Here is a 230,686-nt window from a genome sequence, read left to right as displayed (position 1 = left end):
GGTCATGGAATATATTCGTGTTACTAAAAAGTCTAGAGTTCCAATTATAGTAATGTCTGGAAACGACGAGGAAACCGTCATTGTAGAAGCCTTTGAAGCGGGAGCAGATGATTATATAGAAAAGCCTGTAGGCTTAAACGAAGTAGTGGTCAGAGTTAAGAAATTATTAAAAATTTCGCTTAAAAACGAAGACTTTAAAAAAGGGAGCGAGAGCTCCTCCGGAATATTACAGAAAAATGGCGTGGGTGTGGTTATCCCTTGTTATAATGAAGAAGAAAGATTAAAAACTGGCGAATTTGCTAGTTTTTTAGAGAGTAATAAAGGTTACCTTTTATCTTTTGTTAATGATGGAAGTACAGATGGAACCTTAGACGTTTTGAACAAATTCCAAAAGCAATACCCCGACAGTATAAAGGTTTTCAATTGCCCGCAAAATGGCGGAAAAGCCGAAGCGGTAAGGTTAGGAATGATAGATTTGCTGCAAGACCGTTCTTTAGATTATCTTGGCTTTTTAGATGCCGACCTTTCTACCAACTTTGCAGATTTTGAAGATTTAGTAAAAACTCTTTCTGGCTCCGAATATAAATTGGTTGCTGGTTCAAGAATTCAACGAATAGGTGCTTCTATTTTCAGACAATCTTCAAGAGGTATTATTAGTAAAACGGTCAATTGGGTTATCAGAAAGATTCTTGGAATGGAATTTCAAGATACCCAATGTGGTGCCAAAGTAATGCGTAGGGAAGTGGTAGAAAACCTTTTCAATGAGAAATTTCTTACTCGTTGGATTTTTGACGTAGAAATATTTTTAAGAATGAAAAATTTCTATGGTGCAGATAAGGTTCAGACCATGATTTGTGAGCAGCCACTTAAAAGATGGGTGCATGAAGATGGTTCTAAATTATCTATGAAAGACTCTATCACAATTTTAGGACAGCTGCTTCAAATAGCTGTTAAATATTAAACGGTACAGAAATGGAAACAATGATAATAGAGGGCGATTTCACTACAGAAAAAGCCTTAGAATGGAAAAAACTGCTTAACAAAGCAGCTCAAAGATCATCTACACTTCATCTAGACCTAAGTGCTACTGAAGATGCAGATATAGTAGGAGTAAATGCCATTGCTACCACATTTAAAATGCTTCAGGATAAAGATGGAAGCATGAAACTAAAAATAAATGAGGATAGTACTATCTATAAACTATTGAGCCAAACCAAGTTTTTAGATATGATTAAGAAGTCATAAATCAAACGTTAAGCTCTAAACCACAAAAAAACTCAGGATGGCATCCACACAGAAAAAACTTGTTACTGATGGCAGTATACTTTTTGCGAGTACTTTACTGGTAAATGCAGGAAACTACGCTATTAATTTAGTTTTTGGAAGGTGGTTAGGTCCGTCAGACTTTTCTGAGGTTAGTCTTTTAGTAACCTTGATTCTTATGGTTTCCTTTTTTGCTTTAGCTTTCCAGCTCACAGCTGCTAAATATGTAGCCTCTTACGAGGCCGAAGGAAAACAAAGTTTAATTACAGGAATAAGTGCTTGGTTAAATAAGAGAGCCGTCATGGGCGGAATAGCCATGATGGTGATTGTGGTGTCAATGTCTGTTTTTTGGCAAGACTTTTTCCAAACTTCCTCTTACCTCCCTTTTGCCATTTTGGGAATAGGAATGCCTTTTTATATGCTCATGAGCGTAAATAGAGGTATACTTCAAGGAAAATTGAATTACAAAAAACTAGCACTTACTTATCAAAGCGAAATGTGGGTACGACTAATAGTCTCTATGGCTTTGGTCTATTTAGGTTACCGTGTAAATGGTGTGGCCTGGGGACTTACCCTTTCACTTATAGCTACCTGGTGGATTTCTAGAGTAAAAACAGATAGTTCTACTAGCGGAGATACCTCTTTTGATCAAAAAGATGTTCTAAAGTTTCTTTTGATGATTTTGCTTTATGAATGCAGTCAAATATTGATAAATAATAGTGACATCATTCTGGTTAAACATTTCTTTGAGCCAGAAGAAGCAGGCCTTTATGCTGCTATGGCTCTTATTGGTCGTATTGTTTATTTTGGTACTTGGACGGTGGTGACGCTTCTTTTTCCAATAGTAGTAAAACTAGAAAAAGAAGGGAAAGACCATACGCTTTATTTTGTAGGTGGTTTAGCCGTAGTAGGCATTATAGCAGCTGGTATAGTGTTATTCAGTTACCTATTTCCTGAAATGATGGTTAATATACTCTTTGGCGAAGCCTATATCTCCATAGCTCCTTTGCTTTGGAAATACGCATTGGCCACTGCACTATTTGCTCTGTCTAATGTCTTTGTTTATTACCATATTTCTCTCGACAGAGTTTTACCTGTTTGGATTAGCATTTTGGGCGGTATAGCCCAGATAGTTCTTATCTCACTGTTTCATGCTGATTTTGAACAAATCATTAACGTTCAAATCTACTTGATGATAGGCTTAATGGCTTCTATGATTCTCTTTCATTTTGGGCATACGTTTCTTAAAAGCAGTAAATCTTAAAACAAAAAAAATGCACACCTAAAGGCATGCATTTTAAAATCAATTAAAAAAAGTGCTAGTCAACCAGCAACTTTTGAAAATGTAGGTAGTACCAGTCTACCAAATCTTCCATTGGAAGTGAAGCCGCCGCAAAGTAGTTTCTTCTACCCAGCTGCAATCTATATTCTTCGCTTTCTAAAACCTTTTGAATGGCAGTGGCTAAACTCTCAACAGAATCTGGCTCAAAAAACTCGCCTGCATAACCTTCCTCTTCTACCAGCATGGCTAAATCGCCAAGCATAGGCATCACTACGGCGTTACCATAACTACCCGCTTGATGAAGTACTCCTGAGCTTCCTGTGGTAGATGTGTAAGGAAATACGGAAACAGCTGACTCTCCAAAAATCACAGGCACATCTTCTTCTGCCACATAACCGGTAAATCTTAACTGAGACACTTCTTTATATTTTTCTTGCACACCGTCTAAATATCCTGGTGTATTAGGGCTGTCTGTTCCCGCTACCACAATTTCAATGTCTAAGGATGTTCTTTTTCTGATAAGCTCTACAGCTTCAATCATCCCTTCCACCTTTTTATAAGTTCCAAACTTACCAAAAGCCATGACCTGAAGAGGCCCTTCTGGTAATTTGAAAGTAGGCATTGGAGGAACTTCAAAACTTCCGTGTGGTATTAAAGCTACATTTTTAGCTCTATATTTCTTCTCTAAAATTTCAACGTATTTTGGAATAGTTACTGCCAAAACATTGGCAGAAAGAATAAAACGCGTAAGCATGGTGCCTATCATGTTATAAATTCCCGAAACCAACTTATTCTTGGTGATTCCTGCCTCATTAAGGTCTACCTGCTCTAAAATATTATGCAGAAGCACTACAGACGGGACACCACTCATTCTCGTAAGTAAGGGAGTCAATAGCCCCAAAGCTGCCGGAATTTTCTTATCTCCAAAAGAAAGAAACTGAATATTATATAGGACAATATCAGCTTTTGAGCGTTTTACCGCTTTTAAAATTTTTAAAGGATTGGTCCACCAGTTAAAATCCCATACTTGATGATCTTCAATGGGTACAGGCTGGTCTAAAAAATCAAACGTTTTCCCATCAGGCAGTTGGTCTGAAAGGAGGATAATTTTCTCGTAATCTTCTGGCTTATTCCTAAAATGATTTATAAGATAATACCCATACTCATTTAAGGTACGCTTACCCGGAGGATAACTTGAAACTACTGCAATTTTAAGTTTCTTTTTCATTTTTTTAATCTCTTTATCGTGCGAACAATGGATTTCCTAAAAATCAAAACACTCGCAACTAGTACAGAAAAAACGAGGTAGACGAAAACAAACTTTGGAATCTTACTCAATTTCGAAAACTGATGCGTTTGCTCTGGTTTTACCAGTACTTCATACACTTCCTTCGGTTTTCCTTTTTGATTTAATACACCAAAACCTTTCTGAGGACCTTTTTGCCAAGGCATACTCCCAGCCACATCTCCTGCTACTTCTGAAAAGTCGTAGAGCGTCCAATACATATATGGAATATCACCCTTACTTTTAAGAATACCTTGAACGTTTTTTAAATGCTCTGCTTGTTGACTTTGTGTTTTACCCAGTGGCATTATGCTACTTTGATAAGACGACAAACCGAATTCCTCTAAAAGAAGTGTTTTATGATTGGTTTCCTCTTTTAATCTATCAATATCCTTGCCTAAATTCTCTAATTCTCGATAATAATGGAAAGATACAAAATCTAAACTATCAGCCAGATAGTTAGCACTTTCTGGATATGCCCACCCCACTGTGATAGGATGGCTCGGGTCATACTTTCTCGCTTTGCTAATTATAAACCGTAGCCACTGCTTCACATCATCAGGATTTTGATAGTGATAATCTATGTCTGGTTCGTTTTTTAAGTCATATGCCAATATCGCTGGATGGTTTTTGAACTTCTTCATTATCACCTCCAATTGCCTGTCAGTATTTGCAAAGTTTAAAAGATTATAATTGGAGTTAAAATCAAACATAGTGACCAACACTTGAAGCTTATTAGTCTCCGCAGTATTTAGTAAATGCTCTAATCTTAAAAGCATTTCTGGCACTACCACACCTTTACCAAATTGTTCATAATTGATAAAAATACGAACTGTGTTTAAATTCATTTCTTTTATCAACTCAAAGTCATTTTCAACTGTTGAGGTGTCATAGTTTATCCAAAAATCTTTAAATGGATGGTCTTTAGGGTAATAGTTAATGCCTTTTATACTGGGAACTTGGGCTAATAATGAATCGCGATGTTCTTGAAATATCACCAAAGAGTCCTGTACGAAATCAGGATATAACTCTTCAAAAATCCCCCTTTCTAAATGCTTTATTCGCCAGTACCCATCATCTAACTGCATGATAACTTTATAAGAAGATGTATCTGCGGTAGAGAGTATACGTTTGTTTTTTGAGGTATTTAATCGTTTTAAGGTGTGAACTTCATAATCGGTAAAAGACACTATTTGTCCATCGGCAGAGTAAAAATGAAGTTTTATATTATGGTTGAGTTCTACTCTTTCCACGCTCATCTTTTTCTCATTCACCAAGCTAATTTGATGAAATATTTTAGGCCTAGCTTCTCTGGTATAATACTCTTTCACTCCATCAGAATTGCCTGTAAACAAACTTAAATCTCGTTGATAAAGTGCTCTCACATAGCCTCCTGCTATAATATCACGACTAAAAACCTCCATTGGCCTCCCGGTATTAGCATCATCAGGAAGCCAATTTATTTCCGGATTTATTTCATCTGGTAAAACCTCCGCTAGTTTCAAAAGGTCTTCTCTATCACCTCCAGAATTAAAATAGGCTAAAAACTTAGCCGCTCCTCCTGCTAAGAGCCCAAGCAAAAGCATAATACCAATAGAGAATACTATTTTAAAAAATAACTTATCCTTATTCATTGGTTTTTAATTTAATGTCAACTTCGCTCTCCAGCCCACCAGAACTTACTAGCCCTTTATAATTGCCAGCCTTCATGTCTGTTAAATCTATTTTGGCGTAGCCATTTTTCACTACACCTATTTTCAGCATGTCTAAAGATTCTATATACATTTCTATTTCGGCACCATCAGACATGTATTGCTTGAGTGGCCCTACCAGTGGCCCCACTATCACCGCTTTTTCTTCGGCACTAAATCTCACAGGCAGTTTGGCTAAATACTTTTTGAAAGATAGCTCCAGTTCATTGCTTTTAGCGTCGCCATAAATACTTCCATTTATTAATATTTTACCTGCCAATGAAGGATTTTGAATGTCTAATTCTGCCACGCCATCCATGGTATAACTGGTCAATATTCTTTTGGAATTATCACTATCAGTCACATCAATATTTAAGAGCGTTCCATCCGCCACAATATTTCCATATTTGTCTTTAATCACGGAAGTCTTCAAATGAAAGTTCTGCCGCTTATCAGCAAACGAATACACCCTTTCTGCATAAATATTAAAGTTCACGGGAAAGCCTGGCATCTCTAAAAGCTCCTTTTCTTTGGCAGTAGCTGCTCCAGCCCTTACTCCTATTATTGTCTTCCCTACTTTACTTTTACTATAAATTTTATGATAAGCTACACCATGCTCCGTATTCTTATTAAGCTTTTCAACACGCTCATCTGGCCTGTGTAAACTAAAATTGACCGGCGTTTTATCTGCAGTTAAGTTGTCAAAAGTATCGGTCGGAATAGCCAATATCATGGCCCAATGCTCTCCGTTATCGGCCTCAATAGATTTAGAACCCACAAATGCCTCTAGTGGCTCAGCTGGCAAACCACTAAAAACCTGCATTTGCTTACTTTTCAAAAGCCTTCCTTCACAGGCCAAATCCAAAATATAAGCACCAGCCGTTTGTGTTAGACTATCTTCAATCGCAAAAATCCATTTACTATTTTCTTGCTGCGGTTCTACCACATAATTACCCCATGATGTGCTTACTAATAAATGACAATTTGAGGCATCAAAATCCGCCTCATACTTAAGTTTTGTACCCACAGAAATGCTATCCGGAAACCTAAAATCCTTTATTTCATTGGGAACTAAAGTTGAAACCTCCACAGGTTCACCTCTATCAACAACAAACAAATAGCAAAGCACCAACAGTAAAAATGATGCTATAGAAACGGTCGCTATTTTTAATTTCTTTGTCATTAATAAATGGTAGGGCTACCTAAATAGCCATCAATCCTTAATCCTAGTTTCTCATTATTCCCAAGTGATATTTTATGCGTCATTTTTTTGGTTTGCGGTACGCTTACATAGGAAATACTTGGTAAGCCATTGACATAAAAATCCGCCTCAGTGCCTTCATATATTACACTATAATCAGAAAAATTAGCGAGTTTATGCTTTAGTTTTCGTTTCCGCTGCTGTCTTATCCCCTCTCTCATAAAGAAAACCTCCACCCATTTCACTTTTTCATCATTATCATAGTAAGACACCAGCACTTTGGGTACACTCACCTCTTCTGTACCATAATTAAAACCTTCTCCTTCTAATATATTATCATGAATATGAACGTTTTGTAAACCTACAGAGCGGTATAAATCATTTTTATCAATTACTGCTCTTGCCAATATTTTAAATTTGACGGGAGCCATTGGAAAATCATATTCTGTAAATTCTTCTGGATTAAACTCCCCTGGGTCTAAATCATCTGTTTTTACCCAAGCTGTTGCTTCAAAATTGATTCTGAAAGAAACCACCTCCTTTGGCATAATCCGGTGGATACTTCCATATTTCACATTATAGCTCACCAGTTTTCTATTGTACTCATCGTACAAATCGGCCAATACAGTTATATGAGCGGGGTAATTGTCTATATTTTGAAGCTCACCCACCACTGTATAGCTGCTATCTTTCTTTACCAACCTGGCATTTAAAATCTTAAGTTCTGGCCTGTCCATCACGTCATCATGCTGAGTGGGGTCTGTTCCTGTTTGCCTCTTTCCTTGGCTGTGCATACTCAGTAGGGCTTCCTCCACAAATGTATCAGGCGGAATACTGTTGTCAAATTTCGGAGCTATTATGTACCACTTCCCTTTCACTTTGGTAACCCTATGCTCATTATGGGTCATGTACTGTTCCACAGGCGTAATCCACTCAGCATCTACCTTGGCCAAATAATTATTCTTGTCAATTTTTTCTGTAGTTATCACCATATTGTCCAGTTTGGCGTATGACGCTACAATCCCATCTTCTACCGAAAGCTTAATAAAATAGTCTTCAAAACTGGGGCGTGTTTCTGGCTCAAAAAACTCATAGGCTGCTCCAAAATATTTAAAATCAACAGCATCATAATAGGCTTCCACCACACTTTCAGGATCGTCATAAGGCGAATGAAACAAACCTTTAATAATAACTGCACTAGTAACTGTCACAATTACTCCTATCCAAACTCCCAAGAAAATAAAGGTCCATTTGCTCAGTGGAGCAATCAAAAAATTGTCGTTTCGGTATTCGTCATCAAACTCGTGATTTTTCTTTATTCTGGTATACCAGACATAAACAAAATTCACCCCAAAGGCTATCAAAAGCGAAAGTACCGGCATGATACCCCACCAAACTTTCATGATTTTTGGCAGCTCCTTTTTCTTCAAAGCGGAAGGTAAAGGAGGCACATCTTGTTTCTGCCAAACCATAATACCGTTTTCCAAACGCTGCACTCTTTCCCAGCCTGAAAAGTATAAAATAGGGTCATAAAATTTGTCGTTTGAAAAAACGTATTTCAAGTAATATTTCTCGGGTACAGTGAGAAATTGCTGTAAAGAACCTAAACCTTGAACACCCTTAAACTTCGAATTTTCTAATCGCTCTAAGGGTCTTGTGGTCATTTCTGGCAATCGTCTTGCCGAATGATAATTCCCATCCACAGATTGAGCTTTGGTCTGAGCAGAAAGCCAAGCCATTTGGTCACCAAAACCCAAAGTCATGTAACGCCATTTGTCATGCTGGTCTCTTTCCAAAAACTGAAGCATTGGTTTAGTGTCTATACTTTGAGGCTGTAAAGGCCTAAAAGTTCCTAAGTTAATAATAAAGGTGGTCAGGATACTTAAAATCCCTGCCAGCAGAATCCAAGTTAATCGGTGTGGCCAAACGCCTAACTTTTCTCTTAAATAGTCTTTTAAGTCGGCTTCTAATAAGCGATAAAAAAACTCTCCTATAAATGGAATACTAATTATAGTGGCCCAAAAGGTAAACCTATCAAGTGTTAAGATATTAAAGGCATTTTCGCCCAACATTAGCTTAGGTAATGGCGTGGTTCCTCCTGTACCTAAAAGCACCATAAGTGTAAAAGAAAGACCAATGAAAAAGTTTCTTCTGGTCCAAACCCGTATAAAGATATACGGCATAAGGAGCAGGATAATTCCCATGGGAATCAAAAAGAACATGAGCCCAGAAGATGTAACCTCAATAAAAGAATCGCGAGAGCCATGCGGAATGGAAACCTGATTTATTGGGTCTGTGGCCGACCAATAAAAATAAGGAAATATCAGCATCATGATTAAAGGAACACTACCTACAAAAAGTACCAGCTCTTTCCTTTTATTCCATGTCTCTTCTAAAAATCCTCTAAGCGTAATTTTGAATTTTGATACGTTTTCTTCTACAAAACTGTAATACCATTTTTTAGCCCCTTCTACATCCTGATTCTTGGCTATAATGGTATCTACCACCGCCAAACCCATTACAGGAGCAATGAAAAAGACCATTCCAAAAATAGTAGTCACATGGTGAGAGGTGACTCCCACGCCCATGATGGACAAAGCAGTGGCCAATCTATAGTATTTTCCATACCGCATCCATCTATAAACTTCGGGCAAGGCATTAAGAAGACATGCAATACCCATTAGTGTGGGTAACTGGCCAAAAAGGTGTAATGCCTCTACTATAGAAGAGCAAAAACAAGCAAAAATAGCGGCATAACCTGCCGCTCTTGGGGTAGTCCACAGTTTTGAAAATCGATAGGCTCCTACTATAAGAAGCTGCACTATGGCTGCCGCAAGGAATACAAAGGCATATTTTAAACCTACTATCTTAGAAAGTAAAGCCGTTAACTGATGAACTAAGGGAGGATAACTGGTAACATTAAAACCTGTATACCATCTATTATCCCATGGTTCAAACCACGACCGAGAGTAATGGTCTGCAAAAAAAATATGAACGAAGGCGTCGTAAGTAGAATCAAACGTAAAAAAGAAAATAGTGCCATGGAAAACCAGGCCAATAAACATGGCAATGAGTAAAAGTTTGTCGGGCTTTTGTATCATTCTTTATCAGGAACTAGGCACTTTTTTTAGTCCTAACTGTATTTATCAGCTAGTAACATCTAATATAATACAATAATTAAGCCGATTACTGTTTCACTACCTTTCTATAGGCATCTCCTTTATCTGTAGTTACTTTAATTATATATACACCTGCATTAAAGTGTCCTATATTTATCACTTCTTTATCTGTATTTAGAATAGACTTACCATTAGTGTTTCGTATCTCAGCAGACTCAAAGCGGCTTCCCTTGGGTATGCTAATTTTGATTTCGTTTTGAGCAGGATTTGGGTAAACATTTAAGGCTGATAATTCGCTTGGTTCTGTTCCTAAAACCCTCTGAAGCTGCAATTGTATTTCGTTTGAGAAACCACTTAAACAGCCATCGGCTGTAGCTGCCTTTACACTGTAAGTTCCATTTCTGTCAACTACTAGTTGGCTGTTTGTGGTTTGACCGCCTAGCGGGTTTCCATTTACATACCATTGGTATAAACTGGCGTTTGAAGCAAAAACTGTTTCTCCGTCTGATGTAATAGACAAAGCTTGCGGATTTAAACAAAAACTTTGCTCGGCACTGGCCGATGTAAAGTCACTCCCTCCTACTTGGAAAGCTTGCACTGTTATTAGACCAGGAGTACTCCCTAACACTACAGTATTTCCCTCAATAGTAGCATCACCCTCTATTACAGTATACTGCACTCCAAAACCAGAACTAGCCACCGCATTAAGGTTTACTGTGGCTCCCGCGTTTTGGTGGGCAAGACTAGGAAATGTAATGGTTTGTGCCTCTTTGGTGGGCAACTTACGCTGACCTTGAGCATAATAAACAACCCATTTGTCTTGCCCTTCTCCAAAAATCCTTCTACCCGAACTGGCATTCGTTGAAATTCTATCTGCATTTAAAGGAATAGTCTTAACTACCTCTCCCACGGCTTCCTCTGCTGTGTATGCAAGTTTTTTATCATCTATAGAATAGTCCGGATAGCCAATAGCATTGTTTTCAATCATCAGATTTAATCCTCCTGAGTAAAGGTTAACGCCAAGAATGTAGAATTTGTCTTCCCGAGCATCCAAGTAATCAAATGCAATAATATTCGGGTTCGTTTTTGACAAAGCCGGATTTCCGATGTTATCTCCCTCGTCTAAATCCGAGAAGATTTTCTCAATATCACCATCGCCAAAATTATTGGTACTTAAATCCCAGGCTCTTAATAATCCTACATCCCAATATTCTAAATCACCGAACAAACTACTCACTCTATTAAAAGCATCATAAACCAGATACTCGCCAGAATAATCCCATTCTAAGGCATCGGCATAAAGAACCTCCCCAGTAGATATTCCTTGTGAATAAGTAGGATTGAAAAGTTCAAAACTAGCTTGCTGATCTGTCTCTAAATTAAAAACATAGATTTTTCCATCTTCTGAAGATGTAAGAGCTGCTAACAAGATTCCATTTTTAGAGATAGCTACATTTGACCAAGCTCCATTAGAGCTTAATGCCTGTGCAGTGGCATTAGATGCCGTTAAATCTACATAGTAAATATTACCATCATCACCCACAAAAAACATAGCCGTACCATCATCAGAAATACTTGGCTTTCTTTGACAGCCTATCCCATCTGAAATTATATCATAGTTTTGTCCACCCTCTAAACCTCGGTAAATACTCTTTCCTACTGGCTCGTAAACTACCAAATACTGGTCTCCTGGGTTAACGTCGATAATTTCTTCTTCTATTTCTGGAACCTGCTGCCCACTTCCTGGTGCGGTAATTCCTACTTGGTCAAAAGCTGAAGCCGCCGCTGCCGACTCCTGCCCTTCTCCATAAAGGTCTTTTGCCGCTTGAATTACTGCCAATCTTAAATCTACAAACTTAGAGGTTCTGGTAATGTAATTAGTTAGGGTGTGATAATAAACTGCTTCAGCTTTATCTTTATTCATCCCGTCAGCAGTAGCAAAAAGATAAAAAGCATGGTTTGGAATACCTGAGTTAATATGAACACCGCCATTATCTTCACTCGGAGTGTCTCTTAAATAAACATATTGACTCATATTTTTAGGCTGATAGCCCGGGTCGTTTTTCCCTCCTTGGTTAGGATTCTCTAAACTCCTTAAAGCACCCGACGGAAAAATATTTGGCTTAACTACATCCTCACCCAAAGTCCAATCATCCCTATCTATTAATGCTCCAAAAATATCGGCAAAAGATTCGTTCAGTGCTCCTGATTGATTTCTATATTCTAAACGAGCTGTATTTTCAATAACTCCGTGAGTCATTTCATGGCCTGCTACATCTAAAGCTCCTGCCAGTGGTTTAAAACCTTGTGCTCCATTTCCATAACCCATAAACTCACCATTCCAGTAAGCATTATCCATTCCTTTACCATCTTCATCCGTAATATTAATTACCGAAATGATATTCCCTCCTTTTCCATTTAGGGAGTTTCTATTAAACTTAGTTCTATAAAAATCATAACAGATAGAAGCATTATTATGAGCAGAAACCGCAGTAGGGCTCCATGTTGTTCCATCATTTGATGTAACGTGAGCAAATTCCATTTCCCCACTAATCCTCGAATCCAAGGCATCAATAGTCCATACAGCTCCTACAGGAGCATCTGGCAGTTTGGATTGATTATTATTATACATTGGTTTTGAAGGATCCACCATAAAATAATTCGCACCGCTCTGAATAATATTGAAGCTCCGTGTAAAGCCATTCAAATCTTTTGCGGAAGTTTGAAAAACACCATCCAGCGTACAGGTATGATTGTATTTATCAATTATCTCCCCTGACTGAGCATCCATAAAAACCACCCACCTTTCTAATAGATTTGGTTTCAATGTCATTTCATAAGCTAAAACTGGGGTCTTTTCAATGTAATAAATAATGAGTTCTGCTCTGTCTTGAGCTATCTCAAAAAAGCCATTCTCAAAACCACCTTTCTGAAGAATAGAAGATTTGGCCAATTCTTGTAAACCTAAACTAATGGCTTCTTTTTCACTGAACTTCGGTTTGATCTTCAAGTTGCTTGGAGTAGGAAAAGCTTTCCCGTTCAGACTTTTCACCATGTTATCATCGGCATGAGTGACTATTTCTGCCCCATAAATTTTAACTCCTTTATATTCCTGCTGAAACTTAAGATGGCTCAAACCTCGCTCATCATTAAAGGTAGAAATAGCAGTAAACTCCTTTTTAGGATTCTCTATGTTCACTTGCCCTTTAACATCTTCCAAAAAATCATAAGCCAGAGCACTTGCTGCTCTTCTTTGCTGTTTACCAGGAAGACCTTCTTTATTGTTTTCAATAAAAATTACTGAACCAGATTCTGAATCTCTATATGTTTTATAATCTATGGAAGAATGTAGTTCCACACTAGATTTAACAGGCCTCTGTCTTAGCCTTGAGCTGCCATTTCCAGAGCCATCTATTTCCTTAAATACATGCTCTAAATTGGGTAAACCTTTGTTTTTTTTAGTTTTTGCCTCAAATCCCGATTGTGCGAATGCACCAAAACTAAATAAACTTATAATTACAAAATATATAATTCTTTTCATATTTTCAATATTTATTGAAATTTCAGGACTTAAATACATCTCTTATTTTAGAGCTTGTCAAAGATAAATAAAAAATAAACTGGAATAACTCCTAAACTTAGAACATATCTAGAAGTAATCACTTTCAGTAAGTATCTGAGCACAATAAAAAAGCCGATTTCGAGTTAAAAGACTTTAAAAAGTGCAAATTTTTGTAAGTTTGTAATTGGACAAAATTCCTAAACGGAATATGTCAAAGAAACCTCTTTCTAAACCATTTTGTTTTAATAAATTATGGCAATCACGCATGAAAAAAACTTGGCTACCAAGCAAAAGGCCTTAAAATTAAACCTTGATAAAAGGATTTATGGTTCATTTGCGGAGATTGGGGCTGGTCAAGAAGTAGCAGCCCAGTTTTTTAAATCTGGTGGAGCGAGTGGAACCATCGCTAAAACCATGTCTGCCTATGACATGACGTTTTCTGATGCCATTTATGGAGAGGTAAAGTCCAAAAGATACGTAAGTCAAGAGCGTCTATTAAGTATGCTGGACCATGAGTATAACCTTCTAGACGAACGACTAAGCAAAAAAAGAGGCGAGAACACTCATTTCTTTTCTTTTTCCAATACAGTGGTTGCTCTTAACTACCATAAAAACAACAATGCTCATGGCTGGATTGGCTGTAGGTTCCAAACCAAACCTGGTGGAAAATATAATGACGTTATTATACATATCTCTATGCATGATAATGACAACTTACTTCAGCAGCAAGCTTTAGGAATAATTGGCGTTAACCTTATTTACGGGTGTTTTTATTATTATGAAAACCCTGAAGTTCTTTTAGTTTCCTTAATGGATAATCTGGATTCAGAGCGTATCCAAATTGATATGATTAGGTTTGACGGACCTGAGTTTAAAGAGGTGGATAGTAGGCTTATGAGTCTACATTTGGTTAAGTATGGTTTTTCAGATGTTGCTTTGTTTGGACCTGATGGGAAAAACCTTCAACCTTCAGACACACTCTATAAAAAGCACATAGTAGTGTTAAGAGGTAGATTTAGGCCCGTTATTAATGTTCATCTTGACATGCTTGATAATGGTGTCAAACAATATTTAAGAGAACCTGACGTAGATAAAGAGAATGTTCTGGTGGTTAATGAACTTACTTTACAGTCGCTCCAAGAAGATCAAGATGGAGACATTATTGACGAGAAAGATTTCTTAGACAGGGTGGATATCCTATGTTCTTTAGGCCAAACTGTGATGATTACCAATTACCATGAATACTATAAATTGGTTTCATACCTCTCTAAGGTAACGCAGCATAAAATTGGTTTAATAATAGGATACCCTAATTTGGAATACATCTTTGAAGGCGAACATTATAAAAGCCTTCCGGGAGGTATTCTTGAATCTTTTGCAACCCTCTTTGGCAGAAAAGTTAAACTTTACGTTTACCCAACCCGAAGAGACCACGACATACTTAACTGTATGAAATTCAATCCAAGAATGGAACTCATTGACCTTTACAGGTATTTGATAGCCAATCACAAGATTGAAGATATTTATCATTACAACCCAAAAAATTTAGACGTACAAACTGACAATATGCTAGAATTAATCAAACAAGGCGAAATAGGATGGGAAGAAAACGTCCCTCATGAAGTAGCTGAAATGATTAAATCAAGATGCCTTTTCGGTTTTCCGTGCGTAGTTTTTCCTAAAAAAGAAATAGCCCAATAATGCGATTAGCAATTTCAACAATCTTTTTATTCATATTTAGTATTTCTTTGGCTACAGCCCAAACAAATTACAAAATACTAAGTCCTTATGGAGACCGCTGGAGTAAATTCCAAGAAGGTTTAAATGGGGAATTCAAACTTGGTATATCTGGCAATACAGATGAACGTGCCTTTACTTTCAATATCAGTCAAGGAAAACAAATAGGAATGTCCTTAGACTCTGCTGGTCTTTTTCAGTGGACTCCAGACTACAACATGGTAGACCGTATTGAGAAAGAAAAGATTTTCCAGATTTTGGTAGAAGCCAAGTCTGACTCTGGTGACTTTGTATCTCGAACATTAGATATTTATGTAAAACATACCAACAGAGCTCCTCAAGTAAATGAGTTGACTCCATTTTACATTCAATATAATACTCAAAATAAATATCAAGTAGATGGTTCTTTGGTTTATGATGAAGACGGTGACCCACTAGTTTTTATCCCTTCTATAGAAGATTTACCTGAAGGAATGAACATCAACTCTCGAGGAGAAGTTACTTGGTCTCCGTCCTACACACAGTTTAAAGACTTGCAAGAAGGCCCCCGCTTTATAAGCTTCTCCGTAGAAGATCAGCCTAGCAAAAAAAGGTCTGAGGGCCGTATAAAACTTATGCCTACCAAGCTAGACCTTCCTCCGGCAATTACCGTTTTGCCAAAAGTGGATAGAATAGTATTGAAAGAAAATGAAACCATTAATATTGGCTTTTACTTATCTGACCCTAACGGCGATGAAGACATAGACACCTTTGATTTTTTGGCTAATAATCCGGAAGTAAAGAAGCAGAGCTTAGTCAAAAACACACAAAATCAATATGAGTTTTTCTGGACTCCAGATTACAACTTCGTTAAAGACCCAGCTGACTCAGTCAACTTTTATATCGACTTTTTCGTGATTGATAAAACGCAAAAAAGAGAAGTAAAAAGAATAGTATTTAGGGTAGACAATGCCATCAACGAAGAAGAAACAGACCAGAAGAATTTCAACCTATATAAGGGAACGCTAACACGTGCTTGGGAATTACTAGAGCAGCTTAAAGAGAAAGAGGAAGAGCTAAAAAAGTCTTATAACAAAGCCAAAAAAGGAAAGAAAAACAGGTCTGTAATCAATGCATCTTTAGGTGCTACTACTGGCTTATCAAGCATTTTTGCCAAAAATAAACAAAACCTTCAAACCACTATCTCTACCGTAGGCGGCACCACTGTTTTGACCATTGGTACGCTAGAAGCTACAGAGGTTATTGGTAAATCAATGAAAGACTTGATAGACCGACTAAACTATGTGATTGAAAAGAAAAACGAGATTCAAACCAAAGGAGACATCTTTGCCCGAGATTTTGCGTTAAAGTCATCTCGTAGAGAAAACGGTTTCAATAAATCAATAGACGGTTTTATGACAGCCATGAACCTTAAAGGACTGGTAGCCTTAGAACTGGATGCTAGTTGGGAATCGACTAAAAAAGCTTCTGACACAAACATCAAAAAAAGTTTCAAAGATTATAGGACTTCTGATTGATTTTATTGTCAAATATGCCTACATTCATTCTATAAGATATGAGGCTTTTTTAAAAGCACTATTTATCTGATAATTGGTCATATTCATAACATTAAAATCCAAAAGAAATATGAAGCTGAAAGTAAATGCAGTTCGTTTTACCGCTGACAATTCGTTAGTAGATTTCATCCAACGCAAACTGAATAAGTTAGATCAATTTCATGACCGAATAACTGGAGCAGACGTTTACCTAAAACTTGAAAAAGGTGAAAAATCAGCTGTCCAGAAAAAACTAGTAGAAGTTAGTTTACACGTGCCAGGAAAGACGATTTTTGTGAAAGAGCAAGGTGATTCCTTTGAAGAAGCAACCGACATTGCACTAGACGTATTAACACGTCAAGTAAAGAAAGTAAAACAAAAACAGAACGACGTAAGTCATAAAAAACCAGAGCTTGTCATTGAATCTTCTGACGAAGATTAAAAGTCAAAAACAAGTTAATCTTAAGTCACGGTCTAGGCCGTGACTTTTTTGTTTTTTGAGGGTGTAGTACCTACAAACTCTTTGAGATAAAAAGGCTCAAAATCCGAAACGTTTTCAAAATATCCCTTCTCAAATTTAGCGTAAGCTGCTTTACCCATATCAGAAGCCTTAGGCCTTACTTCAGCCCCTAAAAAAAGAGCATTATCATGATTGATTACATTCTTAATCTTTTCAGCCCCTTCGCCACAAAAAAGTACTTTACCGTTTTTCAAAAAGTTACTAAAAGAGTTTTCGTCCACCACCACAGCTGTAGTTTCCATTTTTTCTACACCAGTTGAATCTATTACTTTACAGTAAACCTCCATTCGTCTAGCATCTAACATAGGACATACTAAACCATCAAAAGTAGGTTTAATCTGATTTGCCATAAGGTCCAATGAGTTTATAGAAACCAACGGTAAGTTAGCAGCATAACAGATGCCTTTAACCGTGCTTACCCCTATTCTTAAGCCCGTGTATGAGCCTGGCCCTTTAGAAACGGCCACTGCGTCCAAATCTGAAAAGTCTTTCTTAATAACCTTCAGGGCTTGCTCTATTAAAACCGTAAGCATTTCTGCCGAGGAACGTTGTTCGAATAGTTCAAAATTTGAACGTACTGTTCCGTTTTCATGAATAGCAGCAGAACAACCATTTACAGAAGTTTCAACACTTAGAATTAAAGCCATTATTTTCCAGCAAGAATAGATTTATAGCGAGGCATATCTTTAAATAACTTTAATGCCTCCTGAACCTCTTGGTCCTTTTCAAAAGAAACGAATTTCATAGCATTATCATAATGATATCTACTCAGGATTTCTAAAGCTAGTTCGTCCCTAATTTCATTTTGATAAGTCACTAAATCCAAATCCTTCTTTTTATTCAATAAGGCTCTCAAAGGACTTAAAGTAGATTTAAAATCAGCATAACCCTCCTCTTCACTCGCTAGTGCTTCTAAATCTGACAGAGCCTCCTCCGCATCATTAACATACTTAAAACCTGAAGTCTTTACATACTCCTTAAACGCTGCATATAAATCATCTGAAGGCGTAAAATTATCGCCAGGAATATTAGTTTGATTATTGAAATAGTATTGCGTAGCAAAATCAAAAATTACCCCTTCGCGAGTTAATTGCCTTGTCAGTTCTGAAAGTTCTTTCGGTTCTAGCTTAATATCAGGGTCTACTCCTCCACCATCATAAACAGGTCTTCCATTTTTAGTATAAAAAGTAGATTTCAACGAATCAGGTACTTTACCTACACTTCCATCCTCATTTCTATGACTATAATCAATAGCCTGAATACACCTTCCCGAAGGAATATAGTATTTAGCGGTAGTAACCTTAAGTTGCGTATTAAAACTTAATGGTCTGGTAGTTTGTACTAAACCTTTTCCAAAAGATTTTTGACCTATCACTACTCCTCTATCATAATCTTGTAGCGTTCCACTCACTATTTCAGATGCAGAAGCACTGCCACTGCTTATTAAAACAGCTATTGGCATTTCTAAATCTAGTGGATTAAATCTAGCAGCGTACTTTTTATTCCATTGCCCCACTTTCCCTTTTGTTTCCACCACAAGCTTACCTTTAGGAATAAAGAAATTACAGATATCAATAGCCATATTCAAAAGCCCACCAGGGTTGCCTCTTAAATCCAAAACCAAGCTTTTCATTCCTTGCCCTTTCATTTCTTCAAAGGCTGTTTTGATTTCTGCAGCGGCCGTGGCACTAAAGTCGTTTAATTGAATATAGCCGACCTCATCATTTATTAATCCATAGTGAGGTACATTTGGCGTTTTTACAACGGCTCTTTTCACTGTCAGGTCTATTGGCTTCTTTTGACCAAATCTCTTTATTGTAAGGTCTACTTGGGTATCTGTTTGCCCTTTCAATAGTCTACCAAGCTGCTCACTGTCTCTTCCAGCTAAGCTTACACCATTAATTTCACTAAAAACGTCTCCTATTTTTATCCCAGCCTTATCTGCAGGTGAACCTTCATATATCATTACCACAGTATGCTCACCATAAACATTACTCACCGTAGCACCTATACCATTATATTTGCCCGTAGCCATGGTTCTATAATCCTCAATATCATCTTCTGGGTAGAAATTTGTATAAGGGTCCAACTCCTTCAGCATTGAAGTAATGCTAGTACGCATCGCCTTATTGGGGTTTATTTCATCCACATAAAGAGCATTTAACTCCTTAAACAGCGTTGCAAAAATGTCTAGATTTTTAGCGATTTCGAAATAACGATCTTCATACTTAAAACCAACTAATGCTAGTGTAGAAGCAATAAGTCCAATTGTCAGAAATCTATAGGTCTTTTTCATTAATAAGAGTTGACAGTAATTTAGTTATACAACGCAAAATCCAATCCAGTCTTTTATAATACAAGAAATCAATCTTTAAAACTAGTCAAAAGTTTGATCATGGCCTTTTCCAATCCCTCATAATCATGAATTTCCTTAGCAATATAAAGGAAGGCTATATTATAATTCTGATTTTCTGGAATAAGGTTTTTATTTAAGCGATAAGCCTCTTTTAACCTTCTTTTTAAAAGATTTCTATCTACCGCATGCTTAAATTTTCTTTTTGGTACAGAAAAAAGGACTTTAGAATAGTCTCTTTCATCTAACTCGTTTAAGCTATAAATCATTAAAATAGGAAAAGAGCTAAAACTTTTATTCTGCTTATTCTTCCTATCGAATAAACCTTCAATCACCTTTACGTGACAAAGTCGCTCTGTTTTCCTGAAAGACTTATTCAAAGTAATTAAAGTTAAATTAGCATTTAAAGATAGTTATAAAAAAGCCGAGATGAGCACAAACAAGAAAAGCCACCCAGAATGGTGGCCTCACAAAGTCCGTAAATGCTATAAAAATTACTTATGCGTCTTTTCGTCAGAAACTGTCAATTTCCATCTTCCTCTGGTACGACGAGCCTTAATAACCTTTCTTCCACCTACTGTGGCAGAACGCTCGCGAAAACCATGTTTATTTTTACGCTTTCTATTTGACGGCTGGAATGTACGTTTCATTCTAATTCAATTAATTTTGTCCTTATCTTAAATTTGGGACTGCAAAAGTAAAAATTTAATTCTTTATTTCAAAAGCAAACGTAAGAATGAATTATAAAATTTCATATAAACAACCTGACACCAAGTATCTTCACATAGAAGCTACCTTTTCAAACATAAGCCAAAAGCTCCTTAAAATAAATTTACCTGCTTGGAGGCCGGGACGGTACGAAATACAAAACTTTGCAAAAAACATCCGAAATGTTTCATGTAAAGCATCAAATGGCAAAGATTTATCTATCAAAAAAGTCAAAAAAGACATTTGGCAAGTAAAAACCGAAGGTTATTCTGAAATAAGTATACAGTATGAGTTCTATGCCGATATTCAAAATGCAGGAGGAAGCTATATAGAACCAAACTTTCTTTACCTCAACCCTATCAACTTCTGCATGTATATAGAAAACCAGCAGAATGAACCATGTGAATTAAAAATTGATTTTGCAGCCAATACCGACATAGCCACTGGAATGAGTTTTGAAAAGAATGGCAGCATAAACACCTTCACGTGCAATAGCTTTCATGACTTAGTAGACTCCCCTATCATGATTTCCTCGGCTATTCAGCATAAAACTTATATGTCCCAAGGTTACAAATTCCATATATGGGTCAAAGGAAAAATTGAAATCCCTTGGAACAAAGTACTCATCGATTTCAAAAAGTTCACCTCTGAGCAAATTGACGTTTTTGGCGAGTTTCCCGTAAAAGAGTATCATTTCATGCTCTGGATGATGAGCAAGCCCTACTATCATGGCGTTGAGCATCATAACTCTACCATGATGACGCTTGGCCCAGATGCTCAAAACTTTGATGAAATTTACATTGATATTTTAGGTTTAGCTTCGCACGAACTATTTCACACCTGGAACGTCAAAAAAATTAGACCGAAAGAACTCCTTCCATACGATTACAGTAAAGAAAACTATTTCGAAACATGTTTTGTAGCCGAAGGCTTAACTACCTTTTACGGCGACTGGATTCTGTATAGAAGTGGCGTTTTCAACAAAGAACAATATCTAAAAGAGCTTGAAACAACACTAAAAAGGCATTTTGAAACTTCAAATGAGGCATCCCAATCTTTACTAAACTCGTCTTTTGATTTATGGCTTGATGGATATGAGAAAGGAGTTCCGGACAGAAAAGTATCCGTTTATCATAAAGGAGCCATAGCAGCCTTAATTTTGCATCACCTTATTCAACAAAACTCAGACAATAAAAAAGGGCTTGATGACCTCATGCGAGAGCTTTGGATAAACTATGGAAAGCCCTTCAAAGGCTACTCCTACAGGGATTATCAAAACATTTGTAAAAAGTACATCGGCAAAAATGCATCAACCTACTTTAGAGATATTATTGCAGGAAACCAAAGTATTAAAGAGCAAACAAAAGCAGCCCTAGAGTCTTTGAATTTCCAATTGGTAAAAGATTCAAAAGACACTATCTCATTAGCCTATTTAAAGCCCACTTCTTACTAGTTTTCAAAGAATTAATTAGTCTTTTAAAAAAGCAAAAGCCAATTGTTTGGGAAAGTTTAGTTTTTTTTTTAGTATCTTTGCACCCTAATTTGGAAGCACCTTCCGCATATTTAACGAAATATTGTCTTTATGAGCAAAATCCGAATTCTCTATCTTACGAGCGAGATCGATCCTTTTTTAGAATTATCAAAAATTGCTACTCTTACTAAAAAACTACCTCAAGAAATGCAGGAAAGAGGCATGGAAATCAGAATACTGATGCCACGTTTCGGAACTATCAATGAGCGTAAAAATAGACTCCACGAAGTTGTAAGACTTTCTGGAATTAATATTACTGTAGGCGACGAAGAAAAACCTTTAATAATTAAGGTGGCTTCTATCCCATCGGCCAAATTACAGGTTTATTTTTTAGATAACGAAGACTATTTCCAAAGAAAAACTGTTTTCACAGACAAGCAAGGAGCTTTTTATGATGACAATGACGAACGTGCCATTTTCTTTTGTAAAGGTGCCTTAGAAACTGTCAAAAAACTAGGATGGGCTCCTGATATTGTACATTGTACAGACTGGATGACAGCTCTTGTTCCTCTTTATTTAAAAACAACTTATAAAAACGACCCAATATTTAAAAATACGAAGTCGGTTTTTACCGTTTACAATAATGTATTCGAACACAAGTTTACGGAAGACATGATCCCTAAAGCTAAAATGTTAGATATTTCTGACGAAAACTTAGCTAATTTAAGATCAAGAGATTTCGCTGGCTTTATAAAAATTGGTTGTGAATACGCTGATGTGGTAGTTAAGGCCAATGAAAACCTTAGTACTGATATCAGTAATATAGTTAACGAAATTGCTGAAAAGAAAATTGATGCTCAAATTGAAGATGAGAACATTGCAGAAACATTTTTCCAACTTTATACAGATTTGGCAGAATAGTTTTATGCTTAATAAAATAGATCTAATGCGGAATTCAGTACTTGTACTGGTTTCCGCTTTCTTTTTATCCTGTGAGGAACCAGGTAAAATTGGTTTTACTGGAGAAGAAGGCTCAGGACAAACGGTATTTTCAGATACCTTAGCAATAGAGGCAAGTACCTACCTAATGGATTCGGCTATTACTAGCGGTCAGGCTGCGGCTTTAGTAGGCTCTTTTGTTGATCCTGTTTTTGGTAAAGTAACTTCGGTAGCTTATCTACAGCCATCACTTTTACCAAATAGTTTTGCTAACGGAGATTCTCCTTTAACTGCACCCGATAATGCAATTTTTGATTCTTTAACTCTGAGCTTAATAAACAGGAGTCTACTATTTTATGGTGACAGTTTAGCTAATATGACCATTCAAGTTCACAGACTTAAAGAGTCATTGGTATTTGGTAAAAATTATAATTATGATGATGAGGAAGCCTATGAAGAGACCCTTTTGGCTTCGAAAACCGTAAGTCGAGCTGACTTTTACAATCCGGCCGATTCGAGTTTACTCTATGTTAAAATGAAACTTCCAGATGTAGTAGGTCAAGAATTATTGGCCTTGGCTAACAAAGATGAATCTGCAACAAACGAAGCCTTCTCTAAGGCTTTCAGAGGATTTAGAATTTCTGCTGTTTCTGGAACAGAAACTATTGCGGCATTTAATCTAGGCTCTGCCTCTGCTTCAGGATTTTCTACCTTAAACCTATTTTATCATTCATCAGGTAGCACTACCGCAGAAGGATATATTTTTGATTTCACCTCTTCTCGTTATAACCAAATCACAAGTAGTAGAACAGAAACTCCTTTAAACCTGTTGACCCAGAAAACATCTAGTTTAAGTAGTGCACTTACCAATGAGAGGACCTTTGTTCAAGCGGGAACAGGAATAGCTACTAAACTAACTTTTCCTAGCATTAAAGCTTTAAGCAACCCTCAAATTAGTAGAGCAGAGCTTTTTTTCAGAGCTGACACTAACACATTTAATGAGGATATACCTTTGGCTCCTTATATAACATTCCTAACACTTGACAATAATCAAAAAGTAACTAGGGATAATAATAGATATGGTTTCGTAAGCTATTCCGTTAATCCTACCGCAGGTATTTTAAGTACCTATGTAGACTCAACTAATTTTTTCGTAGCAGATATTACACCATATCTACAGGGAATTACTTCTCAAAAAAAGCAAGACAATGGAATGATATTAGTAAGCGGCGTTCCATCAGGTACCGTTTCTTCTAGTGCTGTTTTTAATGCTGGTTTGAACAGAATAGTTCTTAAAGACTTCCAATTAAACCTTTATTACTCAGAGAAATAAAGATTTACTTTTAAAAATGATATTCTTAAGAATCCTTATCAGTAAAACGTTAAGGATTCTTTATTTTTGACACAAAAATAAAATTCATAAAAACTTATGTGCGGTATTGTAGCTTATGTAGGGCATAGAGAAGCAGCCCCTCTAATTATCAAAGGACTAAAAAGACTAGAATATAGAGGTTATGACAGCTCTGGAATTTCTCTTCTTAATGGAAACGGTCTTAAAGTTTATAAGAAAAAAGGGAAAGTAGCTGACTTAGAAGCCGAACTTAAAGACAAGCCACTTCATGCAACAATCGGTATTGGACATACAAGGTGGGCCACACATGGCGAGCCAAATGACATAAATGCTCACCCTCATTATTCTCAAGGGCAAAACTTAGCTATCATTCATAACGGTATTATTGAGAATTATGCCTCTATAAAACAGTCACTTATCAATAAAGGCTACACCTTTGAAAGTGAGACAGATACCGAAGTATTGATAAACTTCATTGAGGATATTAAAAAACATAAAGGCTGTACCACAGAAGAGGCTGTCAGATTAGCCCTTCTAAAGGTTGAAGGTGCTTATGCCATTGTAATAATTGACAAAGACCATCCTAATCAACTGATTGCCGCCAGGAAAGGTAGCCCTTTAGTCATAGGAATAGGAAAAGATGAATTCTTTTTCGCTTCTGATGCTACGCCAATAATCGAATACACAAAAGAGGTGGTTTATTTAGACGACCTCGAAATAGCTGTAGTTTCTAATGGAGAACTCGTTGTCAAAAATCTTGAAAATATAGAAACTGGTGCTTTCATACAAACCGTAGAAATGGAGTTAGAATCCATTGAAAAAGGTGGTTTTGAGCACTTCATGCTGAAAGAAATTTATGAGCAGCCCAAATCAATTGGCGACTGCATGAGAGGACGACTAAATGTAGGTACTTCTCATATACAGCTTGGTGGATTAATAAATCATTTAGAGAAGCTGTCAAAAGCTAAAAGAATTATCTTCATAGCCTGTGGTACTTCATGGCATGCCGGGCTTGTGGGAGAATACCTGTTTGAAGAATTAGCTAGAATAAATGTAGAAGTAGAATATGCCTCTGAATTCAGGTATAGAAACCCAATTATTAAAGAAGGTGATTTTGTCATCGCTATTTCTCAATCTGGAGAAACAGCAGATACCATGGCGGCATTAGAACTAGCGAAACAGCGAGGTGCAACTATCCTAGGTATTTGTAATGTGGTTGGTTCATCAATTTCAAGATTAACCGAAGCTGGTGTTTATACACACGCTGGTCCAGAAATAGGTGTAGCCAGTACTAAAGCGTTCACGGCTCAAGTAACCGTTTTAGCAATGATTGCAATAGCTACTGCCAAACAAAAAGGTACCATTAATGATGATGTTTATAGAAGGTTACTTTCTGAATTAGCCGCAATACCTACCAAAATTGAAGACATCCTTGCCAACATTGATGAGATAAAAGACATTGCGAAGCTCTTTACTTTTGCGTCTAATTTTATTTTCTTAGGTAGAGGAATCAATTTCCCTGTAGCCTTAGAAGGTGCTTTAAAACTTAAAGAAATTTCTTATATCCATGCAGAGGGATACCCAGCTGCAGAAATGAAACATGGCCCCATTGCCCTTATTGATGAAGATATGCCCGTGGTTTTCATAGCAACTAAAGATAGTTCTTATGAAAAAGTTGTTTCTAATATTCAAGAAGTGAAGGCTAGAAAGGGACGTGTAATAGCCGTAATCAACGAAGGTGATGAAACATTAAAAGCAATGGTTGATTTTGCCATTGAAATTCCAGAAAGTCACGAAATGGTTTCTCCATTGCTAACGTCTATTCCATTGCAGCTATTATCCTATTACATCGCTGTGCTAAGAGGAAGAAACGTAGACCAGCCACGAAACTTGGCGAAATCAGTAACGGTAGAGTAAGGATTCAATGCAGGTTTTAAACACTATTTCGGAGACAAAGACATTTCTTAATTCTCAAAGAAAACTTGGTAAGAGTATTGGTTTTGTACCTACCATGGGTGCTTTACATGAAGGTCATATTTCTTTAATCTCAAGAGCTAGAGAAGAAAATGATGTGGTAGTCTGTAGCATTTTTGTCAATCCTACTCAGTTTGGAAACGCTGACGACCTAAAAATGTATCCAAGAACACTAGATGCTGACAGTCGGCTTTTAGAACCCGCTGGCTGTGATGTAGTCTTTGCCCCTAATGCAGATGAATTGTACCCAAGCCTTCCGAATCTTACATTAGATTTTGGCAACTTAGAACATGTCATGGAAGGTAAATTTAGAACAGGCCATTTTAATGGTGTCGGCATTGTTGTTTCTAAGCTTTTCCATATTGTCAATCCTGATAGGGCTTATTTTGGGCTCAAAGATTTACAACAAGTAGCCGTGTTGAATAGAATGGTGAAAGACCTAAGTTTTGATTTAGAACTTATCCCCTGTCCTATTGTCCGCGAAAAAGACGGATTGGCTATGTCTTCCAGAAATAGAAGACTTTCTTCTGATGCAAGAGCCGTAGCACCGGTTATTTCAAAAGCATTAACTAGAGCCAAATCTTTACTATTAAACGGTAAGGACAGTAAAAGTGTCATTATGGAGATTACAAGTCAGTTTAATCAAATGCCCGAATTCAAGTTAGAATATTTTGAAATTTCAGACTTTGAAAACTTAGAACCTATCAAAAAGCGAAACGAAAGCGGAAAAACCGCTATCTGTATTGCTGCCTATTTAGACGATGTGAGGTTAATTGATAATATAGTTTTTTGATATGAGTTTTTTGAAACTTTTGTTCTCCAAATTAACGTTAAACTCAAGTAAAACATTGGTAAAAAATAAGATGAACTGGACTCCATTAAATCAAGAAGAACAACTTCAAACCATAAAAGACGAATCTCAAGAAAGACCTGTTTTAATATTCAAGCATAGCACTACATGCCCTATAAGCGGTACTTCTATGGCTAGATTAGAAAGAAGCTGGAACCAAGATGAAGCCAAAAACATAAAAGCTTACTACTTGGATTTGTTGCAAAACAGAAGTTTATCTGCTGCAGTAGCAGAAACTTTTTCTGTGGAGCATGAATCTCCACAAGTACTATTAATTAAAGATGGTAAAAGTATTTATACCGAATCACACTTTGGAATCTCTTTTTCTGACTTGCTAACTGCGGTTTAAACAGTCCAGACCAATATATAGTCTTCAATTTTTTCTTGAAGAATGTGGTGTCTTTTGTGATAGTTCGGCATAATAATTTCGCCCATAAGACCTTCCGTGCTTTCGTGTAACCTAAGGTTTCTAACAAAATCAACGCCTCGTTTTCCGTAAAGTTTATACAAGGCTTCTTTGGCAGACCAATAAACAGACAGTGTTTCCAAATTATCACCTACGGCTTTAATTTCAGTTTCGGAATATAGCCTTGGTAATATCCGCCACATTTTAGTTTGCGGCTTTTCAATGTCAATACCTACAGGTAAATGTGGATGCATTATTACACCAATAAAATTCTTAGAATGTGTAATTGACATTTCCCATTTAGTATTAACCAAATAGGGTTTACCGTGTTCGTCTTTTTTAACACCGTCAAAAGAAATATTTAAATCATTAGCCAAATGCCGAATAGCAACCCTACTCGTTAGCATTTCCAGCTTTTTCCTTGGTGTAATAATTTTTTCGAGCTCAGCATCAGTCAAAATACTAGAAGGTAAGTCAGCCATCAACTGAATTTCCTCCTCTATTGACTCCCACACTAATATATGAGCCCCACTTGCACATTCCTTTTGAAACCGTACTGGCATAATCTATCTTTGAAAACCAAATATCTCCTTTTTAGTAGTCTATATGAAATATGAAGCCGAGAAATTAGAATCTTACACAGGTCATAGAGACTGTGTTTATAATGTTACGGGTCACTCTGACAAAAATAAATTTATTTCTGCATCTGGTGATGGCCTCCTCGTAGAATGGGATACCAGAAATTCTGATTTGGGTAAGCCACTTGCTCAAATGAAAAACTCTATATATGCCGTGCATTTTGAAAAATCACAAAATAGAGTTTGGGCAGCTCAAAACTTTGAAGGTTTACATCTTATTGACCTTGCCAATAAGAAAGAGATAGCCAATTTGGCCCTAAACAAAGCCGCTGTGTTTGACATAAAAACATACAAAAACTTAGTATTTGTAGCTGGTGGAGATGGCGTCATAACTGTAATTGACAGTGAGCTCATGGCTTTTAAGAGACATATAAAATCGTCTGCTAAAAGTGTTCGCTCCTTATCTATTAACCCCGTAGAAAGGGAATTGGCCGCAGGCTTTTCAGACAATACTATCCGAATCTTTGATTTACAAACACTAGAACTCAAAAAACAAATTAACGCTCACAGGAATTCTGTTTTTGCCGTAAAGTATAGTGCGGATTATCAAAGGCTTTTAAGCGGTTCAAGAGATGCTCATTTAAAAATTTGGAACATAAACGACAACTATAAACTGGAAGAGCAGATGGTAGCCCACATGTTTACCATCAATCATATTGCGGTAAATCCTCCTGGAACGCTGATAGCTACCTGCAGCATGGACAAGTCAATAAAGCTTTGGGATGCTCATACCTATAAACTCTTAAAAGTGATAGACCAAGCCAGACATGCAGGACATGGTACATCTGTAAACAGACTACACTGGTTATCAGATGAAAAATTCGTTTCGGCAAGTGATGACAGAAGCTTATCTTTATGGAAGGTCACTCAATATGAGCCTTAAAAGGTCGTTTTATTTAAAAAAGAGCAATAAATTCCCTTTTTGGCAAAAGTGCTGTAATTTTGCATTTAACGTTTCCTGATTAAAATAAGAAGAATGAAAATAACTGCTTTAGAGATAAAACAACACGAATTTGAAAAATCCTTTAGAGGATATAACATTGAAGAAGTAGATATATTTTTAAATAATTTGGCCTCAGAGTGGGAAAGAACAAGCAATGAATCCAAAATGCTTAGAATGCAGTTGGAAATTGCAGAGAAAGAAGCGGCTAAACTTAGAGAGGTAGAAATGTCTCTTATTAAGACACTCCAAAGTGCCGAAAGTACAAGTAACAAAATTACAGAGCACGCAAAAATAGAAGCAGAAAGAAAACTTGAAGAAGCTCAACTTTCTTCATCAAACATTATTGAAAACGCAAAGAAAGAAGCCGAAATGATTTTGGCTAATGCTAAAAGTGAATCTGAAACTATATTATCCTCTGCCAACAGTCAATCGGAGAGTATTCTTTCAAATGCCAAAACTGCTGTTAGTGAAAGTCAACAGGCTTTAATAAATCAAGAATCTAGTTTAAAAACAGAAATAACAGCTCTAGAATCCTATAAACAAGAAGTTGTAAATCAACTCCAAGCAATTAGCTCGCTTACTTCACAAAAAATTGAAGGGATGGCTTTGGCTCAGCCCGTAGCTTCTCCTAAAATCGAAGCTAAACTTCCTGAAGTAATTGAAGAAAACACTCCTTTAGCGGAAACTCCTCAAGAAACCTCTAAAGAAGAAGAAATTAAAGCTGAGGAGCCAGAAGATATTCAAGGTTTTGCTTCTTCTGCCAATAATCTTGTTTTAGAAAAAAATGAACCTACTACTGAGTCACCAGAATCAAACGAAGACACTACTCAGCTAGAAGATGATTTGACAGTAATTGAAGGTATTGGTCCAAAAATAGCTGAGGTTTTAAACGCCAACGATATTAAATCTTATAGAGATTTGGCTACTAAACCAGCCTACCAAGTAAAAGAAATTTTAGGCTACGCAGGTTCTAACTTTGCCATGCATGACCCATCTACCTGGGCTGAACAAGCTATGCTAGCGGACTCAGGAAAATGGGACCAGTTAGAAGCACTTAAAGAAGAACTAATTGGTGGAAAAAAAGAAGCACCAAAAGCTGTCGAGCCAAAACCAGATTTCGAAGCTACTCCTACGCCAGAACAAGCTACTGAAGAAATGCTCGATAGAGTAAACAAAGTAAAGGCTGCTCTGAAAAAAGCGATGATAGAAAAAGAAGGAACTAGTATTATAGAAACCACTCCTAAGGTAAAGACTATCAATGACATGGCTGCCGATAAGAGTTCTGAAGAAGGTAGTGGTTCATTCTTTGACAGCCTCGGATAAGCAAAAAAACAAATTATGGGTTTAATTTCCTTAGAAGGAATGGAGTTCTTTGCTTATCATGGTTACTATGATGAGGAACAGAAAATTGGCAACAAATATTCGATTGACCTTAGCATAGAAGCTGATTTAAGCAATGCTGCCGAGTCTGACAGGCTAAAAGACACCATTAATTACGAAGAACTTTATCAGCTTGTGCTATCTGTCATGCAAACTAAGCACAGGCTTTTAGAGCACGTAGCCCATGATATTATAGAAAAAATAAAGGTTACCTACGGCTCTGTCAAAAAAGTGACTGTAGGCGTTTCAAAATACAATCCGCCTATTGGAGGAATTTGCGAAAGGGCAAAAGTAATTATCACCAGATAATTACTTTTATCCTATCCAAAATAAGAAGGCGGAAACAAAGTGCTGTAGCCAAAATAAAGCCTTTGTGTTATACTTCGCCAAAAATGTATTTGAGGTCTTTACAGCATATTGATTATTAATCAAATTCAAATCCATTAGGTTTTTCTTTTGCGGGTCAATTTTGACAAACTTCAAAGGTTTAGTATAATCAAATTGCTCGCTATATTTTTCACTATCCCAAACAAAAACTTCCTCACTACCATCTTCAAAGCCCACTAGAACTTCCACCGGAAATTTAAATTTGCCCTTTCTTTTTAGAATGAAATATGACTCATTGTCTTCATTGCTCAATGTATCTACAGAGTAATCACATGAATATGACTTTTCAAAAGCTTGGTTAAAATACCAAGTATAATCTTCCCCCAATACTTCATTTACTTCTATAATAAAGTCGCTTAATTTAGGGTGTTTAAATCGCCACTTTTCATAATAACTTTTCAAAACCAAATCCATTTTCCGACGACCTACCAAACTTTCAAATGTCATTAAAACAGTAGCTGTTTTGGTGTAGGTTAGCTCGCCATAAACACCTTTAGGGTATTTCCATGAAGGTTTATTTATACTTGCCATTTCGGGGTATTCCATGGTCACATAAGAATATCTAGAAGATTCGGCATCGCCTATTTCAAACCCAAATAAGTCAAACTGTGCTCCTGAGCCATAGCTTTCATCCATTATTCTACCCTCCATGTACTGGTTAAAACCTTCATCTAAAAATGACTGTTCAAACTCATTACTCGCTAATATTCCTTGGAAATACTGATGCCCTAGCTCATGAACCGTAACCATTTCCGCCATTTTTAACCACTTCCCCACTCCCCAATAGGAGCCACATGTTATAAATGTAGGATATTCCATACCACCAGAGCCACTACTTTCTAAGGGTGGGTCTACCATGGTTAGTGTGCTATATGGATAAATCCCTAATGTTTTTTCAAAATAAGCCAAGGACTTTTCTGCGGCATCAAAATACCTCTTAGCCTGTCCTGCGTGCTCAGGCTGCATCATGGCTTTCATAGTCACGTGCTTCCACTTTTTTTCAAAAACCTTAAATGCAGGTGAAGCAGTCCAAGCAAAATCATGCACATCATCTGCTTCAAAAACCACAGTTTTTAAACCATTCTTAAGTCGAGTACTTAGCACTTGCGTACCAGTGCCTCCCACTTTTAAAGATTCGGGCAGTGTAATATTTACTTTATATTTACCAAAATCTGCGTAAAACTCAGAATTAGCATGAAACTGATGACAGTTCCAGCCCCATTCGCCCACAGCATTTTGTTCAAAAACACCTATTTTAGGAAACCACTGACCTATTAAGTAATAATCGTTTGCTCCATAACCTGTCCGAGCAAACACTTTGGGTAGTTTTGCTTTAAAACCAATAGTTAAAACAATGGTCTCTCCCGCCTTTAACTCTTCCTTTAGGGGTACAGAAACTACCGTACGGTCATCTTTATTGAAATCATCTGGCTGTATATATTTCATTCCACCAAGCAATTCCTCTCCACGGTCAGATTTAAAATCTGTAATATAGATATTTCCAAAACCCGATTTTCTGAAAGAGTTGTTTCTAAGCCTACCGCCCGACTCCTTCATGAAAGTAGATTTCTTATCTCTGAAAGCATTTAAATAGAGGTGAAATTGAAGCTCCTTTATAGGAACTGGACTTGTATTGGTCCATGTTAAAACTTGCCCACCTATGAGCGTTTTAGTCTTAGTATCTAAATTAACCGTGATGTCATAGTTGGCAATGTCAGGTGCTAAGTTTTGAGCGAAAGCTGACCTCGAAATAAATACTAATAAAACTACCCAAACTTTACCCATATGCCTTAAGATATCAATTTTACAGCGTTTTTACTTGTTCTGCTTATAACTTCTTCCTTTTCTTTTGTCATCAGAAAAGCCACCCTGTCTGCCACTAGATCTATATAACTCACTTCATTTCGCTTTCCTCTATGAGGCACTGGAGCTAAATAGGGAGAATCCGTTTCTAAAACTATGTTTTCTAAAGAAAGGTAAGGCAAAACCTTGTCTAAGCCTCCATTTTTAAAGGTAGCCACACCACCAATACCTAATAAGAATTTAAGACTAATTACTCTTTTGGCTTCTTCTAGGTTTCCAGAGAAACAATGAAATATACCTCTTAAACCTTTCCAGCCAAATTCCTCTATAAGCTCGCAGCACCTGATAATAGCGTTGTGCTCATTTTTCTTCGAGTTTCTAGAATGTATACAAATGGGTATGTTATGTTTTTTTGCCAAAGCTAGTTGAGCTAAAAATGCATCTTCTTGCTCTTTGACAAATGTTAGATCCCAATAAAAATCAAGACCAATCTCACCAATCATTTTGAAGCTTCTTTTCTCTAACCAAGATCTCACTAAATTAAGCTCTTCCTGATAGTCGGCTTTTACATAACAAGGGTGCAAACCCATCATAGGCTTACAGAAGTCAGGGTTTTCCTCTTCTAAGGTAAGCATCCCTTCTATAGTTTCACTATTGCAGTTTGGCATCCAAATTTCTTTAACACCTACTGTGCTTGCTCTTGCCAGCATGGCATCTATGTCTTCCTTAAATTGCTCATCATAAATATGAGCATGCGTCTCTATCATTCTTCTTCACTTATTTGATTGCAAGTTACCAAATACCCTAGGTTTTAAACAGTCGTTTAATAGAGAAATTATGAATTTGAATACCTCTCTTTCGTATGATTAAATGTAACTTTGCATTTTACATCACAATAAATTTTAGCAGTGCTTAAGCCTAAAAATAAAATACTTCTTACCGACAGCAGATTCTTATCTCAACCTTCAGAAACCCTTTTTATAGCTATCAAGGGGGATAGACACGACGGACATTTATTTATAGAACAACTTATCAAAGAAGGTGTTGAAGAGTTTGTAGTACAAAAAGAATGGCTTTTAAAGCATAAAGAATTTGAAAACCAAGCCACCTTCTGGCCTGTAAAGAACACCATTCAAGCCTTACAATCTTTAGTAAAGAAGCATCGTGAATCTTTTGATTTACCAGTGGTAGGTATTACCGGAAGTAATGGAAAAACCATAGTAAAAGAATGGCTTTCGGTGATTCTACAGGGAAGTTTCTCTTTAGTAAAGAGCCCTAGGAGCTATAATTCTCAAATTGGCGTTCCACTTTCAGCTTGGCAAATAAATGAAAATCATAATTTAGGAATTTTTGAAGCAGGCATTTCGCAACCAGCTGAGATGCAAAAATTGCAAGACATTTTACAGCCAGACTATGGAATCTTCACCAATATTGGCTCAGCCCATAATGAAGGCTTTAGAAGTAAAAAACAGAAGATAACGGAAAAGCTTAGGCTTTTCAGGCATAGTAAAGTGTTGGTTTACTGCCAAGATTATGTAGAGCTTCACGAAGAAATAAGAATTTTCCTATCTGCCGTAAATCCTAAAATAGAACTGATAGCTTGGTCTAAAAACCAGAAAGGAACTACACAGATAGAAATAATAAAAAAGAAAGATTTTAGCCTATTATCCATCTACTGGAACGGAGGAGACTATGCTCTTAGAGTACCTTTTATAGATGATGCCTCTATAGAAAACGTAATTCACTGCTTTTTCACAGCCTTTACACTTTTAAAAGAAACTCATTCTGACAAAGAATGCCTTTCAATCATTCAGGCTGGTATTGACGGTTTAAAACCCGTGGCAATGCGATTAGAACTTAAAGAAGGCATTAGAAATTGTTATTTGATTGATGACAGTTATAATAATGATTTTGGCGGCTTAGCTATGGCCCTAAACTTCATGAACCAACATCACATAAACAGACAGAAAACTGTCATACTAAGTGATGTGCTTCAATCTGGCTTAAACGAGCGGGCTTTATATCAGCAAATAAATGATTTGCTTCTTGGTGCTGGTGTTGAAAAAGTAATAGGGATTGGCCCAGACATCTCAAAAAATGCCGCTTTTATCCGAAACATTGATTGTTACCTGTCGGCCAATGAGTTTTTAGAAAAGCATCCTCTAAAATCATTTGAAAACGAATTGATTCTTATCAAAGGAGCTCGAAGTTTCTCTTTTGAAAAAATAGTCAAAAAATTGGTCAGCAAGGCTCATGGAACTGTTTTTGAAATAAACCTAGACGCTATTACTCATAACTTAAATTATTATAAGAGTAAGGTTAAACCTGAAACCAAAATAATGGCGATGGTAAAAGCATCGGCATATGGAAGTGGCAGTACCGAAATAGCTAGTTTATTACAGTATCATCGGGTTGACTATTTGGCGGTAGCCTATACAGATGAGGCGGTAGAACTACGTCAAAATGGTATAGAATCACCAATTCTTATATTAAATACCCAGCCAGAAAGTTTTGCAAAAGTTTTAGAATACAACCTAGAACCAGAGCTTTATAGCCTTAAAAATGTAAGAGAATTTTCTGCATTTATAGATGCTGCCCACGTAAGTGAAGCCAAGATTAAAGTCCATTTAAAACTTGACACTGGGATGAACAGACTTGGCTTCAAATCAGATGACATTAAAGGTTTAATAAAGTTATTGGAAGCAAACAGTAAGTTAGAAGTGGCGTCAATATTTAGTCACTTAGCAGGAGCTGATAATAAAGCTCACGACTCCTTTTCAAAAGAGCAAATAAACACATTTAAAGAACTTTCTGATATAATCATTCAAAAATTAGGCTACCAGCCACTCCGCCACATTCTTAATTCTGCAGGTATCATTAGATATCCTAATGCAGCTTTTGATATGGTTAGGTTAGGAATTGGCCTTTACGGAATTGAAGCTAACCATCAGTCACAAGAAGACCTACACACCGTAGGGACTTTAAAAACTACTATCTCTCAAATAAAAACTGTTAAAAAGGGAGAAACTATTGGTTACGGTAGAGTAGGGATAGCCAAGTCTGACATTAAGGTAGCAACCATAGCCATAGGTTATGCAGATGGTTTTGACAGACATCTTTCTGACGGAAAAGGCAAGGTATGGGTTAATGGTACCTTATGTCCAACTATAGGCAATGTATGCATGGACATGACAATGATAGACATTACAAATGCCATAGCCGCAGAAGACGACACTGTTGAGATTTTCGGTGCAAATCAGCCTATTTTCAGGATAGCGGAAACGCTTCAAACCATACCTTATGAAATACTAACAAAAATAGGACATCGCGTAAAACGGGTATTTTTCAAAGAATGAATTCTCTGATTAAAATATTATCAAAAATGGCACTCTTTTTAGGACTGTCACTTTTTCTCTTTTGGCTAGCATTTAAATCTATGTTTGAGATGGGATACCCACCAGAAAGATGTATCCCTACTACATCTGGAGGAAACATTTGCTTTCAGTTTAGCTCCCTTGTTCTTTTAGGATTTATAGCACTTTCAATCATGGTTTACTTTATGTCCAAACTGGAAAACAGAAAAAGATAAAGCAAGCCTTTAAAAAAGGCCAAATTATTCGTAAATTTCTAACGAGTAACCTACTAACTCATCTACATGACACGAATAATTCAATTCCTCAAAGACTATTTTGAGGTGAATAAACACGAATCGTTACGAATCCTTTGGGGAACCTGTGCCGGAATACTGCTCGTTTCTGGTGTCATTTTCTTCAATCATTATTTTAGCACCAATGAAATTAAAATTTTACTTTCCGAATATAACGATCTAGACAAGCCTTTAAGCGAACTTAAATCAAAAGAGCGAAATAGATTTAAATCACGAATACCAAAGTCTGAAAGCATCAAATACACCATTTTTAACCCAAATACCGCAACCGAAGAAATACTGCTAAAAAATGGAATATCAAAATATGCCGCTAAAAACCTCATAAACTTCAGAAATAAAGGGAAAGTGTATAAGACCAAAGAAGAACTACTCAAAGTATATGGTCTTAGTGAAAATTTATATAAGCGAATAGAACCCTACATAGACTTACCGTCACAAGAAGATGATAGAGATTATAACACTTTTGAAAGAATTTATGAAGACACTACTAGTGTAAAAGTTACATTTAAAGCCCCTAGCATAAATCCATTTGATATAAATTTGGCTTCCATGGAAGATTTAACACAAATCAGAGGGATTGGCGAAGTTTTTGCCAAAAGAATCATTAAATATCGTGAAGGCTTAGGTGGTTTTTATAAATTAGAACAAGTAAAAAACACCTACGGTTTGGCTGATAGTACTTATCAAGAATTAGTCAAATTTGCCTTTCTTAATGAGCCCAATAAAAAAGTAAAAATTAATAAAATTGAAACCAATGACTGGAAAACCTCTCTTTTAAAAAACTATCAGAAAAAAGCAATTATTGCCTACAGAAAGCAACACGGCAATTTCAAAACGATAGAAGACTTAGCACCTATTAGAGTGCTAAATCCCAAATTATTAGAGCAAATTTCACCATACCTCGATTTTAGTATTGAAGAATAAAATGAAAAAAAGTTTAATTTATCTCCTTGGTATTTTATTGATAGCAACCGTTTACGCCTGTAAAGAGGATGTAAAAGAAGAAATCATTCCTGACCCAATTCCAGACCCTGTAGAGCTAACCATTTCTCCTGAAACAGCACTGAGGTGGTCTGAAGTAACTCTTGACGTAGTGAAAGGCTCGCCTAACAACTCACCTACTTATGCCTCTAGATGTCTTGGCTACTTTGGATTAACCATGTACGAATCTACCGTTAAAGGCAGTATTATATTTAAATCTATAACACCAGATTTAACCGGTCTAGGCTCAACACCAGACCCAGAAGAAGGCGAAGAAATGAACTGGGAAATAGCTCTAAATGCCGGTCAAAAAGAAATCATTCATGCTTTATACCCGCATGCACCAGCCGAAATAAGTGCAAAAATAGATTCTCTTTATGACCTTATAATTGCAGAAAAGTTAAAGGAATCAGTTTCTCAAGCTGCTGTCAATGCTTCTGACCTGTACGGAAAATTAATTGCCCGTCAGATTTTCGAATGGGCCAAACTAGACAAAGGGCATGAAGGCTTTTTAAAAACCTTCGACTTTGATTACGATTATCCAACAGGTAGAACGTATTGGTCACCACCTGTTGCTGGTCAATCAAGCATTGCTGCCCCAATGCATCCATATTGGGGAGAAAATAGGACTTTTGCTTCAGCAAACTCCACAATGGAGATACCGGTATTTATGGAATCTGATAACGACCCAGACAGTCAATATTACAAGGACATGATGGAAGTATATGAAAAAAATATTTCTTTAACCCAGGAAGAAAAGGAAATAGCACTTTGGTGGGGTGATGATCCTGCAGCTTCTTCCAGTCCTCCAGGGCACTCTTATTACCTAACAGCTAGTTTGATAGAAGAAAAACAAAACAACCTATTTGAAGCCACATCTGCTTTTGCTAAAGTAGGTATGTCTACAGCAGATGCTTTTATTAATGTATGGAAGTGTAAATACTTTTACCATGCAGAAAGACCAAAGAATTTCATTTCAAGAAATATAGATGGCAGGTTTGTTCAGTTTTGGCCAGAACCACCTTTCCCTGCTTTTACATCAGGTCATTCGTCTCAAATAGCAGCTGCTGCTACCGCTTTAATTGATGTTTTCGGCAACGAAAACAAAATCTCAGATGATTTCCACACAGGAAGACCTTGGGATAGTATCAGAAAAGTGGAATTCAAAACACGAAATTTTGATACTATCTGGGAACTAGCAGAAGAGTGTGGATACTCTAGAATTTTAGGAGGAATTCACACACCTCAAGATAACCTAGTTGGATTAGATGAGGGTAAGAAAATTGCCGAAAACATCAATTCTTTTAACTGGAAATACTAAGCCTAGAAATTAGGCTTAAGCATATATTTATCATAGAATTCTGTAATAACATTGATGGCATCGTCTGGTGAATCTACTAGTTTCACTAAGTCGATGTCTTCAGGGCTTATATTGCCTTCTTCATCTCCCATTACATTTTTTATCCATTCTAAAAGGCCTCCCCAGTAAGATATACCCACCAACACTATTGGAAACCTTCCAACTTTCTTAGTTTGAATCAGGGTTAAAGCTTCAAAAAGCTCATCCATGGTTCCAAAACCTCCAGGCATCACAATAAAACCCTGAGAATATTTCATAAAGCAGACTTTACGAGCAAAGAAATAATCAAAATTGATACTCTTATCTACATCCACGTATTTATTAGGAACCGCTTCAAAAGGCAACTTTATATTAAGCCCAATTGACTTTCCTCCGCTTTGCTGAGCACCTTTATTACCTGCTTCCATAATTCCGGGTCCACCGCCAGTTATAACACCATAACCTTTCTCTACTAATTTCTCAGCTATCTCTACGGACATTTTGTAGTATTTATGGTCGGGTTTTGTTCTTGCCGAACCAAAAATTGATACACTAGGGCCAATTTTGGCCATTTTATCATAACCTTCTACAAATTCCGCAATAGCCTTAAATATCTGCCAACTGTCTTGACTCTGAATCTCGCTCCAATCCTTTTCAGCAAAGGCCTTTTTAATTTTAATTTCTTCTTCGTTATTATTTAACATAGTTCGTTGATTGATTTTATAAAGTCTTGTACTTTTACTCTTGAAACGTAAGTACGCTTTAAAAATAGATAATTCTAAGATGAAAATAGCAATTGGAGGAGATCATGCAGGTTTTGATTACAAAAAGTTAATTCTTAACTGGATGCAAGGACAAAACTTTGAAACAGCAGATTTTGGCCCTTATTCTACAGACTCCTTTGACTACCCTGACTCTGTACATCCATTATGCGATGCCATTGAAAAAGGCGAATACGAATTTGGTATTTTAATTTGTGGTAGCGGTAACGGGGTTTGCATGACTGCAAATAAACATCAAGGCATAAGAGCCGGCTTGGCTTGGGACTTAGAGGTAGTAAAGCTTATCAGATTACATAATAATGCTAATGTTATCTGTATTCCTGCAAGATTTGTTTCAGAAGAGACCGCTCTAGAATTTGTCAAAACTTTTCTAACTACGGAGTTTGAAGGTGGAAGACACGGCAGAAGAGTTGACAAAATAGCTTGTGCCTAAATACAACTAATCAATAGTTTTTAAAAGAATAAAGTCAGGCAAAACAAATATTTAGTCCTTCAAACGAAAGTTTCGAGTACCTGCCACTCGCACGTACTTATTCCCTATTTTAGGAATTCTTCTGAAAATTTCAGGAAAAACCTGCTCATTATCTATGATATATTCTGGCATTTCTTTCTGAAAAATAGCATCAATATTTATTAAGCTCTCATAGATATCAGCGTGTTCTAAGTCAAACTTAGAAACGCTCCAATTTAAATAGGGCGAACCTGATTTGGCTTGAAAGTAATCATCATTCTTAGACCCAGTAATTAAGATAGCTTTATCTATTATATATGATTTCTCTGTTTCCTTTTCTATTCGCATGTCAGCTAAATGCGTATAACCTTTGCCCACAAAAGGACTAACACCAAAATTGTTTATCAAAACCACGAGCGTTAGAAAAACCAAAAACAAAATTTCTGGAAAAGCCGTACCCTTCAAATGCAAGAAATAACCTGCCATAAAGAAGGCCAAAAAAGGAGAGATACATAACAGTTGATAAGTAGCTAAGTTATCCGAAAGTAAGAATGCTAATAAGGCAAAAATGCCTAATAACACCATTATTTGCTGCTTTCTGTTTTGAAAATTAGAGTAACGAGTATTCCCAAAAACCTTAAACATTCCAAAAATAGCAAGTAGCACAGGAAGGCCGTAGGTCAAAAGAACCTCAAAAACTTCTATTCTTTTTAGGAACTCTAAGCTAGCTCCTTTTTGAATCCAAAAGCCGTAAAACTCTGGAAAAGCCCCAATAACATAAAAGAAAAGAGCTGAGACAAAAACCGGTAAAACGAAACCTAATACTAATAAAAGCACTTGGTTAAACTTAACCGGTGTAAACATTATTAAACTTAGTAAAGCCCAAACTAAAAAGACCGGAAAGGGATACCAGAATAAAGAGCCTATACCCAAAAACAAACCCATCTCAAAAACTGGCTCTGAACTCCCATCATTATTTTCAATATGACGGAAAATACTATTTATGGCAAAAAGTAAAAATGTGGTAGCCAATAAGGCCGGAGAGAGCTTATTTGCATCAAAAGAAAGAGACACTGCTATGGCGTAAAATAAACCGGGCAGATAGTTACGCTCCACAAAAGCCTTATTATTATTAACTATAAGCGTAAATAAAATGGTTTGAACAAAAACTAAACAAAAAGCCACTATTTCCTGATAAAACTGCCCTCTACCTAGCAAAAAATGAACTAAGCCATAAAAATATGCACTTAGCGGACCGGTATTAGTCCAAATCTCGCTGTACAAACTTTTATCTGAATTTAAGCGTTCGCCTATCAACAGCCATTCTAGCTCTGTATTTAAAACTGGTAACACGTTTAAAATGTAAAGCATCTTAAACAGCATCAGTAATACTAGAATAGAAAAAACGTGAAAAAAGGTATTTGCTCTAAAGAAGGTTATCAAAAGCCTTGTTTTTTATCAATTGAAAAGGCAAAATTATACTTTTGACAAGCGATTAACCAAAATAAACCAAGATATTTGCAAAGAATTAGCATAGTGCATTTTACACTTCACATTCATGGAAAATAAGAGACCAAAACAAATAGCCCGTCAGATTCAAAAAGACCTTGGAGAGATTTTCCAAAAAGATCTCAAGGATGTCATTGGCAGCTCTTTTGTGACCATTACTGATGTTCAGACTACACCAGATTTGGCCATAGCCCGTATCTACCTAAGCTTTATGATGGTAGATAATAAGGAGGAGCTTCTTGAAAAAATCAAAGATAATGGAAAGAAGATTCGTGGACTTTTTGGAAACAGAGTAAGAAATCAGTTTAGAATAGTACCAAATTTTCAGTTTTATATTGATGAAACGGCAGAGTACGCTCAAAAAATGGATGAGCTTTTCTCTACTTTAGATATTCCTTCAGAAGAAACTGATATCGACGAAGACATCTACCCCAACTAAGAGCCCTAAATGAATCTGTCTTTTCACATTGCGAAAAAGTATTTTTTCTCTCGAAAGAAAAGAAGTTTCATTCATTTCATTTCGTTGATTTCGATGCTTGGCGTATGTGTGGGCACAGCCTCACTCATTATAGTTTTATCGGTTTTTAATGGTCTAGAAGAGCTTAACAGAACTATTTTCAAAAGTAGCGACCCCGACATTAAGGTTAAATCTGCCAATTCAAAGGCCTTTGATTTTGACCCTGAAACATTTCAACAAATAGTGGAGCTTGATAACGTGACCAATGTGATTCAGGTTATTGAGGACAACGCCCTCGCTAGAAGAGAAGATGACCAGATAATAGTTCAGGTCAAAGGCGTTGACAGTACTTTTGAAACCCATTCACAGTTAAAAGAGAGTGTGATTGATGGTGAAGTTCTCCTAAAATATGAAGATGAAAATTATGCCTTTGTAGGTGGTGGAGTCTATAATACCCTTAATCTTCAAACTTTCAACTATCTCAGGCAGCTTGAACTTTGGTATCCTAAGAATCAAAAAATGAATGTTCTTAATCCGGAGAGTAATATCAGTAAAGTTACACTTCCTGTTTCTGGAGCCTTTGTTTTAGAACAACAATTTGACAACCTGGTCTATATCCCAATAGAACTAATGGCACAACTCACCGAAATGGAAGGTGAAAGAACTAGTTACGAAATTCAAGTTACCACAGAAAACCAAATAGCTCAAGTCAAAAAAGAGATTAAATCTATTTTAGGTGATAGCTTTGAAGTCAAAGATAGAGATGAGCAAAACGCTAGTCTTTATCGAGCTATTAAAATTGAAAAGCTCTTCATATTCATTGCTCTTTTGTTTATTATAGGTATTGCCAGTTTTAACATCTTTTTTGCACTTACCATGCTTGTTTTAGACAAAAAAGAAGACATTAAAACACTTTCTGCTTTGGGAGCAAGCGAGTCTTTAGTGAAACGCATATTCTTGTCGGAAGGAGCAATAATAGCTCTTACTGGTGGCATTATCGGTCTAATAATTGGCGTAGGTATTTGTTGGTCTCAAATGCATTTCGGATGGCTAAAAATGGGCATGCAATACGCCATAATAGACGCCTACCCTATTTTATTGAAAACCTCCGATGTAATTATCTCCATTATTGGTATTAGCTTAATTGCTTTCTTGGCCTCGTACTTTCCAGCTAAAAAAGCCGTTAAATTTATGAACGAAACTATAACTACTATTTCTTAAAAAATGAAAAAACTCCTTTTTATAGGATTAATCCTATTAGGTAATGCGGCTTCTGCTCAGTACTTACAGCTTTTAGATGCATCCACTAATTGGATTCTTGAAACCTCAGACATTAAAAATAACTCTTTGGTATTTGTCAACTACGAAAAAAAGAAAGTGGACCTCAATACCATGATTTGGAAATTTTTACCAAACGGACGTTTGGAATACGATTATCAGAGTAGTGAAACTATTTATGCCTGTGCCGGTGTCAATTTCCTAGACATGGATGTAGACGAATGTCGCTGGACGTATAATCCTTCTACCTTGATTTTGACACTTCAGATAAAAGGTGGATACGCTAGTTTAGATGATTTTGTTTTTAAACGAGACTATAAGGTGGGGATGTTAGATAAAGACGACGAATACGGCTATACCTTGACGCTAGATAAGGAGCAGTACTTTAATGACTTAAATAATTGAAACTATATTCATGAAAAAACTTTCAGGGAGCTTATTTTTCGTAATGTTTTTGGTGAGCATTTCTTATGCTCAACAAAATTACAATGCCTCAGAAACAAAACTCTTTGACCTCATTCATACTAAACTAGATGTTAAGCCAGATTGGTCTACAAATCACTTGGAGGCACAGGCTGAATTGACCTTAAAGCCATGGTTTTATCCACAGGAAAATCTGATACTGGATGCCAAAGGTTTTGATATTAAAAAAGTAGCCTTAAATAACCAAACTGTTGATTTTAAATACAATGGGCTCAAATTAGAGATACCACTTGGCCGACCTTTTAATGCCAAAGAGACTATCAACATAAAAATAAACTACACTGCAAAACCAGACGAACTTGGTAAAGTACCAGCTTTAAAAGGCTTAGAATATAAAGGTTTGTATTTCATTAATCCTGACAAAAACAAGCCACAGCAAATTTGGTCTGAAGGAGAAACTGAATACAACTCCTGCTGGTTTCCAACCCTAGATTCTCCAAACCAAAAACACACGCAAGAAATCTCACTCACTGTACCTAAGCATTTTACCACGCTTTCAAACGGTCTACTAAAAAACAGCAAAGAAAATGCGGATGGCACAAAAACAGACACTTGGTTTCAAAACATACCACACTCTGTTTATTTGTCCATGATAGCAGCTGGTGACTTCAAAAAAGTAACTGATTCTACCTTTAAAGCTTTTGAGGTCAGTTATTACGTAGAACGCCAATATGAAAAATACGCCTATAGTATTTTCGGTAGAACACCAGAAATGATAAGGTATTTTGAAGAGCTTCTTCAAACCAAGTACCCTTGGCAAAAATATGCTCAAATAGCTGTAAGAGATTATGTGAGTGGAGCCATGGAAAACACTACGGCAACCATTCACGGTAGCGGCATTCAGAAAAATGACAACCAAATAGTTGATAATAATGATGATGGTGTGATTGCTCATGAGCTTTTCCATCATTGGTTTGGAGATTTAGTAACGGCTGAATCTTGGGCCAATTTACCTTTGAACGAAGCTTTTGCCGACTACTCCGAATACCTTTGGGCAAATCATAAATATGGAAAAGATGAAGGCGACTGGTTAAACTTTACTGCATTAAATCAATACCTAGATGAAGCTGAAAATAAGCAGGAGCCAGTTATAAGATATGGCTATTCTGACAAGGAAGACATGTTTGACAGCCACTCTTACGCAAAAGGTGGCCGTATTTTACATATGTTAAGAAATGAAGTGGGCGACCAAGCTTTCTTTGAAGCTCTAAAGCAATATCTTGAGAATGGTAAGTTCAATAATGCTGAAATAAGTAATTTAAGATTAGCCTTTGAAAATGTTACAGGTAGAGACCTCAACTGGTTCTTTGACCAATGGTTTTTAAAGAAGGGTCATCCGAGATTGGAAGTAGAATACTCCTATAAATCGGAGGTTTTATCTCTTAATATTAAGCAAACCATTGACTCATTAAACGACTGGGTGTACCAACTACCTTTAGCTGTAGAAATAGGTACTGATGAAGGTGTGACACGTAAAAATGTTTATTTGAATAAAGAAAGTCAAACTTTCAGTTTTCAGTTAGACAACAAACCAACTTACGTGGCGATAGACCCAGATGGCTATGCTCTTGCGGTAATCAGTCAAAAGCAAAAAACGAAAGAACTAATAAGTCAATTTGAAAACTCTAAATCTGCGATAGCCAGGTTTAAGGCCTTTAATGAAATAACCGCAGAAAAGGAATCAGACAATAACATGGCTCCCAATCCGATGTTTGACAAAGCAAAAAGGAACTTAGCTTTAAAAGCAATGGAAGATGATTTTTGGAAAATAAGAGAACTGGCAGCTCATAAGTTTTTTAATTATGATGGTGACGAGTTTTTAAAGGTTGAAAAAAACTTGCAGTCTTTAATTAGGATTGACCCAAAATCTCAAGTTAGAGGAGCGGCTATTTTAGCCATGAAGAATTTCCTAAACCCTCAAAATGACCTCTTGTTCAGAAAAGCGTTAGAAGACACCTCATACACGGTAAGAGCTGCCGCTTTGGAGGCTATTTTGATAAATCAGCCACCTGATGCAGATGAATTAACAAAGAAATTTGAGAACATTGACGACGTAAATGTATTTTCGGCCGTGGCCGGTTACAAAGCTTTACAAGGAAAACCTGAAGATTTAGACTGGTTTAAAAATAAATTAGGTGAACTTAGCAGTGGAGAGCTTTACCAAACTATGGGGATTTTCGGTTCCTTTTTAGTTAGCACTGATACCATAACACAGATTGCCAGTATTCCTTTCTTGAAAGATATTGCCCTTAATGATTCCGAATGGTATGGAAGATTTTCGGCTACACAGGCCTTAATGCTTCTAATAGACTTAAAAGATGCAAATAGTGCTTTAAAAGAAGTATTCTCAGCAGAAACCGAAGAACGTTTACAATCAATTTATAGTCAAATTCCACTAGATTAATGAACTTAAAAGACGGACTAAATTTTGCAAGCAAACTTACTCCAAAGCGAATTTGGAATGGCTTGTCTATTTTAGGAAGTTATGGTTTTTCTAAGCTCACTAAACGGCCCGAGATAGCTGGTTTGCCAATTGCCCTAGGTTTTGAACCAACAACTAGTTGCAACCTCCGCTGTCCTGAATGCCCCAGCGGCTTACGTTCGTTTACTCGGCCAACGGGAATGCTGCAAAAGGACCTTTATGAAAAAGCTATAGACGAGTTAAAAGACACCTTGCTTTACATGACTTTCTACTTTCAAGGCGAGCCTTACCTTCATTCCGATTTCTTGGAGATGGTCAAGTTTGCCTCAGAAAGGAAAATTTATACCGCGACCTCCACGAATGCTCATTATTTAACGCCAAATGTGGCAGAAAAAACTGTCAAGTCTGGTATTGACAGAATGATAGTCTCCATAGACGGAACCACACAAGAAACCTATCAACAGTACCGTGTGGGAGGTAAATTAGAGAAAGTTTTAGAAGGCACTAAGAACTTAATAGCCGCTAAAAAGAAGTTGAAATCAAAAACGCCTCATGTTATTTTTCAATTTTTAGTGGTAAAGCCAAATGAACATCAAATTGCCGATGTTTACAAACTAGCTAATGAGCTTGGCGTGAATGAAGTTAGGCTCAAAACGGCTCAAATATATGAATACGAAAACGGCAATGAACTCATACCAACCATAGACAAATACTCAAGGTATAGAGACAATCAGGACGGTACTTTCAGTATCAAAAACAAATTACTAGACCACTGCTGGAAAATGTGGCACAGCTGTGTAATTACCTGGGATGGCACACTAGTACCCTGCTGTTTTGATAAAGACGCCGAACACCCGATGGGTTCGCTACAAGACCAATCTTTCAAAGAAGTCTGGAATTCTCCTTCCTATACTAATTTTAGAAGGGCACTAATCTCTTCTCGTTCCGAGGTAGAAATATGCAAGAATTGTAGCGAGGGAGCATTGGTTTAAAAAAAGTTTCAGGCTACCTTGGTCTTGATAATTGACACTAAAAATCAACCATATTTTTATCGGTACATAAACTCATATTAGCTGTATGAAAAAACTACTATTTCCATTAATCACTCTTTTATTTTTATCATCTTCGCTTTGGGCTCAAAAATTTGTAGAATCTGGGAGTGGCACCCCATTTCTTAAAATAAACTTTAACCCCTCTCTTTCCCATTTTGAAGATTTCAATTTGGATGGAAAGTTAGACATCATTCAATCTAGTACAATTACGGAAGGAAGCCCTAATTTGGTAATTTATATGAATAAGGGTGAAGATTCATTTGAAATAACTCCTATCATTGAACAAAATGAGTCTTTGTCTGTTCTTGATTTCTTGGTTTCAAATTTTGACACAGACCAATTCCCCGATATTCTAATCAATGGTTTTGATTCTCAAGGGAATCCATTTCTAAAAATGCTTACAAATAATGGCTCAGGTAACTTTGACCTTAGAACGTCTATTGATTTAAGCCCATTAAATGAATCAAATTTAAAAAAGGTTGATTTGAACGCAGATAGTGTAGCAGATTTTATAATTTTTGGGAAAGACAGCTCGGGTAGGGCTAAAACAAACGCCTATCTTAATGATGGTAACGGGAATTTTTCAATTGTTACTAATATTGGTTTAGAGGACATCCATAATGGTGATATTTCTGCAGCTGATATTGATAAAGATGGTGATGAAGACTTGCTTATTTGTGGAACAAACAATGATGGCCAGGTTATCTCTAACGTTTTCAAGAATAACGGCAATGGAGAATTCACAAAAGACACTACCACCTTCTTAACACTTTTTGACTATAATTTTGCTGAGATTGTGGATATAAATGGAGACAACCTCCCAGACATTTTCATTTCTGGAATCCCAAGACCGCTTGCTTTTAATGGCGAACCAGAGACAATAACTCAACTTTTTTTAAACAACGGCAGTGGTAAATTTGAAAGTATTGATACTGCATTGCCAAGGTTTTCAAGTGGCACATTATCTCTAGTCGACATTGATAACGACAATGATGTTGATTTATATATTAGCGGGTATTTAGGCCATTGGAATGGGAATGTACATTATGTTAATAGTTTCTTTCTGAATGACGGAAAAACACACTTTACAGAAGGTTTGACTTTTCCAATAGCCTCTAGAACTAAAACCTATGTAAGTTTTGGAGATTATGATTTAGATGGAAATGAAGACTTATTTTTTACTAGTGGTTCTTCTGATACTAAGCTTTACCGTAATATTGGCTGTACAAGTGAATTCTTTACTGATGTTCAGACCAAGTGTGACTCCTTTCGCTGGATAGATGAGAAGGTTTATACCAATTCAACAAATACGGTAAGTCACATTATTTCGAGAGAAATGAGCTGTGACTCTGTCATATTACTTGACCTTACAATAAACCATAGTGATAGCCAGAACGATATCGTAACCGCCACTGACGAATACCAATGGATAGACGGAAACACCTATTTTGAAAGTAATAATACGGCGACGTATACTTTAACAAATCAGGCTGGCTGTGACTCTACCTTGAGTTTAAATCTTACGCTAATTCCCCTAGCAAATGAGCTGGAGACTTCAGTTACTATTTTCCCAAATCCTAGTGGGGAACAACTAAAATTTGACCTTGGGTATGAGCCACAAGAAATCCTTGAATATCAAATTTTCAACACGGTTGGTTTAAAAGTAAGAACTTGGAAAAGCCATCTCAAAGAGCAAACAATAAACATTAGTCCATTGCCCTCTGGAACATATATTATCAAATACCAAGAGGGGCTTAAGAGCCAATCAGTGAAGTTTGTTAAGCGGTGAGTTTAGGCAGATGAGATATAGGAGCTAATTTGCCCCACGAGGTAATATTCTGCTTTATTGGCCTTTGGTTTAGAAAGAAACCAATTATATTGGATTCAAATAAACCCAAATCCATGAATCTTTGGCAAAAAACTCTTTTACTTCTCCTATTATTTGCAACTACTAGCCAAGCACAAACTTTCACTGAGCTAAGTCCCTCCCCTTTTACTGGCACAAGTTGGTCTTCTGTAGATGTCTCAGATGTCAACGGTGATGGATTTATTGATGTTATGATTTCTGGTTTAGCCTCTGGTGGAATATCGATTTCAAAACTATACCTTAATAGCTCTGGAGGAAACTTTACAGAACAGGCTGACAGCCTGTTTGAAGGGGTCTATCGTTCTTCAGTATCCTTTGCAGATATTGACATGGATAATGATGAAGATTTACTCATCACTGGAATGAATAGTGACGAGAACCCGATAGCTCATTTATACATAAACGACGGTCTTGGAAACTTCACTCTAAACGAAACAAACAACTTGCCGGGAGTGTATTTCTCTTCTGTGGCTTTTGCTGATGTAGATGCGGACAATGACCCCGACCTGTTTATTACTGGCAGTATAGGTCAAGGTAATGGTATTGCCAAACTTTTTATAAATGATGGTTCCGGTTTTTTCGAGGAGTCTTCCCAAAACTTATTTGAAGGCGTCCACCAATCTTCTATTGCCTTTAATGATATCGATCTTGATTCAGATTATGACCTCATCATAACAGGTCATAACGGAAGCGGAGGAAGTACTAAACTATATAAAAATGATGGAAGTGGTAACTTTTCGGAAGAGTTAAATATCCCTTTTGATAATGTTTATGCATCATCTATCGCATTTGGAGATATTGAAAATGACGGAGACGACGACCTTCTTATTACAGGCTTTAGTTCCGAGGCGAATAAACCCATTTCCAAACTTTATACCAACGACGGTTTAGGTAACTTCCTAGAAGACACAATGTCAACCTTTCAAGATTTCGTATTATCTTCCATAAGCTTTGCTGACATGAACTCCGATGGTTTTCAGGACATTTTGATGAACGGGTTTAGTCAATCAATTGGAATATCAACAGCCTACTATTATAGAAATAATAAAAATGGGACTTTTGTTTTTGCCAGCGAAATTAAACCTTCGACTACTGATATAAGCCCAACCTCCATTATCAGTTTCGATGCAGACAATGACGATGACCTAGATATTTTAATAACAGGGCCAGCCGACTCCACGGGGAAAGGGAGGTTTTATATTTCAGAAGGAAAAGGGTGTATAGTTTATAATGAATATGATTTTATAAATGCTTGTGATTCTTTAAAATGGATTGACGGTATTACTTATTATGAAAGCAACGCTACGGCACAGCTTAGACTTAGGAGTGAGTTTGGCTGCGATTCTATAATAAATTTAAGATTAAACCTAGGCCATACTTCATTCTCAAATAACACTTTCACTAGCAGAAAACCCCTTTATTTAAATGGACACGGTTATATTGAGAGCTCATATGGGATAAGTGACACGCTTATAAATACCAACGGCTGTGATTCGATAGCAAATATTGACGTTGAAATAATTCGTGAAATCTCTGGCGGTGGATTTACACGAGACACCGTGTTTTCATTTATTTCAAAAAACAGAGAAAAGTGTTTCGCGGATATAGATAATGACGGAGACTTAGACATTATAACATACATTACTGGTTCCCTTTCTTCAGATTTAAGAATTTATTTAAATAAATCTAAAGGAATTTACGAGTTAGATAATTCACACTTATCATTTTTAGATATCCGTATTATCAAACTTGTATTTGAGGATATTAATAATGATGGCTTAGATGATTTTTTAGTTTATGGCCGTAACCTAAAGAGTTATACTAGCGAATTTAGGATATATCTCAACGATAAAGAACAAGGCTTTATTCGCCAAACTGAACTAGAGGGAGAACTTCCTAGTTTTAATACAATTATTCCATTTGACTATAACTCGGATGAATTAATTGATTTTTTGGTTTTTGGGCAAATTCCAATAAACCAAGATACTTTAATAACCTATATCCCCAAAACTGCCGTATTAAAAAACATAGGTTTAGGAAAGTTTGAAATTGTTAACGATAGTAATTTCCCAGATTTACAAAACGCCAAAACTTCTTTTGGAGATGTTGACGGTGATAATGATTTAGATATTCTTCTTAGAGGTTTCGGCGAAACTTTTTCCGACAGAATAGAGGCTCTTTTTATAAATAACGGTTCCAGTCAATTTGAAGAAGAAAAAAATTTTGAGTCAGATTACTATTTTATAGAATTTGGAGACCTAGGGGATATTGATAATGATGGCTTTGACGATGTAATTATTCATGGAAGAACTATTGTAGACTCTGTTTATTCCACCACCGTCTTCTCTGGGTCAAGTGACAATTCATTCTTAAAAAAAACTTATGACTCCTCTTCTCCATTCATTTGGTCAAGAATAAGCAAATATGGCGACTTCGATAATGATGGAGACCTAGATCTAATTGCCAGTGATCGTCCATGGCCTTTTATATATATTAATGATGGAACAGGAAACTTCACAAAAGCTATTGACAGCCCATTTTTAGAACACCTAGGATATAATCCTGACTTAATAGATTTAGATGAAGATGGTTATTTGGACATAGTTTCTTATGATAAAATTTACTTTAATGATGGCTGTACCCCTAATTATGTGGTAGATAGCATAGTTTCATACTATCCTTATACATGGATTGATGGTAAAACTTATGATGAATCAAATGACTATTCCAGAGTCATTTTTAAAAACCAATATGATTGTGACTCAATTATTGCCCTCAACCTAGAAATCCGAAACACTCCTAGGGAGGGTGGATTTATAGAAGTTACACCAAAAGTCTTTGAAGCCGCGAAGTATGCTTCTATAGCATTAGGAGATGTTGATGGCAATAACAAAATAGATTTAGCCATCTCTGGTATAGCGAATAATTTAGGATCAAACATTTACATAAATCAAGGCGACAGGAAATTTATCAACCATTCTCAAAGAGGCTTCCCAGATGGTTACAATAGTCAAATTGAGTTCATAGATATTGATGGAGATAAAGACATGGATTTAATTATCCTTAATGACCTAGTTACAATTTATACAAATACGGGTTCAGGATTTTTCGAAAACACAAATCAATCAATTGCTCCAAGTTTATCCTCAGCCGCTATTGAGTTTGGAGATCTTAACCAAGACGGTTTTCCAGATTTTGTTTTAAGTGGCTATGATGGTGCTTTTCAAAGATATTATTCAAATATTTTCACTAATAATGGTAGTGGATTATATAGCACCACTAATCAAGCTATAATTGATCCATTTGCTGGCGATGTCAAACTAGTGGATATTGATGGTGACATAGATCTGGATATTATTATAGTGGGAGAAAACACTCGAGAATCCTTCTTCAAAGTTTATAAAAATGATGGACTCGGCTCTTTTGATTTATTTGACTCTAAAATCCCTATTATTATAAGACCAAACTGGGGCTTTCAAGACCTCGATGGAGACTTTGACTTAGATCTTGTAATTTCTGGCTGGGAAAGTGGCTCAAACATCAGTTTTACTAGAATATACCAGAATAATGGAGATGGCGAATTCACACAAATAAATAGCCTAGATGATGAGTATTTTTTCTGGGCTATGGACTTTGCAGATCTAGATAGAGATGGAGATTCTGATTTTATTGTCAATGAAGAAGATAATTCAGGAAATCTATTTACCTCCATTTATAGAAATAACGGGAGCCTAAATTTCTCTAGAAACCCAAATAGTGCCATGGTCGGTGTACGCTATTCAGACATAAAAGTGGCAGATTTAGATGGAGACACTGCACCAGATGTGATTATTACGGGTATTCTTGAGTCGGATAAGGCCGTAACTAAAATCTATTATAGCGAAAACAAAGACAATGAGTGCTATACTACATATTCGTCAGATTTAATCATTTCGGATGCTCCGGTAAGTTGGATAGATGGAAATACTTATTTTGAAACCACAAACTCCGTAACGCATACACTAAGCAATGCAATGGGCTGCGACTCGATAGTTACTTTAAACCTTCTTATAAAAGAAAAAGTACTTTCTAATGAAAGTATAAATATGGCAATTTCGGTATATCCAAACCCGTCAAATAATCTTTTAAAGATTAAAAATAAAGGAGTTATTCAACCGCATGATTACTCCATTATAAACTCCCAAGGTCAACTACTGGTCAATTGGAAGAGTTCGAAGCAGGAGCAATTAATTGACATTAGCCCAATACCCTCTGGAACTTATATACTCAAATACCAAGACGGGATTAAAAGCGAGTCTTTGAAATTTGTTAAGCGGTGATTAAAAAAGTTCACTTATAACAGTACCATACCTTATGAAATTTACTCTGATAGTATTCTTCATATTTTCATTCGGAAGTCTTTTCGCCATAGATGATATGAACATCCAGCCTAAAAACTATTATTTTCTAAATATTTATTCGTCGCTCCCCTCGAATAATCTGAATGATAGTACATCATTAGGTGGCTTTAGGTTAACTGAAATTGATTTTTTTGAAAACTTCTATTCCGTAACCACCCAAACTTCCGCAGATATTAATGGAGATGGTAAAAAAGACATAATAGTTTCGGGCAGTTCCAAAGGAACTTCATCCTCTACGGTTACTTATATAAATCAAGGAAATAATCAATTTGAATTACTTAATAATCCTGAATTATCAAATAAAGTCATGTATCGAATTGACTTTGGCGATATAGACAACGATGGTGATTTAGACATATTTGCCAGTTATCAAATCATTAACGATAGGTTCTCCAACAAGTTATTCCTGAATCAAGGTAATGGAGTTTTCAAGGAAGACAATCGAAACTCATTCAAACCTAGTAACTATGAAAAGGCAAAACTTTTAGATATTGATAATGACAACGACCTTGACATTTTCTATTCTGGTAGCAGGGTAGAAAGAATAAATGAGAAAGTTACTCTTTTTGAGTTTTCTGCTATTTATATAAATGATGGATTGGGAAATTTCGCTTTTAAAGAAGACAATAATCTACCTACATTTAAAGATCTAACATTTCAATTCGGAGATCTAGATGGCGATAATGATTTAGATTTAGTTTATTCAGGTCGCTATTATGAAAACAATCTCTTAAGAACGTCAACTTTACTTTTTTTTAATGATGGATTTGGAAATTACCCTATTTCGAAAAAAATATTTAAGTCACTTCTAGATTTTAGACTTATAGATTTAGATTCTGATAACGATTTAGATATAATCAACAACGATTATAATGGTTTGTTAATGTTAGAGAATGATAGCTCAAGTTCGTTTAATAATGAAATACTTATTATTGAACCAGATCTTGTCCTCCAAAAACTACCAAACTGGAACTTTGAATTCTTTGATGCCGATAATGATTCAGATTTAGACATAATTCTTCCTTTTGGAAATACCCCAAGTTTGTTCATTAACTACGGTCAAAATAAATTTGTAAGAATCCCTGAAACTCCATTCTTAGGCTCGAATAGCCCTTTTTTAGGTTCGACATCATTTATTGATGTAATTAATGAAAGTCTCAAAAGCAACCTAGTTATAAACGGAAAATTATATGTAAATGAAGGTTGTATACCACATTATGTAACCCATGAGGTGACCGCAGAGTCCACCTTTCAATGGATAGATGGCGTTACTTATTATAAATCAAACAATGAGGCCATCGTTATCTTAAAAAACGCAGATGGTTGTGATTCTACTGTTTCACTTAACCTAGAAATCACTAACCCTATTAAAGGTGGAGGATTCATTGAAAACACACCTGAGATCATCAAAGACCTTTCAACCCGTTCCATTGCAATAGACGATATTGATAATGATTCTGATAACGATATTGTTCTTTCCCATTGGACCGCTGAAAAGGGGTTTGAACTTAAAGTATTGACTAATCAGGGAAATAGAGAATTTCAATCCACTTACGACAAATCATCTGGATATGAAATTCTTCTCAGTGATATAGATTCAGATACCGACGTCGATATAATTACAAACCTTGAAGCTGTTGAAGTATTTATAAACAATGATCTCTTTAGTTTTGACAAACTAATATCCAATAACGGTGTTGACCGTGTTGTGAAAATTGAATCTGGAGATGTAAACCTAGATGGTTCGATTGATTTGGTAATATCTGGATTCAATTGGAATTCTGGTAGTAAATCTCAAAGGTTTACTAAAATATTCTTAAATAATGGATTTGGTCTATTTTATGAAGATTTAAGAAATTCTATCAAACCAGTTAGTTGTTATGATATTGAACTTGTGGATCTAGATGGAGATATTGATTTGGATTTAGTAATAAGTGGTCAAACTGATAGTTTACTATCAGATTTGAGTTTTTATAAGAATGATGGTGATGGCGTATTCAGCCTAATGTTTGACTCTATACCAAATTCTGATGTAAGCGGCTATTTCGGCTTTGAAGATCTTGATAATGATCATGATATGGATATGTTGTACGTTATCTCGGACACCTCAACTTCACAATTAAACTCAAGAATATATTTAAATGACGGTAAGGGTAATTTCATGTTTAAGACGGAAAATGAAGTTTTAGCTGGAGTATTAAATGATAGTTTCGATTTTGCTGATGTAGATGGAGATTTAGATGAGGATATAATTGTAACAGGAAGTTCAGATGGTCTAGAAATCCATACCATTCTCTATAAAAATGATGGGAATGCAAATTTCACAAAAGTAGAAGGTACTATTTTTGAAAGCGTTTATAATAGCAAAGTAAAATTCGCTGATCTGGATGGTGATAATGATCCTGATGTGGTGTTAGCCGGAACCAGCAGTTATTCTAATTATTCCATGAGGATTTATTATAATGAAAATGACGAGAATAACTGTTTCCGTTCAAAAAACACTGATTTAATTATTTCCAATTCTCCAGTAAATTGGATAGACGGAAATACTTATAATGAAACTACCAATTCTATAACTCATACATTAACTAACTCTATGGGTTGTGATTCAATAATTACACTTAATTTAGTCATCAAAGAAAAGGTTCTTTCAAAAAAAATGGAAGTACCAAACGTTTCTATTTATCCAAACCCGTCTAGCAACTTTTTAAAAATAGAATTAGGTAGTACAGAGGCACCTAGAACATTTATGATAATTGATTCAAAAGGTAACCAAATGGCGAAATGGTCAAGTCCTGAAGCCAAACAGAGTATTAGTATTTCACAGTTAATCTCTGGAAACTATCTTCTTTATATAATTACTAAGGATAAGCCCCATATCATCAAACGATTCAACAAAGAGAATTAGACTATTTAACCACCGGTAATTCCCCTGGCATCCCCCACTCTGCCCAGCTTCCGTCATAGACAGCAGCGTTTTTATAGCCTGCTATTTCAGCAGCAAGAGCAATTACAGAGGCTGTTACGCCAGAACCACAGCTCATAACTAAACTTTTGTTATCTAGGTCAAAGGTTTCAAAAATAGCTTTTAACTCCTCTTTAGATTTCATGTGAATGCCATCTTGAACGGTAGGAAAGGGTAAACAAACAGAATTAGGAATATGACCTCCTCTTAAACCTGCTCTTGGCTCGGGAGCTGTTCCATCAAACCTTCCTTGCGAACGAGCATCCATAATCTGATAGGAGCTATTATCTATAATTGACAAGACATCATCAGCTCTGTAAAACAGTTTTTTATCTGTTTTAGCTTCAAAATCCCCTTTGGCTACTTTTGGCCATTCTGCTTTTACCGTTTCAAAACCTGCTTCTTTCCAAGCTGGATATCCACCATCTAAAACATAAACCTCTCTATGCCCCATGGCCCTAAACATCCACCAGGCTCTTGCACTTCCGTAGGTTCCTACTTGGTCGTATACCACAATTATGGAGTCCTTATTAATTCCAATATTTTGAGCAGCAGCCGTAAAGTACTCGTCTGAAGGCATCATATGCGGCAAATCAGTATCTAAAACACTGAAATCAGCATTAATATCCATCATGACAGCATTCGGAATTTTATAGCCAGACTCCCAGTCATCCGGTGCTTTCACTGGTTTCATTTTAGCTTCTACAATCACCACATTCGATTGCTCATTTAACCATTTTACACTTACTAAAGGGAGATTTTGCTGCTGCATACTGTTTTGTCTGTTATTAGTCCTCATCAATTAATCGAAATTTAAGAGCATTTCCTTAGTTTTGCGATGCTTTTGAGGGATTTAGTGATTTATCTTCTTTGATTAATCCTTTCTCAGCTCAATATTTTCAGAACAAAAAAGATATAATCATGTCGGCACCAGCCACTACTCTTCAAGATATTATTGCTCACGCAAAAGAATACGGTTTTGTTTTTCCATCTTCAGAAATCTATGACGGTCTTCAGGCTGTTTATGATTACGGACAAAACGGTGTAGAATTAAAAAATAACTTAAAAGCTGTATGGTGGAAAGCCATGACGCAGCTTAATGACAATATTGTTGGGGTAGACGCAGCCATTTTCATGCATCCATTAACTTGGAAAGCCTCTGGCCACGTAGACGGTTTTAACGACCCGATGATTGACAATAAAGACAGTAAGAAAAGATACAGAGCCGACCAACTTTTAGAAGGTAAGGCTGAGTTACTTTCTGAAGCTGGAAAGGAGGATGAAGCAAACGCCCTTTTAGCTAAAATGGGTAAACTTTTAGGAGACGAAGACTTAGAAGGCGTAAGAGAATTGATTATCTCTGAAAACATTGTTTGTCCTGTTTCAGGAACTTTAAACTGGACAGAAGTTCGTCAGTTTAACTTGATGTTTTCTACGCAAATAGGTTCTGTGGCAGACGACTCTAGCACTATTTACCTAAGACCTGAAACGGCCCAAGGTATTTTTGTCAATTTCTTGAATGTTCAGAAAAGTGGTCGCATGAAAGTACCATTTGGTATTTCTCAGATTGGTAAAGCTTTTAGAAACGAAATTGTGGCTCGTCAGTTTATTTTCAGAATGCGTGAGTTTGAACAAATGGAAATGCAATTCTTTGTTCGCCCTGGCACAGAGATGGAATGGTATAAAGAATGGAAAGAAACTCGTTTAAGTTTTCATAAGGCCATTGGATTGCCTGCGGAGAGTCTAAAATATCACGACCATGATAAATTAGCTCACTATGCTAATGCAGCGGTTGACATTGAATATAAATTCCCATTTGGTTTCCGTGAGATTGAAGGAATTCACTCGAGAACAGATTTTGATTTAAGTAATCACCAAGCTCTTTCTAAAAAGAAACAGCAGTACTTTGACCCAACTGTAAACCCAGAAACTAATAAGCCTTACGGAAACTATATCCCTTACGTGGTAGAAACTTCTGTGGGAGCTGATAGGCTTTTCTTAGCTACTTTCTGTAATGCTTTCACAAAAGAAATGGTAGGCGAAGGTGAGAAGCAAAAAGAAAGAACATACCTGAAACTACACCCTGCTTTGGCTCCTGTGAAAGCCGCCGTGCTTCCTTTGGTTAAAAAGGATGGCTTAGCTGAACTAGGACAAGAGATAGCGAACTCCTTGAAATCATCTTTCAGAACAGTTTATGATGAAGGAGGAGCCATAGGTAAAAGATATACCCGCCAAGATTTGATAGGAACTCCGTTCTGCATAGCGGTAGATTATGAAACCAAAGACGATAACTGTGTCACCATAAGACACAGAGACTCTATGGAGCAAGAGCGAGTGCCAATTTCAGAACTTAAAGAAAGAATAGGCCGAGAAGTAGCTGTAGAGCGTATTTTGGAGGCTATTTAATATATTTTATTTATTATTTTTATTAGAGGGAGCCAATGGTTCTCTCTTTTTTTGGGGATAAATTTGACAATTGTCAATAAATTTACGACTTTTGTTTAAAGGAAAATGATATGGGAGAAGATAAAAAATATAAAATCATTGATGATAACCAGAGTCTAAACATAGCAGAAGAGGCCATGGCAGGTTATGGTTATGCATACGTGGCAAATTTGCCTGTGAGTAAGAGTTTTTCTCAAAAAGACTGGTCAAATTTCCTTCATATTTCTGAGCGTACCATCATCAGGTATCGTGAGCAAAACAAAAAATTTGACCCACTCCAAACCGACAGAATAATCCTTCTTGAAAACCTTTATGACTTTGGTTTGAGTATTTTCGGTAATGAAAACACTCTCAATCAATGGCTCATAAATAAGAACCTAGCCCTAGGTGGCCGCACTCCAAAAGAGCTTCTGGTTACCTCTTTCGGCATTACCATGGTCAAAGACGAAATAGGAAGAATAGCCCACGGTGTACTTGCATGATAGTTTATCGTTTGGCTTCTGGTCCTTACAAAGAAGACATTTCTGGTACTGGTGCTAGACTCTTTGGTGGCAGATGGAACAGCAAGGGTATGCAGGTTTTATACACTTCTAGTTCTATAGCTCTTTGCACGGTGGAAATTTCGGTTAGAACTCCCCTTCATAGCTTACCAATAGATTACTTCCTTATCAAGGTTTATATACCTGACGATTTCGCTATTTATCAAATCCCAAACGAAGTACTTCCAGATGGATGGGATGTACTTCCGCATGGAGATTTTACGCAAAAACTTGGCGATAGTTTTCTTAAAAAAGGAGACTACCTCCTCATGAAAACGCCTTCGGCTTGTGTGGAGGGCGACTTCAACTACCTCATTAATCCGTTTCACCCTAATTTTGATAAGGTTAAAATAATAGAGACCAAGAAATTTGAGTTTGACTCTAGGTTGTTCAATTAAGTCATTAGAAACCCTTTTCTATAGATTTAGGCACTTGAATGATTAATTTAGATGTTCAATCTAATTTAACCCAATGAAATCATTATACATTATTGCCCTATTAGCCTCGGGGTTTCTCTTTTTAAAATGTTCTGAAAGTAGTAAGGAAACAAGCCAAACCTTAGAGCCACCCCAACTGACTATAGCCTGGGAAACGGACACCTTACTTCAGATTCCTGAATCGGTAATTTATGATAAAAACAATAATGTTTTCTATGTCTCATGTATTGGTCCTAAGACCACTGCTGCTCATGACGGTGATGGCTATATAGCTAAAGTTGGCCCAAACGGAGAAATTATAGAAAACAAATGGCTTACTGGGCTGGACGAACCCACAGGCTTGGCCATTGTGGGCGATACGCTCTATGTAGCAAATATTGACCAGTTGGTAAGTATACAAATAAGCACCGCTGAAATAATCAGCAAGCAAGATATTGCAACCACTACATTTCTTAATGATGTGGCTTCCAACAGCAGTGGCGATGTACTCATAGCCGATACTGACTTAAACGCCGTTTTTATTAAATCTGGCGAAGAGATTTCCATCCTTTACCAAAGTGAAGAACTAGGTGGGCTCAATGGTATTTATTGTGAAGAAAAAAGAACCTTACTAACGGGCTCCGGATCAGGAAAACTATATGCTCTGGAAAACGAAACTTTGACCGTGCTTGCTGATAGTATGAAAGGTGCTGATGGTATTGAAAAGTATAAAGACGGGTATTTTATCTCTAGCTGGAAAGGTCAGCTTTACTACTTAGATACCAATGGTAAACGGAGCAAACTACTTGATACCGAGGCTCAAAAAGTGAACGCGGCAGACATTGACGTAATAGAGGAGCAGAATCTCCTAATTGTCCCTACTTTTTTTGCTAACAAACTAATTGCTTATAAAATTGACTGATTAAATGCATTTCTTAGTCAGAGCTATATAGTTTCAAATCAATGTTTTGACGAGCACATGAGCATTCAAGATAAATTTTATAATTTTATTCTAATTAATCATAAACTCAACCTAAAATGAAATCAACCCTTTTATTGGCCCTTATACCTTGTGCCTTATTTCTTAGCTGCTCTAGCCAACCAGAAGACGCTACTGAAGAAACTACCGAAACAATATCCTCTGCCGCTCCCTCTTTGAGTGTCGCGTGGAAAACAGACACTACCTTAATTACACCAGAATCTGTCATTTATGATGCTAACAATGATGTCTACTATGTCACTTGTATAGGTGTGGGCAGAGCAGCAGATTTTGATGGTGACGGATATATTGCGAAGGTTGGCCCAAATGGAGAAATCATTGATAATCATTGGATCAAAAACCTTGACGACCCAAAAGGTCTTGCTTTGGTAGGCTCTACCTTGTATGCGACTGACTTAAATAAGCTTATTTCCGTAGATGTGAATACTGGTGAAACTACCATAGAAATAGTAGAAGGTGCTCAGTATCTTAATGATGCCGCATCTACACCAGATGGTGACATTATTCTAACTGATTCTGATTTAAACACCGTCTTTTATATTTCTAATGGCGTGACTACTGTGGCTATTGCAGATACAAGCCTTGGAAGACTTAATGGTGTGTTCTATGAGGCAGAAAGAAACCTTTTGGCAGGTTTTAATTCAGGGAAATTATATAACCAAAAAGGTAAAGAACTAAGCGTATTAGCTTCGGGTATGAAAACCGCTGATGGTATTGAAGCCATAGGCGATGGTTATTTTGTTTCCTGTTGGGACGGTCACATCTATCACTTTGACAAAGACTGGAATAAAACGTTAGTAAATGATACCTCTGTAGATAATATTGGTGCCGCAGATATTGACTATATAGCAGATAAAAAGCTTCTGGTAGTTCCTACTTTTTTTGGGAACAATGTAGTGGCATACCATGTGAAATAGTTCTTTCAGTAAATCATTCAACCCAGAAAATGACATCAAGAAGAGAGTTTATAAGTAAAGGTTCTTTAAGCCTTTTAGGTTTAACTGCCTTACCAGCCTTGCTAAGTCAATGTACTTCTGAGGGAACTTCCGTAACAGACATCTTTAGTTTTCCCAGAGTCACTCCTGAGTCTGAGGGAATAGCCTCAGAAGCTATCACGAGTTTTGTAAATGAAGCTAATAAATCAGGTTTAGAATGGCATAGTTTTAAGATTCTTCGCCGTGGTAATGTTATTGCTGAAGGGCATTGGAGCCCGTTTAAAGAGGAATATAAACACACGCTATATTCGCTTAGCAAAAGCTTTACAAGTACGGCCATTGGCCTAGCCGTAAAAGAAGGGCTATTTACGGTGGAAGATGCTGTGATTTCATTTTTCCCTGAAGAACTTCCAGAAACCGTAGATGAGAATCTTCAAAACATGAAGATAAAGCACCTGCTCACCATGAACTCTGGTCATGAAAGTGGTACTCTTGGAAACATGAGAGCAAAAGAGAAAGAACAGACATGGGTTAAATCCTTTCTGGAGCAGCCATTGACTTATACTCCAGGCACTCATTTCTTTTACAATACCGGAGCAACTTATATACTCGGAGCAATTATTCATGCTAAAACGGGTCAGAACCTTGAAGAGTACCTGAAACCAAGATTTTTTGACAAATTAGAAATAAACGATTACGACTGGGAAAAATCTCCAGAAGGGTTAAATACAGCTGGTTACGGGTTGCGTGTCAAAACAGAGGATATTGCCAAGCTAGGTCAGTTTTATCTTCAAAATGGAACTTGGAAAGGTGAAGAAATACTCTCTGCCGAATGGGTGGCTGAGGCCAGTAAAAAGCATACGAAATCACAGGAAGGAGACGGGGACTGGTCACAGGGTTATGGTTATCAGTTTTGGCGATGTAAACCTGAACCAGGCTTTTATAGAGGAGATGGAGCCTACGGCCAATACTGCATCATAATTCCTCCTTATGATATGACTATTGTGGTAACTTCAGAGTCTTTTGACATGGGAAAATCTATGCAGATAATTTGGGATACCATACTTCCTGCGGTAGAAGGAAAACCACTCAGAGAAAACAGAAAAGCACATGCAGAGCTAAAAGCCTTATGTGAAAATCTAAGTATTAGTCCTCCAAAAAGTATTACTAGCTCCGCCAATGCCGCTCAAATAAATGAACAGGTTTTTCAAGCTACTCAAAATGAGTACGGAATTAAGTCCTTAAAGTTTGACATAGCCAGCGACCAAGGAAACGTAATTTTTGATACCACAGATGGCGAAAACACACTAACCTTTGGCATTGAGAAATGGCATACCAATGATGTTTATACCGTCAATAGTTTCCCTGTAGAAAATAGGATTCATGTGCCCTCACTTATAGCAGCTTCGGCTACTTGGATAGATGATAACACTTTACAAATCACCCGTAAATTTGTTGAGGCCATTCATGGAGATACCATGTTATGTAAATTCAACAATAGTAAAGTTGAAATAAGCTTTAAGAACTCTATTTCTCAAAATACCCATAATGGGCAAGATGAGAGAAAACCTTTGATGGCTCAAACATAGTAAGAAGATAAGCTTATATTATTATAAGCGAGAGAATAGCTTCACCAACTTATTTCTCTGCATAGCTACTTCTGCAAGCGAGACACTTTTTGCTTTACAATTGGCTCAATTACTGAATAGCTTCTATAACCATTAGCAATAGTACGAGAAACTTGATAATTCTTTCTCCGTATTTATTGTTCCTCTTTACCTAGTTTAACAACCGATTGGACTAAGCGAAAATAAGTCTTCAAATTATTTCAAACAACACCGCAAGTTTTTTGAGTAACTTTCATCTAAGTATTAAACAATGGATATTTTTTGACAATTTGATGGATGCTTGATGACAGATGAGACATATTTGTTTATTCGTGGAGAATAAAACATTCGACATCAAGCATCACTCCAACTGACTATCTATAAACTAAACTTTTTTGAACGAAAAAGACATAATACTTCAGCTCCAAAATGGGCAAGAAGCTGCTTTTCGGCATGTTGTGGAATTGTACCAAGACCGTGTATATAATACCGTAGTTTCAATTACCCATAATACTGCCGAAGCTGAAGATATATGTCAAGAGGTTTTTATAGAAGTTTACAAATCCGTAGCAAAGTTTAGGGGAGACTCCAAACTAAGTACGTGGATATACAGAATAGCATCAAATAAGTCTTTAGAGTTTTTAAGGAAGAATAAGACTCAAAAACGCTTCGCCTTTGTCAAAAGTATATTTGGAGTTGACAACCAAATGCAGCACCAACCTACTGACTTTCAGCATCCTGGAATCCTGTTAGAAGACAAAGAAAGAGCAAGTAAATTATTTAAAGCGATTGGCAAACTACCAGACAACCAACGTGTAGCGTATACTCTTCATAATATTGAAGGACTAAGCTATCAGGATATTTGCGACACTATGGAGCTTTCAAAATCGTCTGTAGAATCATTGCTTTTTAGAGCGAAACAAAACTTAAAGAAATTATTGGAAAAATTTTACGAAGAAGAATATGGATAATTTAAACGACGAAATAGAAAAAGCCCTTGGTCTAACTAAACGAATGGAGCAGGTCAAAATGCCAGATTTTTTCTATACCAGATTGAAGGCAAGGATGGAAAATGAGCTGATAGCCAAACCAAAGTTTAACTGGGCACTAAAGCCTTCTTTTGCTATTCCTGCTTTAGCTTTTGTGATGCTTATCAATGTGGTTACAATTGGGCAGCTTGTTCAAAAAAACGATGATACGGCTAATAATCAATCGCCTATTGAATCATTCCAGTCTGAATATAACCTAAACGCCGACTATGGTTTAGAACTATATTAAACATTAACGATATTTTCTTTAGCAGAAATTAACCAAGCGAAAGAAGAAACTCGGTCAAACTAAGAAAAAAATGAAAGATTTAAATATAAAATGGCTGTGGGTTTTAGGAGGTTTACTCCTAATAAATTTAGGCCTCTTACTTTACCTGCTCTTTGGTAATACCGCCAAAAAACCAATGCTAGAAAGAAAGCCACTTTTAGAGGCTATGCTTAATTTTGATGAAGAACAAAGCATTCAATTTGAAGCTCTTAAAAATGCTCACCACGAAATCATTACTGATAATAACAAAAAAATTAAAGTGCTAAAAAATAGACTCTTCACTGATATAGAGAACGATGAAGAGAATGACGCCGCTGCTACCGCTCAAAGAATTGGGGAACTTACCGCCACTATTGACTTAGAAACTCGAAAACATTTTAAAGAGGTAAGAGAAATATGCAATGAAGAGCAAAAGCAAAAATTTGATGACTTTTTGAAAGAAGTTTTAGCAGGAAATAGACCTATGAACGCTCCTAACGGTGGTGAGCACCCTGGCCCGCCTCCTGGCGAAAGGCCACCAATGCAAGGCGGCCGCCCTCCCATGGATGGAATGCAACCTCCACCAAGATGACCTTCAAGTATTAATTTGCCTTAAACCTTCAAAAACAGCTACTGCTACGGCATTGGCTAGGTTTAAACTTCTTATATGCTCGCTGTATAAAGGTATTTTGTAAAGTTGTTCAGCATGAGCGTTTGTAATCTCTTTTGACAAGCCTACCGACTCCTTTCCGAATACCAAAAAATTGTCATTTTCATAGGGCAAATCCCAATGGCTTTTTTCTCCATGTGAAGAGAAAAAAGCCATTTTTTTATCTGCGTTCACTTCGAAAAACTCAGCCACATTTTCATAGTAAATCACCTCCAGATGCTCCCAATAATCTAAACCAGCTCTTTTTAAACGCTTATCTGAAATTTCAAAACCAAAAGGTTTAACCAAATGCAATGTAGAGCCAGTTCCTAAACAAAGCCTCCCTATGTTTCCTGTATTATTTGGAATTTCAGGTTCTATCAAAACTATATTGAATGCCATTTTTATTTCAATAATTTGCCAAAGAGTATCAATCCGAAAAGTATTGCGAAAATCAAATAGATTCCAGTCAAAATGGCCATTCCCCCATAAACCTGATTTCGCATTTCCCATTTGGCCAAGGCTATTTCTGCAATAGCAAAGTGTGAAAAATTACCCAAAGCCACTGGTTTGCCATAAATACCGCCAATCACATTTGACTTACCCATCCAGTTTACCATGGCAAAACCAAAGTAGAGTGCTCCTAAAATTTGAAGAATGATAGTGTTGCCCATTTCTAAGCCCAAGAAACCAACTATTTCTTCGGGAAGAAAAGTAAAAACAAGGGCGGCAATACCTAAAACAATAGCCGAGGCCGCCATAATTAGTTTAGAATTCATACGCTAAATTAAATAATATAGAACTCAAAGGTAGCACATATTAAATGTCATAAAAACACTTCATTTCCTATTCAAATATTATCTTTAAGCAGAAAAAATATTCAAACCCGATAAAACTATTGAAATGCTAGATTCTAAACTTAAAAGTAAGGCTATAGTCTTGCTAATCTTTTCCTTATGTCAGATAGCACTGGGTTCTTTTGCTCAAGAAAAACCCAGAATATTGGTTCTTACAGACATTGAAAATGAACCTGACGACGCCATGTCATTAGTTAGATTTCTTACTTATGCCAATCAGTTTGATATTGAAGGTTTGGTGGCTACCACTTCTGTTCATCAAAAAACAGAAATAGCTACTTGGCGAATAAAAGAAATAGTCAAAGCCTATGGTGAAGTAAGAGATAACCTTGAAATACATGAAAAGGGCTACCCAACCGAAGCTTTTTTAAACACGCTCATTACGGAAGGCAAAAAAGCCTATGGCTTGGATGCCGTGGGTAAAGGCATGGACTCTCCTGGTTCTGAATTAATTATAAAAGCTGTTGACAAAAGTGACGACCGCCCACTTTGGGTAACCGTTTGGGGTGGGCCAAACTGTTTGGCACAAGCTTTATGGAAAGTCCGTGAAACACGTAGCTCTAAAGAGTTGGCTAAATTCGTTTCAAAAATCAGAGTCTACACTATATCAGATCAAGATAACAGTGGGCCATGGATTAGAGAAAATTTCAAAGAACTCTTTTACATTGCTAGCCCTGGTTTTCATCCTTTTGGAGGTTACCATAATGCTACCTGGACGGGTATAAGTGGAGATAAGTTTCATGGTCGATTTGCCGGAGCCGATTTTGAGATTGTAGACAACCCTTGGTTAGACAAACATATTAGGTCAAAAGGCCCCTTAGGAGCTCAGTACCCACATATGGATTTCTTAATGGAAGGAGACTCCCCTAGCTTTATGTATTTAATAAACAATGGATTAGGCAGTTCTGAGCATCCAAACTGGGGTAGCTGGGGTGGTAGGTACGAGTTTTACCAACCACGTACAGAAAGATGGTTTACCCAGCCTGAAACACGTCCGCTATGGAATAATGCTCAGGATGAGGTAATGGGAGAAGACGGAAGCTGGCACACTAATAATAAGGCTACTATATGGCGATGGAGAACCGCCTATCAGAACGATTTTGTAGCCAGAATGGACTGGACTATAAAAGATTATAAAAACACCAATCATCCACCAGTAGCTAAGTTAAGCTCACAGGCTGAAATTGGTGCCAAAATAGGCGACAAAATAATACTAAGTGCCACCGGTTCTACAGACCCAGATGGTGACCAACTATCTTATAACTGGTTTTATTATCAAGAGCCTGGAGATTTCAACATCTCTAATGGCCGAACTGGTAACCCCATTAATATTGAAAACCATAATCAAGAAATAGCCACTTTAATCATTCCTAAAGCTCAAAGATTAGGCGACCTTCATGTAATCTTAGAAGTAACGGATAATGGCACGCCTGCCCTAACTAGATATCAGCGAGTAATTATTAATGTAGTAGAGTGAAATACAACCATCCTGAGGATTAAGCCGTTATATCATAAAGAGTCATTTTATGAAAACAATTATCATCTTAATCCTCAGTTTAGGTTTGGTAGAATCCTGTACAAAGGAAGACATCGAAAATAACGCATTTTCAGTTTTAGACGGAAAATGGTTATTAGAGTCAGCCTCATGTTTCTGTTACTTTGAAGACGATCTAGATTTTAGCAAGCATACAGTAACTTTTGACGGAAATTCAAAAAAACTTACTATTACTAACCCAGAAAGCACCTTTTTCATCTCTAAGTCTGACGAATACAATTACACGGTAAACGGTAATTTAATTACTATAGAAGGGGTTGACGGTTACTTTTATGAATTTAAAAATGGTAAACTTCTGCTTATAAGAGATGATGATCCACAAATTGCCGATGATGAATTGACTTTGACTTATACTAAAAATTAAGTCATCTATTTCTTATACTTTCTCCATAAATAAAACCTTCTCCTAATCAGGTTGTCAATGTTTTAGGTCCTTCCCTTTTGCTCAAAAAAAGATAAACTCCAGATAATCCTTTTTTGTCTTTTCTTGGCTAAAAATCACGCCAAATTCCATGTGAATATCAACGTTTTACCCGAAATTAGGGATTAAGAGATTCATTGATAAACACGACAAAAAAACATGATAAAAGAGATATTTCTCACACCATTCCAAAGATTTGCTAAAATCCAAAGTGCCAGTGGCATTTTACTATTTACTGCCACGGCTATTGCCATGATTTGGGCAAACTCCACCTTTAGTGACTCTTATCAATCGTTATGGGATTATAAAATCGGGATTAGTTCGGAAGGGTTTGAACTTAAAAAGCCGCTGATACTCTGGATAAACGACGGTCTTATGGCCATCTTCTTTTTTGTAATAGGTCTTGAAATTAAAAGAGAGCTTCTGGTAGGTGAGCTCAACTCTATTCGCAAAGCTACTTTTCCGCTCTTTGCCGCCATTGGTGGTATGGTCACACCATTTGCCTTATTTTACTTTTTAAATGATTCCCCAGAAACTGCAAATGGCTGGGGTATTCCTATGGCTACCGACATTGCTTTTTCTTTAGCCATTATTAAGTTATTAGGAAAAAGAGTACCCCTCAGCCTTAAGATATTCTTGACCGCTTTTGCCATTATTGACGATTTAGGTGCGGTCTTGGTAATTGCCATTTTCTATAGTACGGGCATTGATTGGTATTTGATACTTTATACCCTAGTTCCTTTTTTACTCTTATCATACCTCTCTTTTAAAGGTGCTTATTCTGGTATGGTGACTTTAATATTGGGCATTATAGTTTGGTATTTATTCTTAAAATCGGGAATTCATCCTACTATCGCGGGAGTACTTCTGGCGTTTACCGTGCCGATTAGTCAAAAAATAAATATAGCTTCTTTTAAGCAGAGGCTCCTGCATATAGTTAGACGCATCAGTAAATCTGAAGACCCAGATGTGCCTGTGCTGTCAAAAGAACAAATAGTACAGATAGAAGAACTTCAAGAGGTAGCAAATAAATTCAACTCTCCGCTTCAAAAACTTGAGCATCAATTACATGGCTGGGTAGCCTATTTTATCATGCCGGTTTTTGCTTTGGCAAATGCTGGTGTAATCTTTGGCTACGACATGGTCTTAGATGTACCCCTAATTGTCAATCTTGCCCTAGCACTCTTCGTTGGTAAGTTTGTAGGTGTCTCCTTATTATCTTACATAAGTATTAAACTGAAACTAGCAGAGCTCCCAGAAGATGTTAATTACTTCCAAATAATAGGGATTTCTATTTTAGCGGGTGTGGGTTTTACCATGTCTATTTTCATAGCGAATCTAGCTTTTTCAGGCAGTCCAACCTACATGGACTCCGCTAAAGTGGGAATTATAGCTGGTTCTGTAATCTCAGGAATAGTGGGATATATTATTCTAAGAGTTAGTAAAAAAGCTACCTCAGAATAAATAATAGTTAGCTCTTAGATTAAGCTTTTTCGTCAATGTATTTCCAAACCAGATAAAGCATTAGACCAAAGAGTAACAGTACCACCGAAAGAGCTAGTCTTAAACCAAAAATATCAGATAAAAAACCGATGCTAGGAGGTCCTACAAAAAATCCCGTATAACCTATACTGGTAGCCATGGCTATGCCCACCGCAGGTTTTACGCCTTTGGTGTTTCCTGCTAAAGAAAAGATAATTGGTACAGCAGTAGCCACACCTAAACCTACCAAAAAGAAGCCTAAAAATGCGGTAAAAACTGAAACGTGAGCCAGAGCAATACCTAAACCTATGATAGCACAAATGGCGTCATATTTCAAAAGTTTTTTCCTGCCGTAGTAAGTAGTCAGTTTGTCTCCAAATAATCTCCCAAGGGTCATACCTCCTGCATAAACACCAAAGGCTATGGCACTAAAAGTGGGCTCTTGCCCCACCACGGTATTCATATAAATGGCAGACCAATCTGTCATAGAACCTTCTCCTATCATGGAGCATAAAGCAATAATCCCTAAAGGAATAATGGCTTTTGAAGGCCACCTAAAGCCACTAGAATCCTCGCCAGACTCATCCACATCATCTTTATCACTAATTAGGTAAAAGGACGCGATAATAACGATAAAAAGGCTAGCCGTACATAAACTGGATAAATGTATTAATAGGCTAATATCAAAATGAGAAAACAAAGCACCACTCCCTGCTCCCAAAGCCATTCCAATACTAAAAACGGCATGAAAGGAAGAAATAATGGGTTTGCCCCAAAGCCTTTCTACATAAACTGCCTGCCCATTGGCACATACATCCATAGAGCCTGTGGCGGTGCCCAAAAGAAACAGAAAAAATCCAGCAAAAGCCACATTAGGATATAGCACTATAAAAGGTGTAAAGAGACAGAAAAGTATACCTGAAACCCTAGTGATGCCATCTGAACCGTATTTTGTGGTTAACCACCCTGTAAAAGGCATAGCGGTCATGGCACCAGCAGCTACCAAGAAAAGTAGCGTTCCTAGTACGCTATTACTTATATTGTAAAAGGACTGTAACTCAGGCAGCCGAGCCATCAAATTGGCATATAAAAAGCCATTGACAAAAAAGAAGGCAGATACTGCCATTCTACTATTTCGCATCTCCGATACCTTTCGGTTCTATTTTTGAATTGCCAAAATTAAGAGCATATCTCAGGAAAGAACATTATTTTTGATTAAGATATTCAACCAATCATATAATACCCTCTTAATATGAAATTTAAACAAGCCCTCCTTGGCCTAGTATTTCTTCTAATAAGCATCACTTCGCAAGCTCAAATAAAAACGCTGATAGTAGATGGTCAAAACAATCATGTTCAGTGGCCTAAAATCACCCACATGATGAAAGACTACTTAGAAGAAACAGGCAAATTTAAGGTAGATGTAAAAAGAAGTGCTTTCACTTGGCAAGGTGAAGAATTCATTAAAGCCTTTCCTATCTCAGGAACAGAAAACACGGAAGCTTTGCCAAAATCTAAAACAGACCCAAACTTCAAACCTAATTTCAAAGCATACGACCTCGTGATATGTAATTTTGGATGGAATGCTGCTCCATGGCCTGATGCTACGCAAAAGGCTTTTGAAAAATACATCAAATCTGGTGGTGGATTAGTAGTCATTCATGCTGCAGATAATTCTTTTCCTGACTGGGCGGCCTATAATGAAATGATAGCCATTGGTGGCTGGGGCGACCGTACAGAAAAAGATGGCCCGTATGTTTATTATGATAATGATGGTAACCTACAAAAAGACATGACGGCAGGAAAAGCTGGACATCATGGTGCACAGCACGAATATCAAATTCAAATTAGAGACACTGAGCATCCTATTACCAAAGGAATGCCCCTAAAATGGCTGCATACTAAAGACGAACTTTACGATAAATTAAGAGGCCCTGCTAAAAACATGAACGTATTAGCCACAGCATACTCTAGCAAAGATTTTAGTGGAACAGATAGACATGAGCCTATGCTAATGACTATTGATTACGGTAAAGGACGTATTTTCCATACGCCAATGGGTCATGTAGATTACTCAGTTTCTTGCGTGGGCTTTATCACAAGTTTACTAAGAGGTTCTGAATGGGCGGCTACTGGCAAAGTAACTATTCCTATCCCTGCTGACTTCCCTACTGCTGAAAAAACTAGCCAGAGAGCGGAATAAGTCTATAACAGTTAAGGACGGTTTAATAAACTATTCAAACTAAGTTTGAATAAGGCATTTTATGCCCTAACCATATTATCAAGACTATAGTATCCATGTTGGTATTAAGAGTCTTCCTAGAAATTTATGCTAAATTTAATCTTACTTTTCTTAACAGAAAGTGCCGATTCATCGGAGCCTTTTTGGTTGTTTTCCTTTCTGGGAAGGCTTCACCCCATGCTGGTTCATTTCCCCATAAGCCTTCTATTATTAGCTGCTCTTTTTGAACTCTTAAGCTTTAAGAATTTCAATTCAAAACTAAGACCTAGCATAAACCTTATTCTTATTTTAGGTACCGCTAGTGCCATTATCTCAGCTGCTTTTGGTTTACTATTGGCACAAAACGAAAACCTTGATGGTGATGTTTTATTCATTCATCAATGGGCAGGAATTAGCAGCAGTGTTTTAAGCCTTTTGCTTTTGTTTTTTCTGCATCAAATACTAAGAAAAAACGAGGTCAAATTCATTTTACCTTACCGTATATTTTTATTCTTAACTGCTATTGGTGTTTCTGTAGCAGGTCATTTTGGAGCCAGTATGACTCATGGAGAAACCTATTTGACCGAGGTTTTACCTAGCCAAAATACTCGTTTAGCAAGCACTGGAAACCTTTTAGCTTATCAAAGTGATACCCTGAGCGAAGCAAATCAGCTTAAACTTACCAATGAAGTCAGAGCCATTTTTGCTCATAATTGTTATAAATGTCATGGCTCCGCCAAACAAAAAGGTGAATTACGTTTAGACGAAAAGGATTTTGTTTTTGAAGGTGGTGAATCTGGCAAAGTCATTATTCCGGGAAACGCCAAGAAAAGCGATTTGTATCAGCGAATCATTTTACCAAAAGGACATGATGATGTAATGCCTTCAAAAGGTAAAACCCTGAGTGAAAACGAAATTGGCCTAATAGAACTATGGATTAATAAAGGAGCAATTTGGTCGGATGGTGCTTTGCAATCCTCTATTTTCAGAGTGGCAGCATTAGCTCCGAGAAGTCCGGCATTACCTGTCAAATCAAAAAACCTTAGCAATCCTATAGACCTATGGGTGAATGAATATTTCAAACAAAATGAAATTAACTGGGGGCAGCCAGTAGATGATAGAACTTACCTAAGACGCATTTATCTAGACATTGTTGGGCTAATTCCTTCCAATGCCGACCTTAATGAATTCATAGCTGATTCTCATCCAAACAAAAGAGAGGTTTGGGTTCAAAAACTGCTTGACCGCAATGATAGCTATGCCCAACACTGGCTTACTTTCTGGAATGATGCCCTCCGAAATGACTATTCAGGAACTGGGTATATTACCGGCGGGAGATATAACTTGACTGATTGGCTCTATAAGTCTTTACGTCAAAACAAACCCTATGATGTATTTGTCAAAGAATTACTTAATCCAGATGATGCCTCAAAAGGTTTTATAGCTGGAATTCAGTGGCGTGGCACTGTCAATGCCAGTCAAAGAACAGAAATGCAAGCCGCTCAGAATGTAGGACAAGTGCTTCTTGGGCTAAATCTTAAATGTGCCTCCTGTCATGACAGCTTTGTAAGCGACTGGAAACTAGAGGATGCTTATGCTTTTGCCAATATCTTCTCTGAAGAACCTTTAGAAATTAATCGATGCGAAGTTCCTATGGGCAAATTTGCTCCTACAAGGCTTCTTTGGCCTAGCTTGGGAGAAATAGACGGTGAAGCAAGCCGAACAGAAAAACTAAAGCAACTATCAGAAAAAATGGTACAGCCTGCCAATGGTAGGCTCTACCGAACCATAGTCAACAGGGTTTGGAAACAAATGCTAGGCAGAGGCATGGTAGAACCCGTAGACGAAATGGATAATGAACCATGGAGCCAAGATTTATTAGACTGGCTTGCTGTTGATTTTGTAAACAAGGGCTACGATATCAAAAAGCTTATTTATCTCATTTCCACTTCCCAAATTTATCAAATGCCTTCACAAGCTTTTGAAAACTCTACTTTACTGGTAGATGATACTTATAGGTTTAAGGGCATGGTCAGAAAAAGAATGACTGCCGAGCAGTTTTCAGACGCTGTAAGTCAATTATTTGCTCCCGTTTTCAAGATAGATGAGGTAAAATATGAGCCCTTTGAATTAGTAGCTTACCTGCCAGAAGAAAAGAAAGCGAGAGCGTCTTTGGTTCAAAACAACACTTTCTTAACAACCTTAGGCAGACCAAACAGAGAAGTGGTAAGCACCAGCAGAGATTCGCAAGGAAACCTACTTCAAGCCTTAGAGATGACCAACGGAGAGCTATTAAACCAAGTACTAAAAGAGGGTGCTAAAAATTGGCAAGCGAAATATCCTGAAACAGACACGCTCATTTCTGAAATGTTTAAACAGGCATTGGCCAGAAACCCAAGTCAAAAAGAAAGGGAGATAGCCCGAGCATCTTTAGGCAGCAAACCAAAAATAGAAAGTATTCAAGACTTTATATGGTCGGTGGTTTTATTACCAGAATTTCAACTAGTTTATTAAGTATGAAAAAATATTGGGACAGACGAGATTTCATCAAGCAAAGTGCTGCAGCCGTGGCTACCATGGGCATGGCTTCCCCTATCTCCAGCTTATTATCCTCTTGTTCGCCAAATAAAGAATTGACCGCTACAGCGGATTCTGTCATATTACTTTTCATGGCTGGTGGGATGGCTCATACAGAAACTTTTGACCCAAAAAAGTACACGCCATTTACCAAAGGTATGCAGTCAGACAGTGTACTGAGCACCTTTAAATCTGTGCCCACCGCACTTGACGGCATCCATTTCTCCGAAGGTTTGGAATCAATCGGAAGAATTATTGACAGAGGAAGTTTAATACGCTCTTACGTAGCGGCAGACCTAGGACACATTTTACATACACGTCATCAGTATCATTTTCACACCTGCTATGAACCTCCGCAGTCTGTCACCGTGCCGCACATGGGTTCTTGGGTTTCTAAAGAGTTGGGGCCTTTGAACAAAGTCATTCCTTCTTTTATAAACATTGGGCAGCGTTTTGAAGTAGGTGAAGGCGAAGAATTAAAGGCATTTCATAGTGCAGGATTTTTGGGCAGTGAACATGGCCCTTTTCTTATTCCAGACCCAACTTCAGGTTTGGATAGCGTGCGGCCGCCCGTTGGTATGTCTACCAAAAGATTTGAAAGTAGAAATCAACTATACAATCAACTTTTGAGTGAATCTGCCATGGGAGAGTTTGGCAGCGACTATCAGAAAGAGTCTTTAAAAAGGTCTATGGAACAGGCTTACATTCTACTTAATTCGCCAGAGGCCAAAGCATTTGATATCAATTTAGAACCTAAAGAAAGCTACGACACTTACAACACTGGAAAGTTTGGTTTAGGCTGCCTAATGGCAAAACGGTTGGTGGAAGAAGGTGCTAGGTTTATAACCGTAACTTCAGAATATGAGCCTTTTATGAACTGGGACACCCATGACAATGGACATACAAGATTGGCAGAAATGAAAAAGAGAATTGACGCCCCTATTTCTCAACTCATTAAGGACTTAGAAAAAAGTGGAAAGTTGGACAGCACCATAGTCATAGTAGCCAGTGAGTTTAGCAGAGATATGCTTACCGAAGGAAGGCCAGATCTAAAGGTGAAAGACCAAGTAGAAGTACCAGACATTATTAACGACATGAAAAATTATGGCATGCACCGTCATTTTACAGATGGCTGCTCTATGTTGCTTTTTGGTGGTGGTATAAAAAAAGGACATGTTTATGGAAAAACTGCCGACGAAAGGCCTTGCAAATCCATTGAAAAACCTATCAGAATTGACGGTGTTCATCAAACCATTTATCATGCTTTGGGTATTTCACCAGACACCAATTACGAAATAGAACAAAGACCATTTTACACCACTCCAGATGGTAAAGGTGTGGCAGAGTTAGATTTATTGACGAAGGGTTAAATGAGTTTTGTCACGATTTTTGTGGTATAAAAGCCAAAATTCCGTCAAAGAACAATCAATTAATGATTCCACAAGGGGTTTCACCCGTCGCTAGGTATGTATGATTTCAATTCCCTAACGAAACCATCTTAAATTTTATAGAAACAAAGCAGCATTTACTGTTTATCTTAGTCATATTATTCTTTAACTCTTAAAGACATTCATCATGACTACTTCTAAAATATCACTTCCTATCAGACTAGTTTTTATACTACTTTTAGGAATTACACCATTACTAAAAGCTCAAAAGGTTTATCAGTTTTCAACAGAAAACAAGCAAGGGCAAGAGGAAATTCATCGAATCTTTGTGGATGACCAGTACTTCATTGAATCTGTCTTTATAGCTTCGCCAGCTACTTTTATAAGCACTAAAGGCGGTTTCTACAAAAAAGAAGAGAACACATACCTAGTCAATTTTGAGTTCAACTCAGACTTCGAAAAAGATGGACTGAAATCTCACTCTTATACAGAGAGAGCTTCATGGAAACTACAAAAAGAGACAAACCAGGCCTTAAAAGGAAAATGGCTCATGGGTGGAAGAATAAATGAAGAAGGGCTAAGCAGAAGAGATACCAGCGGTACACGTAAAACCATGAAAGTACTTTTCAATGACTATTTCCAATGGATAGCATTTGACACAGCCTCTATGAAGTTTTCTGGCACTGGTGGTGGTAAATACCTGATTGACAATGGAAAGTATACGGAACACATAGAATATTTTTCACGTGATAACTCAAGAGTAGGAGCCGAACTTAGCTTTGATTATGAAATAATTAATGGGGAATGGCACCACAAGGGACTAAGCAGTAAGGGCGACCCCTTTCATGAAATTTGGATAAAAAGAAGGTAAAATATTAAATATTTTACGCTTTTAAGGACAGTCAAGGACGGTTCAAAAACTTTGATATATTACATTTGAACATCGAATTATGACAACAAGATATTTAAGATCTATAACATCAATTTGATTTATTCAACCCTATAAAATTTCGAGTAAAGGCATGGTTGTGGCGTAAAGTCATGGCCATGTTTTTTTTCATTTAAGCTTAAAAAAGTCTTTCTAGAATCACAAAGTCAATTCCTCCCTTTGTGTATCTATTTTCTGTTTCTTTTAAACCAAACTTCTTATAATATCCGGTCTTATCTACACGAGCATTGCACCATAGTTTTTTAACAGCCTTTTCTTTACATATTAACACTATATGCTCCAGAATTAGGGTACCATAGCCCTTCCCCTGTTCCGAGACCTTGGTGGCCAGTTTTCTAAATTGAACCTCATCCCCCTTAAAAAACAATGAAACCACCGTTACTAGATCTTCTTGTTTAAAAAGACCTAAATGCATTCCATGTTTATCTTCCTCAAGTTTGACATAATCAAAAGGCATAGCTGGCCACATGACCGTATGTCTTAAATTCCAAGTTTCTGATGCCTGTATTTCTTTAATTTCTATTTCCAAAGCCTATCAATTGAATAATTCCCATAGTCTATTGCTCCAGTGAATGTATCTTTCGTTATAAAACTGCATTAAGGCATCGTTGGTCTTATTTGATAAATCTACTGGCTTGGGCAAAAAAGTATAGTTAACCAGCCAATCAAAATTAGTTAACAATTGTTCCAAGAATACCCATTCCTTATTGTCAAAACTACCTTTTCCTTCATGAATTCTCAGAGCCAAGTCATTGATAGCAAGGCCCCTTTGAACGTAGTCGTCACCCACATTAAGATACCAGAAATTTCCTGTAATTATGGAAGGCAAATAAGTAGGTGGATAATATTGCCCCAAAGGCTTTTCGGTATTTTCTTCTAAAAAGCCATCCAGAGAATTAAAAAGGTAACAATCTACATCGGTCAAAAGATATAATGATTTAGGACAATTCATTCTTTCTAACCATTCTTCTTGAAGTATGAGCCCTTCGGGATTAAAAGACTGGTCAATCACCAAAGTCTCTACAGCTCCCTCTTCATTATATGCTGTAAAATATGGGGCTACATGATACCCCCAGTTGGTAGTTTCTGAAATGCCAAAGGGGTCTGGGATATTAAATAACTCATCTGACAATAATGAAAATCTAGCAGGAGCAAAATTCCATATTTTACCCGTAAAAATACCTTCCTTTCTGAGCAGTAAACAGAGGAAGTGAGCTCTATCTTCACAAGAGCCATTTATATAGCGATACTCAATATTTTCAGACTTTACCATTTCAAAAACCTTAGCCCTCATTTCGAAAGGCAAAGGCTCCAAAAACGGAACATAGGGAGACGCCGCAAGAAGTGAACTATAATCCTCTGGACTAATTAAATCGCGACCTTGGTCTGAATTAAACATTTACTATTAAAATATTTCGATGATTATCTAAATATATAAAGTCTTGAAATTTGAATACGAAACTAAGACTTAAACGGTTTATAAACTCTAATCCTAAAACAATTAAACCAACATTTTTCAAGAATATAATGATTGTATTTATAAACTTGATTTTGACAAGATTTGAGCACAGTGAAGTCTTTTCAATTAAAGCCTCTCAACTTGTTCGTCTAAAATAAACCTCTTAGATTGGCTAAATAAGATTGAAACAGAAATGAACTGGTACGTATTATACACCAAACCGAGAAACGAAAAAATGGTAGCCCAAAGGCTTCAAAACATTGGATTAGAAACGTACTGCCCAGTTCTCAAAACAGAAAGAAAATGGTCTGACAGAAAGAAAGTGGTAGAAGAACCACTTTTTAAGTCTTACATTTTTGTAAGACTAGAGGAACATTTTAGAAACAAGGTTTTTGCCGTACCTGGAGTGGTACGTTACCTTTTTTGGTTAGAAAAGCCTGCTATTGTTAAAGACAGAGAAATAGCCGCCATTAAAAACATGCTGAATGACTTTGAGCACTCGGAAATTGTTACTGAAGAATTTGAAGCTAACGACAGAATAAAGCTTAAATCTGGACCGCTAATGGATATGGAAGGACGTGTAGAATATCAAAACGGACACAAAATTGAAGTACTCTTGCCCAGCCTTCAACTCAAACTAGTGGTGGATACCCGTAGAACCAAGGTTGGTAAATTAGGCAAGAACTCTTAGGTCGTGAAACAAGACAGGTTTCCTGCTTAACTTAGGATTTTTCAGTTTGTCTATTAGCTCAGAATCTTCAAACTTTATTTTGGGTGCTACCCTAAGTTTCGCTCTAAAATGGTCTTTTATTTCCTTTTCAAAACTCGGTGAATTGTCTTTACTACCTACTTTCACCACTATTTCGTCAGTTCCTAGCTCGTTGGTAAACACCTCTACCAAATAGTTTTGAATCCCGTTTATATCATTCAAAATATCATACAAAGCAGGCGGATAAAGGGTGGTTCCTTTATACTTTATCATCTGCTTTTTACGCCCTATAATAGGCCCAAGTCTTATGGTTTTTCTGCCACAGCTGCAGGCCTCTTTATAATGGTAACATATATCGCCAGTTTTAAATCTTAAAAGCGGCAAACCTTCCACACCCAAAGTGGTAATCACCACTTCACCTGCTTCGCCTTCTTTTACTGGCTGGTTTTGTTCATCTAAAAACTCTACAATAACCAACTCTGGATGGTGATGCCCGCCTAAGCCAGCCTCACACTCGGTAAAAGCTGTACTCATCTCTGTAGAAGCGTAGGTGGAAAATAATTTAATATCCCATTTTTCCTTTATCTTTTCACCAAGCGTGCTCAATGAAAAATCTTCATTTCGTAAAGACTCTCCTATACAGATAGCCTTATTTATCTGGGTAGCTTTATAATCAATACCATTTGCCTCTGCATACTCAATAAGCTTTAAAAGAAAAGAAGGCACCGTGACAAAAGCCGTAGGATTAATGCGTTTTAAAGTATCCCACTGTAGTTCTGGAATACCTCCTCCTACCCTGACCACACCAGCTCCCAATTTACGGATACCCATAAAATATGCCAACCCTGCCATAAAACGCTTATCCATGGTGGTCATTAGTTGGTAAATATCGTCTGCGGAGCCTTGAGCACAGGCAAACGAAATGCACTCATTATAAGCTAGTCGTTCTAAATCCTTATCCGTTAGAGGAAAGGTTACAGGGTCTCCTAAGGTACCAGAAGTAGTGATATAATCAATTATTTCACGTGGTGAAACACAAACAAAATCTTGATTCCTAGTTTGTAAATCTTCTTTAGTGGTCACCGGAATTCTTTGAAGTGCTTCTAAACTATTAATGCTTTTAATATCAATATTGTGCTCCGCAAATAGTTCTCTATAGTAAACCGATTTCTCACTTAAATATGCTAATAGATCAGGAAGCCTTTGCTCTTGAAAAGCACGCTGTTCTTCCAATGATTTCAACTCTATTTCTGGAATCATTCCTCTTCTTTAATTTCTTTTATGGCAGCCAAAACCTTCTCTTTCTCATAGCCAGTGGCTATTTCCTTTATCAAAGCCTTATTATAATATGTTAAAGCCCTTTTCCCCTCTCCCCTACTATTTAGGTAATCGGCTATTAAAATATAAGTATCAAAATACTCTGGATTACTCGCCTCTAAAAGCTTAATTTCTTCTTCTGATATGTCAGTTCCGCTTTGCACTTTAGCTTTTAGCTTTTTGAAAATTTTAAAATCCTGATATTCTTCCGATTTTAAAAATGGGTCTGCCGCAATATTCAGAGGCTTTTCATAAAGCTCCACTTTAGATCTTAATGTATCCGCCAAAGCAAAAACCTTATTTAAGTCATAACAAACAAACGCACCTAATTGATAAGGATTGGTAGAAACCCAAACCTGAAGTTTCTCTGGTTTAAAAACCACAGAATGGTGGGCTATTAATTGATTAATAGCCATTTCATTTCCCATACCAAGGTTTTCTCCTTTTAAGCCTGTTTGATTTCTTAAAATTGACACAGCATCTGGCACTGTCAATTTTGGGCCTTCATTTACTAGTTCGGTCATTAATTCAAACCTATAAGCAGAAGAACTTTGTTCAAGGTTATTAAGATTTATTTCATCATTTTTGAACACGTTCCCTTGAAAGTGGTTAGAGCATATTTGATAGTCATTTGACCTGCCTTCAAACAAATCTGTTTTAGTTGGACTTACTTCAATAATGGCCGTTTTACCATCTTCTGCCGAACCTATCAAAATAGACTCTGAAACGAACACTTTTCTTTTCTGGGCTATAGCGTAGGCCTCCTTGATGTTCTTCGCATACTGCAATATTTCTCTTGCCACTAAAGATATTGGTGTAGCTGCCGTAGTAGGAATTTCAGATTCAGAGGCATTTAAAGTAACGGTCAATCCTTTTTCATTCATTCCAGAAACCGCACCTATCATACCCGCCCATGATACCATCATAAGTTTATAGCCTTTACTCGGATTGACAAAATTGACCACCTTGTTTTTGGCAAACTCTTCGCCCACAAAGAAATCAAAGTTCCTTCCTACCAATAATGTACTATCCGCCGTTCTATCTCCCCAGGCAGCAAAAGAAGTACAGCCCACTTTAAAGTTTTTGCCTTGCAAAGCATGCCCAATATCATGAGCGGCATGATAATTCAGCATCCTATGATACTTTGGAGCTATATAATCATATTCGTCAGAGGCGAAAAGGGATTCTCCATATATCTCCTCTTGATACTCCTGCGTAATATGATCATCAAGGTCCTTATTAAAATAGGCAATGAAATACTTCATTTGACGCAGTAAAAACTTAGACGGAATCATTTTGTTTATTTGATTCACAAAAGCCTCTTCCTGCTGAGCCGCTAGTTCTTTTTGGAGCTTGCCCTCCATTACGCCACGCTCAAAACCTCCTCCTTTTACATATAATTCCCAAAGCCCCGTCTCACTTTTCTTGAGCCAGTTATCTTCTATTTTGTAAAAATCTTCGTCTATTTTCTCTCTGTCTTTCTCTAAATAATTTGAAAATTCTGGTTTGGGTTCATCTATTTTGACCCAAAAATAAAAGCACAGCATCAGCACCACTAGCAAAGCAACTATGCTCCCAAGTAGATAGGCTCCTATTTTCCAAAATCTCTTCATCTTATTGGCTTATTTTGCATTTCTAAAAATGAAATTAGCGATTTAAGAGCTCTCCTTGGTTTTCTAACAAAAGGGTTTTCCATATCCCAAACGTAACCCGCCAATACAGAACATATTTGTCGTTTAATCTCTAAATCAGGTTCAGGAGCAAAGAAAATCTTTTGTAAATCTCTACTATACCATGCTTCCACATAGGCTCTAAAAACTTCAATCCCCTTCTTCATGTAAGTGCTATAGTCTTCTTCCCAGTTCACCTTTTTTCCTTCTAAAAAGTCGGCAACCATATTACCCGCTAAATGCCCTGATTCTACCGCAAATGTAACTCCAGATGAGAAAATTGGATCTAAAAACTCCGTGGCATTACCCACCAAAACAAAACCCTCCCCATATAGTTTTTTACAGGAAATGGCATAGCCTCCTAGTTTTTTAGGGTTAAAAATGAATTCAGTCTCACCAAAACGAGCTTTCAAAAAATTATTACTTTCAATAATTTCTTTTAATTGATTTTCTGGCTCTGCCGAAAACGAATTAAAATATGCTGCATCCGAAACTATACCTAAAGATGTGCTTCCATCTGAAAATGGTATAATCCAAGCCCAAGTGTTATCTTTTAAAATAAGTGCTATGATTCTGGTTTCATCTGTTCTTTTCTCATCCTTAATATGAGCAAATAAACTTTGCTTAGGAGAAAGTGATGAAGCTTGTTCTAAATTTAACATTCTGGGGATAACTCGCCCATACCCACTTGCGTCTACTATGTACTTTGCCGCTATTTCTGACTGACTTCCATCTACACAATCTACTGTTGTCACCGAGTCTGTGCCAGAAAACTCTATTTTTGACACAGCAGTTTCATAAAGAACACTGACACCCTTTCTTTCAATTTCATCTGCCAGAACTTTGTCAAAATCAGCTCTCTTTACTTGCCAGGTCCAATCCCAACCTTCTGTAAATTTTTCGCTAAAGTCAAATTCACAAACTTTATCTCCATGAACAAATATGGCACCTTTTTTCTCTTGAAAACCCACTTCTTTGATAGCCTCCAGTAGTTCTGCCGCTTCTAACGGCTCCATCACTTTTGGTAGTAGACTTTCCCCAATCACAAACCTCGGAAACTTTTGTTTTTCTACCACAGCAACCTCAAAACCACGTTTTTTCAAGATTGCAGCAGCCAAACACCCCGCCGGCCCTGCTCCTATTACCAGCACATCTGTCTGGATTCGGCTTAACATCTATTAATTTTCTTAATCAAATAATCTTGTCCTAAAATAGCTTCACAGGTTCTTACCGCTCCCACTGTCACACCTAAAATGCCATGCATGTTTAAGTTTTGACCTGTAAAAAACAGGTTTGGTATTTTGGTGGTTGGCGAGATAAACGTTTTCAATGGTTCCTTATAATCCTTAGAGATACCATAAAGGCTACCATCATCCGTTCCTATATAATCTCTGTAAGTCAGTGGAGTTCCTGCGGTAAATGATTTTACGCAATTCCTAAGCTCCGGAATTCGCTTATAAATCACATCCAAGAGCTTTTCTGCCCTTTGTATTTTAAAGTCTTCATAGCCCTGTCCTCTACTTTCTCGGGCATGAGGTATAGTACTAAAAGTATTTTGCCACTGAGCCACCTCTTCAAATTTCATATAACTCAGCACGGTCAAACTATCAGCGTATTCTGTAGATTTTGAAGACCGTGGCACAAACACACAGTAAGAGTCAGGCCACATTTCTCCTTTTACACTTACACTATTCCATACATCATCTCTTGAGAAATGATAGTAGTTAAAGTTCTTATACTTAAAAGTTCCTGGCTTAAGCACCACATCAAGAACAAAGGCTGAAGATGAATTCTTCAAATTCTCAACCCTTCCTCTGTAAGCTTTTTTAATGCGACTAGACACCAGCATTTTCATGGTATTAGCTGGGTGAATGTTAGAAATAAAGTTTTTCCCTTCTATTTTTTCACCATCTTTTAGTAGCACATATTGAATTTTACCATCGTGCTCTACTATTTCCACCACCTCTGCATAATTTCTTACCGTACCCCCAAGTTTTTTGATATTTTTTGTCAAATACCGTTCTATTTGTGAGCCTCCGTCAATGCATTTATAAGAACTTTCTATGTACGTATTCACCACCAAAGCATGCACATAAAGTGGCGTTTTATCTCCGTCACCGGCATAAAGTGGATTTGAACCTGCCAACACCATTTGAAGCTTTTTATTAGCCGTGATTGAAGCTATAAAGTCTTTCGCATTTACATCTAAATACTTAAGACCCAGGTCTCCACTTTTATTGGCCTCTTTTAATCGATACATTGGAAAGTAATCACAAACTTCCTTTATCTTTTTAGTATAAAGCTCAATTGCACTTCTCTCTTCTGGAAACTGGACGCAAAGTTGGTCTATGAAATTTTCGTAGCCTTGGGCATGGTTATAAACATTGGGGTCATTATCAAAAGATATTTTGTCAAAGCCATCTTCATCCATCTTATGAAGATTTAATTTATCCATGATATCAAAATATTTGAAAAACTGATTTAGGTTTTGCCCTTCATCTAAGCCCCCCAAATAGTGTACTCCCGTATCAAAAATAGCCTTATCTCTCACAAAAATTTGTAAGCTACCGCCAAACTGCCTGTTCTTCTCTAAAACGCAAACACTAAAGCCTTCTTTACTCAGCGTATAGGCACATTCTAAGCCTCCTAAGCCACTTCCTATGATTACGTAGTCAAATTTTGGCATCTATTTTCTCAGGACGTAAATCACGTTAGAAGTGTTTTTAGTATTATCTATTCGTTCAAAACTTAGTTTGTGTTTTGTCGCAATTTTCTCAATGAACCTGCCCGACAAAAAGGCTAGCTTATTTTGAGTCTTATTAAAACCAATATTGGTTGACATAAACTCTGTCAACTTAGTGCCTTTATGCCTTTCTTCTAAATCCTTATCGCCATCTCTTATCAATATCAAACCATTCGGATTAAGGCTTTCTATCGTTTTTACTATGAGTTTTTCTTGTTCTGCCGATGGCAAATAATGAAGCACATCACTCAGCACAAAAGCATCACTTTTACGCAAATCACTTTTGGTTGCGTCGGCAGTTTCAAAACTTATATTCTCTGTTTTTGAAAAACAATTATTGGCAACTGCTATCTTGTTTTCGTCATAATCACTTGCATAAATGGTGCGTTCACTACTCCTAAAGCCTAACATGAGCGGCAAAAACCCATAACCCGAACCAATATCAGAAATGACTCCTTTCTTTGGCAGAATGGAATCAAAAAGCTTATAGTTTTCTTCTAGCTTAACCTTAATTTTCATGTACCATTCTAGCACCGGGCCTTTGTAAATATAGTTAGTGCGGAGTCTGTCAAAGAAATAATCAACAGTTTCTCTTTCGGCTCTTAAGTTAGCGTATTCTTCTTTAAAATAAGCACTTATGGCTTTAGTTCTTTTTGCGTACCCTTCTCCAAAGCTACTATCATCAGGTTTAATTCTTGGCAGATATTTGACCGTAATCTCGCCAGGTTTCAGCAAGAAATTATCTTCTCTGCCTTGCACATAGGCCGTACCATGAAAAATGATTGGGACTATATCTAAATCCAGTTTATCAGCCAGAAAAAATGCTCCTTTATGAAATCTTCTTAGTTTTTCTGAAGGTGAACGCGAGCCCTCTGGGAAAATGGCGATAGAATAACCCTCCGCTATCAATTCACGAATCTGAACTAGGTTTTCATCATATCCAGCCTCTTTAGGAATAAAGCCACCCATACGAACTATAGGGCCCATGAAAGTATTTTTCCAAACCCAGTCATTCACCATCAAAATAAGTTTTGGGCTTAAAGACTGCATGAGTAGTGAATCTATCACGGAATGATGGTTGGTAATCACCATAGCAGGCTTTTCAAAATTCTCATTGAGCGGATTGACCTTTCTTTTAGTCACATGGGTATTGACATAAATCATGGACTTGGCACCCAAGCTTCTGACTTTATGAAACCAGCGTTTCCTTGTCTTTAGCGGAAGAGGCAGTAATTTCAAAATCACTATACCAACCGTCATGACTATAAAACAACCAATAGCAAAATATACGAAAGCAAAAATGGAACGTATTAGCCCCATTATAGTTAACGGCACTCGCTTTTTCTTTGCTCTTTTGGTAATCATAAAATTATAAAGAGCCGGCTGTATGGTATTCGAAACCAGTAGAACCGAAAACATACCAATAACCGCTATTAAGCCAATGGACTTAAGGGCTGGATGCTGTGCAAAAACCAAAACACCAATACCAATAATGGTAGTAAATGCCGAAAGGAAAATGGAAGATTTATAATTAGAGAGGTTTTTCTTTCCTGTCTTGTATTCGTTACTGAGAGCATCTGTAATAAAGATGCTGTAATCATCTCCAAGTCCAAAAATGAAGGTTGAAATGATAATATTGATAATGTTAAACTTCAGCCCAAACATGCCCATCAAGCCCAGAATAATAAGCCAGCTCACTATCATAGGAATGTAGGTAATTAGTGCCAATTCTAGCCTTCCATATGAAATCAAAAGAAAGACAAAAACTAGAATAGAAGATATACCTAAAATAAGATTAAAGTTGTTTTTGATACTTAGCACGAAGCTATTTGTCAAATACTTTTTACTAAATATGTCAATTCCAACATTCCCCTCAAAGGCATCAATTATCTCTTTTTCATAAGCCAAAGGAGCCTTTATCGTGGTAATAACCGTATTTCCATTTGATATAAAATTCTCTAGAATACCTTTTCCTGAATCGCCATAAGTAGCCTCATCAATAGGAGTAATGTCTTTATCTAAAAGAGCGTAAAAAGAACTAAAAGCATCTGCTTTAAATTTGTATTTGCTCCCTTCAGTAAGTAACCTTTCTTTTACACTCGCTTTTTTCTCCTCGGTCCAGAAAGCATTCCACCTGTCAATACGTTTTGCCTGTTCTTCCTTTGAAAGTAAAAGAGCATCAACATCGGTGTACTTATTGATTTTTCCTTCCTCCTTTAATTCTTCTAATAAAGGAATATTTGCTTCTGTATGAAGTAAAGCATCGTTAAGTTCATTGGCCTTGGCTACCAGATAAATAGTAGAAGTGCCGTAATCATGGCTTAAGCTACTCAGGTGTTTTTCCGCCTCTCGCGTTTCATCTGACATGTAATTCATTTTCATCATGTCAGACTCAAAATCCACTTTCTTTGATGTAAAAATGGAAACAAATGCTAAAATCAAGATAAAGGCAATTAGCCATTTATTCTTTTCAAATGGATATTTCCCAATTTTGGTGATGAAGTTTTCCTTTAAGACAAATGCCTCGTCGCGTTTATACTCTTTGAGCAAATGAGGATATAAAATCAAGATAAATAAAGCAGTCCCACCTAATGTCAATGCCGCAAAAATCCCAAAGTCTTGCAGAGCCTCAGAATCTACAAAAAGTAAACTTAGAAAAGCTCCAATGGTAGTAAAACCACCAAGTGTCAATGGGAAAGCGAGGTCTTTAATAGTCGCCACAGCCGAATTAGTATGCTTAAAGTGAGCATAGAAATGAATGGCAAAATCTACCGAAATACCTAACACCACCGAACCAGCACCAATGGCTATTACCGAAACGCTATCACGTATCAAAAACAGCATCCCCATAGAGAAAAGCACACCAAAAAGCACAGGAATAAAAATAACGAAGAACGAACTCCACCTTTTAAAGAAGTAAGTAATCAAGACAAAAAGAGCAATAATAGTGATGCTCAAAGTGACAACAATATCTTGTTTTATTCGGCTAGCATTGCCAGTAGCTACCACCGCGGTTCCAAAATATTCTGTTTTGATTGCCTCCTCCCCGTTTTGACTTTGAGCGAAAGCTATAGCCTCGTCAATGTACTCCATTAGCAGTTTATTCTCTGCCGTATTCTGGGAAGAAACCTCTGGTTTTATGAAACAAAGCAGATTTCTTTTGTCTTTAGTAAAAACAAAGCCCTCGTCCAATTCGAAGTTATCTTCTACTTGGAGTGATGCTAATTTCTCTAAAACAGGACCTGAAATCCCCAGTGGGTCTTTCAGGATGTTTTGCTTCAAAGCCATTCCTGAAGGCGACATCAAATTCCTGAAGTTATTAGCCATTCCTGTTTCTATGGCTTCTGGACTTATCTTTTGGCTTAGAATTTCGTAATCACTTTCTTCTAAAAAGACGGGTAGGTTTTCTAAGTAAATGTCATTCACTGTGAGTAATGACTCGTCTTCCATTTGTAAGGAAACATCCGAAATCAAATGCTCAGTAGAGTCAAGTTCTAAAAGCTTTGACATAAAAGCCTCGGCGTATTCCTTTAAAAGATACTCCTGACCGCTCACCGTACTATCTTCAAAGAAAATATTGACAGCAATGTTATCTAAACTCTTTAAGCTTTTTAAGGTCTCATTAATGGTCCTGATTTTACCAGTAGACGGCATCATCTTGGTAATGTCTTCTTCCAGCTTTATTTGCGACGCATTATAAGCCAAGAAAACTACCAAAAAGCCCAAAAGCCCAAACAGTAAAGCTCTTCGCTTTTTGAAATACTTATATATAGATGTAAAAAATAGACTCATTCTTAAAACTTACCTGACCTACTTACTTTAACGGCAACAAAAGTAACTAGCCCGAACAAAATTGCCATGAAAGTAGCGAACACAAAACTACCAAGTATATACGCTGGCAGTTGTTCCTTAACTACGTCCAAACTTAACTCATCTGGAAATATGGAAGTTTTTTGATTCAGTAAAATCTGACCAGTCTTCAAACTCCCATATAGTATCAGTGGAATAAAAGGCGGGAAACTTATATTGGCCGCAATAATGACGATGGCCTTATTAAGCTTCAATAAATGCGATAGAAAAATGGCAGTCATGAGCTGATAACCCCAAATAGGAATTATACCCATAAAAACGCCAAAAGCGACACTTAGTCCTTTCATAGATGCCGATTCTTCTTTATTCAAGAGACTTTCCTGGATAAATTTACTTATAGTTTCCTTGTTCAGTTTTTTAAAGAAACGAACAGGGATGTACCACAGAAAAGCCAGCGTAACCAAATAAGTGTTCAAAACACTGATGCGAAAGAAGTCTTTAAAAGGACGAAAATGCGAAACACGTTCATCTCCTTTGGCATAAAAAACTTTAATAGGCACAGGTAAAACTGGAACATTCTTCCATGCCATTTTTACCATGATTTCTATTTCAAACTCGTATTTTGTAGTGAAAAGCTTCATACCTTCTAGTTCTTTCAGCGGGTATAACCTAAAGCCCGATTGCGTGTCTGGTAGGTCAATGCCCGTTTCTAGCTTAAACCAGAAGTTTGAGAATTTATTACCAAAGGTATTTTTCTGCGGCATATTCTCTTGCTGCAGGTTTCTCGCTCCTATCAGCATAGCTCCAGGATTTTCTTCAATAGCTTGCAAAAAAACAGGAATATCATCGGCGAAATGCTGCCCATCAGAATCAATAGAAATGGCATAGGTAAAACCTCTTTCTTTCGCCCTTAAAAGTCCAGTTTTCAGGGCATGTCCTTTGCCTTTATTCTTGTTATATGAGATAACTTCTATCCCTGAAAGCTCTTTAAGAATTTCATCTGTGCTGTCTGTAGAGCCATCATTAATGACAATTATATCATTGGCGTAAGCAGAAACATCTTTAATAACTTCCGCCAGTGTTTTCTCATTATTATAGGTAGGAATTAGTACACAACAGCCCAGTTCCTCCATTTTCAATGCAACACTCACTTAACCGTATAGCTACTTTTTGTTGAGAAAAATTTGGTCTCCCCTGCTTTTAAAGTTCCACTTGCTTTTAGGATACCATCAGCTGCTTCGGAATATTTAAACTCAAAAGTCAAATCAGGGTTTTCTAGCGGATTCAAAACCGAAATAAACTTCATATTGACATCTTTAATCAATTGTAATTTGGACCCTGCCAAAACCTCCAGTATCTCTTTAAACATCTGAACTTGGCATACACCAGGCACCACAGGCATATCAGGAAAATGTCCTTTGTAAATATCGTGATTAGGGTTTAAGCTAATCTCAACTACATTAGTTTCTCCTTTTTTTATACGCCTAATCTGAAAAAAACTATCTAAAAGCATTTATGATTTCTGTAAATTCGTCAAGTCAATTTTTAATCGGAATCCGTAATGTTGGATAGAAATATTTTGGGGAAAATCGTCTTCATAATTATTCAATGTAAAAACAATCTTCTTTTTGTTCCTTTCGGCATGTTCTATCCTAGAAAGGTTTTCACCTTGATAGTAATAGGTACTACCTACATCAAAAGGATATTTATAGACCAAAAGCCCCGATTTATCATTGAAAACTTCAGCAGCATTTTTATCTAAACCATTCACTAGAAGAATCTGAAGATCCTTTTTGATGGTGTCCATGAATAGTGGTTTATCAAACTGAGGGATGCTGTAGTGTACGATGCTTTCTTTTTGATTAATCTCAAAGTCGAAGAGCTTCATGCCCATTTCTGTGGTAAAAATCACACGATAAGTGCCCAGTTGCGTTTGCTTCGTAACTAACAGCCCACTAAACTTTTTGGTGTAAACCTGAATATTGGCTTTGAAAAGGTAAGAATTAAACCTATCCTCAAAAATTGGTTTCAAACTCCTTTCGCCAACATTTTCCGTTGGAATTAAGCTTTTATACTGACCTTGATGACAGCCAGTAAGCATAATTAAAAGTAGACCAATACTAAATCTTAAATTTAGCATCTGAAATAACAACGTTATTTTTTCTGTTTAGGAATTTGATATTGGTATAATCTCCCCCTGGTTCTGTCATACGCACATTTTCTATTTCAAAGTCAGTTTTATTCACCGTCATTTGAATAGATTTCAGAAACTTCTGGGTGGTGACATTTGCTGGTAGCAACTCTATCAAAAACGATTTTGAGCTCACAAAATATTTAACTTTATAGTCAGGATTTTCAAAGAGATTACCATTTACCACACTCATCATCATATCATTAATCCCCTTAAACATCTTGTTAGAATTGACATTATAACGACTTACTTTTCCGTCATTTTTGATGTACATTTTTCCACTAGTAAGCACTATCACATATTCAAATGGCGAAGTATATTCCCAGCGAAGTTCGTTTGGTTTTTTGAAGAAAAAGCTACCCTTGCTCTCTATCTTTTCAGATAAAACACTCAAGTATTTTTCTTGAAAAAAATCGCTTTCAGTGGTATTAATCTTCTGATTTTCTTCTATCAAACTCTTTTTCAAAGAGCTGGGGTCTTTTAAAATACTAAAGCCTTTAGGCGTTTGGGCAAAAGCCCCAAATCCTAAAAGAATAAAAAAATGAATAAGGTATATTTTAATTTTTCTTGACATATGCTTTTTCAGCCAACATTTTATCCAAAGGTACGATTTCGACATTTTGATTCTTGCAATAAATCAAGATGTTTTCTAAAACCGTGTTTGTTTTCAAGAACGTATCATGAAGCAATATTATTTCTCCTCCTTTAATTTGGCTAGTCACTCGTTCAGTGATTTTATCGGCAGAATCATCCGTGGTATCTAAAGAGCGAATACTCCAGCCGATGGTTTTAAAACCAAGCTTACTTACCGCCTGAGCTATTCTAGGCGAGGTTACACCAAAAGGAGGTCTAAAAAACATCGGGTTCTTTCCTGTGATTCCTTCTATTAAAAGGTTGGTATGTTTTAACTCGTCTTTAACAATTTTGACCGACTTAAAAGCAAAGGTATTAGCATGAGAGAAACTGTGGTTTCCAATCAAATGACCATCTGATTCAATGCTTTTTACTACCCTTGGGTTTTCAGGAATATTTTTACCAATCAAAAAGAAGGTGGCTTTTACACCATGTTTCTTTAAGGTATCTAATATCTTGGGAGTAAACTCTGCATGAGGTCCATCATCAAAAGTTAGAGCAATCTGTTTTTTAGATTTATCACCATGACAAAGCGTTTTTATGAAAAACTGGGAGTTAATATTGGCAGAGCCATAAGCCACCATTGCCCCAAATAAAAAAAGCGGTAAAACCGCCCAGACCCATGATATCCCAGTATAAAAATGTAAAGCCATTAAGATGCCTGTCAATAGTATAAAGATGACTCGATAGAATTTAAAACCCAGACTTAGCATTTCTCTAAGAGCATCAAACTATAATTCTCGTTTCTATAACCGTTAAAAATCAATACTCTATTGAGTTGGCTTGGTTTAATTTCACTTGTCAAAACATAATCTGGGACAGACTGCTTTTTGATAATATTAGCAGTCAAATACATCGCAAAACTAGCACTGGTTGCATATTCGCCCGACAGATGTTTAAAATAGCCACTCGACTGATTTTGGAAAACCTCCAATTTCATTTCCTCAAAAACAGAATCAAATCTAACATCACCGCTAGTTCCGTAAAGCACTAAATCTATTTTAGAACTATCAATTCCTTTTGCAACAAGAAAAGCTTCTATCCATGCTTTAATTTCAGATGAATTTGACGGCTTATAAAGCATATCAAGTCCAACTATCTTGGCATAGCTTTGAGCTTCTTTTGTTTTTGACAGACTAAAAAATGACGCTCCCTCTCCAGCATAAGAACCTATAGACTTAGATTGAAGAATATCCTCCCCCTCTTCCTTTTTCCAATATTCTAATCGCTCATAAAGTTTATGAAAACCTTTGGTGATTTCGTCATGACCTCCTACTAGCACATTTTCGCTTCCTTCTTCTAATTTCATCAATCCATCCAGTACAGCATTCTCAAAAGAAAAAGCTCGCTGAACGTACGTGAAATTATAGTTTTTACAACCTAAAAGCAGGGCTATTTGGGCACCTAGCGTATTATGAGTTGACTGTATAAATGCTGTTGGCGTTAATAATTGTTCGTCATTATCAATTATCGCATTCAAAAACTTCTCGGTGTCTTCTAAACAGCCCATGGCCGTTCCCGTAAGAATGGCATCTGGTATTTCGACTTCGCTTTCTTTCAAAGCCGTCAAAGCTGCCGTTACCCCCATTTTTACCATGCGAGACATTCGCCTGGCCTTCCCTGGATTAATATAGTTTTTATAAACTGGCTCCTGGCTTTTAACCTCTGATGAATTCACCAAAACTGGTAAAGCATCTAGCTGCAATCCATCAAGAGAATCTTGCGGCGAAATAGCACCAATACCATTTATAAATGCTTCCACTTAAACTTTTGAAAATAATAAGGAGGTCGTGTTTCCTCCAAAACCAAATGAATTAGACAACACAAAATTAATTGACTGATTTTTCAGCAAAGTTAGGTTTGGCTTAAAAGCCAATTCCGACATCGGCGTGCTGAAATTAAGATTCGGGAATATTAGCCCGTTTTTAATAGCCAACACTGAAAATACAGCTTCAATACCTCCACATGCACCTAAAGTGTGTCCAGTGAAGACTTTGGTGGAACTTATTGGCGGTACCTTACTTCCAAAAACCCGTTCGATAGCGGTGCCTTCGCTTAGGTCATTTACCGATGTTCCTGTACCGTGGGCATTGATATAACTCACTTCCGAAGGTTTCACATTTGCCAGTTTCAGTGTTTCTGAAATGGCTAAGTAAGCCCCCTCTCCTGTTGGCGAAGATGCCGTTTGATGATAGGCGTCGTTCGTGTTGGCATAGCCTACCAGTTCCGCCAATCTTTCTTTTCCTTCTGATGCTTTTTCAGATTCTAAAACCACAAAACCAGCACCTTCTCCTAAATTTAAGCCTTTCCTATTGTCATCAAATGGTTTACAAAGTGACTCGTCCAAAATCATGAGCGTATTGAAACCGTTCATGGTAAATTTGGAAAGAGCATCTGTTCCTCCTGCCACAACTCTATCTAGAAGGCCATTTTTGATAAGCCTTGCTCCTAAAAGAATAGCATTTGAAGAGGATGAACATGCCGTACTAATCGTATTTAAATAGGCCTTTATGCCCAAACTGTCGGCTATCTTTTCTGTACTATAAGCTCCTTCGTGGGATTCTATTTCTGACAGAAAATCACCTGATTTAGATTCATCAAGGTAGTCCGTCCAATTCTGTTCCGTGGTACTCATACCACCCACGCTGGTAGCTGAAATAAGACCAGTTTTAAATTCAGAAATGTCAGTAATTTGGGCATTTTTGACAGCTTCTTTCGCCGCTATTATGCCCAATAAGTCTGTTCTAGAATGAGGAATATTGGCAGGAACTCCAGCTAATGTTTTAAGCTCATTCGTGGTTAACTTTACTTCCCCCACTGGCAAATGAGCTAGCCTAGTTTTAATATTTTGTAAAGTTCCAATACCTGTTTTCCTAGCTAATAAACTAGCCAAAGAACTAGGCACATCTCCGCCAATGGCAGAAATGGCACCCAAACCAGTAATAAAAACCCTTTTTGACACCCTAAGAGTTGACTGCGTTTTCTTCTATGTATTTCGCCATCACATTGATAGACTCAAAAATGGCTCTGCCATCTTCAGGATTCACAATCTTAATTCCGTAATTCCTCTCCAATAAAACTATCAACTCCAAGGCATCAATAGAATCAAGGCCCAAACCATCACCAAAAAGAGGTGCATCGTCCTCTATTTCGTCAGGAGTCATGTCTTCCAGATTTAGTGCTTCTATAATTTGAAGCTTAAGGTTTACTTTTAAATCGCTCATATTATCGTTTTAAACTATCTTTTTAAGCTTACTTTTCATTAATGAAAAGCACCGCTTTGTAATTATTCTCAAAAATCTCCACCCAACCCGTTATGACACATTCTGCCTCTTGATTATCTAAAAGACCGTGAGCATAATCTGTCATGAAAGCAGCGTCATATTCCTCAAAAATAAAGAAACTTTGTTCGCCAGTAAATTTATATCTGATGGCTATTTCTCCAAGAAGGATGTTTGCCAAGGTATATACAAAAACAGCCGGACTCGGAAAGTATTCCTCTTTATTTGAGATAGATACCTGATGCTTTGTATCTGTGCTTAAAGATGATGAACTATTCGACAGCAAAATGGCCACATCTTCCTGTTTATACTTTTCGTGAACTGGATTTTCTCGGAAAAGATACTCCGCCGCCAAAATGCCTAGTTTGCACAGCTCATCCATCTTATAAAACTTGGGATAAGCCAGATCCAAATCTTTATAAATCTCTTTTAGAAAAATCCCGTTTTCTTGACTGTCGTCAAATTCGAAAACAGTTTTACCGTTAAGGCTTACTGTTCCTTTTTCAATAACAAGCTCCGCAGTTTTCTGGTAATCAGTCATGCTTTCTAAATATGATAGAGGCATTAGAACCACCAAAACCTGCACCTAATTTAATGCAAGTTTTCAATTCCTTTGAAACCGTTTTGCTAATAATATTTATGGCTTGCGAAACGCCATTTTCTTCATGTCCTTTTGTCGCTATCAAAGTATTTTCTTCCATGCTATGGAAGGTAATAATAGACTCTAAAATGCCTGCAGCACCTAAAGTATGCCCGAAATAACTCTTTAGGCTATTCATAGGTACATTGGAAAGTCCAGCCCTAGATACAGCAAAGGACTCCATCTCATCGTTAAAAGGTGTGGCTGTACCATGGCCAGAAATATAATCAATTTCGGAAGCAGTAAGGTTTGACATCTTTAGTGCTTTCTCTATACTTAGAAGTAAACCTTCCCCTGTTCTTGATGGTCCTGAAATATGGTTAGCATCATTGGTAGAGCTACCTCCCAAAACTTCTATTTCGTTCTTTTCCTTAGTCAAAACGATGGTAGCACAGGCTTCCCCGATATTTATGCCGTCCCTGTTTTTATCATAGGGCTTACAAATGCCCTGGCTTAAAGCCTTAAAAGACTGAAAACCGGAAACTATGAAAGGAGAAAGAATATCAATGCCAACTATAACGGCTTGGTCGTACTTTTCAGCGTCTAAAAGTCGCTTAGCTAAATTAATAGCTACCACACCCGAAACACAGGCGTTTGAAACCACTAAAGTTTTGTTCGGGTTCTTAAAGTATGTTGAAAGTAAATCACCTGTATTCCAGAGGAACTTCTTTTCAGATGGAAATAATTTCGCTTCCTCAGGGTCAAGTAAATCTACATTCCCTTTGGTGGTGGAAAGTATAATAATGGTTCGTTCACTTTCAATATTGATGCTCGCATCCTGACTCAGTGCATCTTTTATGGATAGTATCAGAAGCTGTTCTAGAAAAGTATAATCCTCAGAAGGACCGAAGTTCTTATAAACCTCCTCCCTATTTATTTTTGAACCATAAAAGGCTTCTTCATAAACTTTGTCATCCACTAAAGCTACGCCAGATTTGCCTTGGCATATAGCCTTGAAGTTTGCTTTGCTAGTGAATCCCAAGGGTGAAATAATATTTTTTGCTGCTACGTAAACGCTCAAACCAAACCATGTTTAGTTTTCCAGGCCTCAAAAAACGGAGGATTGGTGATATGAAGCTGACCGTCCGTAGTCATAAAAACCTGCGTACTACTTCCTGTAGCCACTATTTCTTCCGTACCCGTTTTGAAAATCTTAAAATCAAAAACAATTTTGGCCGCAGGCGTCGGTTTAAAAGTTGTTTCTATTCGGACGGTATCTCCATAAGCCACCGTTTTTTTAAAGTCCACATTTAGTTTTACAATGGGCGTAGCAAAACCATGCTTATAAACTTGTAAATAACCCAAACCATGCTCGGCTCCAAAGGCCTCGCGACCATCCTCAAAAAACTTGACATAATGCCCGTGCCATACTATTCCTAGAGAATCTACCTCACTAAATCTTACCCTTACCTCTGTCTTATTAACTAGGCTCATTCCTCTTTTAAAAATATTTTCATCTCACAGGAAGCTATGCACTTATCCTTTAAGAAGACTTTCCCCTCAATAATATTGACACCAAAGACCACATTAACTATCTCTACATGAGTCAGTAAGTTTTCATTGACCGCTGGTAATTCTTCAATACTAAGTTTTTTGATTCCTCCAATAAAACCAATCGGAGGTTTGACATTATCGCCAGACTTATTCTTTTCTGAAACGATGTAGCCCACTCTTAAAGCGGCCGTTTGGGCAATATTTTCTATCAAACCGGGCTCTGTGAAAAAACCATTTTCTACAAAAATATTATCTGTTTTGATGTGAAAACCCGAGACCGTTTTAGTTTCATCGTTGTACCAAAGACTATCCACCATCTCAATAGGCGGTTTCTGAGGAATAAGTTTTGACACTTGTTCTCCGGATAGAATAGGTTCGCTTGGCAAGAAATTAATTATTGTTGTTTCCAAAATGGATAGTAATTAAACCACTGTGTAGGATACTTTTTCACCATCTTTTCTAACTCTACTACATATTCTCCTAAAAGTGTATGAAGTATGGCATCTGGCTTTCTTTCTCTTTTTACTTCTATTGGTTTTGAAGCATAAAAATGATAATGGCTATCTGTCTCTTTCATACTGAAAGCGTAGGTTACTGGTACACCAAACTTCGCTGCTAAATAGAATGGTCCTTCAGGAAAATAAGCATCCAGACCCATAAATGGTGTATTCAATGTAGGAGCACCCTCTCTAAACCTATCGCCGTGAAGTACTAAAAGCTCATTATTCTTAAAGGCATTATTAAGGGCTATTATATGCCCCATCTCACCATCTTTTATAGGAATAATGTTGATGTTTTTGTTTTTCTGAACTCCATCTAGATAGTTCTTAATATTGGCATGCTCATTTTCATACATCAGTACATTGAACTTGGTATCAAGCCGATTGAGCAGCTGCCCTGCTATTTCCCAATTTCCTACATGAGCACTTATTAAAATTCCTCCTTTGCCTCCAGCTACAATGGCATCAAGATTTTCAATACCGTCGTGGTCAATGGTGAAATTGGTTTTAACACCAGAAAGAAGGGCTACTTTGTCAAGCAGTGTTTGACCAAAAACATAATAGTTTTGGTACATGCTAGAAAGCGACTTAAGCTTCCCAAACTTTAACACTTTATGGAAGTAGAAATAGCTACTCTTATTTGATTTCCATGCAAAAAGGAAATAATAAAGAGCTACAAAACGTAAGATAAAATAGGCAAATCCAAGGCCTACATTATTCAGTACGAATACAAAAATCTTGATTCCGAAAAGGTTGGCGTTAGTTTTACCTTTCCATTGACTCATGCTTTTTTAGGCGGCTGCTTTTTCAGCCACTTTAGACTGAGCGTAAGCGTAGAAATCTTTAAAAGTAACGATGTTCGTAAAGTCTTCTGGTACCACCTTAAAACCAAAAGCATCTTCAATAACCACTACCAAATCTACGTAGTCTAAACTGTCTAAATCTAAGGTTTCTTTCAAGTTCGCATCTGGCTGAATAGCGTCTTCATCTACTTCAAATTCCTCCACTAAAAACCCATTAATTTTAACAATTATCTCCTTTTCGGTCATTTTTACTCTTGGTCTATTTTCTTAATAATCAAGGAAGAATTAGTTCCTCCAAAGCCAAAACTATTGGACAAAAACAAATCTATGTTTCTTTCTGTGGTTTTGGTAACAATATTTAATTTTTCTGATGCTTCATCAGGGTTTTCAAAATTGATATTAGGAGCAATGAAATTGTTTTTCATCATCAAAATAGAATAAACTATCTCGCTGGCTCCAGCCATCCAGCATTCATGGCCAGTCATAGACTTTGTAGAACTTACTGGTGTATTATGCTCCGCAAAAACGGTAGCAATTGCCTCAGCTTCAGCAAAATCTCCACCCGTGGTAGAGGTAGCATGAGCGTTTATATAATCAATTTTTTCAGCAGGAACGCCTGCATCCTTTAATGCCATTTCTAAAGAACGAACTTGCCCTTCTACATTAGAGTTAGAAATATGTTGCCCATTTGAAGAGAAGCCATATCCTATCACTTCTGCCAAAATAGGAGCACCTCTTTTTACTGCACTATCATAATCTTCTAGAATCAATGTAGCTGCTCCGCCGCTTGGTACTAAACCATCGCGGTCTTTGTCAAAAGGTCTTGAGGCTTTAGTAGGCTCATCTTCTCTAATAGAAAAGGCACTTAAACCATCAAAACTCCCAAAAGCATAAAGATTAACCTCCTGTGCTCCACCACACACAATATGTTTTTGCAGCCCCCATTTAATCATTAAATAAGCAAGGCCTATAGAATGTGAACCACTTGCACAAGCTGCACTAATGGTAAAATTGATACCTTTTAGTTTAAAAATGGTGGAAAGATTCATAGTCACCGTACAGTTCATCGACTGAAAGATTGACCCAGAACCTACAAGCGTAGTATCCTTTTTCTCTCTGATAATATCTACAGCCTCAGTAACAGCTTTGGCAGAACTATCATTTCCATATAGAATTCCGACCTCGTTTTGGTCAAGAAAGTCCATGTCCATCTTTGCATTTTCAAGAGCCTCTACCGTAGCCATGTAGGCATATTCAGCTTCTTCTGAAAGTCCTTTTCTGGCTCTTCTGTCTAGTTTCCCTTTGAGTTCTGGCTTTTTGACTACACCAGTAAGAGCAGAGCGAAAACCCCAGTCTTTTCTTTCTTGGTCAAAGCCAATTCCAGATTTTCCTGCAAAAAGAGATTCTTTGACCTCCTCTATATTAGTTCCTAGGCAAGACCAGGCTCCTATTCCTGTAATGACTACTCTATTATTCATGAAGCTTGAAGATGAAATACTTGTGCAAATTTATGAATTTAAAACTATTGCTTTCTGCGTAATTAGATGACATTGAGAAATGCTTAATAAAACTGATAATCTTTTACTTCGCTTAAAGAAACCAACTCTTTTTCTCGGCTCGCTTTCCAGCGGGGAATTCATTTTTTTTAGAAAAAAAACGAACCAAAAAAAACAACACCCTGTAAACTCACACAATCAAAATTCTATTAAATAACTCGATAAATTTAAATATTAAAAATAAGAATTTCGACCTTGCTCAAACAGTACAGGGCGATATAAGGAATTCATTTGCTTTTTTTTCAGCTATACAAACCTCCATTGATAGATAATACTTGACCAGTGATATAAGAGGCTTTTGGTGACGCTAAGAAACAGACGGCATCTGCCACTTCTTCGGCCGTTCCGAACCTATTTAAGGGGATTAACTTTTTATAATCCTTCTCGTCAATATCCTCTGTCATGTCGGTTTTGATAAAACCTGGGGCTACGGAGTTTACGGTAATCCCTCTCCTTCCTACCTCTTGAGAAAGGGCTTTGGCAGCAGCTATCATACCTCCTTTGGCGGCAGAGTAATTGGTTTGACCTGGCATTCCTTTAATACCAGAAAGCGAAACCACATTCACTATTCTGCCATATCTATTAAGATGCATTCCTTTCAAAACTAACCTAGTGACATTATAAAAACCACCCATTCCTATATTAAGTACTGAGTCCCACTCTTCACGTGTCATAAACATCATGAGTTGATCTTTTCGGATACCGGCATTATTGATTAAAACCTCAATGCGTTTGTCCTTATTATCTTCTATCCAAGTTTCTAAAACCTTATTGACATCTTCCTGATTAGAAACATCAAACTTCATTAACTCACCATCGCTTCCTTTGGCTCTTATTAGCTCCAATGTTTCTTTGGCGGCAGCTTCATTTGATTGAAAATTTATTAAAACGTAATAACCCATCTCCGCCAGCTGAACGCTTACTGCTCTGCCTATTCCTCTGGAGGCACCTGTTACTAAGGCATATTTTTGTTTTACTTCCGTCATATAATGGCTGGATTATTTACCTGCACAAATGTTTCTATCTTGCTTAATCTCTCGTGTAAAGTACTGTCTTCAATAAACTTAGGCACCAAACTTCTCATTTCACTAAATACCTTTTTAGAAGTACTAGAAAGTTTCTCTTCTATTTTTAATGCATCCACTGCTTGAGCTATAGACAGTAACTCAATAGAAAGTACCTGCAGGGTATTATTAATGACCTTGTTACATATCAAAGCCGAATTAGTACCCATACTTACCACATCTTGATTGTCATTATTACAAGAGATGCTGTGAACGTACATTGGGTTGGCCAGTGTTTGATTTTCGGCTGTGGTAGATGTAGCGGTAAACTGAGCTGCCTGCATTCCTAAATTTAAGCCAAGCTTCCCAAGGTTTACAAAAGGAGGTAAAATACCATTCAAATTAGCGTTAAACAGAAAGTTCAATTGCCTTTCTGCCAAAACGCTAAGTTTGCTCAAAGCAATTTTAAGCTTGTCCATTTCCAGAGAAACGTAGTCACCATGGAAATTACCACCATGCCAGATATTTTCGTTCTCTTTATCAATTATCGGGTTGTCATTGACAGAGTTTGCCTCGTTTTCCAAAACCGTTTTGGCGTAGCTGATTGTATCCTGAATCGGTCCTAAAATTTGAGGAATACATCTTATGGAATAATACTCCTGTACTTTATCCTTTAAAACGTCTTGCTTGGTTATTTCTTTATTGAAAAGGTGTTCTTCTCTCTTTCTAATCAGTTCACTACTTTCAAGGCTCTTTTCCATGGCAGCTGCTATAGCTTGCTGACCTATATGTCCTTTCACAGCGTTTAATTCTTTGGAATAATGGTCGCTATATGACTCTACCATTTCTATAATCATCATGGAAGATGCTAAACTCCAATTTAAGGCTCTATTTGCCAAAATCAGATTCAACATTCCTATGCCAGTCATAACCGAAGTTCCATTAATCAAGGCAAGGCCCTCTCTCAGGTGAACAAAAATAGGCTTTAAGCCTAGCTCATCAAAGACCTCCTTAGTTGGTTTGTAAACTCCTTTATATTTTACCTCACCCTCTCCTATCAAGTTAAGAGCCAAGTGAGCCAACTGCACTAAATCTCCACTAGCCCCTACTCCGCCGTGCTCAAAAATCTGAGGATAAACATCATTATTGATGAGGTCTTTAAGTAAAATTACCACTTCAGGATGAATGCCAGAATAGCCTTGAATTAAAGAGTTTAGCCTGCATATCATGGCGGCTTTGACTTTCAAATCGTCCAGCGGCTTGCCCATGCCTGCACAGTGGCTTCTGATAAGGTTATACTGTAATTCTAATAAATTGTCTTCGTCTACTTTGTATTGAGCCATCGGCCCAAAACCAGTATTGATTCCATAGATGAGTTTGTCTTTTGAAAAGCCTTTCAAAAACTCAAAGCTTTCTTTGACTTTGACTAAGGCATTTTGGTCTAATTCTACCTTCTCATTTTTAAATAAAACCGCTTCAAAATCATCTAAAGAAAGCTTTCTAAAACCTATTTTAATCATGTGTTATTTTAACAAATTGGCACAGCTTCGCCCGGTCAGTCACAGTATATTTTTTGACTTACGTATAAAGTGCGAATCTAAATAAAAACTAAAGTATCGCATTAACAAATTACCTTTTTATAAGCAGTAGCTATCGACAAACCACTTTAAAACAGCGTTAATGCAAGCTTTTACCCTCTTATAATCTGAGGCTTAACCGTAAAATAAACTACTCCTTTGACAGAAGCACTTCTCAGTAGTAATTTGTAATTTTGACTCAAACGAATAAAACTTATCCCATGAAAAAAATCTTATTATTTATTCTATTAATCGGCTTTACAAGCCTTACGTCCTTTGCTCAAACGCATGCAAAAAAAGGTAAATACGGGTTTCTAAAAGGCGAAAAAATGCTAAATCTGGAGTTTGAATATGACAATATGAATGTTGGCAAAAAAATGACGGAGGACGAGTATGTAGCCAAGAAAGTGGCTGAATATAATGAAGATGAAGCTGGAAAAGGCGAAAAATGGAAAGAGAGCTGGTTTAACTCCAGAGAAGAGCGATATGAACCAAAGTTTATGGAGTTAATAAATAAATCACTCCTGAAAACTGACTTAAAAGCGGATAAAGATGCCGAGGCGAAATATACGCTTATAGTTAAATCACTTTTCACAGAACCCGGCTTTAATGTGGGTGTGGCAAGAAGACCTGCCTATGTAGACTTTGAAATGATCTTCATAGAAACTGCTACCGAAAAAGTGGTGGCAACATACTCGCTTCCAAAAATACCGGGCTCTCAAATGATGGGTTTTGATTATGACGCAGGCACCAGAATAGCTGAATCTTACGCTAAAAGCGGCAAAATGATAGGAGCTTATATCTCTAAAAGTCTGTAAATCATAACTTTATTAAGAGTAAGGCGTGATTCTAAAAGGTATTTTTAGCCTTTTAAAATCACGTTTTTTATTTTACTCTAATTCAAAATTGTCAAATAAGATGATCGGCTTTTCTTGTTTCTTTGCATTGACTACCTTTTAATTGCAAAAGGAGAGATTATTAATTCTGCTATGCAAATCACTTTTTTCAACAATACATGGATTTTGATTTTAAAAAAATGAGCCCTTACACCGATAAGGATGTTTCAAATGTATTACCCAAAATACTTAGCGACCCCTTGTTCGCTGTTATTTCAAAATATCTCTGGCCAGATACTAGTTTAGAAACTCAAATAGAAAAAGGAGAGCATATAAAAACGGTATTGGAATTTCAGAAAGAGTTTATGCACTCGGCCATTAGAACCATTACAGACCGCTCTTCAGATGGTTTAACCTACTCGGGGATTGAAAACCTTGACCCTAAAGAATCATATTTGTTTATAGCTAACCATCGAGATATCCTTTTAGACTCTGCCATACTTCAGACCATCTTGGTAGAAAATGGTTTTGATACCACGGAAATAACTTTTGGTAATAACCTTATGCAAGCTGGCTTTATAACAGAGTTGGGTAAGCTTAACAGGATGTTTACGGTAGAACGAGAAGGTACGGCCAGAGAACTTTATCAAATATCGCAACGCTTATCAGCCTATATCAGAAATACCTTAGAAAATAAGAAAACGTCGGTTTGGATAGCTCAGCGAGCCGGAAGAACTAAAGATGGAGACGACTTAACACAAACGGGTCTTTTAAAAATGCTTGCTATAAGTGGCAGTGGTAGTTTTGAAGAAAAACTAGCTCAACTAAAAATAGTGCCTTTAACTATATCATACGAATATGAACCCTGCATTGACCTGAAGGTACAGGAGACGTATTTATCATCTCTCCATGCTAAATATATAAAAGCAACTGATGAAGATTTAAGGAGTATAGTATCTGGTGTGGTAGAAAATAAAGGAAGAATTCATATGGCCTTTGGTAAGGTTATCCTTAAAAAAGACCTTGCTTTTGAGAGCACTAAAGAAAATGACAGAATTAAGTCCTTGGTCAAAATAATAGACACTCAAATTCATAATAACTATCAACTTTGGCCTATTCATTATATAGCTTATGACCTACTCCATGACAAGAAAACATACTTTAACGAATATTCTGACAAGGAAAAAAGTAACTTTGTGGCTTACGCTAACGAAAAACTAGGAAAGCTAGAGGGAAATAAAGATTCTTTAAGAAATATATTTTATGCTTTATACGCTAATCCTCTCATAAACCAATTAAAGATAAAGAATGGACTTTTTTAAGGAAGACAAGCTAAGTGCCTTAGAATCTATAGAATACGCTCAGTGGATAGCTTTTGCACCAATGGTTTTTCAAGCCAGTAGATTATTGAGAGATAAGGGTATTCTTTCTATTATTCAGAAAAACAGAAGAAAAGGCATTAGCCTTGAGAATATTTGTAAAGAACTCTCTCTTCCAAATTACGCTGTAAGAGTCTTACTGGAATCTGGCCTAGGTATAGGCTTGGTTATTAGAAATGACAATAAGTACAGCCTTACTAAAACAGGTCATTTTTTACTAAGCGATGAGCTAACCAAGGCAAACATGGACTTTACTCATGATGTTTGTTATCAAGCTTTGTTTCATTTAGATGAGTCTTTGGAAACTGGAAAACCAGAAGGATTAAAAGTTTTAGGCAACTGGCCTACTGTTTATGAAGGTTTATCTGAGTTGCCTGAAAAAGTAGCGAATAGTTGGTTTGCATTTGACCATTTTTACTCCGACAATGCTTTTCAGAAGGTCTTACCTTTGGTATTTCAAGAAAAGCCAAAAAAGCTAATGGACATAGGTGGTAACACTGGAAAATGGGCCATAAGCTGTGGAAATTATGACAGCGATGTGAATGTAACTATTGTTGATTTACCTGGTCAGGTAGATATGGCAAAGAAGAACATTGCCGCCAATGGACTTTCTGATAGAATTAGCTTCCATCAAACAGACTTATTGAATCCTACAAATGCACTACCTAAAGGCCACGATGCCATCTGGATGAGTCAGTTTTTAGATTGTTTCTCTGATGAAGAGATAATTTCTATTTTGACCCGCTGTCATGCGGCCCTTACTGATGATGGCTACGTATTTATCATGGAGCCATTCTGGGACAAACAGAAATTTAAAGCAAGTGCGTTTTCTTTACAGCAAACCTCGCTTTACTTCACTGCTGTGGCAAATGGCAACAGCCAAATGTATGAGTCGGCGGTATTTCTCTCGTTCATAGAAAAAGCGGGCTTAGAGGTAGTAGAAGAAATTGACAATATAGGCGTTTGTCAAACTTTGCTAAAGTGTAAAAAACGCAAATAGGCTTAAGGCCAAGGACTAACGAAAAAAGTATCTTTGCAAAATGAGGCATTTTCTTGTCCTACTTCTTTTACTCTCTAATATTGCCTTTGGTCAATTAACGTATCTCAGTGGAACAGTGTTGGAAGTGGGTTCGCAAAAACCGCTTCAGTACGTTAACGTTACACTCCCCGGAACTACCATCGGTACTTCCACAGATAGTTTAGGCCGTTTCTCTATCGATGTAGCAGGTAACACCGACAAGAAAATCCGCTTTTCTATTATTGGACATCAAACCAGAAATTTACGCATTTCTGAGCTTCAAAGTCCAGCAAATGTATATTTACTACAAAGCACTACAAACCTAAACGAGCTCATAGTAAGACCAGATGAAAATCCTGCGTGGGCATTGCTCCGAAAAGTACATAAGAATGCTGACGCCAATAATCCTTTAAAGTATAAGACTTTCAAAGCCGATTTTTATGCCAAAACCAAAATGCATATTACGGACATAGAAAGGAATCCAGAAAAGCCTAAAAAAGACAGCACAAAAAAAGGTTATATGAACCTACTGATGTTAGAAAACATTGGAGGCTTTTATGCCAAAAACGGTCAGCAAAAAGAGGTAGTAAAACATACTATTTCTAATTTACCAAAAATGTTTCCTATAAACCTAGTGTTTATCAATTCCTTAAATCCATTAGGTTTTTATGAGCCTTACTACCGTTTCAGGCCTACGTTTAGTTCTTCTTCTGCCAATGGTCCTGTGTTTGAGAGAAACTATATAAACCCCATTAAACCTGGAGTCTTTAATCAATATGACTTCCAGCTAACCGACACTCTTATCATAGACCAAGACAGTACTTTCTTAATAAAATTTGAGCCAAACCCCGGGAAAGCTTTAGATGCCTTAAAGGGTTATTTAAAAATAAACTCTGACGGTTACGCACTTAGCTACATAGAGGCTCAGCCTGCCGACACTTTACAAGCTCTGCAATTTAAAATTACCCAAGTTTACAGCAAAACTAGCAATAAATGGTATCCAACAACTAGAACAATAGACTTAGATTACCCATATGAAGACAAAGGTAGAACGGCCATGCTCCGTATGGATTTCTCTACCTACTTCTCTAATATTTCTGATAGTATTCCTAATGGTGAAGTGTATTTTGATGGTACCACTAGGCAAATCGACAATACTGCCCATGAGATAAGTAAAGAAGATTTTGATGAGCTAAGACCAAGAGAACTTAACAAAAAGGAAAAGCTAACCTATGCCAAATGGAGTTTTGAAAATAAACCCAAACTAAAGAAAACGGTGGAAGTCTTGGAGTGGCCTTACAAATTAATAGCCCCCACTGGCCCTATCATGCTGATGTTTGACCAGTTTGGTATAAACTATCATGAGAAATTAAGACTTGGTTTGGGCGTTCAAAACAATTTAACTAAAAACCCAAGAATAGGCTTAAGAGCTAGTGCAGGCTATGGACTTGGCGATAAAGCCTGGAAGTACCGTACATCGGCATCTTTTCATATTACTAAAGATAGGTATAACAAAGTAACTGTTTATAAGAGAAAAGACATTAGTCCTCCTGGTCAATTAACATATCTCGGCCATAATTATATAAGCCCATCAGCCAGGTTTATTTACTTTAATCCTAGAGGCTATTTGGTAGACGAGTATGAGAAAACAGGTTTAGCTCTTTATACTAGACCTATCCGCTGGACATGGTTTAGATTTTACGCCGAAAACGATAACAAAACAGCCCTAAACTATGAAATAGATAAAAAAACTGGTCTTAAAACATCATATAGAACCTATGGTTTCAACTTCCGTTTTGCTCCCAGAGAGAGTTATGTAAGGCAGGGGATTTTTGAGACATTAGGAACGCGAAACTACCCTATCATAAATATTAATGCTCAAAAGTCTTTTGACAGAAATAGCAACTCAACTTTTTTTAAAGCTGATTTTGGCATCACCCAACAGTTTCGTTGGAAAAAAATAGGGAGCGACATCCTTACACTTTCTGGTGGCTTGGGAACCGGAAACATCCCTTACACTTACCTTTTTAATAATCAGGGAGTTCAAAGAAAACTCTTTGGTGGAAGTAGCAATGGCTTTGAAACGGGTGACTTGACCCAATATGCCTATAACCAGTCCATTACTTTAAACTGGATTCACAGTTTTGGTAAAAACATCTTCCGTTTGAAAACTAAATGGTCGCAACCAGAAATTGCCATAGGCCACAGATTTGCCTGGAGCAGATTAACCACCGAAACCAGTTCTTCTGAAGTTGACCTGAAAGACTTCTCAAATGGTAACTTTGAGGCCAACCTATATTTATATAACCTTCTTCGTCTTAAAATCTTTGGTGTTTATTATGGTTTAGGTGCTAAAACCGCCTATAATTACTCAAAAGACTTCGTTGGCACTAATAGGTTTGCGATAAGGCCAACTTTTACACTTGCTTTATTTTAAGGCTATTTTGGTCTACTAGTAATCGGCTATAAATAAAATCTACCGTTTAACATTTTTTAGATCTTTCAAAAGTCTTGAATTACTACATTTAAAGCCTACAGCCTTAGTGGATTCACTTTAAGAGAACGAATTTTAGAAAAATCTTGAATGACATAGAGACTGATGAGTATCTTTAAAGAATTATAAAAACGATTAACCTTTAAAAATGAAAAAACAACCGACACAATTTACAAAAATCAGTGTCTTGCTAACAGCTTTATTCCTTAGCGGAATGATAGCCTTACAAGCACAAACAAAACAAGAGCTTAAGATTTCTAAGCTAGAAGCTAAGATTGAAAAAATCAAAGCAACCATGCCTTCTGCCCCTGAAGAAATTAAGGTAGAAATGCCTAAGGCAAAGAAAATAGTAATTCCAGAACCTGTCAAAGGTGCATCTGTAGAGGGAATTACAGAATACACGCTGGGTAACGGCATGAAAGTTTTGCTTTTCCCAGACCAAACACAGCAAACCATAACCGTAAATATTACTTATATGGTGGGTAGCCGCCATGAAGGATATGGTGAAACTGGTATGGCTCACCTTTTAGAGCACATGGTTTTCAAAGGCTCTACCAAGCATACGGATATTCCTAAGGAATTAAATGAGCATGGGGCTAGGCCAAACGGTACCACCTCTGTAGATAGAACGAATTACTATGAAACTTTTAACGCCACAGAAGAGAACTTAAAGTGGGCTTTGGATTTAGAATCTGACAGAATGGTGAATTCTTTCATCAAAAAGGAAGATTTAGAAACTGAATATTCTGTAGTAAGAAACGAGTTTGAAAGAGGTGAAAACAACCCGAACGCGGTACTTTCTCAGCGAATAGTTTCTGCGGGTTTTGTATGGCATAACTATGGTAACTCTACCATTGGTTCTAGAGAAGATTTGGAGCGTGTGCCTATTGACAAGCTGCAAGATTTCTATAAAAAATACTATCAGCCAGATAATGCTATTTTAATAGTGGCAGGAAAAATTGACCCAGCCGCTACCTTGAAAATGGTGAATGAGTATTTTGGAGGTATTCCAAGACCTACCAGAGTATTGAGCGACACATATACTAAAGAACCTGCTCAGGATACAGAGCGAAACATAACGCTTAAACGTGCTGGTGATGTGCAGTTTTTAGGTGCTATGTATCATGTACCTCCTGGAACGCATGAAGATTACGCTGCTATCGATGTTATTTCAGATGCTTTAGCCTCTGCACCCTCTGGCCCATTGTATAAAGCAATGGTTGACACCAAACTAGCTTCTCAAGTTTTTGGATACGCCAGAAATTTAAAAGAGCCCGGTTATAGTTATTTTGGAGCGGTAGTTCCTAAAGATAATGACATTGCAGAAGCCAGAGAAGCTTTCTTAACGGCTATTGACAAGGCTGTAGAGACTGGTTTTACTCAGGAAGATGTAGACAGAGCAAAATCTCAAACAGCTAAATACTTAGGTCAGGTTACTAGAGATTCAGAGGCTTTCTCTAAGATGTTGACAGAGTTTATAGCAAACGGAGACTGGAGAACGTTCTTCCTTTTCAGAGATGCGGTAGAAAATGTAACTTTAGAAGATGTTAACCGAGTAGCTAAAAAATATTTTAAAAGCTCAAACAGAACCGTTGGTCAATTTATACCCACCGAAGCACCAGACAGAGTAAACGTGCCGGAAGCACCAAACGTAGCCGAATTAGTAAAAGACTATAAGGGTAGAGAAGTAGAAGAAATCACAGAGGTTTTTGAAGCTACTACAGAGAATATAGATAACAGAAACACTACTGGAAAGTTAAGCAACGGTATGGAATACGCTTTGCTTTCAAAAGGAACTAGAGGAAACGTTATATCTGCCAGCATGACTATACGAGTAGGTACCAAAGAAAGCCTAACAGGCATAGGCATGACGGATAATCTTACGGCGTCTATGCTAATGAGAGGCTCTAAAAACCTAAGCCGTCAGGCTATCAAAGACAAACTAGACGCCATGGAAAGTTCTGTGAGTATTGGCGGTGGTGGAAACACCATTTCTGTGGGTATCAATACTACCAAAGCTCATTTATCAGAGGTTTTGGCTATAGTAGAAGATGTTCTTAAAAACCCGGCTTTTGATGAAACAGAATTCAGTAACCTGAAAACAGAAATGAAGACGGGTTTGGAGTCACAGGAAAACGAGCCGATGCCTTTGGCCCAGCTGGTTTATAGAAAAACAATGAGCCCTTACCCTAAAGGTGATGTACGCTACGTACCGTCAATTCCTGAGCAATTAGAAATGCTAGATGCTGTTACCATAGATGGTATGAAGGATTTACATAGCAAGCTTTACGGAATGTCTAACGCTACCATTTCTATAGTAGGAGATTTTGACCAAGAGCAAACTTTGAAAGACCTTGAAACGCGTTTTGGAACATGGAATAACCCAACGCCATTTGTAAGAATTGCGAACGATTATATTCCTAACCCAGCTGGTGGCACTAAAATAGAAACACCTGATAAAGCCAATGCCTTAATGTTAGCGGGTGTTAATCTTAAAATGAAGGACAATTCACCGGAATATCCTGCCATGTATATTGCTAATTACTTAATGGGTGGAGGAATGTTAAATAGCCGTTTGGCTGTAAGACTGCGTCAAAAAGATGGTATTTCTTATAGTGCAGGTTCTCAGTTTTCAGCCTCTCCTTTAGATGAGACGGGTTCTTTTATGGCTTACGCCATCTTAGCACCTGAAAACTCTGCAAAGGCAGAAGCAGCTATCAAAGAAGAAATAAACAAAGTAAGAAGCGAAGGTTTTACAGAAGAGGAATTCACAAAAGCCAAAGAAAGCTTATTGCAAGCACACCAACTGTCTCGCTCCAAAGACGGCGAGCTTGCTGGTAAATTAAACGGATATCTGTACTTAGACAGAAAAATGAGTTATGATGCTGATTTTGATAATAAAATGAATGCCACTACTTTGGAAGAAGTAAACAATGTATTCAGAAAATACATAGACCCATCAAAACTCACACTCGTAAAAGCAGGTGATTTTGAGAAGAAATTCGCGGAGAAACCAGCCGAAGAAGCTGCACCAGCAGGTAAAGTTTCTGGAGCGGAATAAGGTATTTAATATTTATTAGTCCCGATAGCTATCGGGAGGAAGAGACTGCCTTTGGGTGGTCTCTTTTTTTGGGGAAAGTTAGGCTGTTTCGGAGTCCCTTCGGAGACTCCGAAACGGGAAAACACTACGGCCCTTAAATGTAAGAAACTACTGACTTCCATGACTTTACCGTAAAATAAAACATTCTTTACATGAGTCTTTTTTTATATTAAATTGCAAAAAAAGGACATGATGAAAACAATATTTACTTCTTTATTTCTCTTCGTTATAATAAGTTCAATAGCCCAGAATGTGACGATTACACCTAGTGGGATAACGCCTGCCTCTGGAGGAGTTCAAAAAATGACTTATGAGCAAATACTAGCTATTTCAGACCCTGAAATTGGTGATATCGTGATTGATATTAGTAATAAAACACTAAGGATGTGGAATGGAACAGAATGGTCTTATTTTCTATCGGCATTAAGTCAAAATAATGTAATATTAACGGGCTCCAGTATTGCGGGTGACAGCATTGAATATATAACTTCCATAGATTTTGATTCTAATAATAATAGATATATCGCAGGAGTTTATACTGGCTCCATAATTTTTGGAACAGATACGCTCTATCACTCTGGAGGTACATTTACTACTTTTTTGCTTAAACAAGACTCAGAAGGCGTAATTCAGTGGTTTAAAATCTCCACAGGAAGTGGAGGCTTGATTCCTTGGAAAATGAGGATAGACTCAAATGATAATATATTTATTGCCGGTGATTTAGAAGGTGAAGTAAACTTGTGGGATGCGGGTGGTACGCTCACTAGTGACGGAGCCAATGAAGATATTACGGTTATTAAATTAAATAATAACGGCATACCACTCTGGAACAAAGTTTTTGGCGGTAGCCAGGTGGATAATCTAGTAGCCATAGATTTAGATGGCGTTGAAGATCTGGTAATAACAGGAAAGTTTAGAGATAAGGCAGATTTCGATGGTAATAGTTTAACCAGTTTGGGAAATACGGATACGTTTATTGCCAAACTTAGTAGTAGTACAGGTGGTGTTTCCTTCTTAAAACAGCTAGGAAATGCGTATAATGTAGATGTTTATGATTTAAAAGTAAACTCGGCAGGACACTATATAATTGCCGGAGAATATGGAGACGTTTTGAATGCAGGCAGTTTTACCTTACCAGCCCCAAGCTTATATAATAGCAACTTCTTTTTACTAAAGTTAAACCCGGTACTGAATAGCTACCTTGAAGGTGAAGGCTTTGGAAACAGTGATGGTAATAGCGGTTTCTTGCTTATTGATGATGACGACAATATTTATTTCAGTGGAGTTACTGAAGATTCTTTAAATACAGGAAATTTTAGCACTAGAATCCCAACAAGTTCAAATACTAAGACCGAGCCTGAAATTGCTTTTATACTGAAACTATCAAATGATTTTGAATATGAAGACATCTTTTACTATGAAGGTGCTTTTCTTTCATCCATTCGTATGGCAATGAATAATGAAGGAAATATCATGACTGGATTTCTGACTAGTTCTTTTATAAGGCTGGGTAACAGCTCTTATTTTTCAAATAAATCGGCTAAATCTATACTAGGAGAAATAGATCCACATCAAGGCATATTACTTTGGTCAGATGAAATAATTGGTCAGTCAAACACGCTCGATTTAAAAATAGATACCGATGGGAATGCATGGGCAGCGGGAATAAATGGTGGAGACCTGAGGTTTGGAAATACTCATTTAATTGCACCACAAAACTATTTTGAAGACCCTGGTCAGATTGATGCTTTTATAATTAAGGTAGTGAAATAAATGGCAGTTTTGATATACGTTTAAGCTATACTATGGTGTTGGTATTCGCCGCATTGGCATAATTCATATTGTGATGTTTTTATTGAAGAGAGTTGGATGGCTATTTCGGAGTTCCTGAGGTCCTCCTTTCGGTGGATAGCTCTAAAAGTCATCTTGAACTCGGAGAAAGTGTTATTGAAAAAATAGGTTCATCAAGTATAAATTCTAATTGAATTTTATAAATTCTTCCATTTTCATAGTTCCGCCATTCCACATCTGAAATAATGACAAAATCCTTATTAAACAATTTCACAAATTCATTGGCTCCATTTTCCATTTCTGGTATAAGTGTCTGTCTGAAAACTTTATCATTAACATCTAGCATCCAAATCATTTGATATTGATTTTCATATAGTACTGATATTCGGCTTGTAGAGTCCGTTAGTTGAGATTCGGTAAATTCTGTATTAGTACTTTTCAAACCAGATATTACGTTTTCTTTCGTATCTCCAACAGAGAATTGAGAATAACCAAAAGTGAATTTGATTAAAAAGAAAAATAGAATTGTCAACCTCATTTTATTAATCGTTTTTTAGTTCTCATGACTCTGAATGTTTGGTATATGGGAAGTGCCACAGTAAAAATCGATAAACTTTCATAAACATAATATCAATCTGAAGATTGACAAACATTCCTACGAAGTCAAACCAGTCTACCGACAGGTAGGAAGACTTCGCAGAGCGGACAATAACTTGTTACCTGCTGTATTTCTTACTTTGTCACCTGTGCCCACCAATTCTTTTCATCACTCCAAGTCGAATTTGAAGTTTTGTCCAAAAACACCTTTTCATATTTTTCTATGTCGTTTATATCATATAGAAAACAAGTGTCAGGAACACTACCACCAACTGTTATAACTCTAATGGTCTTCTTGTCTGTAAGTAATTCAGCATAAATTCTTGTATTGTCATTGATTTCTCGTACTGCGGCATAATGTCCGTTCAAGTTAACACTATTCAGTTCAGATTTACATAAAAAGTCCATTTCGTACTTCTTATAGTCAATATGAGGATGTCTGTTCTTACTTTCAAGTGTCTTACCCCAGATGAAACTGTAGTGGTCTACGAGTTCTAAGAAATCATTTTCGTATGTAATTGGTTTGTTATTGAAAAAAACACCTACGGTGTCAATACTATTAATTTTTGTATCAGCATAATCATTAGTTCCAGTGTCATTTAGAATTTCAACTTGAACAATTTTATGTTCAAAAATGTGCTCCAGCTCGTTTGGATTAATAATAAAACTTAATCTGTCACCTTTTTTATAGTGCCACAGACTTTGCTCTTCGAAACCATCTAAACCATCAAGTCCAAACTCAGCACCTATTGTTAAGTCGGGAACGTCCCCAAAATATTGCCCAAATTTTAGTAAGCTCATTTTAATATTGCAGCTAACGGAATTGTGATATCTGGCGGATTTGGCGATAGCCAATCTGACATGATCATCACGTGTTATGCGTAGGATTTTCAACAATCATACGCTTTACTTTCTATGATTTTATTTCCAGTTATTCGTTCTAATTTAGCGACAATATTTTTAGTTTCTTCGCGACTGTGATCATCAATTATCTTAAGGTCACCAATATATAAAGTTGAATATCCAGATCCTTTAGCAGGTAATGTGTTTGTCCATCGTATTTTCATATTTTGATTTAATTCTACACTTTCATATTTGTTAGCTAAGTACCAGTTATTTGTATTCGAGAAGTGAATAAAGCAAATTTCGTTTTCCCTTAGATTATTTGTAATAGTATCTGGAGTTATTAATATTTGTCGATCATAAAATCCGTTTATCGCTGTTGACACAAATTCTGTATTAAACGATGAATAATGGCCAAGTTCATATTGGCATGACCACATTTGATTTTGTTTAGTTTGGTATTTGCTTATTTCTGTATTAGTTTCTTTAGTTTCAGCATTTAAAGTTTTTGATTTAGTGAATAATTCACTGCCATATTTGTTAAAGAGTAACTCCACGTCTCTCAATATGGCATACAGATTAATCTTTGTTATTTTATTTGTATCGATTGACTGTTGAATACCTAATCCAAGATCGTAGTCATTAAGATGCCAAAAAGTCTTTGTGTTATAATGAGAATTACCCTTTATCCTATCTGGCACATAAGTTGGGTCTATCATATTCTGATTAATAAATTCAACTATTTCTTCAAATTCGATGTCATCTAAATCAATTTCGAATTCTACTCTGTTTATAATTCTGTTCGGACTTATGCTATGAAATTCTCCTTGTATGATTTTAAATCCTAAGACTTCTTCAATATCCCCTTTTGCTTTAACAGATTTTGAGTATTTGTTTGCATTTATTTCAAACGTAATTTCTGGATACAAATCATTAAGGTCTTCGATTGCTAATCCCCAATCAAATTTTTTACGATTTATATATAGTGCTGTGTTTTTCATTTTTTTCTTACGCATAACATTTGTATATACGCCATAATGCCCAAAACATTCGTATATATCGTTAATGTCAGCAATGCTTATTGTTTGTAAGTACTTGTAAACGTTTGTAATTAAATTAATTCTCTGCTTTAACACCACAAATTCCATACTTTAAACCATACCACCAAACCCATTTATTATATGGTCATTATTGGGTAATGAGAGAATCATACAAAGTAGAAAACATACCTTACTCCCTACCTATGCTGGTCTATAAGAATATTATTCCCGTCTGGGTCTGTTAGGGTGATGTGTGCTGGACCAGTGGTGGTTTCGTCTGCTTCGCCGGTTAGTTCTATGCCCTGTGCTTTGAGTTGGTTTTGTATGGCTCTTACATCATCAAATTCCTCTAAGTTTTGTGCATCGCTATCCCAACCAGGGTTAAAGGTGATGATATTGCCTTCAAACATGCCTTGAAAAAGACCTATAACCGTATTCTCATTTCTGAGGACTATCCAGTTTTGGTCTATGTTTCCGCCTTTATAAGTAAAGCCTAGTTTTTCATAAAAGGCTTTCGATTTATGAATGTCTTTTACGGCAAGGCTAATGGAAAATGCTCCTAGTTTCATGGTGTTTTTATTTAATTGCAATACAAATTCCGCACTTTATTTGAGTTTTGCAAGTTGGGTATTCAGTGTTATCCTCGGAGTCCCTGACGGGGACTCCGAAAGGTGGAAATACTTTGAGAGGGTAAATATCAATCTGAAGATTGACAAACTATTTCTCCGAAGTCAAAAAGACTTTGCAGAGCGAGACTCAAAAGAACCGAAGCCCTACTTCGCTGCATTCGAGCCTAATTGTTGTAGTGCGTTTTTTTAGTTCAGATTGGGTATTCCACCCCATTCCATTTCCTTCTATTAAAATTCAAAATCCTTAATCGGTGAAGAAATGTCCATCAAAGTTCCGTTCGGGTCTTTCAATAATAAACGTCTTTGTCCGTAAAATGTATCGGTCGGTTCGCTTATGATTTCAAACTTTTCCGATTCAGCAATCTTAAATATTTCGTCCGCATTATCAACTACGAAAGTCACGTAAAATCCTTGCGGGTTGTTTTGGAAATCTTTTGGCACAATTTCATTCTTTCGGTCAATTATGCCCAATTCGAGTTTTTTGTCTTTTGAGATTAAGTGTACGAACCAATCACTATCATAATCCACGTTAAAGTCGAACAGTTTGGTATAAAAATCCCGACTTTTCGCTAAGTCGTCCGAACAGATATTGGTCATTATTCGATTAATTTTTATCGATTTTGTTCAAATTTCGTTTGTTTCTTTTAATGCACTACAGCGGTGAGTACATGCGGCGTGCGACGTCAGGAGCATGATCGTCATGTACATTGTTATCTCCTGGCTTTCATTTTCTGGTTTTATTCAATTCTTCCATATCGAAACCTTTTAAGTTCAATTCTAAGAAATTCATTTTATATTCATCTGTCACAAAATGCATAAATGGCGTTGAAATGTCCTTGATTTTAAATAGTGGTGGATATTCAAGGTCTTCTCCAAATTTTGCTGTTCGATAGTCATAATACTCAAGTTCACCGTATTTGATAGTTTCTGACGTATTTCTGTCAACACAATCAAAATAGCCTTTTACGTAAAAACCTGAGTAATTTAGATTTACCTGTTCACTGTTCTTTTTATTAATTATCTTAATTGGAAATTTGGTGTATTCATATTCATAAGTATTTATCAATAGTTCAATAAAATTATTGTTCAGGATAGGAAGTCTGAAATCACTTTTCAGCCAACTAAATTTATCTAACTCTTCAAATTCAATTTTGTCTGTTACAAAATCAAGCTTTTTCGGCATCGAGGCGATCTCTTTAAGTTCTTTTATTTCTTTTTGGACTTTTCTCCAATTGTATTCACTCGTTCCATCAAGAGTGTAGTGTATCTGTTCTTCATGATACTTTAGTTTCTTTTGAGATGGTTTAGCTGTATATAATTTCATTTCTATCTTTTCTGCTTGGAGATAACATTAGTATATATCTACCTTTTATCTTTTCTAAAGGTGCGTCTATTTCTTTTATCTCAGCAATGCTTACCAGATTGTAAATGCTTGTAAATGGTTATTCATTTACTTTGCAGCCACAAATTCAAAACTTTACCCCAGTAAAACAAACCCATTTATTATACGGTTGTTATGGTTGTTATGGTTGTTATGGTTGTTATGGTTGTTATGGTTGTTAAGATATACTGTAAGTAGTTCATTCCAGACTTTATATTTCAACCCTTTTTTGCTGTTTTTTTTGTCTCCCTTAACTAACTAAATCACCACCACATTCTTTCTGGCAACCAGCTATACCCTTTTCCTTTTTTATTGATATAACCTAAACCCGGCCAAGGAATATGGAAGCCAAAACAACGCATCCTTTTTTCTGCCGCCATAGAAAATATTCTTTCTCTAGACGCAATAGCCACCGCTGGGGAGTGGTCTAGCTTAACGGACCAAGCAGGGTTCTCAAACATTAAAACAGGATTATGAGATAAATCCACTATATGAAGTAAAGAATCATTTCCAGAGGTAATCTTATAAACCGCATGACCAGGCGTATGCCCAAAACCATTCTCTACGGTCACTAAATTTTCAAATAATACACTTCCTGTTTTCACAGTTTGTATCTGGGGAGCGAGTATTTCAAATTGCTTTTTAGCATGCTTCACCATACCAGGAATCCAAGATGGATTTCTGTTAGATTTAGAAAAGTCTGGATTTGTTTGTCGCCAAAAGTTAAACTCCTCTTGGGTGGTATAAATAGCGGCATTAGGAAACATCAGTTTACCGTCTGGCCCTATGAAACCATCAATATGGTCTCCGTGAGCATGACTTAAAAAGCCAGCCGTCACATCATTTTTATCAATGCCAATAGCCGCTAAACCTTCCTGAAACCAACCTCTTTCAGTGTTATCTACTATGCCGTAACCCGCATCAAAAATGATGACCTCTTTACCCTTTCTAATGACCAATATATTTATGTACATCGGTAAAAAACTAGGGTCTTCATGATTTGACAGCATAGCTTCCCGCATTTGGGCATGAGAGCTGGTGGGCTCCATAAGGTCTAAACCGGCATCAAAAAGCATAAAACCATCACTGATAGACCATGCTTCTAATTCGCCAATCCGAAAAGAATAAATGTGCGGATTACGTTTAGTCACCAAATCATTATTTGCCAAACCAGGGGCCGTTCCCATAGCAATACCGCCAGCGGTGAGTCCCATTTTCTTTAATAGATTTCTTCTTGAGATATCCTTATTCATAGTGTATAATTCTTAAGGGTTGAATGCTATAAGCAAGATATGTATTATGAAAGTGGAGACAAATTAAAAAGATTAATTTGAGCTTAATTTGTTCCTTTTCGAGGAAGCAACAGAAAGTCAGAAACACCTATCAATTCTAAAACCAGCGAAATAAATGCTTTAAGCAGCCATAATTAAAGTATCCCTACTGCGAAACATTCATAATAAGCTGATGATAAAAACGGATGGCATCTTCAAGTTCTTTAACGGGTATGGCCTCGTTTATTCCATGAAAAGATTTGATGTTTTGCTTATGAAGCTTAATGGAGGCAAACCTATAAATATCATCTGTAATAGCTCCATAATGGCGTGAGTCTGTTCCGCCAATCACTAAATAAGGACTTACTAAGGTGCCTGGAAAAACCTCTAAGAGCGTTTTCTGAATTGCCTGAAAACCCATTGTTTCTGTACTAGAAATCTTTGAGGGTTCTGTTATGAAATTTCCACCTATTTCTACGGAAATACGTTCGTCGTTCACTGTTTTCTTTACTCTTTCTAAGACAGTACTTGAACTTTCACCAGGAAGTATCCTAAAATTGACAGAGGCATTTGCTACAGGCGGTAGCACATTCTCTTTCACGCCACTATGAAATATGGTGGGTGCTGTGGTGGTTCGCACGTTTGCGTTTCCTTGAGGTGTACTTTCAGAAACCGCTATAAATAAAAAGCCTAAAAGCTTTTGATTAGCGGCTACCATCCTGGTAGTAAAAGGAAATTCAGACCCTAAATATTCTAGCATCTTCCCTACCACAGTCGGTATTCTAGCAGGAAAGGGATTATTCTTTAATTTGACTATGGCATTTGATAGCACATCTATATTTGTTTCTTTATCGGGTTGAGACGAATGACCACCTTCTAAAGCTACTGACAACTCCACCGTGACAAAACCCTTCTCTGCCGTACCTATTAAAGCCACATCTTTTTCAATGCCAGGCACTAAGCCCTGAGAAATGGTTCCTCCCTCGTCCATCACAAACTCGAGCGAAACATTTTTCTCTTTTAAATATTCGGCCATGACCATAGCACCATTAACTCCGCCAATTTCTTCATCATGACCAAAACCCAAATAAATTGTTCTTTTAGGTATATAATTACTTTTCAATAAAAGCTCCACAGACTCCATTATTCCTATCACGCCAATTTTGTCATCTATAGTGCCGCGTCCCCAAATGGTATCATTCACTATTTCGCCGCCAAAAGGAGCATGCTTCCAATTGGATAAATTAGCTTCTACCACGGGCACTACATCTAAATGAGCAATAAATAGAGTTGGTTTTAAACTCTTGTCTGACCCCTCCCATTTATAAAGATGGCTATAACTGTTAAAGGTTTTTTCCTCTAAAAGTGAGTCAACAAACGGATAGGTTTCCTTTATAAATATATTGAATTGGTCAAAAGCCAAGGAGTCAAAATCAGCCGCATTTTCGGGTGAAATGGTCTTTATTTTTATGGCATTTGAAAAGTTTATTTTTGAGAGAGGATCAACCTTTATCTTTTCTATTGTCCCAAAAGTAAGCTGTTTTGATTTGAGCGTTAAGGTATTAAATACCAAAAATGCTATAAAGATTAGGCATACTGCCAATAAGCCTAAAAGCGTCTTTTTAAATAGTTTCATGGAGTGCAATGTTAATTGATTATTCAATGCATTCTAAAAATACCATTTAAAATTAAAAGCAGAGTTGTTTTAAGCCAACAATGCCCTTATAGTGGCTGATTTTCTGCGTGGTACCGCCAGTTCTTTTTGATTGCTTAGTTTAACAAATGTGATTCCCGAGCGAGAATCTATGCCTTTGATATAAGAGATGTGAACCAAGTGCGAGCGGTCTATTCTGATAAAATCTTTATTGGCAAAAAGCTCCGCAAATATTTTTAGGCTATAGCCCGAAATCATCTTCCCCCCATTCTTAGTATGAATAATGGTGTAGTTAGAATCTGCTTTGAGATGTGTAATCTGGGCAGGCAGTAAGTCGTGGACAAGTTTTGGCCTTATCATTCGGTTATTTATATACGTCAATATATTTATTAGCAATTCCCTTGCCATTAATGGCTTAGCTAAAACCTTATATAAATAACCTATAAATTCGTCAAGCTTAAAAACACCAAATCATTTCCTTTTCTGCCGCTTATCCCAAAGAATAAAAAGCCATATCAAACCCCCAACAAAAAACAGTAATACTGGCCAAGACATATTCTTAAGATTTATAAATTTCAGTTAACGCTTGCTCTAAATTAGGGAATTTGAACAGGAAACCTGTGGATTCTATCTTGGAAGCACTCACTTTATTTCCTCCCAGCACCAGCTGAGCCCTATCCCCTAAAATCAGTTTTAAAACAAAACCCGGTACTTTAGGAGCCCAAATCGGCCTTTTTAGCACTTTGCCTAAAACAGTGACCATCTCTTTATTTTTAACGGGCTTTGGAGCCACAGCATTAAACGCACCCTGAAAGCTAGCATCCATGCTACTTTGATAAAAAAGCTGACATAAATCATCTGTATGAATCCAAGAAAGCCATTGCTCTCCATCTCCTAAGGCAGAACCTACACCAAGTTTAACAGGAAGAGCTAATTGAGGCAGAGCCCCACCGTCTTTATCCAACACTATTCCTATTCTCAGTTTTACGGCACGGCTCTTTGTTGCATTCGCAAAATCATTTACAGCCCCTTCCCATTTTATAACTACTTCCGAAATATAGTCTTGCCCTTTTTCACTCTCTTCTGTCAGTTCCATCTCCCCGGTATCAAACCCATAAATGCCCACGGCAGAAGCCGAGACAATGGTTTCAGGAAAATATCCCTGCTCTTTAAACTTTTTAGAAAGTAGTTCTAAAGGTTTCACTCTAGAGTCTATAATTTCCCTTTTTCGTTCATCCGTCCATTTTTCATCTGCTATGCCCGCCCCAGCTAAATGAATTAGACAATCGACATTTTTTAAAGCTTCCGCTTCAATTTTACCTTTGCCTATATCCCATTGGTAATATTCAATATCGGCATCTTCTCTTTTGCTTCGTGACAAAACAGCCACTTTATGCCCTTCTTTCAGTAATAATTTGCAGAGCTTTTTCCCTAAAAGTCCACTCCCGCCAGTGATTAGATATTTCATATTTAAATATACGAGATAGCCCTTAAAGAGATTCTTAAAACTTAAAAAGCTGTATGATATCTGCCAAACATCGGAATTAATTCTACCCTTATATGGTTATGAATTCAGCTAAGGATTGCTAATTTTGTAATCCTTTTGGAGCAAACAAAACCATAGATAATGTTAGTTAACGTTTTCAAATCTAAAATTCACCGAGTTAAAGTTACTCAGGCAGAGTTAAATTATGTGGGTAGTGTCACTATCGACGAAGACATGCTAGACGCTGCTGGAATCAAGGAAAATGAGAAAGTGCAGATTGTAAACAATCACAACGGCGAACGCCTAGAAACTTATGCCATCAAAGGTAAAAGAGGTTCTGGGATTATTTGTTTGAATGGAGCGGCAGCTAGAAAAGCTCAGCCAGGTGATATAGTTATTATCATTTCTTATGCTTGGATGACTCCAGAAGAAGCTTCAGCTCACAGACCAATCGTGGTTTTCCCTGACGAGAATAACAGAGTAGTTAAATAATATAGGCATTCTTTTTGAAGGTCAATTTCATGTACTTTTGTACAGAAATTGACCTTTTTACTTTCCTGATAATGAATATCAAAAACATTCTCAAATATTTCATTTCTGTTTCTATTGCAGGTTTCTTACTGTGGTTTGTGCTAAAAGGAATAGACAAAGATAAACTCTGGGAAACCATCAAAAACGCCAACTATTTTTGGGTGGCACTCTCCGCAGTTATGGCTATTTTGGCTCACTGGAGTAGAGCATATCGCTGGAAACTGATGTTACAGCCATTGGGCTATGACCCATCTGCTTTTAAAAGTACCATTGCGGTTTTGATAGGTTATGTGACCAATTTGGTTTTGCCAAGAGCAGGGGAATTTGCCCGTTCGGCTAGTTTAAAAGACTTAGAAGACATTCCTTTTGAAAAGTCTTTTGGAGCGGTAGTAGCAGAAAGGGTTATAGACGTATTTGTACTGCTCTTTTTAATTTGTTTAAACCTTATTCTAGAATTTGATAGGCTTAAAGAATTTTTCATTGATCTAGTTGGAGATAAAATAGGTAACCCTTCAGTTATCATTGGAGTCTTAGCTTTTCTAACTCTTGGAGCATTCTTAGCTTGGAAATGGATTCTAAGAAATGACGCTATCTTGGAAGGGAAATTTGCCCTTTACGGTAAAATCAAAAAAGTGGTTTTAGGATTATGGTCTGGCTTCACCAGCATTAAAGACCTTAAAAACCCAAAGGCTTTTATAGGGCACACCATACTTATATGGACGCTCTATTATTTCATGACCTATTTCTTATGCTTTGCCATTCCTCAAACTGCTGATATTAGTCCATTAGCTGGTTTAACTATCTTGGTGATGGGCACTATTGGTATGGCAGCACCCACTATTGGCGGAATTGGTTCTTATCACTTTTTGGTTGGTAAAATAGTGAGCCTTTATGGGCTAAACCCTCAAGATGGTATCACCTTGGCCACATTCTTACATACCATGCAAGGTATTATTTTTGTCCTAATCTTTGGTTTGACAGCATTGGCTATTTCGTTTTTTATAAAGAGAAAAACCCAATAATCCTGATTTTAGGCCGTTAGCCATTAATTAACATATCAGCGGGAATTCGATACATAAGATTTTCGTTATATTGATGTACTGATAGAAAATAATTGTACTATTAATAAATAATTAAAGAACGCACATGCACCCAATTATCATTTTAAGTTTTGTTTTTATGGGAATTAGCTGGTTAGTATCTAACAGGCTAAAAGGTAAATTCAAAAAATACTCAAAAGTAGGTTTGAGCAATGGGCTCAGCGGAGCTGAAATAGCTCATAAAATGCTTACCGACAACGGCATAAATGATGTACGAATAACACAGGTTAATGGACAATTAACGGACCATTATAACCCTCAAAATAAAACGGTAAACCTAAGCTCTGATGTTTACAACGGAAGAAGCACTGCCTCAGCTGCCGTAGCTGCTCACGAAGTAGGGCACGCCATACAGCACGCCACCGCTTACGCTGCTCTTAGGTTAAGGTCTACTTTAGTGCCTGCAGCCAGTGTAGCTGGTAAAGTAATGGGTATGTTAAATATGTTCTTATTCATGGGAGGTTTTTACATGATTACGCAGGGTTCTGCCATGGGAAATATGCTTTTGATTGTACTTATAGTGGCCAACCTAGCCATCACAGCATTTTCATTAATTACACTTCCTGTAGAGTTTGATGCTAGTAATAGAGCTCTTAAATGGATGGAGTCAAGAAATATAGTGAACCGCCAAGAACACGCTCAAGCAAAAGATGCTCTTAAGTGGGCAGCCATGACTTATGTGGTAGGTGCTTTAGCCGCTGTAGCCAACTTGGCTTACTATGTTATGCTTTTCTTAGGCAGAAGCGACGACTAAGACTAGCTTCATATATATATTTAAGGAGGGCTTCGGCTCTCCTTTTTTGTGTTTTGTTTATTTTTTCTCCTGATTCAGCTCCCGCTGATTTCCTTTTGCTTCACTGTAATAACTACACTTTACTCCCGCAGATTTCGCTAATTCCGCAGATTACCGTTTACACGGTTAGTTGCTCCTCTACTACTTCTTAGTTGAATCTAAGTGTAATATCAATCGTTACAGTCTTTTATTTCTGTTTTGAATACTCCTTCAGTTTCAATCTTTGTTTCAAAACCAGGTTCTAATAGAATAGAATTCCCGGCCTCCCATTGATTTGTTGTTTTATCGTTTTGAATATTTGAAGCATTAATAAAATCAAGAGACTTGATATGAGAAGATTGACCATTGTATAAATCAAAGCTTGGCGAAACCAAATTAACCGTAGATTGACACGGATTACTAGGGTTAAAAACAATCTTTGAAAAAACTCCATTCCCGTCATCATTTGCAGCTATTTCATTCAACTCACTATCATAAAGTGTCATATAAGTATCCGTATTCAAGCCTCCTGAAAAAACATCAGTTTGCAAAGTAATCTGCCCGCCAGATTGTGTTTTACTAAATTTATATGAACGCTCTCCTATACTAGTACCAGATGAATATGGCCTTATTTCTACAAAATATGCTCTCCCATTTTCAACAAATCTAAACCAGTCAGAATCTGTGCCATTGATAAAACATAAAGAAGAACTTACAAAGTTTAAACTATCTATAAGCCCACTTTCTGCTGGTAAATTATTTGGTTCATAAATATCCGTACATAAAAAATCTACCGCTTTGACAATCTCTTGACTCGCACAACCATCAAAAGACTGACAGAAAGCTCTAAATGTACTTCCAGGATAAGAGTAAGTAGAAAAACTATTTTGAGAATACCCATTAGACCAAATCGCGTGACTTGAACCACAACCTGATAATGAGACATTCACGATTTCCGAACCCGCTATAGCAGGAGGTGTAATAGTTATAACTGGATTCTCTGCAATAGCCTGTGGTAAAACTTCGAAAGTACTTTGCGAATCATAAATATCAGAAGTATTTTCTACCAACATTCTTACCCTGTATTCTCCCGCAGGAATAGACATCGGCAAGGTGACGCTAGAAACTCTATCATTCCAATAATTATCCAATATGCTATTAAATAAATTAGATTCTACAATAGCACCGTTTGATACATTTACTAGCTGAAACTTCAAAGTATCATCAAACTCACCGTGATATTTTAGGACTAAAGAGCCCCCTGTACATATTTTTTGAAATTCTAAATCAATACCTCTATTGCAATAAAACTCTTCCACTAACTCACACCCTAGTTTTTCCGACTTCAAAAGATAATAACCTCTTTGACTTGGTGTGTGAGAAAAGGAATTCGCACCGTTAATTTGTTCGTATCCAAATCCACTTTCGGCAAAGTACCATTGGTATCCCGAAGAATATTGAAAATAACTGGTAATCGTATTTAAATCACAAAAATTAGAACTCCTTTGTCCATAAAGACCTGTTGATTCCCTTTGAGCCACAGTTATAGCATTAGACAGTGAATTATACGTGCCTATTTTTTCAACTCTTGCCGTAAGTTGACCTGAAGCCGAGCCACCAAAACTAGTATAAAGAATAGGGCTAGAAGTTGTTTGGATAAAAGAGCCATTGTAATACCATTTATAAGCAGCTCCATCTACACTAGGGTAAACTTCGTAAAAGGAAGAATTAGAGCATTTATCTCTAAACCCCTTAAATTCTAACCTAGCTGTAGGCAGCGAGCAGCCACTACTAGAGACATTGATTTTAAAAGTGCTTTTAACATGATTAAGTAAATAAGGAGATGATGTATAAAAATTGAGATAATAACTACCAGGGCTTATATTGTTCCGTATTTCATAGTTCAAATAACTAGACGACCCAGGGTAAATCCTCCTCTCAGAATTATTTATGTAATTGCCATTGTCGTCTGTAAGGTAAGCGAAAAAAAGTCTCTCATTTCCCCATGTTCCAGAAATGGTATATGGTACAATTATCCTGCCTCCAGGGCAGTAGTTAAGGTTTGATGGTTCCACTATATCAAAGCTATTAGATGCTCCCACATTAACTTTATAGTACTGATAATCACTTTCAACACCACAACCAGTCGACAACAAACGAAATTCATAGTTTTTGGTTTGTTCAGGAGAGACAGCCAAAGTGTATTCCGGTTGATCTGTATTTATATATTTCCTTATATCATTCTGAATATAGTAAAGAAAATAAGGAGCCTCCCCTTGAAATTTAATCTTCAAATATGCCGTTCCTCCAGGGTTTATAGTTGAACTTGATTCACCTGAAGAAGCATCCGTAATTTGTATACCGCCTGACTCTAAAATCTCTATAATATTTGATTCACTTATGCATCCATCCGCAGTACTAGTTCTAAGCTTAAAAAAACCACCTACATTCGCAGTATAAGTAGACGAATTTGAATTTGGTATTTCAAATGGTGTTCCATACGAAAAAGGACTATAAAGCCATTCATATTTCAAAACCGGTGAAACACTCGGCGTACTTTCAATTAATGCTCCAGCTGTGGCTGAACAGAGCGAAGGATTTAAACTCTGAATAGTAGGAACTCCACCTTTTATCACTATCGGGTAGTTACTTGATGTCTGATAATAACTTTCTCCTTGATTAGAAACTTGTACTTTGTAATTAGCTGTTTCGAGAGCATCATACTGTGCGGCGTTTGCTCCACTTATTATAGTATTATTTTTATACCATTGATAAACATTTCCTGTACGTGACTCTGTAATCAGCCTAACCGCACTACAAGATTCATTAGAAGGGCTTACTACAATAGTAGGCCTTGCCGTGCAACCCTCGGAGGTAACATTTAGAAATACATTTACGGATTGATTGGTTATAGCGGGATATTGAACACTTAGGTATAACCTATAGCTTTTTCCTAATTCAAGTTCATCCGGCATTTTTATTTCTAAAGGACTATTATAAAGACCATTCTTCCCGGTAATAAAAGAACCTGAATTCTTCTCATAGATAGAATAATAAATACTTCTAGTATTACCCCATTCACCATCTAATGTAAAAGGAATCTCTAGCAATTGTCCAGAACAAACATTCGAATTCAAAGGTATCTGATACTGAATATCTAAGTCTTCATCCACAATTGCCTTAATCTGACCCTGAAAGTTATAACTCAAGCCACATTCCGATTCACTTCTTGTTAGATAGATATTGACGTTTTGATAGACAGGGACTTTAATTTTAAAAGGGCTCACTTGCGAATCAAATTCAAAGTCGTCAAGCCCTACTCTCAGTCTTACACTCAAGGGGCCCGTTTGTCCCAATGCTTCTACATTTAGCTCCACCGAGTCTCCAGAAGTAACATTTAATGTGGAATATAAAGAGCCGTTTAAGTCTGTCAATCTTGTAACAACTTGTGAAGAGACACTGAAAGCGGATGAAACACCTGGTGCATCTATTCCGTCCTCAATCATAACTTTGTAATAACCTGTTTGATTTACTGAAATAGAATCACTGGTGGAATCTATAATAGTTTCATATACACCTGAATAGGTAGAGCTATAATACCATTTATAAGAATATTCTGTTCCTTTTGGCGAAGCATTAAGTACTACCGAACTAAGTTCACCACATAGGGCATATCCTTTACTACTTATACTAGCGTTAATCAGGTTAATATTATCAGAGTTATCATTTTTGGAAAGAGAAGAAACGTCTAAGTCACATTTAGAAATGAGAATGGTGTTGGTTCTTACTTCAGTATCACCTAAATCAACTATCGCAAAATAATTTCCAGGCAAGAAAACTTCGACTTCACTGCTAGTAACCTCTAGGTATAATTCATTATTCCTTACCAGTCGAAAAGAATAATCTTTGTCCGATTTTTTAATAGATAGAACCACTGGATTTCCTTCACAAGAAATCGTAGTCTCATTATTCAATGCATAAAGTTCAAAACTAGGATGCTCGCCTTGGGCGAAAGAAAAAGTCGAAATAAAAAACAGGAAGAAGCAAGAATACTTAAAGACTGGTATCATCTGGGCTGGCTATAAAAAAGTTGTATGATTAAATATTGAAATTTCAATACAAGAATATTGATTTTTTCTTACAACACAACCACTTTTACAAAAATCACATAAGTTGAACTAATATACTCTCAAAACGTCTCTGCAAGCCTATCACCATCAAGAACACGCTCAAGCAAAAGACGCCCTTAAATGGGCAGCCATGACATATGTGGTAGGTGCTTTAGCTGCTGTAGCTAACTTGGCTTACTATGTTATGCTTTTCTTAGGCAGAAGCGACGATTAAGGCTAGCTTCATATATATATTTAAGGAGGGCTTCGGCTCTCCTTTTTTTGTGTGTTTATTACCCAAATTAAGATCCCGCTGATTTCCTTTTGCTTCACTGTAATAACTACACTTCACTCCCGCAGATTTAGCTAATTCCGCAGATTTAGCTAATTCCGCAGATTACCGTTTACACGGCTTGTTCATTTTTTATTATTGCTCTTTTTAAAAAAGAAGAAAATCTGCGAGAATTGCGAAATCCGCGGGAAGAACACTTTTACTTTTTTACTCCCGCTGATTTCGGGGATTACGCAGATTCAATCATGGCTAAAGCCCGTCAGAATTATCACCAAAGAAGTACAAGCTATAAATAGAATTGAAAAAATCTGTGAGATTAGCGAAATCTGCGGGAACCTTATTTACTGCACGTCATTTTACTCCCGCTGATTTCGGAGATTACGCAGATTGAATAGGAGCTGTAAAATACAATAGAACAGAAAAATTAAAATTCCTTTCTCTTCTTTAAAGATACTTCTCTAAATGATATCTCACCGAGTCATTAAGTATCTCCACCAATTCTTCATCCATAAACTTATAATCGTCAAGGATGTCTAGGTTAATAACCTCCTTGCCACTTATTTCTTCATAAAACTTGGTTTGTAAGCGTTGTTTATGCTTTTTCTCCATTACGAAAATCAAATCTGCCCAAAGTAGGTGTTTCTGAGAAACTTTGATTCTTGCAGAAGGCTCTGTGCCTGCTGACCTTACCATTAGATTATTTTCATTTTTGAAAATTTCTTCGGCAGTCCTACTTCTCCATTTATTTCTACTACAAACGAATAGTACCTTCACTATTACTCAGTTTGATTTCTATACCGCTCCCCTAACTCATTAAACTTCTCAAAAACCTCTCCTAGCGAAGGTAAATAGCCACTAATTCGCTCTACTAAGTTTGGAGCAAAATTCTTTAAGAACGGGTAAACCTCAGACTCCGCTAGAAAACGTTCTGGAATATTTACGCCAATGGCAGAGGCCAACCAAAACAATACGCTCAAACCAAAAGCCCATAAAATAGCTCCAAGAGCTGCTCCTCCTATACCATCTAAAACACCTAAAAAAGTTAAGCGAAGTGCCTTTCTGAATATCCAACCAATTTTATTTATAGCGAAAACAGTTGGGAAAAATATAAGTAGGAAACTCATGTAAGGAAGCATTCTTCCAGTTAAATCATCTCCTAAAAGGTCTGATACGAAAGCCATGCCTAAACCCAAAAATCTAAAACCAAAAATAATAGCCAACACAAAAGCCACTATACCTATCACCTCCACTAATAAACCTCTTTTATAACCATTAAAGGCACCCATTACAATGGGAATAAGCAATAAAAGGTCTGTGGTGGACATGAGTTTTTAGGTTTAAAATGAAAATTGGTTGAACTCTTACGAATCCAACCAATCTTAAATAAGGTTTATTGTTTTAGCTGGCCAACAACTTCTTCACCATGGTAGAAATAGCTCTTCCGTCTGCTTTCCCAGCTAATTTCTTCGTAGCTGCTCCCATTACTTTACCCATATCAGAAGGCTCTTTAGCCCCTACTTGTTGGATAATTTCTGTAATTATTTTTTGAAGTTCTTCTTCAGACATCGCTTCCGGAAGATAAGCCTCAATCACAGCTATTTCCGCTTCCTCTTTAGAAAGTAGGTCTGCTCTGCTTTGTTGTTTAAAAATCTCGGCCGAATCTCTTCTTTGCTTTACAGCTTTTTGAAGAATCTTCATTTCGTCCGTTTCGCTTAGTTCATCTGGAGCTCCAGGCTTAGACTCCTCTATAAGAATAGCCTTTTTTATATCTCTCAAAGCCAATAATTTAACTTTGTCTTTGGCCATCATGGCCGCTTTAATATCGGCGTCAATTGTAGATTTTAATGACATGTTTATCTTTTATTTGGGCATAATCAAAGTATCAAAAACTCTTTGATGAATTGAAATGCGGAATTCTTAAATTGCAAAAAACTAAAAGCCTTACGGCTTCTGAGAGCAAAAATGACGAAATTATCTGTCAATATCAATAAAATAGCCACCTTACGAAATTCAAGAGGGCACGACATGCCGAACCTTGTAAATACAGCTTTAGACTGTGAAAGATTTGGTGCTGAGGGAATCACGATTCATCCCAGACCGGACGAAAGACACATAAAATATCAAGACGTTTTTGACTTAAAGAAAATAGTTACCACTGAATATAACATTGAGGGTAACCCTACCGAAGGCCGTTTTGAAGAAGTGGTTCTAAAAAACTTGCCTACACAGGCCACTTTGGTGCCTGACACCCTAAGTGCCATCACCTCAAATGCAGGCTGGGACACCATTACGCACAAAGACCGACTAAAAGAATTGGTGAAAAAATACCAAGATGCTGGTATTAGAGTTTCCATTTTTGTGGACCCCGATATTAAAATGGTGGAAGGTGCTGCTGAAATAGGTACAAACAGAATAGAGTTATACACGGAAAGCTACGCAAGTGAATACGCCGCCAGCAAAGAAAAGGCGATAGAACCCTTTGTTAAGGCTGCAGAAAGAGCTCAAGAATTAGGACTAGGATTAAACGCAGGACACGATTTAAGTTTAGATAACTTAGCCTATTTCCATCAAAACATTCCTGGCTTGCTAGAAGTGTCAATTGGACATGCCTTGATATGCGATGCCCTTTACCTAGGATTAGAGAACACTATTCAACTTTATCTCAGACAGTTAAATAAGTAATTAACGCCATGCCGTTTTCTCTTTAACTAATTAACACTAAATTTTCATTTATTACTGAAAGTACAATTTGTTATGAAATTAAAATATTGACGCTTCGGTTTCGGTTGTAAACATTTCTAAAAACATCATTCCTTTATAAGAATTTCCTTTGGCATTAAGCTTAGGACTCCATACCGCAATGCTATAGTTTCCTGGAAAAACTGCAACTATTCCTCCTCCCACACCACTTTTACCCGGTAACCCTACCTCAAAAGCAAACTCGCCAGACTCATCATAAAAACCACAAGTCTGCATGAGTGCATTAATACGCTTGGTTTGACTTTTAGTCAAAATTTCTTTTTCATCAGAGACTTTTTTACCTCCATTCGCTAAAAACAAGAAAGCCTGAGCGAGTTCTTTACAACTCATTTCTAAAGAACAAAGACAAAAATAGAAATCTAAAACCTCCTCAGGCTCATTTTTAATGTTTCCCAGGGACTTAATGAAATTGCACAGAGCCACATTTCTATAACCAATAGACTTTTCCGAATCGGCTATTTTTTGACAAAAAGTGAGTTCTGGATTATCAGATATTTCTTTTACAAAACTTAAAAAAGCATCTTTCGGTCTCTCTAAATGACTAATTAAAATATCACAAATCACTATGGCTCCAGCATTAATAAAAGGATTTCTAGGAATACCATTATCTGCCTCTAACTGTACCAAAGAGTTAAATGGATTGCCGGAGGGTTCTACATCTACTCTTTTCCAAATTGACTCTCCCACCATTTTATAAGCTAAACAGAGCGAAAAAACCTTCGCAATACTCTGGATGGATAGCTTCTCTTGATTATCTCCACTACCTACGTCCAAATTATTTACCGTACTTAAATGCACGCCCAATTTATAGGGGTCTATGTTGCCCAACTCAGGAATATAAGTTGCCAGTTTCCCTAAACTTTTTTCAGCCCTTACATTGTTCATCACCCTTTCTAAGATCTCCTTATAATTCATGCTAAATGATTTATTCGAAAGCAAAAATCTACTAAATCATTGACCTTTCAGGCATAAAAGGAAAAAAGACTCATGAAAACAAATGTTCATTATTTTCAATTTATTCTGAATATTCAATACAAACAAAAGAAAACTACCTTCCATATGAAGTAGTTTTCAAGCTCCACAATCTTAAGATAATTTAAAAATTCTAAGTTTTGTCCAAATTTTGACCTTCAAAATTCCTTGATATGCCTATTAAATAGTATGCTTGGCGGATTCTATGAGACCTCCCCCACTTAGAACACTTATCTTTAAACTTTTATGTCAGGTGCTAACCGAAAAAAAAAAATTGATGCGAAGCAAATATCTCATTTTCCTATTCTTTCTAACAATTTCGTCTGCTCTTAAAGCACAAGATAAACCAAAATTATACATTAACTGTCAGCAGGCTAGGTGCTTTACTACCTACCTCCTCACCGAGCTTAGTTACTTTACATTTACTAGAGACCAAGCTTTGGCAGATATTCAAATATTGATAACTGACCAAGGTAATGCTAGTGGTGGAAGGAATTATCAGCTTAATTTCATGGGGCAGCATGCCTTGCAGGGCTGCGACGCTTTAGTAGAATTTGAAACAGGCCAAAACGACTCGGAGGCCATTGCTCGTAAAAAGGTTTTAAACAAGGTAAACCAAGGTTTGCTCGTTTATATAGCTAATACAGAAATGGCAAAAGATGTTAAAATCAGTTTTCCGAAAGGAATACAAAGTACTTCTGATGTCGATTCAGAAGAAGACCCTTGGAATAACTGGATATTTGGGATTGGAGGCTCTGGTAGTTTAAGAGGAGAGAGTAATAAAAAATCTGTTAGATTAGCAGGAAATGTGAGGGGTGGCCGAACCACAGAAGATTCCAAATTTAGTTTCTACACTTATCTTAATCAAAACAACAGTTCTGTTACTCTAGAAGAGGAGATAGAAACGGTAAAGGTTAACAGCTATGGCTTTAATATGCTTTATGTTTCCACTTTTGCAAAAAACTGGAGTATTGGTGGTTTAATGAAAGGCTACCATTCCGTATACTCCAATATTGATTTTTCTGGTAGTTTAGCTCCTGCACTTGAATATTCTATTTTCCCTATTGAAGATTTTAATAAAGAACAGTTTAGGTGGATTTACCAAGCTGGCTACAGAAGATTAGACTATCTAGAAAGAACCATTTTTGACCAAACTTTAGAAACAAAACCATATCACCAAGTCACTGGCATCTTAGGCTATACCAAGCCGTGGGGTAACTTTTCAGCTGAGCTAAATGGCTATCAATATTTGGATGACCCAGGAAAATATAGGCTAAGTATGGAGGTAGAGTTAAGTTGGCGGATAGTTCAGGGCATTTCCCTAAGGCTATATGGGTCTGGTGCTCAAATAAAAAATCAAATTTCATTAGCAGAAACGGCAAGTAGTAATGAGGAAATTCTTCTAGGAGGACAGCAGTTACCTACCACATTTAACTATTACACTTCTTTTGGCCTCAACTTCACTTTTGGCTCTGTTAATAACAGTATTGTAAATCCGAGGTTTTCAGGAGTTAATTAAGACGCTTTAAAAGATTAAATGATACGGGCTTCGCGAAAATTGCGAGGCCCGTATTTTTTGAAGTCAGCCTCTATACTTCACTATTTGTTTGCCTTTATATACTCTAGCATTCGGTCATAAACCTCCGTATTTTCATAAATACCTTGTAATTTCTCAGCACCCTTTCCGTAAGCAAAAAGCGGCACCAGAATACCTGTATGGTCGTTTGAATGAAATTGTATCTCCATTTCATTTTTGGTGCCATGTGGCAATGTCACCCCGCCAGTCTCATGGTCTGCCGTGATTATCAATAATGTTTCTGGGTGACTGTCTACATAATCCATCACCAAGCCAATAGCCTTGTCAAAATCTCTTACCTCTGCCGCCAAAGCTTTTGCCTTATTTGCGTGACCAGAGCCATCAATATGTCCATTTTCTATCAACAGAGCAAATGGTTTATTCTTCTTCTCTAAAAAGTTTAAAGCCTCCATAGTAGCTTGAGGCAAGTAATCACCTCTGCCTTCCGTAATAAATGGCATACCACCATCAGCTCCAAAAAAGCCAACTCTGTCATCTGCCATATTTGCAATTTCTGACAAATCCTTCACTATTTCCCTATTCTCCCAAGTGGTGTTTTTAAAAGATTTCTTCCCCCCCGCTACAAAAATATCTAGCTTACTTTTTTTCAAGTAATCTCCTATGTTTTCAGAGCTATCTCTATCTGCTACATGAGCATAAAAAGAAGATGGCGTAGCACCAGTAATGGCATCTGTAGTCACAATTCCGGTGCTGTAATTTGCAGCTTCTGCTGCATCAAAAATTGTTTTTAGTTCTCTACCATCAGCATCAAGTCCTATGTACCTATTATTGGTTTTCTTTCCTGTGGCTAAGGCCGTACCTCCCGCGGCCGAATCTGTCGTAAAATCATCGGCAGATGCAGTTTTGATAAGGCCTAAGCTTTTAATTCTTGACAAGTTTAAGGGAGCTCTCTGGCTCAATATACCTGCAGAAATCTGTGCTAAACCTGTTCCGTCGCCAACCATCAATATGACCGCAGGCTGTTGAAACTTGGCTGACGCCATTTTAAATTTACTTTCGTCGTTTTCCACTATTTCTACCAGTCTGTCAGATAGCGTTTCTAAATAAGCATTACATCTAAATGGTTCATCGGTATTAATAAAGTCTATTCCCAAGGTTGAAAGGGTAAACCAAGCTGTTTTAGAATCTGGTGTAGCCCAAAACCTCACTTTCTTTCCTTTGGCGTGTATTTGGTCAATTACCGTTTTAAGATTCTTTTCATCACCACTAGTTAACCTCCCTTTTCCATTCCATCGCGTGTACTTATAAAAAGGTAAACTTACCAAAGCTACCTTGTCCATATTGACTGGCCATGCATCAACCTTTTTATAATCAAAATTGATATAACTAGGGTAATTGCCGTATTGCTCTGCATCAGGCCTGTTTCCCGAAATAACAAATGATATTGCTTTTGCTGTATTATTACTATTTATAAGCTCAGGATATTTTTCTAACTGAGTCATCAAAACCTTCATGGTAGGCTCTGCTGCAGTTTTTAGATCTATCAATATTTGTAAATCGAAAGCCTCATACAGCTCAGAGTTCATAATTACCTGCAGAGGCTTCAAATAAAGGTTCTCAAAGGTATTGACCGCCTTAATATCTGGCACATTATGAGCCACCATCAGTTTACCGTTTTGTAAAATAATGTCTGCCTCTATAGAGCCACATCCCGCCGAAAAGGCTTTCCAAAACGGAACGTCTTGAGCATAGTCATTATGAGAATGCACACTAAAATCTTGTCCAAAAGAAAGACCAGAAATAAGAAAAAGAAATACTATAAATTTATTCATATAAGATTGCTGTAATTTTCGGCAAAGATAATTTTTCTTTACCGTCTGTATTGGCTGCTAATATAAAGTTAATATCAATTCTCTACCATGACTCAAACCGCCCCTTTCCGATATTAAGTTACCGTTAATAATGCTTTAGTCTTGCTTATTAAATCAATCATCTTTTACTTTTGCGACTTACAATTGACTCAAAAAATGAAATTATTTAAAATACTTAGCCTTCTACTAGTCACCAGCAGCCTGTTTGCCCAAGACAAACCCAAAAATGTAATAATGCTTATAGGAGATGGCATGGGCTTAAGCCAAATCTCAACCGCCTTTTATTATAAAGATGGTCCTTCAAATTTTGAACAATTTAAAAACATAGGTTTTATAAAAACATCCTCTGCCAGCAGTAAAGTAACCGACTCAGCAGCAGGAGCTACTGCCTTTGCCAGTGGTCAAAAAACATACAATGGAGCTGTGGGTGTAGATGCCGACACGCTTTCTATTCCCACAATAGTAGAAGAACTGGAAGCCAAAAACTACAAAACAGGTTTAATAAGCCTGAGCACCATCACCCATGCTACGCCGGCATGCTATTACGCCCATGTAAAAAGTAGAAACATGCATGAAGAAATAGCGGAACAATTAGCCAACTCTCAAGTTGACTTTTTTGCAGGAGCAGGATTAAAATTCTTTACAGACCGCTCTGATAAGAAAAATCTCTTTGAAGACATGAAATTAAAGGGTTTTGAAATGGATTCGGTAAGCCTTAGTACGCGTGTAAATATCAATAAAAAATATGGCTTTCTTTTAGAAGAAGAGGAAATGCCTGCCAAACATATTAGCAGAGGAGATTTTCATCCTAAGGCCACTCAATTAGCCTTAGATTACCTTAGCCAATCTGAAGATGGTTTCTTTCTGATGACGGAAGGTTCATTTATAGACTGGGCTGGGCATCAAAATAACGCCGAAATGTTGGTGGCTGAGCAGTTAGATTTTGACGATGTCCTGGCAGTGGTTTTGGACTTTGCTAAAAAAGATAAAAATACGCTAGTGGTAGTTACGGCTGACCATGAAACTGGTGGAGTGGCTCTTACAGGTGGCGAAACACCCGACAAACTCAAACTAAAGTTTAATACCAAACACCATACAGCGGCATTGATTCCGATTTTTGCTTACGGACCTGGTTCTGAAAACTTCCAAGGAATTTATGAGAATAATGAAGTGTACCATAAAATTAAGGCACTTTTAGAGCTTTAAAGATTATTTTCCGAAACCCATCTGTGCTTCATAGATGGGTTTTATTTTCAATTTCAACAAAGTTTTCATTTATTACTGAAATTTCAATCTATCCAATCTTAAGTAAACTTGTGGAGTATTTACCTCAAACGAGCGAAATAATGGTCGGAACGTTTTTTTAGCTATAACTCTTACAAATCAAACAATTACGACCATGAAAGATTTACAAAGGATTACTAAGAAAATAAACGACATCACCTTAAAAATTGAGCAGAGCTATCCAGAGCTTTACCAATATTTAGAGGAAAATCCAATGACCTTACCTTCTGATGACAGCGAAGGTGTAAACAAGAAAGCCTTTCAGGAATACCTAGAAAGTCTCGAAGAATTAATAGCTAATCATAAAGAACAGAAACTTCGTTCAACTATTTCTGAAAATTCAAAATTTTCAAACAGAAACGACTTCAGGATATTGACAGATAAATCTTAAAGTGACCGTACTGCAGCATTGACAGCATTTTGTTTCACACTTTCATTAATTAAAAGTTATTCCTAGGGTTCCATAAACTAAGAAAGCTTCAAAACGCTAAGAAGAGAAACACCTCATTTTGAACGGTAAACACCAAGCAAAGAAGGAACTTTGATATTTGATATCAGGGAAGCTTGAGAGAATATAGAGAATATAGAGAATATAGAAAGTTTAAAATTAAAAATATCGGCCTATTACGTCTAACAAACCTTGTTTTGTTAAGGGCTTCGTAATAAATTCTAATACCTGCCCTGTTGCCATTGCCCGCTCCTTATCAGATTCATTATCGGAGGTAGTAAGCATAATAATTTTAGTTTTGTCTTTCTCTTGTTGCTTTTTATAACCATCTAAAAAGCCCCAACCATCCATTCCTGGCATGTTTATATCAAGAAAGATTAGCTCCGGGACGGTGGATTCTGCCGAATCATCATTAATTAAATAATCAATAGCCATTTGCCCATTCATCATAGTAATGACCTGGTCTACTACATCAGCTTTCTTTATAACGTACTTATGAATATAATTGACCGCAATATCATCGTCAATCAATAGGATAGTTCTCAATTTTGTCATCACTTCGGTATTAGATCATACTGGAATAGTAAAATAAAAAGAGCTTCCTACGTTTTCTTCAGATTCTACCCAAATTCTACCATTATGGATCTCCACAATTTTTCTACAATGTGCGAGTCCTATTCCAGTACCTTCATACTTTTCTTTTGTATGAAGACGCTGAAAGATAATAAATATTTTATCTAGATACGTTTTCTCTATCCCTATTCCGTTATCCTTAACACAGAAAACCCAATGCTCCGGTTCTAAGCTAGCCGATATTTCAATAACAGCCTTGGCACCCAATTTTCTGAACTTTATGGCATTGGAAATTAAATTTTGAAAAAGTACCCTAAGGCCAATTTCGCTACCTCTAAGTTTAGGTAAGTCCCCCACCTCTATTGACACTCCTGAATCACGGATTGCCAGAGAAAGGTCGTCCATACAGCTTTTCACTAACTCCTTACAGTCTAAGTCTTGAAACTCTTTAGCCCTCCCTAATTTAGAATAATCTAGTAAAGCCGATATCAGGTTCCTCATTCTAACGGCAGCCTCAAAAATGAAATTCACATACACCTCGCCATTACCTTCTAGCTCCTTTCCATACTCTTCTTTTAGAATATCAATAAAACTAGTTACCGTTCTCAAGGGTTCTTGTAAATCATGTGAAGCGATATAAGCAAACTCTTCTAACTCCTTATTCTTTAGGTTAATTTCAATATTATTTTCTTCAATTTCTTCAAAGCTTTCTTTTAAAGACTTTGCCATCTTATTAAAAGATGTGGCCAATCTTGCTATTTCATCTTTACTATCAATGTTTATAGCTACTTCATAATTTCCTGTGCTAATTTCTTGAGCCGCCTCTTTCAATCGTTCAATTGGTTTGGATATAGAGCGGATAACTTGAAAAGCTACAAGCAGACCAAACAAAACACCTAAAACACCAGTAATTAAAATAATGTTTGACAGCCATTTTAAATCTTCTGTAAATTGGTTTTGATAGCTTTCTAATAATTCATTATAATGAATTAAAAGCTTTACTATTTCTGTACTTAAATCAGCATAATAACTCGGAATATCCTTATCGTAAATGGCTTTTGCTTGAGCCATTTTAGATGCATTTTTATAATCTTCTTTAGTTAGAAATAAGCCATTTATTCTTTTCGCCTTACTTATTAATCCATCAGATATCTGGATAATACTGTTTATGCTTGCAAGCTGCAATGGTGAAATATCGCTACCTCCTTTCAGTAAAGCTATTTCACTTTTTAAAAATGGTAGCTCTACATCCAATATTCCATTTAGACGATTTTGCTCTTCAAAACTGGTAGACCTGTTAAAAGTTTTGGTAGAAATTAAAAGAAACAGTTCTCTATTCGTGGCCTCATACTTTTCAAGCGTTTTCATTGCAGGAAAAGCTTCTACCTTTAATTTTTGATAAGTTTTAGCAGCATCATTACTTATGATTTGATTCAAAGTAATTTCAATAACTAAAATTCCAATTAGTAGCCCAAAGCTTAAGATTAACTTATTCCTTATACTCATATTTCAGTTTATCTATTATCGCTTTACTTTCAAAAGCCTCCCTTTCTCCTTCATGCGATACAGGGAAAAGTATATCCCACGCGATGAGCCATCTTCGGTAATTGATAAATTGCCACAAATACCTTGATAATACCTCACTCCATAGAGCCTTCGTCTAAGCCAATCTACAAACAGCTCCTTATTATCATTTTCGGTATTAACTTTTTTAATTTCATTTAAAACCAAATTCATGGCATCATAGGCTTGCATAGGTGGCCATACTGAAAATGGTTCTTTGTCATATTTCGCCTCAAAATCCTTCATAAATTGATGTGCTAAGACATAATTACCATCTGCCTCCATAAAGAAAGGACACTCTGTACTTATTATAGCCCCATTTGAGTTATCAAAAAACTCGGGGTCTAATAATGTGGTAGAGCCATAGAACGGAGCTGTAATGCCCATATCTCTTGCCTCTTTCATTGCATATCCAAATTCCTTATATCCGAAGAAAACATAGGCATCTACCTCCTCACTTTTCAGGTTTCTGAGAATTTCTTTAAAATCGGTTTGTTCAGCTTCCACAGTGATTACCTTATTTTTCACATCCCTATCTGATAATAGTTCACTCACCGCCCGACTAGCAGTAGTCATAAAGTCATTTGGATAATGAAGGATAGCTACATTTTTAAGCCCCAATTCTATAATTCTTACACCTACTACTAAATTGGCTTCCTCTGTTGACTTCGCAATTTTAAAGGTGTTTTTATTTAGTTTCGACAGCGTAGCATCATTATTTAATGAATTCACTACCAATACATTATCTTCTAAAATTTGTTCTTGAACAGCCACTGTCCCATCTGTATTACTGATGAAAAGAACATCTATATCATGCTCCGCTTTTAATTTCCTGTAAGCAGGCAAAGCTTTTTCTTTTTCCCATTGGTCGTCTTCAATATAGAGATTAACCAAAGGTTCATCGCTGGCCCTAATGTCATTATACTGCTCTACAGCAAGCTGCAAGGCTTTAGATGGTCCAATTCCTAAATCAGTAGCTCTACCGGAGAGCGGTAAGATAGCTCCTATATTAATTTCTTCTACTTTGGGAGTCTTACAACCCAAAAGCACTCCCGTCAAAAGCACTAAGATGAGGCTTAAATGACGTTTAGGTATTCTTTTTAAATTCAAAAGCATTGTACTATAATCTCAAATTTCCGACTTGAGCATTCCTTTAAAGTGCCTATGGTAAAAATTCATCAAAATAGGCTATCAGGAACTACTGAACAGATGGTTTACTTGCTAGCAATAAGGATAAAAATACGGTAACATTTAGCCTTTTACTTTAATTAAGTATGATTTTAATTATAAACCATTCTCAAAACTCAAAGAAAGGCTTTTCATCTTCTACTCAAAATCAACAAACTATTTCCCGTTTTCTAGCACGACTTTCAAATTTTCAGAACGCTATCTAATAGGCTAAAATTGGACGTTTTACGCATAATACTTATACCACAAATCACTTTTTATTATCAGTACCTTAGTCACAATCAAGACAAAATATTACCGAGGAAATAAATCACCTTATCCTTAAAATAATTCTCTAATCTTTATACATACCAAGTCGAAAACCCGAGCACAATGCCAAACGCTGAGTTTCTAGGTACGGGTAACAAAACCTATGCAGAATACATAGTTATTTTCAAGACTACGACACCTCCAAAGTAGCAGAAGACCGAGGGGCAGAAAGGTAAAGCAACATGACTTCCATAGCATCTAACCGCTCCTTGATAATAATATAGAGCCATGCAAGCATTAAAATAGCTTATTATAAATATCAGAATATACTCCAAAGTCTACTAATACGAACACAGCCTGCTACCTAGCTACCAAAGCATAGCTCGCTATCACAAATAAGTAGACACCGTGGTAATTCAATTTACAAATACCAGCGGCGGAAACATGTGGCCAATGTCTGAAGTGGTTTATTGTAGGATTGTGGAGGTTTTGAAGGGTTAAATCCCTTTTTCAGGCATACTTCAATAAAAACTCGTCGGGTGCCAAAACCGAAATAGAGGAATTTTTGAAATCTTTCTTGTTTCTGGTTATAATAATATCCATATCAAGCACAGAAGCCGCTATATGAAACTGAATACCATCATCAAAATCAGGAAAAGAATAATCTTGTAAAGCTTTTATTAAACTAGCGGAACTTACACCAAGACAGTAACTAGGTCAGATAACTTCAACAATTTTTCTCTTAAGGCTAACTCGGGCGTAACCTTTTTCAAGACTAAGAGAGTAGTAGCATAAGAATGCGTGGAAGAGTAAAAATACAAGTTTTCATTTTTCTCTAAAACCATTAAAACCTCCTTTGCTAGCTTGGAGAATAAGCATCTATCAGACAGGAAATCTATGAGGATATTAGTATCTAAAAAGACTTTCATAAATGCTTTGACTCGAGGTATTCCCTTCTTGACTCGTCCACATCAAAACCTTCTGGCAAGTCTATGGAACCTGCCAACTCATTTATTAAATCAATTTTGCTAACATGCTCCTCCCCCTCTACCAATGAGCGTAGGTAGTTCTCCACTATATTAGAAAGACTTCTATCTGTACTTTTGGTGTAAGCTTTAGCTAACGATATGACTTCCATATCAACAGACAATGTAAGTTTATTTGTCATTATACGTATTCTTTTATCAAAGATACGTGCAGATATATAAATCGAGAAATTATGATATTATTCAGCCCAATGGCAACTTTTGTAACCTCACCTACAATAAGTGCCATTTTTGCCCCCGGAAAAACAAGCCGAATTAACGTAGCCCATTTCAAGGCAAGGGCAGATACCGGTGGCTTATGATGAGGGGCAAGTTCAACCCTTTGTTTACCAACTTCAAATATCTTAGAATGATAATTTACCAATATGGGAACTTTTGTGTATATTTGTATCAAATAATTATCATTTGAGGGTAATAGCAAAAAGAACATTAAGAGATTTCTGGGAAAAGCATGGTGACTGTGAGGAGCAGTTAAAGTCGTGGTTCAGGGAAACAGAAAAATCGCGATATGATAGTCTTAACGAGCTAAAAAATGATTATCCAAGTGCCAGTATTTTAAAAGAAAACAGAATTGTCTATAACATTAAAGGGAACAATTATCGTCTTATTGTAAAATTCAACTTTGAGTACCAAATCTGCTGGATAAGATTCATTGGTACCCATGCAGAGTATGATAAAATAGACGCAAACAATATTTAAAATGAGAATAGCACCCATAAGAAACGAAAAAGAATATCAAAATGCTTTAGAACAACTAGAGATGATATTTGATGCAAAAAAAGGAACAGAACAGGGAGATGAATTAGAAATCCTTTCTATTCTTATTGACCGCTACGAAAACGATAATTTCCCAATCGGAATGCCAGACCCCATAGAAGCCATAAAGTTTAGAATGGAGCAAATGGGCATGAAGCAAAAAGACCTAGCTGAAGTCGTTGGCTTTAAAAGCAGGGTAAGTGAGATTTTGAACAAAAAACGTAAGCTAACACTAGATATGATTAGAAAGCTACACACTACGCTTCATATCCCAACGGAGGTTTTAGTACAGGAGTATTAACCTGTCTCTATCTTGCTCTCCTAAACTTCTAACTTAGGAGGAATGGAATTCAGCAGATAGCTTAAGGTCAAAAAATGAATAAAAGACTCATCACCCTTTGCATAAACCTTATTTCAACTGCATTTACAGTGTATTTCTGCTACCAGAGGGATATTTATTATCTGCTCCATTTTCGTTTGTGGGCACTATTTGGATAAATGTCAATTCAAATTTCCTTACCAAATTAAAGTTGTCTTTTGTTTCTATTATTAGCCTTTCCGGGATATTGCTAATCACATTTGGAATCTCAATGGCTCTAGGATTTATCCTAATACCTGTAATTTTAATGGGTTTGGCAGGAGTTCTTACTTTGGGAATAAATTCACTTCTAATAGAGCATTTAAATGTTTCATATTTCACAGCTCTACTTACATTCCTTCTATCTATGCTCCCTTTAATAATGGTAGATTATGTAAACCATAACTCAACTTTTGATAATGCAATCCTTTACAACATTGGACTACCATTCCTTTGGCTCCTATCTGTCTCTCTCGGAATAACTCTTAGTCTTCAGAAAAAAGAAAACTCACTCCACAGCCCTCAGCTTAGCAAAACTAAGTAATAGCGTTTTCTCACCCACCGTATCAAAAACTACCGTGGCTTTGTGACTATTGCCCATCATATCCATGGCGGTAATTCTTCCAAAACCAAATTTGGCGTGCTCCACTTTTATGCCTGCTTTTAATTCAGAGGGGTTACTCGGCACAAAATCCGTAGATGGCTTATGCTCCTTCTGCGGCACCGCTCTGCTTACTGGTTTCAGTTTATTAATAACCTGCTCACGTTTAGAGGCTGAAGAAGTATTGGTACTTAATGGCCTCGTTGGCGGCATTTTGTTACCCGTAGAACTGTTATTTCCACTATTATTTGACTGAAATGAACGCAGCACATCGCTGTCATTACTAAAATGCTTTGCCGTAGGTTTGGTATCCTTTGGCATATCTAGGTATTCCTCGTCTATTTCCAGTAAAAAACGACTTGGCTCACAGTAGGTTAGTCTACCCCAGTTATAACGGCTATCGGCATAACTTAAGGTTAGGTCTTGCTCCGCTCTGGTGATTGCCACATAAAAGAGTCGGCGTTCTTCTTCCAAATCTGCTCGGTTATTCAACATCATTTGCGACGGGAAAAGGTTTTCCTCAAGTCCTACCACAAAAACATGCGAAAACTCCAAACCTTTACTCCCGTGAATGGTCATCATGGTTACGCGGTCGGCATCTCCGTCATCATCATCTGCATCGGCAGTACTGTATAGTGACACCGTCTGCAAGAAAGCAGTCAGGCTTTTATCGTCCGTTTCCTCACTGTCTACAAACTGCTTTATGGAGTTAAGCAACTCCTGAATATTCTCATACCTGGCAAGGCCTTCTACCGTTTTGTCGGCATATAGTTCACGCAGTATTCCAGTAGTTTTAGCTATATGTGTGGCCAAGCTATGAGCGTCTTTATCTTTTTCAAGCTCCAAAATGTAGCTTTGAATCATTTCGCTAAAACCTAGCAGTTTCGGTACCACGGCACCGGTCATAAACTCATTGGCATGACATACCACCTCCCAAAAAGTCTTACCAGATTCTGCAGCAGCCACCATCACTTTTGCAACGGAAGTAGCTCCTATCCCCCTTTTGGGCAGATTTATGATACGCTTAAAAGCCTCTTCGTCTTGCTGATTGACCGTAAAACGTAGGTAGGCTAGCAGGTCCTTAATTTCCTTTCTTTGGTAAAAAGATAGGCCACCTATAATTCTGTACTTAATATTTATCTTTCTTAGAGCCTCTTCAAAAGCCCTCGATTGAGCATTGGTTCGGTACAGAATCGCAAAATCCGAATTATGTAAACTGTTGGTAAGTTTTGAATCAAAAATCTTATTCGCAATAATTCTTCCCTCCTCATTATCAGAAGCGGCTTTTAAAACCTCTATCTTCTTTCCGGCATCATTATCGGTAAATACATTTTTATCCAGCTGCTCTTTATTCTTCTTAATCAGCGAGTTGGCAGCATTGACTATGTTTTTTGTAGAACGGTAGTTTTGCTCCAATTTCACCGTCACCAGCTCAGGATAATCCTTCTTAAAATTCAGAATATTCTGAATATTCGCCCCACGGAAAGCATAAATACTTTGAGCATCATCACCCACTACACAGATGTTCTGATGCACCGCTGAGAGCTTTCTGGTAATCAAGTACTGGGATACGTTGGTATCTTGAAACTCATCTACCAGCACATGTTTAAACTTATGCTGATACTTGTTCAGAATATCCAGATGGTCTCTGAAAAGCACATTGGTATTATACAGTAAATCGTCAAAATCCATGGCATTTGCCTGAAAACAACGCAGTACGTAGGTTCTGTAAATTCTACCAATCTCCGGCATTCTAGCACCCGCATCTTCCTCTCTAAAAACAGGGCTCTCATTATACATTTCATGAGACACCAAGGAGTTTTTGGCATTAGAAATCCTATTTAAAATAGCCCTAGGCTTGTAGACTTTATCGTCAAGTCCAAACTCCTTTACTATGGTTTTCACCAATGACTTGGAGTCGTCTGTATCATAAATAGAGAAGTTAGACGTGTAACCCAACACTTTACCTTCAAACCTCAAAATCTTGGCAAAAACCGAGTGAAAAGTACCCGTCCAAAGGTTTCTGGCATTCGGCCCAATGATTTTTTCAATCCTCTTTTTCATCTCCTCTGCGGCCTTATTCGTAAAGGTCAAAGAAAGAATATTAAAAGGGTCAACACCTTGCTCTATTAGCCAGGCAATTCTGTAAGTCAAAACACGCGTTTTTCCAGAACCTGCACCTGCTATAATCATCAGGGGGCCATTAGGATGTATAACCGCTTGTTTTTGGGGCGGATTAAGTTCTTCTAAGTAATTATTATTCACTGCAGTCTAAAAAATGACGAATTACAAAGATAATAATGATTGCCCTGTTCTGAATTACAATTCACTTATTTGTTCCCTTCTCCCCTTAAAGACTATTAAATAAATCTTATTAGAGATTAAATTCCTTATTTCTCCCTGTACTGTCTGAGCACTGTTTAAATTTTACTTCAAAATTATATTCAAACCATCTAATCATAAGAATTTAAACTGTGCGAGTTTACAGGGTGACGCTTTTTTTGGTTCGTTTTTTTTCGTAAAAAAAATGAATGCCGGCGGCAAGCCAAGTAAAAGGTGTGGTAGTATTGGAAAAGATACTACTCCAAGCAACCAAGACTATGAGGGCTTCGTCAAAACTCATATATTGCATATAAAGGCCAAAGCAAATAAAACTTTCCTAAAAACCATTGTCAAAATACCTCCATATACAGCAATTTAACGCCCCGCTCACTCATCCTGATTTACAGCCGATGCTTCGCAAACTGGGTTATACTTTGCTAAATAATGGGCAGGCCTTTCAGCAGTTTGGTCAAAAGCCAAAAGTGGTAGACCGTGCAAAAGAAAACTGGTTATTAGACATTTACCCCGAAAAGGACTTTTTTAGTATTGACAATTTAGATGAAATAGAAGCCGAATTTTCTGGACTCTATTTTCATAAAATGAAGTTTTCAGTAGACCTCTTTAGAGATGTTTTTGGCGTAAAAAGCCTCTACTATTATTTTAAAGATGATTTACTAATAGCCTCTAATGAGCTTAGAGCAATTTTGGCGTGCCTACCTAAAATGCCAGCTATTAACAATAGTGAAATTGCTGCTTATTTCGATGGCGATTCCGATAACGAGTTTGTGAGAGAAGACACCTTCTTTGAAAACATCAAAAGAATTTTACCGGGTCAGCGATTACATTTCAGGGCAGGAAAAATAGAAAGCAGCTTTTTCTGGAAGGCAAATTTTGAAAGAACAGAAGAGCCTGAGGAATTGGTCAAAAGATTTAGCGAACGACTTCAAAACATCACAATACAAAGAACTGAAAATCAGCAGAAAATCGCAGCTAATTTAAGTGGTGGATTAGATTCCTCTTCGCTTTGCTCCATCATTAGTCAGCAGTCAAAGGTTAACTTGAAAGGAATTTTCTTTGACAGTCAAAGTTCCGCCTCCTTTGAAAAAAAGTACGCCCAAGAAGTAGCAGAAGCAGGCAAATTCCAGTTATCAGAAGTGGTTTTGAAAGAAGATTTATACGCTTCCATACGGAAAATAACAAGGCTTACTTGCAAACCAGAAAGCATGATTATTCCATCCGCTATATTTTTGCCCATCATGAATGCCGCAGCTTTGCATGGCAGTAAGGTTTTGGTCTCTGGTCATGGCGGCGACAGTACCGTTGGTTATGGTCATGCCTATATAAAGGATTTGATAAGCAGTTTCAAGTTTAAAAAACTGCGTGAAGTACTTTTTAAGAAGTGGCTTTTAAAAGATGAGGATGACGCAGAGCCTTTCGAGGAATATCTCTTACAGCAAGTCTTTAGTCATTCTAAGGATTCTAAAGTTTTTTTGACTTTAAAAATGCTTTTATCAGCCCAGTTTAGCTATGCTCTGCTTTGGCAAAAAATAAAGTCTAATCTCAAGACAAAAGAAAATGAAATTCCTTCTATTTTGGCAGGCTTTGACTTTGAGAAATCAAAACCTTCTGCTTTGGGAGCATATTACCAAAACATCAAAAACGCACACCATTATAACTATTTCAAATATAGTTTAGTAGGTTTAGGCACACAGGCCATGGAGACTTTGGATGCATTAGGCAGGCAGTATAATTTAGTATCTACTTATCCATTTTTAGATAGGGAGTTACTAAGCCTAGCGGCCAATGTCCCGCCAGAAATCAACTTTCAAAATGGCTATCTCCGAGGAACTTTAAGAGATGCCATGAAAGGTATCTTACCAGAAAGCGTAAGACTAAGAACCAGAAAAGCTGCTTTTAATGATTTTGCGTATGAGAGTTTCCATAAACTAGAAGAAGCTTGTCGGCCAATTTTCACAGACCAACATTTGCTCTGGGAATACGTTAACAAAACAACTTATGAGTTTCACCTATCAAAAATAAAAAACGAAAACATTCCACTAAACGAAAAAGGAGCCGACCTTTGGATAAGCTTCAAAGTAATATATCTTGGTATATGGTTAAACGAATTTTATACTTCTTAGGCATTTTATCACTCTATGCCTGTTCTGACAGTCCTGTTGCTGAAAAGCCGGACAACTACTTCCCGCTTGAAGATGGACTCTTCTGGGAATATGAAGTAACAAATGTGGAGTACTCTTTAACGGAAGTACCAAAAACAGAAAGCTATTTCCTCAAAGAAAAACTTAGCAAACTCAGCGATAATGAATACAAAATAGAACAATTCACAAAGACAAACAGCTCTTCTACATATGCTCTAAACGCCACAGCACTCCTTACCAAAAGTGCCAATAAAATCATCCGAACAGATGACGGAATAGCTAGAGTCATTCTTTTTAGTAATCCCATTGAAGGACTTTCATGGGATGAAAATGAGCTAAACACTTTGGGTGAAAAAATAGTGAACGTGACTGAACTGAAAGAAAGCTTTGGAACTTATAACAACACCTTTCAAATAATAGAGAGAAAAGACTCTTCACTTATTAGTAAAGACTGTATTTACAGCGTCTATGCAGATGAAACGGGTCTTATCTACAAAGAAAACACTGATATTGAGTATTGTCAATCTTCCTCAGAATGTATCGGTAGCGGTGAAATTGACTCTGGTTTTAGTTATAAAACAACTTTAGTCAATTCCGGAAAGGAATAAAAGCCTCATTGTTACAATCCATTGGTAAAAAAGCTATCTAAGGATAACAAACCTACTGTTTAGAGTTTCCTCCTTTTGTGGCCAAACCAACTCCAATTTCACTGTATAAACTCCAGCCGAAAAGCTTTGAACTTCCAGTGTTTCGGTATTCTTACCAACAGTAGGCGTCACTTTTTTGGTATGCATTAAACGACCTTGGCTATTGTAAACACTAAGCATACTCTCCTTAGGACTTTCTGGTGATACTAACTGATAAACCACATAAGCCTCATTCCCATTTACCACAGGATTAGGGTACGTCACTATGGTGCTCTCAGCTTCTTTAGCCGCTACCACAAAGCTCGTGGTATAAGTAGCAGCCTGATTCCCAGAAAGATCTTGTCCTGTAATTTGAATTTGATAATTACCTGGCTGTAAATCTAAAAGAGTATTGGCTATTAATTCATTCTCATTATTAAAGTCAACAGAATTCACCGCGATAGGCATTTTCTCACCGGAAGACGAAATCAAATTAATAGTCAAAAGTTCAAACTGAGCATTAGCTAAAGAATTTTCATCAATTAACTTAACTTCCAAGTCAGAAGAAGCCGCGATATAGTCTCCACTTTCTAAACGCTTACTATTCACCTTAACCAAAATCAGTGGAGCTACATTGTCAGCAACGATTTTTTCGGGGTAAATACTTGTGGTTCCTGCCGCTTGCCAATTATCAAAAACTAAGCTGTAGTCGTTATTTTCAAAACTAAGTTCATTTAATCTAGCTGATGCATCATTCAGTGATAAACTAATTTTAGTAATACCTGAAAGATTCGGGATTTTAAATGCTAAAGTATCTTTTCTACCAATGGCCTGAGTGGGAAAGTCATAACTGTTAGACTCCTCCCCTCTTTCTACAATAAGCTTGGTATTGAATACTGTATTTTCATCATACCTTCCATAATTACTTACAACCGCCTTAATGAATATCGAGTCACTTTCATTGATGTTTTTTGAGGCGTCTTCTGAGTTAATTAAAAAACCATCATCCGACAAAGCAAAATCGGGAGCTTCCATAGCAAACATCTTAATAGCAGGGTCACCCTGCAAAATCATTTGATGCATGTTCGCTTTGACAAAGACATTACTTTTCAAGATATCTAAATCTCTATTGACAGCTTGTTGAATTTCTCCTAAGGTCAGTCCAATAGTCTTTGAATCTACAAATAGCTTATCATAAAGCCTATTTAAGTATAATTGGGTTGGCAACAGATAACTCCAAAACGAATTGGCAAATACGGCAATAGCCCCTTTATCTGGCGTGAGCAACCAATCTGTAGTTAAAGGGTCGTATCGGTAAAAAACATTTCCTACTCCACAGCCATTAAAAAACATTAATGGATATTTACCCTTATTATCAAAACCACGACTCAAATCAGAGCAATAACCAATATTTAAATCTATAACATTTGCGGAGCCGTGCCCTGCAAATGTTATCATTCCTACGCCCTCATTTAATTCCTCTGAAATATCAATATTTTCTACCTCTTCCAAGCTTTGCTTTCTTGCTGATTTAACATCAGCTGCCCAAAATTTGTCTATTGCTTGCTGCTTAATATTATCCAAAGTTCTGGCTAAAGAGCTAATCTCAAAGGCATCTTTCCCCCCCGATAAATGTAGAAATCTCTTCTTCCACGCTTGCCCTCTAGGTGCAGCTTCCGTTTCTTTTACCTTATCAAGGTAAGTCAATATTTGAGCATTAGTAGTTACATTAAGTCGTCCAGTAGGCATTCCAGCTACATCTTCCGACTCTCCTCCAGTACCTGCGGTCAATAAAACATCAGAACCTGGATACCCAAAAGAAGGCACTAAGTCTAAAGCCTGATTTGCTTTAAGTCCGTCTGGGAAAGAAACTCCACGGCCTAAAAGAAACAGGAATTTAGGAGCTGAGCTACCTTGCAAAAGCAAGTCAGCCATCCTTGTGATAGCCACAGGACTTCTTAAACCATAAGTAAATTGATTAAAAAGCTCGGTAGGACTAATGACCAATGTTTTATAAGCCCCACCCACCGTACTTGCTCTGTAGGCGGCATAAGCAGATGACCCTTCCTCTAAACTTTCAGGACTTATAATAATGTAATTATAATCATTCGCTACTATTTCTCGGAAGTTTACATTTTCTATTTTTTTTACATTTCTTGGAGCTGAATTGTAAAAATTCAAAGCATTCTTTTGAGATGAGAACATACCCTCCTTACTTTCATATGTTTTGACATTCCACAAGTCTGAAATATCCCATACCCCACTTTTGAGAGGATAATTAAAGCCTTTTTGACTTTTAAAGCTTTGTTCACTTTCTGCATAAGCGATATCACGAGGATAGTAAAAGTCCAAATAAGTTACCGAATACCAGTCAAAGTCACCCTGACTTATTGGGTGAAATTCTATGTTCAAATTTCCATCAAAAAGCATCCCAGACGAAAACTCAATATCTTTACTTACTTCTTCAAAGGAATCAAATATTAACGTGTCTGACTGTATAACTCCATTAAGAGCATAAAGAATTTTATGCGGTGTTCTTGAGCGGCCGTTTAGTTTAAAACTAAGCTTTGGAGTAAAATTTGTCCCTTGGAAAAAGCCACTAAGCGGGACAGTAAAGGATGAACTAGAATCAGCACTTATAATAGAACCCGACCAGCCCTCTCCTGACTCAAAATAACTTTGTTGTAAAATAGGAAGTAAACCAAGGCTATTGTTAAAAGAATACTGTTCTTCAAAGGAAACCAATGCTCGCTTTATGTAATAATTAGCATTTGGGTTTTCAGCATAGTCAAGTACCTCCATGCGTTTTCCATTACTAGACCCTACGGTCAAAAAATAAGACGACTCATCTGAGAACAAACTTTGATTTACGTTCATCCTCGCATCTGAAGGCCTGTAAACCAAAGAATCTAAATCTCCTTTATTCCGCTCGCCATAAAAAATAATCTTATCCGATAGGGCACCTTCTGCCTCTACCACCTGAATAGCCATTTCTTTACCCATATAAAACAGCTGAACATTAGCTAGATTGACATTAGCATCAAATCCACTAGACACTAAGTCCGCCACCGGCAACTCATAAACGCCATCGGCAGAAACTGTAATTTTCCAATATTCTTGATCGTAGTTAATCCAATCATTACCAAACTGGCTTTGACCAAAAGAAGACAAAATAGGAAATAAGAGAAGAAGGTATAATTTTCTTAGGTACATAAGTTCGTTGAAAGCTTAGTACTAAGATACGAGTATTTCAAAAAAATAGCTTTGTTAGCAGGCTAACTTGTGCTTTGAGAAATACGAAAACAAAAAAAGAGCCCTTTTCAGGGCTCTTTAGTCTTATAAATCAGAGAAATCAAATGTGTCTAAGAAACTGGTAGTAAATATACCGGACTTAAATGTTTCATCCTCCATCAATTTTTGATGGAATGGAATAGTGGTTTTTACACCCTCTATATAAAACTCATCTAATGCTCGTTTCATTCTCACAATCACCTCTTCTCGGCTTTGTGCCGTCACAATAACCTTGGCTATCATAGAATCATAATGTGGAGGAATAGTATAACCTACATATACGTGACTATCTACTCTTACACCATGCCCGCCAGGGAAATGCATTGATTTTATAGTCCCAGGGCATGGCCTAAAACCATTCTTTGGGTCTTCCGCATTAATACGGCATTCCATTGAAAACTTCTTTGGTTCATAGTTTTTACCAGAGATAGGAATACCAGCGGCTACTTTTATTTGCTCTTTAATAAGATCGAAATCAGTAACTTCTTCAGTAATAGGATGCTCCACTTGGATTCTAGTATTCATTTCCATGAAATAAAAGTCTCCGTGTTTATCTACTAAAAACTCTACAGTACCAGCACCTTCGTATTTAATGGCAGTTGCTCCTTTAATGGCTGCTTCTCCCATTTTCTTTCGTAATTCAGAATCAACTACCGGAGAAGGCGTTTCTTCCAAAAGTTTTTGATGTCTTCTTTGGATAGAGCAATCTCTTTCAGAAAGATGGCAAACTTTACCATAGCTATCTCCCACTACTTGAATCTCTATATGGCGAGGGTCTTCTACAAACTTTTCTAGATAAAGTCCATCATTTCCAAAAGCTGCTCCCGATTCCATTTTGGCATCATCCCACATTTTTTGAAATTCAGAATCCTTTCTGATAATTCTCATTCCTCTACCACCACCACCTGCTGTAGCTTTCACTATGACAGGGTAGCCCATTTCATTAGCAAGCTTTATTCCCTCATCTACAGATTCTAAAAGACCGTCAGAACCAGGTATTACAGGCACACCCGCTTTCTTCATGGTATTTTTAGCAGTAGCCTTATCTCCCATTTGGTTAATTTGTTCGGAGCTAGCACCAATAAATTTGATACCATAATCTTCACAAATTTTAGAGAATTCTGCATTTTCAGAAAGGAAACCATAACCAGGATGAATAGCATCCGCATTGGTGATTTCTGCTGCTGAAAGAATATTAGGGATACTTAAATATGATTTAGCACTTTGAGGAGGCCCAATACAAACCGCTTCATCAGCAAATCTTACATGCAAACTATCTCTGTCTGCTGTAGAATAAACTGCTACAGTTTTAATGCCCATCTCACGACAGGTCCTCATTATTCTAAGGGCTATTTCTCCTCTGTTGGCTATTAATAATTTCTTAAACATAGATATTATTTTAATAGAACTTTAAGAAGGGTCAACTAAGAATAGTGGCTGGTCAAATTCTACAGGAGTAGCATCATCCACTAATACTTTTACAATTTTTCCGGTAATTTCAGCTTCAATCTCATTGAAAAGCTTCATTGCCTCTACTATACAGATAACATCACCTTCTGCCATGCTATCACCTACATCTTTAAAATTTGGTTTTCCAGGACCAGCTGAACGGTAAAAAGTCCCAATCATAGGAGATTTAACTTCAATTAAACCTGCATTTGCATCCACAGGAGGTGCTGCTGGTGCTTCTGGAGCTGGTGCCGCGGCCGAAGGAGCTGCGGGCAATGCTGCCGGAGCTGGTGCCGCGACCAACTGCGTAGTTTGAACTGTAGCTCCTGTATTTCTTTTGATATGTAATTTCAATTCGGAAGTCTCGATATTCACTTCATCCAAATCCGATTTTGAAATATAATCTATTAGTTTCTGAATCTCTTTTGTCTCCATTTCTGTGAAAAGGTATTTTTTGAGTGTTACAAATGTAAAAAGAAAAAGATATCGTCAAAATTAGGAAAATCGCCTGTGTAGGCGATTTCTCTAGTTTTCTTTGACACGTGAGTCATACTCGTAGGTCCCAGTATTGACTTTAATTAATTCGTCGTTTTCAATAAAAAGAGGTACTTTAATAGTAGCACCTGTTTCCACCTCTGCAGGTTTCATTGGGCTGTTTGCAGTATCGCCTTTAAGACCTGGCTCTGTGTAACTTACCCTTAATTCTACATACATAGGAAGTTCTACCATTAACGGTGTTTCTTCTTCTGCATGAATTAAAATATCAACATTCTCCCCTTCTTTCAAAAGGTCGTTTGAAGGCACCATATCAGCAGGTAGATTTATCTGCTCAAAAGTCTCCGTATTCATAAAGTGAAAACCCATGTCGTCACTATAAATAAATTGATGCTTTCTTCTTTCAACCCTTGCTGTTACTACAGAAACACCAGCTGTAAAAGTATTGTCTAATACTTTACCAGTTCTGATATTTTTGAGTTTAGTTCTTACGAAAGCAGGACCTTTCCCTGGTTTTACGTGCTGAAATTCCGTAATAATACAAAGACTGTTATTGTATTCTATTACTAGTCCGTTTCTAAAATCTGACGTAGTAGCCATATTATAATATTATTTATTTCAATTTAATAAGCCCATTTGATATAGGCGGAACCCCAAGTAAACCCTCCACCAAAAGCTGCTAACACTATATTATCACCTTTTTTAAGTTTTGACTCAAAATCAAAAAGGCACAAAGGAATAGTAGCCGCGGTAGTGTTTCCGTATCGGTCAATGTTCATCATTACTTTTTCAGAACCAATATCCATTCTTCTGGCTGTGGCATCTATAATCCTCTTATTAGCCTGATGAGGTACTAGAAAGGCGATATCATCTCCATTGAGATTATTTGCCTCCATAATATCTGCGGCAGCATCAGCCATTTTAGTTACTGCAAATTTGAAAACAGCTTGACCCTCCTGACGAATATAATGTAAATCTGCGGCAACACTCTCTAAAGAAGCTGGAATTTTACTTCCTCCACCTTTCATAATTAAGTGATTTTCACCTGTACCGTCAGAGTGAAGTCTAAAGTCCATTAGGCCACAACCTTCTTCGTTTGGCTCTAACATTACTGCTCCAGCACCATCTCCAAATAAAATACACGTAGTGCGATCTTTCCAATCGACAATAGCCGACATCTTATCAGCACCTACTACAATAACTTTCTTGTATTTTCCTGTTTCAATAAACTGACTACCCGTAGAAAGGGCATATATAAAGCCTGAGCAAGCTGCCATGATATCAAAACTACCAATAGAGCCAATGCCAGTTTGTGTACACACTAAATTAGCTGTAGATGGGAAAAAGTAATCTGGTGTAACCGTAGCTACAATAACCAAATCAACTTCAGAAGCGTCTGTATTTGTTTTTTTCAGGAGTCCTCTAACAGCTTCGGCCGCCATGTACGAGGTTCCTAAACCTTCTCCCTTTAAAATTCTTCTTTCTTTGATTCCTGTTCTACTAACAATCCATTCGTTATTAGTATCAACCAATTTTTCTAAGTCAGCATTGGTCAGAACATCTTCTGGAAGGTAACCATGTACCCCCGTAATTGCGGCTTTCAAGCTCATAAAAGATTTTAGGTTCTTTTGATTAATAGCAGATTAGTCTCCGAAGACTTCCGCAATTTTAGCATTTACTCCGGACTCTACCTGCCTTTGAGCAAGTAAAATCATATTTTTTATTGCCACCGGCGAAGAAATACCGTGTGCTACAATAACATTCCCTTTCACTCCAATAATAGGACTTCCTCCTACTACTTCATAATTCATTCTGTCAATAAGAGGGTCTTTTATGTTTTTACTATTAGCGTATTCGTAAAACGACTCGCCCATTTTAAAAATCACATTTCCAGTAAAACCTTCCGTAACTACTACGTCGGCCACACCTTCAAAAAGATCTCTACCCTCAATATTACCAACAAAATTAATTTTATCGTTAACTTTAAGTAATTGATGCGTAGCCAGAGCTACTGCAGACCCCTTAGTTTCTTCTTCTCCTATATTAAGAAGAGCTACCTTAGGACTTTCAATCCCAAAATAGAGTTTTGCGTAAAGAGAACCAAGCTCAGCAAACTGTACCAAAACTTCTGGTTTACAGTCTGCATTGGCACCAATATCTAGCATCAAACTTGACTTACCATCCTTCATTGGAAAAAAACCAGCTATAGGCGGTCTTTGGATGTTTCCGTAAGTTTTTAAGATAAAAAGCGAGTTAACCATCATAGCTCCAGTATTACCGGCACTACACATGGCGTCAACTTGCCCAGCTTTTAAAAGCTTAAACCCAACACTAATACTAGAGTTGGGTTTCTGAGAAAAGGCTTTTGTAGGATGTTCATGCATCTCTACAACATCCTGAGCATGCTGTATAATAATTCTATCATCAGAAACACCTCTTTCTTTAAGTGCTTCTGAAATTTCATCTTCTCTGCCTACCAAAGTCAATTTAACAGAAGATGGAAGTTCTGACAAAGCCAAAAGTATACCATCAATGGCAACCTTTGGGGCATAGTCTCCTCCCATTACGTCTACTGCAATATTCATTTGGTTAGCGAGCCCTGAAGTAGTTAAGAAACTGATAAGATATTACTTATAGTCTTCTGCCACCAATTTACCTTTGTAAAAAAGGTTGCCTTCATAAACGTGAGCACGGTGACGAACATGAATTTCACCTGTAGTAGCATCTACAGACAAAGTCTTTGTTGCCAAGTTATCATGCGTTCTACGCTTATCTCTTCTCGTTTTCGAAATTTTTCGTTTCGGATGTGCCATTACTTACCTATTTAATAAAACTTATAAATCTTTTTTCAAACTTTGAAGTGCTGCCCACCTTGGGTCAATCGCTTCGTTTTTGGGCGTATTTCCCTCTTCATCAGAATCAGAAAAAACAAACCCACCTTCATCATCACTGTCTCTTAAACTTGGATGAAGCCTTTTCATTGGCAAGGCTAAACCAATATACTCAAAAATGTTTCTCGCCAGATTAATTTCGGCAGCTCCAAATGGAATCACTTCCATATCTTCAGATACTACTTCATAATCGTCACCAAATTTGTACACGTATTTCTCGTATATTTCAAATGGCTCTTCAAACTCCTCTAAGCTTCTATCACATACTAAAGTTAAAGAACCCGTTATATGCATATCTAGCCTAATCATTGTCAAAGACTTTTCAAGCTTTACATCAGCCTTAAAGTTACCTTTTTCAATGAGTTCTTGCTCAAAAGATTCAAAAAAGGCGTCATCTCCCTCAAAGTCAAATTCATGTCTTTTATTCTCAAGACCTTGAATATTTATCTGATATTTTGAATGCTCTTTCATTTCCTCGTTCTCAACAAGGCTGCAAAGGTACAACCTTTTTTAATTAAAGGGAAATTTTGGCTAGATATTTCTATTTAACTACCTCCCTTTATCTATCTAATCACAATGTAAGAAACTAAAGTATCGCCGCCAAAGGTTTGTCGACGAACTATCCGTTATTTTTATTCTGAGATATTGCTTAATTTTCACAAAAAAACACCTTTTCTATGCTTGTAGCGGATATTGGCAATACTGACATTCTTTTTGGAGTATTTGATGGTGAGCGGCTTAGCCACACTTATCGTGTGCCTTCTAAAAAAGAGGAGAGTACTGTATTTTTTGAATATGGCTTGCATAACTTCTTTTTGGAGAACAATATTTCGGCCAATCAATTCCAGAAAACAGTTTTAAGTAGTGTAGTTCCTGAATTAACACCCATTATTGAGGAAATCTTAAACAGACTGAGTATTAGTAAGACCATTGTGGTTAAAGCAGGCATCCATCCCGATGTTTCTGTTTCTATTGAAAATCCAGACGAACTAGGTCTGGACTTGTACTGCAATGCAGTTTCGGCATATAGTGCAGCTAAATCAGCATGCATTGTGGTGGATTTTGGCACGGCTCTTACTTTTACGGCTGTTAGTAATAATGGAGAGGTTTTGGGCGTAGCCATAACGCCTGGCCTAAAAACGGCGGTTTATGCTCTGTTTTCTAAAACTTCACAGCTGCCAGAGGTGCCTTTGGAGTTCCCCGATAAAGCTATTGGCAGAAACACATTAAATTCTATTCAGTCTGGGGTACTTTACGGTTATGAAGGTTTGGTAAGAAACCTATTGACCCACTTCAAAAAAGAAATAGGAACGCCTTGTAAAGTCTACGCTACAGGAGGCTTATCCTCCATATTAAAAGGACTGCAAACAGAATTTGATGATGTAGATATTAATTTGACCCTGAAAGGGCTTAGGATAATTGGTGAGGCGGTTTAGCCTTACATACAGCTATTACTTTATTTGTCAAAATTTTGGCTACCAAAGTTCCGCCAAATAAGTCGAAGATTGCCATTAAGGTATGTTGTTTTTACCATTATTATGTCCCAAGGGACCTGCCACATTATTATTAGGAATAAAAACCTTTCCACTTAATATACTCCTCCACTTCTTCTTTAACCATGTATTTAATGGATTGCCCATTTTTAATGCAATTTCTGATGAAGGTAGCCGAAATATCTAAAAGTGGAGCGGCCACAAAGCTCACGGAAGGGTGGTCTTTAAAGTTATGCGGTGCCGTATTTGGCCTTTCGTAGACGTAGAGTTTATAATACTCCAAAATCTTATCGTAGTTCTTCCATTTTTCAAACTGCACCAAATTATCCTCTCCCATTATAAGAACAAACTCATGCTGTGGGTGTTTCTCCGCCAAAACTGTTAGCGTATCAATGGTATAGCTTGGCTTTGGGAGATTAAATTCTACGTCAGTAGCCCTAAGTTTGGGATTATCTGCAATGGCTTTTTCTACCATGGTGAGTCTATCAAACTCATGAAGGAGGCCTTTATTCTTTTTGAAGGGGTTTTGAGGCGAAACTATATACCAAACCTCACCCAAATCTGTATGGGTAGCCATGGTGTTTCCTATTATTAAATGCCCGAGATGAATAGGATTAAAAGAACCGAAAAACAGACCTATTTTCATCCTTAAACTCTTAGTGGTTTTTCGTCAAAAATTAAGTCACCACTTTTAAAATCGGCGTAAAGCTTTTCTGCTTTCTTTTGAGAAGATTCTAGTTCATCATTCAGCAGTACTACATCAAATTTGTCTTGAAAAGTCATTTCAAATTTGACTTTGTATAACCTTTTTGACAGACTCTCTTCCGTTTCTGTACCTCTTTGGCGAAGCCTCTGCTCCAAAACCTCCTGAGACGGTACTTTGACAAAAATAGCCAGTGCTTTATCTCCAAAATACTTTTTGAGCTGTAAGCCACCTTTTACGTCTACATCAAAAATGACGTTTTTGCCTTCGGCCCAAAGTCTTTCTATTTCTGTTTTGAGGGTACCGTAATATCCTCCGGGGTAAACCTCCTCCCACTCCACAAATTTGTCGGCTTCTATGCTCGTTCTGAATTCGTCAATGGTTAGGAAGTAGTAATCTTGTCCGTGTACCTCGTTTCTACCTCTTTTATCTCTAGTACAGGCAGATATGGAAAAGCCCAAATCGTTGTTTGAGGCAATTAAATGCTTTACTAATGTAGTTTTCCCCGATCCAGACGGTGCACAAAATATGATGGCTTTTCCCATTGATGTAGTTTTGATTGCACAAAAATAAAAAATCCACTGAAAATCATTCCAGTGGATGCCGTTATACTTGAAAAACTGTTTTAAAAAACAGCCTGAATAACTTTAATTTGAAGTATTGCGAATGCTATAAACAAAGTAGCAAAACCCAACTTCTCTCTAATAGATGAAACAGTAGCTTTTGGACAGCACTTTTTCTCTAACTTAACATTGAGGGCATCTTTAATGCTCTTTTCTAGGTTATGCCCCTCAATACATGGCAAACATGTATCCATCTCGTTTTTGAAGTGTTCCATTTCTTCCTTAGAAGCGGAACCATCTAAAACTGCTTGAATCATCTCCATGCATTTCTCATGGTTTTGGCAGTTATGTTTTACTTCAGAAATTTTTACCTCACTCATTTCAAAAAATTGATTTTATAATACTTTTTAGCAACCGGAACAATTAGCGTAACTCCTTATATCCCATGCTTGTAGCGTAAGAACGCAATTTCTCTTTCAATAAGTTCCTAGCTCTGTGTAATCTAGATCTTACTGTTCCTATAGGTATGTCTAAAATCTTGGCCATTTCTTCATATGTGAAACCTTCTATATCACATAAAATAATAACTGTTCTGAAATCGACTGGTAAACCGTTTAATGACATAGCCACCTCATCTCCAATGAGATCGTGCACCATTTCTGTTCTTAAATCTACCGTGCCGTTATACTGTGGCTCGTCTGCGGAGTTATATACAGACTCTACTTCTTGGTAATCTACTTTAGCTGGTTCTTTACTCTTTTTCCTGTAATCATTGATAAAAGAGTTTTTTAAAATTCTAAAAAGCCATGCTTTAGCATTAGTCCCCTTTTGAAAGGAATTAATAAACCTGAATGCCTTTAAATAGGTGTCTTGAACCAGGTCATTTGCTCCATCTTCGTCGTTTGTTAAACGAAAGGCAAAATTGTACATAGAATCTATATGTGGCATAAATTCACTGTCAAATACCTTATACTTTTCGGTTTCGGAGTACCTTGGTTTTTTATCTAAAACTTCTTCTTCTTCTTCCATAGTTTCACTATTTAGCCCTCTTTCATAATACGATTCCTTTACAAGTAAAGATCCCGACAGCCATTTTAAACTATTTTTTATTTAAAAGGCTTTTATAATTGACAAAAGGATGCCAGTTTAGTTGCTTAACCATCAAAAATAATACCTCATGAGTCAGAAGTGGTCAGATATGCCAGAATTACCAGAGTTCTTTGACAGATACATTAAAAAAGTGGACGATTTGCCATTAAACGAGGCATTCGAATTAAATACGCCACATGACATAATGGCTGATATAGAAAAGTTAAAAGCTCTCGAAGACAAAATTTATGCTCCAGAAAAATGGACTGTTAAAGATATTTTACAGCATATTATAGATACCGAAAGAATTATGATTTACAGAGCATTAAGGTTTGGCAGAAATGACAAAACCGTTTTACCGGGTTTTGAAGAAGATGATTTCGCTAAAAATACGAATGTTTCAAATAGAACCATTGACGAGCTTATGGAAGAATGGGAGAGCGTGAGAGCAGGGAGTCGTACTCTTTTTAAAAGTTTTAATACCGAAATGCTCCAAAGAACTGGCGAAACTTTCGCCAGTAATATTAGTGTACTAGCCCTTGGCTTTGTAATTATTGGCCATGCCAAACATCACTATCAGGTTATAGAAGAACGATATTTCCCAATGCTTACTGCATGAGTGCTGTATACCACATATTAAATGGGGATATGCTTAGGTGGCAAATACCAAAAGAGATTCAAGGTGAAATTATAATATGCAAGGAGGCCCTAGTAGAAGGTGACGTAAATGCTGAAAGTTTAGAAATGCTTTTTGACAAAAGGGCGGCCTATCTTGGTCAATATGAAAACAGTGGCATAGACTATTATAGCGATGTAGTTTCAGAATTCGAGAAGATAATAAACCTTCCTAATAACGCTGATGTCAATTTATGGTTTGAATTTGACCTCTTTTGTCAGGTGAATTTGTGGTTTGTTAGCTCACTGCTAAAGCAGCAAAATATTTATTTGGTCTTGCCACAAAACGAGTCTGGTTTTGGAACAATGAACGCTGAAGAGTTAAAAGATGCTTTATATAAAAGAAGAGCAGTTTCAAGGAAAAACCTCTCATTGTTAAAAGAGTTTTGGCCAGCTTTTCAAACGAATGATTTATCCCAAATGGAAGCTTTAGCTGCTCAGTTAAGAAATCAGTTTTCTTTTCTACTTACCGCAGTCAAAGCAAATGAAAGGCGTTTGAATGGTGACTTAGAGAAATCTATAAAAGAAATACTGTTAAATGAAGAAAACTTAGATTTCCAAGAAGCATTTAAGCAATTTTGCATTCAGGAGCCTTCTTTTGGGTATGCAGACCTCCAGTTTAAAAAGATTTACGACCAACTTACTCAATGACATTAACTAGAATAAATAAGTTTTTAAGCGAAGCGGGGTATTGCTCTAGAAGAGCTGCCGACAAACTCATAGAAGAAGGCCGGGTTACCATAAATGGTGTAGTGCCAGAAATGGGAACTAAAATAGCGGAAGGTGACGAAGTAGCGGTAGATGGCAAACTGATTTCACGACCTAAAGAAGATTTTATATACATAGCCCTCAACAAACCCGTGGGCATAGTTTGCACCACAGATGTAGGCGTAGAAAAAGACAATATCATTGATTTTGTAAATCACCCAAAACGAATTTTTCCGATAGGCCGACTAGACAAACCGAGCGAAGGATTGATATTCCTGACCAATGACGGCGACATGGTTAACAAAATTTTACGTGCCAGAAACAACCACGAAAAGGAATATATAGTGAGCGTCAATAAACCTGTCACAAATAATTTCATCCAAAGAATGGGCATGGGTGTTCCCATTTTAGAGACTATCACTAAGAAATGTTTTGTGGAACAGACAGGTAAATTTGAATTCAAAATTATATTAACACAGGGGCTCAACAGGCAAATTAGAAGAATGTGCGAGCACTTAGATTACAGGGTAACCAAACTAAAAAGGGTGCGTATAATGAATGTCAAATTAGATATGCCTGTAGGGAAATGGCGAAATCTATCAGATAAGGAAATGAGAGAAATTAATAGGTTGGTCGCGGATTCGGCGAAGACTTTTGATTAATATCGTAGCTGAGGATATTTTGTTTTGTCCCTAAGGGACATGTTTTTGATTCCGTTCTTTTTCCTACCGAGGTTTTGTCCCTAAGGGACAAGCTTTTGATTTCGTTCTTTTTCTACCGAGGTGTTGTCCCTAGCGGGACATGCAGAAGGTTTTGGTCAGAATTTCAGTCCCAAAGGACATTTATTGCAACCCTTTTTCGCATTCATGAATAATTCTAATAAATTAAAAGCAAATGGATTCAAAACAGCAAGTTGCAAACAATAGAGAACTCTCATCTGATTGGTGGGAAAGCATATCCCAGTCAGAAAAAGAATCTTATGAGAGAGGTCTAAAAGATTGGAAAGAAGGACGTGTCCAGAGTCATGATGATGTGAAACCGGTTTATCAAAAGTATTTACAAAATTGAAAAACTAAATCCCTATCAATCATAAATATGCTTAGAAGGAATTCTCATAAGAAGCAGAAACCCTATGACAAAAAGCACTAAAATTAACAGCACCGAGTTTCTCATATCGCCCGTTTGCTGAATAATGAAACCAAAAAAGAAGGTTCCTATGGCGGTAGCAGAACGCTCTACTACATCATAAAGACTGAAATATGAAGCCACATCTTTAGTTCCTTCTGGAATTAACTTAGCATAGGTAGACCGAGAAAGAGACTGCACACCACCCATAACTAAACCTACCACAGAGGCTATTACATAAAACTGCTCTGCCGTGGTACATAAATATGCCGCTAAAGGCACAGTTGCCCAAATGGCCACAATCACCCTTAGGGCTATAGTGTTTCCGTATTTCTTTGAAAGAAATGAGGCAAAATAAGAGCCTGGAATAGCCACTAGCTGAATTAACAAGATGGTAATAATTAAGCCTTCCGTAGGTATTTTCAACTCTTTATCTGCAAATAAAGCTGCCACATAAATCACAGTCATCACACCCATATCATACACAAAAAGTGCCGCCAAAAACCTTTTGATAAGCTTCTTGGTACGCATCTCTGTATATACTTTCTTCAGTTCTAGAAAACCCTTCTTAATCCATTGCATCTTAAAAGGCTTGCTCTGGTCTTTTGGCAGATAATAAAAAGGAATTTGAGCAAATAATGCCCACCATATTCCTACGGTAATAAAGGCAATTCGCGATGTAAACCCTGAATCGGAATCGGCTTGAGTAAGGCCAAACAACTCAGGCTTCATTATCATGGCAAGGTTAGTAATCAGTAACAAAACCGAACCTATATAGCCATAGGCAAAACCAGTAGCAGAGGTTTTATCAAACCTATCCTCGGTAACAATATCAGGCAAAAAGGAGTTATAAAACACCACTGAGCCTCCCCAACCGACTAAAGAAAGTCCAAAGGCAATCACAGCAGCAGTAATATTATCTTTAGTAAAAAAGAAAAAATACATACAACTGGCCGCTCCTAGGTAGCAAAAGAATTTCATAAAGAACTTCCTACGTCCGCTATAATCTGCTATTCCTGTTAAAATAGGACTTAAAATCACCAAACTCAATGTAGCCAATGACAATGTATAAGAATACAGCACATCATTATTAATCTCAAAACCTAAGAAATTAATAACATCACCACCATCCGCATTTACGGCAGTGGCATGAAAATAAATAGGGAAAATTACAGAGGTAATGACGAGGTTATGAACGGAGTTGGCCCAGTCATACATACACCATGCACGAATAACCTTCTTTTGGTTTTTTATAAAATCCATATAGTCTAAAGCGTTTGAAAAGGGATGGCAAGATAGGGCAATTGATTTAGAAAATGCCTTAAAACTCTATTTAGACAATATATTCAGATCTAAATAGGCATTTTCAAACTTCTTATTAGGGTCAAACTCCTTCGCAAGTGCTAAAAAGTCGTCCATTCTTTCATAGCGTTTATGCAGGGTCTCTTTATTGATAGAGAATATTTTACCCCAATGACACCTTACACCAAATGGACTTAGTGCGGCTTCAATTTTTGGTAAAAGAGCTCGCACCTCTTTGTCTTTTTGTTTCCAAGTAAAATGAAAAGCTACTGATTCTCTTTTGTACGCCGTACTTAACCACAAATCATCTGCTTTGACAGTTCTTATTTCAGATATCATAAGCTGCGGATTAATCTCCTCTTTCATTTCTTCTATAGCCAAATAGGCCTCCACGGCGTTCTCTCTTGGCACAAAAAACTCAGATTGCAATTCCTCTCCACTACTTGGCGTAAAGCCCATTTTAAAATGCGGCAGTCTTTCATACCAAGGCCCTGCTACACCCATTTGTTCTGTACAGTTTTCGGCAGAAAGTGCTGTAATAGGATGTAAGTTTTTAGTAGCCGCTGTTGCACCAAAATATTCAGCCGGCATATCTTCCGTATTCTCTTCTACTTTACGCTTAATCCAGATTTGACTTACATTGTTATCTAGCCAATCTGTAAATAAACTCACACTATAGCCTGACGACATTATTTCATCAAAATTATCTTTCAAAGCAGATACAGGCAGGTTCTGATAGATATCTTGTCTAACCGAGAATGTAGGAATTATATCTAAAGTCACCTTAGTTACTATTCCTAAAGCACCCAAATTCACCACCATTCCGTTAAACCTATCGCCATCTTTTTCTCTGCTAAAGCTCTGTACTTCGCCGGCCGCATTCACTATTTCAATAGCACTAACAGAAGTGGCCAAATTGCCATTCCCTACACCAGAACCATGCGTAGCAGTAGCCATAGCACCCGCTACCGAAATATGCGGTAAACTAGCTAAATTATGAATAGCATAACCTTTCTGATGAAGTTCTTCTGCAAAGTCTCCGTACCGTACACCAGCCTCCACGGTAACTGTCATCTGCTCCTCATCTATAGATAAGAATTTATTCAGTTTCTTGGTTGAGATTTGGCTCTCTGGGCTGTCTGCAATGTTATTAAAACAATGACATGAGCCTAAAGCCTTTTGTTTCTCTTTTTTAAGTATGAAATCTTGAACCTCCTGCACCGTGGTAGGCTCATAAAGGTTTTTTGCCTTATATTGATAATTTCCCGCCCAATTTTTTCTAATCACTTCTGCTGTTTCTTCTTTTGGTGTACAAGACAATATTGGAGACAAAAAAGTAGCCGCTGCCGCCGCTGAACTGGTCTTAATAAATTCTTTACGCTTCATTTCGATAGGTTTTTTGGAATATTAAAAATGAGAAATGTTTTTACTTTGACCAAATCATTAAGAATACGACTAAGTCAACAGGACTTTATAGAGCACTTGCAAAATAGAAACCCTATGTCTAATAACAGATTTCCTTGCCTAAAACTTAGTGAATATTACTTCAAATCTGTAGGATTCTCTTGAAATTTCACTAAGCCAAAAACCTCAATCACATTCTCATTTATACGGAAAACCACTGTGTACCCTTTAAAAATCAAATCACGAACTAACACATTATCAAAATATATCGATTGCCTGAATTTAAGAGGATTGGGAGGAATGCCTTTTATTTTCTCAATTAAATCTCGTTTCAGCTTTCTAGCGGCAGAAGGATTATCAATAGAAATATACTTTAGCTGCTTTTCAAGTCGGTTTACAAAAGTATCTTTATAAACAATCTTCATGTTTATCTCAAATTACTTCGTTTAATCTATCCTCAAATTCAGTCTGAGAAATAAATTTAGCTTTTCCACTTTCTATTTCTTCCAGTTCTTTTTGAAGGTAGGATTGAGTTGAAACAAAATCTTGATTCTCATTCACTATTTCAATTTCCTCTTTATTGAACTTACTCAACAACCAAAGAAACCTATCATAGACCTTATCGTTTATTCGTAATTGAAGCGTACGCATATCCTCATTATTTTTTAACAAAAATACAAAAAACGACTTGATATTATTCTGAGGTTTACTGCAATCTGATTTTGCGAACTATATAAAATCATAAAACTCATCATCCCTTAATTTTCACAATTAATACTCGCATATTTCTATTCACTAGACCCTTATGCTAAAACAACACCAAATCTTATAAGGGCATCCACATTTTTACCTATCTTTTCTACCAAAATCATGATAAACTATGAGTAATCCTTTGGCTGAGAAAAAACTAGGAGCATTCGCTATTTGGGCTATTGGCGTGGGATTGGTTATTTCTGGCGAGTCCTTTGGCTGGAATATTGGCTGGTCTATCACAGGCCCTAAATTCTTCTTCATTCCGGTATTGCTCACCGCCATTATGTATTATGCCTTGATTCAGGGTTTGATAGAGTTGGCCTGCGTATATCCTGAAGCCGTTGGGCCACAGACTTATGTCAAAAACGCCTTTGGAGCCTCGGCCGGAAGTTTTATATCGCTAGCCATACTGTTTGAGTTTCTCTTTGCTACTCCTGCGGTGGCTAGTTCTCTGGGTGAATATCTTGGTTTTCTTCAAAACGACCTCAGTATAGCTAACTGGGTAGCCACTATCTTTATCGCTCTCTTTTGTGTGGTTAATCTTTTTGACCTCAGCATTAGCATTCTCTTTACCATCGGCCTTACTATTCTAGCTATTTTAGAACTGACCATTTATGAAAGCTCCGTCATAAGCTCTTTTAAAATTGATAATCTAGTAAATAATTCCTTTGGCGAATTCAATTTCCTATCACTTATAAAAGCCATGCCTTTTGCTATATGGTTGTTATTGGCCATTGAAGGTATTTCATTGATGACTAACAACATCAAAAAAGAAGGTTTCAGAAAACATCTAACCAGAGGCTATCAAGCTGCATTTTGGACTTTGATTCTTTTAGCAGTTAGCGTTTTATTATTGGCAGGTGCGGGTATTAATTGGAATGCAGAAAACTGGGCCATTATCAGTCAAGATAATCACCCCATGCCTGCTTCTTTGGCATTAATTCTATCTAAAGAACATGCCATCGTTCAGATATTTACATTCATCGGGCTTTTTGGTTTAATTGCTTCTTTGCAAGGTGTGGGCTTGGCTGCCACTACGCAGTTAGAAACTTTTTTGAACTTCCCATCGCTCTCCAAAAAGTCAAAAAGAGCCTTAGCCTCTTTCCTCGTTTTTGCATTGAGCACTTTTGCTATTTGGGGCAGCCATACTTCTTATCTCATTGAATTATCTGTTTTCGGAGCGGTTTTTATGTATTTCGGCGTGAGTATTTCACTTTTCAAGATCAGAAAAAATAATAAACTAAAAGGTTTTGAAGGCTTATCAAACGACCCGAAATTAAACTTCAAACACAGTGATTTCAAAAAAGGAAAGTCTATACTCTTTAGTGTACTAGCGGCCCTTATTTCACTCTTTTGCCTCTTATCTTTAGCATATTTACAGTTTTGGGCCTTTGTTTCTTTCCTAGTTTTAGGCATGGTTTATATAATCTTTCTTAATTTCAGGAAGTCAAAAACCTAAGCCCTACATGCCTTATAAGTTCTCACTGGGAAAAATCACTTACGCCTTTAAAGACCTAAAAACTTTGATGGCAAAGGCAACGCCTTTTAGAACTGGTGATGCCTTGGCAGGACTTACCGCTAACACAAATCAGGAAAGAATAGCGGCTCAGTACACCTTGAGTGACTTACCACTCAAAACATTTTTAGAAGAGCCCCTCATTCCTTACGAAAAAGACGAAGTTACCCGTCTAATTATAGACGACCATGACAAAACCGCCTTCTCCCCTATTTCTCATTTTACAGTTGGTGAGCTTAGAGATTGGCTACTGACACATGAGGTAGATAATGCTCTTATAAAACGCATAGCGGCAGGTTTGACACCCGAAATGGTAGCAGCGGTTTCTAAACTTATGCGAAACCAGGACTTGATAGCTGTCGCTCAAAAATGTGAGAATATCTCAAAATTTAGGAGCACCGTAGGTCAAAAAGGAAGGCTATCGGTCAGGCTACAGCCCAATAATCCAACAGACAATAGTAAAGGTATAGCCGCGAGCATTATTGATGGTTTAATGTATGGCTGTGGTGATGCCGTGATAGGTATAAATCCTGCTACCGACAGCCCCGAAAGCACATCTAAGCTCCTCAAGATGCTGGAGGAAATCAGGGTGAAATTTGAGATACCTACGCAAAGTTGTATTCTATCGCATGTCACTACCACCTTAGAAATCATAGACAAAGCTCCTGTAGATTTAGTTTTTCAATCCATAGCAGGAACAGAAAAAGCGAATAGTTCTTTCGGTATTAATCTTTCGATTTTAAAAGAAGCCAATGAGGCTGCCAAAACTTTAAATCGTGGCACCATCGGAAATCAGGTTATGTATTTTGAAACGGGTCAAGGTTCAGCCTTATCGGCCAATGCACATCATGGCATAGACCAACAAACCTGTGAAGCCAGAGCCTATGCGGTAGCACGAAAATTTGACCCATTTTTGGTCAATTCTGTGGTAGGATTTATTGGCCCAGAATACTTATACGATGGCAAACAGATTATCAGAGCAGCTTTAGAAGACCATTTTTGTGCTAAATTAATGGGATTACCCATGGGCATGGATGTGTGCTATACCAACCATGCCGAAGCCGACCAAGACGACATGGATAACCTGCTGACGCTTTTAGGCGTGGCCGGCGTAAACTTCATTATGGGCGTGCCGGGTGCTGATGACATCATGCTGAACTATCAATCCACCTCTTTTCATGATGCCCTTTATTTACGAAAGGTTTTAGGCAAAAAGCCTTCGCCAGAGTTTGAGGCATGGCTCCTAAAAATGGGCATTATGAATCAAGAAGGACAACGACTCCTCATAGAAAATTCTCATAAACTTTTAACGGGAATTAAAGTATGAGAAAGGCTATCATTTCGGAAGACCCTTGGTCAAAATTGAGAACATTGAGCAAAGCTAGAATTGCTCTTGGTCATGTGGGTGGAAGCTTGCCATTGCGAGAAGTTTTAGATTTTAAACTTGCTCATGCTAACGCCAAAGATGCTATTGACTCTAGTTTAAATACAGAGAGTTTACTCGGTCAATTAAAAACCTTTGGCTTGCCAATTTTTCAAGTCAGTAGTCAAATATCCGATCGAAAAGAATTTCTCAAAAGACCTGATTTGGGCAGAAGACTTTCAACCGAATCTGTAGATGATTTAAAAGAATCAAAACAGACTTTTGACCTAATTATCATTCTAGCCGATGGCCTTTCCGCAGAAGCCATAAATACCCATGCGGTAGAAACGCTTCAAAATTTGCTTCCTAAAATACTGGAGAAATATAGTGTAGCCATAATATTGGCCTCACAAGCTCGTGTGGCATTAGCCGACGAGATAGGAAGTTTACTCTCCGCCAAAATGACGGCCATTTTTATAGGCGAAAGACCAGGACTTTCCTCCCCTAAAAGTATGGGAATTTACACTACCTATAAACCCGCCATTGGCCTGACAGACGAAAGCAGGAACTGCATTTCAAATATCCATGAAGATGGCCTCAGCTATCATGAAGCAGCCGAAATTCTACATTATTTAATCAATGAGTCTTTTAGAAGGCAGCTAAGTGGGGTTAATTTGAAGTTGGATTTGGGCAGATTGGACTTGGGGGAGACTACTGTTCTACCTAAATGAGCTTTAATAGTTAACTGTATGTATTTCTTATATAAGAAGTGGAGTTGCGGAGTCCCTAACGGAGACTCCGTTTGAGGAAAACCATTAAGATTCCTTTTTAATTTTAACAACAAAAAACTCTTCTTCATTATCTGGCCAAATTGCCACGCCACCGTTTTGTATTGATTTTAAAGCTTCAATTTTCTTTATTAGTAGTTCCTTTTTCTCTCCGCCATTTTTTAGAACAGTTTTAATAAACTTTTCAGTTGAGCGTACTAGTACATCTTCTATTACATTATCAAATTCAAACAGTAGTTCTTTTAAATCAAATTTTCGATAATTATTATTCGAATCAGAGGTCTGAATCGGATATTTATCAATTAACGCTCGTTGAATTTGATGAGGATTCTTCCTACCATTATCGAGATAATCAACAGTATGTGCACCAACTATATGTCTAAATTCAACAAATCTACTATTCTCAATTCTTGCAACCTCTTTTTTTTTATTTGGAAGTTTTATTAGTTCTATAAAAGCCAGCACAGCTGACTTTTGAAGATAGATAGAATTAGTTATACCGTACAATCTCAAATATTGCTCTCCGTAATCTCTAATTTTTGTTGGACCACCTAGACCAAATTTAATAAAATTCTCTTTTGCAAGTTCAGTATCAGATAAAACGTCCATTACACTGCATAAAACGTTCCATCCATTCTTATCGTCAAATTTCATTTTGCTTATGATACCAGAATTGAAATCTTCACTTTTAATTCCCTTCGCAACTTGATTTGCAAGTTCTCGAATTATTTTTTCGCATTTCAATATAATAGATGTCTCGTTAATCATGAAGTACAGTTTAAATCAGGTCATGTATAAAATCCGAAAAAGTACTACCCAACTGCGAGGTTAAAAACGCAGCCATTTGCCTTATTTTCAGAAAACGAACTCCTTAACCTTACTTCTTCCAAAAAAGCAAGGAATAAATAGGTAGTCTCAAACTTTGATTATTCGCTCAATTTTTTGAGTCCTTTATAATGGAACTAAGCCTTTCTGGATTCTGTCTAGTGTCCCAAATTGTCAAGATGAATATGGTTGTTTCATCTTCTTCAAAAATAATTTTATAGTCCCTAACTATTTTCACGTTAGTTTCAAGATAGTCAGTTCTCCTCCTACCAAATGGGCTTTCAGATAGCCATCTAACTGATTCGCTAAAAAGTTTATTGAGCTTTCTAGGATATGCGTTCGACTTATTTCTATTCAACCAATACCTTAAAATACTACTCCTATCTTCTTTAGCTCTTTTAGACCAAATTATGCGTTTAGCCACAGGTCTATTTCATTTTCAACTTCTTCATTAGTGTGGTATTCCCCATTTTTCAGCTGCTCGCTAGCTTCATCTACAGCAGATTTCTGGTCTTTTGTTAGCTTTAATAGTTCAGTGTTAGTCTCAAATTCAATCAAAGCCAACACTTCTTCCAACAAGTAGTCCTCTTTGACAGTTGCTATCTTTTTAAGAACTCTTTCCTTTAAATCGATTGTAGACATATTCAAAATGTTTTATACTAAGATAAACGGTTTATATTAAACTCTCGTTTCTTCAATGCTTTTTCTTCCTAACTAATCCCTTTCCTCCAAAAGAAGCTCAATAGGCAAATGTTCACTAAAACCAGCCTCATTAAAAGTGCTTTTACTGCTTGGTCTTCCAAATCTTATGGGGGTATTATAATCTCCTTTGACCAGTTCTGGGTAGGTCAGAAGGTTTGTAATATCCCCGAAGATGGCCTCAGCTATCAACAGCCGAAATTCTACATTTTTTAATAAATGAATCTTTTAGAAGGCAGCTAAGTGGGGTTAATTTGAAGTTGGATTTGGGCCGATTGGACTTGGGGGAGGTAACTACACTACCTAAATAGATTTAATAGTTAGATGTATGTTATTCCAATTCATTAAAAGTGGAATTGCGGAGTCTCTGGCGGAGACTCCGCAAAGGGAAATTGAGCTCAAACAACCTTACTATTAGCTCTTAGCCAGAATTGGTGCTTTCTTACTTCTTCCCCATGCTATAAATAAGGCAATTGCTATGAGAACAACATTCATTCCTATGCTTGAAAACTCACCTCTTGATGCATGAAAACCTGCCGCCAATATCATTACCACCGCAAGACCTAAGCCTGCCCACACAGTTAATAAAGGCTTTATACGTAAAATAGAAGGTAACAATAATCCTAAACCACCTAAGAGCTCACTGATACCAATAAACCTAACTAGAGCCAACGGAGTAGATGTAACCCATGGAAGTGATTCTGCTAAGGCTTCTACTGGTTGAGTGGTTTTCATTAATCCAGCCATAATAAACATGGCCGCTAATAAACCTTGTGCAATCCATAACCCTATATTAATTGCCTTGTTGTTTTTTTGATTTGTCATTTTCTTTTTTTTCATTAATTATGGGCACAAAATTCTTACATCTATGAAACCTGTGCCTTGATGTACATCAAGAAATGACAATTGTCTATTTATTTTTGAGAAAGCTCATTTCTTACCCTGCTTAAGGCTTCTGGGGTAATTCCCAGGTAAGAGGCAATCATTTTTAGCGGAACCCTTTGGATGATTTTTGGGTATGTTTCTATAAAATGCTCATACCTTTCTCTAGCATTTGAGCTCATTAGCATTACTATCCTGTTTTGCATGGTATTTAATCTCCTTAGCAAAACTTTTAGGTCCGGCCCATTTTGCAATAATTCCTCTTTGGTAGTAACATTTATCACGGAGTCTTCTATGGCATCTATAAATAATTGACAAGGTATCTGAGGCTCTGAAGTATCCGCCACTAACCAGTTTTCTGGTCCAAACATATAGATATGTTCTTTCCCTTTATCGTCTATGGTATAACTGCGTAATAAGCCGCTCTCCACTATGTATGCCTTACTGTTTATCTCACCTTTTCTTTGTAAGATGTCTCCTTTCTTAACTGCTATTTTTTTCATTAAAAGCTAAATTCAGGTCAAAAATGGAATGCAATAGTATCCATGCCCCGAAGGCGGTTATCAAATATATGGAAATTTTACTTCTGCAATTCAAAGTAGCTTTCGACCTATAAAATCAAAGACAATTACTGTCATATTTACATAGATTTTCAGGGTTTAAATGCCAGTTTTTTGTCGGTTAGTAATTTATGCGGTTTTGGAATAGTACTCTTGGCCATACCAAAATTAACAGTTAGAGGTATGCTAATCCAATCATTAAAAGTGGAATTGCGGAATCCCTGGCGGAGACTCTCTCAGCAGGAACTTTATTTACTCTCTCTGATTAACACCGCAGAGTCCGCAAGCGAGACACTGCTAAGGGATGTCGAGTCGAATCTAAATTTGTCCTTTTGAATCACTAGATGTTATAACCATAAACTTGACGGAACTCAAAAACTATTTATGGCATTGAATGAAGAAAGAATTCATCAATTTATTCTAAATAATACTGCTTTGAAATATGAATTCAAAAGGCCATTTGAACTAAATTTATCATTGACAATGGGAGCAGCTTTCTTACATACCATTTTATAATTTAGATTTCCTTGGATTTCAACTCCAAGACCAAGAACCACCATGGAATAAATTATATTATTTGGTTCTAGGTTCGCTGCACCTACCATCATTTCTTTTCCTTTTTGTTCCCATTCTACATACTCTCCGAATAAATACGGAAATAAATTTATCGTATAACCAAGAACAAAAAGCCCTTCGGCTATTTGGGAATATTTCTTAATCCCATCATTGCTAATTTGCTCTAATTCTAAAGATAAATTGTTGATTTTTACAAATTCTTGAAGGCCTAAGGAACCATCTTCCACATTTAAATACCAAAGAAAAAAATAGTAGTGTTTCCATATTTCGAAATCACTCGGTTTTTCAAAATAAGCTTGTCTATATTTTGTTAAAGCGGCTTCATACTTTTCTTCGTTTTCTAGTTGTAAAATAGCTTTAAGCTCCATTCTTTTCTAACTGATTTATAACGGTCTCGCATAAACGCAGCAAGCCCGCATAGGGCTTATTGCCGTTTTATGCAATGTTGGCGGTAGTTATGTTTTATTCTATTTTTTCACTTGTAGTCATTGCTTAGGTCTTAAGGTTTCAATAATTCCAGCATCAACCCAATATTTTATTGATTCCCAATATGTACTTCCATCATCCTTAACTTTTTCTTCATGCCTTGAAAAAAGCAAATACTTTCCATCCGGTGTTAAGTGTGCACCATTCTCTACGAGTTCTGAATTTATCTTATCTCCCATATTAATGGCAGGACCCCAAGAATCATCTTGTTGTCGAAAACTTATATAATTATCAGATTTGCCATATCCATCTTCTCGCTCACTACCCCATATTAAATAGGATTCATCAGGTGCTATAAAGGGGTGACATGTCCATTTACCTGTGTTAATATGTTTTCCTAGTAATCTCGGTTCTTCTCGTTTCCCGTCTATAATCCTTGACATTCGGATTACATCATTACTTTTATAGTCATCGAAAACAATTGTCCCTTTAGAAGATATTGACATAACCATAATGCCCCAATCTTCTCTGTCAAACATAGGACCCAAACTTTTAATTTTTGACCAGCCGAAATTAGTACGTTCTATGTAGTTCCATCTGGAATATAAGATGTTGCTATCGCTGGGATTATGGTTAAAGCTATACTTATTAACCTTATAACTATTACCTTCATTCCGATACACCACTACGAGCGGCTCAAATGGATTGTCGCCTGTGTATGTAAAATAAAACTCGTCCATATCCATAGAGTCTGTATTCCCTAATTTCCATTCTTGAGAGGAATTCATTTTAGGAACAAAGGGCTCAGGGGTTAATCCCGGTAGGTTATATCCATTGTATAAGTTTTCTTCTGTTGAAAAATCAATAGTGCTCATTTCAGAATTTTCTGTTTTGCAACTATTCAAAGACATTATAAACATAATCGCTAAAATTCTAATTTCATGTATTCTCATTTTTGATTTATTTTTAATTACCGCCAACATTCGGCTATACGCCATAAAACTACTACAATTAGCAAATAAATTGCAATTAAGTTACTCACACTAAACTACTTTGCTTTTTTCACTTAAACGTTTACTAACCGTTAGAAACATTTACAAACGCTTATTTCCTGAATGCAATACTTAACTTGAGTAGAATTGAAATCAACCTCTTTCTTCCAAAACAAGCTCAATAGGCAGGTGGTCACTAAAACCCGCCTCATTAAAAGTGTTTTTACTGCTTGGTCTTCCAAATCTTATTGGTGTATTATAGTCTCCTTTGACTAGTTCAGGATAAGTAAGAAGGTTGGTAGCTTCCACCTGAAAAGGATAATTGGCGGAGTCTACCACCAAAGGTTTGGTAACTATAAACTGGTCTAGCATAGACATTTCACTGCCGTAAACATGCGTACCATATTTAGAGTTAAGAAAAGGATACATCAAATTAAACAAAACATTACTTCGGGCATTTTTGACCTTTTCAAGGTTTCCCGTAGCCCTCAAGTAGTCTACAATAGACCTATCATAAGGATTATCGTTAAAATCTCCCATGATGACTATCGCAGGATTTTTGTCATTATTAACTTCCAATTTTACCTCATGAATTCTATCAATCCAGTAGCTCAGCGTTTCTGCCACCATCATTCTGTATGGTTCTGAGGCAAACTTCCCTCCCATTCTTGAAGGCCAGTGATTTCCTATAAGCACTAGTTCGTTTCCGTTTTGGGTAGTTAAACTCACTTGAAACAAATCCCTGGTAGCGTTTCGCTTCATTATCTCTAAAGAGAAGACTTCTCCATCGGTAGTATATTTATCTGAATCATAAATTACGGCTATATCAATTCCTCTTTTGTCTTTGGTATCTTGATGTAGCACCGCATAATTACGACCGGTAATGGTGGTAACTTTTGCCATCAATTTCACCACTACAGCTTCATTTTCAATCTCACAAACGCCAAGAATATCAGGGCCTTGATTTTGATTCATTTGACTAATAATTTGACATAAGTTGGTCAATTTCTTTTCAAGAACTAGGCTATTCCAGCCTTTCAGCTCATTCTTAATAGTTTTTTGAAACCAAGCTGGTCGGTCAGGTGAATTTTCAATATCAAAGAGGTTCTCCAAATTCCACCAGTAAATGTGATGCTGAGTCATGGCTACTTTTTTTGTTATGAAGTTAGCGTTTTAAATATTAAGACTCTGTTAATTAATTGATTTTGAGATTAGTAATTTATTATTCGGTTAAAGGGGGAATATGGGAAAACTTTTAAGATTGTTTAAACCATGTTCTTAAAAAATACATTTTCTTCGTTTGCCTTCCGGCAGGGAGTTCATTTTTTGCGAGGCGTCGCACCGTTCGAAAAAACGAACCAAAAAAAAGCGACACCCTGTAAACTCGCACATTCAAAATTTCATAAGGTTTCCCCTTGAAATAAGTTTAGTTCTAGAATTTTGCTTGTGCTCAGACGGTATAGGGAGATATATTGAATTCATCTTTTTTTGATTTTGCTCTAAGCTTAGGTTAGAGAAAAATGTACAAATATTTGGTCAGAAAAAACATTCATCGTAATATTGCAATGTAATATTTAGAACGATGGGAATAACAAAGACAGATTTATTTACAAAAGAGCAAAACGAGCTGGCTAAAGTGGCTAAGGCGTTTTCGCATCCTGCTCGTGTGGCTATTTTGGAATACCTATTGGCGGCCAATGCCTGTATTAATGGAGATTTGGTACAAGAACTAGGACTAGCTCAAGCTACCATCAGCCAACATTTGAGAGAGTTGAAAGACATTGGGATTATTCAAGGAACCATAGAAGGTGTTTCTATGAGTTACTGCATTCATCCTGAACGCTGGGAGGCTATTAATCAGCTTTTCAGTAACATGTTTGGCAAGTATAAAGGTACTTGTTGCTAATTTTTTTACACAAACCCATCGCATCCCGATAGCTATCGGGAGCAATAAGACAAATTAAAATTTATAAAAAAATGAAACTATCAGAAGTACAAAACAGCCTTAAAGGCATCTCAGATTTACAATTCAAATTGGCCGACGGAACATTCGTACCTGAACACTTCCATGTAACCGAAGTGGGTATGATAACTAAGAACTTCATTGACTGTGGTGGCACAGTAAGAAATGAAAAAGTGGCTAATTTTCAGCTTTGGTCTGCCGAAGATCATGACCACAGATTAGCCCCTACTAAGCTGAACGACATCATTGACCTGTCTCAGAAAGTTTTAGGCATGGAAGATTTAGAAGTAGAAGTAGAGTATCAAGGAGCCACTATTGGAAAATATGGCCTTGACTTTGACGGTCAGCACTTTATTTTAAGCTCAAAATTCACGGATTGTTTGGCTAAAGACAGTTGTGGAATTCCTGAAGGAAAACAAAAAGTTAGATTAGAAACAGTAGGTGCTGCCGCCGAAGAAAGCTGCTGCACGCCTGGTGGAGGATGTTGCTAAAATGCAAATAAGAGAAATGTTGCCAAAAGACTGGGAAGTGGTGAAGTCTATCTATCAAAAAGGGATAGATACGGGCATTGCCACTTTCCAGCTAAAAGTTCCTGAATGGGAATATTGGCATCAAAGTCATTTGGAGACTTGCAGATTGGTCATCACTGAGAATGACGAAATAAAGGGTTGGGCAGCTTTAAGCCCAACGTCAAAAAGGGAAGTTTATAAAGGTGTTTGCGAAGTAAGTATTTACATTGACCCACTTGTTTCGGGCAAAGGCTTTGGGACATTTCTCTTTGAAGAACTTATAAAAGAAAGTGAACAACAGGGCATTTGGACACTTCAATCAAAAATATTCCCTCAAAACACTGCAAGCCTCATTTTACATAAAAAAATGGGTTTTAGGGAAGTTGGCGTTCGAGAAAAAATAGGTCAAAGAAATGCGGTTTGGTATGATAATGTGCTTTTAGAAAGGCGAAGCATAATTCTTTAATTATACTGTTCCAAAAATGACATAGCAATTTGTCATGATTTTGGCTTTTAAGGCCAAAATCTCGTCAAAAAAAATTATACCTTCCTTTGACTGCGTGAGACTACCAACATTACGCTCCTGTGGAGCATTTAAGTACCTTTCAGGTGTTTAAAATAAATCGTTAAAATCTGACTAGGTTTAAATTCCGTTATTTAGGGAACAATATCACTCCTATAAACGATTCATGCCGAAACTCGAAATCCCAAACTCAAAAGGCCATACATTAAATGCCTTTTTAGAACTTCCAGCCGACCAAAAGCCTGCCCAATATGCCATCTTTGGGCATTGTTTTACATGCAGCGGAAGCCTAAATGCAGTCAAAAATATTTCAAGAGAACTCACAAAACATGGCTTTGGAGTCTTGAGGTTTGATTTCACAGGCTTAGGGCTAAGTGAAGGCAATTTTACCGAAAGTCATTTCACGGCAAATGTGAATGACCTTATGGATGTAAATGAATTCATGAGAACAAACTACCAAGCCCCTACCCTACTTGTGGGACATTCTTTAGGTGGTGCTGCCGTTTTAGTGGCATCGTCAAAACTTGATAATATAAAAGCAGTAGCCACCGTAGGTGCACCATCAAGTGTTAATCATGTCAAAAGGCTTTTCACTTATGGCGATCCAGATTTTGAAAAGAACAATGAAGTTGAAGTAAACATAGGTGGCCGACCATTTACTATCAATAAGGATTTCGTTGATAATTTTGATAAGACGGATTTACCAAAAATTGTTCACGACTTAAAAAAGCCATATCTAATACTTCATTCGCCTCAAGACACTATTGTAGGCATAGAAAATGCTCAGGAACTTTATGAGCAGGCATTCCATCCTAAAAGTTTTATTTCTTTGGATGGCTCAGACCACCTTCTTACAAAGAAAGAAGACAGCGAATATGTAGGGTCCGTGATAGGAACTTGGGCTCAAAGATATATTCAAGTACCAGACACAAAAAAAATAAGTACCGAAGGTGAGCAGGTAGTAGGTCATTTAGATTTAGTTGAAAACAACTTCACCACCTCCATCCAAACTAACAAGCATAGCCTTATAGCGGATGAACCTAGCTCTGTAGGTGGAGATGATTTTGGGCCTTCGCCTTATGAACTATTGAATGCAGGCTTAGCGGCTTGCACCGCAATGACATTAAAAATGTATGCAGAAAGAAAGAAGATAGCATTGGATGAAGTCTACGTTTACTTAAGCCATTCTAAAAGACATAGTGAGGATTCTGAAAAAGAAGGCTCACTTGATGTAATTGAAAAGAAATTAAAACTAGTAGGCGATTTAAGCACTGGCGAAATTGCCAAATTAAAGGAGATTGCCTCTAAGTGCCCTGTGCACAAAACGCTAGTAAAAGGAATTGTTATAGAAACGGAAGTGGTTTAAAATAAGAGAGGGACTTTCGTCCCTCCCTTTTCAAGTAAACATTTAAACTAAAACCCCTTTTTGTTTCTATGCGTACTTAAAATCTAGTTTTCAATATTTGGCTAAAGCGGAACAAAAGCCCAACACAAAATTCATAATAAAAACGCTATACCATTAACTCATTTCAGACAATCTTTGACTCATTCTGAGCAATTACCTTCCAAAACTTTTACAAGCTAAATTCATCGAAATAACTTCTTGAGAAATGAAAGTGAGGCTATAAAAGCCCCACCCTCAACTTTACCCCTAAAGTTTAACTAATTCTCTCATTGTGCCATGATTAAAAGCTTGCATTAGCTCCACAAAGTTTCTAAAAAAAGCTTGTTCCCATTAACTCATTTCGGGCTATCTTTAACTCATTCTGAGCAAAAGACCTTCAAAAATGAACTTTTGAGAAACTTATTACATTTTCATAAAATTGCTGGAGTTTTTTACGCCTAAAACACTTAGAATTTCTTATCAATCCGCACACACATTTTCAATTTTAGCACTGAAAACAGTTCCTGATGCAGCACTAAAACCTGGCTCTAACATCACTGCGTTTCCTGCTTTATAGCTTACGTTTGCACCGCCACTTATTTTATTTTGGGCATTGACCGTTTGCGTGGCTTGCTCGGTTCGCGTTCCGCTCAAAATGTCATGCGTTGGTGATAACAAACTCACACTTGATGAAGTAATGGACAGACTAGCCGACACCGCTGAAGACACCATTGGTGAAGACGAACGAACCACAACTTTGTAATTATTTCCGCTTGGTAGATTATTTGGAATAGTACATGAGATATTAGTTGGGTCTGAAGAACTTCCTATCAATATCTGATTCCCAAAGTTTCCGTTTTCATCTGAAAGGTAGGCTCGGTACATATTTCCTACATTGAAACTAAATACTCCTGAGGCTGTGGATGAAACTGTTAAACTTGTTCCTGCACAAATGGTGTTGGTTGAAAGCGTTGGACTTGTGATTTCTCTATCGCCTCGAACTACTGAAAAGTGCAGCTCATCTGGACCAATTATTTCGGTGCCTACCTCCGAATTGCCTTGGTCAAAACCTCTGGCTATAAACGTGTAATAGTTGGCTTCAAAAGCCTCTCCTGTCGCCACACCATTTACTTCATAAAGTGAGAACGGAAGTGCATTGTCAATATAGAAATGATTATTCCCTGTTCCTGACAGTTGTAGTCTTGTACTCTCTATGACCGGTAGCTCGCAATTTGGTACTGCTAGTACCGTCATCGGTCTGTTTGATACTTGTACTTCCATTTGCTCTATCAATGGCGAGAATACTTCTGGTTCTGCTCCGTCTGTATAAGCTAGGTAATAACTCATACCCGGTGTGCTGCAAGAAACTATCACATTGGTAGTGGCGGTACCTGTACAGCTTCCATTATTCACCGTCACGGTGTAAATTCCTGCTTTGGCCGCAGTGGCATTGGCTATACTTGGGTTTACAGAACTACTCGTAAAGCCATTTGGACCTGCCCAAGAATAGCTTGGCCCACCCGTTGCCATTAAGTTTATGTTCTCTCCGTCTTGGTAGGGGCCATCATTGGAAGCTGTAACTACTAAATTATTTTTGAAAACAACTGCTGTGGTAGCTGTGTTTGTACAGCCATTGGCTGCTGTTAGTGTAACGGTGTAGGTTCCGGCACTTGTCATAGTTGCTGTCGCGTTGGTTCCTAAACCATTTGACCATTGATAGGTTCCTGTGCCTACTGCCGTTCTTGTCACTGAACTTTGAGTACAACTTAAACTATCTGTTCCTGTGATACTTATACTTGGAACTGTTACATCCTGCGTGACTACCGTGGTTGCGGTGGCGGTGCAACCATTCGCTGATGATACTGTGACCGTGTAAGTTCCAGCAGCATTGATGGTCGCTGTGGCTGTATTATCACCATTTGACCAAGAGTAAGTGCCGCCGCCGGAGGCTGTTCTCGTCACACTTGTTACCGCACAACTTAGGTTTGCTGCTCCTGTGATAGTTGCTGATGGTGTCGTTACATCTTGAGTAACTACCGTCGTCGCTGTCGCTGTGCAGCCATTTGCTGATGTTACTGTGACCGTGTAAGTTCCAGCAGCATTGATGGTCGCTGTGGCTATATTATCACCATTTGACCAAGAGTAAGTTCCACCGCCACTCGCTGTTCGCGTGACACTGGCTGTGCCACAGGTCAAGTCATCTATCCCTGAGATGCTTACTGTTGGTAATGCATTAATAGTTACGCTTGTATTAGAACTGTTTGAACAGGTTCCTCCTGTGGTATATGTTACGGTATATGTACCCGGCGTGCTTGCTGAAACATCTATTGCTCCTGTTCCCGAATTAATACTTAATCCTACTGTGCTGCTGAAGGTTCCTCCTGATGCACCTGTAATTGTTGGCGTTGGGTCGGCTGCACTTACACAATACGAAGCACTGCCGTAACTGAAACTGGCATCATCTAGTGCCGTAATACTTACACTTGCTGTTGAACTGTTTGAACAGGTTCCTCCTGTGGTATATGTTACGGTATATGTACCCGGCGTGCTTGCTGAAACATCTATTGCTCCTGTAGAAGCATTGATACTTAATCCTGATGTGCTGCTGAAGCTTCCTCCCGATACTCCTGTAATAGTTGGTGTCGGGTCGGCTGCACTTACACAATAAGAGGCACTGCCGTAACTGAAACTGGCATCATCTAGTGCCGTAATACTTACACTTGCGGTTGAACTATTTGAGCAGGTTCCGCCTGTGGTATATGTTACGGTATATGTACCCGGCGTGCTTGCTGAAACATCTATTGCTCCTGTAGAAGCATTGATACTTAATCCTGATGTGCTGCTGAAGCTTCCTCCCGATACTCCTGTAATAGTTGGTGTCGGGTCGGCTGCACTTACACAATAAGAGGCACTGCCGTAACTGAAACTGGCATCATCTAGTGCCGTAATACTTACACTTGCGGTTGAACTATTTGAGCAGGTTCCGCCTGTGGTATATGTTACGGTATATGTACCCGGCGTGCTTGCTGAAACATCTATTGCTCCTGTAGAAGCATTGATACTTAATCCTGATGTGCTGCTGAAGCTTCCTCCCGATACTCCTGTAATAGTTGGTGTCGGGTCGGCTGCACTTACACAATAAGAGGCACTGCCGTAACTGAAGCTGGCATCATCTAGTGCCGTTATGCTTACACTTGCCGTTGAACTGTTTGAACAGGTTCCTCCTGTGGTGTATGTCACTGTATATGTGCCTGCTGTGCTAGCTGAAACATCTATTGCTCCTGTAGAAGCATTGATAATTAATCCTGCTGTGCTGCTGAAGCTTCCTCCCGATACGCCTGTAATTGTTGGTGTTGGGTCGGCCGCACTTACACAATAAGAAGCACTGCCATAACTGAAACTGGCATCATCTAGTGCCGTAATGCTTACACTTGCAGTTGAACTGTTTGAACAAGTTCCTCCTGTGGTGTACGTCACTGTATATGTGCCTGCTGTGCTTGCTGAAGCATCTATTGCTCCCGTAGCAGCATTGATACTTAATCCTGCTGTGCTACTAAATGTTCCTCCTGATACGCCTGTAATAGTTGGTGTTGGGTCGGAAGCATCTGCACAATACGAGGAACTGCCGTAACTGAAACTGGCATTATCTAAGGCCGTTATGCTTACACTTGCGGTTGAACTGTTTGAACAGGTTCCTCCTGTGGTGTACGTCACTGTATATGTGCCTGGCGTGCTTGCTGAAACGTCTATTGCTCCTGTTCCTGAACTAATGCTTAATCCTACTGTGCTGCTGAATGTACCCCCTGATACCCCTGTAATAGTTGGGGTTGGGTCGGCTGAACTTATGCAATACGAGGCACTGCCGTAACTGAAGCTCGCATCGTCTAAGGCCGTTATGCTTACGCTTGCCGTGGAACTGTTTGAACAGGTTCCTCCTGTAGTATATGTTACGGTATAGGTGCCTGGCGTACTTGCTGATACGTCTATTGCTCCTGAGGAAGCATTAATACTTAACCCTCCTGTACTGCTGAAACTTCCTCCTGATACACCAGTAATTGTTGGTGTTGGGTCTGATGCATCTACACAATACGAGGCACTGCCGTAACTGAAGCTCGCATCGTCTAAGGCCGTTATGCTTACGCTTGCCGTCGAACTGTTTGAACAGGTTCCTCCTGTCGTATATGTTACGTTATATGTGCCTGGTGTGCTTGCTGATACGTCTATTGCTCCTGTAGAAGCATTGATAATTAATCCTGATGTGCTGCTGAACGTTCCACCTGATACACCCGTAATTGTTGGCGTTGGGTCGGCCGCATTTACACAATAAGAGGCCGATGCATAATTAAAGCCAGCGTCGTCTAGTGCCGTTATGCTTACGCTTGCGGTTGAACTGTTTGAACAGGTTCCTCCCGTGGTGTACGTCACTGTATATGTGCCTGCTGTGCTAGCTGAAACATCTATTGCTCCTGTAGAAGCATTGATAATTAATCCTGCTGTGCTGCTGAAGCTTCCTCCCGATACGCCTGTAATTGTTGGTGTTGGGTCGGCCGCACTTACACAATAAGAAGCACTGCCATAACTGAAACTGGCATCATCTAGTGCCGTAATGCTTACACTTGCAGTTGAACTGTTTGAACAAGTTCCTCCTGTGGTGTACGTCACTGTATATGTGCCTGCTGTGCTTGCTGAAGCATCTATTGCTCCCGTAGCAGCATTGATACTTAATCCTGCTGTGCTACTAAATGTTCCTCCTGATACGCCTGTAATAGTTGGTGTTGGGTCGGCTGCACTTAAACAATACGAAGCACTGCCGTAACTAAAACTGGCATCATCTAGTGCCGTAATGCTTACACTTGCAGTTGAACTGTTTGAACAAGTTCCTCCTGTGGTGTACGTCACTGTATATGTGCCTGCTGTGCTTGCTGAAACATCTATTGCTCCTGTTCCCGAATTAATACTTAATCCTACTGTGCTGCTGAATGTGCCACCTCCTGCTCCTGTAATTGTTGGTGTTGGGTCGGAAGCATCTGCACAATAAGAGGCCGATGCATAATTAAAGCCAGCGTCGTCTAGTGCCGTTATGCTTACACTTGCCGTGGAACTGTTTGAACAAGTTCCTCCTGTGGTGTACGTCACTGTATATGTGCCTGCTGTGCTTGCTGAAACATCTATTGCTCCTGTTCCCGAATTAATACTTAATCCTACTGTGCTGCTGAATGTGCCACCTGCTGCTCCTGTAATTGTTGGTGTTGGGTCTGATGCATCTACACAATAAGAGGCACTGCCGTAACTGAATCCTGCGTCGTCTAAGGCCGTAATGCTTACGCTTGCCGTTGAACTGTTTGAACAAGTGCCTCCTGTCGTATATGTTACGGTATATGTGCCTGCTGTGCTAGCTGAAACATCTATTGCTCCTGTAGAAGCATTGATAATTAATCCTGCTGTGCTGCTGAAGCTTCCTCCCGATACGCCTGTAATTGTTGGTGTTGGGTCGGCCGCACTTACACAATAAGAAGCACTGCCATAACTGAAACTGGCATCATCTAAGGCGTTTATGGTGATTGCAGTAGTAGCGGTCACTGAAGGGCAACCACCTGATGCTGCAATGGTATACGTAACGGTATAAGTACCTGCAGAACTGCTAGAAGGCGTTATTTGACCAGAACTACTATTCAAGGTCAATCCTGCCGGAGAAGATGTAAATGCTCCTCCCGTGGTACCAGTAAGTGTCACCGAAGCTGGCGAGGCACTTGTACAAAAGGGAGTTCCGGTGTAAGAAATAGTTGCAGAGGCCATACAATTCACATAGTCAAATGGCACCAAATATGTGCAGCCACCTCCATTTGGAGTAATTTTAGCGATAAGCGTTTGAGAACCTGATGCTAAACCTGAGGGCGTAAAAGTATTTGGAGCAGAAAAAGTACCAGCAGATGTTACAGAATCATCTTTGAAAATCCCGTCTATGGTGCCATTAAAGGCAGCTCCGTAGGTGAAAATGGGCGTTGGGTCATCATTGACAATGATGGATGGTGCGGTGGCATTGCTTATGGCATTACCTGTGGTAGTACCATATTTGAGGACGCCATTATTTGTAAACGTACCAAGGTTGGATAGTTCATTTGCAACGAAAGTGTAGCCTTCGTTAGTGTAAGTAATACCGGGTGTGACCTGTAATCTTCCTTGCTTTACCAATACCTCCCCGCAGTTATTGTTGTTGAATGTTGCATTGATATTTAAGCCAATATTCCCTACACTTGAATTTGCTCCAATTCTCAATGTGGCGGAATTAATAAACGCTCCGGTAACGGTGGTATATAAGCCTGTTGTAGTACAATTATCAATAGATAGAATTCCGCCTGTATTATTGTTAAAAGTAGCACGATTATCCATGCCATAATTTCCTACACTGGCATTAGCCCCCAAAGTCAATGTGGCGGAATTGGTAAACGTTCCTGCTAAGTTCAATAGTCCAATAGAGGTGGAATTGTCAATAGATATATTTCCACCGGTGTTATTATTGAAAGTAGATTGATTAAAAATACCAAAACCTCCTACACTTGAATTCGCCCCAATAGTAATTGTTGCTACATTGTTAAATATACTGGAAGCGGTATTGATAATAGCTTGATTCCTACAATTATCTATGCTTACGATGCCACCTGTGTTATTATTAAAAGTAGCACGATTCTCTATTCCTTCAGAGCCTGCACTTACATTAGCACCAATGGTCAATATTGCGGCATTGGTAAAGGTTCCATTATTTCTAATACCAGCTAAAGTGGAGTTGTCAATCTTAATTTCTCCACCTGTATTGTTATTGAAAACATTATCATTTTGTAATCCATAATCCCCTACGCTGGCGTTTGCTCCAAGGGTCAATGTTGCGGCGTTTGAGAATGTCCCAGAGAAATTATAAAGCCCCGCAGTAGTAGAATTATCAATATTTATATTTCCGCCTCCATTATTATTAAAAGTAGCCGAATTGTAAATCCCATAAACACCTAAACTGGCATTGGTTCCAAGGGTCAGTGTTGCGACGTTCGAGAATGTTCCAATTAAGTTATAAATCCCTGTACTAGTAGAATTATCAATGGATATATTTCCGCCAGTGTTATTATTGAAAGTAGAAAGATTAAAAATACCATAAACTCCTACACTTGAATTTGCCCCAATTGTCATTGTTGCTACATTGGTAAATATACTTGAAGTACCATTATGAATAGCATTAGTCCCAGAATTATCTATGTTTATAATACCGCCTGTGTTATTGTTAAAAGTACCACGATTATCTATTCCATCAGTGCCTGCACTTACATTAGCACCAATGGTCAATAATGCAACATTGGTAAAAGTTCCAAAATTTCTAATACCGTCTAAATTCGCGTTGTCAATCTTAATTTCTCCACCTGTATTATTATTGAAAACATTAGAGCTTGTAATTCCATAATCCCCTACTGTAGCATTGGCACCTATGGTGATTTCGGCAGCATTATTAAATGTGCCGCCAAAATTATATATGGCGGTTAAAGTAGTACGGTCTATTTCTATTTCTGCACCCGAATTATTATTAAACGTTCCAGTATTCGTGATTCCTTCTGAAGATAAGGGACTTAAATTTCCTAAAACTAACTTTCCATTATTTTCTACAGTTCCTTCATTTAAGAGGGTAGAATTTAATGAGTTTGCTCCATTGAGCGTAAGCCTTCCAATAGATGAAATGGTAAGTGTAGCTCCTGATTCCAAGGTTACTGAGGACGCTACCTCATTCATGGTATTTATGGTAGGTTGATTAGACGGAGCCGACGGAATTTCCACATCATTACCTGCTGTAGGAATTCCTGCCGGTGACCAGTTACAGGCATCATTCCAAGTGGTGTTTTTGGCACCTGTCCAGGTCATGAGTTCTGTACCGTTAGCTACTGTTGCACAGGTTGAAATACCAGTCCCTTGAATATCAAAAGTATACGGATTTTCGTCAGCGTCATCATTAGCTATACTTATAGTTGCTTCTCTTAAACCTGTCGCTGTTGGGTCAAATTTTACTTGGAAAGTTAGATTACCTGATGCCGAAATCGTCGTAGAAGACGGTTGAAGGCTTACCGTGAAATCAGTGGTATGACCACTTATACTCACTCTAGGGCTTCCTGTTAGGCTTAATGTAGCCGACCCTGTATTTTCAATAGTAAAAGTATTGGTATTGCTACCAGACGCTACTCCATGACTTCCAAAATCTGTAGAGTCGGTAACAGAAGGACTATTATCCCCATTTACTATGCTTACACCGTTTCCTTTGAGGTTTATTTCGGGTGCTGTACAGCTTTGAACTGCTATAGAGTTAACCGTATTGGCAGCAGTTGCAAAGGGTGTAAAATCAAAATCACCTGTAGAATATACTAGAGCGTTTCCGCCACTTCCTTTAACAGTGGTTTCCTTCCATAATCCTTCTCCTGTTCCGCTAGGATTAGTCGTATAGGTGGGGCCACTGGCGTCGCCCCAATAATTATTCTCAAAATTATAATTGGTTAAATCGTCTGCGGTACCAAATAGACCGTTAGGAGCTATTCCTGCAATGTGTGTCACGCCAAAACTGCCCGAAGTAAGATTGTGAAAATTATTTTTATTCACATATGTGATGTCAGGAGAATCTTGCCAGCCAGCAATTTCAATAGCTAGGCCATTAAAAGAGGATGAAATATCATTATATGTAATGTTAACTCCAGTTACATTACTGTGAAGAATGGTTATTGCTCCTATACCTACTTCTTGACTGATATTTGCGTTGGTAATAGTATTATGGCTTATATCTGCGTTATCTGGAGAATAGAAGTTTGCAGAAGAGAAGCCAATTTGAATTCCTGCATTTCCGGTGTTTGAAACTCTATTCCCGTTAATCTTTAAGTTCGTGTATCCATCACAAAGGATACCGGCCCATTTGGTGTTATCTATGATATTGTCAGAAATCACGAAACTATCTCCTGCCTCCCCTAGCCACATTGCAGACACAGCGGCAGGAGTAGTACAAAAACCTGAACCATCGTAAAACCCAATATTTTCAAAAACATTCCCTACGATATCCCATGCTCCTCGGTCAGCTTTAAAACCTCCTCCTGAATCTGTTTTTAAACCATGCGAACGCGTGTTGCTTACTTTATTTCTTAAAATTTTAACATTACTGGCTGCGAAAGCTCCATAATTCACATTATTGGTATTCCAAAAAGCGTTTACTCGTACGCTGTCAATATGTAAACCCTGTATAGTTACTGGATTACTAAATCCATATCTTATATCAAAGCCATAGCCTACTAACCTTGCTGATGAACTACAGTAATCACCCGTTTCTGAGCTCACCTTTATTCTCTTATTTGTAATATTTAAGTAAAGAGCCTGATCTTGATCAGCACCGTTTATTGCACAGTTGGTAGATGTAGATTCAGCGGCATTCCTATAAACGCCATCTGTAATCAATACTATATCGTCATTAGTAGCTGCATTGATGGCACTTTGAATGGTGGTATAAGTATTGGCAAAAACATCATAGGTCACGCCTTCCAAATCAATGGTAGAAGGTCTTGTTTCAGACTGATTATTCACCCATCTTACTTGTGTTGTATTTTGACCAATTCCTCTAATATCAAAATTATAAACGGCTTCATCGGCATCATCACTATTTACAGTTATTGTAGCGTTTCGTGTTCCCGTAGTTGAAGGATTAAAAGTGACATCAAAACTTGTGGACTCACCTTCTGCAATAGTTAAACTAGGATTATCCGTAATGGTGAAATCGCTAGAATGGGTTCCTGAGACAACCGGTAATCCACTCAGGGTTAACTCAGAAGCACCTAGATTTTCAATGGTAAAAGTGTGCGTAACTATCTCTCCATCAGTATAAGCATAGGCAAAATCAGTATCTTCCTTTTGGTTAGGAGAGGTATCGCCATCGGCTATATCTGTGTTTCTAGCTTTTATGTTTATTTCGGGGCAGCCAGTGATAGTTACAATAAAATCCTCTTCACCAGCACATAAACCAGAAGTAGTGTAAGTTACCGTATAAACACCCAACGTGGATTCTGATAAATCAATAACTCCTGAAAAAGGGTTTAATTGCAATCCAGCGGAACTACTAAAGGTTCCGTTGCTAACTCCAGTAACTATAGGACTTGGGTCTGACCCTGAATTACAAAAACTATTTTCCCCATAGGTAAAACTAGCATCTCCTCTGGCGGTAGTATTAACGGTTATTGAACCACATGCCCCTGGAGTTACTCCTCCACCTTCTCCTCTAATATAGTAGGTAGTACTAGGTGGAGTAGGTGTGACAATTATAGTTGACCCAGCTGTAGTTCCAACTAAGGTTCCTCCACATGAACCTGTATAGACATGCCATGCTGTAGCATCGTTCTTATCTCCTGATATAGTTACTAAAGCCGAATTTCCGTCACAAATTGTCCCAGGTGCGGAAGTCGCTGTAGGGATGGCTGGAGGTTCTGAAACAGTCACTGAAAAGCCACTGCCTCCATTATAATCCGATGGGTTAATATCATAGGTATTGTCATTATCTCTAAGCCAATTATTATAGTCATTTATGGCAATTGCCAACTCTTCAGGTGTCCCTGAGAATGTTCCGTTGTATTTATAATTGTCAACTTCGGCAACAGTTACAGAGGGAGATGATGTTACAAATGGATTTAACATCACGGCATTTGTGCCATTAGTTAAACCTGGTGCTATTGTTGAGGTTCCTCCACTAGAAGGTGGAGAAACTGTCATTTGCGGACAGTTAGTAGCATCTATGTCTTCCGTAAACCATTTAGTAGTTAGGTTATCACAACCCGATGTGTGAAGATAATTATCGTCGGCCAATAAACCAGTCAAAAAAGTAGGGTTTAAGGATCCTAAAATCCCCTGATAGGCAAATAGATTGTCGCTTAACAAACTAAAACTCTCTGCTGTTTTACCATCAACCTCCACTATGCTTCCTACTGTTCCTCCTCCTGTTACAGTTAAAACATCATCACTGGTCTCTATTATGGAGACAATACTTCCCGCTGCTAAGCCTCCAGCGGGTGCTGTCCAAGAAAAATGAGCTTCACTACCACGCATCCAAGTATTAGAAGAACCTTTAGCCCAGCCATGATCAGTAAAGTTTATAACTTCATTGGCAGGAATATCTTTTAAAGCAACAAAGGAAAAGCCATCTGGATCATCAGAATTAAAACCTACAAAAGCGATATCTCCTGCAGATAAACTTCCAGGAGTTGGTATTAATACTTGAAAAGTACCTAAGCTACCACACGCCACTTCATTAACTACCCAAGTGCCTGTACCTAAGTTTGGAGGGTTAGGTGCACTAGCATTTGAGTTATAATGTGTTAAAACCTCATAAACACCATCATGATTTGCATCTAACCTTAGTTCCCAGCGGCTATTTCCTGTAGACCACTTTACTTGATAAGGATTATTACCATTTGCACTGGTGCCGGTAAATATATTTCTTAAAGTTCCTAACCCATCGTTGCCAGTATGCCACATATTTTTATCAGCAGCAATGAAGCAATTATTACCAGCGTCACCCACGTTTATTCTTAAATCAGAGCTCACTGCTATTAGCCTAACAGGATCTGAGGTAAGACTCCCTCCTCCATTACTTACTATACACCTGTACTGTTTGTCATTTAAACCGTTTACGGAGCTTAAGGCTAATAATTTAGTATCTACTCCTGAATATGGAGAAACATTGGACAAATTAGACCATGAGCCACCTGACTGTACCTGCCATTGATATGTATCTGCATCACTAGACCCTACATAAAAAATAGTGCTATTATTTTCAGCAACCTCTCTACTGTATGGCTGGTAGGTGATGCTTGGTGGTGCCAAACTTTCAGAAGAAGCTGAAACACTAAAGTCAACGAAAACAATAAACAAAAAGGAAAGGATAAATTTTATTTTCATATCAGATGCATTTGTATAAACACAAAACACCTAATTTTTAAAGCATTCCATTAACTCATTTCGGACAATCTTTGACTCATTTCAGGCAAAACAGGCCAAAAACCATATCATTGGTGTTATTTTACAGAAACATTCACATTTGTAAATTTGATATTTAGTAATGATTATCTCCAGTTAAACTCAGGATAACATACTATTTTCATGAAATTCTCACAGGTAATTATACAGTGGAGTACTTCATAAACTTGTCTGTAAAAAGATACTTACAGTCATTCAAGAAGCAAACAGAAGAGGCCTTAAATCATTCCGATTTTAAACAAGAACTTCCAATCATTTCACTCTCATAAAATGAACAAAGTAGTCTAGAAATTAAGAATATAGTGGACACAAAAAAGCCTACTACATGACTTTGAGAAGTATGCAGTAGGCTAATAAAAATTAATTCAATACAGAATTCATAATCAAATCATGAATGGCTATTGGGGCTATATTGGAACCATGCTCATGATTACTGATAAATATGGCTTTGTCTTCGTCTTGCAGATTGACAGCACCATGCGAGCCTTTCACTAAAGTAGCATCTAATGGAATTACATCCATTACCATTCTAAAGCCTAACTTTTTCTTAAGTACCTTAAAGATAATTTTTGGAATAATCAATTTTTGCTTTGGGTCTAAAAGCATCTCGGCAGGGTCATATCCTGGCTTTTTATGAATATCTACCATTCTAGCATAATCAGGTGCCTTAGCATCATCTTCCCAGAAATAATAAGTAAACCAGCTCTTATCATCGCCTACCAGTACCAAGTCGCCAGAGCGTTCGTGGTCTATATGGTATTCCTTTTTCCCTTCTTCATCTAAAACTAAAGCCACACCAGCTTCCGCTTCAAAACGCTTTTTGACAGCATCAAGCTGCGACTTGTCATTGACATAAACGTGGGCTATTTGATGGTCGGCCACGGCAAAAGCTTTTGACGCCCCTGCGTCCAATAACTCTAAACCGTTTTCTTCTCTAATGCCTAACAAACCCATATCACGTAAAACACGATTTGGGTGAATAGGCCTTTCCATATTTGTAATTCCATACTCTGAAATGACAGAAACCTCCACACCTTTTGCCTCTAAATAGGTAATCAGGTCTTCACATACCTTGTCTATTTCTGCAAGGTCTTTTGGCAAGTGCTTTTCATCATGACCATATTTCTGCAGCACGTAATCTAAATGCGGTAAATAAACCAACATCAAATCTGGGTTATGCCATTCATGCACCTTTTTAGAAGCATCGGCTATCCACTGACTAGATTTTATGGTGGTTTTCGGTCCCCAAAAATGAAATAATGGGAAGGTACCCAATGCTGTTTGCAAACGGTCTCTTAAATCAGCTGGATACGAATAACAGTCTGGCACTTTCTGGCCATCTGCCCTATACTGGGGTCTTGGTGTTACAGAAAAGTCGGCAGTAGAATACATATTATACCACCAAAACATATTAGCACAGGTAAAATCCGGATTTGTCTTTCTGATAGTATCCCACACATTAGGAGCCTGAACCAGCTGGTTTGACTGCTTCCAAAACTGCACTTCTTGAGCTTCTTTTGAAAACCAACCGTTTCCTACTATGCCATGTTCCGCCGGCCACTTCCCTGTCAAATAAGTAGTTTGTACAGAGCATGTAACTGCTGGCAAAACAGGTTCTACACTTGCTATATTTTTCTTAGCAGCCCATTTAGAAAGAAAGGGCGTATGCTCGCCCAAAACTCTCTTTGAAAGACCAATTACATTTATTACCGCTGCTTTTTTCATGTTGTAACTACTGTTCTTACCCAATCTAACTCTCTCACCACACAGCTTACTATATCGGTTTGCATAGCCTCTGGCAAAACATCCCAAGTATAAGTTTCTACCTCTAAATGATTGGTGAAATTTTCTTCTTTCCAAACAGCTAGCGTAGCTATAATGTCTTGCTGTGTAGATATCAATTTCTCATATTTCTCCGTAAAAACGGGCACATGAAAATGTGTTCTTATTTCTTGAAAGTCTGACTTTTGAATATCTGCTAAACCAGGCCCTAAATCTCTATACCTTACTAATGCTCCGTCGGTTTTTCTAACCACGGCTTGGTGCAAATACGTTGGTTCATCAAATCTTTTAAGCTGCCCATGAATAGTATTTCTTTCTTCTTTTGAGCCCAAAATACCACTGCTAAGTGCAGCAGATATTTGAATTCTACCTATTTTGATATTGGCCGCCTTTACTTTCGCAATAGCATCTGATGGTTTTTCAAAACCCACCGCAAAATGACAGACATCATAACATAGCTGAAAATGCTCTCTTATGATTTCTTCCGCTTTATTAAGTCCAATTCCTAAAGTTGCACTAATTTGATTTTTGCCCGATAGCAATAAATCTTCATTGAAGAAATCAACAAACTCATCACTGGTTTCTAAAATTCCATCTGGCTCAGGCTCCATGTCTAAATGTAAACTTTTCCCGGTTTTGGTTTTAATTTCCGCCAGGTGAATCATCAGCTGTGATAATTGACGTACCGCTACTGCTTTCACTTCTTTTAAAGCAGCTTCATCTTTATGCCAAAACCTGTAAGAAATAGGCGAAGTGGAAACCCCACCATCTAAACCTTCAGGAAGTAATTCTGCCAAAATATCAAATAAACGAATGGTATATGCTAGCCTATCTGGCGTACTCCAGTCAGGCGTATGCACCTCATCTTTAACCACTTGATTATGAAAACCACCATATGGAAAACCATTAATGGTAAACACATACATGTTTTCACTTGCTAGCCATTCTTTAAAAATAACCAGATTATCGCCCTCAGAAAGTTCTATTGAAGCTTCGTTTGAAAGTCTTAAACCTATACCAAAGTTTTCGGTTTTTAAACCGTCACGTACTTTGGTTGTATACTTTTTTAGATTCTCAAAAGTGGCCGTCCAAGATTCTCCTGCATGTATATTACTACAGTAGCTTAAATGAGCCTGATGTTTATTAATACGCATACGTTTCTTGCTTTTTCAATAGTGTTAGAGCCGATTTCTCAATCCAATCGGTATTCATTTCGTGCACATCAAACTTCTCTCCTATTTTCTCTACCATGGTGATGGTTAGTTCGCCACCCAAATGCTCTCTAAACTCTTCTAAACCTTTTAAGAGTTCAGGGTTTATATGTGTACCCGCTTCATTAAGAAGCACAGGATGAAAAGTATCAAAGCCTAAATTCGACAGCACTTTTAAGATACGGTCTGCCGTGGCTTCAGTCATAAAGCCAGCGTATGTTCCGTAAACAATATCTAAACCGATACCGATGGCTACCGCTTCGCCATGTTTTATTCCAAAGTTGGTAAGCTGCTCCATTTTATGAGCCGCCCAGTGGCCAAAATCTAATGGTCTAGAAGAGCCCATTTCAAATGGGTCATTGCTGTTTGAAATATGATGTGTATGTAGTTTAGCACAGTCAAAAACCAGTTTTTCCATGGCTTCCAAATCTCTATTATTTAGAGCGATGGCATTGGCCTCCAACCAATCAAAAAAGACAGCATCTTTAATCAAAGCCACTTTAACGGCCTCTGACATGCCTGCACGCCAATCTCTTTCGTCTAAAGAAGTCAAAAAGGTTAGATCGTTTATCACCGCGAATGGCGGAGCAAATGTTCCTAAAAAGTTCTTTTTACCAAAAAAGTTTATACTGTTTTTAACACCTACGCCAGAATCGTTTTGAGACAAAACCGTGGTTGGTATTCTTATATGTCTTATTCCTCTATGCCCTACTGCTGCCGCAAAACCTGCCATGTCTAAAACTGCACCTCCGCCTATAGCTAAAAGGAAAGAATGACGGTCTATTTTGGCTTCGTTTATCATGGACAAAGTCTTCTCAAACTCCGCCATGGTGTTCTTCGCATCTTCACCACCAGTCACTATAATTGGCTTACAGGCCAATTTTAGTTTAGGAAAAGCAGCTACATATTGTTCAATATTGCCGATAAGCTCAGGCTGACAATCATTCAACCCAGAGTCTATGACAAAAGACACCTGAATGGCTTTTGTAGATTCTTCATTCTCGTTTAGCGTGTCAAAAAGTTCGGTGTTTGATACGTCAAACATATTTCTCGTAAAGAGAATTTGATACTTATAATTTATCGAGAAGTTTTGCTCTATATTCATTATTATTTCTTTCCAAACCTATATTATTAATCAGAATCAGGGTTTTAAAATTCAGGTAACCGAAAATTTCTTTGCCAGAAAAATAGAAATAGGTAGCAAGCATAAAACTGCCAAACCATATTTCCAGTCACTAAAACCTGCCACATAACTAGCATTTAGCGGTATAAGCGAGAGTACTCCCATCTTTACCGCATTCATAATATTTTTAGGCTCGTTATGTCGAATGGCTTTTAATTTAGCCGAGAAATTAATTCCAATCCATAACAGCACAAAAGGTAGCACCATCCAAAGATTCATAATTCCTTTAAAGCCCAATACCAAAATAGTAGCAGCAACAAGTAAATCTAAAACCAAAGCAAAACTGACAGAGAGCTTATTATTCCCTAAAACCTCCCCTTGACTGGTCAATGTAATGGCAGCAATAAAGACAATAGGAATAAAAGCCATCATCCACATGTCTGGCAACTGCCCATTAGCTAGAATACTCATACCCAAGGTTAAATTCAAACCTCTGCAAAGCCCCATGGTTAATGGGCCAGCAACCAAATGATGTTTCGCAAACTTGTCATACAAAACCGCAAAAAGTGCTACTAAAGCCGCTATAACACCACTCTGAATGCTCACCAATGAGGCAAAGAATATGGCAGCTATAAAAAGTGCCATTCCGAAAAATATGGCTTGGCTAGAAGCCAGTTTACCGCTTGGTATTATTCTTTCGGGCCTTTCTACTTTATCTAATTCTAAATCAAAAACATCATTAAAAACAATGCCTCCTGCGTAAAGGCCAGAGGTGGCTAAAGCCAAAAACAGGAATAATGTCCATGGAAAAGGGCTTAAACCAAAGGCTCCTGCTATAGCTACGCCAGCCGCAATATCTGAAACCGCAGTAATTACATTGGCAGGCCTAGTTAAAGCTAAGTAATAGAAAAGCTTCATCAGTTTTCTATGATATCAGAGTCAGAAGCTGTTCCTTTCACTGGGTCTTGGCCACGTAAAACACTGTTTCCACCATAAAGTACAGACTGGTCAAAGCTTACTCCGTTTTCCCAATCGCTTTCATTCATGTTTCCACTTTGAGCGTAAGCGTCTAAAGCATTTTGGTAGCAGGTCATGTGTACGTCTTCCTTAGATATGCCATTTGCCAGCATAAGATTAGCTGTTTTAGGCACAGCAAGTGGGTCACTCACACCCCAATCGGCAGAGCTATCCACTATAATTCTTTCAGAACCATATTGCTTTACTACCTCCACCATTCTTTCGCTACCCATTTTTGTTCTTGGGTAAATGGTGAATGCTGCCCAATAGCCCCTATCCAAAACCGCCTTTGCAGTTTCTTCATTATTATGGTCTATGATGGCCATTTTAGGGTCAATTCCATGTTCCTCTAGCACATCCATGCTTCGAAGCGTACCGTTTTTCTTATCTCTATGTGGCGTATGAATCAAAATAGGAAGATTCACTTCTTTTGCCAGTTCTATCTGAGCTCTAAAAAACCTATCTTCTGCCTCTGTTTGGTCGTCATAACCAATCTCGCCTATGGCCACCACATTATCTTTCATAGCATATAATGGCAATAATTCCATCACTTGTTCTGCTAAAGGCACATTGTTGGCTTCTTTTGAGTTTAAGCCAATAGTACAGTAGTGTTTGATACCAAACTGCGAAGACCTAAACGGCTCCCAACCCACTATACTGCTATAATAATCTTTAAAAGCACCTTTTTCTGTACGTGGCTGACCCAACCAAAACGCTGGCTCTATAATGGCCACAATTCCCGCTTTTTGCATTGCTTGATAATCATCCGTGGTTCTGGATGACATATGCACATGAGGGTCTATAAATTTCATATTTCTAAATATTAATGTTCTTATTTTATCTTATCTAAGCCTCCCAAATTTCTTTACCTATTTCTTCCCAAGTAAGTTTAACAGGTTCCAATCCTTGACTTTTTATCCATTCCATTTGACCTGCATCTTCTAAAACCTTTTGAGCGGCAGCTTTACCTAAATCTGTATCAATAAGCACAGCATTTTTCAAATCTCCAATAATTGATTCCGTGGTAAATCCACTAATCATTCGCCAAAGTTCTGGCGTTACTACTCTCCCTGCAGCCCACCTTTCATGCACAAAGTCCTGAAGTATACCTGCTAACTTTTTGTTTTTTCGTTGGTCTATTCCATGAATTCTGTAGATAGGCCTTTCCATAAAAATGGCTTTTAAAACCATGTGGTTCCAAGCATCTTCACTGAAATAAGTAAACGCATAATTATTTTCTAGGGCAATGGCATCAAAAACGTCAATCATATTGGTTCGGATACCGTCAATGATATTCAATTTAAAGTCTTCTGCATTTTCTAAATATTGCAAAGCCCTATAAATAATCACCTGCTCTTTTATATCAGCAGAGGCGAGTAGCGTTTCTATTTTTACTTTATTCTCTGGAGTATTTAATTGAAGTAAAAAAGCTAAACGACAGAAAGAAACTAAATCCCAATCTTCCACCGAAAACGCAGGATTTACACTTTGAAGTTTACTTTTAAGTAATGGAGAAATATGAACAGAACCGTTCTTTACTTTTCTTTTTAACATACCAAAGTTCAGAAAGAAAGCCGAAGCAGTCTCTAGTAGCTTTGCCTTTTCAGTAAACCAATCTAAGGCAGCTTGGTCGGCCAAATTTTCTAAACAACAGTTAAATACCTCTTCTTTTAAACTTGTATTTTCACTCACAATAATCCCGATGCGTTCAGCACTTTATTCATTAACGAAGAACAATTATCAATAGGTTGGACAAAATTAGGGATTTTACGGTTTAAAATGACCTGCTTTTGACCTAATTCGACTGTTTCTAACATTATTTGGATGATAACACGAAATCTGAAGTTCTATAAAAGCATGGAAGCCACTCTTGTCAGCTAAACATTAAAGAAAAACTGTATTTAATTTTTCATTGTTTAATTTTAGGTGACTATTGAAAAACTTCAAAACAAATTAAATGAACAAACAAATCTTATTGAAAGAGCGTCCGGAAGGATTGCCAACAGCAGCAACATGGACTTTAAACGATGCCGAAATTCCTGAACTAGCCGACGGCGAAATTCTAATTAAAAACGAATTCATTTCTTTAGACCCTGCCATGAGAGGCTGGCTCAGAGATGTACGCTCCTACATACCACCTGTTGGAATTAATGAAGTGATGCGTGCGGGCTCCTTAGGCCGAGTGCTAAAAGCGAATAATCATCCAAAATTTAAAGAAGGTGATGTACTGGTAGGTACTGGCGGAGTACAGCAGTATATAGTATCTAACGGAAAGGGCTTTTTAAAAGTAGAAGAAGGCAACAGACCTTTAACAGAATACCTTGGCGTATTAGGTATGCCGGGCATGACCGCCTATTTTGGAATACTGGAAGTAGGCGAGTTAAAAGATGGTGAAACCGTAGTGGTTTCTGGAGCAGCTGGTGCCGTAGGAAGTGTGGTGGGGCAAATTGCCAAAATTAAAGGCTGTAAAGTTATAGGAATAGCCGGAGGTAAAGCCAAATGTGATTACCTAGTCAACGAACTTGGTTTTGATGCTGCCATTGATTATAAATCTGAGAATATTTACACCGCCATAAAAGAGCATTGCCCTAAAGGAATTGATGTATATTTTGACAATGTAGGTGGCGAAATTTTAGATGCAGCTCTTTCAAGATTGGCAATGCATGCCAGAATTGTTATTTGCGGAGCCATCTCTCAATATAATAACACTGAAAAAGTTGCTGGGCCAAGTAACTATATGTCGCTACTGGTCAACAGAGCCTCTATGAAAGGCATGGTGGTTTTTGATTATGCCAGCCGTTACCATGTAGCTAGAGAACAAATGGAAATATGGCTGAACGAAGGCAAGCTTAAAAGCAAAGAAGATGTTTACGAAGGCATTGAAAACTTTAACGACACCTTACTAAGGCTATTTGATGGCAATAAACAAGGGAAATTAATATTGAAGGTATCGGAAGATTGATGAAAAAAGCGGCAGAACACATCATTTCTGCCGCTTTTTCATTTAGTCATCTCATCTCCTCATGCACGGTACTCACATGCACCAAAGCATCCCCTTGATTAACAATAGGGGAATGATTAGAACCTATAATATAACCGGTATAGGTTGATTTCACTTTCTTTTCAAAATCACCATAGGGGTCAGAAATACTACCAATAGTATCGCCTTTTTCCACTTTTTGACCTATACTCACCACCCTTCTGTACATTCCAGAATGATTGGCTCTTAGCCAAGTAGACTTTCTTACATATATCTGTTCTTTAGATGCAGGCTTAGCCTCCAGTTCTTTTGTGAAGTCTCTTAATCCCAAATATTGCATCACACGCATGGATCCATTAATAGCCTGCCGGGTTACTTCCTTATCTAAATGAAGGTCTTTCCCGCCTTCAAAAAGCAGCACTTTTTTACCCAAAATACTGGCAGATTTTCTAAATGATTTATCACGAATGGGAGCGTCAATCACAAATTTAACACCGAAGGTTTTTGCTAAAGCAATGCATTCCTTGTCATCGCCATCCATTCTAACTTGAGCATAATTAAAACGGCTACTACTACCTGTATGGAAGTCGATGCAGTAGTCTACATGTGGCACTATATCATGCATAATGGCATGAGCAAAACGCCCTGCCAGTGAACCTTTTGCCGAACCAGGGAAGGTTCTGTTCAAATCTCTTCCATCTGGAAAATCACGTGTTTGATTTAAAAAGCCAAAAACGTTAACCACCGGAATACAGATTACGGTACCGCTAGTAGGCTTACTTATTTTCTTTGAAATAATTTGGCGGACTATTTCTACGCCATTTACCTCGTCTCCATGAATTCCTGCAAGTAGTAGTAAAACAGGCCCATCAACCGCAGAACGCTCAATAATTACAGGCACTTCTAAACTAGTACGAGTATGTAATTTAGCTATATCAAGCGATAGAACCGTTTTCCCTACGGGAATCTCTTGACCTAAAATCTTTAACAAATTCATTTTGAGACTTTAATACTATTATTAAAGCCTCAAAATTACATCGCTTTTAAATAACTTCTAAAAAAAGGTTTACACAGAAATTCTAGTTCCTATTGCTTCACCATGTACAATATCAATTATCACATTTTCTCTTCGTCCATTCGCTATTACTGTAGGTATATTTTTTCTGGCCGTCTCTTTTGCCATGTTAAGTTTGGAAGCCATTCCTCCCCTACCTTCTCCTTCTCCTTTTTCCTTGTCATCTACATATTTCTCTACGTTTTGACCTACAGAAACATTTTTAATTAGTGTGGTATCTTTTGCCTCTGGGTCGCCGGTAAAAAGACCGTCGGTACTTGTTAAAAGTATCAACAAATCAGCATCAATTAATTCCGCCACAAGAGAGGCTAATTCGTCATTATCTGAAAACATTGACTTTGTAACCGAAACGGCGTCATCTTCGTTTGCAACAGGAATCACACCTTCAGCTAATAAACCTTCATAGCAGTTTATCATATTATTACGGTGCATTCCAGGGTTAAAGTCTCTTTTTGTGGCTAAAACCTGAGCACATTTAAGACCATACTGGCCAAAAAGATTATAATAATGAAGCATCATTCTAGGTTGGCCTACTGCCGAATAAACCTGTCTTTTTTGAGCTTTATCCTGAATTTTAATTCTTCCCAAAACCTCTCTTCCTGCTATCACAGACCCCGAAGAAACTAATACACAGATAATGTCTTCTTCAAAAAGAGTGGCTATCTGTTTAACCAAACTCTCCAACACCGGCTTAATAATCCTTTTGGATTTATTCACCATGACATTAGTACCTACCTTAATTACTATCCTTTTTTTGTACATAAAATTGAGTGTTAATCGAGAAGGTTATTCCCGATTATTAATTAAATAAAATTTCAAAGATGAAGTTTCCCGACTAAACTCCATATAAATTGACCGACATAGACCTACCGTCAAATGCCCGAAGACACAAGCTAGGCGTCTTAAAATGAGAGAGGTATCTGAATTCAGATACCTCAATATGTTTATGCAGAGGGAGCGGGATTCGAACCCGCGAAGCCATTGCTGACTTACACGCTTTCCAAGCGTGCTCCTTCAGCCACTCGGACACCCCTCTGTATCGGGCTGCAAAGTAAACGTTTTAAGTTCAAATTGACAATAAATGTTAGCCGTAAGATTTACGAATGTTCTGCCTATTAAGTTCCTAAAAGATATAATAGTTTGGGTGCTAAAAACTGTATCTAGATACAAGTCAAGACCTTAATCCACCACCTCACCTCTCAAATTTTCCTGAAGAAGCCTCTTTGTTTCGGTTATAGAATTACCAAGAGCTAATAAATACATCAACTTGCAAACAGCCGCTTCCGTGGTAATGTCTTTTCCACTAATTACATCGGCATTTAAAAGACCTCTGCTAGTGTCATAATCTCCCTGTCTTACTTTACCGCCACTGCATTGTGATACGTTATAAATAATGATGCCTTTCTCTGAAGCATCTTTTAATAAGTGAAGAAATTCATTGTCAGATGGGGCATTTCCTGAGCCATAAGTCTCTAAAACTACGGCTTCCAAATTTTCAGTTGCTAAAATCTGTTTCACAAAGGCATTTGAAATTCCTGGAAAGAGCTTCAAAACCAACACATTTCTATTAAGGCTATCACTAAAGCTAAATTTCCCTTCAGGCTTTGGCAACATGTATGGTCGGTTATAAACACAGTAAATTCCAACTTCTGCCAGCATAGGATAATTCTCCGACTGAAAGGCATCAAACTGTGAGCTCTCATACTTCTTAGCTCTGTTTCCCCTTAATAATCGGCCATTGAAATAAATACATACTTCATGTAAAATGGTTTCGTTGTCCACCTTATCAGCGGCCAATTCCAGTGCCGTCATCATGTTTTCTCTGGCGTCTGTCCTGGTAACACCTATTGGGAGCTGTGCTCCAGTAAGTATGACTGGCTTCGCCAAATTCTCCAATAAAAAGCTCAAAGCAGACGCTGTATGAGCCATGGTGTCTGTTCCATGAAGAATTACAAAACCATCATAATCATCATACTGCTCCGCAATCAAAGTAGCCAACTCAATCCAAACCGAAGGACTCATATTAGAAGAGTCAATAGGCGGCTCTATCGGAATAATATCTAAGGCAGACTCAAAACGCTCTAGCTCCGGAATGTTCTTTTGAATCTCCTCAAATTTTAGCGGCACCAGCGTTTTTTTGACTTGGTCATAAACCATCCCCAAAGTACCCCCAGTATAAATCATGAGTACCTTTGACACATCAGCCTTCCCTTTTATGTCCGTATCTATTTTAAACGATTTGTATTTCACCATTCCTCCATTTCATCTTTGAGCATTTGATATGCTCCCTCTAATTCTTTTTCTATTTTTTGATTCTTTTGAGCTTTAGCCAAAGCAATACCCGATTTATAAACCTCAGCAGCCTCCTCTAAAGCATCCTTATCAAAATACAGTTGAGCCAATTGATAGTAAGTAGGCAAGTAATCTGGAAATTCATTCAATAAAATCTCCAAATGCTCTATTGATTTCTGAGCATCAACCTTTAAGAGCTCCATTGCCACAGCATATCTATTGAAAGGCTCCTGTGGTTCATCTTGTAAAAATTCTATTAATAATTTCAATCGGTCTACTTGCATACTCTTTAAAGGCTTTTTACATTTGTAATGTTATGCATGCATAACAATTTTATGAGTCCCAGACTCAAATATCAATATTTCAATCAAAAAAATTTTATAAAGCATGAAAATACTGGTTTGTATTTCAAGTGTTCCTGATACAACTTCCAAGATAAGTTTTACAGATAACAACACCGTATTTGACAGCAATGGTGTGACTTATATTATTGGACCCTATGATGATTACGCATTAGCAAGAGCGGTGGAACTTAAAGAACAAAGCGGCGGAACAGTTACCGTTTTGAACGTAGGCACAGCATCTTCTGACCCTCAAATAAGAAAGGCACTTGCCATAGGTGCTGACGACGCCATTAGAGTAAACGCAGAACCTTCAGATTCTTATTTTGTTGCGGAGCAAATAGCACATATAGCAAAAGACGCCGGATACGACCTTATTATGATGGGTAGAGAAACTACTGATTATAACTCAGGCGTGGTTCACGGAATAGTAGGAGAACTTTTAGGAATCCCTTCTTTATCTCCAGTGATGGAATTGACTATTGAAGGAGACAAAGCTAATATCTCGAGAGAAATAGAAGGAGGAAAAGAGAAAATTGAAGCTACACTTCCTTTAGTATTAGGCTGTCAAGAGCCAATAGCCGAATGGAAAATAGCCAGCATGAGAGGTATCATGACCGCTAGAAAGAAGCCTTTAAACGTAGTAGAGCCTGTGGGTGAAACATTAACAAACATTTCCTCTTACTCACTTCCTCCGGCAAAAGGAGCATGTAAAATGATTCCTGCTGAAGAGGCTGAAAAGCTGATTGAACTTTTAAGAACAGAGGCTAAGGTTATTTAAAGTGCTGATTGTTGGGTGTCTGGTGATTGATGTTTTCAATGCAACAGTTACAAGACAAGTACCAGCAACAGTCTTCAAACAATTAAACGCTGAACGAAGAAATCTGACACCGAACATCAGACAACAAACATCTGACACCCGACATCAAACATCAGACATTCAGCATCAAACATTAAAACAAAAACATCATGTCAATTTTAGTATTTGCAGAATTAGCAGATGGAGCAGTAAAAAAGACTTCACTAGAGGCGGTTTATTATGGAACCAAAGTAGCAGAAATGCTAGGTGGAACCAACACCGTAATAGCTATTGGAAATGCAACAGAGGACGAACTAGCTAAACTAGGAAACTACGGAGCAACAAAAGTTCTACATGCTGGAGACAGCAAATTAGAGTCTGCCAATATCATGGCATATTCTGAAGTATTAACCGCTGCCGCAAAAAGTACAGGAGCCTCGGTTATTATTACTGCCAAATCATCATTAGCAGACGCCGTAACAGCAAGAACCGCAGGAGCACTCAAAGCTGGCGTAGTAGGAAACGTTACGGAGTTGCCAAAAACCGATAATGGTTTTACTGTAACTAGAAGCATTTTCACTGGAAAAGCTTTTGCAGAAACCACCATCAGTACGGACATCAAAGTTTTGGCATTAAAGAAAAATGCCATTACTCCAGTAACTTCTGAAACATCTTCACCAGTTGAGGCATTCTCAGCCGAAGTTAACGATGCAGCTTTCGGAGCGAAAATCACGGAAACATTAAAAGTAACTGGTACAGTGTCTCTTCCAGAGGCCGACTTAGTAGTCTCAGGCGGACGTGGAATGAAAGGCCCTGACCAATGGCAGCCATTATTAGATTTAGCAGAAGCATTAGGAGCTACCACAGCATGCTCTAAACCTGTATCTGACTTAGACTGGAGACCTCACCATGAGCACGTAGGGCAAACAGGCGTTAAAGTAGCACCAAACCTTTACATTGCCTGCGGTATCTCAGGAGCCATTCAGCATTTAGCTGGTGTTAACTCTTCTAAGGTTATTGTAGTTATAAATACAGACCCAGAGGCACCTTTCTTTAAAGCAGCCGATTACGGCATAGTAGGAGACGTTTTTGACGTACTTCCTAAATTAACTGCAGCTGTGAAGGCAGGTTAGGGTTCTTTAAAAGTTTATAAAAAAGCCTAATCTTCACGGATTAGGCTTTTTACGTATAGACATATCGCTAATTTATTGACTTTCCAAGGTAATCTTAATAACTTTATAGTGAAGTAACTATATAGCAATGAAAAACTTAAAGTTCTATTTACCTGTAATACTTTTTAGCCTTCTACTGGTTTCATGTTCTAAAGAAGACAAAGAGCCAGATCCACTGGTTAAGGAAGATATCGAAGAAAGTCCTCATTATCAAATTAACCTTTCCATAGAAACTGATAATTATGACAACCCTGATGAAAAAGAGACCTTGAATTATACCTTCGAATTTCAAGATGGTGCGTTTTCAGAAAAAGTACGGAAAGTCAATGATAACTTAACCTCAGTCGTTAACATTAAAAATGTAGCAGGGACACCTGTGCGTATAGTAGGTAAAGCATCTCTAGAGTTTAACTATTTAAGTGAATTACCTTCTAATTTAGGGAACCCCACTTTTGGGGTTGATGTGATTCCAGGTGTTTCTGGTTCTTCCTCGCCCCTTTTTGCAAGGGGTATTGATGATGAACCAACTCAATCTCTTTCAAACGTACCGATAATTCAAGTTGAAGGGGCTCCAGATAGGTTCACTCAAAACCTATTGATTTTAGGACAGGTTCCTAATATTGAGGTATTAAAGGCAGCACATGAAGTAAAACTTGAAATAAATGATGGCAACAAATCGATAGGAACTATTGTAATTCCTTTTGAAATAGATACAGAATTGGCAACATTCGATTTACGAGCAACAAGAAAAGCTACTCAAAATCAGGCTTCAGAAAGTATAACTTACGAGGGTATTAATGAGGGCAACTGGCCTTCTTTAGATTATAAGTATAAACATGTGGTGGGAGGAGATGGATGCCCAATGCCCCTTTGGGATTTTTCTATAAATATGACAAACAATGTATCTTCTGAAACGAAAAACATGTTTTCATATGGGATAACGGGCTTGAATAATGTGGATGCCCTAGCTATTTCTTATCCTGAAGGGCCGGGTCCTGAAACCGTCGAATACATGGGTCAAAATTACCCATTCTTTCCCCCTAATAATAGCGGTAATTTCCAAGCCGAGTTTAAATTCAATTGTATCCGGGCTCAAAATGTAAATGCAGAAAATGCTACTTTGACTATTATGTATTCAGATGGCATGACAGGACACCCTATTTTTGATGCTCCTATTCCATTCAGTATAGAAATGCAATAAAATCAAACATCATCCGCCTCTTTACGCACCTTCAAAATCTGGCGAAGCCATGCTTTTTTAAGTTGCACTTCGTCTTCATTACTTTCAAATTCAAAGACACCTAATTCATCCAAATTAGGCTGTCCAGCATCAACCCAGCAAGTGAACCAGAAATTACCCACCATTTTAACAGAAGAACGCATCCTTTTCTCTACTTGCCCTTCTAGCATTTTATGGTATTTCTTTGAGAAATCTTTTGAATACTCTCTAACCGTTTGACCATTCCTTTCGCCTACTGAATATTTTTTATCGTCACTCATTTTAAGTGTAAGCTCTTTTTCAAAAGCAAAAACAGAGTCTAAAGCTGCATGAGAACTTAAAACCACGTCCCAAATACTTTCGTGAATATTATTGATATAGGTGGCCTGCCCGATCCAAAAAGAATAATCATTTGAAAACAACTCTGGTAAACGCGACTCCCAAAAGCCATGAATTCCTATCTGATTGGTCATTTGACCATTATAGTTTTCTGTAGTGTGTAATGGCACATGAGCATCTGCTATATAGTGCCCTACGTCAGCAGAGAGCCTAAGAATATCTTTCAAATCTTTCTTGGCGAAGGCATCAGTAAGCTGGTACTTCATCCTTACCACATGCCAAGGCACTACGCCATAAGCCATTAAAGTATCCTCGGTATATTTTTCTACGGCTTTAGACCAGCTAAGCTTAGCCAAATCCTCTTGAATCTCTTTTGGATAAATATCTAGGTCAATATAATGCCTAGGTGCTTCACCCTCTACGGCATATCTTCTTTTGTCAGGGTTAACCGCATTTTCAGTAACATAATCAATGTTATTTTTGTAGAAACCCAGCATTTCTTCAGGCAATGTATAAATAGCGAGTCTGTTGATTTGTTGATGAGCGTAAAAGCCCCAAATAAATGAGCTAAACGCCCCTATTGATAGCAATGAAAGTGCAAGAATAGAATAGAACCTATATTTTTTCAATCCGTAACAGTTTTAAAATGACTTCATTTTAGTCAATTAAAAGGACTCCCACATAAATTTTTCAATTATTTTATATCTGTTGTACTTTTTTTTCAGTAAGACTAGTAAATTATTTTCTTTCTCTTTATCTTTGCAGCCCGAAAGAAGAAGAATCGTACAAATATTTAGATATAATGGCAAATCATAAGTCAGCATTAAAGAGAATTAGGTCTAACGAAAGCAAGACTTTAAGAAATAAGTATCAGCACAAAACTACACGTACTGCTGTAAGAAAGTTACGTGCTGCAACAGATGCTAAAGAAGCTGCTGAGCAATTAAAAGTTGTTTCTGCTATGCTTGATAAATTAGCTCGCAAGAACGTAATTCATAAAAACAAAGCTGCTAACATCAAGTCTTCATTGACTAAGTTAGTAAACGGACTAGCGGCGTAAGCCTAAACTTTTTGTTTTTTGAAAAGATACAGGAAGCTGTACTCGGAAGAGTACAGCTTTTTTTTTGTAATAAATCGCTGTATATTTCGCTATGACACATAACGAACGCATCTCTATATCTTATTGGGCTGAAGAAGACAGACCTAGAGAAAAGCTTTTACTAAAAGGCCGAGGTGCATTATCAGACTCCGAACTTATAGCCATATTGATAGGCTCTGGCAGCAGAGATAAATCTGCCGTAGAACTCTCTAGAGACATTTTAGCTTACTATAAAAATGACATCAACCTTTTGGCTAAAGCCAGCATCAAAGAACTGACAAGTTTTAAAGGAATTGGCGAAGCTAAAGCTATCTCCATAGTAGCAGCTTTAGAATTAGGAAGAAGAAGAAAACCAGAAAGCACTGAAGTAGTAGCTAAGATTGACTCGCCAGCTAAGGCTTACAATTACTTTAAACCTTTTTTAATGGATCTGCATCATGAAGAATTTTGGATACTCTTACTAGATCGTTCTTTAAAACCTATTAAGCACTTTAAAATAGGACAAGGTGGTGTAGCCATGGTCATGGCAGACCCTAAGTTAGTTTTTAAGCATGCTATAGACCACCTGGCCACTTCTATCATACTATGCCATAATCATCCATCTGGAAAAAAGGTACCCAGCCATGCAGATATACAGCTTACCAAAAAACTTCAAAATGGAGCAGTACTGCTAGACATGCTAATTTACGACCATATCATATTTACCGATAACGGCTTTTACAGCTTTTCTAATGAAGACAAACTCAAGTGAGATAAAAGAGATTAGTCAAAACGAACTTCAAGAAGTTCTTGACAATCAAAACGCAGTCATAGTAGATGTGCGAGAGCGGTCAGAATTTAACGACTTCAATATCGGAGGAATTAGTGTTCCTGCACATTTGCTCAATGAGCACCTAAAAGACTTAACCGAATTTGACACACTAATAGTAGCATGCTCTAATGGAGCTAGAAGTTATATTCTAGCCAGAGTAATTCAGAAAAAATTACCAGAAAAAAATATCCTACACTTAGGAGAAGGAGTTTTTTAGAACCCTTTATATTTCCTATCATTCTTTACCAACCACTTACCTACTACGTAAGAGCCAGCTAAAAGAACAACGAAAAATAAGATAGGTAACCAAGTAGGAAACTGATAATCAAACATGCTTTTTTGCTTTTTTAAATTACTGCTACAAAAGTACAAAGCTTTCAAATAGAAGCTAAATATTTTAAAAAAAATATCCCAAAATTGTCAAAAAGAGAATATTTGGCGTCTACTATTGAAGTATCTACAAACGTTCCTTTGGTCTATGCAAAACTAAGGACTATCCATATAGCTAAAATTGTATTATTCTTAGGATGTAAATTCAATCAGATTTAATCCTTCTCTACGCTAACCAAAAACACTTGATTTAATATGCGACCATTACTAATAGTCGGTTTACTTTTGGTTCTTTTAATCATTGGTAAAGTTTTTTTCTGGGGCAAATCAGATGACGCACCTACTTCCTCTGGTGTTACTAATACACCTACGGCCACTTTTGTAAGCACTATTTTAGTTTCTTCAGATAACTCGGACCAACTGGTGTACTCCTCAGGTACACTCTCGCCTAATGAAGAGGTAGAGTTAAGAAGCGAATACGCTGGAAGGTTGGTAAAACTTAACCTTAGCGAAGGCTCTTTTGTTAAAAAAGGAGCATTGATAGCCAAAATAAAAGATGACGATATTCAGGCTCAATTAAAAAAAGTGGCTATTGAAGAAGAGCTAGCAAACCAGATAGAGGCACGTCAAAAGAAACTCCTAGAAATAGAGGCTATTAGCAAAGAAGAGTACGAAATATCAGCAAGTAGGGTAAGTACCCTGAATGCAGATAAAGAGCTACTGGAGGTTCAGCTGGCTAAAACCGAAATTAGGGCTCCTTTTTCAGGGCGGATTGGACTAAAAAACATCTCCGAAGGAGCTTACGTTACGCCAAACACGCTTATTTCTACCTTGGTACAGATTAATCCACTGAAGATAGATTTCTCAATTCCAGAAAAATACCTTACCAAAGTAAAACCGGGCCAACAAGTTTCTTTTGAGATTGACGGCACAGCCGAATCTTTTAATTCAAAAATTTTAGCGATTGACCCAAAAATTGACGCTACACTTAGAACATTAAAAATAAGAGGCTTAACAAGTAATACGAATAGAAAACTCCTTCCGGGAATGTTTGTAAAAGTGAAATTAAATTTGGGCAAAGAAAAATCACTTATGATTCCATCTGAAACTATTATTCCAGTATTGGAAGGTAAAAAAGTTTACCTAAAAAGAAATGGCATAGTAGAATCTGTTTTGATAGAAACTGGCCTAAGAAACGAGAAAATGGTTCAAGTTTTAAGTGGATTGAATGAAGGAGACTCTTTAATCACAACCGCTTTACAAGTTTTAAAACCTGGTACATTGGTAACATCTAACTAAGCTAATTATGTCAATATCAACGCTCTCCATAAAACGGCCCGTCTTAGCGATAGTAATGAATCTACTGATTCTACTTTTTGGAATAGTTAGTTTCCAATATTTGGGTGTTCGAGAATACCCATCAGTAGACCCTCCTGTGGTGACTGTAAGTACAAGTTACCCTGGTGCCAATGCCGACATTATAGAATCCCAAATCACTGAACCTTTAGAAAAAGTTCTTAACAGTGTAGAGGGCATTCGCTCTGTGAGTTCTTCTAGTAATCAAGGCTCTAGCCGAATCACTATTGAATTTAAGCTGGGTCATGATATGGAGCGTGCCGCAAATGATGTGCGAGATAAAGTCTCTCAAGCTGTTAGGCAGCTTCCAAACGATATTGATGGTTTGCCAAACGTGAGTAAAGCCGATGCCGATGCCGAAACCATCCTTTCTTTTACATTACAAAGTGATAAAAGAGATATGTTGGAGATTTCGGATTATGCCGAAAATGTAATTTCTCCTAGGTTTGAGACTATTGAAGGGGTAAGCTCAGTAAGAATTTGGGGCTTTAAAAGGTATGCCATGCGTTTATGGATGGACCCAGACAAAATGGCCTCGCAAGGTGTAACCACGCAAGATGTAAAAGCAGCTTTAGATAGAGAAAACGTAGAACTCCCTTCTGGTAAACTTCAAGGAGACAATACCGAATTAGTGGTAAAGACTATTGGCAAGTTTGTTAACGAGGAAGACTTCAACGACATGATTGTTAGAAACGAAGGAGAACAAATCGTTCGTTTTAAAGACATTGGCTTTGCCGAGTTAGGCCCAGAAAACCCAGAAACCTTATTAAGATGGAATGGCGTGCCTATGGTAGGTATTGCTATTACACCTCAGCCTGGCTCTAACTACCTCGACATAGCAAAAGAATCACACAATAGAGCCGACCAGGTCAGGGCCATGCTTCCAGACGATTACTCTATGGAAACTATTATGGATAACACCGTTTTTGTGGAACAATCCGTTGAAGAAGTCGCAGAAACCATCTTAATAGCCATCTGCCTAGTGGTGGTGATTATCTTCTTGTTTTTTAGGGATTGGATAGTGGCTATTAGACCATTGATTGATATTCCTGTTTCCTTGGTAGGAACATTCTTCATCATGTGGATTTTCGGTTTTTCTATTAATGTTTTGACACTACTGGCCATAGTACTTGCCACTGGACTGGTGGTGGATGATGGTATTGTGGTCACAGAAAATATTTACAAAAAAATAGAAGGTGGCATGAACCCTATAGAAGCGGCCATCAAAGGTTCCAATGAAATTCTCTTTGCGGTGCTTTCTACTTCCATTACACTGGCAGCGGTGTTTTTACCCGTAATTTTCATGGAGGGTTTTGTAGGAAAATTATTCCAAGAGTTCGGTATTGTCTTGGCCACTGCGGTATTGATTTCTGCTTTTGTTTCATTAACCCTCACGCCAATTCTTAATGCCTATATAAACCGAAAGGTTATTAGAAAAACTAAGTTTTGGACAGCTACAGAGCCATTTTTCAAAAACATGGAAACTAGCTATAACACTAGTCTTGGCAATTTCCTGAATAAAAAAATAGTGGCTGTATTTATTCTAATTGGCACTTTTGGTTTGACCTACTATTTTGGCAGTAACCTTGATTCTGAACTTGCTCCGTTAGATGACCGAAGTGATTTAGCTCTTAGAATGACGGGGCCAGAAGGCTCTTCTTATGAGTACATGGACAATTACATGCAAAAAGTGTCTCAGATGGTCATGGATTCCATTCCTGAAATTAACGGAATACTTAGTGTTACCTCACCTGGTTTTTCAGGTTCTGGTGCCTCAAATACAGGGTTTGGAAGAGTCAAATTAAAACCAAAAACAGAACGAGAAAAGTCCCAATCTGAATGGGGCGATTACTTAAATACCCAGTTAAAGACTATTCCAGAGGCCAAGGTTTTTGTAAGTGAAAGGCAGACTATTGCCCTTAATAAGCGTGGTGGCCTTCCTATTCAATATGTAATTCAAGCTCCGGGTTTTGAAAAATTAAGGGAGTATTTACCAAAATTTACAGAAGCTGTTCAAAACGACCCAACCTTTACCATTATAGACCAGAACCTTAAGTTTAGTAAACCTGAGCTCTCTATTAGCATTGACAGAGAAAAAGCGAAAAGCATGAATGTTTCTGTGGCAGATGTGGCTCAGAGCATGCAGTTGGCCTTTGCTGGACAAAGATTTAGCTATTTCAACATGAATGGAAGGCAGTACCAAGTGATTGGACAGTTTGACAGAGGAAACCGAAATGAACCTATTGACCTGAGAAGTATGTATGTCAAAAACTCCGATGGTGAACTGGTGCAGCTTGATAATATTATTAAAACCGAAGAGCAGAGCAGCCCTCCGCAGCTATATCATTACGACAGGTATATGTCTGCCACCGTATCGGCTGGTTTAGCTCCCGGAAAAACTATTGCCGACGGCATAAAAGCCATGGATGACATTAGAGATGAAATTGGCGATGAAGCTATTCTTACTTCCCTAACTGGTTCTTCACGTGATTTTGAAGAGAGTTCTAGTAACACTATGTTCTCCTTTATTCTTGCTTTGGTTTTGGTTTACTTGATTCTTTCTGCTCAGTTTGAAAGCTTCGTTGACCCGCTCATTATTATGCTTACTGTGCCGCTAGCCATTGCCGGAGCGGTGATATCCTTGTGGTTATTTGACCAAACCTTAAATATTTTCAGCCAAATAGGTATTATCATGTTGGTAGGTTTGGTAACTAAAAATGGTATTCTGATTGTGGAATTTGCTAACCAATTAAGAGAACAAGGTTTAACAAAAACCGATGCCGTGGTGCAAGCCGCCACTTCCAGGCTAAGGCCTATCTTAATGACCACCTTAGCTACATGTTTTGGTGCTATGCCAATTGCTTTAGCCCTAGGCTCAGCGGGAGAAAGCCGCAGGTCAATGGGAATAGTGGTGATAGGTGGCTTAATGCTCTCGCTAATGCTTACCCTTTATGTGATACCTGCCATGTATTTATATTTAAGTAAAAAGAAAGACATCAAACGCCAGCAAGAGATTGACGAAATGGCTTTGGAATACGCTTAAATCCTTTTAAAAAAAATGCTACAAGAAAGCCGTATGCAGACAAAAAATACTTTTCTTCAAATATTCCTTTCTCTTCTTCAGGCCTCTTTAAAGGGGCTTGGAGTTTTGTTATTGTTTTCCGTTTCGGTACAAGGTCAAAATCTTATGACGCTAGAAAAAGCTATCTCAGAAGCTTTAGAAGGAAACTTTGGTATTCAGATAGCGGAAAGACAGGTGGACGCCGCCGAAAACCAGATTTACAAAGGAAACGCTGGCATGACCCCTACTATAGACTGGAATACAAATGTAAATGGTAACCTAAGTCAGGTAAACCAAGTTTTTTTAGATGATAGAAAGATAAACCGTTTGGGCCAATCTTTTGCCCCTAGTACCAATGTGGCTCTTAGCTGGACCCTGTATGACGGCAGAAGAATGCAAACGAGGTATGAGCGACTAAAATCTGAAGGGCAGCAAAGTCAGATAGAAAAGAAACTGGTGGTTCAGAATGCGGTGGCAAATGTCATGCAGACCTATTATCAAATATTGAGACAAAAGGAATCTGTAGATTACCTCACTACCATTATTGGCTATTATAACGAGCGACTAAAAATTACGGAAGAACGCTGGCAAATAGGGCGGGGTTCTAAACTAGATTATTTACAATCAAAAGCCGACCTCAACACTCAGGAGTCTAGTTTGGTCAACGCTAAAAACGAACTAAAAAATGCCAAAATTAGACTTAACAATATCTTAGGAGCTGCTTCTGAGCGAGATTTTGATATTGTAAACGTGGCATCGCCAAAAACGCAGTACACGCTAGCCCAAATGCTGGATCAAGCCAAATCAACAAACCAAGATTTAGTACTGCTAAACAAAGCTTTAGAAATAAGCCTGTTAGACCAACAAGAAATGGAGTCTTTCAGAAAACCAAGAATAGCCATGAACTCGTCTTTCGGGTACTCTTTAAGTAAAAACAATGCAGGTTTTCTTGCTCTTAACCAGAGTTTGGGGCTGAGTGCAGGGCTTACCGCCACTTGGAATATTTTTAATGGCCACGCTACGCAAAGGAATATTCAGCTGGCTAAAATAAATACGGACATAGTCAACACCCAAAAAGAAAGCCTTCTGAACCAATTAGATGCTGATATAGCCACTGCTTTTTATCAATTTCAAACCGACCGTGAGCTTTTCAATTTAGAAACAGAAAATAAGGACGTAGCAGAGGAAAACTTGACCATTTCTTTAGAAAAGTTTAAGCTAGGAAGTAGTACTATCTTAGAGCTAAACGATGCCCAAAGACGTTTTGATGATTCGCTAAATAGATTGGTCAATGCTCAATATAATGAGCGTGTATCTGAATTGGAATTACTTCGTTTGAGTGGTGCTTTGGTGCAGTAGCTTTACTTTATCCTTTGAGTGTCTTATCAATACAATCACATTTCCAATAGCCACAGAATTTAAAACTATTTATTAGCAAATGTCGTCTCGGTGTTTTGTCATTATCAACTAGTTGCCATTTCTAGGCTGCTATATTCTCAATTGTATTATTTTCATTTTTATACTTAGTCTTTGCGAACTCTGAATTGTTATATACTTTTATGCAATGCCCCTTTCTGACATATTAAAAGCTTTATCCTTCCTAGATGAACCAGACCAAGACATACTTAATGAACTTGCCAATGGTTGTAAAAAAATAAGTTTCAATAAAGGAGAGGAAATCACTACGCAGTTTGCTTCTAGTACTCATTTCTATATATTACTCACTGGCGAAGTCTCCTTTTCTATTCAGTTAGAACATGAAGCAGCCCAATTTGAGGTTGGCTATACCAAAGGTCCTTTAACTCCATTAGGATGGTCTGGATTTAGAAGCCCATATAGATACGCTACCACAGATACAGCCTCAACAGATTGTCAGGTTTTACAGTGGAGCCATGAGTATCTTAGAAACATATTCACCAAGTACCCAATTCTAGGGAGTACATTTTTGGAATTTGTTCTTGAACATGCCGTAAAATTGCTTTCCAAAGTAAGAACAGAATTAAGTACTTATCACATTGCGGATTGGGACTCTGACCAATTACTAGAAAACACGGAAGACCGACAGTCTACCAACTCCCCTTCTCTAACCGACTTATTGAGAAAGTCCCCATTCTTTGAAGTATTTAGTGACAAGTATTTAAAAGAGCTTGCAAAAATTGGTAAGCGAAAAGAATTCACTGCCGGTGAGGTCATTATGGAGCAAGGAGAAACAGGAATAGGCTATGACATCCTAGTTTCGGGAAAGGTTTCTTTAAACTTTACTCCTCTAGAAGACATTGGCAAAAAATTAGCCCTGATGCGTACCTTAACGCATGAGGGATATACCATTTCTTGGGCTGGATGTTTAAAAGACAAATCAAACGTTTCAACCGCCATTGCTCTACAAGACTCTGTAGTATTTCACTTTCCTAAGAAAAAACTTCTTAGCCTTACAGAGCAATATTCAGATTTTAAATTATCACTTCACTATAGGCTCTTATGGCTTATAGGCAACCAGTTAAGGTCGGCGAGGTCAAGGCTTATTTCTCAAAAATTTGAAAAAGAGATACTTGCAATTCGGAATTTAATAGAACAAAACTCTACCCAACTAGATGCAAGCTCTAAGCTTCATAAAGTTCCTTATTTACTGAACAACATTCTTACACTAGAAGATGCCTTTTTATGTTTAAGAACATTGATTAAAAACGGTAATACCCTAGAAAGAGGTTTAGCGAATGTATGTCTTGGTGTGCTAGGCAATGTAAATCAAGAGAATAAATTTTATAAAGGCTTAGTCAATGTGTACGAATCTGTGGTTAAATCACCAAGTGATGAGCCAAGTTCCGCTATCCGAAAAAAATGTGCTATTCGTTTTCAAGAGGCTTTTGAACATTCAGATTATGTGATTGGTGGCTGGGAAAACTTACCTGACCAAGCAGGACATATTTTCATTTATAACCATTTATTAAATCATCCTTATAATACGCTTCCTAATAACTTTCAGCTGACCCTAGACTCACACTTTGTGAGTTCTATGATTTTGCAAAAGAAATACGGCGACCCTGGAATTAGAGTAGTAAGAGTGAGCAGAAATGTAGAATATGGCCATCAGAATTACTATGACCGCCTTGGGCATATTAATGTGCATACTCCGGAGTCTGTAAGAATTAAAGAATCTGAAATAGAAAAAAAGAACAGAAAACAGCAGTTTTATGATGAGGCACAAGCCTATATTCAGGGTGGCGTTAATATTATGATTAGCCCAGAAGGAACAAGCCGAATTACCACCCAATCTCCAGGAGCATTAAAACCTGGGGCATTTAAACTTGCCTTAGAAATCAGCCCCGAACCGTTTATAGTACCAATTTCCGTTGCTAACTTTGATAAAAGATTAAGTCATAACGTACTATCCGCTTATATACATAAGCCTATGCGAATGAGTGACTACATAAAAGACAAGAATAACAGAGAAGAGCTAGCTGAGTTTTTAATAAACTTAGAAACTCAGTATAAAGGCTATGTACAAGAGGCTATAGATTTAGCAGAAGATTATAAAATAAAAATTTCTCAACCGACCGTTTTTAAGAAAAAGATATGACAGAAGAGTACGAAGTATTGGTTGAAGAATTAGAGGACAAATTACAAGGTCATAAAGTAGAAAGAGGCAAAACTGTGTTTTATGGTTCCTCATCCTTTAGGCTGTGGGAAAACGTAAATAAAGACTTAGCTGACAACCAGATTATTAATCTAGCATTTGGTGGCTCCACCATGGAAGCCTGCCAACACTATTTTGAGAGAATAGTGCTTCCTTATGCACCTAGCAAGATGGTGATTTATGCCGGTGATAATGACATTGGCAATGGCAGGTCTGCGGACCAGATATTGGAGTCTTTTGTACAGTTGCATCAAAAAATACGCTCTAATTTTAAAGATATCCCTGTCACTTTTGTCTCTATAAAACCAAGCCCTAGCAGATGGGATGAGGTAGAGAAAATCAAAGATACCAACCGTAAAATCAAGCGTTTTATTAATGCCGATAGCCATTGTAAATACATTGATATTTTTCAGCCAATGCTGGACGAAAACAAAAAGGTAAAAGAAGACCTTTTCATAGAGGATGGTTTACACATGAATGAAGCGGGCTATGCTATATGGAGCGAAGTTATGACAGGTAGCATTTGATAATTGGACACTTTGTAGAAAACGTCCAACTATCACTACGTTTTTTACGCTACGCTGAATTGGCAAAACCCTAATGTTTTATGCTTGACGGTTAACCTCTTCTACTTTGTAGGCTTGTATCTCGGTTACGTAAACTTTCTGATTATCCTTGTTCATGTAATTTCTGTACACCAACTTACCCTCTACTTTCACGAATTTACCTTTTGAGATTAATGACTCGCACTGCTCTGCCATTTTACCCCAAGCTATAATGTTATGCCAGCTGGTAACAGTTTTTTCTTCGTTGTTTTGCTTAAATCTTTCGTTGGTAGCTAAGCTGAAACTTGCCTTCTTAGCCTTGTCAAATTTTAATAGCTCTACATTTCCACCTGCGTTTCCTACTAATGTTACTGTGTTCATAATTGATAAGTTTTATTTAAATTAATGTTTAATTGTGATGCCGAATAGTCTTTGTTTCAAATCGACGATACAAAGGTGCGGCCGCTGTCAAGCATTAGTCGGTATTTAAACACTTGTATTCGAATAAAAGCATTTGTAAACGTTTGTTGTCGGATATTTTTGTTTATATTTGGTAACTATATACGAGTTGGGACAAGAAGATAAAGTTGGGTTTCGCCTATGATTCTAGGCTCATTTTTTGAAGCTGTAAATCTTTAGTGTCAATACACTTAGGTAAGATTAATACCGATTCACACTTCCAGTTTCAAAGAACTGGCTACAATCACTAATACCTTCGGTTAGGTTCTAGCAAACGGTCAATACCGATGTAGTTATTTCTTTTCGTCTTTCGCTTCTTCTTTATCTTTCTTTTCAGATACAGAAGCTTTTAATACAGCATCCAAAGTCCCGAATATCGAAACTTTGGATTCGTATTTATCAGACCTTTTTTTCTTTTGCTCTTTAGCCATAGACAAAGGTATAAAATATTAAACGGCTGTTAGGTTGCTATAACCCAAAACACTCTCACTATCATTTAAGAATCTTTCAAACTTACCTTGATTGCTTAAGTCTCTAGTATTAAAACGTCCTGCAAACTCGTCTAAGTATCTTTCTAAGTGCTTATCACTTACTTGGTGATAGATTCCATAGATACCTCTTTTCAAAACACTCCAAAAGTTTTCAATAGTATTCGTATGAACATCACCTGCTACATATACACCGATTGAGTGTGTAACTGTTTTGTGTCCGTATCTCTTACCAATCTTATTATAAACCTTAGCTTCGTCAGTATAAACTTTAGAGCCACTAGGAACGTGCTTTTCGATGAATGCTACCATATTGCTTTTAGTTGCATTAGGGATATGCTTTAAGACAACTTTACCATTTCTTTCTATAATACCTACCACGGCCTTTTTGGCTTGATATGGTGTACCATCATTTTTTAAGTGAGGGTTTTCATTAGAACGTCTTTTCGCATGATGTTTATTACCTTCTTTACCTCCGATGTAAGCTTCGTCAGCTTCTACCATATCGTTTTCACCTAACATTTTCGGGGCTTTATCTTTCAGCATCTCTCTAATACGGTGCAAAACATACCAAGCAGTTTTTTGCGTAATATTTAACTGAACAGCTAATTGAACCGAACTAATACCTTTTTTACTGGTAGTGCAAAGAAAGATAGCTGCAAACCATGTTCTAAAAGGTATTTTAGAGTTTTCGAAGATTGTACCAGTCTTTACAGTAAACTTCTTATAACACTCTTTATTAGCACATTTATGACCTCTATTAGTTTTGTATGTTTTCTCGCAGCCACAAGAAGGACAAACAGCAGAACCATTCCATCTAATATTTTCGTAATACTCGATGCAGGTTGCTTCGTCTTTGAAGTAGTCTAGTAATTGTATAAGTGATTTGAAGTCCATTTCTCTGCTTGTTTTGATACTCAAAGATACAATAATATTTTAATTTTAGGTACAACATGGGACAAGTTTAAGTAAAAAAAGAGAGACATTTAAATCTCTCTTTTTTTTAAGCAATAAAGTCTATTTCCCACCAACTAATGTCTAACACATCTTCACATATGTCAATAAAATAATCCCAATCAACTCTTTTATTTGTCTCTAAGGATATTACTTTATAGTCAATCAAAAAAGAAGTCTTTCCGTTTTTGGATTTCATCTTAGTTGCCCCATTTTTCAAAAACAACTTTTCTACTTTTACGAATGATATGGATTCTTTTGGCTTGTGCTTGCTGGTTATGGACATTAATATAAATCTTATGCGTATGCTACGTTTGCTTGATTGTATGGCAATGGGATGCTCATTTTCTTTTGTACACCTCCTTTATATAAAACATTTTTAGTGTCAAACATAAATTCAGGTAGCTTCTTAATATTTTTGAAGCTAAATTCTATCGTCCATCCAAAATGCTTCAAAGCATCGTCTAGAGTATCTCTCTCTAAATGAATATTAAAGAATAGGTTAAGATTTTCTTCAAAATCTCTCTCTGCTTCTTCTTTACTCACGTTAGAAAAACCTATTACTTTAAATTGCGGACTAAATACAGTCCACTTGTTTGCTCTTTCTTTTATTGCCACGGATAATCCAACTTCAATAGATGCGTTACCATTGGCTTCGTCCTTTTCTATTTTTAGGAAATTTTCCATTTTTACCTCCCCTTTTTGTTTAATTGTCTTAGTCTTTTTTCTTATGGTTTAATTGTTGATTAACGGTTGAATGTTGTTTAACAATTATACACAAATATATATCATATAATTGCATTGTTGTAATCTGTAGGTGTAAATTTTGCATCTGCAAATTCTACAATTGCAGATTCTACATTATCATATTCTACTTATACAACAGTAGATTTACAATTATCATTCCATTATATATATACAACAATAGACGTAGTTTACTATCATAAGGTTGTTAATAAGCTGTTATGCTAGATTCATGTTTACTAAATTCACATTTTTAACATAAAGTATTTAGTTTGTCCCAACTCGTATATAGTTGCCTTATATTTGACTGAAATACAAATACTTATACAAATAGGTGCGTATATCCATATGTTATGAGCAAGCAAAATGAAATGATGATTAAAACAAACTTAACTGTACTAGCTGTACTAGCTTTATTCACCTTATCGTGTGTAAATAGACAAAATGGAGCCGACTCCAATATTGACAAGAAAGAAGAAATGGTAAATGACATAAGCTCTTTAAACGCAGGAAAGTACATTTCACAAATAATCCTTAAAAAAAATGTAGGAACAAAATCATTCTCTTCTTCAGAATTGAATGGAATAAACTATAGCAAACTATTTTCCAAAGAAGGATTACTAAATATTGTTGCTTACTATGATATTAGAACGCAACAGTTAGCCCAACAAACAAAATTTGAAGATTTCTTAATCTTTGAAGTAACCTACGACAATTCTGAAAATGCTAAAAAGGCTTTTGAGCAAATTAAATCAGATGCAGAATTAAGCAATTCAAAAGAGCAAATAGAACTTGAAGAAGAGCTTAGCGACAGGATAGAACTTCTAAAACTGGGAGAAAGATATGGAGGTTTAATTACCTTTAATGGAAATCAAATTTATAGTTTGGTAGAAAACTGCGATATATCACCATTAAGCAAAAGTTGGTTAGAATTAGAATATATGTTCACAGATGTACTGAAAAATGAAAATGGTTTTGTCGAAGTTTTAAAAGCAGGCTGTAAAGAAGGAAGATATTATGGTGGAAGAAGAAAAGCCAGCTCATAACAATATATATGAAATCATAACCGCCTATCGGCAGGCTACACTTCATATACTCACCGTTCCCACCCATTAAAAAATGAAAAGAAACTGGAAAGACATTAAATGGATATTTGAACCTGATGGCTCACTAATTGACTTATATGTCCAAGAGGTCTCACTGAATGATTGGAAAAAGGTCATAAGACTTCTCAACAAAAAGTTCAAGGTTAAATACAATGAAACTAATCAAATTGATGAAAACTACTTGATTAAATATCTAACTGATATGGTTGGAGAGATGGAAAGTAAAAGTGCATCAATCTTTCTTAATGAAATCCAAATTAACTGCCACTTCTTCCTTAGCGACCAAATTGAATTTGATATTGACCCGAAAGAAATAAATTCAATTTCCGACTTTGAATCTATAGAGAAATTTATGATTGATATTAGCACCGAAGTTGACAATCAAGTGATTTTAACAGGTGAAAACAATCCCAAATTCCCTTTAGTAAAGATCGATTCAAATAAGAAAATAAATAAAGTATTATCAGAAAGTGAGGTAAACCAATATAGGGAAAATCAAAACTCCATACTCAATAGAATCAAATCCATAAAGACGAACATCGAAATGAAATTAGCACCAAATAGATTTAAAGAGAAATTATTAAAAAGTACAAACGAACTTTATAAATCAACTAAAAAGGAAGAAAACGTTTGGTAACAAGCTGTGATCACATTATAGGCTATCGCCTACACTCTACGCAAAAAAACCGTAGAATACTGGCAAAAATAGGCTGTGACCAAAAAGTTAAAAAGAAGAGTAGGAAACAGAAGATTGTCATGAACATTGCCAACAACTATCCATTTCTCCGTAAAAGTAGGCCACAGGGTATATTAGAAATCATTCTATTCCATAAAAATCAACTACTCTTATCTTTTTGGAATAAATGTCACCGTATGTCATTATCACAATTACAATGAAAGAAGTTCAAAACACAAGTGACCAAAAACTTTTGAATGAGTTAGTAAATCTCGTTGAAGATGCTAAATCACAGGTTATCTCATATGTCAACAGTTCGCTTACAATCTTATTCTGGCAAATAGGTCATAAAGTACTAAACGAAACACTGGGAAACGAAAGAGCTGAATATGGACAAGAGATTGTCGTTACGCTGTCACGAGAATTAGTTTCTAAATTCGGTAGGAATTATGAACAGAAGAACCTAAGAAGGATGATTCAATTTGCTCAAAAATTCGACGATTTTGAGAATATCGTCACACTGTCACGACAATTGTCTTGGTCTCATTTCCTAAGCTTAATACCAATAAAATCACAAGATTCAAGAGCATTTTATGCTATTCAAGCCTTTGAAAATGGGTACAGCGTAAGAGAACTGAGAAGACAAATTAGTAAAAAATCATTCGAAAGGAGTACTAATGCAAACCTTCAACTAAAGAACATCACAAATCAATATAAAGGAATTTTCAAAGACCCATACTTTCTTGATTTTCTGGAGTTAAAAGATGGTTATTTAGAAAATGATTTGGAAAAAGCAATTCTCAAAGAATTAGAAAGCTTTATACTGGAGCTAGGTAGTGGTTTTACATTTGTAGAGAGGCAAAAAAGAATGATAATAGACAGTGAAGATTTTTATCTTGACTTGCTGTTTTATCATAGAAAATTAAAGAGGCTTGTAGCGATTGAGTTAAAACTTGGCAAATTTAAAGCTGCCCACAAAGGCCAAATGGAATTATATCTCAACTGGCTTGATAAGTACGAGAAAGAGAACGATGAAAATCCTCCAATTGGTTTAATTCTCTGTGCCGAAACTAGCAAAGAACAAATCGAACTCTTACAAATGTCAAAAGACGGCATAATGGTAGCAGAATATTGGACCGAACTGCCACCTAAAAAAGTACTTGAAGATAAACTCCATGAATATTTGCAAGAAGCTAGAGAAAGATTGGGAAGAAAAGAAATACGAGAAAAAGGTACGGAAGAAAACAGGTTATGAAGCCCTAATGGTTTTCCTCATCTCATACCAAAATTTTTAAAAAACTATGAACCAAAAATGCCTAGTATGTAATACGCCGTTCTCCGGCAGAAAAGACAAGAAGTTCTGCTCAGACTTATGCAGAAACACATACAACAATCAGCAAAATTCAGACGGTGTAAACTTGGTAAGAAACACCAATAATGCTCTACGCAAAAACCGCAGAATACTCGCCAAAATATGCCCAGAAGATAAAGCCAAAACCAAGCGTAACACACTACTTGATAAAGGCTTTGATTTTAATCTTATCACCAGTGTAAGAACCACCAAAAAAGGTAGCACTTATTACTTTGTGTATGATTACGGGTATTTAGAGTTAGATAATGATTTCTTCTTGGTGGTTAAGGATAATAGGAATGATGGTTAAAGCTTAACATAATTCAGCTATATTTTTCCATGGCTAAGACGCTAAGGCAAGAAGAAATACTTAGCGGCTTCGCGTCTTAGCGGTTGTTTCACCCACCGCGAAGAGGCTCCCAGTATCAATAACCACCAAAAGCTTAAATACTCACAGCAGTATCATCATCATACTTCACCACCAGTCTCTTCAGTTCGTTTTTCAACTCCTCTTCTATTTCTTCATAACCAGCTTTTCCATAAAGGTTATCCATCTCGCTTGGGTCGGTTTTTAGGTCAAACAGCTGCCAATCATCAATATCATAAAAGTGTATGAGCTTATACCTATGCGTACTCACGCCATTATGCCTAGGCACATGATGCCAGCCCGTACCTTGATAATAGTGATAATAAATAGATTTCTGCCAATCCACATCAGGATTATCCGTTAGCATAGTTTTTAGCGAAGTCCCCTGCATATCATCAGGAATAGCTTCTCCCACAAAATCTAAAATAGTAGGAGCTAAATCTAAGTTTTGAACAAGCTTCGATGTTTTTTGACCAGCTTTCACGCCATTAGGATAACGCACTACTAAAGGCATCCCGAAAGACTCCTCATACATATAACGCTTATCATACCAGCCATGCTCTCCCAAATAGAATCCTTGGTCAGATGTATAAATTATTAGCGTGTTTTCATCCAAACCTTCCTTTTTAAGGTAGGCCATTAGTCTGCCTATGTTATCATCTACAGACTGCACCGTTTTGGTGTAATCATTCATGTACCTATTAAACATCCACTGAGCTAAGTCTTTCCCTTCTGGTTTGGTCTTATAAAACTCCTCTATAATCGGCTGATAATATTCGTCCCAAGCCGCCTTTTGGTCGGATGTCAAATCATTGTAACTTTTTTCCCATCCACCAGCTCTATCACTTCCAGCCATACCACCAGTTCCTGGGTCATCTTTTTTATCAAAAATTGGAAGTTTCATATCGCCAGACATATACATATCGGTCACTTTCATGTCTTGCCCTTGAGCTCCTACCCTTCCTTCGTAATCATCAAAGAAATTAGCCGGCATTTCAAAATGCTTTTCTTCATAGGCTTTCAGATAAGCACTATCTGGCATCCAGTTTCTGTGTGGGGCCTTGTGATGCAACATCATGAAAAATGGTTTCTCACCATCTTTTTGTTTGTCAATCACATCAATGGCCATATCGGTTATCAAATTAGTAGCATAACCTTCTATTTTGGTGGTATCACCATCTGAGCCAACAAACCTTGGATTATAATATTCTCCTTGGCCTATCAATATTTTGTAATCGTCAAAGCCTTGCGGCTTAGATACCAAATGCCATTTCCCTAAAACAGAAGTATGGTAACCGGCTGTTTGAAGATATTTGGCAAGTGTGGCTTGGTCTCCGTTAAAAGTATCATGGTTAGACATAAAACCATTTTTATGCGAAAACTTTCCGGTCAAAAACACGGCTCTACTTGGCCCACATATAGAGTTAGTACAATAAGCTCTATCAAACAAAACACCTTCAGAAGCCAACTGGTCAAGATGGGGCGTTTGCATAACAGCACCTTCATAAGCACTCATGGCTTTTTTGGCGTGGTCGTCAGTCATGATGAAGATTACGTTTGGCTTCTTGGCTTTCTCCTCTGTTTGGCAGGAAAAAAACAGAAAGGCACTAAATAGTAGAAGGAAGAAAGACTTAATTGAATTGGTCATTAAATATTGGTTGAATTTTCTGAAACAAATTTAGCAAAAACAGCCCATAAAAAAACCTCCATACTTTCGCATGGAGGTCACGACTATATTGTTGAAAATATTACAACAATCCATTAAGTAGATTTAGTGAAGTTCCTAATTTCTTTGAAACGGCTTTCTCGGCTAAATTGGCGAAAATACCTGTTTTCTCTAGTTTGCTGCTTTTCTTAGTTACGGCTCCTAAAGCACTTGATAATTTATCAACAGCCGAACCAGAACCTAAGGCTCCCAGGCCAGATTGGATTAAACCAACATTTGAGTTTACTTGAGAGCTTTTACCTAAAAGGCTACCACCACCTAAAAGGCTTTTTAGACGTTGAGCTGCCACCAAAGTCTTAATAGTGCTAATTACTTTTTGCACTAAATTCATATCTGCATTTCCTTTCTTGATTGATGGAATTAAACCACCCAAAACAGAAGCCTGACCTATTAGTTTTGAAGAAAAGTTGTTATCTGAGCTTTTGGCTTCGTCTTTAAGGCTCATGACGGCATCACCTAAAATACCTGCCACTTTTGTGTTTTTATCACCGCTCTTAAACATGCCCATAGCATTATCTAGCATACCTAAATCAAAAGATTGAGCTTGAAGGTTTCCGAAAGCAAAAAGTGTAACGAAGCTTAGTATAAATATCGATTTTGTCATTTGTAGAATTTTATGTTTTGTTTCTTTTTAGACCTTTCAATCTTAAGAAGTCACAAAAAAATCTACATTGATTTTATACGCTTGCCTTTTGACGTCTTTGTTTGATAAGCTTTCGCCAAATCCAAACCACGAAGTATAGGACAATAGCCCCAATGAAAATAGGTAGCATAAGAGCCACTATAGCAAGTACAGCTGAAAAGCCATTTTCCACACTTGCTATTAAATTATTCCCAAGGCCACCTGTGAATTTAGTACTACCCAGTCTTAGCAGCGAAGTACCTGCCTGAATGGTTCCGGCAACACCACCTCCGGCCACCAAACCTAGCCCCCACTGTAACATGGGGTCGTCTATTTGTAAAAATGAAGAAGTTAAAATAGTACCTGCTGCCACCGCAATGGGCATGGCAATGGTGTCTAAAAGATTATCAACCACAGGTATGTAATATGCCGCCAGTTCAAAAACCGCCGCTACTGCCAAAACTATGGTGGTGGTATTATCTCCCATCCAAGCCATGTTATCGGCCAGTTCATACACACCAAACTTTCCTGCTAGGTTTCCTACCAAAAGTGGTAAGAATACTCTAAAACCAGAGGCGGCACTTAGGCCTATTCCTAGTAAAAGGGCGGGGATGAGTGCAGCTATTTCTTCTGAACTAAAAGACATGATAAACTAAAGTATGCTTCAAAAAGAAGACACATATTTATTAAACAATGTTCAAAGTTTGCTCTTTAATTTTCTCCAACTCGTCTTTCATCTGAACTACCAGTTTTTGAATAATGGCGTCATTGGCTTTAGAACCAATGGTGTTTATTTCTCTTCCAATCTCCTGCGAAATGAAGTTCAAGCGTTTTCCGTTGGTGCCTTTTTCTAATTCAGCTACAAAATAAGTTAGGTGATTTCCTAGTCTTACTTTCTCTTCCGAAATGTCATATTTCTCTACATAATACACCAACTCCTGCTCAAACCTATCTTGGTTAAAATTGTCACTTTGAACCAAGTCTGAAATAGCTTTTTCTATTCTTTCTCTAATGACCGGAATTCTATGTGGATCTTGCTCTACCACTTTTTCAAGATGCTCACCTATATTGGCTATGTACTCCTTAAACTTCTCTGCCGTAACCGCTCCTTCTTGACTTCTAAACTCTTGGCATTTGACAATAGCCTGCTTTACCGTATCTAAAATTAACTCCCACTCCTCTTCCGCAGCTTCTTCATTTACCACATTGGTAACATAGGCATTGGGCATCATGGTGGCCATTCTAAGCACATCCGTTGGCGTGGCATCAAAATCAAGCTCTTTGGCAGTTGCCATCAAATCTTTGAAATATGCTTTAACAAGTCCTCTATTTACACTTGTTCCTGCCACGCTTTCATCCTTTGAAACTACGTTCAAAGACAGCTCCATTTTCCCTCTAGATAATTCCGTAGAAAGTAAATTTCTAAGTTCTACTTCCTTATCAGAATACGTTCTGGGCATTCTGCAAAATATATCCGTAAACTTTGAATTAAGCGTTTTAACCTCTGCCGAAACAGCAAGTTTATCGTTTTCTATAGCGGCCGAGCCATAGCCCGTCATTGATTGCAGCATTCTTGATTTTTTATAATGTAGTTATCAAAATTAGGAAATGTATAGCGTCTATTACTACAAATAAGCTTATAAGTGGCTCAATTTCCGTAATTTATATATTTCTGTTTGTCGCTTATAGCTTAAAATCGCCGAAACAATCAATTAGAAGTTGATTCTGTGGCTAATCTTAAACCATCTGAGGTTCCTATATAAATCTCGCCTTTGCTATTTATAGCCATGGTAAAAGCATAAATAAAGGAAGCGTCAGAACCAATTCCGTCCGTATTACTGTCAGCTAGCACGCCTCCAGCCAAGGTGCTAAGTTTACCATCTAAAGACAGCCTTCTCAGCCTTACTCTTCCTGTTAATTTGTATTCATCTAAGAAATAAAAATTTCCTTGTTTATCTGAAGTCAATACGCTTACGTTACCCACAAAAACATTGGGAACAGTGCCATCTCCATAATCATAAGTGGTTTCATCTCCAGGATAAAAGCTATCAGATTGAATATAATGCTTTTGAAAATCAGTGTCTAAGTAGGCCAAAACTGCGTCATTAAATATACCTTCAAAACCAGTTAATTTATAATAGCTTCTACCTCCACCTGTAGAAAAAATATTTCCTTCTAAGCCATGTCCGTTAAGCTCCACTTCCTGAGCTATCTCTACCCATTCATCGCCATTTTGCCTGTAAACACTTGTATTATAACCAAGAATATTATTTCCATCAGCGTCGCTAGTCATAAAGGAAATAAGTGAATAAAAATCATCAGGTCCTGCAAAGGGATTTGGTACTGCCTCTATTTCTCCACCTTCTTTGTATGAAAAATACAGCACATCTGATTTTTGATAAAGTCCTGTAATACAGAGTTCATCATTTGCCCCTAAGAAAAGCCTGCTAGGGCTATCGTATTTAAAAATCTCATTGGAAGAATATGGCAAAGTGCTCATGCTTCCGTCTGGAGTCATTTTAAAAACATTGATAGAACCATCCGTAGTGAAATAAAGATTATCCTTTGAGTCAAAAACCATTGACCTAATTCCGGTAACATCAAAACCCTCAATCCCTTCAAAATCCGTTAGGGTTTGAACTGCAAAAGTGGCCTTTACATCTGAATTTGGCTCTATTGCGTCATCCGTGGTTTTACTGCAAGAAATCAATAAGCTAAAAGCAAGAACTGTGTAGATAAATTGTTTCATTTTACTTTTTTGGGATTTAAAAGCCGCAAAAATATCAGTCTTAAAACCTCCAGCCTACTATTCTCTCCTTAAAAGTTTTAATTTTGCGGTTCATTTTCCAAACCGTGTACTATGAACATTGAGCAGCAGCTTCAAAACGACATTTCTAAGGCTTTAAAAACACTTTTTGAAGAAGAAGGCGAGGTTATACTTCAGCCTACCAGAAAAGACTTTGAAGGTACTTATACTTTTGTGGTTTTTCCTTTGGTCAAAAAGCTTAGGAAAAAGCCCGTAGAAATAGGCGAACAACTAGGAAACTATTTGGTAGAAAACTCAACTATTATAGCTGGTTTCAATGTAGTTCAAGGTTTTTTAAATTTAGTATTGGCTGAGAGCATTTGGTCTGACCTTTTCAATTCTCAACTAGCAGACAACGGAGATTTTGAAAACAAAAATGCCTCTGTTTTAGTAGAATTCTCTTCGCCAAACACCAATAAACCGCTTCACTTAGGACATTTAAGAAATAACTTCTTAGGTGCTTCTGTTTCTGAAATACTCAAAACCAATGGTTATGATGTAAGCAAAGTGTGCTTGGTAAACGACAGAGGAATACACATCTGCAAATCCATGATAGCCTACCAGTTATTTGGTAATGGAGAAACCCCAGAAAGTGCAGGCATCAAAGGTGACCATTTGGCTGGGAAATACTATGTGGCTTTTGACAAGGCATATAAAGCAGAAATAGCTGATTTAATAGCCGCTGGTCAATCTGAAGATGATGCAAAAAAGAACGCTCCTCTTATGAAAGAGGCACAAGCCATGCTTTTAAAATGGGAAGCTGGAGACAGTGAAGTGGTGGCACTTTGGAAAAAAATGAACACTTGGGTTTATGATGGTTTTAATGCTACCTATAAGAAAATCGGGGTGAGTTTTGACAAAACTTATTACGAGTCTGACACCTATGTATTAGGAAAAGACATTGTAGACGAAGGACTAGAAAAAGGTGTTTTCTTCAAAAAAGAAGACAATTCTGTGTGGATAGATTTGACCGAGGAGGGCATGGACGAGAAGTTGGTGCTTAGAGGTGACGGAACCTCCGTTTATATCACACAAGATTTAGGAACCACAGAACTTAAGTTTAAAGATTACGGCTCAGAAAAAGCCATTTGGGTAGTAGGAAATGAGCAAGACTACCATTTCAAGGTGCTTTTTGCTATTCTGAAAAAGCTAGGCAGAAAATACGCTGATGGCTGTTATCACCTAAGCTACGGCATGGTGGATTTGCCTACTGGCAAAATGAAATCAAGAGAAGGAACTGTGGTAGATGCCGATGACTTAGTGGCTGAAATGATAGCAACCGCCAAGGCTTCTACCGAAGAAAAAGGAAAAGTAGATAGCTTTACAGATAGTGAAAAAGAAGAACTCTTTGAAATGCTGGCTCTAGGTGCTTTAAAGTATTTCTTACTAAAAGTAGAACCCAAGAAAAGAATGCAGTTTAACCCTGCCGAGTCTATTGACTTTCAAGGAAACACAGGTCCTTTTATTCAGTACACACATGCCAGAATCAAATCTATTTTAAGAAAGGCGGCATCGGAGGGCATTAGCACTCCTACCAAGATAGAGGCCGTAGAAATGGCAAGTATTGAAACTGATTTGGTTTATTTATTAGGTGAATACAAAAACAGTGTGGACAAGGCCGCAGCAGATTTCGCACCTTCCGTAGTGGCAAACTACTGTTATGATTTAGCGAAAACTTTCAACTCTTTCTACGGCGAACTAAGTGTTATGAATGAAACTGATTTGGCTAAAAGAGATTTTAGATTAGCCTTGATTCAGCAAGTAGCTCAAACATTGAAAAATGGTATGAAGTTATTGGGAATTGACGTTCCGG

Annotated in this window: 203 protein-coding genes, 1 tRNA gene and 1 pseudogene (2 of these 205 cut by a window edge); 93 read left to right on the top strand and 112 right to left on the bottom strand. The window is 37.4% G+C overall.

Annotated elements, in window-relative coordinates; genetic code table 11:
- The 3 genes in view from AADJ06_RS14045 to AADJ06_RS14035 are tightly spaced (at most 37 nt apart) and all read left to right on the top strand, a layout consistent with a single transcriptional unit that may run on beyond the window.
- A protein-coding gene (locus tag AADJ06_RS14045) for a response regulator (protein ID WP_341227104.1) crosses the window boundary here: on the top strand, nucleotides 1-961 show its 3' portion. 182 nt of this gene lie to the left of the window's left edge; only the last 961 of its 1,143 coding nucleotides appear in the window; the start codon falls outside the window, past its left edge; its stop codon occupies nucleotides 959-961.
- A gap of 11 nt (nucleotides 962-972) precedes the next feature.
- Entirely contained in the window at nucleotides 973-1,245 is a 273-nt protein-coding gene (locus AADJ06_RS14040; RefSeq protein ID WP_341227103.1) for an STAS domain-containing protein, read from the top strand.
- Nucleotides 1,246-1,282: 37 nt separating this feature from the next.
- On the top strand, nucleotides 1,283-2,527 hold the full coding sequence (locus tag AADJ06_RS14035) for an oligosaccharide flippase family protein (protein WP_341227102.1): 1,245 nt from the start codon (nucleotides 1,283-1,285) through the stop codon (nucleotides 2,525-2,527).
- Between the two features lie 55 nt (nucleotides 2,528-2,582).
- On the opposite strand, the gene AADJ06_RS14030 is transcribed toward AADJ06_RS14035, so the two are convergent.
- The 5 genes from AADJ06_RS14030 to AADJ06_RS14010 all read right to left on the bottom strand — a co-directional run bounded on the left by AADJ06_RS14030 (nucleotide 2,583) and on the right by AADJ06_RS14010 (nucleotide 13,382).
- Nucleotides 2,583-3,773, bottom strand: coding sequence for a glycosyltransferase (locus AADJ06_RS14030; RefSeq protein ID WP_341227101.1), 1,191 nt, complete (start codon nucleotides 3,771-3,773; stop codon nucleotides 2,583-2,585).
- A complete protein-coding gene (locus tag AADJ06_RS14025; protein WP_341227100.1) occupies nucleotides 3,770-5,464 on the bottom strand; it encodes a cellulase family glycosylhydrolase in 1,695 nt (564 codons plus the stop codon). The genes AADJ06_RS14030 and AADJ06_RS14025 overlap by 4 nt, the downstream gene beginning before the upstream one ends.
- Nucleotides 5,457-6,704, bottom strand: a complete 1,248-nt coding sequence (locus AADJ06_RS14020; RefSeq protein ID WP_341227099.1) for a hypothetical protein — start codon at nucleotides 6,702-6,704, stop codon at nucleotides 5,457-5,459. The genes AADJ06_RS14025 and AADJ06_RS14020 overlap by 8 nt, the downstream gene beginning before the upstream one ends.
- On the bottom strand, nucleotides 6,704-9,823 hold the full coding sequence (locus AADJ06_RS14015) for a hypothetical protein (RefSeq protein WP_341227098.1): 3,120 nt from the start codon (nucleotides 9,821-9,823) through the stop codon (nucleotides 6,704-6,706). Before AADJ06_RS14015 ends, AADJ06_RS14020 begins: the two co-directional genes overlap by 1 nt.
- A gap of 85 nt (nucleotides 9,824-9,908) precedes the next feature.
- Nucleotides 9,909-13,382, bottom strand: a complete 3,474-nt coding sequence (locus AADJ06_RS14010; RefSeq protein ID WP_341227097.1) for a M4 family metallopeptidase — start codon at nucleotides 13,380-13,382, stop codon at nucleotides 9,909-9,911.
- A gap of 273 nt (nucleotides 13,383-13,655) precedes the next feature.
- Here AADJ06_RS14010 and AADJ06_RS14005 point away from each other — a divergent pair, with 273 nt between their 5' ends.
- From AADJ06_RS14005 to raiA, 3 genes are all read left to right on the top strand, one after another.
- Nucleotides 13,656-15,104 (top strand): TonB-dependent receptor, encoded by a 1,449-nt coding sequence (locus AADJ06_RS14005; protein ID WP_341227096.1) that lies wholly within the window; start codon nucleotides 13,656-13,658, stop codon nucleotides 15,102-15,104.
- Nucleotides 15,104-16,657, top strand: coding sequence for a hypothetical protein (locus tag AADJ06_RS14000; protein WP_341227095.1), 1,554 nt, complete (start codon nucleotides 15,104-15,106; stop codon nucleotides 16,655-16,657). Before AADJ06_RS14005 ends, AADJ06_RS14000 begins: the two co-directional genes overlap by 1 nt.
- 109 nt (nucleotides 16,658-16,766) lie before the next feature.
- Nucleotides 16,767-17,117: a ribosome-associated translation inhibitor RaiA gene (gene raiA / locus AADJ06_RS13995; protein ID WP_341227094.1), complete on the top strand. Its 351-nt coding sequence runs from the start codon at nucleotides 16,767-16,769 to the stop codon at nucleotides 17,115-17,117.
- Nucleotides 17,118-17,149: 32 nt separating this feature from the next.
- On the opposite strand, the gene tsaB is transcribed toward raiA, so the two are convergent.
- The 4 genes from tsaB to rpmH form a co-directional block, all read right to left on the bottom strand.
- On the bottom strand, nucleotides 17,150-17,842 hold the full coding sequence (gene tsaB, locus AADJ06_RS13990) for a tRNA (adenosine(37)-N6)-threonylcarbamoyltransferase complex dimerization subunit type 1 TsaB (protein ID WP_341227093.1): 693 nt from the start codon (nucleotides 17,840-17,842) through the stop codon (nucleotides 17,150-17,152).
- On the bottom strand, nucleotides 17,842-19,491 hold the full coding sequence (locus tag AADJ06_RS13985; RefSeq protein WP_341227092.1) for a S41 family peptidase: 1,650 nt from the start codon (nucleotides 19,489-19,491) through the stop codon (nucleotides 17,842-17,844). The genes tsaB and AADJ06_RS13985 overlap by 1 nt, the downstream gene beginning before the upstream one ends.
- Nucleotides 19,492-19,559: 68 nt before the next feature.
- The gene (rnpA, locus tag AADJ06_RS13980; protein ID WP_341227091.1) at nucleotides 19,560-19,928 is read right to left on the bottom strand and encodes a ribonuclease P protein component; all 369 of its coding nucleotides are present in this window, start codon (nucleotides 19,926-19,928) and stop codon (nucleotides 19,560-19,562) included.
- Nucleotides 19,929-20,042: 114 nt separating this feature from the next.
- A complete protein-coding gene (rpmH, locus tag AADJ06_RS13975) occupies nucleotides 20,043-20,198 on the bottom strand; it encodes a 50S ribosomal protein L34 (protein ID WP_341227090.1) in 156 nt (51 codons plus the stop codon).
- Nucleotides 20,199-20,284: 86 nt separating this feature from the next.
- Here rpmH and AADJ06_RS13970 point away from each other — a divergent pair, with 86 nt between their 5' ends.
- The 6 genes from AADJ06_RS13970 to ytxJ all read left to right on the top strand — a co-directional run bounded on the left by AADJ06_RS13970 (nucleotide 20,285) and on the right by ytxJ (nucleotide 27,190).
- Complete coding sequence (locus AADJ06_RS13970; protein ID WP_341227089.1) at nucleotides 20,285-21,709, top strand: M61 family peptidase; 1,425 nt, start codon at nucleotides 20,285-20,287, stop codon at nucleotides 21,707-21,709.
- 129 nt (nucleotides 21,710-21,838) lie between these two features.
- Nucleotides 21,839-22,648, top strand: coding sequence for a glycogen/starch synthase (locus AADJ06_RS13965; protein WP_341227088.1), 810 nt, complete (start codon nucleotides 21,839-21,841; stop codon nucleotides 22,646-22,648).
- Between the two features lie 25 nt (nucleotides 22,649-22,673).
- Nucleotides 22,674-23,999: a DUF4270 family protein gene (locus tag AADJ06_RS13960; protein ID WP_341227087.1), complete on the top strand. Its 1,326-nt coding sequence runs from the start codon at nucleotides 22,674-22,676 to the stop codon at nucleotides 23,997-23,999.
- Between the two features lie 96 nt (nucleotides 24,000-24,095).
- Nucleotides 24,096-25,934, top strand: coding sequence for a glutamine--fructose-6-phosphate transaminase (isomerizing) (gene glmS, locus AADJ06_RS13955; RefSeq protein WP_341227086.1), 1,839 nt, complete (start codon nucleotides 24,096-24,098; stop codon nucleotides 25,932-25,934).
- A gap of 7 nt (nucleotides 25,935-25,941) precedes the next feature.
- The gene (gene panC / locus AADJ06_RS13950) at nucleotides 25,942-26,784 is read left to right on the top strand and encodes a pantoate--beta-alanine ligase (RefSeq protein WP_341227085.1); all 843 of its coding nucleotides are present in this window, start codon (nucleotides 25,942-25,944) and stop codon (nucleotides 26,782-26,784) included.
- A gap of 70 nt (nucleotides 26,785-26,854) precedes the next feature.
- Entirely contained in the window at nucleotides 26,855-27,190 is a 336-nt protein-coding gene (gene ytxJ, locus AADJ06_RS13945) for a bacillithiol system redox-active protein YtxJ (RefSeq protein ID WP_341227084.1), read from the top strand.
- Here the strand turns inward: ytxJ and AADJ06_RS13940 are convergent.
- A complete protein-coding gene (locus AADJ06_RS13940; protein WP_341227083.1) occupies nucleotides 27,187-27,810 on the bottom strand; it encodes a 4'-phosphopantetheinyl transferase superfamily protein in 624 nt (207 codons plus the stop codon). The two genes, ytxJ and AADJ06_RS13940, sit on opposite strands and share 4 nt — an antisense overlap.
- A gap of 43 nt (nucleotides 27,811-27,853) precedes the next feature.
- Here AADJ06_RS13940 and AADJ06_RS13935 point away from each other — a divergent pair, with 43 nt between their 5' ends.
- The 3 genes from AADJ06_RS13935 to folB all read left to right on the top strand — a co-directional run bounded on the left by AADJ06_RS13935 (nucleotide 27,854) and on the right by folB (nucleotide 30,517).
- On the top strand, nucleotides 27,854-28,768 hold the full coding sequence (locus tag AADJ06_RS13935; protein WP_341227082.1) for a WD40 repeat domain-containing protein: 915 nt from the start codon (nucleotides 27,854-27,856) through the stop codon (nucleotides 28,766-28,768).
- Nucleotides 28,769-28,861: 93 nt separating this feature from the next.
- Complete coding sequence (locus AADJ06_RS13930) at nucleotides 28,862-30,151, top strand: DivIVA domain-containing protein (RefSeq protein WP_341227081.1); 1,290 nt, start codon at nucleotides 28,862-28,864, stop codon at nucleotides 30,149-30,151.
- 15 nt (nucleotides 30,152-30,166) lie between these two features.
- Entirely contained in the window at nucleotides 30,167-30,517 is a 351-nt protein-coding gene (gene folB / locus AADJ06_RS13925; protein ID WP_341227080.1) for a dihydroneopterin aldolase, read from the top strand.
- A 6-nt stretch (nucleotides 30,518-30,523) separates the two neighbouring features.
- Here the strand turns inward: folB and AADJ06_RS13920 are convergent, their stop codons facing one another.
- Together AADJ06_RS13920 and AADJ06_RS13915 are read right to left on the bottom strand one after the other, a co-directional pair.
- The gene (locus AADJ06_RS13920) at nucleotides 30,524-32,380 is read right to left on the bottom strand and encodes a M1 family metallopeptidase (protein ID WP_341227079.1); all 1,857 of its coding nucleotides are present in this window, start codon (nucleotides 32,378-32,380) and stop codon (nucleotides 30,524-30,526) included.
- Nucleotides 32,381-32,385: 5 nt separating this feature from the next.
- Nucleotides 32,386-33,165, bottom strand: a complete 780-nt coding sequence (locus tag AADJ06_RS13915; protein WP_341227078.1) for a TatD family hydrolase — start codon at nucleotides 33,163-33,165, stop codon at nucleotides 32,386-32,388.
- Between the two features lie 141 nt (nucleotides 33,166-33,306).
- On the opposite strand from AADJ06_RS13915, the gene AADJ06_RS13910 reads away from it, so the two are divergent.
- From AADJ06_RS13910 to AADJ06_RS13895, 4 genes are all read left to right on the top strand, one after another.
- The gene (locus AADJ06_RS13910; protein ID WP_341227077.1) at nucleotides 33,307-35,754 is read left to right on the top strand and encodes a bifunctional UDP-N-acetylmuramoyl-tripeptide:D-alanyl-D-alanine ligase/alanine racemase; all 2,448 of its coding nucleotides are present in this window, start codon (nucleotides 33,307-33,309) and stop codon (nucleotides 35,752-35,754) included.
- A gap of 26 nt (nucleotides 35,755-35,780) precedes the next feature.
- Nucleotides 35,781-35,987 carry a hypothetical protein gene (locus tag AADJ06_RS13905; protein ID WP_341227076.1) on the top strand — a complete coding sequence of 69 codons (207 nt, stop codon included), beginning with the start codon at nucleotides 35,781-35,783 and terminating at the stop codon, nucleotides 35,985-35,987.
- A gap of 66 nt (nucleotides 35,988-36,053) precedes the next feature.
- The gene (locus tag AADJ06_RS13900; protein ID WP_341227075.1) at nucleotides 36,054-36,989 is read left to right on the top strand and encodes a helix-hairpin-helix domain-containing protein; all 936 of its coding nucleotides are present in this window, start codon (nucleotides 36,054-36,056) and stop codon (nucleotides 36,987-36,989) included.
- A gap of 1 nt (nucleotide 36,990) precedes the next feature.
- On the top strand, nucleotides 36,991-38,367 hold the full coding sequence (locus tag AADJ06_RS13895) for a vanadium-dependent haloperoxidase (protein WP_341227074.1): 1,377 nt from the start codon (nucleotides 36,991-36,993) through the stop codon (nucleotides 38,365-38,367).
- Between the two features lie 2 nt (nucleotides 38,368-38,369).
- Here AADJ06_RS13895 and AADJ06_RS13890 read toward each other — a convergent pair whose 3' ends face one another.
- Nucleotides 38,370-39,089 carry a TIGR00730 family Rossman fold protein gene (locus AADJ06_RS13890; protein ID WP_341227073.1) on the bottom strand — a complete coding sequence of 240 codons (720 nt, stop codon included), beginning with the start codon at nucleotides 39,087-39,089 and terminating at the stop codon, nucleotides 38,370-38,372.
- 79 nt (nucleotides 39,090-39,168) lie between these two features.
- Here AADJ06_RS13890 and rpiB point away from each other — a divergent pair, with 79 nt between their 5' ends.
- The gene (gene rpiB, locus AADJ06_RS13885) at nucleotides 39,169-39,600 is read left to right on the top strand and encodes a ribose 5-phosphate isomerase B (protein WP_341227072.1); all 432 of its coding nucleotides are present in this window, start codon (nucleotides 39,169-39,171) and stop codon (nucleotides 39,598-39,600) included.
- A gap of 51 nt (nucleotides 39,601-39,651) precedes the next feature.
- Here rpiB and AADJ06_RS13880 read toward each other — a convergent pair whose 3' ends face one another.
- Nucleotides 39,652-40,989 (bottom strand): hypothetical protein, encoded by a 1,338-nt coding sequence (locus AADJ06_RS13880; RefSeq protein ID WP_341227071.1) that lies wholly within the window; start codon nucleotides 40,987-40,989, stop codon nucleotides 39,652-39,654.
- A 187-nt stretch (nucleotides 40,990-41,176) separates the two neighbouring features.
- Between AADJ06_RS13880 and rbfA the strand changes: the two genes are divergently transcribed.
- The 8 genes from rbfA (at nucleotide 41,177) to AADJ06_RS13840 (ending at nucleotide 55,994) form a co-directional block, all read left to right on the top strand.
- Nucleotides 41,177-41,566 (top strand): 30S ribosome-binding factor RbfA, encoded by a 390-nt coding sequence (gene rbfA, locus AADJ06_RS13875; RefSeq protein ID WP_341227070.1) that lies wholly within the window; start codon nucleotides 41,177-41,179, stop codon nucleotides 41,564-41,566.
- 9 nt (nucleotides 41,567-41,575) lie between these two features.
- Nucleotides 41,576-42,805, top strand: coding sequence for an FtsX-like permease family protein (locus tag AADJ06_RS13870; RefSeq protein ID WP_341227069.1), 1,230 nt, complete (start codon nucleotides 41,576-41,578; stop codon nucleotides 42,803-42,805).
- 3 nt (nucleotides 42,806-42,808) lie between these two features.
- Nucleotides 42,809-43,267, top strand: a complete 459-nt coding sequence (locus tag AADJ06_RS13865; RefSeq protein WP_341227068.1) for a hypothetical protein — start codon at nucleotides 42,809-42,811, stop codon at nucleotides 43,265-43,267.
- Between the two features lie 10 nt (nucleotides 43,268-43,277).
- Complete coding sequence (locus tag AADJ06_RS13860; RefSeq protein WP_341227067.1) at nucleotides 43,278-45,749, top strand: M1 family aminopeptidase; 2,472 nt, start codon at nucleotides 43,278-43,280, stop codon at nucleotides 45,747-45,749.
- Nucleotides 45,749-46,759 carry an SPASM domain-containing protein gene (locus tag AADJ06_RS13855; protein WP_341227066.1) on the top strand — a complete coding sequence of 337 codons (1,011 nt, stop codon included), beginning with the start codon at nucleotides 45,749-45,751 and terminating at the stop codon, nucleotides 46,757-46,759. The genes AADJ06_RS13860 and AADJ06_RS13855 overlap by 1 nt, the downstream gene beginning before the upstream one ends.
- An 85-nt stretch (nucleotides 46,760-46,844) precedes the next feature.
- A complete protein-coding gene (locus tag AADJ06_RS13850) occupies nucleotides 46,845-48,608 on the top strand; it encodes a T9SS type A sorting domain-containing protein (protein ID WP_341227065.1) in 1,764 nt (587 codons plus the stop codon).
- A gap of 113 nt (nucleotides 48,609-48,721) precedes the next feature.
- Nucleotides 48,722-53,005 carry a T9SS type A sorting domain-containing protein gene (locus AADJ06_RS13845; RefSeq protein WP_341227064.1) on the top strand — a complete coding sequence of 1,428 codons (4,284 nt, stop codon included), beginning with the start codon at nucleotides 48,722-48,724 and terminating at the stop codon, nucleotides 53,003-53,005.
- 34 nt (nucleotides 53,006-53,039) lie between these two features.
- Nucleotides 53,040-55,994, top strand: a complete 2,955-nt coding sequence (locus AADJ06_RS13840; protein ID WP_341227063.1) for a T9SS type A sorting domain-containing protein — start codon at nucleotides 53,040-53,042, stop codon at nucleotides 55,992-55,994.
- Nucleotide 55,995: 1 nt separating this feature from the next.
- Here the strand turns inward: AADJ06_RS13840 and AADJ06_RS13835 are convergent, their stop codons facing one another.
- A complete protein-coding gene (locus AADJ06_RS13835) occupies nucleotides 55,996-56,823 on the bottom strand; it encodes a sulfurtransferase (RefSeq protein ID WP_341227062.1) in 828 nt (275 codons plus the stop codon).
- A 149-nt stretch (nucleotides 56,824-56,972) separates the two neighbouring features.
- On the opposite strand from AADJ06_RS13835, the gene AADJ06_RS13830 reads away from it, so the two are divergent.
- The 9 genes from AADJ06_RS13830 to AADJ06_RS13790 all read left to right on the top strand — a co-directional run bounded on the left by AADJ06_RS13830 (nucleotide 56,973) and on the right by AADJ06_RS13790 (nucleotide 64,881).
- Nucleotides 56,973-58,457, top strand: a complete 1,485-nt coding sequence (locus AADJ06_RS13830; RefSeq protein ID WP_341227061.1) for a glycine--tRNA ligase — start codon at nucleotides 56,973-56,975, stop codon at nucleotides 58,455-58,457.
- A gap of 110 nt (nucleotides 58,458-58,567) precedes the next feature.
- A complete protein-coding gene (locus tag AADJ06_RS13825) occupies nucleotides 58,568-58,978 on the top strand; it encodes an antitoxin Xre/MbcA/ParS toxin-binding domain-containing protein (RefSeq protein WP_341227060.1) in 411 nt (136 codons plus the stop codon).
- Complete coding sequence (locus tag AADJ06_RS13820) at nucleotides 58,975-59,433, top strand: RES family NAD+ phosphorylase (RefSeq protein WP_341227059.1); 459 nt, start codon at nucleotides 58,975-58,977, stop codon at nucleotides 59,431-59,433. The genes AADJ06_RS13825 and AADJ06_RS13820 overlap by 4 nt, the downstream gene beginning before the upstream one ends.
- A gap of 73 nt (nucleotides 59,434-59,506) precedes the next feature.
- A complete protein-coding gene (locus tag AADJ06_RS13815; RefSeq protein ID WP_341227058.1) occupies nucleotides 59,507-60,373 on the top strand; it encodes a hypothetical protein in 867 nt (288 codons plus the stop codon).
- Between the two features lie 116 nt (nucleotides 60,374-60,489).
- Complete coding sequence (locus AADJ06_RS13810) at nucleotides 60,490-61,368, top strand: hypothetical protein (RefSeq protein WP_341227057.1); 879 nt, start codon at nucleotides 60,490-60,492, stop codon at nucleotides 61,366-61,368.
- Between the two features lie 29 nt (nucleotides 61,369-61,397).
- On the top strand, nucleotides 61,398-62,975 hold the full coding sequence (locus AADJ06_RS13805; protein WP_341227056.1) for a serine hydrolase: 1,578 nt from the start codon (nucleotides 61,398-61,400) through the stop codon (nucleotides 62,973-62,975).
- Nucleotides 62,976-63,388: 413 nt separating this feature from the next.
- Nucleotides 63,389-63,964 (top strand): RNA polymerase sigma factor, encoded by a 576-nt coding sequence (locus AADJ06_RS13800; protein WP_341227055.1) that lies wholly within the window; start codon nucleotides 63,389-63,391, stop codon nucleotides 63,962-63,964.
- On the top strand, nucleotides 63,957-64,271 hold the full coding sequence (locus AADJ06_RS13795; RefSeq protein WP_341227054.1) for a hypothetical protein: 315 nt from the start codon (nucleotides 63,957-63,959) through the stop codon (nucleotides 64,269-64,271). Before AADJ06_RS13800 ends, AADJ06_RS13795 begins: the two co-directional genes overlap by 8 nt.
- A 70-nt stretch (nucleotides 64,272-64,341) precedes the next feature.
- Nucleotides 64,342-64,881: a hypothetical protein gene (locus AADJ06_RS13790; RefSeq protein WP_341227053.1), complete on the top strand. Its 540-nt coding sequence runs from the start codon at nucleotides 64,342-64,344 to the stop codon at nucleotides 64,879-64,881.
- A gap of 3 nt (nucleotides 64,882-64,884) precedes the next feature.
- Here the strand turns inward: AADJ06_RS13790 and AADJ06_RS13785 are convergent, their stop codons facing one another.
- Nucleotides 64,885-65,340 (bottom strand): tRNA (cytidine(34)-2'-O)-methyltransferase, encoded by a 456-nt coding sequence (locus tag AADJ06_RS13785; protein ID WP_341227052.1) that lies wholly within the window; start codon nucleotides 65,338-65,340, stop codon nucleotides 64,885-64,887.
- A 2-nt stretch (nucleotides 65,341-65,342) separates the two neighbouring features.
- Nucleotides 65,343-65,717 carry a hypothetical protein gene (locus tag AADJ06_RS13780; protein ID WP_341227051.1) on the bottom strand — a complete coding sequence of 125 codons (375 nt, stop codon included), beginning with the start codon at nucleotides 65,715-65,717 and terminating at the stop codon, nucleotides 65,343-65,345.
- A 124-nt stretch (nucleotides 65,718-65,841) separates the two neighbouring features.
- Between AADJ06_RS13780 and AADJ06_RS13775 the strand changes: the two genes are divergently transcribed.
- From AADJ06_RS13775 to nhaA, 3 genes are all read left to right on the top strand, one after another.
- Nucleotides 65,842-67,272 carry a nucleoside hydrolase-like domain-containing protein gene (locus AADJ06_RS13775; RefSeq protein WP_341227050.1) on the top strand — a complete coding sequence of 477 codons (1,431 nt, stop codon included), beginning with the start codon at nucleotides 65,842-65,844 and terminating at the stop codon, nucleotides 67,270-67,272.
- A gap of 49 nt (nucleotides 67,273-67,321) precedes the next feature.
- A complete protein-coding gene (locus AADJ06_RS13770) occupies nucleotides 67,322-67,714 on the top strand; it encodes a hypothetical protein (RefSeq protein WP_341227049.1) in 393 nt (130 codons plus the stop codon).
- Between the two features lie 216 nt (nucleotides 67,715-67,930).
- Nucleotides 67,931-69,235, top strand: coding sequence for a Na+/H+ antiporter NhaA (nhaA, locus tag AADJ06_RS13765; RefSeq protein ID WP_341227048.1), 1,305 nt, complete (start codon nucleotides 67,931-67,933; stop codon nucleotides 69,233-69,235).
- A 19-nt stretch (nucleotides 69,236-69,254) separates the two neighbouring features.
- Here the strand turns inward: nhaA and AADJ06_RS13760 are convergent, their stop codons facing one another.
- The gene (locus tag AADJ06_RS13760) at nucleotides 69,255-70,379 is read right to left on the bottom strand and encodes an MFS transporter (protein WP_341227047.1); all 1,125 of its coding nucleotides are present in this window, start codon (nucleotides 70,377-70,379) and stop codon (nucleotides 69,255-69,257) included.
- Nucleotides 70,380-70,505: 126 nt separating this feature from the next.
- Between AADJ06_RS13760 and AADJ06_RS13755 the strand changes: the two genes are divergently transcribed.
- The 4 genes from AADJ06_RS13755 (at nucleotide 70,506) to AADJ06_RS13740 (ending at nucleotide 76,310) form a co-directional block, all read left to right on the top strand.
- Nucleotides 70,506-71,456 carry a ThuA domain-containing protein gene (locus AADJ06_RS13755; RefSeq protein ID WP_341227046.1) on the top strand — a complete coding sequence of 317 codons (951 nt, stop codon included), beginning with the start codon at nucleotides 70,506-70,508 and terminating at the stop codon, nucleotides 71,454-71,456.
- Between the two features lie 126 nt (nucleotides 71,457-71,582).
- Nucleotides 71,583-73,988: a PSD1 and planctomycete cytochrome C domain-containing protein gene (locus AADJ06_RS13750; RefSeq protein WP_341227045.1), complete on the top strand. Its 2,406-nt coding sequence runs from the start codon at nucleotides 71,583-71,585 to the stop codon at nucleotides 73,986-73,988.
- Nucleotides 73,989-73,990: 2 nt separating this feature from the next.
- Nucleotides 73,991-75,421: a DUF1501 domain-containing protein gene (locus AADJ06_RS13745; RefSeq protein WP_341227044.1), complete on the top strand. Its 1,431-nt coding sequence runs from the start codon at nucleotides 73,991-73,993 to the stop codon at nucleotides 75,419-75,421.
- 205 nt (nucleotides 75,422-75,626) lie between these two features.
- On the top strand, nucleotides 75,627-76,310 hold the full coding sequence (locus AADJ06_RS13740) for a membrane or secreted protein (protein WP_341227043.1): 684 nt from the start codon (nucleotides 75,627-75,629) through the stop codon (nucleotides 76,308-76,310).
- Between the two features lie 196 nt (nucleotides 76,311-76,506).
- Here AADJ06_RS13740 and AADJ06_RS13735 read toward each other — a convergent pair whose 3' ends face one another.
- Nucleotides 76,507-76,917: a GNAT family N-acetyltransferase gene (locus tag AADJ06_RS13735; RefSeq protein ID WP_341227042.1), complete on the bottom strand. Its 411-nt coding sequence runs from the start codon at nucleotides 76,915-76,917 to the stop codon at nucleotides 76,507-76,509.
- Between the two features lie 6 nt (nucleotides 76,918-76,923).
- Complete coding sequence (locus tag AADJ06_RS13730) at nucleotides 76,924-77,787, bottom strand: protein-glutamine glutaminase family protein (RefSeq protein WP_341227041.1); 864 nt, start codon at nucleotides 77,785-77,787, stop codon at nucleotides 76,924-76,926.
- 253 nt (nucleotides 77,788-78,040) lie between these two features.
- Here AADJ06_RS13730 and AADJ06_RS13725 point away from each other — a divergent pair, with 253 nt between their 5' ends.
- The gene (locus AADJ06_RS13725; protein ID WP_341227040.1) at nucleotides 78,041-78,538 is read left to right on the top strand and encodes a UpxY family transcription antiterminator; all 498 of its coding nucleotides are present in this window, start codon (nucleotides 78,041-78,043) and stop codon (nucleotides 78,536-78,538) included.
- Here AADJ06_RS13725 and AADJ06_RS13720 read toward each other — a convergent pair.
- The 22 genes from AADJ06_RS13720 to AADJ06_RS13615 all read right to left on the bottom strand — a co-directional run bounded on the left by AADJ06_RS13720 (nucleotide 78,521) and on the right by AADJ06_RS13615 (nucleotide 101,718).
- A complete protein-coding gene (locus AADJ06_RS13720; protein WP_341227039.1) occupies nucleotides 78,521-79,816 on the bottom strand; it encodes an AMP-binding protein in 1,296 nt (431 codons plus the stop codon). The genes AADJ06_RS13725 and AADJ06_RS13720 overlap by 18 nt on opposite strands.
- Nucleotides 79,813-81,486: a C45 family peptidase gene (locus AADJ06_RS13715; protein WP_341227038.1), complete on the bottom strand. Its 1,674-nt coding sequence runs from the start codon at nucleotides 81,484-81,486 to the stop codon at nucleotides 79,813-79,815. Before AADJ06_RS13715 ends, AADJ06_RS13720 begins: the two co-directional genes overlap by 4 nt.
- Nucleotides 81,483-82,718, bottom strand: coding sequence for an NAD(P)/FAD-dependent oxidoreductase (locus tag AADJ06_RS13710; RefSeq protein ID WP_341227037.1), 1,236 nt, complete (start codon nucleotides 82,716-82,718; stop codon nucleotides 81,483-81,485). The genes AADJ06_RS13715 and AADJ06_RS13710 overlap by 4 nt, the downstream gene beginning before the upstream one ends.
- Entirely contained in the window at nucleotides 82,712-84,229 is a 1,518-nt protein-coding gene (locus AADJ06_RS13705; RefSeq protein WP_341227036.1) for an NAD(P)-binding protein, read from the bottom strand. The genes AADJ06_RS13710 and AADJ06_RS13705 overlap by 7 nt, the downstream gene beginning before the upstream one ends.
- Nucleotides 84,230-88,078: an MMPL family transporter gene (locus AADJ06_RS13700; RefSeq protein WP_341227035.1), complete on the bottom strand. Its 3,849-nt coding sequence runs from the start codon at nucleotides 88,076-88,078 to the stop codon at nucleotides 84,230-84,232.
- A gap of 2 nt (nucleotides 88,079-88,080) precedes the next feature.
- Nucleotides 88,081-89,247, bottom strand: coding sequence for a DUF2062 domain-containing protein (locus AADJ06_RS13695; RefSeq protein WP_341227034.1), 1,167 nt, complete (start codon nucleotides 89,245-89,247; stop codon nucleotides 88,081-88,083).
- A complete protein-coding gene (locus tag AADJ06_RS13690; RefSeq protein WP_341227033.1) occupies nucleotides 89,244-89,609 on the bottom strand; it encodes a 3-hydroxyacyl-ACP dehydratase in 366 nt (121 codons plus the stop codon). Before AADJ06_RS13690 ends, AADJ06_RS13695 begins: the two co-directional genes overlap by 4 nt.
- A complete protein-coding gene (locus AADJ06_RS13685; protein ID WP_341227032.1) occupies nucleotides 89,610-90,236 on the bottom strand; it encodes a hypothetical protein in 627 nt (208 codons plus the stop codon).
- Nucleotides 90,217-90,861, bottom strand: a complete 645-nt coding sequence (locus tag AADJ06_RS13680) for an outer membrane lipoprotein carrier protein LolA (protein ID WP_341227031.1) — start codon at nucleotides 90,859-90,861, stop codon at nucleotides 90,217-90,219. Before AADJ06_RS13680 ends, AADJ06_RS13685 begins: the two co-directional genes overlap by 20 nt.
- Entirely contained in the window at nucleotides 90,845-91,573 is a 729-nt protein-coding gene (locus tag AADJ06_RS13675; RefSeq protein ID WP_341227030.1) for a polysaccharide deacetylase family protein, read from the bottom strand. Before AADJ06_RS13675 ends, AADJ06_RS13680 begins: the two co-directional genes overlap by 17 nt.
- 53 nt (nucleotides 91,574-91,626) lie before the next feature.
- On the bottom strand, nucleotides 91,627-92,682 hold the full coding sequence (locus AADJ06_RS13670) for a beta-ketoacyl synthase chain length factor (protein ID WP_341227029.1): 1,056 nt from the start codon (nucleotides 92,680-92,682) through the stop codon (nucleotides 91,627-91,629).
- The gene (locus tag AADJ06_RS13665; protein ID WP_341227028.1) at nucleotides 92,683-93,882 is read right to left on the bottom strand and encodes a beta-ketoacyl-[acyl-carrier-protein] synthase family protein; all 1,200 of its coding nucleotides are present in this window, start codon (nucleotides 93,880-93,882) and stop codon (nucleotides 92,683-92,685) included.
- A 1-nt stretch (nucleotide 93,883) separates the two neighbouring features.
- The gene (locus AADJ06_RS13660) at nucleotides 93,884-94,144 is read right to left on the bottom strand and encodes a phosphopantetheine-binding protein (RefSeq protein WP_341227027.1); all 261 of its coding nucleotides are present in this window, start codon (nucleotides 94,142-94,144) and stop codon (nucleotides 93,884-93,886) included.
- Nucleotides 94,145-94,172: 28 nt separating this feature from the next.
- Nucleotides 94,173-94,742 carry a 3-oxoacyl-ACP synthase gene (locus tag AADJ06_RS13655; RefSeq protein ID WP_341227026.1) on the bottom strand — a complete coding sequence of 190 codons (570 nt, stop codon included), beginning with the start codon at nucleotides 94,740-94,742 and terminating at the stop codon, nucleotides 94,173-94,175.
- A complete protein-coding gene (locus AADJ06_RS13650) occupies nucleotides 94,735-95,862 on the bottom strand; it encodes a beta-ketoacyl synthase N-terminal-like domain-containing protein (RefSeq protein WP_341227025.1) in 1,128 nt (375 codons plus the stop codon). The genes AADJ06_RS13655 and AADJ06_RS13650 overlap by 8 nt, the downstream gene beginning before the upstream one ends.
- Nucleotides 95,859-96,275, bottom strand: coding sequence for an acyl-CoA thioesterase (locus AADJ06_RS13645; protein WP_341227024.1), 417 nt, complete (start codon nucleotides 96,273-96,275; stop codon nucleotides 95,859-95,861). The genes AADJ06_RS13650 and AADJ06_RS13645 overlap by 4 nt, the downstream gene beginning before the upstream one ends.
- Nucleotides 96,272-96,745 (bottom strand): 3-hydroxyacyl-ACP dehydratase, encoded by a 474-nt coding sequence (locus tag AADJ06_RS13640; protein ID WP_341227023.1) that lies wholly within the window; start codon nucleotides 96,743-96,745, stop codon nucleotides 96,272-96,274. The genes AADJ06_RS13645 and AADJ06_RS13640 overlap by 4 nt, the downstream gene beginning before the upstream one ends.
- Entirely contained in the window at nucleotides 96,730-97,620 is an 891-nt protein-coding gene (locus AADJ06_RS13635) for a lipid A biosynthesis acyltransferase (protein ID WP_341227022.1), read from the bottom strand. Before AADJ06_RS13635 ends, AADJ06_RS13640 begins: the two co-directional genes overlap by 16 nt.
- Before the next feature lie 6 nt (nucleotides 97,621-97,626).
- Nucleotides 97,627-97,884: an acyl carrier protein gene (locus AADJ06_RS13630; protein WP_341227021.1), complete on the bottom strand. Its 258-nt coding sequence runs from the start codon at nucleotides 97,882-97,884 to the stop codon at nucleotides 97,627-97,629.
- Between the two features lie 2 nt (nucleotides 97,885-97,886).
- Nucleotides 97,887-99,116 carry a beta-ketoacyl-[acyl-carrier-protein] synthase family protein gene (locus AADJ06_RS13625; protein ID WP_341227020.1) on the bottom strand — a complete coding sequence of 410 codons (1,230 nt, stop codon included), beginning with the start codon at nucleotides 99,114-99,116 and terminating at the stop codon, nucleotides 97,887-97,889.
- A gap of 320 nt (nucleotides 99,117-99,436) precedes the next feature.
- A complete protein-coding gene (gene fabG, locus AADJ06_RS13620) occupies nucleotides 99,437-100,180 on the bottom strand; it encodes a 3-oxoacyl-ACP reductase FabG (RefSeq protein WP_341227019.1) in 744 nt (247 codons plus the stop codon).
- Nucleotides 100,177-101,718: an aromatic amino acid ammonia-lyase gene (locus AADJ06_RS13615; protein ID WP_341227018.1), complete on the bottom strand. Its 1,542-nt coding sequence runs from the start codon at nucleotides 101,716-101,718 to the stop codon at nucleotides 100,177-100,179. Before AADJ06_RS13615 ends, fabG begins: the two co-directional genes overlap by 4 nt.
- Nucleotides 101,719-101,996: 278 nt before the next feature.
- On the opposite strand from AADJ06_RS13615, the gene AADJ06_RS13610 reads away from it, so the two are divergent.
- From AADJ06_RS13610 to AADJ06_RS13585, 6 genes are all read left to right on the top strand, one after another.
- On the top strand, nucleotides 101,997-102,593 hold the full coding sequence (locus AADJ06_RS13610; protein ID WP_341227017.1) for a hypothetical protein: 597 nt from the start codon (nucleotides 101,997-101,999) through the stop codon (nucleotides 102,591-102,593).
- Nucleotides 102,594-102,811: 218 nt separating this feature from the next.
- Complete coding sequence (locus AADJ06_RS13605; RefSeq protein ID WP_341227016.1) at nucleotides 102,812-103,933, top strand: 1-acyl-sn-glycerol-3-phosphate acyltransferase; 1,122 nt, start codon at nucleotides 102,812-102,814, stop codon at nucleotides 103,931-103,933.
- Nucleotides 103,920-104,990, top strand: a complete 1,071-nt coding sequence (locus AADJ06_RS13600; RefSeq protein WP_341227015.1) for a class I SAM-dependent methyltransferase — start codon at nucleotides 103,920-103,922, stop codon at nucleotides 104,988-104,990. Before AADJ06_RS13605 ends, AADJ06_RS13600 begins: the two co-directional genes overlap by 14 nt.
- Nucleotides 104,991-105,030: 40 nt before the next feature.
- The gene (locus AADJ06_RS13595; RefSeq protein ID WP_341227014.1) at nucleotides 105,031-107,445 is read left to right on the top strand and encodes a carboxypeptidase-like regulatory domain-containing protein; all 2,415 of its coding nucleotides are present in this window, start codon (nucleotides 105,031-105,033) and stop codon (nucleotides 107,443-107,445) included.
- Nucleotides 107,446-107,650: 205 nt separating this feature from the next.
- Nucleotides 107,651-110,563 carry a pitrilysin family protein gene (locus AADJ06_RS13590; RefSeq protein ID WP_341227013.1) on the top strand — a complete coding sequence of 971 codons (2,913 nt, stop codon included), beginning with the start codon at nucleotides 107,651-107,653 and terminating at the stop codon, nucleotides 110,561-110,563.
- 228 nt (nucleotides 110,564-110,791) lie between these two features.
- Complete coding sequence (locus AADJ06_RS13585; RefSeq protein WP_341227012.1) at nucleotides 110,792-112,375, top strand: hypothetical protein; 1,584 nt, start codon at nucleotides 110,792-110,794, stop codon at nucleotides 112,373-112,375.
- Between the two features lie 148 nt (nucleotides 112,376-112,523).
- On the opposite strand, the gene AADJ06_RS13580 is transcribed toward AADJ06_RS13585, so the two are convergent.
- From AADJ06_RS13580 to AADJ06_RS13535, 10 genes are all read right to left on the bottom strand, one after another.
- Nucleotides 112,524-112,931, bottom strand: a complete 408-nt coding sequence (locus AADJ06_RS13580; RefSeq protein ID WP_341227011.1) for a hypothetical protein — start codon at nucleotides 112,929-112,931, stop codon at nucleotides 112,524-112,526.
- 194 nt (nucleotides 112,932-113,125) lie between these two features.
- Entirely contained in the window at nucleotides 113,126-113,791 is a 666-nt protein-coding gene (locus AADJ06_RS13575; protein WP_341227010.1) for a hypothetical protein, read from the bottom strand.
- A gap of 89 nt (nucleotides 113,792-113,880) precedes the next feature.
- Nucleotides 113,881-114,981 carry a hypothetical protein gene (locus tag AADJ06_RS13570; RefSeq protein WP_341227009.1) on the bottom strand — a complete coding sequence of 367 codons (1,101 nt, stop codon included), beginning with the start codon at nucleotides 114,979-114,981 and terminating at the stop codon, nucleotides 113,881-113,883.
- An 89-nt stretch (nucleotides 114,982-115,070) separates the two neighbouring features.
- Nucleotides 115,071-115,442 carry a VOC family protein gene (locus tag AADJ06_RS13565; protein WP_341227008.1) on the bottom strand — a complete coding sequence of 124 codons (372 nt, stop codon included), beginning with the start codon at nucleotides 115,440-115,442 and terminating at the stop codon, nucleotides 115,071-115,073.
- 288 nt (nucleotides 115,443-115,730) lie between these two features.
- Nucleotides 115,731-116,099, bottom strand: a complete 369-nt coding sequence (locus tag AADJ06_RS13560) for a VOC family protein (protein ID WP_341227007.1) — start codon at nucleotides 116,097-116,099, stop codon at nucleotides 115,731-115,733.
- A 127-nt stretch (nucleotides 116,100-116,226) separates the two neighbouring features.
- Nucleotides 116,227-116,826, bottom strand: a complete 600-nt coding sequence (locus tag AADJ06_RS13555; protein ID WP_341227006.1) for a hypothetical protein — start codon at nucleotides 116,824-116,826, stop codon at nucleotides 116,227-116,229.
- 320 nt (nucleotides 116,827-117,146) lie between these two features.
- Nucleotides 117,147-118,136 carry an MBL fold metallo-hydrolase gene (locus AADJ06_RS13550; RefSeq protein WP_341227005.1) on the bottom strand — a complete coding sequence of 330 codons (990 nt, stop codon included), beginning with the start codon at nucleotides 118,134-118,136 and terminating at the stop codon, nucleotides 117,147-117,149.
- A gap of 184 nt (nucleotides 118,137-118,320) precedes the next feature.
- The gene (locus tag AADJ06_RS13545; RefSeq protein ID WP_341227004.1) at nucleotides 118,321-119,790 is read right to left on the bottom strand and encodes a M20 family peptidase; all 1,470 of its coding nucleotides are present in this window, start codon (nucleotides 119,788-119,790) and stop codon (nucleotides 118,321-118,323) included.
- A 69-nt stretch (nucleotides 119,791-119,859) separates the two neighbouring features.
- Complete coding sequence (locus AADJ06_RS13540; RefSeq protein WP_341227003.1) at nucleotides 119,860-120,168, bottom strand: LytTR family DNA-binding domain-containing protein; 309 nt, start codon at nucleotides 120,166-120,168, stop codon at nucleotides 119,860-119,862.
- Between the two features lie 199 nt (nucleotides 120,169-120,367).
- Nucleotides 120,368-121,276, bottom strand: a complete 909-nt coding sequence (locus AADJ06_RS13535; protein WP_341227002.1) for a TIGR01777 family oxidoreductase — start codon at nucleotides 121,274-121,276, stop codon at nucleotides 120,368-120,370.
- Nucleotides 121,277-121,435: 159 nt separating this feature from the next.
- Between AADJ06_RS13535 and panD the strand changes: the two genes are divergently transcribed.
- The 3 genes from panD to AADJ06_RS13520 all read left to right on the top strand — a co-directional run bounded on the left by panD (nucleotide 121,436) and on the right by AADJ06_RS13520 (nucleotide 123,679).
- Entirely contained in the window at nucleotides 121,436-121,786 is a 351-nt protein-coding gene (gene panD, locus AADJ06_RS13530; RefSeq protein ID WP_341227001.1) for an aspartate 1-decarboxylase, read from the top strand.
- A 71-nt stretch (nucleotides 121,787-121,857) separates the two neighbouring features.
- On the top strand, nucleotides 121,858-122,847 hold the full coding sequence (locus tag AADJ06_RS13525) for a lysylphosphatidylglycerol synthase transmembrane domain-containing protein (RefSeq protein ID WP_341227000.1): 990 nt from the start codon (nucleotides 121,858-121,860) through the stop codon (nucleotides 122,845-122,847).
- Between the two features lie 124 nt (nucleotides 122,848-122,971).
- Nucleotides 122,972-123,679: a zinc metallopeptidase gene (locus AADJ06_RS13520; protein ID WP_341226999.1), complete on the top strand. Its 708-nt coding sequence runs from the start codon at nucleotides 122,972-122,974 to the stop codon at nucleotides 123,677-123,679.
- 209 nt (nucleotides 123,680-123,888) lie between these two features.
- Here AADJ06_RS13520 and AADJ06_RS13515 read toward each other — a convergent pair whose 3' ends face one another.
- The gene (locus tag AADJ06_RS13515; RefSeq protein WP_341226998.1) at nucleotides 123,889-127,767 is read right to left on the bottom strand and encodes a 3-coathanger stack domain-containing protein; all 3,879 of its coding nucleotides are present in this window, start codon (nucleotides 127,765-127,767) and stop codon (nucleotides 123,889-123,891) included.
- A gap of 142 nt (nucleotides 127,768-127,909) precedes the next feature.
- Here AADJ06_RS13515 and AADJ06_RS13510 point away from each other — a divergent pair.
- Nucleotides 127,910-128,041: pseudogene (locus AADJ06_RS13510) on the top strand (zinc metallopeptidase); the annotation flags it as partial.
- A gap of 501 nt (nucleotides 128,042-128,542) precedes the next feature.
- Here the strand turns inward: AADJ06_RS13510 and AADJ06_RS13505 are convergent.
- The 3 genes from AADJ06_RS13505 to AADJ06_RS13495 all read right to left on the bottom strand — a co-directional run bounded on the left by AADJ06_RS13505 (nucleotide 128,543) and on the right by AADJ06_RS13495 (nucleotide 129,949).
- Nucleotides 128,543-128,872 carry a protein tyrosine phosphatase gene (locus AADJ06_RS13505; protein WP_341226997.1) on the bottom strand — a complete coding sequence of 110 codons (330 nt, stop codon included), beginning with the start codon at nucleotides 128,870-128,872 and terminating at the stop codon, nucleotides 128,543-128,545.
- A 2-nt stretch (nucleotides 128,873-128,874) separates the two neighbouring features.
- Nucleotides 128,875-129,423 (bottom strand): CvpA family protein, encoded by a 549-nt coding sequence (locus tag AADJ06_RS13500; RefSeq protein WP_341226996.1) that lies wholly within the window; start codon nucleotides 129,421-129,423, stop codon nucleotides 128,875-128,877.
- Between the two features lie 73 nt (nucleotides 129,424-129,496).
- Nucleotides 129,497-129,949: a GatB/YqeY domain-containing protein gene (locus tag AADJ06_RS13495; RefSeq protein WP_341226995.1), complete on the bottom strand. Its 453-nt coding sequence runs from the start codon at nucleotides 129,947-129,949 to the stop codon at nucleotides 129,497-129,499.
- 111 nt (nucleotides 129,950-130,060) lie between these two features.
- On the opposite strand from AADJ06_RS13495, the gene AADJ06_RS13490 reads away from it, so the two are divergent.
- Complete coding sequence (locus AADJ06_RS13490) at nucleotides 130,061-130,780, top strand: pyridoxine 5'-phosphate synthase (protein ID WP_341226994.1); 720 nt, start codon at nucleotides 130,061-130,063, stop codon at nucleotides 130,778-130,780.
- A gap of 78 nt (nucleotides 130,781-130,858) precedes the next feature.
- Here the strand turns inward: AADJ06_RS13490 and AADJ06_RS13485 are convergent, their stop codons facing one another.
- Nucleotides 130,859-131,773, bottom strand: coding sequence for a glutaminase (locus AADJ06_RS13485; protein WP_341226993.1), 915 nt, complete (start codon nucleotides 131,771-131,773; stop codon nucleotides 130,859-130,861).
- Nucleotides 131,774-132,107: 334 nt separating this feature from the next.
- Between AADJ06_RS13485 and AADJ06_RS13480 the strand changes: the two genes are divergently transcribed.
- Entirely contained in the window at nucleotides 132,108-133,349 is a 1,242-nt protein-coding gene (locus AADJ06_RS13480; RefSeq protein WP_341226992.1) for a hypothetical protein, read from the top strand.
- 80 nt (nucleotides 133,350-133,429) lie between these two features.
- Here the strand turns inward: AADJ06_RS13480 and AADJ06_RS13475 are convergent, their stop codons facing one another.
- Complete coding sequence (locus AADJ06_RS13475) at nucleotides 133,430-135,199, bottom strand: alkaline phosphatase (RefSeq protein ID WP_341226991.1); 1,770 nt, start codon at nucleotides 135,197-135,199, stop codon at nucleotides 133,430-133,432.
- Nucleotides 135,200-135,394: 195 nt separating this feature from the next.
- Here AADJ06_RS13475 and AADJ06_RS13470 point away from each other — a divergent pair, with 195 nt between their 5' ends.
- Nucleotides 135,395-136,444, top strand: coding sequence for an alkaline phosphatase (locus AADJ06_RS13470; RefSeq protein WP_341226990.1), 1,050 nt, complete (start codon nucleotides 135,395-135,397; stop codon nucleotides 136,442-136,444).
- A 193-nt stretch (nucleotides 136,445-136,637) separates the two neighbouring features.
- Nucleotides 136,638-136,913 (top strand): hypothetical protein, encoded by a 276-nt coding sequence (locus AADJ06_RS13465; protein ID WP_341226989.1) that lies wholly within the window; start codon nucleotides 136,638-136,640, stop codon nucleotides 136,911-136,913.
- Nucleotides 136,914-137,129: 216 nt separating this feature from the next.
- Here AADJ06_RS13465 and AADJ06_RS13460 read toward each other — a convergent pair whose 3' ends face one another.
- From AADJ06_RS13460 to AADJ06_RS13445, 4 genes are all read right to left on the bottom strand, one after another.
- Nucleotides 137,130-137,525 carry a response regulator gene (locus AADJ06_RS13460; protein WP_341226988.1) on the bottom strand — a complete coding sequence of 132 codons (396 nt, stop codon included), beginning with the start codon at nucleotides 137,523-137,525 and terminating at the stop codon, nucleotides 137,130-137,132.
- Nucleotides 137,526-137,540: 15 nt separating this feature from the next.
- Complete coding sequence (locus AADJ06_RS13455) at nucleotides 137,541-139,049, bottom strand: ATP-binding protein (protein ID WP_341226987.1); 1,509 nt, start codon at nucleotides 139,047-139,049, stop codon at nucleotides 137,541-137,543.
- Nucleotides 139,050-139,064: 15 nt separating this feature from the next.
- Complete coding sequence (locus tag AADJ06_RS13450) at nucleotides 139,065-140,222, bottom strand: ABC transporter substrate-binding protein (protein WP_341226986.1); 1,158 nt, start codon at nucleotides 140,220-140,222, stop codon at nucleotides 139,065-139,067.
- Nucleotides 140,223-141,468: 1,246 nt separating this feature from the next.
- Entirely contained in the window at nucleotides 141,469-141,711 is a 243-nt protein-coding gene (locus AADJ06_RS13445; protein WP_341226985.1) for a DUF6364 family protein, read from the bottom strand.
- A 51-nt stretch (nucleotides 141,712-141,762) separates the two neighbouring features.
- Between AADJ06_RS13445 and AADJ06_RS13440 the strand changes: the two genes are divergently transcribed.
- The 3 genes from AADJ06_RS13440 to AADJ06_RS13430 all read left to right on the top strand — a co-directional run bounded on the left by AADJ06_RS13440 (nucleotide 141,763) and on the right by AADJ06_RS13430 (nucleotide 142,646).
- Nucleotides 141,763-141,891 carry a hypothetical protein gene (locus AADJ06_RS13440; protein WP_341226984.1) on the top strand — a complete coding sequence of 43 codons (129 nt, stop codon included), beginning with the start codon at nucleotides 141,763-141,765 and terminating at the stop codon, nucleotides 141,889-141,891.
- A gap of 103 nt (nucleotides 141,892-141,994) precedes the next feature.
- Entirely contained in the window at nucleotides 141,995-142,288 is a 294-nt protein-coding gene (locus tag AADJ06_RS13435; protein WP_341226983.1) for a type II toxin-antitoxin system HigB family toxin, read from the top strand.
- Between the two features lies 1 nt (nucleotide 142,289).
- Nucleotides 142,290-142,646 (top strand): helix-turn-helix domain-containing protein, encoded by a 357-nt coding sequence (locus tag AADJ06_RS13430; protein ID WP_341226982.1) that lies wholly within the window; start codon nucleotides 142,290-142,292, stop codon nucleotides 142,644-142,646.
- A gap of 123 nt (nucleotides 142,647-142,769) precedes the next feature.
- On the opposite strand, the gene AADJ06_RS13425 is transcribed toward AADJ06_RS13430, so the two are convergent.
- Together AADJ06_RS13425 and AADJ06_RS13420 are read right to left on the bottom strand one after the other, a co-directional pair.
- Nucleotides 142,770-143,045 carry a hypothetical protein gene (locus tag AADJ06_RS13425; RefSeq protein WP_341226981.1) on the bottom strand — a complete coding sequence of 92 codons (276 nt, stop codon included), beginning with the start codon at nucleotides 143,043-143,045 and terminating at the stop codon, nucleotides 142,770-142,772.
- A 166-nt stretch (nucleotides 143,046-143,211) separates the two neighbouring features.
- Nucleotides 143,212-145,569 (bottom strand): UvrD-helicase domain-containing protein, encoded by a 2,358-nt coding sequence (locus tag AADJ06_RS13420; RefSeq protein WP_341226980.1) that lies wholly within the window; start codon nucleotides 145,567-145,569, stop codon nucleotides 143,212-143,214.
- A gap of 404 nt (nucleotides 145,570-145,973) precedes the next feature.
- Here AADJ06_RS13420 and AADJ06_RS13415 point away from each other — a divergent pair, with 404 nt between their 5' ends.
- Both AADJ06_RS13415 and AADJ06_RS13410 read left to right on the top strand, forming a co-directional pair.
- Nucleotides 145,974-147,767 carry an asparagine synthase-related protein gene (locus AADJ06_RS13415; RefSeq protein WP_341226979.1) on the top strand — a complete coding sequence of 598 codons (1,794 nt, stop codon included), beginning with the start codon at nucleotides 145,974-145,976 and terminating at the stop codon, nucleotides 147,765-147,767.
- Entirely contained in the window at nucleotides 147,740-148,393 is a 654-nt protein-coding gene (locus AADJ06_RS13410; RefSeq protein ID WP_341226978.1) for a hypothetical protein, read from the top strand. The genes AADJ06_RS13415 and AADJ06_RS13410 overlap by 28 nt, the downstream gene beginning before the upstream one ends.
- Before the next feature lie 33 nt (nucleotides 148,394-148,426).
- On the opposite strand, the gene AADJ06_RS13405 is transcribed toward AADJ06_RS13410, so the two are convergent.
- The 8 genes from AADJ06_RS13405 to AADJ06_RS13370 form a co-directional block, all read right to left on the bottom strand.
- On the bottom strand, nucleotides 148,427-151,624 hold the full coding sequence (locus AADJ06_RS13405; protein WP_341226977.1) for a C25 family cysteine peptidase: 3,198 nt from the start codon (nucleotides 151,622-151,624) through the stop codon (nucleotides 148,427-148,429).
- A gap of 123 nt (nucleotides 151,625-151,747) precedes the next feature.
- The gene (gene accC, locus AADJ06_RS13400; protein ID WP_341226976.1) at nucleotides 151,748-153,091 is read right to left on the bottom strand and encodes an acetyl-CoA carboxylase biotin carboxylase subunit; all 1,344 of its coding nucleotides are present in this window, start codon (nucleotides 153,089-153,091) and stop codon (nucleotides 151,748-151,750) included.
- Between the two features lie 21 nt (nucleotides 153,092-153,112).
- Nucleotides 153,113-153,586: an acetyl-CoA carboxylase biotin carboxyl carrier protein gene (gene accB / locus AADJ06_RS13395; RefSeq protein WP_341226975.1), complete on the bottom strand. Its 474-nt coding sequence runs from the start codon at nucleotides 153,584-153,586 to the stop codon at nucleotides 153,113-153,115.
- A 90-nt stretch (nucleotides 153,587-153,676) separates the two neighbouring features.
- Nucleotides 153,677-154,246, bottom strand: a complete 570-nt coding sequence (gene efp / locus AADJ06_RS13390; RefSeq protein WP_341226974.1) for an elongation factor P — start codon at nucleotides 154,244-154,246, stop codon at nucleotides 153,677-153,679.
- Between the two features lie 23 nt (nucleotides 154,247-154,269).
- Nucleotides 154,270-155,256, bottom strand: coding sequence for a beta-ketoacyl-ACP synthase III (locus tag AADJ06_RS13385; protein WP_341226973.1), 987 nt, complete (start codon nucleotides 155,254-155,256; stop codon nucleotides 154,270-154,272).
- 33 nt (nucleotides 155,257-155,289) lie between these two features.
- Nucleotides 155,290-156,231, bottom strand: coding sequence for a phosphate acyltransferase PlsX (plsX, locus tag AADJ06_RS13380; RefSeq protein ID WP_341226972.1), 942 nt, complete (start codon nucleotides 156,229-156,231; stop codon nucleotides 155,290-155,292).
- Between the two features lie 42 nt (nucleotides 156,232-156,273).
- Nucleotides 156,274-156,459 (bottom strand): 50S ribosomal protein L32, encoded by a 186-nt coding sequence (rpmF, locus tag AADJ06_RS13375; protein ID WP_341226971.1) that lies wholly within the window; start codon nucleotides 156,457-156,459, stop codon nucleotides 156,274-156,276.
- 21 nt (nucleotides 156,460-156,480) lie between these two features.
- On the bottom strand, nucleotides 156,481-157,008 hold the full coding sequence (locus AADJ06_RS13370; protein WP_341226970.1) for a DUF177 domain-containing protein: 528 nt from the start codon (nucleotides 157,006-157,008) through the stop codon (nucleotides 156,481-156,483).
- A gap of 206 nt (nucleotides 157,009-157,214) precedes the next feature.
- Between AADJ06_RS13370 and AADJ06_RS13365 the strand changes: the two genes are divergently transcribed.
- On the top strand, nucleotides 157,215-157,973 hold the full coding sequence (locus AADJ06_RS13365; protein WP_341226969.1) for a type III pantothenate kinase: 759 nt from the start codon (nucleotides 157,215-157,217) through the stop codon (nucleotides 157,971-157,973).
- Between the two features lie 130 nt (nucleotides 157,974-158,103).
- Here the strand turns inward: AADJ06_RS13365 and nadD are convergent, their stop codons facing one another.
- The 4 genes from nadD to AADJ06_RS13345 all read right to left on the bottom strand — a co-directional run bounded on the left by nadD (nucleotide 158,104) and on the right by AADJ06_RS13345 (nucleotide 160,325).
- Nucleotides 158,104-158,676, bottom strand: coding sequence for a nicotinate (nicotinamide) nucleotide adenylyltransferase (nadD, locus tag AADJ06_RS13360; RefSeq protein ID WP_341226968.1), 573 nt, complete (start codon nucleotides 158,674-158,676; stop codon nucleotides 158,104-158,106).
- 2 nt (nucleotides 158,677-158,678) lie between these two features.
- The gene (gmk, locus tag AADJ06_RS13355) at nucleotides 158,679-159,278 is read right to left on the bottom strand and encodes a guanylate kinase (RefSeq protein ID WP_341226967.1); all 600 of its coding nucleotides are present in this window, start codon (nucleotides 159,276-159,278) and stop codon (nucleotides 158,679-158,681) included.
- A gap of 80 nt (nucleotides 159,279-159,358) precedes the next feature.
- A complete protein-coding gene (locus tag AADJ06_RS13350; protein WP_341226966.1) occupies nucleotides 159,359-159,676 on the bottom strand; it encodes a hypothetical protein in 318 nt (105 codons plus the stop codon).
- Nucleotides 159,677-159,719: 43 nt separating this feature from the next.
- Nucleotides 159,720-160,325: a sigma-70 family RNA polymerase sigma factor gene (locus AADJ06_RS13345; RefSeq protein ID WP_341226965.1), complete on the bottom strand. Its 606-nt coding sequence runs from the start codon at nucleotides 160,323-160,325 to the stop codon at nucleotides 159,720-159,722.
- 148 nt (nucleotides 160,326-160,473) lie between these two features.
- On the opposite strand from AADJ06_RS13345, the gene AADJ06_RS13340 reads away from it, so the two are divergent.
- From AADJ06_RS13340 to AADJ06_RS13325, 4 genes are all read left to right on the top strand, one after another.
- Complete coding sequence (locus tag AADJ06_RS13340; RefSeq protein ID WP_341226964.1) at nucleotides 160,474-161,004, top strand: DinB family protein; 531 nt, start codon at nucleotides 160,474-160,476, stop codon at nucleotides 161,002-161,004.
- Nucleotides 161,001-161,711, top strand: coding sequence for a DUF1835 domain-containing protein (locus AADJ06_RS13335; RefSeq protein WP_341226963.1), 711 nt, complete (start codon nucleotides 161,001-161,003; stop codon nucleotides 161,709-161,711). Before AADJ06_RS13340 ends, AADJ06_RS13335 begins: the two co-directional genes overlap by 4 nt.
- Entirely contained in the window at nucleotides 161,708-162,430 is a 723-nt protein-coding gene (gene rluF, locus AADJ06_RS13330; protein ID WP_341226962.1) for a 23S rRNA pseudouridine(2604) synthase RluF, read from the top strand. Before AADJ06_RS13335 ends, rluF begins: the two co-directional genes overlap by 4 nt.
- A 232-nt stretch (nucleotides 162,431-162,662) precedes the next feature.
- A complete protein-coding gene (locus AADJ06_RS13325) occupies nucleotides 162,663-162,836 on the top strand; it encodes a hypothetical protein (RefSeq protein WP_341226961.1) in 174 nt (57 codons plus the stop codon).
- Nucleotides 162,837-162,851: 15 nt separating this feature from the next.
- Here the strand turns inward: AADJ06_RS13325 and AADJ06_RS13320 are convergent, their stop codons facing one another.
- The 4 genes from AADJ06_RS13320 to AADJ06_RS13305 form a co-directional block, all read right to left on the bottom strand.
- Entirely contained in the window at nucleotides 162,852-164,156 is a 1,305-nt protein-coding gene (locus AADJ06_RS13320; protein WP_341226960.1) for an MFS transporter, read from the bottom strand.
- Nucleotides 164,157-164,222: 66 nt separating this feature from the next.
- Nucleotides 164,223-165,581 (bottom strand): D-arabinono-1,4-lactone oxidase, encoded by a 1,359-nt coding sequence (locus AADJ06_RS13315; protein WP_341226959.1) that lies wholly within the window; start codon nucleotides 165,579-165,581, stop codon nucleotides 164,223-164,225.
- A gap of 155 nt (nucleotides 165,582-165,736) precedes the next feature.
- On the bottom strand, nucleotides 165,737-166,024 hold the full coding sequence (locus AADJ06_RS13310; protein WP_341226958.1) for a type II toxin-antitoxin system RelE/ParE family toxin: 288 nt from the start codon (nucleotides 166,022-166,024) through the stop codon (nucleotides 165,737-165,739).
- Nucleotides 166,025-166,031: 7 nt separating this feature from the next.
- On the bottom strand, nucleotides 166,032-166,250 hold the full coding sequence (locus tag AADJ06_RS13305) for a tRNA pseudouridine synthase A (protein ID WP_341226957.1): 219 nt from the start codon (nucleotides 166,248-166,250) through the stop codon (nucleotides 166,032-166,034).
- Between the two features lie 229 nt (nucleotides 166,251-166,479).
- On the opposite strand from AADJ06_RS13305, the gene AADJ06_RS13300 reads away from it, so the two are divergent.
- From AADJ06_RS13300 to eutC, 3 genes are read left to right on the top strand one after another with little or no spacing between them, the layout of a single operon-like run.
- Nucleotides 166,480-167,811: an amino acid permease gene (locus AADJ06_RS13300; protein ID WP_341226956.1), complete on the top strand. Its 1,332-nt coding sequence runs from the start codon at nucleotides 166,480-166,482 to the stop codon at nucleotides 167,809-167,811.
- A 7-nt stretch (nucleotides 167,812-167,818) separates the two neighbouring features.
- Nucleotides 167,819-169,195, top strand: coding sequence for an ethanolamine ammonia-lyase subunit EutB (locus AADJ06_RS13295; RefSeq protein WP_341226955.1), 1,377 nt, complete (start codon nucleotides 167,819-167,821; stop codon nucleotides 169,193-169,195).
- A complete protein-coding gene (eutC, locus tag AADJ06_RS13290; RefSeq protein ID WP_341226954.1) occupies nucleotides 169,192-169,962 on the top strand; it encodes an ethanolamine ammonia-lyase subunit EutC in 771 nt (256 codons plus the stop codon). The genes AADJ06_RS13295 and eutC overlap by 4 nt, the downstream gene beginning before the upstream one ends.
- A gap of 84 nt (nucleotides 169,963-170,046) precedes the next feature.
- Here the strand turns inward: eutC and AADJ06_RS13285 are convergent, their stop codons facing one another.
- From AADJ06_RS13285 to AADJ06_RS13245, 9 genes are all read right to left on the bottom strand, one after another.
- Nucleotides 170,047-170,787: a hypothetical protein gene (locus AADJ06_RS13285; RefSeq protein WP_341226953.1), complete on the bottom strand. Its 741-nt coding sequence runs from the start codon at nucleotides 170,785-170,787 to the stop codon at nucleotides 170,047-170,049.
- Between the two features lie 166 nt (nucleotides 170,788-170,953).
- On the bottom strand, nucleotides 170,954-171,268 hold the full coding sequence (locus AADJ06_RS13280; RefSeq protein WP_341226952.1) for a type II toxin-antitoxin system RelE/ParE family toxin: 315 nt from the start codon (nucleotides 171,266-171,268) through the stop codon (nucleotides 170,954-170,956).
- On the bottom strand, nucleotides 171,253-171,486 hold the full coding sequence (locus tag AADJ06_RS13275; RefSeq protein WP_341226951.1) for a hypothetical protein: 234 nt from the start codon (nucleotides 171,484-171,486) through the stop codon (nucleotides 171,253-171,255). The genes AADJ06_RS13280 and AADJ06_RS13275 overlap by 16 nt, the downstream gene beginning before the upstream one ends.
- A gap of 72 nt (nucleotides 171,487-171,558) precedes the next feature.
- Complete coding sequence (locus tag AADJ06_RS13270) at nucleotides 171,559-171,735, bottom strand: hypothetical protein (RefSeq protein ID WP_341226950.1); 177 nt, start codon at nucleotides 171,733-171,735, stop codon at nucleotides 171,559-171,561.
- A 222-nt stretch (nucleotides 171,736-171,957) separates the two neighbouring features.
- Nucleotides 171,958-172,383 (bottom strand): DoxX family protein, encoded by a 426-nt coding sequence (locus AADJ06_RS13265; protein ID WP_341226949.1) that lies wholly within the window; start codon nucleotides 172,381-172,383, stop codon nucleotides 171,958-171,960.
- Between the two features lie 74 nt (nucleotides 172,384-172,457).
- Nucleotides 172,458-172,928, bottom strand: a complete 471-nt coding sequence (locus tag AADJ06_RS13260) for a Crp/Fnr family transcriptional regulator (protein WP_341226948.1) — start codon at nucleotides 172,926-172,928, stop codon at nucleotides 172,458-172,460.
- A gap of 467 nt (nucleotides 172,929-173,395) precedes the next feature.
- Nucleotides 173,396-173,929, bottom strand: a complete 534-nt coding sequence (locus AADJ06_RS13255; protein ID WP_341226947.1) for a hypothetical protein — start codon at nucleotides 173,927-173,929, stop codon at nucleotides 173,396-173,398.
- A 117-nt stretch (nucleotides 173,930-174,046) separates the two neighbouring features.
- Nucleotides 174,047-174,862, bottom strand: coding sequence for a hypothetical protein (locus AADJ06_RS13250; protein ID WP_341226946.1), 816 nt, complete (start codon nucleotides 174,860-174,862; stop codon nucleotides 174,047-174,049).
- Nucleotides 174,863-175,132: 270 nt separating this feature from the next.
- On the bottom strand, nucleotides 175,133-176,122 hold the full coding sequence (locus tag AADJ06_RS13245; RefSeq protein WP_341226945.1) for a hypothetical protein: 990 nt from the start codon (nucleotides 176,120-176,122) through the stop codon (nucleotides 175,133-175,135).
- 439 nt (nucleotides 176,123-176,561) lie between these two features.
- On the opposite strand from AADJ06_RS13245, the gene AADJ06_RS13240 reads away from it, so the two are divergent.
- From AADJ06_RS13240 to AADJ06_RS13225, 4 genes are all read left to right on the top strand, one after another.
- Complete coding sequence (locus tag AADJ06_RS13240) at nucleotides 176,562-176,885, top strand: metalloregulator ArsR/SmtB family transcription factor (RefSeq protein ID WP_341226944.1); 324 nt, start codon at nucleotides 176,562-176,564, stop codon at nucleotides 176,883-176,885.
- Between the two features lie 71 nt (nucleotides 176,886-176,956).
- Complete coding sequence (locus tag AADJ06_RS13235) at nucleotides 176,957-177,433, top strand: DUF6428 family protein (RefSeq protein WP_341226943.1); 477 nt, start codon at nucleotides 176,957-176,959, stop codon at nucleotides 177,431-177,433.
- Nucleotide 177,434: 1 nt separating this feature from the next.
- The gene (locus AADJ06_RS13230; protein WP_341226942.1) at nucleotides 177,435-177,917 is read left to right on the top strand and encodes an N-acetyltransferase family protein; all 483 of its coding nucleotides are present in this window, start codon (nucleotides 177,435-177,437) and stop codon (nucleotides 177,915-177,917) included.
- A 223-nt stretch (nucleotides 177,918-178,140) separates the two neighbouring features.
- Complete coding sequence (locus AADJ06_RS13225) at nucleotides 178,141-179,340, top strand: alpha/beta fold hydrolase (RefSeq protein ID WP_341226941.1); 1,200 nt, start codon at nucleotides 178,141-178,143, stop codon at nucleotides 179,338-179,340.
- 498 nt (nucleotides 179,341-179,838) lie between these two features.
- Here AADJ06_RS13225 and AADJ06_RS13220 read toward each other — a convergent pair whose 3' ends face one another.
- The 7 genes from AADJ06_RS13220 to AADJ06_RS13190 form a co-directional block, all read right to left on the bottom strand.
- Entirely contained in the window at nucleotides 179,839-191,310 is an 11,472-nt protein-coding gene (locus tag AADJ06_RS13220) for a choice-of-anchor D domain-containing protein (RefSeq protein ID WP_341226940.1), read from the bottom strand.
- Between the two features lie 438 nt (nucleotides 191,311-191,748).
- A complete protein-coding gene (locus AADJ06_RS13215; protein WP_341226939.1) occupies nucleotides 191,749-193,113 on the bottom strand; it encodes a nucleotide pyrophosphatase/phosphodiesterase family protein in 1,365 nt (454 codons plus the stop codon).
- Nucleotides 193,110-194,324: a metabolite traffic protein EboE gene (gene eboE / locus AADJ06_RS13210; RefSeq protein WP_341226938.1), complete on the bottom strand. Its 1,215-nt coding sequence runs from the start codon at nucleotides 194,322-194,324 to the stop codon at nucleotides 193,110-193,112. Before eboE ends, AADJ06_RS13215 begins: the two co-directional genes overlap by 4 nt.
- Nucleotides 194,314-195,486 (bottom strand): 3-dehydroquinate synthase, encoded by a 1,173-nt coding sequence (locus AADJ06_RS13205; protein WP_341226937.1) that lies wholly within the window; start codon nucleotides 195,484-195,486, stop codon nucleotides 194,314-194,316. Before AADJ06_RS13205 ends, eboE begins: the two co-directional genes overlap by 11 nt.
- A gap of 51 nt (nucleotides 195,487-195,537) precedes the next feature.
- Nucleotides 195,538-196,422 carry a UbiA-like protein EboC gene (eboC, locus tag AADJ06_RS13200; protein ID WP_341226936.1) on the bottom strand — a complete coding sequence of 295 codons (885 nt, stop codon included), beginning with the start codon at nucleotides 196,420-196,422 and terminating at the stop codon, nucleotides 195,538-195,540.
- Entirely contained in the window at nucleotides 196,422-197,333 is a 912-nt protein-coding gene (locus AADJ06_RS13195) for a TatD family hydrolase (protein WP_341226935.1), read from the bottom strand. Before AADJ06_RS13195 ends, eboC begins: the two co-directional genes overlap by 1 nt.
- A gap of 34 nt (nucleotides 197,334-197,367) precedes the next feature.
- Nucleotides 197,368-198,213 (bottom strand): EboA domain-containing protein, encoded by an 846-nt coding sequence (locus tag AADJ06_RS13190; protein WP_341226934.1) that lies wholly within the window; start codon nucleotides 198,211-198,213, stop codon nucleotides 197,368-197,370.
- 265 nt (nucleotides 198,214-198,478) lie between these two features.
- Between AADJ06_RS13190 and AADJ06_RS13185 the strand changes: the two genes are divergently transcribed.
- Nucleotides 198,479-199,483 (top strand): NADP-dependent oxidoreductase, encoded by a 1,005-nt coding sequence (locus tag AADJ06_RS13185; RefSeq protein ID WP_341226933.1) that lies wholly within the window; start codon nucleotides 198,479-198,481, stop codon nucleotides 199,481-199,483.
- A 46-nt stretch (nucleotides 199,484-199,529) separates the two neighbouring features.
- Here the strand turns inward: AADJ06_RS13185 and AADJ06_RS13180 are convergent, their stop codons facing one another.
- The 5 genes from AADJ06_RS13180 to AADJ06_RS13160 all read right to left on the bottom strand — a co-directional run bounded on the left by AADJ06_RS13180 (nucleotide 199,530) and on the right by AADJ06_RS13160 (nucleotide 203,152).
- Nucleotides 199,530-200,498 (bottom strand): succinylglutamate desuccinylase/aspartoacylase family protein, encoded by a 969-nt coding sequence (locus AADJ06_RS13180; protein ID WP_341226932.1) that lies wholly within the window; start codon nucleotides 200,496-200,498, stop codon nucleotides 199,530-199,532.
- Between the two features lie 69 nt (nucleotides 200,499-200,567).
- The gene (proB, locus tag AADJ06_RS13175; protein ID WP_341226931.1) at nucleotides 200,568-201,338 is read right to left on the bottom strand and encodes a glutamate 5-kinase; all 771 of its coding nucleotides are present in this window, start codon (nucleotides 201,336-201,338) and stop codon (nucleotides 200,568-200,570) included.
- A gap of 187 nt (nucleotides 201,339-201,525) precedes the next feature.
- Nucleotides 201,526-201,612: transfer RNA gene (locus AADJ06_RS13170), tRNA-Ser, on the bottom strand.
- A 143-nt stretch (nucleotides 201,613-201,755) separates the two neighbouring features.
- Nucleotides 201,756-202,829, bottom strand: a complete 1,074-nt coding sequence (locus AADJ06_RS13165) for an asparaginase (RefSeq protein ID WP_341226930.1) — start codon at nucleotides 202,827-202,829, stop codon at nucleotides 201,756-201,758.
- Complete coding sequence (locus AADJ06_RS13160; protein ID WP_341226929.1) at nucleotides 202,823-203,152, bottom strand: tetratricopeptide repeat protein; 330 nt, start codon at nucleotides 203,150-203,152, stop codon at nucleotides 202,823-202,825. The genes AADJ06_RS13165 and AADJ06_RS13160 overlap by 7 nt, the downstream gene beginning before the upstream one ends.
- A gap of 103 nt (nucleotides 203,153-203,255) precedes the next feature.
- On the opposite strand from AADJ06_RS13160, the gene AADJ06_RS13155 reads away from it, so the two are divergent.
- From AADJ06_RS13155 to AADJ06_RS13145, 3 genes are all read left to right on the top strand, one after another.
- Nucleotides 203,256-203,990: an electron transfer flavoprotein subunit beta/FixA family protein gene (locus AADJ06_RS13155; protein WP_341226928.1), complete on the top strand. Its 735-nt coding sequence runs from the start codon at nucleotides 203,256-203,258 to the stop codon at nucleotides 203,988-203,990.
- Between the two features lie 188 nt (nucleotides 203,991-204,178).
- On the top strand, nucleotides 204,179-205,141 hold the full coding sequence (locus tag AADJ06_RS13150) for an electron transfer flavoprotein subunit alpha/FixB family protein (protein ID WP_341226927.1): 963 nt from the start codon (nucleotides 204,179-204,181) through the stop codon (nucleotides 205,139-205,141).
- A 127-nt stretch (nucleotides 205,142-205,268) separates the two neighbouring features.
- The gene (locus tag AADJ06_RS13145; RefSeq protein WP_341226926.1) at nucleotides 205,269-206,381 is read left to right on the top strand and encodes a hypothetical protein; all 1,113 of its coding nucleotides are present in this window, start codon (nucleotides 205,269-205,271) and stop codon (nucleotides 206,379-206,381) included.
- Between the two features lie 2 nt (nucleotides 206,382-206,383).
- Here the strand turns inward: AADJ06_RS13145 and AADJ06_RS13140 are convergent, their stop codons facing one another.
- Nucleotides 206,384-207,367 carry a zinc dependent phospholipase C family protein gene (locus AADJ06_RS13140; RefSeq protein WP_341226925.1) on the bottom strand — a complete coding sequence of 328 codons (984 nt, stop codon included), beginning with the start codon at nucleotides 207,365-207,367 and terminating at the stop codon, nucleotides 206,384-206,386.
- Between the two features lie 173 nt (nucleotides 207,368-207,540).
- Here AADJ06_RS13140 and rpsT point away from each other — a divergent pair, with 173 nt between their 5' ends.
- The 8 genes from rpsT (at nucleotide 207,541) to AADJ06_RS13100 (ending at nucleotide 217,556) form a co-directional block, all read left to right on the top strand.
- A complete protein-coding gene (gene rpsT / locus AADJ06_RS13135) occupies nucleotides 207,541-207,798 on the top strand; it encodes a 30S ribosomal protein S20 (protein WP_341226924.1) in 258 nt (85 codons plus the stop codon).
- Nucleotides 207,799-207,889: 91 nt separating this feature from the next.
- Nucleotides 207,890-208,588, top strand: a complete 699-nt coding sequence (gene radC, locus AADJ06_RS13130) for a DNA repair protein RadC (RefSeq protein ID WP_341226923.1) — start codon at nucleotides 207,890-207,892, stop codon at nucleotides 208,586-208,588.
- A complete protein-coding gene (locus AADJ06_RS13125; protein ID WP_341226922.1) occupies nucleotides 208,569-208,865 on the top strand; it encodes a rhodanese-like domain-containing protein in 297 nt (98 codons plus the stop codon). The genes radC and AADJ06_RS13125 overlap by 20 nt, the downstream gene beginning before the upstream one ends.
- 368 nt (nucleotides 208,866-209,233) lie before the next feature.
- Nucleotides 209,234-210,277, top strand: coding sequence for an efflux RND transporter periplasmic adaptor subunit (locus tag AADJ06_RS13120; protein WP_341226921.1), 1,044 nt, complete (start codon nucleotides 209,234-209,236; stop codon nucleotides 210,275-210,277).
- Nucleotides 210,278-210,284: 7 nt separating this feature from the next.
- Nucleotides 210,285-213,377, top strand: coding sequence for an efflux RND transporter permease subunit (locus AADJ06_RS13115; RefSeq protein ID WP_341226920.1), 3,093 nt, complete (start codon nucleotides 210,285-210,287; stop codon nucleotides 213,375-213,377).
- A gap of 33 nt (nucleotides 213,378-213,410) precedes the next feature.
- On the top strand, nucleotides 213,411-214,754 hold the full coding sequence (locus AADJ06_RS13110; RefSeq protein WP_341226919.1) for a TolC family protein: 1,344 nt from the start codon (nucleotides 213,411-213,413) through the stop codon (nucleotides 214,752-214,754).
- A 205-nt stretch (nucleotides 214,755-214,959) separates the two neighbouring features.
- Nucleotides 214,960-216,972, top strand: a complete 2,013-nt coding sequence (locus tag AADJ06_RS13105; RefSeq protein WP_341226918.1) for a cyclic nucleotide-binding domain-containing protein — start codon at nucleotides 214,960-214,962, stop codon at nucleotides 216,970-216,972.
- Nucleotides 216,969-217,556 carry an SGNH/GDSL hydrolase family protein gene (locus AADJ06_RS13100; protein WP_341226917.1) on the top strand — a complete coding sequence of 196 codons (588 nt, stop codon included), beginning with the start codon at nucleotides 216,969-216,971 and terminating at the stop codon, nucleotides 217,554-217,556. The genes AADJ06_RS13105 and AADJ06_RS13100 overlap by 4 nt, the downstream gene beginning before the upstream one ends.
- A gap of 78 nt (nucleotides 217,557-217,634) precedes the next feature.
- Here the strand turns inward: AADJ06_RS13100 and ssb are convergent, their stop codons facing one another.
- The 5 genes from ssb to AADJ06_RS13075 all read right to left on the bottom strand — a co-directional run bounded on the left by ssb (nucleotide 217,635) and on the right by AADJ06_RS13075 (nucleotide 220,162).
- Nucleotides 217,635-217,955, bottom strand: coding sequence for a single-stranded DNA-binding protein (ssb, locus tag AADJ06_RS13095; protein ID WP_341226916.1), 321 nt, complete (start codon nucleotides 217,953-217,955; stop codon nucleotides 217,635-217,637).
- A 371-nt stretch (nucleotides 217,956-218,326) separates the two neighbouring features.
- Nucleotides 218,327-218,464, bottom strand: a complete 138-nt coding sequence (locus AADJ06_RS13090) for a hypothetical protein (RefSeq protein ID WP_341226915.1) — start codon at nucleotides 218,462-218,464, stop codon at nucleotides 218,327-218,329.
- Between the two features lie 18 nt (nucleotides 218,465-218,482).
- Nucleotides 218,483-219,418, bottom strand: a complete 936-nt coding sequence (locus AADJ06_RS13085) for an IS1595 family transposase (protein WP_341226914.1) — start codon at nucleotides 219,416-219,418, stop codon at nucleotides 218,483-218,485.
- A gap of 106 nt (nucleotides 219,419-219,524) precedes the next feature.
- Nucleotides 219,525-219,674 carry a hypothetical protein gene (locus AADJ06_RS13080; protein ID WP_341226913.1) on the bottom strand — a complete coding sequence of 50 codons (150 nt, stop codon included), beginning with the start codon at nucleotides 219,672-219,674 and terminating at the stop codon, nucleotides 219,525-219,527.
- Nucleotides 219,675-219,772: 98 nt separating this feature from the next.
- Nucleotides 219,773-220,162, bottom strand: a complete 390-nt coding sequence (locus AADJ06_RS13075; RefSeq protein WP_341226912.1) for a hypothetical protein — start codon at nucleotides 220,160-220,162, stop codon at nucleotides 219,773-219,775.
- A 410-nt stretch (nucleotides 220,163-220,572) separates the two neighbouring features.
- Between AADJ06_RS13075 and AADJ06_RS13070 the strand changes: the two genes are divergently transcribed.
- The 4 genes from AADJ06_RS13070 to AADJ06_RS13055 all read left to right on the top strand — a co-directional run bounded on the left by AADJ06_RS13070 (nucleotide 220,573) and on the right by AADJ06_RS13055 (nucleotide 223,662).
- On the top strand, nucleotides 220,573-221,265 hold the full coding sequence (locus tag AADJ06_RS13070) for a hypothetical protein (RefSeq protein WP_341226911.1): 693 nt from the start codon (nucleotides 220,573-220,575) through the stop codon (nucleotides 221,263-221,265).
- Between the two features lie 73 nt (nucleotides 221,266-221,338).
- Entirely contained in the window at nucleotides 221,339-221,962 is a 624-nt protein-coding gene (locus AADJ06_RS13065) for a hypothetical protein (RefSeq protein ID WP_341226910.1), read from the top strand.
- Between the two features lie 256 nt (nucleotides 221,963-222,218).
- Nucleotides 222,219-223,256, top strand: coding sequence for a PDDEXK nuclease domain-containing protein (locus AADJ06_RS13060; RefSeq protein WP_341226909.1), 1,038 nt, complete (start codon nucleotides 222,219-222,221; stop codon nucleotides 223,254-223,256).
- 46 nt (nucleotides 223,257-223,302) lie between these two features.
- A complete protein-coding gene (locus AADJ06_RS13055; RefSeq protein ID WP_341226908.1) occupies nucleotides 223,303-223,662 on the top strand; it encodes a hypothetical protein in 360 nt (119 codons plus the stop codon).
- A 133-nt stretch (nucleotides 223,663-223,795) separates the two neighbouring features.
- Here the strand turns inward: AADJ06_RS13055 and AADJ06_RS13050 are convergent, their stop codons facing one another.
- The 5 genes from AADJ06_RS13050 to AADJ06_RS13030 all read right to left on the bottom strand — a co-directional run bounded on the left by AADJ06_RS13050 (nucleotide 223,796) and on the right by AADJ06_RS13030 (nucleotide 228,816).
- Nucleotides 223,796-225,367, bottom strand: a complete 1,572-nt coding sequence (locus AADJ06_RS13050; RefSeq protein WP_341226907.1) for a sulfatase — start codon at nucleotides 225,365-225,367, stop codon at nucleotides 223,796-223,798.
- Nucleotides 225,368-225,467: 100 nt separating this feature from the next.
- On the bottom strand, nucleotides 225,468-226,049 hold the full coding sequence (locus AADJ06_RS13045; protein WP_341226906.1) for a hypothetical protein: 582 nt from the start codon (nucleotides 226,047-226,049) through the stop codon (nucleotides 225,468-225,470).
- A gap of 73 nt (nucleotides 226,050-226,122) precedes the next feature.
- Nucleotides 226,123-226,713 carry a DUF4126 domain-containing protein gene (locus AADJ06_RS13040; protein ID WP_341226905.1) on the bottom strand — a complete coding sequence of 197 codons (591 nt, stop codon included), beginning with the start codon at nucleotides 226,711-226,713 and terminating at the stop codon, nucleotides 226,123-226,125.
- Nucleotides 226,714-226,753: 40 nt separating this feature from the next.
- Nucleotides 226,754-227,638, bottom strand: a complete 885-nt coding sequence (locus tag AADJ06_RS13035) for a YicC/YloC family endoribonuclease (RefSeq protein ID WP_341226904.1) — start codon at nucleotides 227,636-227,638, stop codon at nucleotides 226,754-226,756.
- Nucleotides 227,639-227,775: 137 nt separating this feature from the next.
- Nucleotides 227,776-228,816 carry a hypothetical protein gene (locus tag AADJ06_RS13030; RefSeq protein ID WP_341226903.1) on the bottom strand — a complete coding sequence of 347 codons (1,041 nt, stop codon included), beginning with the start codon at nucleotides 228,814-228,816 and terminating at the stop codon, nucleotides 227,776-227,778.
- Nucleotides 228,817-228,927: 111 nt separating this feature from the next.
- Here AADJ06_RS13030 and argS point away from each other — a divergent pair, with 111 nt between their 5' ends.
- Nucleotides 228,928-230,686, top strand: the 5' portion of a protein-coding gene (gene argS, locus AADJ06_RS13025) for an arginine--tRNA ligase (RefSeq protein WP_341226902.1). Its footprint extends 11 nt past the window's final position; only the first 1,759 of its 1,770 coding nucleotides appear in the window; its start codon is at nucleotides 228,928-228,930; the stop codon falls past the right edge of the window.

The sequence above is a fragment of the uncultured Arcticibacterium sp. genome, from assembly GCF_964021845.1.
In the GTDB taxonomy this organism is placed as follows: domain Bacteria; phylum Bacteroidota; class Bacteroidia; order Cytophagales; family Spirosomataceae; genus Arcticibacterium.
Note: the sequence above shows the minus strand (reverse complement) of the source record. Positions and strands in the feature narration are given on the sequence as shown.

What these genes read in the sequence shown, in the direction of transcription:
- AADJ06_RS14040 (WP_341227103.1), top strand. Translation starts at nt 973, where the DNA reads ATGGAAACAATGATAATAGAGGGCGATTTCACTACAGAAAAAGCCTTA.
- AADJ06_RS14035 (WP_341227102.1), top strand. Translation starts at nt 1,283, where the DNA reads ATGGCATCCACACAGAAAAAACTTGTTACTGATGGCAGTATACTTTTT.
- AADJ06_RS14030 (WP_341227101.1), bottom strand. Translation starts at nt 3,773, where the DNA reads ATGAAAAAGAAACTTAAAATTGCAGTAGTTTCAAGTTATCCTCCGGGT.
- AADJ06_RS14025 (WP_341227100.1), bottom strand. Translation starts at nt 5,464, where the DNA reads ATGAATAAGGATAAGTTATTTTTTAAAATAGTATTCTCTATTGGTATT.
- AADJ06_RS14020 (WP_341227099.1), bottom strand. Translation starts at nt 6,704, where the DNA reads ATGACAAAGAAATTAAAAATAGCGACCGTTTCTATAGCATCATTTTTA.
- AADJ06_RS14015 (WP_341227098.1), bottom strand. Translation starts at nt 9,823, where the DNA reads ATGATACAAAAGCCCGACAAACTTTTACTCATTGCCATGTTTATTGGC.
- AADJ06_RS14010 (WP_341227097.1), bottom strand. Translation starts at nt 13,382, where the DNA reads ATGAAAAGAATTATATATTTTGTAATTATAAGTTTATTTAGTTTTGGT.
- AADJ06_RS14005 (WP_341227096.1), top strand. Translation starts at nt 13,656, where the DNA reads ATGGCAATCACGCATGAAAAAAACTTGGCTACCAAGCAAAAGGCCTTA.
- AADJ06_RS14000 (WP_341227095.1), top strand. Translation starts at nt 15,104, where the DNA reads ATGCGATTAGCAATTTCAACAATCTTTTTATTCATATTTAGTATTTCT.
- raiA (WP_341227094.1), top strand. Translation starts at nt 16,767, where the DNA reads ATGAAGCTGAAAGTAAATGCAGTTCGTTTTACCGCTGACAATTCGTTA.
- tsaB (WP_341227093.1), bottom strand. Translation starts at nt 17,842, where the DNA reads ATGGCTTTAATTCTAAGTGTTGAAACTTCTGTAAATGGTTGTTCTGCT.
- AADJ06_RS13985 (WP_341227092.1), bottom strand. Translation starts at nt 19,491, where the DNA reads ATGAAAAAGACCTATAGATTTCTGACAATTGGACTTATTGCTTCTACA.
- rpmH (WP_341227090.1), bottom strand. Translation starts at nt 20,198, where the DNA reads ATGAAACGTACATTCCAGCCGTCAAATAGAAAGCGTAAAAATAAACAT.
- AADJ06_RS13970 (WP_341227089.1), top strand. Translation starts at nt 20,285, where the DNA reads ATGAATTATAAAATTTCATATAAACAACCTGACACCAAGTATCTTCAC.
- AADJ06_RS13965 (WP_341227088.1), top strand. Translation starts at nt 21,839, where the DNA reads ATGAGCAAAATCCGAATTCTCTATCTTACGAGCGAGATCGATCCTTTT.
- AADJ06_RS13960 (WP_341227087.1), top strand. Translation starts at nt 22,674, where the DNA reads ATGCGGAATTCAGTACTTGTACTGGTTTCCGCTTTCTTTTTATCCTGT.
- glmS (WP_341227086.1), top strand. Translation starts at nt 24,096, where the DNA reads ATGTGCGGTATTGTAGCTTATGTAGGGCATAGAGAAGCAGCCCCTCTA.
- panC (WP_341227085.1), top strand. Translation starts at nt 25,942, where the DNA reads ATGCAGGTTTTAAACACTATTTCGGAGACAAAGACATTTCTTAATTCT.
- ytxJ (WP_341227084.1), top strand. Translation starts at nt 26,855, where the DNA reads ATGAACTGGACTCCATTAAATCAAGAAGAACAACTTCAAACCATAAAA.
- AADJ06_RS13940 (WP_341227083.1), bottom strand. Translation starts at nt 27,810, where the DNA reads ATGCCAGTACGGTTTCAAAAGGAATGTGCAAGTGGGGCTCATATATTA.
- AADJ06_RS13935 (WP_341227082.1), top strand. Translation starts at nt 27,854, where the DNA reads ATGAAATATGAAGCCGAGAAATTAGAATCTTACACAGGTCATAGAGAC.
- AADJ06_RS13930 (WP_341227081.1), top strand. Translation starts at nt 28,862, where the DNA reads ATGAAAATAACTGCTTTAGAGATAAAACAACACGAATTTGAAAAATCC.
- folB (WP_341227080.1), top strand. Translation starts at nt 30,167, where the DNA reads ATGGGTTTAATTTCCTTAGAAGGAATGGAGTTCTTTGCTTATCATGGT.
- AADJ06_RS13920 (WP_341227079.1), bottom strand. Translation starts at nt 32,380, where the DNA reads ATGGGTAAAGTTTGGGTAGTTTTATTAGTATTTATTTCGAGGTCAGCT.
- AADJ06_RS13915 (WP_341227078.1), bottom strand. Translation starts at nt 33,165, where the DNA reads ATGATAGAGACGCATGCTCATATTTATGATGAGCAATTTAAGGAAGAC.
- AADJ06_RS13905 (WP_341227076.1), top strand. Translation starts at nt 35,781, where the DNA reads ATGGCACTCTTTTTAGGACTGTCACTTTTTCTCTTTTGGCTAGCATTT.
- AADJ06_RS13900 (WP_341227075.1), top strand. Translation starts at nt 36,054, where the DNA reads ATGACACGAATAATTCAATTCCTCAAAGACTATTTTGAGGTGAATAAA.
- AADJ06_RS13895 (WP_341227074.1), top strand. Translation starts at nt 36,991, where the DNA reads ATGAAAAAAAGTTTAATTTATCTCCTTGGTATTTTATTGATAGCAACC.
- AADJ06_RS13890 (WP_341227073.1), bottom strand. Translation starts at nt 39,089, where the DNA reads ATGTTAAATAATAACGAAGAAGAAATTAAAATTAAAAAGGCCTTTGCT.
- rpiB (WP_341227072.1), top strand. Translation starts at nt 39,169, where the DNA reads ATGAAAATAGCAATTGGAGGAGATCATGCAGGTTTTGATTACAAAAAG.
- AADJ06_RS13880 (WP_341227071.1), bottom strand. Translation starts at nt 40,989, where the DNA reads ATGCTTTACATTTTAAACGTGTTACCAGTTTTAAATACAGAGCTAGAA.
- rbfA (WP_341227070.1), top strand. Translation starts at nt 41,177, where the DNA reads ATGGAAAATAAGAGACCAAAACAAATAGCCCGTCAGATTCAAAAAGAC.
- AADJ06_RS13870 (WP_341227069.1), top strand. Translation starts at nt 41,576, where the DNA reads ATGAATCTGTCTTTTCACATTGCGAAAAAGTATTTTTTCTCTCGAAAG.
- AADJ06_RS13865 (WP_341227068.1), top strand. Translation starts at nt 42,809, where the DNA reads ATGAAAAAACTCCTTTTTATAGGATTAATCCTATTAGGTAATGCGGCT.
- AADJ06_RS13860 (WP_341227067.1), top strand. Translation starts at nt 43,278, where the DNA reads ATGAAAAAACTTTCAGGGAGCTTATTTTTCGTAATGTTTTTGGTGAGC.
- AADJ06_RS13855 (WP_341227066.1), top strand. Translation starts at nt 45,749, where the DNA reads ATGAACTTAAAAGACGGACTAAATTTTGCAAGCAAACTTACTCCAAAG.
- AADJ06_RS13850 (WP_341227065.1), top strand. Translation starts at nt 46,845, where the DNA reads ATGAAAAAACTACTATTTCCATTAATCACTCTTTTATTTTTATCATCT.
- AADJ06_RS13845 (WP_341227064.1), top strand. Translation starts at nt 48,722, where the DNA reads ATGAATCTTTGGCAAAAAACTCTTTTACTTCTCCTATTATTTGCAACT.
- AADJ06_RS13840 (WP_341227063.1), top strand. Translation starts at nt 53,040, where the DNA reads ATGAAATTTACTCTGATAGTATTCTTCATATTTTCATTCGGAAGTCTT.
- AADJ06_RS13835 (WP_341227062.1), bottom strand. Translation starts at nt 56,823, where the DNA reads ATGCAGCAGCAAAATCTCCCTTTAGTAAGTGTAAAATGGTTAAATGAG.
- AADJ06_RS13830 (WP_341227061.1), top strand. Translation starts at nt 56,973, where the DNA reads ATGTCGGCACCAGCCACTACTCTTCAAGATATTATTGCTCACGCAAAA.
- AADJ06_RS13825 (WP_341227060.1), top strand. Translation starts at nt 58,568, where the DNA reads ATGGGAGAAGATAAAAAATATAAAATCATTGATGATAACCAGAGTCTA.
- AADJ06_RS13820 (WP_341227059.1), top strand. Translation starts at nt 58,975, where the DNA reads ATGATAGTTTATCGTTTGGCTTCTGGTCCTTACAAAGAAGACATTTCT.
- AADJ06_RS13815 (WP_341227058.1), top strand. Translation starts at nt 59,507, where the DNA reads ATGAAATCATTATACATTATTGCCCTATTAGCCTCGGGGTTTCTCTTT.
- AADJ06_RS13810 (WP_341227057.1), top strand. Translation starts at nt 60,490, where the DNA reads ATGAAATCAACCCTTTTATTGGCCCTTATACCTTGTGCCTTATTTCTT.
- AADJ06_RS13805 (WP_341227056.1), top strand. Translation starts at nt 61,398, where the DNA reads ATGACATCAAGAAGAGAGTTTATAAGTAAAGGTTCTTTAAGCCTTTTA.
- AADJ06_RS13795 (WP_341227054.1), top strand. Translation starts at nt 63,957, where the DNA reads ATGGATAATTTAAACGACGAAATAGAAAAAGCCCTTGGTCTAACTAAA.
- AADJ06_RS13790 (WP_341227053.1), top strand. Translation starts at nt 64,342, where the DNA reads ATGAAAGATTTAAATATAAAATGGCTGTGGGTTTTAGGAGGTTTACTC.
- AADJ06_RS13785 (WP_341227052.1), bottom strand. Translation starts at nt 65,340, where the DNA reads ATGGCATTCAATATAGTTTTGATAGAACCTGAAATTCCAAATAATACA.
- AADJ06_RS13780 (WP_341227051.1), bottom strand. Translation starts at nt 65,717, where the DNA reads ATGAATTCTAAACTAATTATGGCGGCCTCGGCTATTGTTTTAGGTATT.
- AADJ06_RS13775 (WP_341227050.1), top strand. Translation starts at nt 65,842, where the DNA reads ATGCTAGATTCTAAACTTAAAAGTAAGGCTATAGTCTTGCTAATCTTT.
- AADJ06_RS13770 (WP_341227049.1), top strand. Translation starts at nt 67,322, where the DNA reads ATGAAAACAATTATCATCTTAATCCTCAGTTTAGGTTTGGTAGAATCC.
- nhaA (WP_341227048.1), top strand. Translation starts at nt 67,931, where the DNA reads ATGATAAAAGAGATATTTCTCACACCATTCCAAAGATTTGCTAAAATC.
- AADJ06_RS13760 (WP_341227047.1), bottom strand. Translation starts at nt 70,379, where the DNA reads ATGGCAGTATCTGCCTTCTTTTTTGTCAATGGCTTTTTATATGCCAAT.
- AADJ06_RS13755 (WP_341227046.1), top strand. Translation starts at nt 70,506, where the DNA reads ATGAAATTTAAACAAGCCCTCCTTGGCCTAGTATTTCTTCTAATAAGC.
- AADJ06_RS13750 (WP_341227045.1), top strand. Translation starts at nt 71,583, where the DNA reads ATGCTAAATTTAATCTTACTTTTCTTAACAGAAAGTGCCGATTCATCG.
- AADJ06_RS13745 (WP_341227044.1), top strand. Translation starts at nt 73,991, where the DNA reads ATGAAAAAATATTGGGACAGACGAGATTTCATCAAGCAAAGTGCTGCA.
- AADJ06_RS13740 (WP_341227043.1), top strand. Translation starts at nt 75,627, where the DNA reads ATGACTACTTCTAAAATATCACTTCCTATCAGACTAGTTTTTATACTA.
- AADJ06_RS13730 (WP_341227041.1), bottom strand. Translation starts at nt 77,787, where the DNA reads ATGTTTAATTCAGACCAAGGTCGCGATTTAATTAGTCCAGAGGATTAT.
- AADJ06_RS13725 (WP_341227040.1), top strand. Translation starts at nt 78,041, where the DNA reads ATGAACTGGTACGTATTATACACCAAACCGAGAAACGAAAAAATGGTA.
- AADJ06_RS13720 (WP_341227039.1), bottom strand. Translation starts at nt 79,816, where the DNA reads ATGATTCCAGAAATAGAGTTGAAATCATTGGAAGAACAGCGTGCTTTT.
- AADJ06_RS13715 (WP_341227038.1), bottom strand. Translation starts at nt 81,486, where the DNA reads ATGAAGAGATTTTGGAAAATAGGAGCCTATCTACTTGGGAGCATAGTT.
- AADJ06_RS13710 (WP_341227037.1), bottom strand. Translation starts at nt 82,718, where the DNA reads ATGTTAAGCCGAATCCAGACAGATGTGCTGGTAATAGGAGCAGGGCCG.
- AADJ06_RS13705 (WP_341227036.1), bottom strand. Translation starts at nt 84,229, where the DNA reads ATGCCAAAATTTGACTACGTAATCATAGGAAGTGGCTTAGGAGGCTTA.
- AADJ06_RS13700 (WP_341227035.1), bottom strand. Translation starts at nt 88,078, where the DNA reads ATGAGTCTATTTTTTACATCTATATATAAGTATTTCAAAAAGCGAAGA.
- AADJ06_RS13690 (WP_341227033.1), bottom strand. Translation starts at nt 89,609, where the DNA reads ATGCTTTTAGATAGTTTTTTTCAGATTAGGCGTATAAAAAAAGGAGAA.
- AADJ06_RS13685 (WP_341227032.1), bottom strand. Translation starts at nt 90,236, where the DNA reads ATGCTAAATTTAAGATTTAGTATTGGTCTACTTTTAATTATGCTTACT.
- AADJ06_RS13680 (WP_341227031.1), bottom strand. Translation starts at nt 90,861, where the DNA reads ATGTCAAGAAAAATTAAAATATACCTTATTCATTTTTTTATTCTTTTA.
- AADJ06_RS13675 (WP_341227030.1), bottom strand. Translation starts at nt 91,573, where the DNA reads ATGGCTTTACATTTTTATACTGGGATATCATGGGTCTGGGCGGTTTTA.
- AADJ06_RS13660 (WP_341227027.1), bottom strand. Translation starts at nt 94,144, where the DNA reads ATGAGCGATTTAAAAGTAAACCTTAAGCTTCAAATTATAGAAGCACTA.
- AADJ06_RS13655 (WP_341227026.1), bottom strand. Translation starts at nt 94,742, where the DNA reads ATGACTGATTACCAGAAAACTGCGGAGCTTGTTATTGAAAAAGGAACA.
- AADJ06_RS13645 (WP_341227024.1), bottom strand. Translation starts at nt 96,275, where the DNA reads ATGAGCCTAGTTAATAAGACAGAGGTAAGGGTAAGATTTAGTGAGGTA.
- AADJ06_RS13635 (WP_341227022.1), bottom strand. Translation starts at nt 97,620, where the DNA reads ATGAGTCAATGGAAAGGTAAAACTAACGCCAACCTTTTCGGAATCAAG.
- AADJ06_RS13630 (WP_341227021.1), bottom strand. Translation starts at nt 97,884, where the DNA reads ATGACCGAAAAGGAGATAATTGTTAAAATTAATGGGTTTTTAGTGGAG.
- AADJ06_RS13625 (WP_341227020.1), bottom strand. Translation starts at nt 99,116, where the DNA reads ATGAATAATAGAGTAGTCATTACAGGAATAGGAGCCTGGTCTTGCCTA.
- fabG (WP_341227019.1), bottom strand. Translation starts at nt 100,180, where the DNA reads ATGACGGAAGTAAAACAAAAATATGCCTTAGTAACAGGTGCCTCCAGA.
- AADJ06_RS13615 (WP_341227018.1), bottom strand. Translation starts at nt 101,718, where the DNA reads ATGATTAAAATAGGTTTTAGAAAGCTTTCTTTAGATGATTTTGAAGCG.
- AADJ06_RS13610 (WP_341227017.1), top strand. Translation starts at nt 101,997, where the DNA reads ATGAAAAAAATCTTATTATTTATTCTATTAATCGGCTTTACAAGCCTT.
- AADJ06_RS13605 (WP_341227016.1), top strand. Translation starts at nt 102,812, where the DNA reads ATGAGCCCTTACACCGATAAGGATGTTTCAAATGTATTACCCAAAATA.
- AADJ06_RS13600 (WP_341227015.1), top strand. Translation starts at nt 103,920, where the DNA reads ATGGACTTTTTTAAGGAAGACAAGCTAAGTGCCTTAGAATCTATAGAA.
- AADJ06_RS13595 (WP_341227014.1), top strand. Translation starts at nt 105,031, where the DNA reads ATGAGGCATTTTCTTGTCCTACTTCTTTTACTCTCTAATATTGCCTTT.
- AADJ06_RS13590 (WP_341227013.1), top strand. Translation starts at nt 107,651, where the DNA reads ATGAAAAAACAACCGACACAATTTACAAAAATCAGTGTCTTGCTAACA.
- AADJ06_RS13585 (WP_341227012.1), top strand. Translation starts at nt 110,792, where the DNA reads ATGATGAAAACAATATTTACTTCTTTATTTCTCTTCGTTATAATAAGT.
- AADJ06_RS13580 (WP_341227011.1), bottom strand. Translation starts at nt 112,931, where the DNA reads ATGAGGTTGACAATTCTATTTTTCTTTTTAATCAAATTCACTTTTGGT.
- AADJ06_RS13575 (WP_341227010.1), bottom strand. Translation starts at nt 113,791, where the DNA reads ATGAGCTTACTAAAATTTGGGCAATATTTTGGGGACGTTCCCGACTTA.
- AADJ06_RS13570 (WP_341227009.1), bottom strand. Translation starts at nt 114,981, where the DNA reads ATGGAATTTGTGGTGTTAAAGCAGAGAATTAATTTAATTACAAACGTT.
- AADJ06_RS13565 (WP_341227008.1), bottom strand. Translation starts at nt 115,442, where the DNA reads ATGAAACTAGGAGCATTTTCCATTAGCCTTGCCGTAAAAGACATTCAT.
- AADJ06_RS13560 (WP_341227007.1), bottom strand. Translation starts at nt 116,099, where the DNA reads ATGACCAATATCTGTTCGGACGACTTAGCGAAAAGTCGGGATTTTTAT.
- AADJ06_RS13555 (WP_341227006.1), bottom strand. Translation starts at nt 116,826, where the DNA reads ATGAAATTATATACAGCTAAACCATCTCAAAAGAAACTAAAGTATCAT.
- AADJ06_RS13550 (WP_341227005.1), bottom strand. Translation starts at nt 118,136, where the DNA reads ATGAATAAGGATATCTCAAGAAGAAATCTATTAAAGAAAATGGGACTC.
- AADJ06_RS13545 (WP_341227004.1), bottom strand. Translation starts at nt 119,790, where the DNA reads ATGAAACTATTTAAAAAGACGCTTTTAGGCTTATTGGCAGTATGCCTA.
- AADJ06_RS13540 (WP_341227003.1), bottom strand. Translation starts at nt 120,168, where the DNA reads ATGATAAGGCCAAAACTTGTCCACGACTTACTGCCTGCCCAGATTACA.
- AADJ06_RS13535 (WP_341227002.1), bottom strand. Translation starts at nt 121,276, where the DNA reads ATGAAATATCTAATCACTGGCGGGAGTGGACTTTTAGGGAAAAAGCTC.
- panD (WP_341227001.1), top strand. Translation starts at nt 121,436, where the DNA reads ATGTTAGTTAACGTTTTCAAATCTAAAATTCACCGAGTTAAAGTTACT.
- AADJ06_RS13525 (WP_341227000.1), top strand. Translation starts at nt 121,858, where the DNA reads ATGAATATCAAAAACATTCTCAAATATTTCATTTCTGTTTCTATTGCA.
- AADJ06_RS13520 (WP_341226999.1), top strand. Translation starts at nt 122,972, where the DNA reads ATGCACCCAATTATCATTTTAAGTTTTGTTTTTATGGGAATTAGCTGG.
- AADJ06_RS13515 (WP_341226998.1), bottom strand. Translation starts at nt 127,767, where the DNA reads ATGATACCAGTCTTTAAGTATTCTTGCTTCTTCCTGTTTTTTATTTCG.
- AADJ06_RS13500 (WP_341226996.1), bottom strand. Translation starts at nt 129,423, where the DNA reads ATGTCCACCACAGACCTTTTATTGCTTATTCCCATTGTAATGGGTGCC.
- AADJ06_RS13495 (WP_341226995.1), bottom strand. Translation starts at nt 129,949, where the DNA reads ATGTCATTAAAATCTACAATTGACGCCGATATTAAAGCGGCCATGATG.
- AADJ06_RS13490 (WP_341226994.1), top strand. Translation starts at nt 130,061, where the DNA reads ATGACGAAATTATCTGTCAATATCAATAAAATAGCCACCTTACGAAAT.
- AADJ06_RS13485 (WP_341226993.1), bottom strand. Translation starts at nt 131,773, where the DNA reads ATGAATTATAAGGAGATCTTAGAAAGGGTGATGAACAATGTAAGGGCT.
- AADJ06_RS13480 (WP_341226992.1), top strand. Translation starts at nt 132,108, where the DNA reads ATGCGAAGCAAATATCTCATTTTCCTATTCTTTCTAACAATTTCGTCT.
- AADJ06_RS13475 (WP_341226991.1), bottom strand. Translation starts at nt 135,199, where the DNA reads ATGAATAAATTTATAGTATTTCTTTTTCTTATTTCTGGTCTTTCTTTT.
- AADJ06_RS13470 (WP_341226990.1), top strand. Translation starts at nt 135,395, where the DNA reads ATGAAATTATTTAAAATACTTAGCCTTCTACTAGTCACCAGCAGCCTG.
- AADJ06_RS13465 (WP_341226989.1), top strand. Translation starts at nt 136,638, where the DNA reads ATGAAAGATTTACAAAGGATTACTAAGAAAATAAACGACATCACCTTA.
- AADJ06_RS13460 (WP_341226988.1), bottom strand. Translation starts at nt 137,525, where the DNA reads ATGACAAAATTGAGAACTATCCTATTGATTGACGATGATATTGCGGTC.
- AADJ06_RS13455 (WP_341226987.1), bottom strand. Translation starts at nt 139,049, where the DNA reads ATGAGTATAAGGAATAAGTTAATCTTAAGCTTTGGGCTACTAATTGGA.
- AADJ06_RS13450 (WP_341226986.1), bottom strand. Translation starts at nt 140,222, where the DNA reads ATGCTTTTGAATTTAAAAAGAATACCTAAACGTCATTTAAGCCTCATC.
- AADJ06_RS13445 (WP_341226985.1), bottom strand. Translation starts at nt 141,711, where the DNA reads ATGACAAATAAACTTACATTGTCTGTTGATATGGAAGTCATATCGTTA.
- AADJ06_RS13440 (WP_341226984.1), top strand. Translation starts at nt 141,763, where the DNA reads ATGATATTATTCAGCCCAATGGCAACTTTTGTAACCTCACCTACAATA.
- AADJ06_RS13430 (WP_341226982.1), top strand. Translation starts at nt 142,290, where the DNA reads ATGAGAATAGCACCCATAAGAAACGAAAAAGAATATCAAAATGCTTTA.
- AADJ06_RS13410 (WP_341226978.1), top strand. Translation starts at nt 147,740, where the DNA reads ATGGTTAAACGAATTTTATACTTCTTAGGCATTTTATCACTCTATGCC.
- AADJ06_RS13405 (WP_341226977.1), bottom strand. Translation starts at nt 151,624, where the DNA reads ATGTACCTAAGAAAATTATACCTTCTTCTCTTATTTCCTATTTTGTCT.
- accC (WP_341226976.1), bottom strand. Translation starts at nt 153,091, where the DNA reads ATGTTTAAGAAATTATTAATAGCCAACAGAGGAGAAATAGCCCTTAGA.
- accB (WP_341226975.1), bottom strand. Translation starts at nt 153,586, where the DNA reads ATGGAGACAAAAGAGATTCAGAAACTAATAGATTATATTTCAAAATCG.
- efp (WP_341226974.1), bottom strand. Translation starts at nt 154,246, where the DNA reads ATGGCTACTACGTCAGATTTTAGAAACGGACTAGTAATAGAATACAAT.
- AADJ06_RS13385 (WP_341226973.1), bottom strand. Translation starts at nt 155,256, where the DNA reads ATGAGCTTGAAAGCCGCAATTACGGGGGTACATGGTTACCTTCCAGAA.
- plsX (WP_341226972.1), bottom strand. Translation starts at nt 156,231, where the DNA reads ATGAATATTGCAGTAGACGTAATGGGAGGAGACTATGCCCCAAAGGTT.
- rpmF (WP_341226971.1), bottom strand. Translation starts at nt 156,459, where the DNA reads ATGGCACATCCGAAACGAAAAATTTCGAAAACGAGAAGAGATAAGCGT.
- AADJ06_RS13370 (WP_341226970.1), bottom strand. Translation starts at nt 157,008, where the DNA reads ATGAAAGAGCATTCAAAATATCAGATAAATATTCAAGGTCTTGAGAAT.
- AADJ06_RS13365 (WP_341226969.1), top strand. Translation starts at nt 157,215, where the DNA reads ATGCTTGTAGCGGATATTGGCAATACTGACATTCTTTTTGGAGTATTT.
- nadD (WP_341226968.1), bottom strand. Translation starts at nt 158,676, where the DNA reads ATGAAAATAGGTCTGTTTTTCGGTTCTTTTAATCCTATTCATCTCGGG.
- gmk (WP_341226967.1), bottom strand. Translation starts at nt 159,278, where the DNA reads ATGGGAAAAGCCATCATATTTTGTGCACCGTCTGGATCGGGGAAAACT.
- AADJ06_RS13350 (WP_341226966.1), bottom strand. Translation starts at nt 159,676, where the DNA reads ATGAGTGAGGTAAAAATTTCTGAAGTAAAACATAACTGCCAAAACCAT.
- AADJ06_RS13345 (WP_341226965.1), bottom strand. Translation starts at nt 160,325, where the DNA reads ATGGAAGAAGAAGAAGAAGTTTTAGATAAAAAACCAAGGTACTCCGAA.
- AADJ06_RS13340 (WP_341226964.1), top strand. Translation starts at nt 160,474, where the DNA reads ATGAGTCAGAAGTGGTCAGATATGCCAGAATTACCAGAGTTCTTTGAC.
- AADJ06_RS13335 (WP_341226963.1), top strand. Translation starts at nt 161,001, where the DNA reads ATGAGTGCTGTATACCACATATTAAATGGGGATATGCTTAGGTGGCAA.
- rluF (WP_341226962.1), top strand. Translation starts at nt 161,708, where the DNA reads ATGACATTAACTAGAATAAATAAGTTTTTAAGCGAAGCGGGGTATTGC.
- AADJ06_RS13325 (WP_341226961.1), top strand. Translation starts at nt 162,663, where the DNA reads ATGGATTCAAAACAGCAAGTTGCAAACAATAGAGAACTCTCATCTGAT.
- AADJ06_RS13320 (WP_341226960.1), bottom strand. Translation starts at nt 164,156, where the DNA reads ATGGATTTTATAAAAAACCAAAAGAAGGTTATTCGTGCATGGTGTATG.
- AADJ06_RS13315 (WP_341226959.1), bottom strand. Translation starts at nt 165,581, where the DNA reads ATGAAGCGTAAAGAATTTATTAAGACCAGTTCAGCGGCGGCAGCGGCT.
- AADJ06_RS13310 (WP_341226958.1), bottom strand. Translation starts at nt 166,024, where the DNA reads ATGAAGATTGTTTATAAAGATACTTTTGTAAACCGACTTGAAAAGCAG.
- AADJ06_RS13305 (WP_341226957.1), bottom strand. Translation starts at nt 166,250, where the DNA reads ATGCGTACGCTTCAATTACGAATAAACGATAAGGTCTATGATAGGTTT.
- AADJ06_RS13300 (WP_341226956.1), top strand. Translation starts at nt 166,480, where the DNA reads ATGAGTAATCCTTTGGCTGAGAAAAAACTAGGAGCATTCGCTATTTGG.
- AADJ06_RS13295 (WP_341226955.1), top strand. Translation starts at nt 167,819, where the DNA reads ATGCCTTATAAGTTCTCACTGGGAAAAATCACTTACGCCTTTAAAGAC.
- eutC (WP_341226954.1), top strand. Translation starts at nt 169,192, where the DNA reads ATGAGAAAGGCTATCATTTCGGAAGACCCTTGGTCAAAATTGAGAACA.
- AADJ06_RS13285 (WP_341226953.1), bottom strand. Translation starts at nt 170,787, where the DNA reads ATGATTAACGAGACATCTATTATATTGAAATGCGAAAAAATAATTCGA.
- AADJ06_RS13275 (WP_341226951.1), bottom strand. Translation starts at nt 171,486, where the DNA reads ATGTCTACAATCGATTTAAAGGAAAGAGTTCTTAAAAAGATAGCAACT.
- AADJ06_RS13265 (WP_341226949.1), bottom strand. Translation starts at nt 172,383, where the DNA reads ATGAAAAAAAAGAAAATGACAAATCAAAAAAACAACAAGGCAATTAAT.
- AADJ06_RS13260 (WP_341226948.1), bottom strand. Translation starts at nt 172,928, where the DNA reads ATGAAAAAAATAGCAGTTAAGAAAGGAGACATCTTACAAAGAAAAGGT.
- AADJ06_RS13255 (WP_341226947.1), bottom strand. Translation starts at nt 173,929, where the DNA reads ATGGAGCTTAAAGCTATTTTACAACTAGAAAACGAAGAAAAGTATGAA.
- AADJ06_RS13250 (WP_341226946.1), bottom strand. Translation starts at nt 174,862, where the DNA reads ATGAGCACTATTGATTTTTCAACAGAAGAAAACTTATACAATGGATAT.
- AADJ06_RS13245 (WP_341226945.1), bottom strand. Translation starts at nt 176,122, where the DNA reads ATGACTCAGCATCACATTTACTGGTGGAATTTGGAGAACCTCTTTGAT.
- AADJ06_RS13240 (WP_341226944.1), top strand. Translation starts at nt 176,562, where the DNA reads ATGGGAATAACAAAGACAGATTTATTTACAAAAGAGCAAAACGAGCTG.
- AADJ06_RS13235 (WP_341226943.1), top strand. Translation starts at nt 176,957, where the DNA reads ATGAAACTATCAGAAGTACAAAACAGCCTTAAAGGCATCTCAGATTTA.
- AADJ06_RS13230 (WP_341226942.1), top strand. Translation starts at nt 177,435, where the DNA reads ATGCAAATAAGAGAAATGTTGCCAAAAGACTGGGAAGTGGTGAAGTCT.
- AADJ06_RS13225 (WP_341226941.1), top strand. Translation starts at nt 178,141, where the DNA reads ATGCCGAAACTCGAAATCCCAAACTCAAAAGGCCATACATTAAATGCC.
- AADJ06_RS13220 (WP_341226940.1), bottom strand. Translation starts at nt 191,310, where the DNA reads ATGAAAATAAAATTTATCCTTTCCTTTTTGTTTATTGTTTTCGTTGAC.
- AADJ06_RS13215 (WP_341226939.1), bottom strand. Translation starts at nt 193,113, where the DNA reads ATGAAAAAAGCAGCGGTAATAAATGTAATTGGTCTTTCAAAGAGAGTT.
- eboE (WP_341226938.1), bottom strand. Translation starts at nt 194,324, where the DNA reads ATGCGTATTAATAAACATCAGGCTCATTTAAGCTACTGTAGTAATATA.
- AADJ06_RS13205 (WP_341226937.1), bottom strand. Translation starts at nt 195,486, where the DNA reads ATGAATATAGAGCAAAACTTCTCGATAAATTATAAGTATCAAATTCTC.
- eboC (WP_341226936.1), bottom strand. Translation starts at nt 196,422, where the DNA reads ATGAAGCTTTTCTATTACTTAGCTTTAACTAGGCCTGCCAATGTAATT.
- AADJ06_RS13195 (WP_341226935.1), bottom strand. Translation starts at nt 197,333, where the DNA reads ATGAAATTTATAGACCCTCATGTGCATATGTCATCCAGAACCACGGAT.
- AADJ06_RS13185 (WP_341226933.1), top strand. Translation starts at nt 198,479, where the DNA reads ATGAACAAACAAATCTTATTGAAAGAGCGTCCGGAAGGATTGCCAACA.
- AADJ06_RS13180 (WP_341226932.1), bottom strand. Translation starts at nt 200,498, where the DNA reads ATGAATTTGTTAAAGATTTTAGGTCAAGAGATTCCCGTAGGGAAAACG.
- proB (WP_341226931.1), bottom strand. Translation starts at nt 201,338, where the DNA reads ATGTACAAAAAAAGGATAGTAATTAAGGTAGGTACTAATGTCATGGTG.
- AADJ06_RS13165 (WP_341226930.1), bottom strand. Translation starts at nt 202,829, where the DNA reads ATGGTGAAATACAAATCGTTTAAAATAGATACGGACATAAAAGGGAAG.
- AADJ06_RS13160 (WP_341226929.1), bottom strand. Translation starts at nt 203,152, where the DNA reads ATGCAAGTAGACCGATTGAAATTATTAATAGAATTTTTACAAGATGAA.
- AADJ06_RS13155 (WP_341226928.1), top strand. Translation starts at nt 203,256, where the DNA reads ATGAAAATACTGGTTTGTATTTCAAGTGTTCCTGATACAACTTCCAAG.
- AADJ06_RS13150 (WP_341226927.1), top strand. Translation starts at nt 204,179, where the DNA reads ATGTCAATTTTAGTATTTGCAGAATTAGCAGATGGAGCAGTAAAAAAG.
- AADJ06_RS13145 (WP_341226926.1), top strand. Translation starts at nt 205,269, where the DNA reads ATGAAAAACTTAAAGTTCTATTTACCTGTAATACTTTTTAGCCTTCTA.
- rpsT (WP_341226924.1), top strand. Translation starts at nt 207,541, where the DNA reads ATGGCAAATCATAAGTCAGCATTAAAGAGAATTAGGTCTAACGAAAGC.
- radC (WP_341226923.1), top strand. Translation starts at nt 207,890, where the DNA reads ATGACACATAACGAACGCATCTCTATATCTTATTGGGCTGAAGAAGAC.
- AADJ06_RS13125 (WP_341226922.1), top strand. Translation starts at nt 208,569, where the DNA reads ATGAAGACAAACTCAAGTGAGATAAAAGAGATTAGTCAAAACGAACTT.
- AADJ06_RS13120 (WP_341226921.1), top strand. Translation starts at nt 209,234, where the DNA reads ATGCGACCATTACTAATAGTCGGTTTACTTTTGGTTCTTTTAATCATT.
- AADJ06_RS13115 (WP_341226920.1), top strand. Translation starts at nt 210,285, where the DNA reads ATGTCAATATCAACGCTCTCCATAAAACGGCCCGTCTTAGCGATAGTA.
- AADJ06_RS13110 (WP_341226919.1), top strand. Translation starts at nt 213,411, where the DNA reads ATGCAGACAAAAAATACTTTTCTTCAAATATTCCTTTCTCTTCTTCAG.
- AADJ06_RS13105 (WP_341226918.1), top strand. Translation starts at nt 214,960, where the DNA reads ATGCCCCTTTCTGACATATTAAAAGCTTTATCCTTCCTAGATGAACCA.
- AADJ06_RS13100 (WP_341226917.1), top strand. Translation starts at nt 216,969, where the DNA reads ATGACAGAAGAGTACGAAGTATTGGTTGAAGAATTAGAGGACAAATTA.
- ssb (WP_341226916.1), bottom strand. Translation starts at nt 217,955, where the DNA reads ATGAACACAGTAACATTAGTAGGAAACGCAGGTGGAAATGTAGAGCTA.
- AADJ06_RS13090 (WP_341226915.1), bottom strand. Translation starts at nt 218,464, where the DNA reads ATGGCTAAAGAGCAAAAGAAAAAAAGGTCTGATAAATACGAATCCAAA.
- AADJ06_RS13085 (WP_341226914.1), bottom strand. Translation starts at nt 219,418, where the DNA reads ATGGACTTCAAATCACTTATACAATTACTAGACTACTTCAAAGACGAA.
- AADJ06_RS13080 (WP_341226913.1), bottom strand. Translation starts at nt 219,674, where the DNA reads ATGAAATCCAAAAACGGAAAGACTTCTTTTTTGATTGACTATAAAGTA.
- AADJ06_RS13075 (WP_341226912.1), bottom strand. Translation starts at nt 220,162, where the DNA reads ATGGAAAATTTCCTAAAAATAGAAAAGGACGAAGCCAATGGTAACGCA.
- AADJ06_RS13070 (WP_341226911.1), top strand. Translation starts at nt 220,573, where the DNA reads ATGAGCAAGCAAAATGAAATGATGATTAAAACAAACTTAACTGTACTA.
- AADJ06_RS13065 (WP_341226910.1), top strand. Translation starts at nt 221,339, where the DNA reads ATGAAAAGAAACTGGAAAGACATTAAATGGATATTTGAACCTGATGGC.
- AADJ06_RS13060 (WP_341226909.1), top strand. Translation starts at nt 222,219, where the DNA reads ATGAAAGAAGTTCAAAACACAAGTGACCAAAAACTTTTGAATGAGTTA.
- AADJ06_RS13055 (WP_341226908.1), top strand. Translation starts at nt 223,303, where the DNA reads ATGAACCAAAAATGCCTAGTATGTAATACGCCGTTCTCCGGCAGAAAA.
- AADJ06_RS13050 (WP_341226907.1), bottom strand. Translation starts at nt 225,367, where the DNA reads ATGACCAATTCAATTAAGTCTTTCTTCCTTCTACTATTTAGTGCCTTT.
- AADJ06_RS13045 (WP_341226906.1), bottom strand. Translation starts at nt 226,049, where the DNA reads ATGACAAAATCGATATTTATACTAAGCTTCGTTACACTTTTTGCTTTC.
- AADJ06_RS13040 (WP_341226905.1), bottom strand. Translation starts at nt 226,713, where the DNA reads ATGTCTTTTAGTTCAGAAGAAATAGCTGCACTCATCCCCGCCCTTTTA.
- AADJ06_RS13035 (WP_341226904.1), bottom strand. Translation starts at nt 227,638, where the DNA reads ATGCTGCAATCAATGACGGGCTATGGCTCGGCCGCTATAGAAAACGAT.
- AADJ06_RS13030 (WP_341226903.1), bottom strand. Translation starts at nt 228,816, where the DNA reads ATGAAACAATTTATCTACACAGTTCTTGCTTTTAGCTTATTGATTTCT.